At 73.8% G+C, this 170,939-nt stretch carries 151 protein-coding genes, 10 pseudogenes and 1 riboswitch (1 of these 162 running past the window's edge); of the genes and pseudogenes, 97 read left to right on the forward strand and 64 right to left on the reverse strand.

Annotated features, from left to right (window positions below; translation table 11 throughout):
- Positions 1 to 299: the beginning of an FAD-dependent monooxygenase gene (locus AC07DW_RS12080; RefSeq protein WP_478857543.1), read on the reverse strand. It extends 1,306 nt beyond the left edge of the window; 299 of the gene's 1,605 nt are visible here — the first part of the coding sequence; its start codon is at positions 297 to 299; the stop codon falls past the left edge of the window.
- A gap of 633 nt (positions 300 to 932) precedes the next feature.
- Here AC07DW_RS12080 and AC07DW_RS12085 point away from each other — a divergent pair.
- The 10 genes from AC07DW_RS12085 to AC07DW_RS12130 all read left to right on the forward strand — a co-directional run bounded on the left by AC07DW_RS12085 (position 933) and on the right by AC07DW_RS12130 (position 11,716).
- Positions 933 to 1,757 (forward strand): ATP-grasp domain-containing protein, encoded by an 825-nt coding sequence (locus tag AC07DW_RS12085; protein WP_478857544.1) that lies wholly within the window; start codon positions 933 to 935, stop codon positions 1,755 to 1,757.
- A 207-nt stretch (positions 1,758 to 1,964) separates the two neighbouring features.
- A complete protein-coding gene (locus AC07DW_RS12090) occupies positions 1,965 to 2,429 on the forward strand; it encodes a hypothetical protein (protein WP_478857545.1) in 465 nt (154 codons plus the stop codon).
- Positions 2,430 to 2,436: 7 nt separating this feature from the next.
- On the forward strand, positions 2,437 to 2,667 hold the full coding sequence (locus AC07DW_RS12095; RefSeq protein WP_478857715.1) for a hypothetical protein: 231 nt from the start codon (positions 2,437 to 2,439) through the stop codon (positions 2,665 to 2,667).
- On the forward strand, positions 2,655 to 3,641 hold the full coding sequence (locus tag AC07DW_RS12100) for an NAD-dependent epimerase/dehydratase family protein (protein ID WP_478857546.1): 987 nt from the start codon (positions 2,655 to 2,657) through the stop codon (positions 3,639 to 3,641). Before AC07DW_RS12095 ends, AC07DW_RS12100 begins: the two co-directional genes overlap by 13 nt.
- Before the next feature lie 314 nt (positions 3,642 to 3,955).
- Positions 3,956 to 6,061 (forward strand): transglycosylase domain-containing protein, encoded by a 2,106-nt coding sequence (locus AC07DW_RS12105; protein ID WP_478857547.1) that lies wholly within the window; start codon positions 3,956 to 3,958, stop codon positions 6,059 to 6,061.
- Complete coding sequence (locus tag AC07DW_RS12110; protein WP_478857548.1) at positions 6,058 to 7,362, forward strand: polysaccharide deacetylase family protein; 1,305 nt, start codon at positions 6,058 to 6,060, stop codon at positions 7,360 to 7,362. Before AC07DW_RS12105 ends, AC07DW_RS12110 begins: the two co-directional genes overlap by 4 nt.
- A 71-nt stretch (positions 7,363 to 7,433) precedes the next feature.
- Entirely contained in the window at positions 7,434 to 8,807 is a 1,374-nt protein-coding gene (locus tag AC07DW_RS12115; protein ID WP_478857549.1) for a diacylglycerol/lipid kinase family protein, read from the forward strand.
- A 231-nt stretch (positions 8,808 to 9,038) separates the two neighbouring features.
- A complete protein-coding gene (locus AC07DW_RS12120; protein WP_478857550.1) occupies positions 9,039 to 9,704 on the forward strand; it encodes a hypothetical protein in 666 nt (221 codons plus the stop codon).
- Between the two features lie 497 nt (positions 9,705 to 10,201).
- The gene (locus AC07DW_RS12125) at positions 10,202 to 10,405 is read left to right on the forward strand and encodes a hypothetical protein (protein WP_478857551.1); all 204 of its coding nucleotides are present in this window, start codon (positions 10,202 to 10,204) and stop codon (positions 10,403 to 10,405) included.
- 480 nt (positions 10,406 to 10,885) lie between these two features.
- Positions 10,886 to 11,716, forward strand: coding sequence for a hypothetical protein (locus tag AC07DW_RS12130; protein WP_478857704.1), 831 nt, complete (start codon positions 10,886 to 10,888; stop codon positions 11,714 to 11,716).
- Positions 11,717 to 11,845: 129 nt separating this feature from the next.
- Here AC07DW_RS12130 and AC07DW_RS12135 read toward each other — a convergent pair whose 3' ends face one another.
- Positions 11,846 to 12,274, reverse strand: coding sequence for a nuclear transport factor 2 family protein (locus AC07DW_RS12135; protein ID WP_478857552.1), 429 nt, complete (start codon positions 12,272 to 12,274; stop codon positions 11,846 to 11,848).
- 101 nt (positions 12,275 to 12,375) lie between these two features.
- Here AC07DW_RS12135 and AC07DW_RS12140 point away from each other — a divergent pair, with 101 nt between their 5' ends.
- From AC07DW_RS12140 to AC07DW_RS12150, 3 genes are all read left to right on the forward strand, one after another.
- A complete protein-coding gene (locus AC07DW_RS12140; RefSeq protein WP_478857553.1) occupies positions 12,376 to 12,948 on the forward strand; it encodes a PadR family transcriptional regulator in 573 nt (190 codons plus the stop codon).
- Positions 12,935 to 13,720: an SGNH/GDSL hydrolase family protein gene (locus AC07DW_RS12145; protein WP_478857554.1), complete on the forward strand. Its 786-nt coding sequence runs from the start codon at positions 12,935 to 12,937 to the stop codon at positions 13,718 to 13,720. The genes AC07DW_RS12140 and AC07DW_RS12145 overlap by 14 nt, the downstream gene beginning before the upstream one ends.
- 99 nt (positions 13,721 to 13,819) lie before the next feature.
- The gene (locus tag AC07DW_RS12150; protein ID WP_478857555.1) at positions 13,820 to 14,440 is read left to right on the forward strand and encodes an L-threonylcarbamoyladenylate synthase; all 621 of its coding nucleotides are present in this window, start codon (positions 13,820 to 13,822) and stop codon (positions 14,438 to 14,440) included.
- 22 nt (positions 14,441 to 14,462) lie between these two features.
- Here the strand turns inward: AC07DW_RS12150 and AC07DW_RS12155 are convergent, their stop codons facing one another.
- The 3 genes and pseudogenes from AC07DW_RS12155 to AC07DW_RS12165 all read right to left on the reverse strand — a co-directional run bounded on the left by AC07DW_RS12155 (position 14,463) and on the right by AC07DW_RS12165 (position 18,263).
- On the reverse strand, positions 14,463 to 14,753 hold the full coding sequence (locus tag AC07DW_RS12155) for a hypothetical protein (RefSeq protein ID WP_478857556.1): 291 nt from the start codon (positions 14,751 to 14,753) through the stop codon (positions 14,463 to 14,465).
- 90 nt (positions 14,754 to 14,843) lie between these two features.
- Positions 14,844 to 15,574: pseudogene (locus AC07DW_RS12160) on the reverse strand (class I SAM-dependent methyltransferase).
- Positions 15,575 to 16,166: 592 nt separating this feature from the next.
- Entirely contained in the window at positions 16,167 to 18,263 is a 2,097-nt protein-coding gene (locus tag AC07DW_RS12165; RefSeq protein WP_478857557.1) for a SpoIIE family protein phosphatase, read from the reverse strand.
- A gap of 281 nt (positions 18,264 to 18,544) precedes the next feature.
- Between AC07DW_RS12165 and AC07DW_RS12170 the strand changes: the two genes are divergently transcribed.
- From AC07DW_RS12170 to crcB (AC07DW_RS12200), 7 genes are all read left to right on the forward strand, one after another.
- The gene (locus tag AC07DW_RS12170) at positions 18,545 to 19,417 is read left to right on the forward strand and encodes an MBL fold metallo-hydrolase (RefSeq protein WP_478857558.1); all 873 of its coding nucleotides are present in this window, start codon (positions 18,545 to 18,547) and stop codon (positions 19,415 to 19,417) included.
- Positions 19,418 to 19,569: 152 nt separating this feature from the next.
- A complete protein-coding gene (locus tag AC07DW_RS12175; protein WP_478857559.1) occupies positions 19,570 to 20,889 on the forward strand; it encodes a phytase in 1,320 nt (439 codons plus the stop codon).
- A 124-nt stretch (positions 20,890 to 21,013) separates the two neighbouring features.
- Positions 21,014 to 22,306, forward strand: a complete 1,293-nt coding sequence (locus AC07DW_RS12180) for a vanadium-dependent haloperoxidase (protein ID WP_478857560.1) — start codon at positions 21,014 to 21,016, stop codon at positions 22,304 to 22,306.
- A 132-nt stretch (positions 22,307 to 22,438) separates the two neighbouring features.
- Complete coding sequence (locus AC07DW_RS12185) at positions 22,439 to 22,654, forward strand: hypothetical protein (protein WP_478857561.1); 216 nt, start codon at positions 22,439 to 22,441, stop codon at positions 22,652 to 22,654.
- Positions 22,655 to 22,718: 64 nt separating this feature from the next.
- Positions 22,719 to 23,129, forward strand: coding sequence for a fluoride efflux transporter CrcB (gene crcB, locus AC07DW_RS12190; protein ID WP_478857562.1), 411 nt, complete (start codon positions 22,719 to 22,721; stop codon positions 23,127 to 23,129).
- A complete protein-coding gene (locus AC07DW_RS12195) occupies positions 23,126 to 23,479 on the forward strand; it encodes a DUF190 domain-containing protein (RefSeq protein WP_478857563.1) in 354 nt (117 codons plus the stop codon). Before crcB (AC07DW_RS12190) ends, AC07DW_RS12195 begins: the two co-directional genes overlap by 4 nt.
- Positions 23,476 to 23,847: a fluoride efflux transporter CrcB gene (gene crcB / locus AC07DW_RS12200; protein ID WP_478857564.1), complete on the forward strand. Its 372-nt coding sequence runs from the start codon at positions 23,476 to 23,478 to the stop codon at positions 23,845 to 23,847. Before AC07DW_RS12195 ends, crcB (AC07DW_RS12200) begins: the two co-directional genes overlap by 4 nt.
- An 81-nt stretch (positions 23,848 to 23,928) precedes the next feature.
- Here crcB (AC07DW_RS12200) and AC07DW_RS12205 read toward each other — a convergent pair whose 3' ends face one another.
- Positions 23,929 to 24,471, reverse strand: a complete 543-nt coding sequence (locus AC07DW_RS12205) for a hypothetical protein (protein ID WP_478857565.1) — start codon at positions 24,469 to 24,471, stop codon at positions 23,929 to 23,931.
- Positions 24,472 to 24,700: 229 nt separating this feature from the next.
- Between AC07DW_RS12205 and AC07DW_RS12210 the strand changes: the two are divergent.
- From AC07DW_RS12210 to AC07DW_RS12220, 3 genes and pseudogenes are all read left to right on the forward strand, one after another.
- A pseudogene (locus AC07DW_RS12210) lies at positions 24,701 to 24,912 on the forward strand (hypothetical protein); the annotation flags it as partial.
- A gap of 155 nt (positions 24,913 to 25,067) precedes the next feature.
- A complete protein-coding gene (gad, locus tag AC07DW_RS12215) occupies positions 25,068 to 26,507 on the forward strand; it encodes a glutamate decarboxylase (protein ID WP_478857566.1) in 1,440 nt (479 codons plus the stop codon).
- A gap of 48 nt (positions 26,508 to 26,555) precedes the next feature.
- Positions 26,556 to 27,425, forward strand: coding sequence for a class II glutamine amidotransferase (locus tag AC07DW_RS12220; protein WP_478857567.1), 870 nt, complete (start codon positions 26,556 to 26,558; stop codon positions 27,423 to 27,425).
- 128 nt (positions 27,426 to 27,553) lie between these two features.
- On the opposite strand, the gene AC07DW_RS12225 is transcribed toward AC07DW_RS12220, so the two are convergent.
- A complete protein-coding gene (locus tag AC07DW_RS12225; protein WP_478857568.1) occupies positions 27,554 to 27,748 on the reverse strand; it encodes a hypothetical protein in 195 nt (64 codons plus the stop codon).
- 865 nt (positions 27,749 to 28,613) lie between these two features.
- Here AC07DW_RS12225 and AC07DW_RS12230 point away from each other — a divergent pair.
- The 4 genes from AC07DW_RS12230 (at position 28,614) to AC07DW_RS12245 (ending at position 34,869) form a co-directional block, all read left to right on the forward strand.
- A complete protein-coding gene (locus AC07DW_RS12230) occupies positions 28,614 to 29,531 on the forward strand; it encodes a S1 family peptidase (RefSeq protein ID WP_478857569.1) in 918 nt (305 codons plus the stop codon).
- Positions 29,532 to 29,800: 269 nt separating this feature from the next.
- Positions 29,801 to 32,674 (forward strand): PQQ-dependent sugar dehydrogenase, encoded by a 2,874-nt coding sequence (locus AC07DW_RS12235; RefSeq protein ID WP_478857570.1) that lies wholly within the window; start codon positions 29,801 to 29,803, stop codon positions 32,672 to 32,674.
- A 19-nt stretch (positions 32,675 to 32,693) separates the two neighbouring features.
- Positions 32,694 to 34,445, forward strand: coding sequence for a ThuA domain-containing protein (locus AC07DW_RS12240; protein ID WP_478857571.1), 1,752 nt, complete (start codon positions 32,694 to 32,696; stop codon positions 34,443 to 34,445).
- Between the two features lie 67 nt (positions 34,446 to 34,512).
- Positions 34,513 to 34,869, forward strand: a complete 357-nt coding sequence (locus AC07DW_RS12245; RefSeq protein WP_478857572.1) for a hypothetical protein — start codon at positions 34,513 to 34,515, stop codon at positions 34,867 to 34,869.
- A gap of 88 nt (positions 34,870 to 34,957) precedes the next feature.
- Here the strand turns inward: AC07DW_RS12245 and AC07DW_RS12250 are convergent, their stop codons facing one another.
- Complete coding sequence (locus AC07DW_RS12250; RefSeq protein ID WP_478857573.1) at positions 34,958 to 35,146, reverse strand: hypothetical protein; 189 nt, start codon at positions 35,144 to 35,146, stop codon at positions 34,958 to 34,960.
- 639 nt (positions 35,147 to 35,785) lie between these two features.
- On the opposite strand from AC07DW_RS12250, the pseudogene AC07DW_RS12255 reads away from it, so the two are divergent.
- Positions 35,786 to 36,550: pseudogene (locus AC07DW_RS12255) on the forward strand (extracellular catalytic domain type 1 short-chain-length polyhydroxyalkanoate depolymerase); the annotation flags it as partial.
- Between the two features lie 450 nt (positions 36,551 to 37,000).
- The gene (locus AC07DW_RS12260; protein WP_478857705.1) at positions 37,001 to 38,383 is read left to right on the forward strand and encodes a 3-hydroxybutyrate oligomer hydrolase family protein; all 1,383 of its coding nucleotides are present in this window, start codon (positions 37,001 to 37,003) and stop codon (positions 38,381 to 38,383) included.
- A 70-nt stretch (positions 38,384 to 38,453) separates the two neighbouring features.
- Here the strand turns inward: AC07DW_RS12260 and AC07DW_RS12265 are convergent, their stop codons facing one another.
- On the reverse strand, positions 38,454 to 39,407 hold the full coding sequence (locus AC07DW_RS12265; RefSeq protein ID WP_478857574.1) for a GNAT family N-acetyltransferase: 954 nt from the start codon (positions 39,405 to 39,407) through the stop codon (positions 38,454 to 38,456).
- A 172-nt stretch (positions 39,408 to 39,579) separates the two neighbouring features.
- Between AC07DW_RS12265 and AC07DW_RS12270 the strand changes: the two genes are divergently transcribed.
- The 4 genes from AC07DW_RS12270 to AC07DW_RS12285 all read left to right on the forward strand — a co-directional run bounded on the left by AC07DW_RS12270 (position 39,580) and on the right by AC07DW_RS12285 (position 43,424).
- The gene (locus tag AC07DW_RS12270) at positions 39,580 to 40,230 is read left to right on the forward strand and encodes an HAD family acid phosphatase (RefSeq protein WP_478857575.1); all 651 of its coding nucleotides are present in this window, start codon (positions 39,580 to 39,582) and stop codon (positions 40,228 to 40,230) included.
- Between the two features lie 108 nt (positions 40,231 to 40,338).
- Positions 40,339 to 41,220: a ribonuclease BN gene (locus tag AC07DW_RS12275; RefSeq protein ID WP_478857576.1), complete on the forward strand. Its 882-nt coding sequence runs from the start codon at positions 40,339 to 40,341 to the stop codon at positions 41,218 to 41,220.
- Between the two features lie 129 nt (positions 41,221 to 41,349).
- Complete coding sequence (locus AC07DW_RS12280) at positions 41,350 to 42,153, forward strand: VOC family protein (protein WP_478857577.1); 804 nt, start codon at positions 41,350 to 41,352, stop codon at positions 42,151 to 42,153.
- Complete coding sequence (locus tag AC07DW_RS12285; protein WP_478857578.1) at positions 42,153 to 43,424, forward strand: cation:proton antiporter; 1,272 nt, start codon at positions 42,153 to 42,155, stop codon at positions 43,422 to 43,424. Before AC07DW_RS12280 ends, AC07DW_RS12285 begins: the two co-directional genes overlap by 1 nt.
- A 9-nt stretch (positions 43,425 to 43,433) precedes the next feature.
- On the opposite strand, the gene AC07DW_RS12290 is transcribed toward AC07DW_RS12285, so the two are convergent.
- Positions 43,434 to 44,312, reverse strand: a complete 879-nt coding sequence (locus AC07DW_RS12290; protein WP_478857579.1) for a hypothetical protein — start codon at positions 44,310 to 44,312, stop codon at positions 43,434 to 43,436.
- Positions 44,313 to 44,431: 119 nt separating this feature from the next.
- Entirely contained in the window at positions 44,432 to 45,451 is a 1,020-nt protein-coding gene (locus tag AC07DW_RS12295) for an SDR family oxidoreductase (protein ID WP_478857580.1), read from the reverse strand.
- Between the two features lie 190 nt (positions 45,452 to 45,641).
- On the opposite strand from AC07DW_RS12295, the gene AC07DW_RS12300 reads away from it, so the two are divergent.
- Together AC07DW_RS12300 and AC07DW_RS12305 are read left to right on the forward strand one after the other, a co-directional pair.
- The gene (locus tag AC07DW_RS12300) at positions 45,642 to 46,436 is read left to right on the forward strand and encodes an SDR family NAD(P)-dependent oxidoreductase (RefSeq protein ID WP_478857581.1); all 795 of its coding nucleotides are present in this window, start codon (positions 45,642 to 45,644) and stop codon (positions 46,434 to 46,436) included.
- Positions 46,437 to 46,644: 208 nt separating this feature from the next.
- Complete coding sequence (locus AC07DW_RS12305) at positions 46,645 to 48,087, forward strand: PP2C family protein-serine/threonine phosphatase (protein ID WP_478857582.1); 1,443 nt, start codon at positions 46,645 to 46,647, stop codon at positions 48,085 to 48,087.
- A gap of 171 nt (positions 48,088 to 48,258) precedes the next feature.
- On the opposite strand, the gene AC07DW_RS12310 is transcribed toward AC07DW_RS12305, so the two are convergent.
- Complete coding sequence (locus AC07DW_RS12310) at positions 48,259 to 49,752, reverse strand: DNA-binding protein NsdB (protein WP_478857583.1); 1,494 nt, start codon at positions 49,750 to 49,752, stop codon at positions 48,259 to 48,261.
- 234 nt (positions 49,753 to 49,986) lie between these two features.
- Between AC07DW_RS12310 and AC07DW_RS12315 the strand changes: the two genes are divergently transcribed.
- From AC07DW_RS12315 to AC07DW_RS12325, 3 genes are all read left to right on the forward strand, one after another.
- Positions 49,987 to 51,108, forward strand: coding sequence for an aminoglycoside phosphotransferase family protein (locus tag AC07DW_RS12315; protein WP_478857584.1), 1,122 nt, complete (start codon positions 49,987 to 49,989; stop codon positions 51,106 to 51,108).
- Positions 51,109 to 51,352: 244 nt separating this feature from the next.
- Entirely contained in the window at positions 51,353 to 52,096 is a 744-nt protein-coding gene (locus AC07DW_RS12320) for a VOC family protein (RefSeq protein ID WP_478857585.1), read from the forward strand.
- Between the two features lie 215 nt (positions 52,097 to 52,311).
- Positions 52,312 to 52,491 (forward strand): hypothetical protein, encoded by a 180-nt coding sequence (locus AC07DW_RS12325; protein ID WP_478857586.1) that lies wholly within the window; start codon positions 52,312 to 52,314, stop codon positions 52,489 to 52,491.
- 42 nt (positions 52,492 to 52,533) lie between these two features.
- On the opposite strand, the gene AC07DW_RS12330 is transcribed toward AC07DW_RS12325, so the two are convergent.
- Positions 52,534 to 52,782 carry a hypothetical protein gene (locus AC07DW_RS12330; RefSeq protein WP_478857587.1) on the reverse strand — a complete coding sequence of 83 codons (249 nt, stop codon included), beginning with the start codon at positions 52,780 to 52,782 and terminating at the stop codon, positions 52,534 to 52,536.
- A 465-nt stretch (positions 52,783 to 53,247) separates the two neighbouring features.
- On the opposite strand from AC07DW_RS12330, the gene AC07DW_RS12335 reads away from it, so the two are divergent.
- The 5 genes from AC07DW_RS12335 to AC07DW_RS12355 all read left to right on the forward strand — a co-directional run bounded on the left by AC07DW_RS12335 (position 53,248) and on the right by AC07DW_RS12355 (position 59,998).
- Complete coding sequence (locus AC07DW_RS12335) at positions 53,248 to 53,532, forward strand: GlsB/YeaQ/YmgE family stress response membrane protein (RefSeq protein WP_478857588.1); 285 nt, start codon at positions 53,248 to 53,250, stop codon at positions 53,530 to 53,532.
- A 145-nt stretch (positions 53,533 to 53,677) separates the two neighbouring features.
- On the forward strand, positions 53,678 to 55,009 hold the full coding sequence (locus AC07DW_RS12340) for a PP2C family protein-serine/threonine phosphatase (protein ID WP_478857589.1): 1,332 nt from the start codon (positions 53,678 to 53,680) through the stop codon (positions 55,007 to 55,009).
- 12 nt (positions 55,010 to 55,021) lie between these two features.
- Positions 55,022 to 55,432, forward strand: a complete 411-nt coding sequence (locus AC07DW_RS12345; protein WP_478857590.1) for a PP2C family protein-serine/threonine phosphatase — start codon at positions 55,022 to 55,024, stop codon at positions 55,430 to 55,432.
- 258 nt (positions 55,433 to 55,690) lie between these two features.
- Positions 55,691 to 57,601 (forward strand): N-acetylmuramoyl-L-alanine amidase, encoded by a 1,911-nt coding sequence (locus AC07DW_RS12350; protein WP_478857591.1) that lies wholly within the window; start codon positions 55,691 to 55,693, stop codon positions 57,599 to 57,601.
- A gap of 120 nt (positions 57,602 to 57,721) precedes the next feature.
- Entirely contained in the window at positions 57,722 to 59,998 is a 2,277-nt protein-coding gene (locus AC07DW_RS12355) for a terpene synthase family protein (protein WP_478857592.1), read from the forward strand.
- A 55-nt stretch (positions 59,999 to 60,053) separates the two neighbouring features.
- On the opposite strand, the gene AC07DW_RS12360 is transcribed toward AC07DW_RS12355, so the two are convergent.
- The 4 genes and pseudogenes from AC07DW_RS12360 to AC07DW_RS12375 all read right to left on the reverse strand — a co-directional run.
- Positions 60,054 to 60,443 (reverse strand): RNA-binding S4 domain-containing protein, encoded by a 390-nt coding sequence (locus AC07DW_RS12360; RefSeq protein ID WP_478857593.1) that lies wholly within the window; start codon positions 60,441 to 60,443, stop codon positions 60,054 to 60,056.
- 124 nt (positions 60,444 to 60,567) lie between these two features.
- The gene (locus AC07DW_RS12365) at positions 60,568 to 61,068 is read right to left on the reverse strand and encodes a hypothetical protein (RefSeq protein WP_478857594.1); all 501 of its coding nucleotides are present in this window, start codon (positions 61,066 to 61,068) and stop codon (positions 60,568 to 60,570) included.
- A 175-nt stretch (positions 61,069 to 61,243) separates the two neighbouring features.
- Complete coding sequence (locus AC07DW_RS12370; protein WP_478857595.1) at positions 61,244 to 61,645, reverse strand: ACT domain-containing protein; 402 nt, start codon at positions 61,643 to 61,645, stop codon at positions 61,244 to 61,246.
- Between the two features lie 203 nt (positions 61,646 to 61,848).
- Positions 61,849 to 62,007, reverse strand: a pseudogene (locus AC07DW_RS12375) (DUF397 domain-containing protein); the annotation flags it as partial.
- 49 nt (positions 62,008 to 62,056) lie between these two features.
- Between AC07DW_RS12375 and AC07DW_RS12380 the strand changes: the two are divergent.
- The 3 genes from AC07DW_RS12380 to AC07DW_RS12390 all read left to right on the forward strand — a co-directional run bounded on the left by AC07DW_RS12380 (position 62,057) and on the right by AC07DW_RS12390 (position 65,801).
- Positions 62,057 to 62,554 (forward strand): GNAT family N-acetyltransferase, encoded by a 498-nt coding sequence (locus AC07DW_RS12380; protein WP_478857596.1) that lies wholly within the window; start codon positions 62,057 to 62,059, stop codon positions 62,552 to 62,554.
- 212 nt (positions 62,555 to 62,766) lie between these two features.
- A complete protein-coding gene (gene paaK, locus AC07DW_RS12385) occupies positions 62,767 to 64,059 on the forward strand; it encodes a phenylacetate--CoA ligase PaaK (protein WP_478857597.1) in 1,293 nt (430 codons plus the stop codon).
- A 104-nt stretch (positions 64,060 to 64,163) separates the two neighbouring features.
- Entirely contained in the window at positions 64,164 to 65,801 is a 1,638-nt protein-coding gene (locus AC07DW_RS12390) for a serine/threonine-protein kinase (RefSeq protein ID WP_478857598.1), read from the forward strand.
- A 28-nt stretch (positions 65,802 to 65,829) separates the two neighbouring features.
- On the opposite strand, the gene AC07DW_RS12395 is transcribed toward AC07DW_RS12390, so the two are convergent.
- Positions 65,830 to 66,789 (reverse strand): GlxA family transcriptional regulator, encoded by a 960-nt coding sequence (locus tag AC07DW_RS12395; RefSeq protein WP_478857599.1) that lies wholly within the window; start codon positions 66,787 to 66,789, stop codon positions 65,830 to 65,832.
- 333 nt (positions 66,790 to 67,122) lie between these two features.
- Here AC07DW_RS12395 and AC07DW_RS12400 point away from each other — a divergent pair, with 333 nt between their 5' ends.
- A complete protein-coding gene (locus AC07DW_RS12400) occupies positions 67,123 to 68,334 on the forward strand; it encodes a hypothetical protein (RefSeq protein ID WP_478857600.1) in 1,212 nt (403 codons plus the stop codon).
- A gap of 5 nt (positions 68,335 to 68,339) precedes the next feature.
- Entirely contained in the window at positions 68,340 to 69,404 is a 1,065-nt protein-coding gene (locus AC07DW_RS12405) for a hypothetical protein (RefSeq protein WP_478857601.1), read from the forward strand.
- A gap of 287 nt (positions 69,405 to 69,691) precedes the next feature.
- Here AC07DW_RS12405 and AC07DW_RS12410 read toward each other — a convergent pair whose 3' ends face one another.
- Positions 69,692 to 70,375, reverse strand: a complete 684-nt coding sequence (locus AC07DW_RS12410; protein ID WP_478857602.1) for a restriction endonuclease — start codon at positions 70,373 to 70,375, stop codon at positions 69,692 to 69,694.
- Between the two features lie 175 nt (positions 70,376 to 70,550).
- On the opposite strand from AC07DW_RS12410, the gene AC07DW_RS12415 reads away from it, so the two are divergent.
- Positions 70,551 to 71,645 (forward strand): glutamate--cysteine ligase 2, encoded by a 1,095-nt coding sequence (locus AC07DW_RS12415; protein ID WP_478857603.1) that lies wholly within the window; start codon positions 70,551 to 70,553, stop codon positions 71,643 to 71,645.
- Positions 71,646 to 71,771: 126 nt separating this feature from the next.
- Positions 71,772 to 74,198, forward strand: coding sequence for a penicillin acylase family protein (locus tag AC07DW_RS12420; protein ID WP_478857604.1), 2,427 nt, complete (start codon positions 71,772 to 71,774; stop codon positions 74,196 to 74,198).
- On the opposite strand, the gene AC07DW_RS12425 is transcribed toward AC07DW_RS12420, so the two are convergent.
- On the reverse strand, positions 74,188 to 75,345 hold the full coding sequence (locus AC07DW_RS12425) for a calcium:cation antiporter (RefSeq protein WP_478857605.1): 1,158 nt from the start codon (positions 75,343 to 75,345) through the stop codon (positions 74,188 to 74,190). The genes AC07DW_RS12420 and AC07DW_RS12425 overlap by 11 nt on opposite strands.
- 507 nt (positions 75,346 to 75,852) lie before the next feature.
- On the opposite strand from AC07DW_RS12425, the gene AC07DW_RS12430 reads away from it, so the two are divergent.
- From AC07DW_RS12430 to AC07DW_RS12440, 3 genes are all read left to right on the forward strand, one after another.
- On the forward strand, positions 75,853 to 77,616 hold the full coding sequence (locus tag AC07DW_RS12430; protein ID WP_478857706.1) for a serine hydrolase domain-containing protein: 1,764 nt from the start codon (positions 75,853 to 75,855) through the stop codon (positions 77,614 to 77,616).
- An 87-nt stretch (positions 77,617 to 77,703) separates the two neighbouring features.
- Complete coding sequence (locus AC07DW_RS12435) at positions 77,704 to 77,898, forward strand: antitoxin (protein WP_478857606.1); 195 nt, start codon at positions 77,704 to 77,706, stop codon at positions 77,896 to 77,898.
- Positions 77,899 to 78,197: 299 nt separating this feature from the next.
- The gene (locus tag AC07DW_RS12440) at positions 78,198 to 78,374 is read left to right on the forward strand and encodes a hypothetical protein (protein WP_159028900.1); all 177 of its coding nucleotides are present in this window, start codon (positions 78,198 to 78,200) and stop codon (positions 78,372 to 78,374) included.
- Between the two features lie 73 nt (positions 78,375 to 78,447).
- Here the strand turns inward: AC07DW_RS12440 and AC07DW_RS12445 are convergent, their stop codons facing one another.
- From AC07DW_RS12445 to AC07DW_RS12465, 5 genes are all read right to left on the reverse strand, one after another.
- Positions 78,448 to 79,992, reverse strand: a complete 1,545-nt coding sequence (locus tag AC07DW_RS12445; protein WP_478857607.1) for a phytoene desaturase family protein — start codon at positions 79,990 to 79,992, stop codon at positions 78,448 to 78,450.
- Positions 79,989 to 82,280, reverse strand: a complete 2,292-nt coding sequence (locus AC07DW_RS12450; RefSeq protein ID WP_478857608.1) for a serine/threonine-protein kinase — start codon at positions 82,278 to 82,280, stop codon at positions 79,989 to 79,991. Before AC07DW_RS12450 ends, AC07DW_RS12445 begins: the two co-directional genes overlap by 4 nt.
- Before the next feature lie 345 nt (positions 82,281 to 82,625).
- A complete protein-coding gene (locus tag AC07DW_RS12455; protein WP_478857609.1) occupies positions 82,626 to 82,877 on the reverse strand; it encodes a DUF6480 family protein in 252 nt (83 codons plus the stop codon).
- A 28-nt stretch (positions 82,878 to 82,905) separates the two neighbouring features.
- Entirely contained in the window at positions 82,906 to 83,127 is a 222-nt protein-coding gene (locus tag AC07DW_RS12460; protein WP_478857610.1) for a CDGSH iron-sulfur domain-containing protein, read from the reverse strand.
- Positions 83,111 to 83,767, reverse strand: coding sequence for a HemK2/MTQ2 family protein methyltransferase (locus AC07DW_RS12465; protein ID WP_478857611.1), 657 nt, complete (start codon positions 83,765 to 83,767; stop codon positions 83,111 to 83,113). The genes AC07DW_RS12460 and AC07DW_RS12465 overlap by 17 nt, the downstream gene beginning before the upstream one ends.
- Before the next feature lie 63 nt (positions 83,768 to 83,830).
- On the opposite strand from AC07DW_RS12465, the gene AC07DW_RS12470 reads away from it, so the two are divergent.
- Entirely contained in the window at positions 83,831 to 85,378 is a 1,548-nt protein-coding gene (locus tag AC07DW_RS12470; protein WP_478857612.1) for an FAD-dependent oxidoreductase, read from the forward strand.
- The gene (locus AC07DW_RS12475; RefSeq protein ID WP_478857613.1) at positions 85,375 to 86,466 is read left to right on the forward strand and encodes an iron-containing redox enzyme family protein; all 1,092 of its coding nucleotides are present in this window, start codon (positions 85,375 to 85,377) and stop codon (positions 86,464 to 86,466) included. The genes AC07DW_RS12470 and AC07DW_RS12475 overlap by 4 nt, the downstream gene beginning before the upstream one ends.
- A 183-nt stretch (positions 86,467 to 86,649) precedes the next feature.
- Here AC07DW_RS12475 and AC07DW_RS12480 read toward each other — a convergent pair whose 3' ends face one another.
- From AC07DW_RS12480 to AC07DW_RS12510, 7 genes are all read right to left on the reverse strand, one after another.
- Positions 86,650 to 86,850: a hypothetical protein gene (locus AC07DW_RS12480; protein WP_073756061.1), complete on the reverse strand. Its 201-nt coding sequence runs from the start codon at positions 86,848 to 86,850 to the stop codon at positions 86,650 to 86,652.
- Between the two features lie 304 nt (positions 86,851 to 87,154).
- A complete protein-coding gene (locus AC07DW_RS12485) occupies positions 87,155 to 90,421 on the reverse strand; it encodes an ATP-binding protein (protein WP_478857707.1) in 3,267 nt (1,088 codons plus the stop codon).
- 284 nt (positions 90,422 to 90,705) lie between these two features.
- Complete coding sequence (locus AC07DW_RS12490) at positions 90,706 to 91,536, reverse strand: pectate lyase (protein ID WP_478857614.1); 831 nt, start codon at positions 91,534 to 91,536, stop codon at positions 90,706 to 90,708.
- 90 nt (positions 91,537 to 91,626) lie between these two features.
- The gene (locus tag AC07DW_RS12495) at positions 91,627 to 92,274 is read right to left on the reverse strand and encodes a hypothetical protein (RefSeq protein ID WP_478857615.1); all 648 of its coding nucleotides are present in this window, start codon (positions 92,272 to 92,274) and stop codon (positions 91,627 to 91,629) included.
- Entirely contained in the window at positions 92,262 to 92,798 is a 537-nt protein-coding gene (locus AC07DW_RS12500; protein ID WP_478857616.1) for a SigE family RNA polymerase sigma factor, read from the reverse strand. Before AC07DW_RS12500 ends, AC07DW_RS12495 begins: the two co-directional genes overlap by 13 nt.
- A 107-nt stretch (positions 92,799 to 92,905) precedes the next feature.
- Positions 92,906 to 93,760, reverse strand: a complete 855-nt coding sequence (locus AC07DW_RS12505; RefSeq protein ID WP_478857617.1) for an SMP-30/gluconolactonase/LRE family protein — start codon at positions 93,758 to 93,760, stop codon at positions 92,906 to 92,908.
- On the reverse strand, positions 93,757 to 94,530 hold the full coding sequence (locus tag AC07DW_RS12510) for an IclR family transcriptional regulator (protein ID WP_478857618.1): 774 nt from the start codon (positions 94,528 to 94,530) through the stop codon (positions 93,757 to 93,759). Before AC07DW_RS12510 ends, AC07DW_RS12505 begins: the two co-directional genes overlap by 4 nt.
- 217 nt (positions 94,531 to 94,747) lie before the next feature.
- On the opposite strand from AC07DW_RS12510, the gene AC07DW_RS12515 reads away from it, so the two are divergent.
- From AC07DW_RS12515 to AC07DW_RS12545, 7 genes and pseudogenes are all read left to right on the forward strand, one after another.
- A complete protein-coding gene (locus AC07DW_RS12515) occupies positions 94,748 to 95,902 on the forward strand; it encodes a mandelate racemase/muconate lactonizing enzyme family protein (RefSeq protein WP_478857619.1) in 1,155 nt (384 codons plus the stop codon).
- A complete protein-coding gene (locus tag AC07DW_RS12520; protein ID WP_478857620.1) occupies positions 95,899 to 96,945 on the forward strand; it encodes a zinc-dependent alcohol dehydrogenase in 1,047 nt (348 codons plus the stop codon). The genes AC07DW_RS12515 and AC07DW_RS12520 overlap by 4 nt, the downstream gene beginning before the upstream one ends.
- A gap of 120 nt (positions 96,946 to 97,065) precedes the next feature.
- Complete coding sequence (locus AC07DW_RS12525) at positions 97,066 to 98,058, forward strand: hypothetical protein (protein ID WP_478857621.1); 993 nt, start codon at positions 97,066 to 97,068, stop codon at positions 98,056 to 98,058.
- Positions 98,059 to 98,061: 3 nt separating this feature from the next.
- Positions 98,062 to 99,175 (forward strand): annotated as a pseudogene (chvE, locus tag AC07DW_RS12530) (multiple monosaccharide ABC transporter substrate-binding protein).
- Between the two features lie 20 nt (positions 99,176 to 99,195).
- Positions 99,196 to 100,728, forward strand: a pseudogene (mmsA, locus tag AC07DW_RS12535) (multiple monosaccharide ABC transporter ATP-binding protein); the annotation flags it as partial.
- 9 nt (positions 100,729 to 100,737) lie between these two features.
- The gene (gene mmsB / locus AC07DW_RS12540; RefSeq protein WP_478857622.1) at positions 100,738 to 101,967 is read left to right on the forward strand and encodes a multiple monosaccharide ABC transporter permease; all 1,230 of its coding nucleotides are present in this window, start codon (positions 100,738 to 100,740) and stop codon (positions 101,965 to 101,967) included.
- A 33-nt stretch (positions 101,968 to 102,000) separates the two neighbouring features.
- A pseudogene (locus tag AC07DW_RS12545) lies at positions 102,001 to 103,148 on the forward strand (aldose epimerase family protein).
- Positions 103,149 to 103,158: 10 nt separating this feature from the next.
- Here the strand turns inward: AC07DW_RS12545 and AC07DW_RS12550 are convergent.
- The 4 genes and pseudogenes from AC07DW_RS12550 to AC07DW_RS12565 form a co-directional block, all read right to left on the reverse strand.
- The gene (locus AC07DW_RS12550) at positions 103,159 to 105,237 is read right to left on the reverse strand and encodes a SpoIIE family protein phosphatase (protein ID WP_478857708.1); all 2,079 of its coding nucleotides are present in this window, start codon (positions 105,235 to 105,237) and stop codon (positions 103,159 to 103,161) included.
- Positions 105,238 to 105,622: 385 nt separating this feature from the next.
- Positions 105,623 to 105,877: a tetratricopeptide repeat protein gene (locus AC07DW_RS12555; RefSeq protein WP_478857623.1), complete on the reverse strand. Its 255-nt coding sequence runs from the start codon at positions 105,875 to 105,877 to the stop codon at positions 105,623 to 105,625.
- Between the two features lie 28 nt (positions 105,878 to 105,905).
- Positions 105,906 to 106,064, reverse strand: a pseudogene (locus AC07DW_RS12560) (tetratricopeptide repeat protein); the annotation flags it as partial.
- A 270-nt stretch (positions 106,065 to 106,334) separates the two neighbouring features.
- Entirely contained in the window at positions 106,335 to 108,866 is a 2,532-nt protein-coding gene (locus AC07DW_RS12565; RefSeq protein WP_478857624.1) for an alpha-L-arabinofuranosidase C-terminal domain-containing protein, read from the reverse strand.
- Positions 108,867 to 109,095: 229 nt separating this feature from the next.
- Between AC07DW_RS12565 and AC07DW_RS12570 the strand changes: the two genes are divergently transcribed.
- Both AC07DW_RS12570 and AC07DW_RS12575 read left to right on the forward strand, forming a co-directional pair.
- The gene (locus tag AC07DW_RS12570; protein WP_478857625.1) at positions 109,096 to 111,171 is read left to right on the forward strand and encodes a SpoIIE family protein phosphatase; all 2,076 of its coding nucleotides are present in this window, start codon (positions 109,096 to 109,098) and stop codon (positions 111,169 to 111,171) included.
- Positions 111,171 to 112,193 (forward strand): PHP domain-containing protein, encoded by a 1,023-nt coding sequence (locus AC07DW_RS12575; RefSeq protein WP_478857709.1) that lies wholly within the window; start codon positions 111,171 to 111,173, stop codon positions 112,191 to 112,193. The genes AC07DW_RS12570 and AC07DW_RS12575 overlap by 1 nt, the downstream gene beginning before the upstream one ends.
- A 465-nt stretch (positions 112,194 to 112,658) precedes the next feature.
- Here the strand turns inward: AC07DW_RS12575 and AC07DW_RS12580 are convergent, their stop codons facing one another.
- Complete coding sequence (locus AC07DW_RS12580; RefSeq protein WP_478857626.1) at positions 112,659 to 113,711, reverse strand: hypothetical protein; 1,053 nt, start codon at positions 113,709 to 113,711, stop codon at positions 112,659 to 112,661.
- Positions 113,712 to 113,910: 199 nt separating this feature from the next.
- On the opposite strand from AC07DW_RS12580, the gene AC07DW_RS12585 reads away from it, so the two are divergent.
- Together AC07DW_RS12585 and AC07DW_RS12590 are read left to right on the forward strand one after the other, a co-directional pair.
- A complete protein-coding gene (locus tag AC07DW_RS12585; RefSeq protein ID WP_478857627.1) occupies positions 113,911 to 114,741 on the forward strand; it encodes an MmyB family transcriptional regulator in 831 nt (276 codons plus the stop codon).
- An 88-nt stretch (positions 114,742 to 114,829) separates the two neighbouring features.
- Positions 114,830 to 115,813, forward strand: a complete 984-nt coding sequence (locus tag AC07DW_RS12590; protein ID WP_478857628.1) for a glutathione S-transferase family protein — start codon at positions 114,830 to 114,832, stop codon at positions 115,811 to 115,813.
- A 378-nt stretch (positions 115,814 to 116,191) separates the two neighbouring features.
- On the opposite strand, the gene AC07DW_RS12595 is transcribed toward AC07DW_RS12590, so the two are convergent.
- The 3 genes and pseudogenes from AC07DW_RS12595 to AC07DW_RS12605 all read right to left on the reverse strand — a co-directional run bounded on the left by AC07DW_RS12595 (position 116,192) and on the right by AC07DW_RS12605 (position 118,827).
- Positions 116,192 to 116,815, reverse strand: coding sequence for a hypothetical protein (locus AC07DW_RS12595; protein WP_478857716.1), 624 nt, complete (start codon positions 116,813 to 116,815; stop codon positions 116,192 to 116,194).
- 200 nt (positions 116,816 to 117,015) lie between these two features.
- Positions 117,016 to 117,212: pseudogene (locus AC07DW_RS12600) on the reverse strand (Tn3 family transposase); the annotation flags it as partial.
- A gap of 208 nt (positions 117,213 to 117,420) precedes the next feature.
- A complete protein-coding gene (locus AC07DW_RS12605) occupies positions 117,421 to 118,827 on the reverse strand; it encodes an NADP-dependent succinic semialdehyde dehydrogenase (RefSeq protein ID WP_478857629.1) in 1,407 nt (468 codons plus the stop codon).
- Between the two features lie 123 nt (positions 118,828 to 118,950).
- Here AC07DW_RS12605 and AC07DW_RS12610 point away from each other — a divergent pair, with 123 nt between their 5' ends.
- On the forward strand, positions 118,951 to 119,979 hold the full coding sequence (locus AC07DW_RS12610; protein WP_478857630.1) for a YihY/virulence factor BrkB family protein: 1,029 nt from the start codon (positions 118,951 to 118,953) through the stop codon (positions 119,977 to 119,979).
- A 50-nt stretch (positions 119,980 to 120,029) separates the two neighbouring features.
- On the opposite strand, the gene AC07DW_RS12615 is transcribed toward AC07DW_RS12610, so the two are convergent.
- The 3 genes from AC07DW_RS12615 to AC07DW_RS12625 form a co-directional block, all read right to left on the reverse strand.
- Positions 120,030 to 121,211, reverse strand: a complete 1,182-nt coding sequence (locus AC07DW_RS12615) for an FUSC family protein (protein WP_478857631.1) — start codon at positions 121,209 to 121,211, stop codon at positions 120,030 to 120,032.
- Positions 121,208 to 122,095: an SDR family oxidoreductase gene (locus AC07DW_RS12620; RefSeq protein WP_478857632.1), complete on the reverse strand. Its 888-nt coding sequence runs from the start codon at positions 122,093 to 122,095 to the stop codon at positions 121,208 to 121,210. The genes AC07DW_RS12615 and AC07DW_RS12620 overlap by 4 nt, the downstream gene beginning before the upstream one ends.
- Before the next feature lie 107 nt (positions 122,096 to 122,202).
- A complete protein-coding gene (locus tag AC07DW_RS12625; protein ID WP_478857633.1) occupies positions 122,203 to 122,613 on the reverse strand; it encodes a nuclear transport factor 2 family protein in 411 nt (136 codons plus the stop codon).
- Between the two features lie 91 nt (positions 122,614 to 122,704).
- Between AC07DW_RS12625 and AC07DW_RS12630 the strand changes: the two genes are divergently transcribed.
- From AC07DW_RS12630 to AC07DW_RS12650, 5 genes are all read left to right on the forward strand, one after another.
- A complete protein-coding gene (locus AC07DW_RS12630; protein ID WP_478857634.1) occupies positions 122,705 to 123,268 on the forward strand; it encodes a TetR/AcrR family transcriptional regulator in 564 nt (187 codons plus the stop codon).
- Positions 123,269 to 123,420: 152 nt separating this feature from the next.
- Positions 123,421 to 124,365, forward strand: a complete 945-nt coding sequence (locus AC07DW_RS12635) for a reprolysin-like metallopeptidase (protein ID WP_478857635.1) — start codon at positions 123,421 to 123,423, stop codon at positions 124,363 to 124,365.
- 211 nt (positions 124,366 to 124,576) lie between these two features.
- Complete coding sequence (locus AC07DW_RS12640) at positions 124,577 to 127,000, forward strand: FHA domain-containing protein (protein WP_478857636.1); 2,424 nt, start codon at positions 124,577 to 124,579, stop codon at positions 126,998 to 127,000.
- Positions 127,001 to 127,009: 9 nt separating this feature from the next.
- Positions 127,010 to 127,879 (forward strand): hypothetical protein, encoded by an 870-nt coding sequence (locus tag AC07DW_RS12645; RefSeq protein ID WP_478857637.1) that lies wholly within the window; start codon positions 127,010 to 127,012, stop codon positions 127,877 to 127,879.
- Positions 127,879 to 128,832, forward strand: coding sequence for a serine/threonine-protein kinase (locus tag AC07DW_RS12650; protein ID WP_478857638.1), 954 nt, complete (start codon positions 127,879 to 127,881; stop codon positions 128,830 to 128,832). Before AC07DW_RS12645 ends, AC07DW_RS12650 begins: the two co-directional genes overlap by 1 nt.
- 63 nt (positions 128,833 to 128,895) lie before the next feature.
- Here the strand turns inward: AC07DW_RS12650 and AC07DW_RS12655 are convergent, their stop codons facing one another.
- Positions 128,896 to 129,441, reverse strand: a complete 546-nt coding sequence (locus AC07DW_RS12655; protein WP_399431340.1) for a hypothetical protein — start codon at positions 129,439 to 129,441, stop codon at positions 128,896 to 128,898.
- A 7-nt stretch (positions 129,442 to 129,448) separates the two neighbouring features.
- On the opposite strand from AC07DW_RS12655, the pseudogene AC07DW_RS12660 reads away from it, so the two are divergent.
- Positions 129,449 to 130,040: pseudogene (locus AC07DW_RS12660) on the forward strand (transposase).
- Positions 130,041 to 130,055: 15 nt separating this feature from the next.
- On the opposite strand, the gene AC07DW_RS12665 reads toward AC07DW_RS12660, so the two are convergent.
- Positions 130,056 to 131,375 (reverse strand): streptophobe family protein, encoded by a 1,320-nt coding sequence (locus AC07DW_RS12665; RefSeq protein ID WP_478857639.1) that lies wholly within the window; start codon positions 131,373 to 131,375, stop codon positions 130,056 to 130,058.
- Positions 131,376 to 131,511: 136 nt separating this feature from the next.
- On the opposite strand from AC07DW_RS12665, the gene AC07DW_RS12670 reads away from it, so the two are divergent.
- Entirely contained in the window at positions 131,512 to 132,774 is a 1,263-nt protein-coding gene (locus tag AC07DW_RS12670; RefSeq protein WP_478857640.1) for a DUF6777 domain-containing protein, read from the forward strand.
- A 109-nt stretch (positions 132,775 to 132,883) separates the two neighbouring features.
- Here the strand turns inward: AC07DW_RS12670 and AC07DW_RS12675 are convergent, their stop codons facing one another.
- Entirely contained in the window at positions 132,884 to 133,813 is a 930-nt protein-coding gene (locus AC07DW_RS12675; RefSeq protein ID WP_478857641.1) for an anti-sigma factor RsbA family regulatory protein, read from the reverse strand.
- A 5-nt stretch (positions 133,814 to 133,818) separates the two neighbouring features.
- On the reverse strand, positions 133,819 to 134,169 hold the full coding sequence (locus AC07DW_RS12680) for an STAS domain-containing protein (RefSeq protein WP_478857642.1): 351 nt from the start codon (positions 134,167 to 134,169) through the stop codon (positions 133,819 to 133,821).
- 139 nt (positions 134,170 to 134,308) lie between these two features.
- Between AC07DW_RS12680 and AC07DW_RS12685 the strand changes: the two genes are divergently transcribed.
- Complete coding sequence (locus tag AC07DW_RS12685) at positions 134,309 to 135,394, forward strand: ABC-2 transporter permease (protein WP_478857643.1); 1,086 nt, start codon at positions 134,309 to 134,311, stop codon at positions 135,392 to 135,394.
- A gap of 76 nt (positions 135,395 to 135,470) precedes the next feature.
- Here the strand turns inward: AC07DW_RS12685 and AC07DW_RS12690 are convergent, their stop codons facing one another.
- The 4 genes from AC07DW_RS12690 to AC07DW_RS12705 all read right to left on the reverse strand — a co-directional run bounded on the left by AC07DW_RS12690 (position 135,471) and on the right by AC07DW_RS12705 (position 138,006).
- Positions 135,471 to 136,106, reverse strand: a complete 636-nt coding sequence (locus tag AC07DW_RS12690) for a DUF305 domain-containing protein (protein WP_478857644.1) — start codon at positions 136,104 to 136,106, stop codon at positions 135,471 to 135,473.
- A gap of 91 nt (positions 136,107 to 136,197) precedes the next feature.
- Positions 136,198 to 136,599, reverse strand: a complete 402-nt coding sequence (locus AC07DW_RS12695) for a DUF6153 family protein (RefSeq protein WP_478857645.1) — start codon at positions 136,597 to 136,599, stop codon at positions 136,198 to 136,200.
- A gap of 257 nt (positions 136,600 to 136,856) precedes the next feature.
- Complete coding sequence (locus AC07DW_RS12700; protein ID WP_478857646.1) at positions 136,857 to 137,306, reverse strand: SRPBCC family protein; 450 nt, start codon at positions 137,304 to 137,306, stop codon at positions 136,857 to 136,859.
- Positions 137,307 to 137,730: 424 nt separating this feature from the next.
- Entirely contained in the window at positions 137,731 to 138,006 is a 276-nt protein-coding gene (locus tag AC07DW_RS12705) for a DUF1876 domain-containing protein (protein ID WP_478857647.1), read from the reverse strand.
- Positions 138,007 to 138,177: 171 nt separating this feature from the next.
- On the opposite strand from AC07DW_RS12705, the gene AC07DW_RS12710 reads away from it, so the two are divergent.
- From AC07DW_RS12710 to AC07DW_RS12725, 4 genes are all read left to right on the forward strand, one after another.
- Positions 138,178 to 138,534 (forward strand): hypothetical protein, encoded by a 357-nt coding sequence (locus AC07DW_RS12710; RefSeq protein WP_478857648.1) that lies wholly within the window; start codon positions 138,178 to 138,180, stop codon positions 138,532 to 138,534.
- 91 nt (positions 138,535 to 138,625) lie between these two features.
- Positions 138,626 to 139,321: a type 1 glutamine amidotransferase domain-containing protein gene (locus AC07DW_RS12715; RefSeq protein WP_478857649.1), complete on the forward strand. Its 696-nt coding sequence runs from the start codon at positions 138,626 to 138,628 to the stop codon at positions 139,319 to 139,321.
- Between the two features lie 296 nt (positions 139,322 to 139,617).
- Positions 139,618 to 139,956 carry a DUF3140 domain-containing protein gene (locus AC07DW_RS12720; protein WP_478857650.1) on the forward strand — a complete coding sequence of 113 codons (339 nt, stop codon included), beginning with the start codon at positions 139,618 to 139,620 and terminating at the stop codon, positions 139,954 to 139,956.
- 155 nt (positions 139,957 to 140,111) lie between these two features.
- Positions 140,112 to 140,558: a DUF4383 domain-containing protein gene (locus tag AC07DW_RS12725; protein WP_478857651.1), complete on the forward strand. Its 447-nt coding sequence runs from the start codon at positions 140,112 to 140,114 to the stop codon at positions 140,556 to 140,558.
- A gap of 178 nt (positions 140,559 to 140,736) precedes the next feature.
- Here the strand turns inward: AC07DW_RS12725 and AC07DW_RS12730 are convergent, their stop codons facing one another.
- From AC07DW_RS12730 to AC07DW_RS12770, 9 genes are all read right to left on the reverse strand, one after another.
- Positions 140,737 to 142,329 carry an MFS transporter gene (locus AC07DW_RS12730; protein WP_478857652.1) on the reverse strand — a complete coding sequence of 531 codons (1,593 nt, stop codon included), beginning with the start codon at positions 142,327 to 142,329 and terminating at the stop codon, positions 140,737 to 140,739.
- 41 nt (positions 142,330 to 142,370) lie between these two features.
- Positions 142,371 to 142,844, reverse strand: a complete 474-nt coding sequence (locus AC07DW_RS12735; protein WP_478857653.1) for a MarR family winged helix-turn-helix transcriptional regulator — start codon at positions 142,842 to 142,844, stop codon at positions 142,371 to 142,373.
- A gap of 60 nt (positions 142,845 to 142,904) precedes the next feature.
- Positions 142,905 to 144,158, reverse strand: a complete 1,254-nt coding sequence (locus AC07DW_RS12740) for a sugar ABC transporter permease (RefSeq protein ID WP_478857654.1) — start codon at positions 144,156 to 144,158, stop codon at positions 142,905 to 142,907.
- Positions 144,158 to 144,934 (reverse strand): ATP-binding cassette domain-containing protein, encoded by a 777-nt coding sequence (locus AC07DW_RS12745; RefSeq protein WP_478857655.1) that lies wholly within the window; start codon positions 144,932 to 144,934, stop codon positions 144,158 to 144,160. Before AC07DW_RS12745 ends, AC07DW_RS12740 begins: the two co-directional genes overlap by 1 nt.
- 12 nt (positions 144,935 to 144,946) lie before the next feature.
- A complete protein-coding gene (locus tag AC07DW_RS12750) occupies positions 144,947 to 146,080 on the reverse strand; it encodes a substrate-binding domain-containing protein (RefSeq protein ID WP_478857656.1) in 1,134 nt (377 codons plus the stop codon).
- A 108-nt stretch (positions 146,081 to 146,188) separates the two neighbouring features.
- The gene (locus AC07DW_RS12755; RefSeq protein ID WP_478857657.1) at positions 146,189 to 148,576 is read right to left on the reverse strand and encodes a SpoIIE family protein phosphatase; all 2,388 of its coding nucleotides are present in this window, start codon (positions 148,574 to 148,576) and stop codon (positions 146,189 to 146,191) included.
- A gap of 103 nt (positions 148,577 to 148,679) precedes the next feature.
- Complete coding sequence (locus AC07DW_RS12760; protein WP_478857710.1) at positions 148,680 to 149,081, reverse strand: DUF3662 domain-containing protein; 402 nt, start codon at positions 149,079 to 149,081, stop codon at positions 148,680 to 148,682.
- 34 nt (positions 149,082 to 149,115) lie between these two features.
- Positions 149,116 to 149,262: a hypothetical protein gene (locus AC07DW_RS12765; RefSeq protein ID WP_478857658.1), complete on the reverse strand. Its 147-nt coding sequence runs from the start codon at positions 149,260 to 149,262 to the stop codon at positions 149,116 to 149,118.
- Positions 149,263 to 149,292: 30 nt separating this feature from the next.
- Complete coding sequence (locus tag AC07DW_RS12770) at positions 149,293 to 150,168, reverse strand: DUF72 domain-containing protein (protein ID WP_478857659.1); 876 nt, start codon at positions 150,166 to 150,168, stop codon at positions 149,293 to 149,295.
- Positions 150,169 to 150,222: 54 nt separating this feature from the next.
- Between AC07DW_RS12770 and AC07DW_RS12775 the strand changes: the two genes are divergently transcribed.
- From AC07DW_RS12775 to AC07DW_RS12785, 3 genes are all read left to right on the forward strand, one after another.
- Positions 150,223 to 151,020, forward strand: a complete 798-nt coding sequence (locus tag AC07DW_RS12775; protein WP_478857660.1) for an N-formylglutamate amidohydrolase — start codon at positions 150,223 to 150,225, stop codon at positions 151,018 to 151,020.
- A gap of 302 nt (positions 151,021 to 151,322) precedes the next feature.
- Positions 151,323 to 151,865: a hypothetical protein gene (locus tag AC07DW_RS12780; protein ID WP_478857661.1), complete on the forward strand. Its 543-nt coding sequence runs from the start codon at positions 151,323 to 151,325 to the stop codon at positions 151,863 to 151,865.
- Entirely contained in the window at positions 151,852 to 152,904 is a 1,053-nt protein-coding gene (locus AC07DW_RS12785) for a tyrosinase family protein (RefSeq protein WP_478857662.1), read from the forward strand. Before AC07DW_RS12780 ends, AC07DW_RS12785 begins: the two co-directional genes overlap by 14 nt.
- Before the next feature lie 421 nt (positions 152,905 to 153,325).
- Here AC07DW_RS12785 and AC07DW_RS12790 read toward each other — a convergent pair whose 3' ends face one another.
- Positions 153,326 to 153,859 carry a MarR family winged helix-turn-helix transcriptional regulator gene (locus AC07DW_RS12790; protein WP_478857663.1) on the reverse strand — a complete coding sequence of 178 codons (534 nt, stop codon included), beginning with the start codon at positions 153,857 to 153,859 and terminating at the stop codon, positions 153,326 to 153,328.
- A gap of 84 nt (positions 153,860 to 153,943) precedes the next feature.
- Here AC07DW_RS12790 and AC07DW_RS12795 point away from each other — a divergent pair, with 84 nt between their 5' ends.
- Positions 153,944 to 156,046, forward strand: coding sequence for an MMPL family transporter (locus AC07DW_RS12795; RefSeq protein ID WP_478857664.1), 2,103 nt, complete (start codon positions 153,944 to 153,946; stop codon positions 156,044 to 156,046).
- An 11-nt stretch (positions 156,047 to 156,057) separates the two neighbouring features.
- On the opposite strand, the gene AC07DW_RS12800 is transcribed toward AC07DW_RS12795, so the two are convergent.
- Entirely contained in the window at positions 156,058 to 156,774 is a 717-nt protein-coding gene (locus tag AC07DW_RS12800) for a methyltransferase domain-containing protein (RefSeq protein ID WP_478857665.1), read from the reverse strand.
- A gap of 231 nt (positions 156,775 to 157,005) precedes the next feature.
- Here AC07DW_RS12800 and AC07DW_RS12805 point away from each other — a divergent pair, with 231 nt between their 5' ends.
- From AC07DW_RS12805 to rpmF, 12 genes are all read left to right on the forward strand, one after another.
- Complete coding sequence (locus AC07DW_RS12805) at positions 157,006 to 157,185, forward strand: DUF6480 family protein (RefSeq protein WP_478857666.1); 180 nt, start codon at positions 157,006 to 157,008, stop codon at positions 157,183 to 157,185.
- Between the two features lie 55 nt (positions 157,186 to 157,240).
- Positions 157,241 to 157,462 carry a hypervirulence associated TUDOR domain-containing protein gene (locus AC07DW_RS12810; RefSeq protein WP_478857667.1) on the forward strand — a complete coding sequence of 74 codons (222 nt, stop codon included), beginning with the start codon at positions 157,241 to 157,243 and terminating at the stop codon, positions 157,460 to 157,462.
- Between the two features lie 139 nt (positions 157,463 to 157,601).
- Positions 157,602 to 158,594 (forward strand): dihydroxyacetone kinase subunit DhaK, encoded by a 993-nt coding sequence (gene dhaK / locus AC07DW_RS12815; RefSeq protein ID WP_478857668.1) that lies wholly within the window; start codon positions 157,602 to 157,604, stop codon positions 158,592 to 158,594.
- Between the two features lie 8 nt (positions 158,595 to 158,602).
- Positions 158,603 to 159,220: a dihydroxyacetone kinase subunit DhaL gene (gene dhaL / locus AC07DW_RS12820; protein WP_478857711.1), complete on the forward strand. Its 618-nt coding sequence runs from the start codon at positions 158,603 to 158,605 to the stop codon at positions 159,218 to 159,220.
- Positions 159,217 to 159,621 carry a PTS-dependent dihydroxyacetone kinase phosphotransferase subunit DhaM gene (locus AC07DW_RS12825; RefSeq protein WP_478857669.1) on the forward strand — a complete coding sequence of 135 codons (405 nt, stop codon included), beginning with the start codon at positions 159,217 to 159,219 and terminating at the stop codon, positions 159,619 to 159,621. Before dhaL ends, AC07DW_RS12825 begins: the two co-directional genes overlap by 4 nt.
- 68 nt (positions 159,622 to 159,689) lie before the next feature.
- Positions 159,690 to 159,895: riboswitch (cobalamin riboswitch) on the forward strand.
- Between the two features lie 30 nt (positions 159,896 to 159,925).
- Positions 159,926 to 160,609: an energy-coupling factor ABC transporter permease gene (locus AC07DW_RS12830; RefSeq protein ID WP_478857712.1), complete on the forward strand. Its 684-nt coding sequence runs from the start codon at positions 159,926 to 159,928 to the stop codon at positions 160,607 to 160,609.
- On the forward strand, positions 160,606 to 161,010 hold the full coding sequence (locus tag AC07DW_RS12835) for an energy-coupling factor ABC transporter substrate-binding protein (protein ID WP_478857670.1): 405 nt from the start codon (positions 160,606 to 160,608) through the stop codon (positions 161,008 to 161,010). The genes AC07DW_RS12830 and AC07DW_RS12835 overlap by 4 nt, the downstream gene beginning before the upstream one ends.
- 6 nt (positions 161,011 to 161,016) lie before the next feature.
- Entirely contained in the window at positions 161,017 to 161,766 is a 750-nt protein-coding gene (gene cbiQ, locus AC07DW_RS12840) for a cobalt ECF transporter T component CbiQ (RefSeq protein WP_478857671.1), read from the forward strand.
- Positions 161,763 to 162,608 carry an energy-coupling factor ABC transporter ATP-binding protein gene (locus AC07DW_RS12845; protein ID WP_478857672.1) on the forward strand — a complete coding sequence of 282 codons (846 nt, stop codon included), beginning with the start codon at positions 161,763 to 161,765 and terminating at the stop codon, positions 162,606 to 162,608. Before cbiQ ends, AC07DW_RS12845 begins: the two co-directional genes overlap by 4 nt.
- Before the next feature lie 118 nt (positions 162,609 to 162,726).
- The gene (locus AC07DW_RS12850) at positions 162,727 to 164,754 is read left to right on the forward strand and encodes an NADPH-dependent 2,4-dienoyl-CoA reductase (RefSeq protein ID WP_478857673.1); all 2,028 of its coding nucleotides are present in this window, start codon (positions 162,727 to 162,729) and stop codon (positions 164,752 to 164,754) included.
- Positions 164,755 to 164,780: 26 nt separating this feature from the next.
- On the forward strand, positions 164,781 to 165,338 hold the full coding sequence (locus AC07DW_RS12855; protein WP_478857674.1) for a PadR family transcriptional regulator: 558 nt from the start codon (positions 164,781 to 164,783) through the stop codon (positions 165,336 to 165,338).
- A gap of 59 nt (positions 165,339 to 165,397) precedes the next feature.
- Positions 165,398 to 165,568 carry a 50S ribosomal protein L32 gene (gene rpmF, locus AC07DW_RS12860; RefSeq protein ID WP_073755986.1) on the forward strand — a complete coding sequence of 57 codons (171 nt, stop codon included), beginning with the start codon at positions 165,398 to 165,400 and terminating at the stop codon, positions 165,566 to 165,568.
- 97 nt (positions 165,569 to 165,665) lie between these two features.
- On the opposite strand, the gene AC07DW_RS12865 is transcribed toward rpmF, so the two are convergent.
- On the reverse strand, positions 165,666 to 167,594 hold the full coding sequence (locus AC07DW_RS12865) for a heavy metal translocating P-type ATPase (RefSeq protein ID WP_478857675.1): 1,929 nt from the start codon (positions 167,592 to 167,594) through the stop codon (positions 165,666 to 165,668).
- 104 nt (positions 167,595 to 167,698) lie between these two features.
- On the opposite strand from AC07DW_RS12865, the gene AC07DW_RS12870 reads away from it, so the two are divergent.
- Together AC07DW_RS12870 and AC07DW_RS12875 are read left to right on the forward strand one after the other, a co-directional pair.
- Positions 167,699 to 168,076 carry an ArsR/SmtB family transcription factor gene (locus AC07DW_RS12870; protein ID WP_478857676.1) on the forward strand — a complete coding sequence of 126 codons (378 nt, stop codon included), beginning with the start codon at positions 167,699 to 167,701 and terminating at the stop codon, positions 168,074 to 168,076.
- A gap of 23 nt (positions 168,077 to 168,099) precedes the next feature.
- Positions 168,100 to 169,545: an FAD-dependent oxidoreductase gene (locus tag AC07DW_RS12875; protein ID WP_478857677.1), complete on the forward strand. Its 1,446-nt coding sequence runs from the start codon at positions 168,100 to 168,102 to the stop codon at positions 169,543 to 169,545.
- Positions 169,546 to 169,614: 69 nt separating this feature from the next.
- Here the strand turns inward: AC07DW_RS12875 and AC07DW_RS12880 are convergent, their stop codons facing one another.
- Entirely contained in the window at positions 169,615 to 170,805 is a 1,191-nt protein-coding gene (locus AC07DW_RS12880) for a zinc-dependent alcohol dehydrogenase (protein ID WP_478857678.1), read from the reverse strand.
- Between the last annotated feature and the right edge of the window lie 134 nt (positions 170,806 to 170,939).

The following is a 170,939-nucleotide window of genomic DNA, read 5'->3' on the forward strand; positions in this document are numbered from 1 at the left end:
TCGGTGGGCGGTGCGCTGATGACCAGGCCCGGTATGCCCGCGAAGTGGAAGGGCATGGTGTTCCCGTCGCCGCCCGTGCGCGCGAGGTGGTCCGGCAGGTGCCCGCGGCGAACCAGGCACTGGGCGGTCCGGGCGTGCAGCGTCGTCGCCTTCGGCCGTTCGGACGTCGTCGTGCGGTGTTCCACCAGGACGACATCGGTCCCCAGGGCGGCCAGTTCGGCGGCGAGCAGCATGCCGACCGGTCCGCCCCCGACCACCAGCACCCGCGCCCCTGCCCGTGCCTCTGCCGGATGAACCATCGCGGAACCGCCTCCCCTGCCACCGCCAACGCCTGCTGACCGGATGGTACGTACGCGGCCGCGGCGCGCATCGCGGCGGGGAGGGGGTGGCGGGCGGTACGGCGCGGCCGTCGGGCGTCGCCCTCCGGGCCGGTCGCGGGCCTGACCGGCGGCCTCCTTGAGCGGTTTCCAGTCGGCCGGCCTCCCTGGGCGGTCCCCCGCGGCGTCGGGGAACCGGCCTCCCGTCGTACGGCGTGTCGAGCGGCGTCACGTCGTTCACGCGGAAGGGCACGACCGTGCGCGAGTTCCCCGTCCTCCGTACCCGCGGTGCGGCGCCTGTCCCGTCCCGGCTCTCCGGGCCGCCGCCCGTACCGCTCCCGCCGGCGGGAGCGCCCCGGGGACGGGCGCGTGAACAAATCCTGTTGCGGTGCGCTCGCCGGCGCGATCACCGTGTGGGTGCTCCTCGGCCTCGTCGTGTCGGGGGAGACCTCTACCTCCCGCTCGTCGCCCTGGCGTTGGTACGGGTCCTGATCGAGGGCGAGCACGGCTGAGGCCGCCCCCGCCCCGCCGCCCGCCGGACCGCGTCCGGGCCACCTCGGGACCGCGTCCGCCCGGCTGGCACCATGGGTGTCCCACCGACCGAGGAGACCAGCCATGCCCGCCCGCCCCGGCCTGCTGTACGTGACCGATCTGGCCTACCCGGCCCGGGGGCGGCGCTACTGCGACGAGGACATCCTCCTGTCCTCCCGCCTCCGCGCGGACTTCGACATCGCCCTGTGCCACCCGCTCGACGCCGCCGCCCTCATGGACCGCTTCGACGTCGTCGTGGTCCGGAACAGCGGGCCCGTACTGCACTACCAGGCGCAGTACGACACCTTCCGTGAGCGCGCGACGGCGCACGGCACCCGTGTCTACAACCCACTGACCGGCCGGGCCGACATGGCCGGCAAGCAGTACCTGCTGGACCTGACCCGAGCCGGTTACCCGGTCATCCCCACCGTCGACCGTCCCCAGGACCTCGGGCTCCTGCCCGAGGCCGGCCAGTACGTGGTCAAGCCGAAGGCCGGGGCGGACTCCATCGGCCTCCGCTTCGTGCCCCGGGACGGACTCGACGGGGTCGCCCACGGCGAGGTCCTGGTCCAGCCCCGGATCGACTTCCGCTACGAGGTGTCGTTCTACTACGTCGACGACACCTTCCAGTACGCCCTCCACGCCCCCGACCCCACGCGGCGCTGGGAGCTGGAGCCGTACGCGCCGACGGAGGCCGACCTCTCCTTCGCCCGGCGCTTCATCGACTGGAACACCCTCGGCCACGGGATCCAGCGCGTGGACGCCTGCCGCACCCCGGAAGGCGACCTGCTCCTGGTCGAACTGGAGGACCTCAACCCCTACTTGTCCCTCGACCTGGTCGACGACCGGACCCGAGACGCGTTCGTCACCGCCATGACGTCCTCCCTCCACCGGTTCCTGGGCAGGTGAAGCAGCGCTTCCGTCGGCGAGCGCCGAGACGCCGCACAAGCGCCCCGCCCGCGGGCCCGGCCCACGAGCGCACCGGGCTCCCGTGCCGGGTCGACGCGCCGCGTCGGGACGGCCTCGTACATCGGACAATCCGGTGCCGTCACCCGTCACGGTGGTTGCCGGGCGGGTCCCGTGCGCGGCCCCGCGGGCTCAGGGCACCGTGGGGGGATGCGCCTTCGCTCGATCGCCCCGCCCGTCCTCACCGCCCTGCTGCTTCTGTCCGGGTGCACCACCGTCGCGGGCGTGCCGTCCGCCCCGCGTCCGAGCCTCGCGCCCGCGGGCGGCCGGCTCCCCTCCCCCGTGCGGGAGTCCCCGGCCCCACGCCCCGCACCGCCGCGCGAGGAGCTCGCCGGCACCGGCCCCGTACCCGCGCCGCCGCACCGGGCCGAACGGCGGGCGCCGGACGCCGCCGAGGATCAGCGCCGGTACACGCCGGGGCAGCGCCGCGCCACCGCCCGGGACGAACGGCCCGTCGACGCGCCGCGGGCGAGGAAGCCCCGCAAGAACCGTGCCGAATCCGCTCCCCGGCGGCCGCTGCCGCGCCGGTCCGTCAGCATGCGGGACGTGTGCCGCGCGTCGCACGGTGTGGCGGACCCCTCCATCGTCAGCCTCTGCCACCGGGCGTACGGCTGACCGCGCCGTGGCCTCGCTCAGCATCAGCTACCGGACGCCCGCGGAGCTCATGGCCGAGGCCGAGCAGGTCGTCCGCGCCGTGCTCCCGGACGCCAATGTGCCGGCCTCCGTGCGCAGCAGCGGAATCCCCGTGGTGCACGGCTCGGTCGCGGATCCGCGTCCGAGCCTCTCTGCTGTCGGCGAAGAGTCCGGGAAGCCGTCCGCGCACGGTGGTTGGCTGGCCGGATGGAGATACTGATACTGGGTGGAACGGCCTGGCTGGGCAGGGAGTTGGCGCGACAGGCGGTGGGACGCGGCCACCGGGTGACGTGCCTGGCCCGCGGCGAGAGCGGACGTGTCGCGGACGGGGCGCGGCTGGTCGCCGCCGATCGGCGCGAGGCCTCGGCGTACGCGCCGCTCCTCGACCGTGACTGGGACGCGGTGGTCGAGGTGTCGTGGCAGCCGGGGTTCGTGCGCGGGGCGCTCCGCGCGCTCGCCGGCAGGGCCCGGCACTGGACGTACGTCTCGTCCATCAACGTCTACGCCTCGCACGCCGCGCGGGGTGCCGACGAGTCGGCGGCCCTCCTCGCGCCGACCGACCGCGACGAGGTCGACCGCACGGCGTACGGCGAGGCGAAGGCGGCCTGCGAGGAGGCGTCGAGCCGCGCCGTGGGCGACCGTCTCCTGATCACGCGCCCCGGTCTCATCGGCGGCCCGGGAGACCACAGCGGGCGCTCCGGCTACTGGGTGGCCCGCGCCGCGCGCGACCGCCGGGGGTCCATGCTGGTGCCCGACGCGCCCGGCCTGCCGACCCAGGTGGTCGACGTGCGGGACCTCACCTCCTGGCTGCTCGACGCCGCGACGGAGGGGCGGGCCGGCACGTACGACGCCGTGGGCCCGGTCGTTCCGTTCGAGGAGTGGATCGCGCTGTCGCGCGCCGCCGGCGGGCACACCGGCCCGGTGGTCACCGCCGACGCGGCGTGGCTGCTCGCGCGGGGCGTTGCGCAGTACATGGGTGCCGAGTCGCTGCCGCTGTGGCTCGTGGAGCCGGGTTCGGAGGGCTGGTCCGCCCGTAGCGGCTCGGCCGCCCGCGCCGCTGGGCTCCGGCACCGTCCCCGGGCGGAGCTGCTGGCCGACACGCTGCTCTGGGAGCGGGCGGAGGGCCTGGACCGGCCCCGGCGGGCGGGCCTCAGCGCCGGGCGGGAGCGCGAGTTGCTGGACGCCCTGCTCTGACGGCCGCTTCCCCGCGCCGGGGCCCAGCCGCTCCCCGACGCCGGTGCGGCGTCCGGCGGCGCGGTGAGGCGGGGCTCCTTCCCCCGGGGGTGGCGGGAAGTTCCGCCCCCGAGGGGTCGGCTTCGGCCAAAGGGGACGGCGCGCCCATGGGGCTGTCATACCGGCCTGTTATCTTTGCGTGACATGGCGGGCGTCACCCTCTGTCACTCTCTGGGGTGCGCTTTCCTGTTGTGCCATCGCGCCGGTAATCGGATGCCGGGCCGCACCCGCGAGTGTCCGCGGGGGTCCGGGCCACGAGTCATGGCTGGACGGGGATGACCAAGCACATCGACCGGAGAAGAGCGGCGGGCGCGGGGCGCACCGCGGCGGGGCCCCGGGCCAGGGCCCGCGGCAAGCGGCGCAGGCCGCGCGCCTCGCGTGTCCTCCGCCGCCCCGACTATCCGCGGCCGGGCCGGAGCGGCTGGCGCCGGTGGGTCCCGTCCTGGCGCCAGACCCTGACCTCGTTCCTGCTGGCCGTGGCAGCCGTCTCGGGAGTCGTGGCCATCGCCTACGTACGCACCGACATACCGGAGGGCCTGAACGGTTTCGCCACCCAGCAGGACAACGTCTACTACTGGGCCGACGGCTCGCCGATGGCCCGCACCGGATGGGTCAGGCGCCAGGAGATGCCCCTGGAGAAGATCCCGGAGCACGTCCGCTGGGCGGTGCTCGCCGCGGAGAACGCCGGTTTCTACTCCGACCCCGGAGTCTCCGTGAGCGGTGTCACGCGGGCCCTGTGGCGGACGATCGGTGACGGCGACACGCAGGGCGGGTCCACCATCACCCAGCAGTACGTCAAGAACGTCTACCTCAGTCAGGACCGGTCGCTGTCCCGCAAGTTCACCGAGGTACTCCTCGCCATCAAGGTGGACCGGCAGCACAGCAAGGACCAGATACTCGAGGACTACCTCAACACCAGTTGGTTCGGGCGCGGTACGTACGGCCTGCAACGCGCCGCCCAGGCGTACTACGGCAAGGACGTCACGCAGCTCAACGCGAGCGAGGGCGCCTTCCTCGCCGCCCTGCTGAAGGGCGCCTCGCTCTACGACCCCGCCATCTCGCCCGCCAACCGCGAACGCGCCGTCGAACGGTGGGCGTGGACCCTGGACCGCATGGTCGAGATCGGCAGGCTCTCCCGCGAGGAACGGGCGCGCTACACCACCTTCCCCGAGCCCAGGATCCCGACCACCCCGAGCACCTCCGGCGGCCAGAACGGCTACCTCGTCGAGCTGGCCGAGACGTACGCCAAGCGTGCCGGACGGATCAGCGACGCGCGGTTCGACCTCGGCGGGTACCAGGTCTACACGACCTTCCAGAAGCCGCGTACGGCCGCCCTCACCAAGGCCGTCGAGGCGGCACGCGCCGGCCTGGACCCGGAGAACCGAGCAGCGGACCGGTACGCCCGGTTCGGAGCCGCGTCGGTCGCCCCCGACGGCCGCATACTGGCCGTCCACGGCGGACCGGACCACCAGAAGCAGGCGTTCAACGAGTCCAACGCCGCCACCGTCCCGGCCGGGACCGTCTTCACCCCCTTCGTCTACGCCGCCGCCCTCGAACACGGCGTGCAGCTCGAGCGCGGCGGCCCCCGTACCCCGGTCACTCCCTCGACCGTCTACGACGGCGACGACGGCGTCCCCCTGCGGACCCCCGAGGGCCCGTACTGGGACCGCGCCGGGAAGATGATCAGGGCCACCAACCTCGACGGCCGGTCCCATGGCCGCATCAGCCTCCGCCGCGCCCTGGCCGAGTCGGCCGACGCGCCCTTCCTCCAGCTCGGCATGGACGTCGGCCTCGAACAGGTGCGGCGCACCGCGCAGTCGGCCGGCCTCCTCGGCTCCAGCCTCGGCCCCCCGGTCCCCGACTTCGCCCTCGGCAACTCCACGCCGAGCGCCATCCGCATGGCCAGCGCGTACACCGTGTTCCCGGGGCGCGGCACGCACACCGAGCCGTACTCGGTCGTGCGCGTCAGCCACAAGGGAGAGCCCGTTCCCCTCGCCGCCCCGCGCAAGCAGCGCGCCGTCGGCCCCACGGTGGCCGATCAGGTCACCGACGCGCTCTCCCGCGCCCGCGAGCACGACAGCGAGGAGCGCGACCCCGAGGGGCCGGGCGACGCGGCGGGGCCGGACGGCGCGGCGGGCAAGGCCGGCGGCACCCGGGACGACACGGCCCGCTGGTACGCCGGTTACACGCCCACCGAGGCCACGGCCGTCGTCGTCTACCGCATGGACCTCGCCAAGAGCCTCGCACCGCTGCCCCTCACGGGCCTCGGCGGCGACTCCGCGGCCGGGGCCGACCGCCCCGCGGCGATATGGAACCAGTACATGGACGCGGTGCGGGACGGGTCGCACCGCTCCGGCGACGAACGGGGGAAGACACGATGATCCGGAACCACCCGGCCGTACGGCGCCTGCGGGAACGCACCACCGCCCGGGGCATCGCGCTGGGCGTCACCGCGGTCCTCATCGCCACCGGCGCGAGCCTGGTCCCACTGGTGACCGGCGGCGAGGACGACGACCTCGCGGCGACGGCCGACCGCACGTCCGCCCCCGCACCCCGGCCCCCGGCGGGGCATAAGGGCGGCGGCGCCGAGAGCTCCGACGAGGAGTGGGACGGCCGGGTGCGGATCCTCGGCGACGGCTCCACCTCCTACACCGGCCCGCAGCCCGGCCGGCTCAAGCCCCAACGGCTGAAACCGGGCCAGCGGCCTCCCCAGTTCGTCGTGTTCTCCTGGGACGGCGCCCTGGAGGGCGACGACCGGCTCTTCTCCCGCTTCCGCCGCGTGGCGAAGGAGAGCGGCGCCCATATGACGTTCTTCCTCACAGGCATCTACCTGTTGCCGAAGGAGAAGAAGGACCTCTACCGGCCGCCTCGGCACGGCGTGGGAGCGGCGGCGATCTCGTACCCGACCCGCGACCACATCCGCACCACCCTGGAACAGCTCGGCAAGGCGTGGAAGGAGGGGCACGAGATCGGGTCCCACTTCAACGGCCACTTCTGCGGCGCCAAGGGCGGCGGGGACTGGAGCGCCGCGGAGTGGACCAGCGAGATCGACCAGTTCTACTCCTTCGTACAGAACTGGAAGACCAACACGGGTTTCACCGACCTCGACCCCCTCCCCTTCGACCCCACCCGCGAGGTCGTCGGCGGACGGGCGCCCTGCCTCGAAGGACAGAAGACGCTCATACCCGCGTCCAAACCCTTCGGCTGGCGTTACGACGCCAGCTCGTCGGGCGACTTCCAGATCTGGCCGTCCAAGAAGAACGGCGTCTGGGACCTGCCGTTGCAGATGCTGCCGTTCCCCGGCAAGGACTTCCAGGTCCTGTCCATGGACTTCAACTACCTCTACAACCAGTCCAAGGGGCTCACGGACGGCGATCCGGCGATGCGCGCCACCTGGCGCGAACAGACCCGCGACTCGTATCTCGCCGGCTTCGAACGCGTCTTCCACGGCAGCCGCGCGCCGATGTTCATCGGCAACCACTTCGAGAACTGGAACGGCGGCATCTACATGGACGCGGTGGAGGACGTGATGCGCGACGTCTGCCCGCGCAAGGAGGTCCGCTGCGTCTCCTTCCGCGAACTGACCGACTGGCTCGACGCGCAGGACCCGGACGTCCTGGCCCAGTGGCGCACCCTCGATCCCGCGCAGCCCCCCGGCTGGTCGTCGTCGCCTGGCAGGTGACCGGGCCGCCGCCGATGGGGCCGGCCCGCGTCCGGGCCTCCTACGATGTGGGCGGACGAGGAGAGGACCCCATGGTGGTCGGGTGGCAGGCGGACGAGCGGGCCCATCGGAAGCAGCGGTGGTCGGCCAGGGCGTCCCTGGCGTCGGTGACGCTGGCCGCGCTGCTGCCCCTGTTGTACGGAGGTCTCGGCGGCGTACTGCTTCTCATGGTCGGCGCCGCGGGCATCGCCGTCACGGTGGCCGGCTTCTGGTGGGCGCTGACGCGGCGCGGCACGGCTCGCGCGGCCGCCGTGGTACTCGCGGTGTCGGCGCCGACAGCCGTCGTCGCGATGTTCGCCGCCGCGAACCTGCTGTGGGTGGTCGTGCTCTCCCTCACGCTGTGGGTCGCGGCCGTCTGGAGCGGGCGGTACGCGCTGCGGAGCACCGGCCTGCGGCCCGTGCGGATGAAGGAGCACCGCACGCCGCCTCCGCGGCGCCCGTTCCTCGTGATGAACCCGCACTCGGGCGGCGAGAAGGTGGAGCGGTTCGGCCTCAAGGAGAAGGCGGAACGGCTGGGGGCGCGGGTGGTGCTGCTCGGCGCCGAAGGCCCGCGGGACGTCACGGAACTGGCCCGGCAGGCGGTGGCGGACGGCGCCGACCTGCTGGGCGTCGCCGGTGGTGACGGCACCCAGGCACTGGTCGCCGCGGTCGCCGCCGAGCACGGTCTGCCGTTCCTGGTCGTCTCCGCGGGCACCCGCAACCACTTCGCGATGGACCTGGGCCTCGACCGCGACGACCCGGCCGCCTGCCTGGACGCGCTCACCGACGGTGTCGAGCTCCACGTGGACCTCGGCTTCGCCGGCGGGCGCCCGTTCGTCAACAACGTCTCCTTCGGCGTCTACGGGACGGTGGTTCAGAGCCCCGCGTACCGGGAGGACAAGGTGGGCACCGCGCTGGACCTGCTGCCGGAGCTGCTCACCGGGCAGAGCGGCCCGAGACTCACCGCACGGGCCGGCGGGACGACGCTCGCCGGACCGCAGGCGCTGCTGGTGAGCAACAACCCCTACCGGCGGGACGATCCGGCCGGCCTGGGCCGCCGTGAGCGCCTGGACTCCGGTGTGCTCGGTGTCCTGGGCATCCGGGTGGACAACGCGGCGGAAGCGGCCGGTCTAATCCTCGATCCGGAGTCGGGCGGGCTGACGGTGCTGACGGCCCGTGAGGTGGTGGTCGACGCCGACCTCCCGACCGTCGACGTCGGCATCGACGGCGAGGCCTTCGTGCTGCCCGTCCCCGTGCACTGCCGCATCGCGCCCCGGGTGCTGCGCGTCCGGGTGCCCCGGGTGCGGCCCGGGGTCCCGCCGCCCCAACCCCGCCTCGACTGGCGCCGGGTGCGCAAGCTCGCCGCGGCGGTGAGCCGCACGGCGGTCACCGGCCGCACGGCCGGCGGGCAGGGCCTGCCCGGGTGACGGCCGCCCGGCGGGCGGAGGCGCCGGGCGGGAGCGGCGGACCGTACGGGGCGGGCGGCGATCCGCGCAGGACGGACGGGGAACGGCGGGCGGGACCGCCCGCGCGACTGTGACCGCGCAGGCGAAACGGTACGCCTGGTGCCGACCGGGGCGGGTCGGACGTATCGGCCCCGCGGGGTCCGTGCTGCGGGTAGCGTCGGTGGCGTGCGTGCGGAAGCGGGGAGGGGCGCCATGCTCACGGTCGTGGGATTTCGGCTGGGGAACGGCAGTCGGCAGGTGACGGCGGTGGTGACGGAGTCCGGCCGGCTCCACCGGGCCCACGGTCCCTACGGCGCCCTCGGCCGGGCCTCCCGGCCGGACACACCGGCCCGCGAGAACCCCGTCCACCGGCACGTGGCGCATCTGCGGGGCCTGCGCTCCCGGTACATGGCGAAGGGCTACGCGGACGAGCTGATCCCGGGGGCATGCGTCCAGCTCGCACTGGAGGAGGCGACGCCGGAGCCCCCGCCCGGCAGGGCGCACGTCGAGCCCTCCTGGCCGCTGCTGTTCCGGGCGTTCGACGACGCCGCGCCCGCCGCGTCGCGCGGCACCCTCGAGGACGCCATCAACGGCTTCTACACCACGATCGGCGCGCCGTTCCTGCCCCGGCGGCCCGACCGGCCTGCTCCCCCGGGCCGGCCCGCGGCCGGGCTCCCGCGCCGGGTGGCCGCGTTGTGGCGTGCGCTGGCCGACGGGGCGGCCGTCAGCTCCCCGCCCCGCCTGGCGGTGGGCTACACGGTCACCGCCGACGACGTACGCCTCCATGTGGGCCGTGCCGGGGAGAGCCTGCCGCGCCAGGACGTCGTCGAGCTCCACGCGGCGCTCAGCGCGTGGCTGCACCTCAACGCCGCGAAGTGACGACGGGCGGCGAGGTCCGCTCCGAACGGGCAGCACCGGAAGGGACCACCCGACGAGAACGGTGAAAACGCAATTCCCATACCGTCGCTTGCCTGACGTGGTGGCGTGCGGGATACCCCCCTCATGACGGAGCCGCCGGAGTTCAGCCGCCGCAGCGTACTCGCCGGTATGGGCAGTGCCCCTCGCTCTGGGCACTCGCACGTCCGGCCATGGCCCGCCCCCGCCGGCGGACCCGGCGAGCCGTTCCCCGCTGCCCGCGCTGCACGCGCCCGGGGTGAAGGTGGGCCTCGGTCACGGCGGCGGCACCAACGACACGTCCGACATGTGCAACGTCATGAAGGCGGCCGTGGGCCTTCAGTGGGCGCTGCACCGGGACCCCGGGGCGTATCCGTCGATCCCCGCCGTGCTGCGCATGGCGCCCCTCGGCGGTGTCGAGTGCCTCGGGATGGCGGACCACGTCGGCCCCCTCTCCCCCCGGGAAGTGCGCGGACGTCCTCGTGCTGGATCCGGGCACGCTGAACCTCGCACCCCGCTACGACTGGGTGGTGCAGATCGTGCTGAACGGGCAGCCGCCGAACGTCAGTCACGTCTTCGTGGGCGGCCGGACGCGCAAGGCCAACGGTGTACTGGTGGGCGTGGACACGGACGACGTGGTGCGCGAGGCGGAACGCGCCGCCGCCCGCATCCGCGACACCGTGTGAAACACAACGGGCCTGCGAGGTCCGCACTGGTGACCGGTCCCAACCGCGCGTCGGCGTCGATGGACACGGCCGCCGTCCGTCCGCTCGTACCAGGAGAACCGTCGCCGGCCGCGTCCCCGCACGTGGCCTCACCGGCCGGTACGGGGTCTCCCGTCACGCACCGGCCTCCGGTCCCGAAACCGCCCGGAAGGGGCACGGCCGCCCGGTGACTTCGTCCCGGACGTCGGCACCGCGGCACACCGGATCGTGAGAACACAACGGCCGTGGCGCACACAACAGTTGCATGCGCGACGACCCCGGTGCGGCCGCTGGTCGCCACGTCGGTTCTGAATGCGGCGGTCACCGCTTGTTTGCTTGACACAACACCGCAGCCGTACTCTTCAGCACAGTTTCGTTCCTTCACAAACGCCACGATCCGTAGGAGGACACGTGCCCCTTCCCACCACCGCAGCCGGCAACATCGAGGCCACCACCGCCCTGCTGAGGGAAGAGCTCCCCCAACTCGAGGAGCAGCAGCAGGCGCTGGAGAAGGATCTGGCCGCCGTCACCGAGCGACTCGGTTCGGTCCGCAGCGCGTTGACCGCGCTGGAGGCGCTGTCCGCCGGCGCGGTTCCGGCGCCGCGCGCCGAGGCACGGGAAGGAGCCACCGGGGACGCGCCGTCCACCACGGCACCCGAGCCCGCGCCCGAGGAAGCCCCGGTGGCCACCGAAGCGCCGGCGGCGGAGGCCCCGGAGCAGGAACCCGCACCGGAGCCGGCACCGGAATCCGCACCGGAACAGCAGTCCGAGCAGGAGCCGGAGCAGAAGCGGGAAGCCGAGCCGAAGCCGGTCACCACGAAGGACGTTCCGGCTCAGCGCACGGCCCGTACCACTGCCGACCGGAAGACGACCGCCAGGAAGTCCGCCAAGTCGGCTGCGACCAAGTCCGCCGGCAAGCCCGCCGCCGCCAAGCCCGCAACCGCCAAGGCCCGTCCGGCGACGGCGAAGAAGGCCGCAACGGTCAAGAAGACCGCCACCGCCCCCGCCAAGGCCACGAAGGCCGCCAAGCCCACCGCCACCAAGGCCAAGAAGCCCGCGGACAAGGCAGCCCCGGCCGCAGCCACCGCCACCGACGGGCTGACCGAACAGGTCGCCGCCGTCCTCGCCCGCCACGGCGACACGCCCCTTCGCGCCCGGGACGTCGCCAAGGAGCTCGGCCGCGACGACAGCGCCGGTGCCATCAACACCGTGCGCAGCACCCTCGACCGGCTCGTCGCCACCTCCCGCGCCCGGCGCGCCGGCCGCGGCCTCTACCAGGCGCCCGCCAACTGAGCCTCGCCATCCGAACGTGCGGCCCGTCCCGGTGGCCCGACGCCACCGGGACGCCCGCATGACGGCAGCCGGCCGGTCCGTTCCCTCGGGCCGCGCCGGGCGGGCGCCCCGGCACCGGCACGAGAGCGGTCAGCCCGTCGCCGGGACGAGACCGTCGGCGACCAGCCCGGCGAGCACCGCCTCGCCGAGGGCGTGCACGGCGGACTTGGGACGGACCATCACGGTGAACTCCTTGATGCGGCCCGTCCCGTCGAAGTGGAGCAGGTCGATGCCGTGGATCTGCTTGCCGCCGACGGTGGCACGGAAGAGCAGGACCACCGACGGAGCCTCCTCGCCGTCCCCGGCGGTCTCGGCGGCCCCCTCGCAGCGCCCGATGTAGCGGAAGTCGTCGAAGGTGCGCATCAGGACGCCGAAGAGGCCCAGCACCATCGGCCTGCCCTCGAAGGGTGTGAACGTGACCGGGCTGTAGAGCCGGATGTCCTCGGTGAACAGGCCGTCCAGTGCGGCGACATCACGCTTCTCCACCGCGGCGCGGAAGTGTTCCACGGTCTTCTCCACAGGCCCTCCATAGACAAGAATCTGACTAGTCACTTTTTTGAGTATCATGCAGGCGTCAAGGGCTGAGGGGAAGAGGCAGCAGCAGGAAGGGGGCCGCTTCGATGGCTTTGCGGCATGCCGTGCTGGCGGCGCTGCTGGACGGGGAGTACAGCGGGTACCAGCTGGCGAAGGCGTTCGACATCGGCGTCGCCAACTTCTGGCACGCCCTGCCCCAGCAGCTGTACGCCGAGCTGACCAGACTGGAGAAGGACGGCCTCGTCGCGGGCAGACAGGTGGTCCAGGAGTCACGGCCCAACAAGCGGCTGTTCCGGGTCACCGAGGCCGGCCGGGCCGAGCTGGAGGCGTTCGCCGCCGCCGCGTCGAAGCCCTCGTTCATCCGCGACGATCTGCTCGTCAAGGTCCAGGCCGCCGACCGTGTCGGCACGGCTCCGGTGATCGAGCAGCTGGAGGAGCGGGCGTCCGCGGCCGGGGCCAAGGTCGAGCTGCTGAGCGCGCTGCTGCGCCAGATGCGCGGTGACATGGACGAGGAGGACTTCCTGCTCCGGGGCGAGCGGATCGGACCGTACCTCACGTGTCTGCGCGGTCTGGCCTTCGAGCGCGAGCACCGCGACTGGTGCCTGAGGATCGCGTCCGTCCTGCGGGAGAGGCGGAGGACCACTCATGGCGAGCGGTGAACACCTGCGTTACGTCGCCCTGGGCGACAGCATGACCGAGGGCGTCGGCGACGGGGACGACACGGTGGGGCTCCGGGGCTGGGCCGACCGGCTGGCCGAGCACCTCGCAGCGGTGAACCCCGACGTCCGGTACGCCAATCTGGCCGTACGGGGGCGTCTCGCCGGCCAGGTCCGCGCCGAGCAGCTGGCCCCGGCCCTGGCCCTCCGCCCGGACCTGGTCACGGTCGTCGCGGGCCTCAACGACCTGCTGAGGCCCCGGTTCGACGCGGCGGAGGTGGCCGGGCACCTGGAGGAGATGTTCGCCGCGCTCACGGGCGCGGGGGCCCACGTGGTGACCCTGACCTTCCCGGACGTGGGGCGCATCGCCCCGCTCGCCCGGCCGCTCGGGTCCCGCGTGGCCGGCCTCAACGCCCGTATCCGCGCCGCTGCCGACCGCCACGGCGTCACGGTCGCCGACACCGGCGGGCAGGCCGTCTCCACCGACCCGCGCCTGTGGACCGACGACCGCCTCCACGCGGGCCCCCTGGGCCACGAGCGCATCGCCGCCGCGGTCGCCCGCGCCATCCGGCTGCCCGGCAGCGACGACACGTGGACGCACCTGCTCCCCCCACAGGCCCCGCCCCCGGCCTGGCGCGCCGCGGGCGCCGAACTGCGCTGGGCCGCCGCGTTCCTCGGCCCCTGGATCGGGCGCCGGATCCGCGGCCGGTCCTCGGGCGACGGCCGCTGTGCGAAGCGACCCGGACTGCTGCCCGTGCGGACCTCTCCGCGCTGACGCGCGGGCCGGGGGACGGCGCCGCCACCGGCCCGATCGCGGGGGCGCCGCACGAGTGCGGGTGTGAGCGGGGACGGCCCGATCGCGTACGCTCGCCGAATGGCGAAGTATTTCGACGTGCACCCGGACAACCCCCAGCGGCGCACGATCAGCACGGTGGTCGACATCATCCGCTCCGGCGCGCTGGTCGCGTACCCGACGGACTCCTGTTTCGCCCTGGGCTGCCAGCTCGGCAACCGGGACGGCCTCGGCCGGATCAGGTCGATCCGCAACCTCGACGACCGTCACCACTTCACGCTCGTGTGCGAGAACTTCGCCCAGTTGGGTCAGTTCGTGCACGTGGACAACGACGTGTTCCGCGCCGTCAAGGCGGCGACGCCCGGCAGCTACACCTTCATCCTCCCCGCGACCAGGGAGGTGCCGCGTCAGCTGTTGCACCCCAAGAAGAAGACGGTGGGGGTCCGGATCCCGGACCACGGGGTCACCCAGGCGCTGCTCGCGGAACTCGGCGAGCCGCTGCTCTCCAGCACGCTGCTCCTGCCGGACGAGGAGGAGCCGCTGACGCAGGGGTGGGAGATCAAGGAGCGCCTCGACCACCTGGTGGACGCGGTGGTCGACTCGGGCGACTGCGGTACCGAGCCGACCACGGTCATCGACTTCTCGGGCGGCGAGCCCGAGATCGTACGCCGGGGGGCGGGCGACACGGCGCGGTTCGAGTAGCCGCCGCCCGCCGCGGGGCGGCTCAGCCCGCCGGCAGCAGCCCCAGCACCGGGGCCACCGGCTGGATCAGCTGGCGGGCCTCACCGAGGCGCTGCAACCCGTCGAGCCCGCCGAACTGCTCCGTCACCGTGGGCACCTTGGAGCGGTGCTCGGCGGGGACGGCGATGGAGGCGAGGTCGTCGACCCGGTCGAGGACGGAGGGCCCCTGGGGCCCCGGAGCGGGCACGATCACCGCTCCGGCGGTGGGGGCCGACAGGACGGAGGCGCCGGCGGCCAGGGCGAGTGCGGCGACAATACGCTGAGACTTGGTCATAGCCAGACCAACGCCGCAATCAGCCATCAGTCACGGCTCGTCCGGGAGCGGCCGGGTATCGCCGCGCGGATGGCGGACTGCCCCGGCGGGCTACCGCGCCGCCGTGAACAGGGCCGTCCAGAGGAACGGTTCGCCGAAGCACGCGGACCCGGGCGGTTCGTCGCGCATGCGGCGCAGTTCCACCTCGGCCAGGTCCGAGAAGATCCGGCGCAGCGACCCGGGCGTGTAGGCGAGTCCACCGTGGAGCCCGGACCGGCGGTAGAAGGCGGCGTCGGGTTCCTCCGATCCCATCTCCCCGGCGGCGAAGCATGTGAGGGCGAAGTGCCCCCGGGGGGCGAGGGCGTCGCCGAGGAGCGCGAGGTGGCTGACGCGGCGGTGCGGTGGCAGGTGGTGGAAACAGCCCGAGTCGTAGATCAGGTCGTACGTTCCGGTCAGTTCGGTCCCCGCGAGGCGAAGGCGTCCCCGCAGTGGAAGCGGACGGAGACCCCGGCCTCGCGGGCGCGTTCCTCGGCCCAGCCGATCGCCACGGGCGAGAGGTCGACGGCGTCCACCTCCCAGCCCAGCGAGGCCAGGTACCGGGCGTTGCGGCCCGGCCCGCAGCCCAGGTCGAGCGCCCGGCCCGGTCCCATCAAGCCCCGGTCCAGGTACGAGACGAGGTTCTCGTCCGGCTTGTCCACGAAGAACGGGACCGGCTTGGAGCGGTCGGCGTAGAAGCCGTCCCACCAGGCGGCGCCCTGGGTCGTCCAGCGGTCGGCCTCCGGTGCGAACATGCCGTCCAGGAGCTTCAGTACGTCGTCAACGGTGCGTATGGTGCGGTCCACCCGGTCCCCTTGGCTCATGGCGAAACGGTAGGGCGGGGCGGCGCGAAAGCCCAGTTCGCGCCGGGTGCGCCAGGGCTTCTGACAGGCCCGTGGGCCCTTCGCGCGGGGCCGGTGAGGGCCCCGGCCAGGGGGTGCGAGCAACTGGTGTCCAGCCCCTCACGGAAGGCCCGCACGGGCTGTTCACGAGCGCCGCCGGAGCGGTTTTCCGGCCGGTCCGGCAGGTCGGGGCCGTACGCCGGGTCCGGTACCGGCCCTCGGAGCCGGCGGAAGGACGGCAGAAGGACGACGGCCGCTCGGACGCCGGGCCGATGGGGGGCCGGGGTCGGGAGTCGGGAGCCGGCAGTCGGTCGCGGAGCCGGCGGGATCCGAACTCGCGGAAGGGCGCTGGGCAGGTCCGCCGCAGACCCCTCAGTCGCCGTGAGGGGGACCCCCCGCACGGCGATCGCCATGGGCCGCTCCGCCACGGCTTCGCGACCTGCGGGGCCACACGCGGCCCCGGTCGGGACGGCGTAGGGGACCGGCGCCCGGACAGGGCGATCGTTCTTCCCGGGCCGGCGGGGGCATCGCCGGACAAGGACGTACCGAGCGGGGGTCAGTCGCGGACGCGGGCCATCAGGAGGGCGACGTCGTCGTGGTTGCCGCCGTGCCGCAGTTCGCGCAGCAGGCGGTCGCAGGTGTCCTCCAGGGACGGCTCGGGCGTGCGGAGGAGGTCGAGCAGCCGGTCCAGGCGGGTGTCGATGTCCTGGTCGCGGGTCTCGACCAGGCCGTCGGTGTAGAGCACCAGCCGGTCGCCCGGGGCGAGTGCGGTGGTGACGTCGCGGAAGGGGACTCCACCGACGCCCAGTGGCGCGCCGGTGGGCAGGTCGAGCAGCCGGGGACCGGCACCGGCGCGGAGGAGCACGGGCGGCGGGTGCCCGGCGGTGCAGAAGCGGCACTCGGCGCGATGGGGGTCGTAGACGGCGTAGACGCAGGTGGCGAGGGAGGGTTCCAGGCCGGCGGTGATCTCGTCGAGGTGCCGGAGCACTTCGGCGGGTTCGAGGGAGAGCCGGGACAGGGTCTGGGTCGCGGTGCGCAGACGGCCCATCGTGGTGGCGGCGTTGATGCCGCTGCCCATCACGTCGCCGACCACGAGCGCGGTGCGGCCGTGGTCCATGGGGATGATGTCGAACCAGTCGCCGCCCACCTCGCTGCCGGACCCGGCCGGCTGGTAGCGGGAAGCCACTTCGAGTCCCACGAGGTGGCGGGGCGTCTCGGGCAGCAGGCTGCGCTGGAGGGTCAGGGCGGTCTCCCGCTGCCGGCGGAACAGGCGGGCGTTGTCGATGCACACCGCCGCCCGGGCGGCCAGCTCGCTGGCGAGCAGGGCGTCGTCCTCCGTGAACGGGAACGGGTTGCGGGCGCGTTTGAGGTCGAGCGCGCCCAGCACCTCGCCCCGGGCGATCAGCGGGACGGCGAGGTAGGAGTGGACGCCGGCCCGGGCCAGGAGTTCCGCCGCCTGGTGGTCCCGGGCGATGCAGGACAGGGCCTCGTCGTCGACCTCGGCCACCATCACCGGCCGGGCGGTGCGTACGCAGCGGGTGACGAGCCGGTCGGCGCCGTAGTGGGCGGGTTCGCCCGGCACGTCGGCCGCCTGGACCGCGACGGTCGGGTAGGCGGCGGCCACCGCCAGGGCCCGGATGACGGCCGGTCCGTCGGCGGACACGCGGCCGGGACGGCCCTCCAGCACGGTGTCCAGGATGTCGACGGCGGCGACGTCGGCGAGTTCGGGTACCGCGACGTCGGCCAGTTCGCGGGCGGTCTGTTCGAGGTCGAGCGTGGTGCCGATGCGGACCGAGGCGTCGGCGACCAGCGCCAGGCGGTCGCGCGCCCGCTCGGCCTCGGTGGCCGCGCGGTGGCGGTCGGTCACGTCGATCACCGAGATCGCCAGCCCCAGCACCCGGCCCGCCACGTCCTCCAGCCGGTACAGCGACACCGACCAGGCGTGATCGTGGTCGGGGTCGGCCGGGGTACGGCCCACCATCTGGCGGTCGAGCAGGGGGACGCCGTCGGCCAGGACGCTCCGCATCGCCTCCTCGGCCGCTTCGGCGTCGACGAACGGGAGGACCTCCGCGATCCGCCGGCCCTTGTGCTGGTCGGCGCTCAGGCCGTCGATCCGCTCCAGGGCGGCGTTGGCCCCGACGTACCGGAGATCGGTGCCCACGACGGCCAGACCGATCGGGGACTGGTCCACCAGCCGGACCGACAGGGCCAGGTCGCGTTCCACCCGGCGCAGCGTCGCCTGGTCGGTGGCGAGGCCCAGGGCGTAGTAGTCGCCCCGGTCGTCCAGCAGCCGCATGTTGCGGAACTCCAGCACCCGGGTGGTGCCGTCCTTGCACCGTACGGGGAACTCCCCCGACCACGCGTCACCGCTGCTCATCACGCGGTCGAACAGGTGCAGGACCCGGGTGAAGTGCTCCTCGGCGACCATCAGCTGGGCGGCGTACCGGCCCAGCGCCTCGTCGGCCGTGTAGCCCAGCAGGGCCTCGGCCTGCGGGCTCCACAGGACGATGCGCCCCTCGGCGTCCAGCACCACGGCCGCCACCCCGAGGACGTCGAGCAGTCCCTCGGCCGACGACGGCTCCGCCACCCCCGCGTCCGACCCCGGCCCGCCCGGCGTGCCACGGTCGGCCGGGGTGCCCTCTGCGCCGCCCATGACCGCTCCTCTCCGTATCGCCACCGTGCCTCCATACCGGCGCGGGCGCACGCCGGTGTGGACCGAACGGCCGCCAGGCCGGGTACCACCGGCTCCGCCGGCCGAACACCGCCGGCGGCGACGCACGGCCCCGGGCACCGGCACCACCTCGGCGCCGGAGTGCGGGCGGGCGCGAGCGGGACCACCATGGAGGTGGGAGCGAGGGGCGGGTGCGACCGGCCCCGTCTCCCGTACGCGGCCGCGAGCCTTCTCCACCTCGCCGGGGGGCACGGAGCCTCACCATGACCATGCACAGAGTCGGCCGTGACATCACCGTCCTCGCGGACTCCATCGAGGTGCCCGGCATCGGTTTCCTGCCCGTCAACGCCTTCGTCCTGCACGCCGAGCAGCCCGTCGTCGTGGACACCGGTCTGGGTCTGCCCGACCGGGACTTCATGGAGGCGGTCGGCTCGGCGGTCGACCCCGCCGATGTGCGGTGGATCTGGCTGACGCACCCCGACCGGGATCACACGGGCGGCCTGTTCGCCCTGTTGGAGGCGGCTCCGCGGGCGCGGGTCGTCACCACGTTCATCGGCGCGGGGATCATGTCCACCGAGCGGCCGCTGCCCCTGGATCGGGTGTTCCTGCTGAACCCCGGGCAGTCCCTGGACGTCGGGGACCGCACGCTGTCCGCGTTCCGGCCGCCGCTCTTCGACAATCCGGCGACGGTGGGCTTCTACGACGACAGGACGCGCGCCTGCTTCAGCTCGGACTGCTTCGGGGCGCCGATGCCGAGCGCGGACCTGGCCGAGGGTGACGACGCGGGCGCGCTCGTTCCCGAGCAGTTGAGAGCCGCGCAGTTGTTGTGGGCCACCGTCGACAGCCCGTGGGTGCACGCCGTGGACGTCGACAAGTTCCTCGCCACGGTGCGGCCGCTGCGGGAGATGGACCCCGAGACCGTTCTCGGAACGCACCTGCCGCCGGCCACCGGACTGGTGCCCCGGATGGTCGACACGATCAGCGGGGCGCCCGGATCGGACCCGTTCGTCGGGCCGGACCAGGCGGCTCTGGAGCGCATGCTGGCGGGCTTCGAGCCCGGCGGAGCGGCGCCCGGGCCCGTACGCGCGCCGGAGGAGGCGCCCGCCGAGGCGCCCGCGCCGGGCGCGCCGACCTGAGCCGGGGCCGGGCGTCACGGCCGCCCCGGAAGGGGGCGGCCGTGACGCGGTGAGTTCACCGGGGGAACACCCTTCGTAGGGGAGCCGGTCACTGGAGCCGACCAAGATCGGCACCGGTTTGCCATGCTCCCGACAGCAAGGGGTTCCCTCTCGTGTTCAGGCACCATCCCGTCCGGTCGGCCGCCCTCGTCCTCGGTACGGCATTGGCGGCGCTCGCCGGGGCCGTCCCGGCCGGCGCGCACCCGTCCGTCGGCGCCCTCCCCGCGCTGCCCGGCGTCGCGCCCCGCGCGGAGACCGCCACGCTGTACGACGACGAGGCGGGCGGCAACGCCAACGCCGACGACCCGGCGATCTGGCGCGACGCCGCCCGGCCGGACCGCAGCCTCGTGATCGCCACCGCCAAGGAGGGCGGCCTGCGCGTCTACGACCTCGACGCCCGCCAGGTGCAGGCGATCCCCGCTCCCCCGGCCGCCGGACCGGACGACGCCCCGGGCCGCTTCAACAACGTCGACCTCCTCCACGGCCTGCGCCTGCCGTCCGGCCGCGCCGACGTCACCGTGACGACCGATCGCGGCCACGACCGCCTGCGGATCCACCGCATCGCACCGGGCCGCGCCGGCGGGCCGCTCGTCGACATCACGGACCCCGCCGCGCCGCCGGTCTTCTCGGCGAACCAGGACGAGATCAACGACCAGCAGACCGCCTACGGGCTCGCCACCTGGACCGATGCCGCGTCCGGCCGCACCTACGCCCTGGTCAGCCGCCGCAACCGCACCACCGTGGCCCTGCTGGAGCTCACCCCCACCGCCACCGGAACGGTCACCTACCGCAAGGTCCGCAGCCTGGACCTGCCCTCCACCTTCCGCCTCCCCGACGGCACATCCTGGACGCCCTGCGGCGAGCCGGGCGAGCTGCCGCAGGTCGAGGGCATGGTCGTCGACCCGGCCAACGGCATGCTGTACGCCGGACAGGAAGACGTCGGCATCTGGCGCGTCCGCGCCGACCTGACCGGCGCCGCGCCGAAGCTCCTCGACCGCGTCCGCGAGTACGGCGTGCCGGGCGTGTACGACGAGGAGACCGAGGAGTGCGCCGCCGGCGCGGACCCGGGCTACGGCGGCGCCCGCCTCGCGGCCGACGTCGAGGGCCTGACCCTGGTCACGGAGGAGGACGGCGACGGTTACCTCCTCGCCTCCAGTCAGGGCGACGACACCTTCGCTCTGTACGACCGCGAGCTGGAGGACGCCAACGAGTACGAGGGCGGGTTCCGTGTCACCGCCTCGGCCGACGGGTCGGTCGACGGGTCGGAGGAGTGCGACGGCGCCGCCGCCCTCAACGCCCCGCTCGGCGCCAAGTACCCGCACGGCCTGCTGGTCGTCCAGGACGGTCACGACACACCGGTGGACGGCGACCGCGAGGCCACGAACTTCGCGTTCGTCGACCTGGGTGAGGTCCTGGACCGCGTCGACGACTGAGCTGACTCCGTGCGGGTGGCATGACTGCTCCTGACAGCGCAGGCCCCGGAGGCGGAGCGGTTGCCCGCTCGCCCCGGGGTCTACAGCTCTTCGGGAAGAGTCCGTCCGTTGCGAGGAGCTTGCTGTGCGATACAGGAGAGCGGGACGGCCGGCGTCACCCGCGGCCGTGGCGGTCACCGCCACGACGGTGCTGGTGGCGCTGGCGGCGGTCCCGCACGCGACTGCGGGGACGGCGCGGCCCGGCGCCCCCGTGCCGGGCACGGTGGTCGCCGAGTGGATGGGCACCGTCACGGGGACGGTGGACCCGGCGGGCAGGCTGACCACCCCGGAGGAGATGGTGTGGCACGCGCTGGTCTCGACGGCCATGTACAACGCGGTCGTCGGTATCGAGGGGCGGTACGAGCCCTACCGCTGGGGCGCCCGCGGCCCCCGTACGGCGTCGCCGGAGGCCGCCGCCGCGGCGGCGGCGCACCGGCTGCTGCGGCTCTCCTTCCCGGCGGCCGCGCCCCGGCTGCGGAAGGTCTACGCCGCGAGCCTGGCGCGAGTCCCGGACGGCCGGGCCGAGGACGAGGGCGTCGCGTTCGGCGAGCGGGCCGCCGACCACGTACGGGCGCTGCGCGCCGGGGACGGGCGCGGCGCGTCGGTGCCGTTCCCGGCGCGTCCCGCTCCCGGGGTCTGGCGGCCCACGCCGCCGGGCCACGAGCCGTTCGCGAGCGCGTGGCTCGCCCGGCTGCGTCCGATGCTCCTCGACGCCCCCGGCCGGTTCCGGCCGCCTCCCCCGCCGCCGCTGACCTCCGTCCGGTACGCGAGGGACCTGGCGGAGGTACGGACCTACGGCGCCAAGAAGGGGTCGGCCCGCAGCCCGTGGCAGACGGAGACCGCTCTGTACTTCGCCAATCTGGACGTGCAGAAGGCACTGGGCGACCACGCGGACCGGCACCGGTTCGACGTGGTCGACACGGCCCGGCTGTACGCGGCAGCCAACACCGCCCAACTGGACGCGGTGATCACCGCCTGGGACGCCAAGCTGCACTACGGCACCTGGCGGCCCGTCACCGCCGTCCGGGAGGCCGACCGGGACGGCAATCCCGCCACCAGGGCCGACCCCCGGTGGGAGCCGCTGCTGCCCACGCCCCCGCACCCGGACTACCTGAGCGGACACGCGACGTCCGGCGGCGCGCTGACGGGCACCCTCACCGGGCTCCTCGGCACCTCCCGCATCGACCTGTTCCTGCCGTCCCGGGGCACCGGTACGACACGGCACTACCGCCACGCGCACGAGTACGACAGGGACGTCGTGAACGCCCGCGTCTGGGCCGGCATCCACACCCGGACCGCCGACACCGTCGGCAACGCCACCGGACACCGGGTCGCGGCATGGGCCCTGGAGCGGTACTTCCGGCCGGTGCGTGGCTGACCGCCGCCCGGCCGCCCGGCCGCACCCGCGTACGGGCGGCTGCGGCATACGGGTGAACACGGCATACGTCCGCCGCCGGGCGACCGTTGTGCAGTCCGACTCCCGGTCGCCACGACGATAGGAAACGGACCCATGATCAAGCAGGTTCTCGCCGCCGTCGGCATCGCCGCGGCCGTTCTCGGTGCCTCGTCCCCCGCGGCCTTCGCGGTGGGCGACCGCGAGGTGCACACGCAGAACGGCAACTTCTCGGCACAGTCGTACGGCAACACCGGCAGCCCGGAGCCGCAGAGCGCCGGACGCGCCCTGACCGACGCCGACCTCACGCCCCTGGACAGCCTGGGCCGGTAACGGCGCGTTACGCTGACGGCCGTGGTCGACCCGGGGCTGCCCCGGCCGGTGGAGATGGACGTTCATGACAGCGTGGCGGGCGCAGGTGCCGGTGGTCGCCGTGGTGGCGCTGGGCGGGGCGCTGGGCGCCTCGGCGCGCTACGGCGCGTCCCTGGTGTGGCCGACGCCCGCAGGCGGCTTCCCGTGGACCACGCTGGGCGTCAACGCCCTCGGCTGCGCGCTGATCGGCGTGTTGATGGTGGTGGTCGGCCGGGTCCGGGCGGCCCACCGGCTGGTCCGCCCGTTCCTCGGCACGGGGGTGCTCGGCGGGTTCACCACGTTCTCGACGTACGCGCTGGACGTCCGGCAGCTCGTCGAGGGCGGCCGGGTCCGGGCCGGGCTGGCGTATCTCGTCCTCACGCCGACGGCGGCGCTGGTCGCGGTGGGCACGGCGGCGTGGCTGACGCGCCGCGTACTGACACGGGGGCAGGCATGACCGCACCGGTGGGCGGCGAACCGGCACCGCGGACGACGGCCTTCGTGGGTGACAACGACGTCTGGCCTCACCGGCCGGTGCACAGCGAGATCGTGCGCCGGGCCCACGAGGCCGGGCTCGCCGGGGCGTCCGCCTGCCGCGGGTGCGAGGGCTTCGGCCGGTCGTCCCTGGTCCACAGCGCCCGGCTGCTCTCGCCGAGCGAGGACCTGCCCGTCGCGGTCGTGATCGTGGACGCCGAGGAGCGGGTGCGGGCGTTCCCGCCACGACTGGACGGGCTGCTCGGGAACGGGCTGGTGGTGCTCGACCCGTGCGAGGTGGTGCGGTACGCCGGTGGGGAGCGGCTGCGGTGAACTGGCTGTGGGTGGTCGCGGGCGCGGCGGTCGGGGCGCCGTTGCGGTACCTGACCGACCGGGCGGTGCGGGCGCGGCACGACTCCGTCTTCCCGTGGGGCACGTTCACGGTCAACGTGACGGGCTGCCTGGTGCTGGGGCTGGTGGCGGGGGCGGTCACGACGGGGGCCGCCGCGCCGGAGCTCCGGTTGCTCCTGGGTACGGGGCTGTGCGGGGCGCTCACGACGTACTCGACGTTCTCCTACGAGACGCTGCGTCTGGTGGAGGGCGGTGCGTTCCTCTACGCGGCCCTGAACGTGGCCGGCAGCGCCGGCGCCGGTCTCGGCGCGGTCTTCGCCGGTGCGGCGGCGGGGGCGCTGTGCGGTTAGGGGCGCGGGTGCGGGTGGGGAACCGGCGCACCCCGAGCCGTACCGGGTGGTGGGGAGGGTACGCCGGTTCCCGCGCCGCTTCTAGGCCGCGCTCTCGCAGGCGGCGATCTTGGACAGGAGTTGTTTGTCCAGCAGGAGCAGGGCGGTCAGTGCGTGCCGCGACGCCACCGCCAGGAGGCCGGGGTCGGCCGCGCGCCCCGCGCTCCCGTCCGGGGGATCGCGGAGCGAGTCCTCCAGTTCTGTCAGCGGCCGGTCGAACCCGCCGCACATCACGGCGGCCGTCCGCAGGGCCTGGACCAGGTCCGCGTCGAGGTCCTGGGTACCGCCGGTCTCCAGCAGCGCGGATATGAGGTGGCTGATGTGGAGCAGGCTGTGCAGTCTCCGCACGAGCTGCGGCCAGTGCTCGTGGTGGGTTTCGGGGGTGTTCCAGGCGGCCCGTGCCGCCTGGATGTCCTGGTGCAGTTCCCGTGCGATCCGTATCTCGGCCCGGCGCGGCAGTTGTGCCTTCAGGGCCCAGGAGATGCCCGCGTCCGCCGCCGCGTCGTAGGCGGCGAGCCGCAGTCGCACGAACCGGTCGGGCGGCGCGCACGCGTCGATGCCCTCGGTCAACTCGGTGTCGTCCACGGGCGGACCGTATCGGCACGGGTGGGTGACGCGCACCGGTCCGGGCCGAACCTGTTACGTGCGGTGGCTTGTTGCGGCTCCGTCGTCGCGTTGGGTGTCCGGCCGGGTACGGGTGAGAACGTTTTGGCCCATGGTTCGTGGATGTGTGGGCGGTCCCGCCGCTCACCCCGTGTGCACGGCCGGCCCGCCGACGGGAGCCCGGGCGGAACACCCGGGCGGCCGGGGCGGCGGGACCACCGACAGCTTCGCGCTGGTCACCGTCGCCCACGGCGCCACGTACACCGGCATCCCCAACGGCACCCACACCGACGCGGTGACCGGCGACACGCGGGTCGTCGGCGACGGAAGGCCCACCGTGGCGGCCCCCGGCAAGGGCAACCTGCGGTGTACGTCCCCGGCGGCACCGGCCGCATCGGCACTGCCGGTCCCTACCTGAAGTAGGGCGCCCGCACGACACCGGCGGCCCGGGCACGGGCCGCCGGGCCGTCCGCGTTGGTCCATTCCGGGGGGAAGCACACGGATGGCGGGCCGGGCGCCGGGCGGCGGGGAATGGCGCATGGAGGCACGGGCCGATCCGTGTGGAAGGACGTCGAGCGATGCCCCTGAACCCGGTGAACCGTTCCCGGCACGACACGCGGCGCAGCCGCGACCTCCAGCTCAACCCGCTCTTCAGCCGGGAGCCGGTCACGGTGCCGCGCCACGCCCTCCCCGACGAGGCGATGGATCCGGACACCGCCTACCAGTTGGTGCACGACGAGCTGATGCTCGACGGCAACGCCAGGCTCAACCTGGCCACGTTCGTCAGTACGTGGGCGGAGCCGCAGGCGCAGCGCCTGATGGCGGAATGCGCCGACAAGAACATGATCGACAAGGACGAGTACCCGCAGACGGCCGAGCTGGAGACACGCTGCGTGCACATGCTGGCCCGTCTCTGGCACGCCGAGGACCCCGACCGGGTGATGGGCTGCTCGACCACGGGGTCGAGCGAGGCGGCGATGCTGGCCGGGCTGGCGCTCAAGCGGCGCTGGCAGCACCGGCGCAGGGCGGCGGGCGAGCCGGTGGACCGGCCGAACCTGGTGATGGGGATCAACGTACAGATCTGCTGGGAGAAGTTCGCCGACTACTTCGAGGTGGAGCCCCGGTACGTCCCCATGGAGGGCGACCGGTACCACCTGACACCGGAGACCGCCGTCGAGCTGTGCGACGAGAACACCATCGGGGTCGTCACGGTGCTGGGCTCGACGTTCGACGGCAGCTACGAGCCCGTCGCGGACATCGCCGCCGCCCTGGACGCCTTGCAGGCGCGTACGGGCCTCGACGTGCCGATCCATGTGGACGGTGCCTCCGGGGCGATGATCGCCCCGTTCGTCGACCCCGGTCTGGAGTGGGACTTCCGGGTTCCGCGGGTGGCGTCGATCAACACCTCGGGGCACAAGTACGGGCTGGTCATGCCAGGGGTCGGCTGGGCGTTGTGGCGGGATGCCGACGCGCTCCCGGACGACCTGGTCTTCCACGTCAACTACCTGGGCGGCGACATGCCGACCTTCGCGCTGAACTTCTCCCGGCCCGGCGCGCAGGTGGTCGCGCAGTACTACACCTTCCTGCGGCTGGGGTTCGACGGCTACCGCCGGGTCCAGCAGACCTGCCGGGACGTCGCGACGCGGCTGGCGGCGCGCATCGCCGGACTGGGGCCGTTCGAGCTGATCACCGACGGCGGTCAGGCACCGGTCTTCGCCTTCCGGATCCGGGAGGGCGTCGGGACGTACAGCGTCTACGACGTGTCCGCGGCGCTGCGGGAGCGCGGCTGGCTGGTGCCCGCCTACACCTTTCCCGAGAACCGTGCCGACCTGGAGGTGCTGCGCATCGTCGTGCGCAACGGGTTCGGGCACGACCTGGCGGACCTGCTGCTGGAGGACCTGCGGCGCGTCCTGGCGCGGCTGGAGCGCCAGCCCGGCCCGCAGCGGGGCGCCGACGACGCGGGCGGTTTCGCCCACGGCGCCGAGACCAAGGACCCGAGGCGGCCCGGCCGCCACTGAGCACCGGCGTCGTCGGCGCCGGCGGGTCATCGAGAGAGGAGTCCCCGGATGTGCCGACTGTTCGGGCTGAGCAGCGCCCCCCGGCGTACCCATGCCACGTTCTGGCTGCTGGACGCCCCGGACAGCCTCCGGGACCAGAGCCGGCGCGACCCGGACGGCACCGGCCTCGGGTTCTTCGACGCCGACGGGACCGCGCGGGTCGACAAGGCGCCCATCGCCGCGTACCAGGACCGTGCCTTCGCCGAAGCGGCCAGGCGGGTCCGCTCCGCCACGTTCCTGGCCCATGTGCGGTTCGCGTCGACCGGTGCCCTGGAGGCCCGCAACACGCACCCCTTCCTCCAGGACGGGCGGCTGTTCGCCCACAACGGGGTCATCGAGGACCCGGAGGCGATCGACGCCGAGCTGGGCGAGGACCGGGCGCTGGTGTCCGGGGACACCGACTCGGAGCGGTTCTTCGCACTGATCACCCGGAGTGTCCGGGCCCATGGCGGCGACGTCGGCGCCGGGATCGAGGAGGCGGCCCGCTGGGTCGCCCGGCACCTGCCGCTGTACGCCCTCAACCTGATCGTGGCCACGCGCGACGAGCTGTGGGCCCTGCGCTACCCGGACACGCACCGCCTCTATGTCCTGCACCGCCCGGCCGGTGGCCACCACGGCGACCGTCATCTCGACCACAGTGGCGCGCAGGGCCGGATGCGGGTCCACTCCGCGGAGCTGGCCGGGGCCCCGGCGGTCGTCGTCGCCAGCGAGCGCATGGACGACAACCCCCACTGGCGGCTCATGGAGCCCGGTGAGCTGCTCCACGTCGGGGCGGACCTGGGCGTCACCAGCCGCATCGCCGTACCGGACCGCCCGGTGCACGAGCTGGGTCTGGCGGATCTGCGCCCCGCGGCCGCCGCTTCGCAGTCGGCCGGTTAGGACGGCGCCGACCGGAGCCCCGGCGCGGGTGCGTGCGGCCCGATGCCCGGGCGACTACGGGCGGTCGCGCCGGTGGCGGCGGTCCGGCGGGTGCTCCGGGTCGGCCTCCGGCGGCGCGGGGCGCGCCGTCAGAGGGTGGGGCCGCCCCGGCGGTGCCGGTCGTTCCGCACCGACTCCTGGCCGGTCCGGCTGGGCGTGAGGGTGTCCGCCGCTTCCTTGTCGTGCTCGTCGGGGCCCCCGTCGTCGAGCCGCAGCTCGGCTTCCTCGAACTCGTCCAGCACCTCTTCGGCGGCGGTCTCGGGCTGGTCGTCGCGCTTCTTCATGTCTCTCCTTCACCCGGATTCGCTGGTGCCTCCCGACTTCCTCGCAGCCCGGTCCCTTACACCCCTGATCACACTTCTCCACCCCTGATCACACGTCCGGCGCCGCCGGTGCGCGGGCCGGCAGGGGAAGCGTGACGAGGGATCCGGGCCGCCGCCGGAGGCGGTCACGGGTCCGCCGGGTCCTGCGGGGTGGACGATGGGCGGGATCCGGACACGGTGGACCGCTGGGCGAACGGGAGCGATCGGCGCATAAGGAAGGGCCGCCGGGGTCCTCCGGCGGCCGGCCGGGGCGCCCCGGCGGCGGCGGTGCACCGGGCCGCCACCCCGAGGGGCGCGGGCCCGTCGCCGCGGGGGCCGATTGCGGGAGCCACTGCAACGCCGGCCGCCGCGGGGGGCGTACCGCCGTCCGGTGAAGCGGACCGCCCGGGTCCGGCCGGAGCCTCCCGCCGCCACCCCCGGTTGAACGCTGAACAGCGTCGAACGAGGCGTTCGACGACCGGCCACGGTCCCCGCTCCCCCACCCGGCCCACCGGACAGCGGCCGTGCCACCGGACGAGCCGGTGAACGGCCAGCAAACGTTTCCCCGCTTTGCTCCGCGCCCCTCCGGACACCCCGCGCGGCCTCCGGTGACGCCGCCCCGCCGCACGTCCGGCGTCCCGCCTCGGACCGCGTCCGGACACCGGGCCGGACCGACGCGCGTAGCGCGGCCAAAAGGCGATCTTGCCCGCACCCCCGACCGGAGCCCAGGATTCCTACCGCGCCGATTGTCAGGCACATGGCGGTCACCCCCCGTCGTGAGCCGGCCTCCGGCGCCCTGTCGGGCCCGCCCACCCAGCGGGCCACGGATCCCCCACCGGAGGATGCAGTGAACTTCAAGCGCTTCACCCCCCTCGGCGGCATCGCGAGAGGCGCCCGGCTGACCGCCGTGGCCGCCGCTCTCCTGACCGCCTCCGCGCTTGCGGCCCCGAGCGCCGGCGCCGCGCCGCTCGACGGCGCGCGGACCACCGCCGCCCAGCTGGCCGAGGCGAGCGACGCGATCCTCGGCGCCGACATTCCGGGCACCGCCTGGTACACGGACGCGAAGAGCGGCAAGCTCGTCGTCACGGCGGACTCCACCGTGTCGGCGGCCGAGCTGGCCCGCATCAAGGAGGCCGCCGGAAGCCGCGCGGGCGCCCTTGAGATCAAGCGCACGCCCGGCACGTTCAACAAGCTCATCGCGGGCGGTCAGGCCATCTACGCGGGCGGAGGCCGCTGCTCGCTCGGCTTCAACGTCCGCAGCGGCAGCACGTACTACGCCCTGACGGCCGGTCACTGCACCAACATCGGCAGCACCTGGTACACCAACTCCGCCAACACCACCGTGCTCGGCACCCGCACGGGCTCCAGCTTCCCGAACAACGACTACGGCATCATCCGCCACTCCAACGCCTCGGCGGCGGACGGCCGCGTGTACCTGTACAACGGCAGCTACCGTGACATCACGGCCGCGGGCAACGCCTCCGTCGGCCAGTCCGTCCAGCGCAGCGGCAGCACCACCGGCCTGCGCGGCGGCACGGTCACCGGCCTGAACGCGACCGTCAACTACGGCAACGGCGACATCGTCTACGGCCTGATCCAGACCAACGTCTGCGCCGAGCCCGGCGACAGCGGCGGCGCCCTGTTCTCGGGGAGCACCGCGCTCGGCCTCACCTCCGGCGGCAGCGGCAACTGCTCCAGCGGCGGCACCACGTTCTTCCAGCCGGTCACGGAGGCGCTGAGCGCCTATGGCGTAAGCGTCTTCTAAGCACCGCGCACAGCCCGCACCTCATCGGCGGTCCGCCTCCCGGCGGACCGCCGATTCTTTGTCCTGATCGAGGGAAAAGTTCCGAAAGCCGCCGCGAAAGGGGTTACGCAACCGGACCAAGCCCGCTAACTTCCTTGCACCGAACCGGTCATGAGCCGTGACCGGTGACCTCTCGGCGCGACGGCGCGCGCCGGTGCTCCCCCCTCGCGTTCCCCCGCGGTCCCACACCCAGGACCTCGGGGCTCCCCCACCCGTCCCGGGAGACTCCTGTGCGCACAAGACCGGAACGACCCCGCCGGAAACCGGCCCTCCTCCTCACCGCGGTACTCGCGGCCGGCTTCCTCACCCCTGCCACCACCGCCGCCACGGCGGCCGCCGCGCCCACCGCGCCGGCCCCCGCTCCCGCCGCCGTCGCGGCGGAGCAGTTCCAGCAGGTCACCCTCGCCAAGGGCGTGGCAGAGACCGGTGAGCCGATGACCATGGCGGTCCTCCCCGACCGCTCCGTGCTGCACACCTCGCGCGACGGCACCCTGCGGCTCACCGACGCCGCGGGCACCACCAGGGTGTCGGGCAGGCTGGACGTGTACTCCCACGACGAGGAGGGCCTCCAGGGCGTCGGCGTGGACCCGGGCTTCACCACCAACCGCCAGGTCTACCTCTACTACGCGCCCAAACTGTCCACCCCGGCCGGCGACGCCCCCGGTGACGGCACGGCCGCCGACTTCGCCCCGTTCGACGGCGTGAACCGCCTGTCGCGGTTCGTCCTGCGCACCGACGGCACCATCGACCCGGCGAGCGAGCGGAAGATCCTTGACGTACCCGCCTCGCGCGGGATCTGCTGCCACGTGGGCGGCGACATCGACTTCGACGCCCAGGGGAATCTGTACCTGTCGACCGGGGACGACTCCAACCCGTTCGCCTCCGACGGCTACACGCCGATCGACGAACGCCCCACCCGCAACCCCGCCTACGACGCCCAGCGCTCGGCGGGCAACACCAACGACCTGCGTGGCAAGGTGCTGCGGATCAAGGTGAACGGGGACGGCTCGTACTCCATACCCTCCGGCAACCTCTTCGCCCCCGGCACCGCGAGGACCCGTCCCGAGATCTACGCCATGGGCTTCCGCAACCCGTTCCGGATGAGCGTCGACAAGCCCACGGGCATCGTCTACGTCGGCGACTACGGCCCCGACGCGGGCACCGCGAGCCCCACTCGGGGCCCGGCCGGCCAGGTCGAGTTCAACCGCGTAACCAGGGCCGGCAACTACGGCTGGCCGTACTGCACGGGCCGGAACGACGCGTACGTCGACCACGACTTCGCCACCGGCGCGACCGGCGCGAAGTTCGACTGCGCCGCGCCGAGGAACACCTCGCCGCGCAACACCGGCCTGACCGACCTGCCACCGGCCCAGCCCGCCTGGATCCCGTACGACGGCGGTTCAGTACCGGAGTTCGGCAGCGGCTCGGAGTCGCCGATGGGCGGTCCGGTCTACCGCTACGACGCCGCCTCGCCGTCCACCGTCAAGTTCCCGCAGAGCTACGACGGGAATTTCTTCGCCGGCGAGTTCGGCCGCAAGTGGATCAAACGCGTCGCCCAGGGCGCCGACGGCACGGTCCAGTCCATCAACGCCTTCCCCTGGAACGGCACCCAGGTGATGGACATGGCCTTCGGGCCGGACGGCGCCCTGTACGTACTGGACTACGGCACCGGCTACTTCAACGGCGACGCCAACTCGGCGCTGTACCGCGTCGAGCACGTCACCGCCGGTCGCTCCCCCGTCGCCCAGGCCACGGCGAACCGCACCTCGGGCCAGGCGCCGCTGGCCGTGACGTTCTCCTCGGCGGGCAGCTCCGACCCGGACGGCGACCCGCTTTCGTACGCCTGGAGGTTCGGCGACGGCGCCACCTCCACGGCCCCGAACCCGTCGCACACGTACACGGCCAACGGCCAGTACACCGCGACCGTCACCGTCTCGGACGGCACCGGACGCAGCGCCACCGCCTCCGTCCAGGTCACCGTGGGCAACACCGCGCCGACCGTACGCCTGGAACTGCCGGCCGACGGCCGGATCATCGACCCGGGCGCGGCCGTCCCGTTCCGGGTCACCGTCACCGACCCGGAGGACGGGACCGTCGACTGCTCCAAGGTGAAGGTCACCTTCATCATCGGCCACGACAGCCACGGCCACCCGCAGACCTCCGCGACCGGCTGCTCCGGCACCGTGCAGACCATCGCGGACGGCGAACACGACCCGAACGCGAACATCTTCGGCGTCTGGGACGCGGAGTACACCGACAAGGGCGCCGGCGGGCAGCCCGCCCTGACCACCCACGACCAGAACGTCAGCCAGCCCAGCCACCGGCAGGCCGAGCACTACGGCGGTTCCTCGGGCGTCCAGGTCGTCACCCATGCCCCCGCCCACGGCGGCAGGACGGTCGGGCACATCGAGAACGGCGACTGGATCTCGTTCACCCCGTACGCGCTCGACGACGCCACCCGGTTCACCGCGCGGGTCTCCTCCGGCGGCACCGGCGGCACCTTGGAGGTACGGGCCGGCTCCCCCACCGGCACCCTGCTGGGTACGGCGACCGTGCCGGTGACGGGCGGCTGGGAGACCTTCCAGGACGTCTCCACCGCGCTGTCGAACCGGCCCGCCGGTACGACGACGCTCCACCTCGTCTTCAAGGGAGGCGCGGGCTCGCTGTTCGACGTGGACGACTTCCACGTCACCACCTCCGGCACCACCCCGCCGCCCGGTCCCCGGACGGGTCAGGTGAAGGGCGTGAACGGCAAGTGCGCCGACGTCGCGGGCGGCGCGGCCACCGACGGCACCCAGATCCAGCTCTGGACCTGCGCCTTTGTCCCGGCCCAGCAGTGGACGGTCCCCGGCGACGGCACCCTGCGCGCCCTCGGCAAATGCCTCGACATCAGCGGCGGCGCCACCACCGACGGCACCAGGATCCAGCTCTGGACCTGCAACGGCACCGGAGCCCAGCGATGGAACCACCGCACCGACGGCACCCTGCACAACCCCCAGTCCGGCAAATGCCTCGACGCCGAAGGCGCCACCTGGAACGACGGCACCCGCCTGCACCTGTGGACCTGCCACACCGGCCCCAACCAGAAATGGACCCTGCCGTAGCAGGAGAGGAGGCTTAACCATGCGTACCACTCTCACCAAGGCCGGCTGCCTGCTCGCGGGCGCGCTCCTGTGCGTCGCCGCGGCACCCTCGGCGGTGCCGCCCGAGCGGACGGCGGCGCCCGCGACCCGCGCCGCAGCGGCGGACCCGGCGTACAAGATCCTCGCGTTCTCCAAGACGGCGGGCTTCCGCCACTCGTCCATCGACGACGGTCTGGCCGCCCTGCGCGAGCTGGGCGGCGGCAACGACTTCACCGTCGACGCCACGGAGGACGCCCAGGCCTTCACGGTCGGCAACCTCGCGCAGTACGAGGCGGTCGTCTTCCTCTCCACCACCGGAGACGTACTGAACTCGTCCCAGCAGACCGCGTTCGAGCAGTACATCCGGGGTGGTGGCGGGTACGTCGGCGTCCACGCCGCGGCCGACACCGAATACGACTGGCCCTTCTACGCGGGCCTGGCCGGCGCGCTGTTCCACTCGCACCCGCACAACCAGACCGCGACGGTGAGGGTGGAGGACCGCGCCCATGACGCCACGGCGCACCTCGGCCGCACCTGGCAGCGGTTCGACGAGTGGTACAACTACCGCTCCAACCCCCGCGCCACCGCGCACGTCCTCGCGTCGCTCGACGAGTCGAGTTACTCGGGCGGCAACATGCCCGGCGACCATCCGATCTCGTGGTGCAAGGACTACCAGGGCGGTCGCGCCTTCTACACCGGTGGCGGCCACACGGACGAGTCGTACACGGAGGCCGCGTTCCGCCGGCACCTGCTCGGCGGCGTCCGGTGGGCGGCCGGGATGACCGAGGCCGACTGCCGTCCGGAGACGGGATACGTACCACTGTTCGACGGCTCGGGCACGGCGGGCTGGAAGCAGGCGGGGCCGGGATCGTTCGCACTCAGCGACGGCACTCTCACCTCGCAGGGCGGCCTGGGGATGCTGTGGTACTCCGGCAGGGAGTTCACCGGCGACTACTCGCTGAAGCTCGACTGGCGGATGGACGGCGACGACAACTCCGGCGTGCTCGTCGGCTTCCCCGCCTCCGACGACCCCTGGTCGGCGGTGAACAACGGGTACGAGATCCAGATCGACGCCACGGACACCGCGGACCGCACCACGGGGGCCGTGTACGGGTTCCGGTCGGCGGACGTCGTGGCCCGTGACGCCGCGCTCAACCCGCCGGGCGAGTGGAACACGTACGAGATACGGGTCACGGGCGAGCGTCTGGAGGTCTCCCTCAACGGACAGAAGATCAACGACTTCACCAACACCGACCCGGCGCGCAGCCTGGCCCAGGGGTACATCGGCCTCCAGAACCACGGTGACGGCGATCAGGTGGCCTTCCGCAACGTACGTGTCAAGACCTCCGGCACCACCCCGCCGCCCGGCCCCCGGACGGGTCAGGTGAAGGGCGTGAACGGCAAGTGCGCCGACGTCGCGGGCGGCGCGGCCACCGACGGCACCCAGATCCAGCTCTGGACCTGCGCCTTTGTCCCGGCCCAGCAGTGGACGGTCCCCGGCGACGGCACCCTGCGCGCCCTCGGCAAATGCCTCGACATCAGCGGCGGCGCCACCACCGACGGCACCAGGATCCAGCTCTGGACCTGCAACGGCACCGGAGCCCAGCGATGGAACCACCGCACCGACGGCACCCTGCACAACCCCCAGTCCGGCAAATGCCTCGACGCCGAAGGCGCCACCTGGAACGACGGCACCCGCCTGCACCTGTGGACCTGCCACACCGGCCCCAACCAGAAATGGACCCTGCCCTGACCGATCCCGCCCGGAATATTTCGCATTTCGGGGCATTGCCCGGGCGTCTGCGGTGAGACGTAGAGGTATGGCAGTGGATTCCGGACGCAACCAGGACGTACTCGTCGGCACCAAGCCCCGCGCCCAGGTCGAGGCGGCGTACCAGCGGCTCGAACACAAGGCCGCCGCGCCCGGCCTCCGGACGCCCTTCTCGCTGGGCGCCGTGGCGGCCTACGAGTGGGCGCTCGGGCGGGCCTCGGAGGCCCCGGTGACGGGGGCGGCGGGCACCGGCCGCGTACCGTCCAGCCAGCTGCTCACGGCCGAGCTGGACGCGGCCGTGGTGCAGCTGGGTGACCCGACCCAGCCCGTGGAGGGCGCGGCCCACGTCCGTGGCGTCCACGACGCTCTGGCCTGGGTCTGCGGGCTGATCGACGAGCAGCCCTGACGCACGGACGCCGGCCGGCGGCGGCCCGCGGCCGACCCCGGGCACCGGTCGACGGCGGACGGTCGCGGAGGCGGGGCCTCCCGCCCGCTCATATGGACGCGGGCGGGAACCCCATGCCCGGGTACCCGGCCGGCCGGCCCACGGCGCCGAAGTCCAGCGCCCGCGTCAGCTGCCTGAGCGTCTCCTCGGCCACGCGGCGCACGTCGGCGGGGACGTCGCCGCGCTCCTGGATGAGGCGGTCGTAGATCGGCGCGTCGCCTCGCACGGCGGAATCCATGTCGAAATACCTTTCCGAAGGGGTCTGTTGCTCGCTCACCGCCGCTGCGGGCAGCGGTGGACGAGTGTACGGGGCGTGACCGGGCGCGGTGCGCGCAGCCCGGTACGCCAGGACCCGGCGCGGGCCCACGGAGCGTCCGGACGGTTTCGGCGTCCGGACGCAGGGCGGGGGTCGCGGCGTCCGGGCAGGCGCGACCACGGCGCGGGCCGGGCGAGGCGGACCCGCCCCAGGGGGTGTCTTGCCGAGCACGCCGGGCTCACGATGTCCGGCGTGCTCGACAAGACACCCCCTAGCAGGTGACGGGCCGTGACGCAATCCCCCGGGCTCCGCCCGCGTTCGTCCGGAGTGTGGGGCGCATGGACATACCGAGCGGTTTCCGGGGGGTCCTACGGTGCGGGGACCCGTCCGGCATGCCCCCAGGAGCCGCCCATGCCTGCCCCGTTCCCCCGCCGCGTGTCCGCCGTACGCCCGCCCCGGGCCCTTTCCCCCGTGCCCCGGCTGCTGCTCGCCGTGCTGGCCGTCCTGGTCCTCGCGGCCGGCGCCGCCCTGACCGGGCCCGTACCCGTCGTCCACGCCGCCCCCGCCGCGGTGGGCCTGACCCGGGTCACCGCGTTCGGGACGAACCCGGGCGCGCTCGCCATGTACGTGTACCGGCCCGCCTCGCTGCCCGCCTCGCCGCCCGTGGTGGTCGCACTGCACGGCTGCACCCAGCGCGCGCAGGCGTACGCGGACAACTCGGGTCTGGCGCAGTTCGCCGACCGGCACGGCTTCCTGCTGGTGCTGGCCGAGCAGAGCACGGCGAACAACCCCAACGCGTGCTTCAACTGGTTCCGGACGGCCGACAGCCGCCGGGGCCAGGGCGAGGCCGCGTCCATCCGTCAGATGGTCGCGCACGCCGTGTCCGCCTACGGGGCGGACGCGCGGCGGGTCCATGTGACCGGGCTGTCCGCGGGGGGCGCGATGACCTCGGTGATGCTCGCCGCCTACCCGGACGTCTTCGCCTCGGGCGCCGTCGTCGCGGGCCTGCCCTACGACTGCGCCCGGGACACCTCCGCCGCGTACGGCTGCATGAACCCGGGTGTGGACCTCGCACCCGCCCAGTGGGCGCAGCGGGTGCGTGACGCCCACCCGTCGTGGACCGGGCCGTGGCCGAGGGTGGCGATCTGGCACGGCGACCGGGACACCACGGTGGTCCCGCGCAACGCCGACGAGCTGCGCGACCAGTGGACGGCGGTGCACGGCCTGTCGCAGACCCCCACCCGTACCGCCGTCATCGGTGCGAACGCCACCCGGCGGGAGCAGTACGCCGCCCCGGACGGCACGGTCGCCGTGGAGGTCGCCGAGGTGCCGGGCATGGGGCACGGAACCCCCGTCGACCCCGGGACGGGGCCCGAGCAGTGCGGTGCCACGGCGGCGTACTTCCTCGACACCATCTGCTCCAGTCGCTGGATCGTGGAGTTCTTCGGCCTGGCCGGCACCGGAGGCCCGCCCGGCTCCCTGCCGGCGCCGGCCAGCCTGGTGGCCACCGGGGCGACCGAGACGACGATCACCCTGTCCTGGTCGGCGGTCGCCGGAGCCGCCGGCTACACGCTGTACCGCGACGGAGCGCCGGTCGCGACGCCCACCGCTCCCCCGTTCACCGACACGGGCCTGTCGCCCGGCAGCTCCCACACCTACGCGGTCGCCGCCCGTGACGGGGGCGGCCGACCCGGCGCGCCGTCCGGCACCCTCACCGCCCGGACCACCGGCGGCGCGCCCGCCGCCTGCTGGCCGGGCAACAACTACCAGCACGTACAGGCGGGGCGGGCGACGACGAGCGGCGGGCGGACGTACGCCAAGGGCTCGAACCAGGCCATGGGTCTGTACAACACGTTCGTCACGCACACGTTGCGGGAAGCGCCCGCCGGGTACTTCACCCTCGCCGACGACGGCTGTGCCGCGACCACGGCCGCGACCACCGCCGCGACCGCGGCGCCGTTCCGGGCGGCGCGGAGCACCGGCTGCGCCGCCCGGGTGCGCGTGCCGGGCGCCGCCCATCAGCGGGTGGCCTGCCTGGCCGAGCTGACCACGGCCGGAACCGTCACCTCCGGCCACACCGACCCGGCGGACTGGGCCGGCCTGACCCCCAAGGACCTGCCCACGCCCAGCGGCGTGCCGGGCGTTCAGATCGACGGGTACTTCCCCGACACGTCCACCACCAACACCAACCACGGCTGGCGGCACGACGCGCAGTTCGTCATCCGGCTTCCCGACCGGTGGAACGGCGGCCTGGTCGTCTCCGGAACCCCGGGCAACCGTGAGCAGTACGCCAACGACCGGGCCATCGGTGACTGGGTGCTCTCGCGCGGGTACGCGTTCGCCGCCACCGACAAGGGCAACACGGGTACGTCCTTCCAGCACGACGGGCGTCTGCCCGGCGACGCCATCGCCGAGTGGAACTCCCGCCTGACCCAGCTGACGCGCGCGGCCCGTGCGGTGGTGGCCCAGCGCTACCACCGGCCACCGGCACGCACCCTCGCGACCGGCATGTCCAACGGCGGCTACCTGGTGCGCTGGCAGCTGGAGAACCATCCGGAGCTGTACGACGGCGGGGTGGACTGGGAGGGCACCCTGTGGCGGGCCGACGGCCCCCACCTGTTCACCTTCCTGCCTCCCGCCCTGCGGCACTACCCGGTGTACGCGGCGGGCGGCCCGGCCGCCGGCGCGGCGCGCGACGCGATGCACGCCGCCGGCTACCCGGCCGGCTCGGAGTTCCTGTGGCCGTACCACCACACGTACTACTGGGGCCTGACCCAGCGCGTGTACCGGGAGGAGCTGGACCCGGGCTATCCGGGCGCGGACACCGACTACGACTGGGCCGCCCGGCCCGGGGAGGTGCGCGCCGCCGTCGACCGCATCGGCCTGACGGGCCGGATCGGCAAGCCGCTGATCACCGTGCACGGCACGCTGGACGTCCTGCTGCCCATCGCCCGGGACTCCGACGTGTACGCCCGCATGGTGCGGGAGGCGGGGCGCGGCGCGCTGCACCGCTACTACCGCGTCGAGGGCGGTACCCACACCGACGCCCTGGTCGACGCGTTCCCGGACCGGCTCAGGCCGCTGGTGCCGTGCCACCGCTCGGCGTTCACGGCGCTGGAGGGGTGGATCGGGCGGGGTGAGCGTCCGCCGGCGGGCCGGACCGTGCCCCTCCCCCCGGGGGCCGGCGCGGCGGCGCTGCTGGCCGGCTGCCGGCTGTGACGCCCGGGGCCGGGTGGCCGCCCCGGTGCCGGGCGACACTCCGGGGCGGGGTGACCTCCGGCGCCCGGTGTCACCGGCCGCCGGTCACCGGGAGCGTGACCTCCCAGGTGTCCACGGCGTAGTGCAGCCGCATGCCGTGGGCCTCGTAGAGCCGCAGGGCGCCGCTCTCGTTGAGTGTGTCCACGCCGAGCCCGAGCCTGTCGCGGCCCAGGGCGGCGTAGACACCGAAGGCGTGGCGCAGCAGGTGGCCGCCGAGGCCCCGGCCACGGGCGGCCCTGACGACGCCGAGGTTGCGCACCCAGCCCATGCCGGCGCGGTCGTTGCGGGAGAGCAGTACGGCGGCGTCGCCGGTGCCCCGCACGGAGGCGATCCAGACGAGCGTCCAGTCCAGGCGGGCGCCGTCGATGTCGTCGAGCCACTGCTCGTAGGTGCGCGGCTGGTGGTCGAAGTGCTCGGCGAAGGTCTCCTCGACCAGGGCGTGGGCGCGCCGCCGGTCGGCCTCGTCCGCGCAGACGCGCAGGCTCACCCCGGCCGGGGGTTCGGGCAGTGGGTCCTGGTGCGGCGTCAGGTCGCGGAGCATGACCTGGTGGCGCCGTACGGTGTGCCAGCCGCGCCGGGTGAGGATGCCGGTGTCGGTGGTGGGCCACTGGTTGAGGTGGAGGTGGACCACGGCCCGTGTGGCGCCGTTGCCGTGCGCCATCCGGCGGCACCGTTCCTCGGCCAGCTCCAGCAGGCGCTCACCGGCGGCCTGGTGGTCGGGCAGGACGTAGTGGTCGATGTCCACGCGTTCGCCGCCCGAGTCGCTCCACGCCAGCGCGTACGCGACCGGCCGGCCCTCGTCGAAGGCCAGCCACGAGTCCTGGGCGAGGTCCACCTCGGAGTGGGTCAGGTCGGCCTCGACGGTGTGCAGATCGGTCTCGGGCGCGCCGATCTCGATCGTGTCGATGGTGTTGAGCAGCTCGCAGATCTGCGGCGCGTCGTCGGTCCGGGCAGCCCGGACGGTCGGTGGGGGTCCCGTCTGCATCGGGCCACTGTCGTGGCCCGGTGTCCCGGCCCGCAAACGGTTTTCGCGCCCGTACCCCAGCTCGCGAACTAGTGGCTACCGACCAGTAGATGGAACGCCTCGTTCCGTCCATCATGGAGCGCGAGCATGCCAACGCGTCAACCACTCCCCACCCCACAGGAGTTGATCCCCCATGCATGCAGCTCGATGCGGAACACGAGTGGCGCTGACCGCGGCCGCCCTCGCGGTCACCACGGTCACCACCGCCGCGACCACCACCACGGCCACCGCCGCCCCCTCGGCCGCTCCCGCCACCCACGTCGCCACCACCGGCGCCCGGCTCGCCGGCGTCGACTACGCCACCTGGCAGCGTGACGTGGCCGCCGCCCTCGGTCAGGCGCGTCCCTACATCGAGCAGCGCACCTCGTCCGCCCCGGGCCAGAAGCTGGCCGTGGTCCTCGACATCGACAACACCTCGCTGGAAACGGACTTCCACCCCTTCTGGGAGTACCCGACGCCCGCCGTCCGGCCCGTGCTCGACCTGGTCCGCTACGCGGACTCGCGCGGGGTGGACGTCTTCTTCGTCACCGCCCGGCCGGGCATCCTGCACGCGCCCACCGCGTACAACCTGAGGTCGGTCGGCTACCCCGTCGACGGCCTCTACGTACGCGACCTGCCGGACCTGTTCGACGAGGTCAGCAAGTACAAGACGGACAAGCGCGGGGAGATCGAGGCCAAGGGGTACACGATCATCGCCAACATCGGCAACCGGCCCACCGACCTGGTCGGCGGGCACGCCGAGAAGACGTTCAAGCTGCCCGACTACGGCGGCGAGCTGTCGTAGCGGAGGCGTGCGCGGGAAGGTGCGCGGGGCCGCGGGCGGAGGCGTCCATTCGGGGCCTCCCCCGCGCCCACCCGCGCCCGACACGCCACTGACGGGTATGCGAGGTGCATGTCCGACAAGTCTCCCGGGGCCGAGGGCCGGGCCCGCGAATGGTGGATCGGCCGGCTGCACGGCGCCTTCCACCGCTCGGCCGCCGGGCGTGGCTGGCGGACGGGCACGCACCTTGAGCTGATGCACCGCTCGATGGGGTTCGCCGCCCTGGGGCTGCTCACCCTGGTGCCGCTGCTGATCGTGATCGCGGCGGCCGACCCGGCGGGCGGCACCGGCTTCGCCCAGTGGCTCTCCGACGGGCTCGGGGTGTCCGAGGGGTCGACGGACGAGGTGGAGCGGCTGTTCGCACCGCCGGGCGCGGCGCTCGAATCGACCACCGGGTTCGGTCTCGCCGCACTGACCGTGTTCGGTCTGACGTTCGGCGGTGTGGTGCAGACGGGTTACGAGAAGGTGTGGGAGCTGCCCGCCGCCCGCTGGCACACCATGTGGCGCCACGGCGTCTGGCTCGCACTGCTCATCGGCTACCTCCTGCTGTCCGCGGACGTCGCCTCCCGCCCCGCGACCGGCGCCGACCTGGTCTGGCGCGTCGCGCTGGCCTTCGCCAGCGCGGTGCTGTTCTTCTGGTGGTCGCAGCGGCTGCTGCTCGGCGGGCGCCTGCCCTGGCGCGCGCTGCTGCCGGGCGCCGTGTCGACCGTCATCGGCCTGGCGGGGCTGCGGGTCTTCTCCCGTCTGGTCTTCTCGCCCCTGATCGCCTCCAACGCGGTGACCTACGGCCCGGTCGGCACCATGCTGGTGGTCCAGTCCTGGCTCGTCGGTGTCGGCTTCGTGGTGTTCGGCGGGGCGCTCGTCGGCCGGCTGATGTACGAGGAGCGCTGGCACCTGGCGCGCGTCATGCGCCGCTGGGGCGACCGCCTGCGCCTGCCGCGGCGGCACGGCTGAGCTGCGGCGCGACGAAAAGGGCCATCCCCCGCGAAGAGTGCGAGGATGGACACCGGGCAGAGGCAGAAGAGACAGCAGGGACACCTGCGGCACATCCGCACCACTGGTGACACCGGGATGGTTTTGCACATGAACAGGAAGCCCACAGCCACCGCGGCGTCGGGGGTGACGTCCAGCAGCTCCGTCTTCGGTGCCCCGTGCTGGGTCAGTCTGATGACCCGGGACCTCCGCGCGTCCCAGGACTTCTACGGAGAGGTGCTGGGCTGGGAATTCCGCCCCGCACGGCTCGGCGAGGAGTTCAGCGTCGCCCTGGAGGAGGGCAATCCCGTCGCCGGCATAGGAGCGCTGGCCTCCGCCCTCCAGGTGGCCGTCGCCTGGACCCCGTACTTCGCCGTGCAGGACGCCGACCAGACCGCGGCCCGCATCAGGGAGCGCAGCGGCACGGTCGCCGTCGGGCCGGTCGGGTTCGTCGTCGGCCGGGGGGCGCTCGCGGCCGACCGTGACGGCGCGGTGTTCGGCATCTGGGAGGGCCAGCTGCTCTCCGGGTGGGAGACCTGGCGCGCCGACGCGCCCGCCTGGCTGCGACTGCGGACCCGGGACGCCTTCGAGGCCGCGATCTTCTACGGGGAGGTCTTCGACTGGGCCTGCGGCCGGCCGGGGTGCTGCGACGTCGAGTACGAGGGCGACGAGGTCGTGCTGCGCAGCGCCGGCCACGTGGTCGCCCGGCTCGGCTCCGGCGCGCTGGAAGCCGCCCCCGACCCCGCCGTCCGCCCCCGGTGGGAGGTCCACTTCCCGGTGCGCGACGTCGATGCCCGCGTGTCGGCCGCGCGGCGGCACGGCGGCACGGTGATCCACCACGAGCCGGGCGCGCACGCCACCCTGCGTGACCCGGACGGGGGTTTGTTCACGCTCACCACGCGCATCAGTGCTTAATGACCTTCTCCGATCTGGTATACGCCGGCCTGGGCGTGGGGGCGCTCGCGGCGGCCGTCCTGCCCCGGGTGGTCTTCCGCCGCCCCTTCTCCATACCCATGGTGTTCCTGGCCGCCGGTGTCGCCGTCCAGCTGCTGCCCCTGCCGGTTCCGGTGGTCGACCCGCTGGCGGACCGGCTGTGGGTGGAGCACATCACCGAGGTCTGTGTGATCGTCTCGCTGATGGGTGCCGGGCTGGCCATCAACCGGCCACCGGGGCTCCGTGCCTGGGCGGGCACCTGGCGGCTGCTGGGCATCACGATGCCGCTGACGATCCTGGCGGTCACCGTGCTGGCGTGGGCGCTGCTGGACTGGCCGCCCGCCGTCGCCCTGCTGCTGGGCGCCGTACTGGCGCCGACCGACCCGGTGCTGGCGGCGGAGGTACGGGTGGGCGAGCCGACCGACGCGGAGGAGGACGAGGACGAGGTGCGCTTCACGCTCACCAGCGAGGCGGGCCTCAACGACGGGCTCGCGTTCCCGTTCGTCCTCGCGGCCGTGGCCCTGGCCGCCGCCGCGGGAACCGGCTGGTCGTCCGGGTGGATCGGCGGCTGGGCCCTGTCCGACGCGCTCGGCAAGGTGGCCATCGGGGTGGTCGCGGGCATGGCGGTGGGCAAGGTGCTCGGGTGGATGTTCTTCCGCGCCAGGGCCCAGGCACTGCGGCTGTCGGAGCACATGGAGGGCTTCGTCGCCCTCGGGGCGACCCTCCTGTCGTACGGGGTGACGGAGCTGCTGCACGGCTACGGCTTCCTGGCGGTGTTCGTCGCCGCCTGCACGCTGCGCGCCGCCGAGCGCAGCCACGGCTACCACAAGGTGCTGCACGAGTTCACCGAGCAGATCGAGCGGCTGCTCACCGCGTTCCTGCTGTTCCTGCTCGGCATGTACGTCGCCTCCGGCGGCCTCGCCGGCCTGACCTGGCAGGCGGCGGCCGTCTCGGTGCTGCTCATCCTGGTCGTCCGCCCGGTGACCGGCTGGCTGGCGCAGCTCGGCTCGGCCGCCGGTCCGCGCGAGCGGATGGTCACGGCGGCGTTCGGGCTGCGGGGCATCGGTTCGCTGTACTACCTCGCGTACGCCCTGGGGGAGGACGACTTCGGCGGGCTGGCGCGCCAGCTGTGGGCCGCCGTGGCCTTCACGGTCGTCGCCTCCGTCATCCTGCACGGGATCACCGCGACCCCGGTGATCAGCCGCCTCGACCGGCTGCGGCGTACGGCGCCGCCGGGTGCTCCGCCGCCCTGAGGGCCGCCGCTACACCGGATAGCGCTCCAGCAGGGCCTGCCGCTGGAGGTCCTCCCGCTCCAGGACCTCGGCCAGGATCTCGGTGTCGCGGCTGCTGCTGATCGCGTCCCGCACCAGGGCGGCCAGCGCGTCCGGCGGCAGCGCCTCGGCCTGGGTGGTGGACGTGCCGGGGAAGGAGCGCCGGTCGCTGGCCTTCACCGGGGCGGTCGGCAGGCGGAACTCGGCGATCTGCTGCTCGGTGACGGCCAGCCGGTCGAAGCGCACCCGCACGTCGGGGGCGTCCAGTGCGGCGAAGGCGGTGACGTCCTCGGCGAGCGCCGTGAACAGGTGCAGCCCGGTCGGGTCCCAGTCGCCGACGACCAGGATGCGTACGGAGGTGTGCCCGCCGCCGGCCGCCCGCTGGGCGGCGGCCCGCTTGCCGGACAGGCCGGTGGCCGACGCGTACACCGGCACGCCCCACGGGTCGGTGACCGTGGCCAGCTGCGGCACCAGGCCGACCGTGTCGCACCACACCTCCAGCCTGACGTCCTGGCCCGCCTGGCGGTCCAGCCGGAAGCCGCGCACCGCGTCGAGCTGCGCCCGGCGGAAGCCTTCGGCGCCGTCATAGGCGACGGGTTCCACGGCGGCGTCCGGGCCGTCGCCGATGGCCAGCCAGGAGATGCGGCCGGACCTGCGGGCCATGCCGAGGAGATCGACGAGCCGCTTGTACGTCCGCTCCTGCCGGACGAGGACGCCCTCGGACACGGCCGCGTACCAGATCTGCCGGATGGTCAGCGGCAGTTGCGCGGCGTATCTGCCGAGGATGAACTCGACGGCGGCCAGCAGTTCCTGGGTCGCGGGGCGTGGTTGCCAGTCGGGCTGATAGCCGCGAGGACGCCTGTCCGGCACCGTGGGCCCCCTTCACCAGTGGGTGGACGGGCCGGGACGTCTGGGCGTCCTGCCCCTCTCCGTCGAATCTGCCCACTGGGAGGGCCGTATTCACCTGAGGGCGGGGCCCGTCATGCCGGTCAGCTCGCCTTGCGGCCCGTGAGGGGGGCGGTGTCCATGCCGGCGCCCTGCCGCATCCCCTCCAGCATCTCCTCGATCGCCTCCAGGGACGTGCGCCGGGGGCTCCATCCCAGCTCCTCGCGGGCGCGCGTGCAGTCCAGCATCGGCACCCGCAGCACCGCGTCGAACAGCTGCGGGGACGCGGGGATCAGACGCAGCCCCCACCCGGCGGCCAGGGCGGCGCGGATGGCCGGCCTGGGCAGGCGGACGACCCGGGCGTCGAGGAGCTCGGCGAGCCGGCGGGCGTCGAGGGCCGGCTCGGCGGCGAGGTTGAACGCGCCCTTCACGTCCTTCGTGACGGCGAGCCGGTAGGCCTCGGCGGCGTCATCGGTGTGCAGGGCCTGGAAGCGGAGGCCGGGGATGTCCGGCACGACCGGGATCGTCCGGGGCCCGGCGAGCTGGCCCGGCACGAACCGGCCGGCGAAGATCCGCCGCTGTTCGCTCCCCGACTCCTCCTTGAACAGGAAGGCCGGCCTCATCCGCACGACCCGCACCCCGGGGTTGCGGGCCTCGAAGCCGTCCAGGACCCGTTCCAGATAGGCCTTCTCCCGGGTGTACGCGGCCCCCGGCCAGCCGTGCGTCGGCCATGACTCGTCGACGGCCCGGTCCTTCGGCCCCGGCGAGTACGCGCCGACCGAGGAGGCGTGGACCAGCACCGGCACGCCGGCGGAGGCCACGTCCCGGTACACCTGGAGGCTGCCGAGGACGTTGGTGCGCCAGGTGGCCACCGGATCGTGCGTGGGCTGGAACGCCCAGGCCAGGTGGATCACGGCGTCGGCGCCTTCGAAGTGCCTGACCAGGTCGTTCTCCTCGCGCAGGTCCACCGTGGCCCAGTCGGTCTTCGGCGGCGACCAGCCGGGCAGCCTGCGGGCCAGGCCCAGTACGGACGAGATCTGCGGGTCCTTCGCGAGGGCCGCCACCACACTGGTCCCGACATTTCCGGTGGCCCCAGTGACGACGACCCGCTTGCCGGCGTTCATGTTCACGACTCCTGTCCTCCGACGGCGACGCTCTGCCTGCGTTCCGGCCCGGTGCCCCGCGCCGGAGGTCCGGGTACCCGCTGGGCGGCGGTCCATTGTCGGCCTCGTACCGGTACGTACCGGCATGGGAGACCGGGCGCAGGGGCACGATGGACGCGGGGGACGGCACACGAGAAGGGAAACCGGTCGGATGCGCGTGGACCTCACCGGCAGGACGGCGCTGGTCACCGGCTCGACGCAGGGCATCGGCGCGGCGATCGCCACCGCGCTGGCGCGCTCGGGCGCGACGGTGGCCGTCAACGGACGGACGCCGGACGGTGTCACCGCCGCCGTGAAGCGGCTGCGGGCGGAGGTGCCCGACGCCGAGCTGGTCCCGGTGGCGGCGGACGTCGCCACCGAGGAGGGTGCCGCGCTGGCCGTTGAGCTGCTGCCCGAGGTGGACGTCCTCGTCAACAACCTCGGCATCTTCGAGTCCCGGCCCGCCCTGGAGATCACGGACGAGGAGTGGCGGCGGTACTTCGAGGTGAACGTACTCGCGGCGGTGCGGCTCACGCGCGCGTATCTGCCCGGTATGACGGCCCGGGGCTGGGGGCGGGTGCAGTACATCGCCAGCGACTCGGCCGTGGTGACGCCGGCGGAGATGATCCACTACGGCATGTCGAAGACGGCTCTGCTGGCGGTGAACCGCGGCTTCGCCAAGGAGGCCGCCGGTACGGGCGTCACCGTCAACGCCGTGATCGCCGGACCCACCCGTACGGGTGGTGTGGAGGACTTCGTGTACGAGCTGGTCGACCGGGAGCTGCCGTGGGAGGAGGCGCAGCGCGTCTTCATGCGCGAGCACCGGCCGCAGTCCCTCGTCCAACGGCTGATCGAGCCGGAGGAGATCGCGCACATGGTGGTTTACCTCAGCTCGCCGCAGGCGTCCGCGACGACCGGTGGAGCCGTCCGGGTCGACGGCGGTTACGTGGACTCCATCCTGCCGTGACCGACCGGCCGGAACGCCCGCCCCGGCATCGGGACGCCGGTGGCGATCAGGCCCGCGGGGCCGGCCCCCACCGGGCCTTTGGCATATGCCGCGAGCACCACCGTATCGAGTGTTGCCAAACCCCTTACAGGCCCTCTCCGCCTGTGCAACAGTCGTAACCGGTCCTCAGTCTCAGACCCTGGCCGCCGCGCCCGTATCGGAGTACGACATGCCGTCCCATCTGTTCGCGGACCGTCCCGCCCCGCAGCCGCCCGAGCGCGGCACGCTGGACGCCCTGATCTCGCAGACCCGCCGGCTGCGCGGAGACGTCGACGCCGTGCGCCGGGACGCCGTGGTGGACGAGGACGACCCACAGGGCCGCTGGCAGCGCGCGCTGTGCGACCTGGCCGTCCACCAACTGGACGACCTGGGCGCCCAGTTGGGTCAGCTCAGGGAGGGTGTGCCCGACGGCTCCGAACAGTTCGCGGAACCGTTCGGGGGCCCGGCCGCCGACGAGGCGGCACCCGTGGACCCGCCGCCCACCGGCTCGCTCCTCAGCCGGGTCGGCAGCGCGGAATGGAACCTGCTCACCGACGAGGTGAGCTGGTCCGACGAGCTGTACGACATCTTCGGCCGCTCCACCGACGCCGGCCCGATGACCCTCGACGAGCTGCCCTCCATGGTGTTCGCCGAGGACCAGACGTTGCTGACCGCGATGGTGACCGGCTGCCTGATCGACGGCAAGCCCATCGACGGCGAGTTCCGGATCGTGCGGACGGACGGCCGGGTGCGCACCCTCCACATGATGGGCGAGCCCGTGCTGGACGTGGACGGCTGCACCGCGTCGATGTGGGCGGTGCTGCGGGACGTCAGCGAGCTGCGCCGCAGCGAGCGGGCCGTACGCGAATCCCGTGACTCGTTGCAGCGCCGCCGGCACATCGAGCGGGCCGAGCACCGGATGGCGGTGGAGCTCCAGGAGGCGGTCCTGCCGCCGTGGCGCGGCTCCTCCGGGCTCCCGCACAGCGGGCCCGCGGGGCTGGACCTGGCCGCGCAGTACCTGCCGTCCGCGTCCAGCGCGGCGATCGGCGGGGACTGGTACGACGCGCTCGAACTCCCGGACGGGGAAGCCCTGCTGACCGTGGGCGACCTGACGGGCCACGGCGTGTCCGCGACGTCCACGATGGCGATGCTGCTGGGGGCCCTGCGGGGACTGGCGGTCGCCGGAATCCGGCCCGGTCCCCTGATGGGCCACCTCAACCAGGTGCTGGACACCTCCTCGCAGCCCGCTCTGGGCAGCGCGGTGTGCTGCCGCTACGACCGGAGGACCCGGACGCTCACCTGGGCACAGGCGGGTCACCCCGCCCCGCTGCTGTTCCGCGACGGGACGGGGCGCACGCTGGCCCGCCCGGAGGGTGCCCTGCTCGGGGCCACGTCCGGGGCGGCGTACGAACAGGCCGAGATCGAGCTGCGGCCCGGGGACCTGCTGGTGCTGCACACGGACGGGCTGACGCGCGGCCCCGGCAGGGAGAAGCTGCTGGAGCTCGCGCCCCGGTTCGCCCGGGCCCGCGACGCGCGGGAGTGTGTGCGGTCGGTGGTGGAGGAGTTCGGTGGCGCGGCACGTGAGAGCGACGCCTGCGTGATGGTCGCCAGGGTGGGCGGCGGCCGGTCGTGAGCGGCCGCCCGTGCGTCATGCCGTTACGGCACGGCATCGTGCGGGGGCCTGATCGGGTGTTGCCCGCGCTGTCCGACCGACGGCGTGATGTCGTGACAGGTCGGCCGCCTTGCTGCCGGTCGGTCCGGGCGGGTCTTGCGGTGGTGGCGCTCCGGGCGTGGTCCCGGGCGGTCAGGCCCGGGTGCGCCTGGGCCTCTTCGCGGCGGCCTTGGGCATGGCCAGCTGGATCTCCTCGCGCAGGTCCTCGATCTTCGTGTAACCCGCGTACTGCCCGGTGAGCCGGTACATCTCCCGCAGCCGGTCCCATGTGCGCTGGGACGAGGTCTCGCCCATCGACATCAGGGCGAGCCTGGCGTAGCGGTCCGCCTGCTCGGGGTCGTCGGCGATGAAGCACGCCGACGCCATGGAGAGGTAGTCGAAGATCTTCGAACGCTGCCGGCCGTCGTTGCGCAGCGCCAGCGCCTTCTGCGCGAAGTACTGGGCCTGCTTCGCCGCGGCGGGCTCGTGCTCGGCCAGCGTCCGGTAGGCGAGCGCCTGCATGCCGTACAGGTCCTCGCTCCGGAAGGTCTGCATCCAACTCGGCAGTGGTACGTCGGACTTGTCCGACACGAACAGCTCCTCCGCCTCGCCCAGGGTGCGGCGCATGGCCTGGCCACGCCCCATGGACGCCTGTGCCCAGGCCTCGATGGTGTGCAACATGGCCTGCGTACGCGGCAGGATCTCCTCGCCCGAACCGGACCGGGCGAGCTTCATCAGGTCCAGGGCCTCGTCCGGGCGGCCCAGGTGCACCATCTGACGGGCGGCGCGGGACAGGGCCTCGCCGGCGCGCGGCCGGTCGCCGCCCTCGCGCGCCGCGTGGGCGGCGATGACGAAGTACTTCTGGGCGGTGGGTTCCAGGCCCACGTCGTGGGACATCCAGCCCGCCAGGACGGCGAGGTTGGCGGCCACGCCCCAGAGCCTGCGCTGGAGGTGGTCGGGGTGGCGGTAGGCGAGCATGCCGCCCACTTCGTTGAGCTGGCCGACGACGGCCTTCCGCTGGAGCCCGCCGCCACGGGCGGCGTCCCAGGCGCGGAACACTTCGACGGACCGTTCCAGCGCTTCGATCTCCTGCGAGCCGATGGGGGCGGCCTCGTAGCGGTCGAACCCGGCGGGATCGGCGTGCAGGGGATTGTCGTGCCGGGGGGCGTCGGCGGTGAGGGTGGGATCGGTGTGGAGCCAGTCGTGCATGGCGCTGGTGAGTGCGGAGCCTGCGGCGAGCGCGGCGCCCGCGCCCACCAAGCCGCGTCGGTTGAGCATGAGGTCCATTCCCGTGAATTCGGTGAGGACCGCAGCCGTACGCTCGGGCGCCCAGGGCAGCCCGTCAGGGTTGTCGGTGTTCCTGACGTCCCGCCGTTTCCCGGCGCGCCCGTGTCGTACGAACCCGAGGTCCTCGATGGTCACGACACGGCCGAGTCGCTCGGTGAACAGGGCTGCCAGCACCCGCGGTACGGGATCGCGCGGGGTCTCCCCCATGTCGATCCAGCGCCGGACCCGCGAGGTGTCGGTCGCCAGCTGGGGGTGGCCCATGGCCGCCGCCTGCCGGTTCACGAGTCTCGCGAGTTCGCCCTTGGACCAGCCGGCCAGGCCGAACAGGTCTGCAAGGCGGGTGTTGGGTTCTCCGGTCACGTCAAGCCCCCAGGTTCTCGGCTGAGTTGACACTAACCCGCTGTCATAGGGCTGACGACTATTCGCCAGGGTTCGCCAGGGTCCGCCAGATGGTGTGCCACCCGCGCCCGGGTGTCAGGTAGGAAAGCGCCACCCCGCCCCGGCAACCGGCCCTCATTCCCCAGGGTGTCGACCGGAGGCCGGGACGGGGCAGCGTACGCACATCGTCGGCACACGAAGGGGTCTGTCTCGCCCATGTACACAGCATCGTCCTCCGTGTCCGCCCCGCCCCGGCCGCAGCAGCGCACCGTCCCGGCCGGCGGCGGCCCGTATCTGGATCCTTCCCAGGCGGGTCGGACCCGGCGCTGGGCGGGGGCGGTGGCCGGACCGCTCAGCGGGAGAATCGACTTGTCCGGCACCCAGGGCGCTCAGTTGCGGAAGGTCATCGCTTCGGTGCACCGGATCTGTCCGGAGTTCAGTCCGGTGCAGGTGATGCGGCGCAGCGGCCGCTCGGTCCTGATCGTCGGGACCACCGGACGCGCCACCGCGGTCGCCAAGTGTTTACTGGACCACTCCCCCGCGTGGGTCGAGCGGTTCCGCCATGAGATCGCGGCCTACCGCGCCTTCGTGCGCCACCGTCCCCCGGTCCGGGCGCCGCGGCTGATCGCCGCCGATCCGGACAACTGCGCGCTGGTGATCGAGCGGATGCCCGGCCGGGCCGCGGCCCTCACCCGGCACCCGCGGGAGGCTCCGCCGCGCGCCGATCTGCGGGCCGCGCTCGGCGCGGTCACCCGGCTCAACACCTGGCGGCCACCGGCCGGGACGTTCGACGCCCCGCTCGACTACGGCCCCCGGATCTCCCGCTACCACGAACTGGGCCTGTTCACCGACCGGGACCGCGACGACCTGCAGAAACTGCTGCACGGCCTGGCACACGCGGGCGGGCGGCAGGGCATGGGGCAGTTCTGCCACGGTGACGCGCTGCTGTCCAACATCCTGCTCTCCCCGGCCGGTCCCGTACTGGTCGACTGGGAGCACGCGGGCTGGTATCTGCCGGGATACGACCTGGCGACACTGTGGGCGGTGCTGGGCGACGCCCCCGCGGCCAGGCGTCACATCAGCCAGCTCGCCCAGCGCGAGGGTCCGGCGGCGCGGGACGCGTTCCTGGTGAACCTGATGCTGGTGCTGACGCGGGAGATCCGTACCTACGAGACGGCCGTGCAGCGGACGATACGAGAGGCGCCACCCGCCGGTTCGGCCCCGGCCGCCCCGGGCGCGGTGTCCACCGGCGAGGAACAGCGGCTGCTGCTGCGGCGGCTGCACGACGACTGCGCACTGGCACGGCGGGCCGTGCGCGCTGCGGTCGGCACGCGCTGACCGGCTCGAGGGGGAAGCGGGGGGGGGGGGGGGGGGGGGGGGGGGGTGGTGGGGGGGTTCCCCCCCCCCCCCCCCCCCCCCCCCCCCCCCCGCTGTCGTACGGCCCGGCGCGCCGGACGCGCGGTGGCGGCTCGGGCCCGCCTTTCACCCCTGCCGCGGGGATGCGCAACTCGGTCCGGACCCGCTCGGCCGTTCGAAGCCGGCCGTCCGGACTGTCGGTTCGTCCACCTATAGGGTCGGCGGCATGGCACTGCGGCTCTTCGAGGTGAACGTCAAAGCCGGGGACGATTCGGCGCTGGGCAGGTTCTGGGCGGAGGCGCTCGGCTGGGGTGTCGTCGGCGAGGGGCCCGGTGCGACCAGCGTCAGGCCGGTGGATTCCGCCTGGCCGGACCCCGCCGCCGTCCGCATCGACATCATCGCCGTTCCGGACCCCGCAACGGTGAAGGGCCGCGCGCACATCGAACTCGCCACCACTTCCGCCGTCCATCGCACGGAGTTGGTCGCGCGCCTGAAGGAACTCGGCGCGACGCCCGCAGAGGTGGGCCGGGGCGAGCTCTCGCGGACGGTTCTGGCCGACCCTGAGGGCAATGTGTTCTGCGTGCGGGCGCCCCGGGAGACCCACCGGGACACCGGGCCGATCGCCGCGGTGGTCGTCGACTGCGCGGATCCGCGGGCGATGGCCCGGTTCTGGGCCGAGGCGATCGGCTGGACCCCGCACGAGGTGACCGGTGATCATGCGCTGCTGCGCTCCGCCGAGGGGGTGGGCCCGTATCTGGAGTTCGTCCGCACGCCGCACCTGAAGCACGTGCGGCACCGCGCCCACCTCGACCTGGCGCCCTGCCCCTTCGACGCCGATCGTCAGGCGGCGGAGGTGGCCAGGCTCAAGGCCCTCGGCGCGACGCCCGCCGAAGTGGGCCGGGGCGACTTCCCGTGGACGGTTCTGCTCGACCCGGAAGGCAACGAGTTCTGCGTCCTCGGCCCGGCCTGACGCGGAGCCTCCCCGCCCGCCGCTACGGTTCCACTGATTTTCGGCCACACCCCTACCGGTGATGGCTGGTTCGGGTGCATGCTGAGGGCCGCGGCGCTCGTACCCCCGACGGGTCGCCGTTTCGGCTCCGCCCCGCGTCGCCGCGTGGGCGGAGCCGCGCCGCCTCCCGGCTCCCCACGGGAGGCCAGGCGCGTGCCCGAGCGACTGGAGGCCCGATGCCCGACGATCACCACGCCCGGTCCCTGCCCCCCTCCGACGCGACCCCCCGTACCCCTCTGGGTGCGGCGACCGAGTTGTCCCTGGCCGACGAGGAACTGCTCAAGAGGTATCCCGCCGTTCGTGGAGTGGCCGAACGGTGGATGGCGCTCCGGCGGGAAGCGGGGACCCCCGGCTGACCGCGCCGCGGCCGGGTGGGGCCGGGTCCCCGTGCGCGGGGGTCAGCGGTGCCGGATCACCAGCGGTGGGCTGCACGCCGCGACGGGCAGCTCCGGCGAGGTGACCAGGACGCGGTACGGTCCCGTCGGCAGCTCGGGCACCACGACGGAGGTGCCCGGGGCACGCGGGTCGACGTGTGCGGCCGGCGGCGCCGCCCTGGCCCAGCCCTCGTTCGCGCGCCGCTCGAGGAGCACGTCGCAGGGGTGCCACAGGGCGCCCGTGTACTGCCAGGTGATGCGGTGCCGCTCCACGCGGGTCCACCGGGTCCCTTCCGAGGGGTCGCGGAAGTGCAGCGACTCGGGAGGTGACGCAGGCGTGGCGCGCCACGGGCGGAACAGGTCGGGCGCGTACGGGAGCCGGGCCCTGGTACGGGCCCTCCACGTCCCGGAGGGCTGGTGCGCCGACCGGTGCGCGCGGGCTGTCGTACGCGCGGCCGCGCGGGTGGCTTCAGGAATGGCCTCATCAGCGGTCCTCCTCTCCCGGCTGTCCGGACGTGACCGGCGCGGTCGGCCGCTGCCGTCGGTGTTGCCGGTGGCGGGCGGGGGCAAGCCCGCCGAACGGCCCGTCCGTTCGGGACTTCCGGCCCGGCCGCACCCGGCCGTCCGCCCCGAACCGGAACGGTGGCCACCGCGTGCGTTTACCGCCTCCGGGCCGGGCAAACCGGTGTGATGTCCCGCCGCGTGGCGGAACGTGCGGAAAGCTACGGGAGGTCGAGAATGGGAATCATCGCGTGGATCATCATCGGGCTGCTGGCCGGTGCGATCGCCAAGGCGCTGATGCCGGGACGTGACCCGGGCGGCATTCTGGTGACCATGCTGATCGGCATCGTGGGCGGTCTGCTGGGCGGCTGGCTGGGCAAGGTCATCTTCGGCGTCGATTCCATCGACGGCTTCTTCGACCTGTCGACCTGGATAGCCGCGATCATCGGTTCCGTGATCGTTCTCGCCCTGTACCGGGTCATCGCCGGCCGGGGGCACCGGGGCCACGGGGTGCACGCCTGACCCCGTCCGGACCGCGCCTCCCGGGCCGCGAGCCCCTGAGAGGCACAGAAGGCACGAGGAGAGAGGGCGCCACCATGCACCTTCCCGGCGGAAGACACGTTCCGGCCGCCGGAGCGGCTGCCGGAACCGGGACCGTGGCGCCCTCATGACCCGGTCGCACACCGCCGACGTGGCGTCGCTGAAGGCGTACATCGAACGCGAGATCGCGACGCTGCGGGCGGAGGTGCGCCGCCGGGCCGAGACGGCGGGGGTGGCGAAGCCCTCGCCCGGCCGGTCCACCGGCGAGACGGGGAAGCCGACGCCGGAGGCCGGCGACGATCGGACGGGCCGGTGCCCGTGCGGGCAGGGATTCGGTTCTCCGCACACGTGTGTGGACGGGGACGAGCGGCACGACCCGTGGAAGTGTCTGTGCGCGACGCTGCCCGCCATTCCGGTGTCGGCCGCGCTGTTGTCCCCGGTGCGGGACGACTCCGGTGAGGTCACCGACTTCGTCATCCGCGCCGGCAATCACATCCGCTCCGCCGAATGGCTGGTCTCGCCCGACCAGCAGGTCGGCCAGCGGTTCTTCACCGAGGCGCGCCCCGGGACGGCGGCCGGCGGGCTGCCGGCCGCGCTCAAGGACGTCCTGGCGAACGGGGTGGCCCTCAACGGCCTGGTCGTGGACGACACCGAGGAACGGTACGGCAGGCTGCGCCGCGTCCAACTGGTGCACTACGCGTCCTCGTGCGGCGACCAGGTGCTGACCACCTGGCGTCCGGTGCGCAGCCAGGCGGAACTTCTCACCATCGACGCACAGCATCTGGCCTCCATGGGGTGGGGGCGCTGGGACCTGCTGTCCGGGTTGGTGACGTGGTCGGAGGGGTTGCAGCGGATCTTCCGTACGGACCCGGCGCTGCCGTGGTCGCTGCTGGAGCTGTGCGACGCGCTGGTGGCGGCGGACGTGGGACCGTTCGGCGAGTTCGTCGCGTCGGTGCTGGCCGGTGAGGAGCCGGCGTGGACCCGGATCCGGTTCCTGGTCCTGGGCGAGGTCCGGACGGTCGACCTGCTGGGCCGGCCGGTGGCGGGCACGGACGGCCGGCCGTGGGCGTTGCAGATCGTGGCCCGTGACCTCACTCCCCAGATGCGCAGCCGCCGCAGGCTGGTGGAGAAGCAGGTGGAGACCGAGCAGCTGCGGCAGCAGGCCGCGGCCGAGCGGCACGTCGCCTCGGCGCTGCGGGAGGCGCTGCTGCCCACGTACTCGGAGGGGCTGGCGGAGCTGGGGCTGGACGTGGCGGCCGCCTACCTGCCCGCCGAGCCGGACGCGGCGGTGGGCGGCGACTGGTACAAGTGCCGGCCGCTGGCGGACGGCCGGGCGCTCATCGCGATCGGGGACGCCAGCGGGCACGGCCTGGAGGCGGTCGCCCGGATGGCCCAGCAGCGCCACGCGACGGCGGGGCTCGCCCAGACGGGGGCGTGTGCGGGGGACGTCACCACGTGACTGAACGAGCTGGTGTGCAGCGACCCCTCGTCGGCGACGGCCACGATGTCGGTCGGCCACGTCGGCGCCGACCGGGTCTTCCGTTGGACGTGCGCGGGACACCCGGCGCCGTTGCTGCTGCGCGAGGGGCGTGCGTACACGCTGCCGATCGAGCACCGGGGGCCGCTGCTGGGGGTGCTGCCGGGGCACCGGTACGAGACGGCGGAGTTCCAGCTGGAGCGGGGCGACGTGCTGCTGCTGTACACCGACGGGGTGGTCGAGCGCCGCGGGCAGGACATCACCGAGGGCATCGCGGCGCTGACGGGGCTTCTGGCGGCGAGCAGTGGGCTGCCACCGCGGCGGATCGTCGACCGGCTCACGGAGGAGTACGAACGCGGCACCCATGACGACGACGCATGTCTGCTCGCCGTCCAGGTGGACTGAGAACCGCCCGCCTTCGCGCGCGGCGTCATTGGTGCAGGCCGGTGACGTACCGCAGGCGGGCGTCCCGTCGGAGTGAAACCTCCGCCCCGCCCTTTCGGGGCGGGGATTTCCTTGTGTGCGGGCCTGATTGACGGACGGTCCGGCAGCCGCTACGCCTGTACGGGTCGCCGCACTCCGTCCATCCCTGGAGGCCCCGTGCCCCGCTCGGCTCAACGACACGTACGCCACGCAGGGCACGCTCGGACAGCGGGAGCGGCGGTGGTGTCCGTCGCTCTGCTGCTGCCGCTGGTCTCGGCGGCTCCGTCCGCGACGGCCGGCCGGCCGCCCGGATCCGGGGACCTGCAACGCGACTTCGCGGCGGCCGCCACCGAGTACGGGGTGCCGGGGAGCGTGCTGCTCGCGGTGTCGTACCTGCAGTCCCGCTGGGACGGTCACGGTGGCGCGCCCAGCGTCACCGGGGGGTACGGTCCCATGCACCTCACCGACGCGCGGACCGCGCTCGCGTCCGCGCCGCACCACTCGCACGGGGCGGAGGACCCGCGCGGGGACACCTCGCGTCCCGCGAAGCGGGTGGCGGACGCCGGGGTGCCCGCGCCGTCCGCGCTGCCCGCCCGGTCGCGGACCCTGGAACGGGCGGCCCGGCTCTCGGGCATCTCCCCCGAGCGGTTGCGCACCGGAACCGCCGCGAACATCCGCGGCGGCGCGGCCCTGCTGGCGGCCGCTCAGCGGGAACTCGGCCACGCGGCGAGCGCCGACCCCGGCGACTGGTACGGCGCGGTGGCCCGCTACTCGGGCGCCGACGACACGGCGACCGCCACGACGTACGCGAACGACGTGTTCGACGTCATCCGTTCGGGTGAGCGGCGGGTGACGGACAGCGGGCAGGTGGTGGCCCTGCCGGCGGACCCCGGTGTCGTCCCGGAGACCTGGCAGGCCGCCGGGCTGGGGCTGCGGACGGCCTTGTCGGAGGGGACCGAGTGTCCGGGGACGGTGGCCTGCGAATGGGTCCCGGCGCCGTACGAGGAGTTCGGCGAGGGCGACTACGGCAACCACGACAAGGCGGCGCGGCCCGCGTCCCAGTCGGTCGACTACATCGTCGTCCACGACACCGAGGCGACCTGGGACGTCACGCTGAGGCTGGTGCAGGACCCGGAGTACGTGTCGTGGCACTACTCGCTCCGGTCGTCCGACGGGCACATCGCCCAGCACGTACCGCTGAAGGACGTCGGCTGGCACGCGGGCAACTGGTACGTCAACGCCAAGTCTGTGGGGCTGGAGCACGAGGGCTTCCTGGTGGCGCCGGACGCCTGGTACACGGAGGCGATGTACCGCACGTCCGCACGGCTGGTGCGGTACCTGGCGAAGAGGTACGGCGTCCCGCTGGACCGGCAGCACATTCTGGGCCATGACAACGTGCCCGGCCCGACCGCCGCCTCGGTCCGCGGCATGCACACCGACCCGGGGCCGTACTGGGACTGGGCGCACTACTTCGAGCTGCTGGGGCGGCCGTTCGCACCGAGCGCCGGGCCGCACGCCGCCGTCGTGACGATCCGCCCCCGGTACGGCGCCCACCGGCCGCTCTACACGGGCTGCGCGAAGCCCGGCGAGGCCTGCCCGCCCCACGGCAGCGGCGCCGTCCGGCTGCACACGGAGCCCGGCGAGGACGCGCCCCTGGTGAAGGACCCCGGGCTCCGGCCGGACGGCGGGGACTCGACCACGGGTGTCAACGACACCGGCGCGCGGGCGTCCACGGGCCAGAGGTACGCGGTGGCGGAGCGACGCGGGGAGTGGACGGCAATCTGGTACCTGGGCCGGAAGGGCTGGTTCCACGACCCGAGCGCCCAGCCGGTGGCCGTGGGCGCGCGCGGCTGGGTGCTGACCCCGAGGGAGGGGCTCGCGGACATCCCGGTCTACGGGCGGGCCTACCCCGAGGCGTCCGCCTACCCGGCGGGGGTGCCGGTGCAGGCGGTGTCGCCGTTGCCGTACAGGCTCCCGGCCGGCCAGCGGTACGTGGTGGGCGGCCGGGTGCCGGGTGAGTACTACTACGCCCCGTCCTTCGACACGTCGGGGCACCGGGTGGTGCGGGGGCAGGAGACGTACTACGAGATCCAGTTCGGGCACCGGGTGGCCTTCGTGAAGGCGTCGGACGTCGTCGTTTCCCGTGTGTGAGGGGCGGCGACATCCGCCCCGTTGGCGTTCATATGACTAATACGCCGAGTGGCGTGGACGGTGACGGCGAAGGGTAGGGGGCCGCGGTACGTCCGCCCTTCACCGAAAGGCCCCGCGCGCATGGCACAGCCCTTCGTCCTGCCGGACTTCTACCTGCCGTATCCGGCACGCCTCAATCCCCATGTGGAGGCGGCCCGTTCCCACACCAGGACGTGGGCGCGCCGGATGGGGATGCTGGAGGGATCGGGGATCTGGGACCAGCAGGACCTCGACTCCCACGACTACGCCCTGCTGTGCGCGTACACCCACCCCGACTGTGACTCCGACGCCCTCTCCCTGGTCACCGACTGGTACGTCTGGGTGTTCTTCTTCGACGACCACTTCCTGGAGGTCTTCAAGCGCACCCAGGACCTCGCCGGCGGCAAGGCGTATCTGGAGCGGCTGCCGGCCTTCATGCCGCTGGACCTCTCCCAGGGGATGCCCGAGCCGGTGAACCCGGTGGAGGCGGGGCTCGCCGACCTGTGGAAGCGGACCGTGTCGAGCATGTCGCAGGCGTGGCGGTCCCGGTTCGCCGAGGCGACCGAGCACCTGCTCAACGAGTCCCTCTGGGAGCTCGCGAACATCAACGAGGGGCGGATCGCCAACCCCGTCGAGTACATCGAGATGCGCCGCAAGGTGGGCGGCGCGCCGTGGTCCGCCGGGCTGGTGGAGTACGCGGCCGGCGCCGAGGTGCCGGAGTCGGTGGCCGGCTCCCGGCCGCTGCGGGTCCTGCGGGACGCCTTCTCCGACGCGGTGCACCTGCGCAACGACCTCTTCTCGTACCAGCGCGAGGTGGAGGACGAGGGCGAGAACAGCAACGGCGTCCTGGTGCTGGAGAAGTTCCTGGAATGCACCACCCAGGAGGCCGCCGAGGCCGTCAACGACCTGCTGACCTCCCGGCTCCAGCAGTTCGAGAACACCGCCCTCACCGAGGTCCCCCGGCTGTGCCTGGAGCAGGGCCTGAACGCCGAGGAGTGCGCCGCGATCGCCGCGTACACCAAGGGGCTCCAGGACTGGCAGTCCGGCGGTCACGAGTGGCACCTGCGCTCAAGCCGGTACATGAACGAGCAGGCCGGCACCGGGCCGTCGCTCTTCAGCGGTGTGCTCGGCACCTCGGCGCTCGACATCACCACCCTGTTCGGCCGCCCCGCCGCCGCACGGGCGCGCAGCCTCACCCATGTGCCGCACCGGCACGTCGGCCCCTCGCTGCTGCCCGACTTCGACCTGCCGTACCCTCTGACGCTCAGCCCCCACCTGGACGACGCGCGGGCCAAGTCCCTGGCGTGGGCCGGCCGGATGGGCCTGCTCGACGACATCTGGGACGAGCGCATGATGGCCGGCTTCGACCTCGCGCTGTGCGGCGCCGGGCTCGACCCGGACGCCACCGCCGAGGAGCTGGAGCTCAGCGCCGAGTGGCTCACCTGGGGGACCTACGGCGACGACTACTACCCCCTGGTCTTCGGACGGCCGCGCGACCTCGCCGGGGCCAAGCTGTGCAACGAGCGGCTCATGGCGTGCATGCCCGTCGAGGCCCCGGAGGCCGGGGCCGCCGGGGCGGTCAGCCCGATGGAGCGGTCGCTGGCCGACCTGTGGGCGCGTACCGCGGGGCCGATGGACCCGGGGTCGCGGGCGTCCCTGCGCAAGGCGCTGGACGACATGCTGGAGAGCTGGTTGTGGGAGCTGCACAACCAGGCGCAGCACCGTGTGCCCGACCCCGTGGACTACGTGGAGATGCGGCGGCTGACCTTCGGCTCGGACCTGACGATGAGCCTGGGGCGGCTGCGCCACCAGCACCATCTGCCGCAGGAGTTGCTGCGGAGCGGGACGGTGCGCGGCATGGAGAACTCCGTGGCGGACTACGCCACCATGCTCAACGACCTCTTCTCGTACCAGAAGGAGATCGAGGTCGAGGGCGAGGTGCACAACGGGGTGCTGGTCGTGCAGTCCTTCTTCGGCTGCGACTACCCGACCGGAGTGAGGATCATCGACGATTTGATGCGCGGCCGGCTGCGTCAGTTCGAGCACGCGAAGAAGCACGAACTGCCGGTCCTCAGTGAGCAGTTCGAGCTGGACCGGGAGGGCAGGGCCGCCCTCGCCGCGTATGTGCGGGAGCTGGAGGACTGGCTCGCCGGGATCCTCCACTGGCACCGGGAGGTCCGCCGCTACCGGGACGAGGACGTCCGCTCCGGCGCGGGGACGGCCCGGCTGCGGGCCGGCGCGGTCGTCCCGCCGGGCAGGGCCGCCCCGCACGGGGCGGTGGCGGCACCGGGTGCGCGGCCGGCGGGTGTGGGGCTGCCCGCCGGGCCGACCGGGCTGGGCACCTCGGCGGCCCGGCCCCTGAGGCTGTTCACCCCGTAGCCGGCGGGGCCGGGGGCCGCCGGCGGGTCGGGCGGGGCCGTCGGCGGGCCGGCGGTCAGGACGGACGGATGCCGCGGAGCTGGTCCAGTTCGCGGCGTTCCCGCTTGGTGGGTCGGCCCGCCCCGCGGTCCCGTACGCCCGCCAGGGCGACGTGCTCGCGGGGCGGCGGGGGCGGGCTGTTGTCGAGGTACGCCTCGGCGGCCACGGGGGCGCCGACGCGCTTGGTGAGCACCTGCTGGACCTTCACGACGCGCTCGCGGCCGGCGTGGAACAGTCGGACCTCGTCGCCGGGCTTCACGGGCTGGGCGGGCTTGGCACGCTCGCCGTTGACGCGGACGTGGCCGGCCCGGCAGGCGGTGGCGGCCTGCGAGCGCGTCTTGGTGAGTCGTACGGCCCAGATCCAGCTGTCGACCCGCGCGGTCGGGTTCCCCTCGTGCGTTGCCATGGTCCCGACTCTAATCCGCGCGGGCGGACGTGCGGCAACGCTTTTCCGGTACGTCCGGACCGGCTCTCGTCGCCGCGTGCGCCCGCTGTCCCCGGCGGCGGGCGGGGCAGGCGACGGGCAGGTCTCAGTCCTGCTGGAAGAGCTCCGCCGGCAGCGGCTTGAGCAGCGCGTACAGGTCGTCGGTGATGGGGCGGTCCCAGCTGGCGATGGTGACCAGCACGTTGTCGCTGCGGTCGAACTGCACGCAGGAGATCCGGCTCTCGGAGAGCTTGAGGCGGCGCACGATGAGCAGGTTGTCGCCCTGCATGACCGGAACGTCCTCCGTCTCGACGACCTCGACCGGCTCGTCGTTCTCCAGTGCCGCGAGGAGCTGGGCGACCTCGAAGGGGATCTGGCCCTCCGCGAGCTCCCGCGCCGGGGAGCCCTCGGGGAGGTTACCGATGATCATCGCGGGGCCGCGGCCGCCGAACAGGTCGTAACGCAGGAAGACGCCCTGGCAGGTGCCGTCGGGGGCGGGGAGCAGACCGGCGCCGAGATTGCCGGGCCAGTCGCCCGGGTCCATGGCCAGGACGTCGAAGTCCGGGCCCGCGGGTGTGGCGGCGCTGCGGCGGCGGAGGAAGGACATGCCGCCATGGTACGTGCCCGGGAGCCGCCGTCGGCGCCCGGGCCCGCGCGCCCCGGCCGGGCCTCTCCCCCGCCCCACGGCCCCGTGAAGGCCGGGGGTTCACCGCTTCGGGCGATGCACCGGGAGCGGCGGACACGGCGCCGCCGACGCGGCGGCGGCGGGGCCGCGGGGCCGGTCAGGCGGCCTGTTCGGCCAGGTGGCGCAGAGCGGTGAGCGCCTCGCCCGCCCGGGCGTACTCGACGAAGAGGTGGTCGTGGTGGAAGCCGGCGACGACGTTGCAGCTCAGTCCGGCGTCGGCGAGTCGCCGGGAGACGGCGGCGGTGAGGCCGACGGCGTCGAGCGAGGAGTGGACGCGCAGGGTGATCCATCCGGCCACGTAGTCGTAAGGGAGCGAGGCCGCGTCCGCCTCCCGCTGCGGCACCACGAGGGTGAGGCCCTCCGATTCGGCGACCATGACGACGGGGTGCAGTCCGGGCGGAACGGCGGGACCGTCGACGGTCACGAACACGAAGTGTCCGGGATTCAGCTCGGGCCGCATACCGGCGACCAGCCGGGTCAGATCACGCTCTGCGCTCATGGCCCCAGCCTAGGTCGTGTCCGTGCGGTCCCGCCTGGCCCGCGACACCCCGACACTCCCCAGGCCGGACACCCGGCGTCGGGCACGGCGCACGGCGTGGCGCCCGGCCCGCCGCACGGCGCGGCGCGAGCCCCGGCGCCGGTACTACCGGTTGAGCTGTGGGCGCGCTGGCGGCGGGGGGAGGTACGTGGCCGGCGACGACATCAGGGCGTTCGCCGCGTCCTGGGCGCGGGCCCGCCAGCCGCTGCACCGGAGAGGAAGGCGCGCCACTCGGCAGGGGTGAAGATCGGCGACGGGCTTCCCGGACGGCCGCCGTTGCGCATCGCGATGAGTCCCTCGACGAAGGCGATCCGGAGGCCCCCTGACCTGTGCCGCTATCCGGCATCATCAGGGAGGGGTAATACTCTCCGCATGAGTTCGCATATGACAGGGCGCGGCGCCGCCGGCCGGCCGGACGGGCAGCCGGTACGGATCAGGCGGGCGACTGCCCGGGATGCGAAGCGGCTGACCTCGTTGGTTCGGAACTCGCGCGCGTACGAGGGTCACTACGCGTCCATGGTGGCGGGGTACCGGGTGGGCCCGGACTACATCGAGGCCCATGAGGTCCATCTCGCTGTCGGCGGGGACGATCGGGTGCTGGGTTTCTACGCGCTCGTCCTGTCACCGCCGGAGCTGGACCTCATGTTCGTCGCCGACGCCGCGCAGGGCCTCGGCGTCGGCCGCCGGCTCGTCGGGCACATGACGGAGCGCGCGCGGGCGGCGGGGGCGAGCGCCGTGCGGGTCGTCTCCCATCCGCCCGCCGAGGGCTTCTACCGCAGCGTGGGCGCGCGGCGGGTCGGCACGGTGAGCGCCAACCCGCCGGCCGTGATGTGGGACCGCCCGGAGCTGGTCATCACGGTCACCGCCTAGGGAGGGCCCGGAAAGCGTCGGCGTCCGCCCGAAGGGCGCCGCGGGCCGGGCGAGGCAGGGGCACGACCCAGGCGGGCTCCCCCTCCCGATGGAGAAAGTGACCGCGCACCCCTTGCGGTCGTGGCGTCGGGTTGGATTACTGATCCCGGGCGATCGACCGAATGATCGGTCGTCCGGTTCGGTGGACGCAGGGGAGAACGGGAGTGCGGCGGATGACGGATTACCTCGACGCCGGGGAACGGTTGGGCCGTGACGAGCTGGCCGCGCTCCAGCTGGAGCGGCTGCGGGCCACCCTGCACCACGCGTACGAGAACGTGGGGTTCTACCGGCGGGCCTTCGACGAGGCCGGGTTGCGTCCGGAGGACTGCCGTACGCTCGCCGATCTCGCCCGCTTCCCGTTCACCGTCAAGGCGGACCTGCGGGACAACTACCCCTTCGGGATGTTCGCGGTCGAACGGTCACGGGTACGGCGGGTGCACGCGTCCAGCGGGACGACCGGGCTGCCGACCGTCGTCGGGTACACCGACCGCGACCTGGACACCTGGGCCGACGTGGTCGCGCGTTCGATCCGCGCGGCCGGTGGCCGGCCCGGGCACACGGTGCACGTGGCGTACGGGTACGGGCTGTTCACGGGCGGTCTCGGGGCGCACTACGGCGCCGAGCGGCTCGGTTGCACCGTCGTACCGGCCTCCGGGGGGATGACGGCGCGGCAGGTGCGGCTGATCCAGGACTTCCGGCCCGAGATCATCATGGTGACGCCGTCGTACATGCTGACGCTGCTGGACGAGTTCGAGCGGCAGGGCGTCGATCCCCGGTCCACCTCGCTGAAGGTGGGCATCTTCGGTGCGGAGCCCTGGACGGAGGAGATGCGGCGGGAGATCGAGGAGCGGTTCGCCATCGACGCCGTCGACATATACGGCCTGTCGGAGGTGATGGGTCCGGGCGTCGCCCAGGAGTGCGTCGAGACCAAGGACGGCCTCCACATCTGGGAGGACCACTTCTACCCGGAGGTGGTGGACCCGTTCACGGGCGAGGTGCTGCCCGAGGGCGAGCGGGGCGAGCTGGTGTTCACCTCGCTCACCAGGGAGGCCATGCCGGTCGTCCGGTACCGGACACGCGACCTGACGCGGCTGCTGCCGGGGACGGCGCGGCCGGCGTTCCGGCGGATGGAGAAGGTCACGGGACGCAGCGACGACATGGTGATCCTGCGCGGCGTCAACCTCTTCCCCACGCAGATCGAGGAGGTCGTGCTCCGTACGCCGGGGCTCGCGCCGCACTTCCAGCTGCGTCTCACCAGGGAGGGGCGCCTGGACGCCCTCACCGTGCGCGCGGAGGCCCGGCCGGACGCCACCCACGGGGAGCGCGCGGAGGCGGCGCGGGCGGTCGCCGCGGCCGTCAAGGACGGCATCGGGGTGTCCGTCGCGGTGGAGGTGGTCGACCCGGAGACGCTGGAGCGGTCGGTGGGGAAGATCAAGCGGATCGTGGACCTGCGCGGTACCTCGTAGGGCGGCATCGTCGAGCACGTGGCCCGCGGTGAGCAGGTGGGGAGCGGATCCGGCGTCGGCCGACCGGACGACGGGGCCGTCACGCGCCGGTGCATGATGGGCGCATGAACAGCCACGGGGGACGGCGGGAAGAGCCGACGAGTTACGAGTTGCCGCCGCCGGTTTCGGCGGCGCGGGAGCCGGAAGGGCCCGGGGAACGACCGCGACAGGCCGGGAAGGCGGTCGCGGCCGGGCCCGAGGCCGGGGCGGGACGTCTGGTCGGGGGCCGCTACCGGCTGCTGGAGCGGTTGGGGTCCGGCGGCATGGGCACCGTGTGGCGGGCCCGCGACGAGGTGGTGGACCGCGACGTCGCGGTCAAGGAGCCCCGGGTGCCGGAGCACTTCACCGCCGCGGAGCGCCACACCGCGTACCTGCGCATGCAGCGGGAGGCCCGCGCCGCGGCGCGCGTCGACCATCCGTCGGTGGTCGCCATCCACGACGTGGTGACCGAGGGCGACAGCCCGTGGATCGTGATGGAACTGCTGCGCGGGAAGTCCCTCGCCGAGGTGCTGGACGAGGGGACCGTGTCCCCTCGGGAGGCCGCCCGGATCGGGGTCGCGGTGCTCGGTGCGCTGACCGCCGCGCACGAGGCGGGGGTGCTGCACCGGGACGTGAAGCCCGGCAACGTGATGGTGGGCCGCCACGACCGGGTCGTGCTGACCGACTTCGGCATCGCGCAGATGGAGGGCGAGCAGCGGCTCACCGAGACCGGCGGCTTCGTGGGCTCGCCGGAGTACATCGCCCCCGAGCGGGTGCTCGGGCGCCGTCCCGGGCCGGAGTCCGACCTGTGGTCGCTCGGGGTGACCCTCTACCAGGCGGTCGAGGGCGTGTCGCCGTTCCGCCGGCAGACCACGCCGTCGACCCTCCAGGCCATCCTCCTGGCCGAGCTGCCCCCGCCGCAGCACTCGGCGGAACTGACGGCGGTCCTCACCGGCCTGCTGCGCAAGGAGCCGGAGAGCCGGCTCACCGCGCAGGCGGCGCTGCCGATGCTGCGCACCGCGGCCGCCCCTCTCCCCCGTCCGCCCGCCTCCGCCCCCGCACCGGCGGGCTCCGGGTACGACGGGCAGAACAAGGAGGTTGGCCCGGCGACGGCCCGGGCGGGCTCCCTCGGGCGCCGGCTGCTCGGACCGCTGCCCCTCGCCGCGGTCGCCGTCCTGCTGACGGCCCTGCTGGTCGCCCTGGTGTTCCCGTTCGGGGACGACGGCCCGCCGGACGGGTGGAAGCGGTACGAGGAGTACCGCATGCGGGTCACCGTGGCCGCCCCCGCCGACTGGACGATCACCACCGCGGACGACGTCGACAGTTCGGACGGCGTCTACCTCGGCACCCGCTACACCTCGCCCAAGGGCGACGCGTCGCTGCTCGTGGACAAGAAGGAGAAGACCACCGAGACCGCGATGGCGACGGCACAGCGCTGGAAGCAGGAGTACACGACGGCCACTCCGCCGACCGGAGGAACCGCCGCGGTCGCGTCCGTGCGGGCCACCACCGAGCAGGGCCGCGACGCCGCCGTCCTCACCGTGACGTACAGCAAGGACGAGGAAGGAGCCCCCCGGCGGCTTTCCAAGACCCTCGTGGTGATCAACTCCCGGCAGGAGCGCCTCACCCTCGGTGTCGACGTCCCGGCCGGGAAGTCTGCCGAGGCCACCGCCGAGGACCTGCTGGACAAGGCCCGCTCGCAGTACCGGATCAGCGACCAGTAGGCAGGTCGCACGGCCGCCGGGGTGCCCGTCAGCCGGTGCGGTCGGTCCGGGCGCTGCGGAAGGTTCTGCGGTACGCGTCCGGCGGCACGCCCACGCTTCGGTGGAAGTGGCGGCGCAGTGTGGTGGCGGTGCCCATCCCGGTGGCCGCGGCGATCGCGTCGACCGTGTCGTCGGTGGTCTCCAGCAGCTCCTGGGCCCGCTGGACGCGCTGGGTCAGCAGCCAGCGCAGCGGGGTGGTGCCGGTGACGGCGGTGAAGTGGCGGGCCAGGCTGCGGGAGCTCATGTTCGCCCGGCGGGCCAGCTGCTCCACGGTGAGCGGCTGGTCGAGGCGCCGCATCACCCAGGACAGCAGGTCGGCCAGGGAGCGGTCGCGCGGCTCGGGCAGCGGGGTGGCGACGAACTGGGCCTGGCCGCCCGCCCGGTGGGGTGGGACGACCAGCCGGCGGGCGACCTGGTTGGCCACCGCCGAGCCGTGGTCGAGGCGGACCAGGTGCAGGCACAGGTCCATGGCGGCGGCCTTGCCGGCGGAGGTGAGCACCCGGTCGTTGTCGACGTAGAGGACGTCCGCGTCGACCCGGACGCGGGGATACCTGGACGCCAGGGCCCCGGCGTGCACCCAGTGGGTGGTGGCGCGCCGCCCGTCCAGCAGGCCGGCGGCGGCCAGGACGAACGCGCCGGTGCACAGGGACGCCACCCGGGCGCCCGCCTCGTACGCGGCGCGCACGGCGTCGACCAGTTCGGAGGGCGGGTCCTCGTCGGGGTCGGGGCAGGCCGGGACGATCACCGTGTCGGCCCGCACGAGGTGGTCGAGCCCGTGGTCCGGTTCCAGGAGGAACCGGCCGCCGACCGGGACGGTGGCCGGGCCGCAGACGCGGAAGTCGTACCAGGGGTCGGCGAGGTCCGAGCGGTCGACGCCGAAGACGTCGCAGGCGGCGGCCAGTTCGAAGTGCGGGACACCGGCCGTGACGGCCAGGGCGACGGTCCTCATGCCGGGAAGTGTACGGGTGATGACCTTGCCGCCCATCAGGTGCTGGTTCCGGACCGGCGTGGTCGCGGAAGCAGGTGCCGCAGGACCCGCGGGAGAACTCCGGGTCCATGACTGTTCGCGGGAGACGTGATGCGCACAGCGATCCTCGGCGACCGGAGGATCACGGGACTGCCGGCCGCTGTGATCGCTGATCTCGTCGCCGAGGTGCGGCTCCTGCTCGCGGACTCAACACGTTCTGCTGCAATGCGCCGAATCTCGCTTGTCCGAAAGGCCGGATGGGCAACCATGCTCGTGTCAGCTCGTCGTACTGGGTGACTCGGGGGAGTGCGCACGGTGAATCGCCGCCCATGTTTGCTGCTGGCCGGCGCATGCGCCAATGCCCAGGCGTTCGTGCTGTTCGTGTTCCCGGCCGTGATCGCGCTCGTCCCGGGCGGTTACTCCGTGATCGTGGGCGATGTCGCCGGGCGTCCCGTCGGCGGGCATCTGCGGCTGTTCGGGTTGGACTTCGACGGCTTCATGGTGAAGGACTACGGGCGGCTCGACGGGTGGGTGCCGCAACTCGTCTTCGTGGCCCTGAGCGCGGTGCTGACGTACGCGGTGTTCCGGAGCGCGCCGGGTGTCCGGCCGCGCGTCCGTACGGCCCTGCATTTGCTCGGCGCGCTGCTGCTGGCGGCGGGAGTCGCGGAGCTGCTGGGGGCGGCGCTCGATCCGGAGTGGCAGGGGGCCACGCTGGGCGACGACGAGTGGCTCGCCAGGGCCGTCAGGCACCAGGTCGCGTCCGCGGCCGCGCAGTTCGCGCTGTGCGTCGTCGTCGTGTCGCTCATCACCTGGGGGGTCGTCTGGGCGCTCCGGAACTGGCCGCCGTTCCGGGCAGTCGTGGGGACGGCGGATGCCGCAGACGCTCCTGGTGACGGTGACGAGCGGGAGCGGCAGCCGCCCCCGGCCGCCGTCGTGCCGCACCAACGGCGGAACGTGGTCATCGCGGGGCTGATCCCGGTGGTGCTGCTGGCGGTCGCCGGGGGACCGCTGCTGCGGCACCGGGCCGTGCGGGTCCGGGACCCGTCCTCCATCGTGTTCGACCCCGAACTGCTGCGCGTGTACCGGCCTCCGGGCTGGGTGGAGGAGTGGAGCGGTGTTCTCTATCCCGCGCTGCGCATGCGTCCGCTCCATAGGGAGACCACCGCCGGGTGGGCCGCGACGCTCGGGGTGTGTCTCGTCATGCTCGCCGTACTCGCGTGGGCCCTCCGCACACCGGTCCACCGCGCACTGGCCGCACAGGGGGCCGGCAGGCGTCCACCGCACCTGTTCATGGAGTGCTGGTACGCGACGGTGCTCGCGGCCGTGGTCGCCGCGTTCGTGGAGAACGCGCTCCTGGCCCGATGGGCTCCGCGCTCTACCGGCGCAGAGGTCATCCGCCCCTTCGCCGCGGCCGTCGGCGAAGCCGTCCGGTTCGGCACGGCCTGGGGATGGGCCACGGGGGCGGCGGTCGTGGTCGCGGTCCTGCTGATCACGCGCGGCGGGCGCCGCGCAGAGAAGGGTGACTGAGCGCCATGCCGAGCAACCAGAACGGCCACAACGCCGCGAACAGACCCAACACTCCCAACAACCGAACACCGGACCGCAGGACGCGGCGGGGCGAGGCGCTCACCCGGCTGAGCCTCCGCAGGAGCGGCCGGACCTCTCCGGACCGCACTGCTCCTGGCCAGGTGCCTCCAGAGCCGGACGGCGGCTCCCGACTGCGCTACCTGAGAAGCCCCGCCACCTGGCTGGCCGGCATCCTGCTGGCCGTCGCGACCGTGACCTTTCAGGACACGCTGACCGGCGCGCTGAAGGCGATCCTGCCGCTCGACCGTTTGCCGGACCGGCTCTCCCCGCAGAACGCCATCGACGTGGTCGAGGTCAGCGACGTCAAGAACACCGGCCTGTACCTGGTGCGTGGCGACGTGGACGGCGCCCTCCTCGACGCGTTCAGCCCCGGTGAGCGGTCGCGGCGACGGGACGCGGACGTCGTCGACGTCGGGCACAGCAGATGGATGATCACGCTGCAAGGCCGCGCCGAGCAGCAGGTCCGTATCACCGACATCGTCCCGGAGGTGGAGGGCGGTACGTGCGCGGCACCGCTCGCCGGCGACCTCGTGAACAACCCCGGGCAGGGAGTCTCGGACGTCATCTCGCTCACACTGGCCATCGACGAGCCGGCACCCACGCTCAAGGTTCCCAAGGACCAGGAACAGTTGACCGGGAAGAAGCCGAAGGCCGGGCCGGACGAACCGTTTTTCACCGGTCCCGGGGCTCACCACATCACACTGGACAAGAACGAGAGCGAGGCGTTCGTCGTCGAGGCGACCGCCGACCGTGGCTACTGCCGCTGGCGTTACCGCGTCCACTACCAAGTGGGCGGAAGCCCGGCGGAGATGGTACTCAGCCGACCGGGTGGAAAGCCCTTCGAGCTGACCGGTCAGCTGGCCGGGGCAAGTCGCTACCGGTCCGTCTACCACATCGGTGTGTGTTCGGGTACGAGGAAGTGGCTCAAGATTACGGGGGAGGAGTACACGCGCGCCTTGCGCAAGGACAAGGATGCGCTCTGCCCCGGAGCCAAAGACCCCAGCGGATAACTCCCGTCCCTGCTCACCGTTTCCCCCGTCTCCCTACGTCCTGACGGCGCCAGGAGGCAGGAGCAGCACGGCGGCGGACTCCTGGTGACCGGGCTGTGGTGGTGAGGGCTCCGGGAGCCGCGTGATCGTGGCGAGGGTGTCGGGGACCCGGGTGCGCGGCCACCGGTACGCGGTGTCGCGGTCGTGCCGAGCGCCACTCGTTGATGGAACGCGACGAGTACGGCCGCCTGGTAGCTCACCGTAAGCGTGTCGTACCGCACAGCGACGGCTCCACTGTCGATACACGGCTAGCGGCCGGTTTCCGGGAGGGGGGACGGGGTGGGCTGGAGCCAGGGGGCCGGGCCGGTGCCGTCCGTCCAGGCGTCGAGGCCCGGCCGGTCGACGCAGAGGATGCCGCACTGGGCGGCGTACTGCGCGGCCGGCTCGGTGAACTCGCTGGTGGTCACGACGGCGGCGACATGGGCCTCGTGCACGGCGAAGCAGGTGCCGCCGAACCGCTGGACGTCCTGGGAGCCCACCTTGTTGTCCGGTCCGTACGCCTTGCACTGGATGACGACCCGCCGCCCGTCCGGCGCGGTCGCCACCACGTCCGCGCCCAGGTCCCCCGCGCCGCCGACGACCTCGACGTCCAGGCAGCCGTCCCGTACGCACAGGTCGGCGACGGCCTGCTCGAAGGCGTCCGCGTCCAGGGCCGCGTAGTCCACGTACACCACCGGCTGCGCGGGCGCGACGGCCGCGACGCGGCGCAGGCGGGCGGCGCGGACCAGGACCGAGGCCACCACCAGGGTGCCCGCCACGGCCAGCACGGCGGCGGGGAGGTCGGCGGAGTCGCCGACGGCGGCCCGTGCCATCACGCCCGCACCGCACAGGAAGATGGCGACCAGGCCGAAGCCGAGCGCGGTCTCCCGCAGGCTGAAGCCCGCGCGGCGGGCGGGACGGTCGGTGCGTGGCCTGCGGACGGGTATCGCCATCAGCGGGCTCCCTTCTCGTCTCTCGTACGCGGACGATCTTGCTCTGCCCGTATGCCCCGTCCGGGCGCTTCCGCACCCGCGTCCGGTTCGGGGACTGGTGTGCGGGGGCGCGGCGGATGCGTGGGGTTTCGGATCGGGGGCAGACGACGGTCATTCCGGTAAGAGAGGCAGGACGATGGTGCGCAGTGTGGGTGTCGAGGAGGAGCTCCTTCTGGTGGACAGCCGGAGCGGGGAACCGAGGGCCTTGTCGACGGCCGTACTGGCGGCCGCGGCGCGGGACCCCCGGAGCGACGAGGAGGTGTTCGAGAGCGAACTCCAGCGGCAGCAGTTGGAGTTCGCCACGAGCCCGCAGACCGTGATGGGCGAACTCGGGGACGAGATCCGTCGGTGCCGGGCGGAGGCCGCACGGCTCGCCGAGGGGCTGGACGCGTCGGTCGCCGCGCTGGCGACCTCGCCGCTGCCCGTCTCCCCCACCATCGGCACCGGTGAGCGCCACCAGTGGCTCAAGGAGCACTTCGGTCTCACCGCCCAGGAGCAGCTGACGTCCGGCTGCCACGTGCACGTGTCGGTGGAGTCGGACGAGGAGGGCGTCGCCGTCCTGGACCGCATCCGGCCGTGGCTGCCGGTGCTGCTGGCCATGAGCACCAATTCGCCGTTCTGGCAGGGTGAGGAGAGCGGGTACGCCAGTTACCGCAACCGGGTGTGGGGACGCTGGCCGTCGGCCGGCCCGGTGGAGATCTTCGGCTCCGCCGACCGCTACCACGAGCAGGTCGCCGACATGGTGGCGAGCGGGGTGCTGCGGGACGAGGGCATGATCTACTTCGACGCCCGGCTGTCCGCGTCGTACCCGACGGTGGAGATCCGGGTGGCGGACGTCTGTCTCGACGCGTCGACGACGGTGCTGCTGGCGACGCTGGCGCGCGCGCTGGTGGAGACGGCCGCGCGGCAGTGGCGGGACGGCGAGCCGCCCGCGCGGCACGGCGTGGCGCTGCTGCGGCTGGCCGCCTGGCGGGCGGCCCGGTCGGGGCTGGAGGACGAGCTGATCCATCCGGTGACCATGCGGCCCGCCCCGGCCGAGGCGGTGGTACGGGCGCTGTTCGACCACGTCAGGGACGCGCTGGACGACAGCGGTGATCTGCTGCCCGCGCAGGAAGCGCTCGCCGGACTGCTGAAGACGGGCACCGGCTCGCGGATCCAGCGGGACCTGCTGCGGCGGACGGGGAGCCTGCGCGAGGTGGTCGCCGAGTGCGTCCGCCTCACCCGGGGCTGACGGTCCGGGCGAGGGCGGGGCGGGCGGAGCCGACGGGAAGGGTCCTCCGGACGCGCTGTTGACAGCACGGGTGCCCCGGTGGGTGCATGGCCCGACGCGCTGTCACTTCGGTCCCTGGGAGGCACGTTGCTCTTCCGCACCCGCCTGAGAAGACATCTGGTACCGGCCGCCGTCGCGCTCGCGACGGTGGCCGGTACCGCGAGTCCCGTCGTACCGCACGAGCATCCCGGTCCGTCCGCCGGCGGTCTGTCGGCCGTGATCCGCTACACCGAGTACGGCATCCCGCACATCGTGGCCGAGGACTACGCGGATCTCGGCTTCGGTACGGGGTGGGCGCAGGCCGCCGACCAGGTGTGCGTGCTCGCGGACGGCTTCGTCACCGTGCGCGGTGAGCGTTCCCGTCACTTCGGGCCGGCCGGCGCCACCGACAGGGCCCTGTCGTCCGCGTCGAACAACCTCTCCAGCGACCTGTACTTCCGGGGCGTACGTGACGCGCGCACCGTGGAGCGCCTGCTCGCCCACCCCGCGCCGGCCGGGCCGAGCCGCGAGGCCAGGGAGCTGATGCGCGGCTGGGCGGCCGGGTACAACGCCTGGCTGGCCCGGAACCGCGTCACGGACCCGGCGTGCGCGGGCGCCGAGTGGGTCCGTCCGGTGACGGCTCTGGACGTCGCCCGGCGCGGCTTCGCCCTGGCGGTGCTGGGTGGGCAGGGTCGCGCCGTGGACGGCATCACGGCCGCGCGGCCACCGGGCGGCGGCCCCTCGGTGACACCCGTGGCCGGCCCGCCGCCCACCGGTCCGGCGCCCCACGCCCCTGCTCCGGCGCCCGTCGACCCGGTCCGTACCGCGCGGGCGGCCCGGGACCTGTTCGCCGCCGACAGCGCCGACATGGGGTCCAACGCCGTCGCGTTCGGCGGGGGAACGACCGCCAACGGCCGCGGCCTGCTGCTGGGCAACCCGCACTACCCCTGGCACGGCGCCCGGCGCTTCTGGCAGTCGCAGCAGACCATTCCGGGGAAGCTGAACGTCTCGGGCGGATCACTGCTCGGCGGGACGGCCGTCACCATCGGCTTCACCGACAGGGTGGCGTGGAGCCACACGGTCGCCACGGGCGTCACGCTCAACCTCCACCAGCTGGCGCTGGACCCGGCCGACCCGACCGCCTACCTGGTGGACGGCCGCCCGGAGCGGATGACGAGGCGGTCGGTCACCGTGCCGGTCAAGGGCGGCGAGCCGGTGACCCGGACGCAGTGGTGGACCCGGTACGGGCCGGTCGTCACCTCGCTCGGCGCGTCGCTGCCGCTGCCGTGGTCGGCGACGGCGGCGTACGCGCTGCACGATCCCAACGCGGCGAACCTGAGGGCCACGGACACCGCGCTCGGCTTCGCCGGCGCGCGCTCGACCCGCGACCTGCTGGGCGCGCTGCGCCGCACCCAGGGCCTGCCGTGGGTGAACACGATCGCCGCGGACGCGGACGGCCACACGCTGTTCAGCCAGTCCCAGGTGCTGCCCCGCATCACCGACGACCTGGCGCGGCGCTGCTCCACGCCGCTGGGCAGGGTGACGTATCCGGCGTCGGGCGTCGCCGTACTGGACGGATCACGGGCGGAGTGCGGCCTGGGGACGGACCCGGACGCGGTGCAGCCGGGCATCTTCGGGCCGGCGCGGATGCCGGTGCTCCGGGACGCTCCGTACGCCGTCAACTCCAACGACAGCGCGTGGCTGGCCAACGCCGAGCGGCCGCTGACCGGCTACGAGCGGGTGTTCGGGACGATCGCGACGCCGCGGACGCTGCGGACCCGCGGCGGCCTGGAGGACGTGGCGGCGATGGCGGCCAGGGGCCGGCTGACGGTGGCCGACCTGCGACGGCAGCAGTTCGCCAACCGGGTGCCTGCCGGTGACCTGGCGGCGGCCGGCACGGCGGAGGCGTGCTCGGCCGTGCTGCCGGACGACACCGCGGCGTGCGACGTGATCCGGCACTGGGACCGCACCATGGACACCGGCAGCCGGGGTGCGCTGCTCTTCGACCGCTTCTGGCGGAGGCTCACGGCGGCCGTGCCCGCCACCGCCCTGTGGCGGGTGCCGTTCTCGGCGACCGACCCGGTGCGTACCCCGCACACCCTCGACACCTCCTCCCTCGCCTTCGCGAAGGCCCTGCGGGACGCCGTCACCGAGCTGCGCGCGGCCGGGACGCCGCTGGACGCGCCGCTCGGTGCCCACCAGTTCGTGGTACGCGGCGGGAAGCGCCTCCCGGTGCCGGGCGGTACCGAGGCGCTCGGCGTCTGGAACAAGATCGAACCGGTGTGGGACGCGGCGGCCGGGCGCTACACGGAGGTGGTGCACGGGACGAGCCACGTCCAGGCGATCGGCTGGGACGGCGGCCGGTGCCCGGTGGCGCGGACCCTGCTGGCGTACTCCCAGTCGTCCGACCCCACCTCGGCGCACTCCGGCGACCAGACGGCGCTGTTCTCCGGCGAGCGGTGGGTACGGGCGCGCCACTGCGAACGGGACATCATGGCCGATCCGACGCTCCGGGTGGTCCGCGTCAAGGGCTGAACGAGAGGAACACGAAGGCGGCGAACAGCACCAGGTGCACGCCGCCCTGGAGGAGGGTGGCTCGTCCGGGCACCACGGTCAGGGCGCTCACCGCCGCGGTGAGCGTCAGCAGCGCCAGGTGCAGCGGTCCCAGACCGAGGACCAGGGGCCCGGACAGCCAGACCGAGGCGAACGCGATCGCCGGGATGGTCAGGCCGATGCTGGCGATGGCGGACCCGTAGGCCAGGTTGAGGCTGGTCTGCACGCGGTCGCGGCGGGCGGCCCGCACCGCCGCCAGCGTCTCGGGCAGCAGCACCATGAGGGCGATGACGACACCGACGACCGCCTTGGGCAGGCCGGCGGACTCGACACCGTCCTCGATGGCCGGCGATGCCAGTTTGGCGTTGCCGACCACGGCGACGAGGGCGAGCACCAGCAGCCCCAGGCTGCACCACGTCTCCCGGAGGGTGGGGGGCGGGGCGTGCTCGTCGTCCCCGGGGGTGGCGCCGTCCCGGGCGACGGGCAGGAAGTAGTCGCGGTGGCGGACCGTCTGCACGGCGACGAAGATCCCGTACAGGCAGAGCGAGGCGACGGCGGCGAAGGTCAGCTGCACTCCGGTGAACTCGGGACCCGGCTGGCCGGTGGTGAAGCTCGGCAGCACAAGCGTCATGGCCGCGAGGGTGATCACGGTGGCGAGCGCGCCGCCCGAGCCCTCGGCGTTGAAGACCGCGACGCGCCTGCGGAGGGCGGCGACGAGCAGGGACAGGCCCACGATGCCATTGGTGGTGATCATGAAGGCGGCGAAGACGGTGTCCCGGGCGTAGGTGGACGCCTTGTCGCCGCCGTCGGCCATCAGCATCACGATGAGGCCGACCTCGATGACGGTCACGGCGACGGCGAGGACGAGCGACCCGAACGGCTCGCCGACGCGGTGGGCGACGACCTCGGCGTGGTGCACGGCCGACAGGACGGAGCCGATCAGGCAGATCCCGACGACGGCGACGGCCGGACCGGGCAGGTCCCGCCCCCATCCGGCGGCCAGGACCAGCACGGCGACCACCGGCGCCCAGGTGGTCCACCGGCGGGTGAGCCGCGCCCCGCCGGGCTCGGTGCCCCGGCCGCCCGTGCCGGTGTCCGTGTCGGTGCCCGCGCCCGTGCCGGTACTCATGCCGCCACGCTGCCAGAGCGGTCCCGGCGCCGCGCGGCAGGAAGGCCCAACCGGGGACGGCCCCGCCCCGTCCGTGCCGGTGCGCGGCCCACGTGGGGGGGACCGCCGGGGGCGGCGGTACGCCGCCGAGAAGCGCGGGACGCGGGACGGCCGGGGCGAGCGTCGGTCCCGCCGGCGTGGGCGGTGCTGCGCGCGGGCGGCGTCGCGGCGGAGGAGTCCGGGGCGGTGCGGCGCGCGGGCGGTGGGGGGCCGCGGCGGAACGGCCGATCCGGAGCAGTTCTGACGGTTCGTCAGATTCTTTGTGGGCGGCCGGTTCTTGACGCCACGGGACCTCGGTAAGAAAGTTTCACCTGGTGCGCGTGGTGTCGAAGAATTCTTTCAGAACGGTGCAGGAGAGTTCAGGAGCGTCCGGTTCGCGGAGCCGTCGACGGGCCGTCGACGAGCTTCCTGCGCAGCGTCCGAGCGGGCGCCGCGGGGAGGGGGAGCGTGGTGGGACTGACGGAGGGGATGAGCCGTCGCCGGTTCGGCGGCGGGATGCTGACCCTGGGAGGTGCGCTGGTGATCGGTTCTGTTCCAGGGGCCGCGGCGGCTGCCGTCGGCAGTACGGCGGGCGGGGGCAGGCCGACCCTGCGGTTGGGCTCTCCGGAGCGGGCGGGGCTGCTGCCCGAGTACTTGGACCGGCTGGTGGCCGACGCCGAGCGGTTCCTGGACCCCTCCCCCAAGCACCCGTGGTTCGCCGGGGCGGTGCTGCTCGCGGGCCGCGGGGCGACGGTGGCACTGCACCGGGCGATCGGGCACGCGGTGCGCTACGCGGCATACGACGAGAAGACCGACACGGGGGTGGAGCTGCCGCCGGAGCGGCGCATCGCGATGGCCGACGACACTGTGTTCGACCTGGCGTCGGTCTCGAAGCTGTTCACCTCGATCCTGGCCGTGCAGCAGATCGAGCGGGGGGCGCTGGAGCTGGAGGAGAGGGTCACGGCGTATCTGCCGGAGTTCGGGGGCGGTGGCAAGCAGGACGTCACGGTCCGCCAGCTGCTCACGCACACCTCCGGTTTCCGCGCGTGGATCCCGCTGTACAAGGAGCCGACACGGGAGGGGAAGCTGCGGCTGCTGTGGCAGGAGACGCCGGCGAGCCCACCCGGCACCCGTTATCTGTACTCCGACCTCAATCTGATCTCGCTCCAGCTGATCCTGGAGGAGATCACCGGTCACTCTCTGGACGCCCTGCTCCGGAACGAGATCACCGCTCCGCTCGGGATGCACCGCACGCGGTTCAACCCTCCCTCCTCGTGGAGACCGAAGATCGCCGCCACCGAGGACGCCCGGCCCCCCTGGTCGGGTCTGGACCGCGGCCTGGTGTGGGGCGAGGTCCACGACGAGAACGCGTACGGCTTCGGCGGCGTCGCCGGCCACGCCGGGGTCTTCTCCTGCGCCTGGGACCTCGCCGTCCTCGCCCGTACGCTGCTCAACGGCGGTGTCTACGGGCACGCCCGCATTCTGGAACCGAAGTCGGTGCGGCTGATGTTCACCGACTTCAACACCGCCTTCCCGGGCGACGAGCACGGGCTGGGCTTCGAGCTCTACCAGCACTGGTACATGGGTGCCATGGCCACCCCGCACACCGCCGGCCACACCGGGTTCACCGGCACCAGCCTGGTGATCGACCCCACCACCGACTCCTTCCTGGTGGTCCTCGGCAACTCGGTCCATCCGGTGCGCGGTTGGCGCTCCGGCTCCGCGCCGCGCGTGGCCGCCGCCAACAACCTGGCCCGCGCCGTCCCCGTGCGCCCGTCACGGGGCCGCACCGCCTGGTACGCGGGCATGGAGTCGGGTGCGGCGGCCACGCTCACCCTGCCCGACCTGACCCCCGCCTCGCCGCGCCCGCGGCTGCGGTGCTCGGTCTGGTGGGACACCGAGCCGGTCGCGGACGGCCTGTTCCTGGAGGCGTCCGGTGACGCGGGCGCGACGTGGCAACCGGTGCCGTTCGTGACCGTGCGTCCCGGGGACGCTCCCCGGTCGCACCCGGCCGGGTCGGTGAGCGGGTGGTCGGGCCGGGCGTGGCACCGGCTGGAGGCCGATCTCTCCGCCTGGCGGCGCACCCCGGTCCGGCTGCGCTGGCGATACGCGACCGACCGGCTCTACGTGGGTCGGGGGGTGTACGTGGACGGCATCCGGGTGCAGGACGGCTCGCGGACCCTGTTCGACGAGACCCGGCCCGCGGACGGATCCCGTATCAAGGCGCACGGGTGGGCCGCCTCGGCCGACTGACGGGGTGGGAGCGGGTGCCAAAGATGCGGGTTGCACCCGGGCGGGCGAAACTGGGGGCGGGGGTCACTCGGCGAGGAGGATGTCCCTATGTCCGTGATGGACAAGCTCAAGCAGATGCTCAAGGGTCACGAGGACAAGGCCGGCCAGGGAATCGACCGGGGCGGTGACATGGTCGACAGGAAGACCCAGGGCAAGCACAGCGGTCAGGTCGACACCGCGCAGGACCGGCTGAAGGACCGGTTCGGCGGCGACCCCGGCCAGGACCCGCCGACCCGGACCTGACTTACCCGCATCCCGTCCGTCCCCGGCTGCCGCGTTCCCGTGGCCACCGGGGACGAGCCGTGTCCGGGTACGGGCGGACTCCCGGGCAGGACTTGCCGGCCGGGTCGCCGGGACGGGCCGGGACGGGCCGGGATTCGCCGGGACGGGCCGGGACGGGCCGGGATTCGCCGGGACGGGCCGGGACGGGCCGGGATTCGCCGGGACGGGGGCCCTCCACCACCCGCCCGCGCGACTCGACGTGCGGTGGAGCCGAGGCTGATGAACAGTCGTGTCGAGTCCCCAACTCGAAGGAGAAGCTCATGCTTCGGCGCATCTCGCTCGTTCTGGCCGGTCTGCTCGCGGTCGGTTTCATGGCCGCGGCCCCCGCCGCCGCCCACGGCTCGGACGTGGAAGGCTGCTGGGGGTCCGGCGGTCATGTGAAGGCCGGTGACGTCAAGGTCAAGCACTTCGACGCCACCTGCTGGGACGTCGGCTGACCTCACGAGCGACACACCGATGGGCGCCCTCGTGGCGCCCATCCGTGTGTCCGGATGACGAGGCGCCAGGACCTCAGCGGCCCAGCACCGCCATGGCCGCGTTGTGGCCGGGGATGCCGCTGACGCCGCCGCCCCGCACCGCGCCGGCCCCGCAGAGCCATACGTTGGCGTGGGCGGTCTCCACGCCCCACCGGCCGGTGGCGTCGGTGGCGTACGGCCAGGCGAGGTCGCCGTGGAAGATGTGGCCGCCCGGCAGCAGCAGGTCCCGCTCCAGGTCGAGCGGGGTCCTGGCCTCGATGCACGGGCGCCCGTCCGCGTCGTCGGCGAGGCAGTCGGCGAGCGGTTCGTCCAGCTGGGCGTCGAGTTGGGCGACGGTGGCCGCGAGGAGCGCGGCGCGGGCGGCGTCGTTGTCGGAGGTGAAGAGCCGCGCCGGGGCGTGCAGGCCGAAGAGCGTGAGGGTCTGGTAGCCGCGGGCCGCCGGGCCGGGACCGAGGATCGACGGGTCGCTCAGCGAGTGGCAGTAGATCTCGGAGGGCGGCGCGCTCGGCGGCCGGCCGGCCGCCGCCTCGCGGTACGCGGTCGCCAACTGCGCGTACCCCTCGGCCACGTGGAACGTCCCGGCGAACGCGTCGCGCGGGTCGACGGAACGGTCCCGCAGCCGGGGCAGCCGCTTCAGCAGCATGTTGACCTTCAGCTGGGCGCCCTCGGCGGGCGGTGGGGCGGGCTCGCCCAGCAGGGCGGCGAGAACGTGCGGCGAGGTGCCGGCCAGGACGTGCCGGGCGGCGACCGTGCCTTCCCCGTCCGCCGTGCGGAAGGCGACCTCGGCGTCCCGGCCGTCGGTCCGGATCCGGACCGCTTCGTGGCCGGTGCGGAGGTCGGCGCCGGCCGAGCGCGCCGCGTCCACCAGGGCGCCGGTGAGGGCGCCCATGCCGCCGACCGGGACGTTCCACTCCCCCGTCCCGCCGCCGATCACGTGGTACAGGAAGCAGCGGTTCTGTACCAGGGACGGATCGTGCGCGTCGGCGAACGTGCCGATCAGGGCGTCGGTGAGCACCACCCCGCGTACCAGGTCGTCGCGGAAGGACTCCTCGATCGCGACGCCGACGGGCTCCTCGAAGAGCGTCCGCCAGGCGCCGTCGTCCGCGACGCGGGCCCGCAGCTCGGCGCGGGTGGGCAGCGGTGCGGTGAGGGTGGGGAAGACCCGCTCGGCGACGCGGCCGGTCATGGCGTGGAACCGCTGCCAGGCCGTGTACTCGGCGTCCGAGCCCGTGAGCGCGGCGAACGACTCCCGCGTGCCCTCGCCGCCCACCAGCAGGCCGGTGGCCCGGCCCCGGCGCTCCACCGGGGTGTACGAGGAGACGGTGCGCCGGGCGACGGCGAACCGCAGGCCCAGATCCCGCACGATCTTCGACGGCAGCAGGGACACCAGGTAGGAGTAGCGGGACAGCCGCGCGTCCACTCCGGGGAAGGGCCGGGTGGAGACGGCGGCCCCGCCGGTGCCGGGCAGACGTTCGAGGACCAGGACGGAGCGTCCGGCGCGGGCGAGGTAGGCGGCGGCGACCAGTCCGTTGTGGCCGCCGCCGACGATGACGGCGTCGTACGAGCGCTGTACGGTCATGGCCCTTCGTAGCACGCGTCCGCGCCGGTCCTCCAGGCCCCGCCGCCCCCGCCGCCCCCGCCGCCCCCGCCGCCCCCGCCGCGCAGTCCGGTGACCCGGCGGTACAGCTCGACCGCCTCGGTGTGCCGTCCCAGCTGCTGGAGGCAGTGCGCCTCGTCGTCGCGGCTGGCCAGGGCGTCCGGGTGGGTGGCGCCGAGCACCCGGTCCCGGGCCGCGGCGACGTGCCGGTACACGGAGAGCGCCTCCGTCCAGCGGCCGAGCCAGCCGAGTCCCACGGCGACCTCCCGGTAGCTGACCAGGGTGTCGGGGTGGTCGGGGCCCAGCACCCGTTCGCGGAGCGCGCGCACGTCCCGCGCCTCGGCGAGGGCCTCCTGCCAGCGGCCGAGCCGGCCGAGGTTGACGCCCAGGCCGTGCCGGGCGCGCAGCGTCTCCGGGTGGTCGGCGCCCTGCACCCGGGTGCGCGCGCCGACGAGCTCGCGGTACAGCTCCAGCGCCTCCTGGCCGCGGCCGAGCCGGCCGAGGCCTATGCCCTCCTCGTGGCGGGCTGCGAGGGTGTCGGGGTGGTCCGGGCCGAGGGCGCGGGCGCGGGCCGACGCGACCTCCCGGTAGGTGCGCAGCGCCTCGGTCCAGCGGCCCAGCTGCCCGAGGGCGTACGCCACCTCGTACCGCGTGACCAGCGTGTCGGGGTGTTCCGGCCCCAGCAGGCGGGCACGGGCGGCGGCCACGTCGCACGCCGTCCGGTACGCCTCCTCCAGGCGCCCGAGCCTGCCGAGGTTGAACGCCAGGTTGTGGCCGCAGCGCAACGTGTCGGGGTGGTCGGCGCCCTTGGTGCGGGTCCGGGCGTCGAGAACGGCGGTGTACGCCTGGTGCGCCTCAAAGTGGCGCCCGAGCCGGCCCAGCACGTACGCCGTCTCCTGACGGGCGGCGAGGGTGTCGGGGTGGTCGTGGCCGAGTACCCGGGCGCGGCCCTCGGCGGCGCGGTCCAGCTCACGCAGGGCGTCGGCGTCCCGGCCGGTCCGGCTGAGCGCGAGCCCGGCCTCGTACCGGCTGGTGAGCGTGTCCGGGTGGTCGGGACCCAGGGCGTGCTCCCGCCCGGCGGCGACCGCGCGGTGCACCTCCGCCGCCTCCTCCCAGCGGCCCGGACCCGCGAGGCTGGGCGCCGCGCTGTGCCGGCCCGCGAGGTGGGCGGGCACCCGGGGCGGTGGCGCGGGGTCCACCGCGTGCCCGGGCAGCGGCCGGTCGGCGCCGCACGGGCCGGTGGGGGCGGCGGGGGTGGTGGTCCACTCCCCGGTGAGGCCCGCCGCGGGGCCGGGGGGCGCGGTGATGGGCGGCACGGCGGCGCCGACCGCCTTGTGGCCGGTCGTCATGCCCCGGGTCCAGGACGGCAGGTGGGGGGCGGGGGCGAGCGGGAAGGGGGCGTGGAGCACCGCGGCCGGGGCCGGACGGGCGCCGGTGATGCGGCGGCGGAGGTCGGCGGCGTCGGTGGGGCGGCCGTCGGGCGTCTTGGCGAGCAGGTCGAGGACGGCGCGCTCGAAGGACTCGGGGAGCTCCGCCCGGCGGTTGCGCAGGGGCTCGGGCGGGGTGTCGCGGTGGCCCACGAGGATCGCCCAGGGGTCGTCCAGGTCGAAGGGCGGGGCGCCGGTGGCGATCTCGTACAGGACGCAGCCCAGCGAGTAGAGGTCGCTGCGGTGGTCGACGTGGTCGCCGCTGATCTGCTCGGGCGACATGTAGTGCGGGGTGCCCATGGCGATGCCGGTTCCGGTGAGGCGGGCGGTGAAGCCGATGTCGGCGCCGAGGCGGGCGATCCCGAAGTCGCAGATCTTCACCGTGCCGTCGCCCAGCCGCATGATGTTGGCGGGCTTGAGGTCCCGGTGCACGATGCCCTGCCGGTGGGTGTGGGCGAGGGCGTCGGCGACCTGTTCGGCGATGTCGACGACGTCGTGGACGGGCAGCGGGTGCTGGGCGTTGTCCGCCAGGAGCTGGCTCAGATTGCGGCCCTCGAGGAGTTCCATGACCAGGTAGAGCTGTCCGTCGGACTCCCCGAAGTCATGGACGACGGTGATCCCGCGGTGCTGGAGCGCGGCGGCGACACGTGCCTCGCGGCGGAACCGCTCGCGCAGCACGGTGACGACGTCGCGGTCGTGCTGCGGTCCCAGTGGCTTGAGGCGCTTGACCGCCACGCGGCGGCCGAGCGATTCGTCCGTGGCACGCCACACCTCGCCCATACCGCCGCGTCCGATCAACTCCTCCAGCCGGTACCGCCCCTGGAGCAGCCTGGTGTCCCCCATCGCGTGCCATCGCCCCCGTCGAGTTCCCGGCGATCCGCCCGTCGCCCCCGCTACGCCCTCCCCGGCCCGTCCAGTATGGCGGCCCGGTTGCGGAGTTTGTACGGGGCCGGGCGGGTGTCGGGTTCCAGTCCGGCCACGGCTTCGGCGATGTGCCGTGGCGGGAGTTACCGGCCGATACGGGAGGGAACACAGCGCAGCGGGTCGCCGGTCGCGGGCAGGCGGCGGGGGTGACGGTGCGGGGCTCGGCGCGCTCCTGCCGTACAGGGCGGGGGCGCACGGCGGGAGGGAGTGGTGCGAGGTCCGCCGACGTCGGCTGATCCGCGGTGGTCGTGCCTCGGCCTCCCTTCAGAGTGCGATCACGACGGCCATGGCGGCGAACAGCGCCGCCACGAGCACCAAGACCAGCAGGATCAGCACCATCGGTGCCTTGGCCCAGCCGGTGGTGGGGTTGTGCGTCTCCCTCGGCCCGGCCCCGGGCATGCTCGACTCCGCGGGCGGCGTCTCGCCGGGCGGGACGCCGCCACCGGCGTCGAGCCCCGGGGTGCTGTCCGGATCGGGATCCGGGCTCGGGCCGGGGTTGCGGTTCGGGTGGCTCATGCGGTACGGGTGCGCAGGCCGGAGCCTTTCAATCCTCCCCGCGGGTGCGGCGCCGGTGACTGGTGTCGCACCAGGGGTAGCGGCGGCTGCGGCGGCAGGTGCACACCGCGACCATGAAGCGGTCCGAGGACGCCGTCGTCCCGTCCGGCAACCGGACCTCGACGGGCCCCTCCATCAGAAGGGGCCCCTCCGGATCGATCACCACCCGTTCGGCGGCGCGTCGGGCATTGTGGTCAGCTTCGCTGGGCACGGATCACCACCAGGTCTTCCTTGCGCTCTTCCGGGCCTATCAGCCCCTGCCGCTCCAGCCACTCCGCGTGCCGGGCCATCACCGGCCCGAACGGGATGGTGGTGCGCAGTTCGACCCGCGCCGACAGGCCCCCGTCGCGCAGCCTGTCCAGGGTGGCGTCCACACCGGACAGCGCGGACTGCACCAGCAACAGGACACCCGATTCCCGCAGCAGGTCCGGCGCCCGCGCACACAGCCGGTCGATGACCTGACGCCCGTCCGCCCCGGCGTTCCAGGTGCGGTCGGCCCCGCGCGCGGGGCGCGGGGACAGGACGTACGGAGGGTTCGACAGGATCAGGTCGAAGCGCCGGTCGCCGACGGGGCCGGTCAGGTCGCCGTGCCGGACGACGACCGGCAGCCCGCGGCGCCAGGCGTTGTATCGCGCGGCGAGTACGGCCCGCCAGGAGATGTCGACGGCGGTGACCCGTGCCGCTCCGCACTCGGCGGCGAGCAGCGCCAGGGCGCCGGTTCCGGTTCCGACGTCGAGCACCTCGACCCGGGGTTGTTCGCACAAGGTCCGCAGTTCGCTGCGCGCGGCCTGGGCGAGCAGTTCCGTGTCCTCCTGGGGCGCGTACACACCGCGCGGTCTGAGTAGACGCATGCACAGCGGGTACCTCGGACTTCCCCGGCGAAACGCTGGTGATCTGCGTGTGAGGAGTGAGCGATGAGCTTTGAGTCCGGTTCCGGATCCGGTTCGCTGTGGATGGAGTACGCGCCCGGGCCGGCCCGCCCGGCCGTGGACGGTCCCGTCGAGACGGAGGTGGCCGTGGTGGGCGGCGGGATCGCCGGGCTCTGCACGGCCTGGGAGCTGGCCCGCGCCGGGCACCAGGTGGTGCTGCTGGAGGCGGACCGCGTCGCGTCGGGCGTGACCGGCCACACCACGGCGAAGCTCTCCGCCCTGCACGGCACGGTGTACGCCGACATCGCCAGGATCCACGGCCGGCGGGCCGCCCGGCTGTACGCCCATTCCCAGCAGATCGCCATCGACAAGGTGGCGGAGGTGAGCGAGGAGCTGGGCATCGACTGCGACCTGGAACGGCTGCCCGCGTACACGTACACCGTCGATCCCGGCAAGGCCGACCAGCTGCGCGAGGAGGCGGAGGCGGCCCGCGAGGCGGGTCTGGACGCCTCGTACGAGACCGATGTGCCGCTGCCGTTCCCGGTCGTGGGCGCGGTCAGGGTGGAGAACCAGGCGCAGTTCCACCCGCGCAAGTACCTGCTGGCGCTCGCGGCCGACCTGGAGGTGCTCGGCGGGCGGATCTTCGAGCGGACTCGGGTGACGGGGCTGCGCGAGGGCTCGCCGTCCGAGCTGACCACGAGCGCCGGGCACACGGTCAAGGCCCGCGAGGTCGTGGTCGCCACCCACTACCCGGTGTTCGACCGGGCGCTGCTGTTCACCCGGCTGGAGCCCAAGCGCGAGCTGGTGGTGGCCGGACCGGTACCGGCCGGGCAGGACCCGGGCGGCATGTTCCTGACCTCGGACGACAACACGCGCTCGGTCAGGACGGCGCCGCTGGGCGAGGACGGGCGGCGGATGCTGATCGTCACGGGCGAGAAGTTCACCCCCGGCGCCGTCGGCGAGGGCGAGGTCGGCGAGCACTACGCGAAGCTGTCGTCCTGGGCGCGCGAGCACTTCGACGGCGTCGAGCTCACGCACCGCTGGGCGACGCAGGACAACGTCACCACGGACCACGTGCCGTACGTGGGCCGGCTGCACGCCGGGTCCCGGCACGTGTACGTGGCCACCGGGTTCGCCGGCTGGGGCATGAGCAACGGTGTGATGGCCGGTGACCTGATCGCGTCCCGCATCCGGGGCCGCGAGCCCGCGTGGACGAGCCTGTACGACCCGGTACGGCTCCACCCGGTGCGCGAGGCGCCCGCGATGCTGCGGCTCCAGGCCCAGGTGGCCAAGCACTTCATCGGGGACCGGGTGCCGGGCGCGCACGCCGACTCGACCGACGACATCCCGCGCGGCGGCGGTGCGGTCGTACGGGTCGGGGGGCGGCGGCTGGCGGTGCACCGCGACGAGGCGGGTTCGCTGCACGCGGTGTCGGCGCGCTGCACCCACCTGGGGTGCGTCGTCCACTTCAACGACGAGGAGTGCGCCTGGGAGTGCCCGTGCCACGGTTCGCGGTTCGACGTGGACGGCAAGGTGGTGCAGGGCCCGGCGGTGCGGCCGCTGGAGCAGATGGACGTCGAGGAGGGCGAATGACGGCGACCGCTCCCCGGTCGAGGACAGCCCTGCCGGGTGCACCGCGGCCCGGTGGCTCGGCGTCCGGTGCCTCCGCGCCCGGTGCTCCCCTGCCGGAGGAGCGGGGCCCGCTGTCGGCCGCCGTCCTGCGGGTCCTGCGGGGCGAGGCGGCACCCGACGTGACCGTGTCCGGTGCCGATCCGCTGGGTGAGGACCTCCAGCTGGCGCTGTACCTGTCGTACGAACCCCACTACCGCGCCCTGGAGGGCGTCGCCGACGAGCGGGAGTGGGACCCCGCGCTGCTCGCGCTGCGCCGGCCCATGGAGCAGGCGTTCCTGGAGGCCCTGCGCGAGGCGGTGCCGGGCGACGCCGACGTGGCGGCGGCGCTGGAGCCCCTGCTGGTCGAGCCGGTCGACGGGCACGGGGTGTCGCACCGGCTGATGGGGGACGGCGGTTCCTGGGAGCTGATGCGGGAGTACCTCGCGCACCGCTCGCTGTACCAGCTCAAGGAGTCAGACCCGCAGGCCTGGCTCATCCCCCGCCTGGAGGGGCAGGCGAAGGCCTCGCTGGTGGCGGTGGCCTACGACGAGTTCGGCGCGGGACGCGGCGAACGGGTGCACGCCAAGCTGTTCGCCGACCTCATGGAGGGCGCCGGGCTGGACGCCTCGTACGGCCGCTACCTGGACCTCGCCCCGGCGACCACCCTCGCCACGGTGAACGTGATGTCGCTGTTCGGGCTGCACCGCTCCCTGCGGGGCGCGGCCGCGGGGAACTTCGCGGTGCTGGAGATCACCTCGCCCCCGGGCGCCCGGCGGATGGCCAAGGCGCTGGAGCGGCTGGGGGCCGAGGAGCGGTGCGTGCGGTTCTTCACCGAGCACGTCGAGGCGGACGCCGTCCACGAGCAGGTGATGCGCCGGGACGTCCTGGGCGACCTGCTGGACCGCGAGCCGGGGCTGGCGGCGGACGTGGCGTTCGGCATCCGGGCGACGGTGTGGCTGGACGAGCGCTGGGAGGACCGGGTGCTCGCCTCCTGGGACGAGGGCCGCTCCTCACTGCGGGGCCCGCTGACCCCGGTGGCCGGGGCGCCTTCGGAGTCGCCGGCGACATGACCCACGCGGCGGGGCCCGCCCCCGGGCGGGGGCGGGCCCCCGCCGTGCCCGGGCGCGGGCCCGTGAGTGGCAGGCCCCATGGCTCTCCGTCTCGGGGGCCGTCTTTCCGGGCGCCGGGCAGGCCCGCGGGCCACGCGGCGCCCGGCGGGCGGTCGCGTGGCCCGTGCCCTGGGGGTCGCCGGGTCAGGGAAGCAGTTCGTCGAGGGCGGCCTTGCCCTTCTCGGCCAGCCTGCGCTCCGCCCAGGCCAGGTTCTTCGGGTTGACGTCACGTCCTGAAGCGAGCACCAGGTCCTCCGCGTTGAATTCGCCTTCGGCGCCGCTGTGCAGAAGCCTGTCGGGCGTGACGCCCTCTCGCTGGGAGGTCGAATCGGGCTCAGCGTTCATGCCGCCTCCTTGTTCGTCCTGCAGACATTGTCGTCGCCGGGTACCCGGATCGCATCCTCTGCACCGACCGGGTGGTGGCGGTCCGGGCGCGGTGCACGGCGGGACCGTTCGCGCCGGGCAGAGCCGCGATCACGTGCGGTGACGAGGCGCTCGCCGGGACGCCGTCACGTGCCCGGTACGCGGCGTACGGTTCCGGAGGGGCGGCTGCACCACGCGGGCCCCGCGCCCCGGTGCGCTCGCCCCGCCGTGCCCCGGGGCACGGGCTCGCCGGGGCTTCGAGGGCGGCCGCCAGGGGCCGGGGCCGTCAGCGTACGAGGGAAGCGGCCTCCCGCACGGTCAGGTCGTGGCCCTCGGCGTGGGCGCGGGCGTACGCCTCGTGGTCGAGGACGGCGCGCAGTTCCGCCTCTGCGCGCAGCCGGATCTCCTGCGCCGCGTCGGCGGAGAACTGGCGGAAGCCCGTCACACCGGGGCCGTCGGCGTGCCGGTCGTACGCGCCGAGCAGCCGTGCCCCGTCCCCGGGGTCGCCCTGCCGGGCCATGGCCCAGGCGGCGGTGGGGAACTGGCCGAGGAGCAGGCGCGGTGCGACCAGGTAGGCCAGCGTCTCCATCCGGCGCACGGCCGTGGCGAGGCGTTCCCGGGCGCGCGCGTGGTCGCCGTCGAGGCAGTCGAGCCAGCCCCGGAGCCCCAGCAGCATGCCGGTGAGCAGGTCCGCCGTGCCGGACGGCAACCCGGCCTCGATGGCGTCCAGTTGCCGCCGGGCGAGGGGGACCCGCCCGGTGCGGCCGTAGTGCTGGGCGAGCAGCAGGCGGGCGGTGCTCACCGCCTCGACGGCGGGCTCCGCCGTGTCCTCGGCCGCCTCCCGGAGCATGCGCTCGGCGGTCTCGTGCTCCTCCGGTCCGGCGTCGTCCCGCAGCCGCAGGTGGGCCAGCTTCGCGCGGAAGACGGGGGCCATGCCACGCGCGCCGGTCCGCTCCGCCGCCTCAGCGGCCCGTTCGAAGGCCAGGGCGGCCGCGGCGTACCCGCCTTCCCGCTCGTGGTGCTCGCCGCGGGCGCAGTGCGCCTCCGCGATGCCCCACGGGTCGCCGGCCGCCTCGAAGCGGGCGAGGGCCTCCTCGGCGTCGCCGCCACCGTCCGGCATCACCTTGGCGCGCAGGAGCAGGGCGAAACCGAGGTCCGCGTCGGAGCCGTACGCCCGGGCGCACGCCACCTGGGCGTCCATCGCCCCGGCCAGGCCGGTGAACTCGCCCAGCAGCAGCCGGGCGAAGAACCACATCGTGCCGGGCTGGCGGCTGTTCTGCGGCATCCCGGGCCGGTAGGCGTCGGCGACGGCCCTGAGGTAGGCCCGGTTCCCGGGCTTCTCCAGTGTGGCGGCGCCCTGGCTGCCGTCCGAGGCCAGCACCATCAGCCGTACTCCGCGCCGGGCCTCCCACAGCTGCTCCTCGGGCCAGGGCGGCGGCTGGTCGGTGCACCGCGGGTGCAACGGCGCGGCGCGGCGCACCTCGTGCCCCGGGTCCGGCACGAACGGGTCGGGGCCGAGGGCGGCGACCTCCGCCGACCAGGTGCGGGCGTCCCCGAGGTGACCGCGCAGCTGCCAGAACCAGTTGAGGGACAGCACCATGCACAGTCCCTGCTGCTCCTCGCCCAGGTCGACGGCGGTCCGCAGGGCCGCGCGGATGTTCTCGTGCTCGGTGTCGAGCGTCTCCAGCCACGCGGTCTGGAGCGGGCCGTGCAGCCGGTGGGCGGCGGCGCGGACGAACTCGCGTACGGCGACGAGGTGGCGGCGAACGGTGGTCTCCCGCTCCCCCGCCTCGGTGAGCCGTTCGGCTGCGTACTCGGCGACCGTCTCCAGGAGCCGGTACCGCATGCCGTCGCCGGCCGGCGAGGGCGCGGCGACGACGAGGGACTTGTCGACCAGGGAGGTGAGGTGGGCCAGGGTGTCCGGCTCGGCGCACACCTCCTCGGCCTGCGCGAGGGAGCAACCGCCGGCGAACACCCCGAGCCGCCGCAGGACCGCCCGCTCGGGGGCGTCGAGCAGGTCCCAGGACCAGTCGACGACCGCGCGGAGGGTCTGCTGCCGGGGCAGGGCGGTGCGGCTGCCCCGGTCGAGGAGCCGGAACCGGTCGTCGAGCCGGTCGGCGATCTGGCGCGGCGTCAGGGCGCGCAGCCGCGCGGCGGCCAGTTCGAGGGCGAGCGGCAGGCCGTCGAGGCGGCGGCAGATCTCGGCGCAGGCCGCCGGGTCGTCGTCGGTGCGGAAGCCGGGGCGGGCGGCCGCTCCCCGGTCCGCGAGCAGCCGGAGCGCCGCGTCCTGGCGCAACGGTTCCACGGGGCGTACGGCTTCGCCGGGGACGCCCAGCGGTTCGCGGCTGGTGGCGAGGACGGTGACGCCGGGGCAGCGCGCGAGCAGGGCGTCGGCGAGGACGGCCGCCGCGCCGACGAGGTGCTCGCAGTTGTCGAGGACGATCAGGAGGCGGCGCCGGGCGCAGTGGTCGAGCAGCTGGGCGAGCGGGTCCCGGGCGCGGGGCTCGGTGCCCCAGCGCAGTGGTTCGCGCACGCCCAGGGCGTTCAGCACGGCCTCGGGGACGTCGTTCGCGTCGTGTACGGGGGCGAGTTCGGCGATCCAGGTACCGTCGGGCCAGGCGTCGACGGCCTCCTTCACCGCCTCGGCCACCTCCAGCGCCAGGCGGGTCTTGCCGACGCCGCCGGGTCCGAGCAGGGTGACCAGCCGCCGCTCGCGCAGCTCCTCGGCGTGGGCGGCCAGTTCGGCCGTACGCCCGACGAAGGAGGTGAGCCTGGCCGGCAGGTTGCCGGGTGGGCGGGCCGCGCGGGGGCGTGCCGGGACGGGGTCGCCCGCGAGGAGTTCGGCGTGCAGGGCCTGCAGGTCCGGGCCCGGGTCGGTGCCGAGGCGGGCGGCGAGCCGGGCCCGGACCTCTTCGTACGCCGCGAGTGCCTCGGCGGGGCGGCCGGCGGACCGCAGCGCCCTGATGTGCAGCGCGGCCAGCGGCTCGTCCAGGGGCTGCTCGGCGACCAGTCCGGCGAGGCCCGCCAGGGCCGCCCCGGCGCGGCCGAGCGCGACCTCGGCGGCCAGCCGGTCGCGGCGCGCCTCGGTGCGGCGCCGCTCGGCCCGCACCACGAGGGGGTCGCCGTCCCGGTCGGGCAGGTCGGCCAGGGCGGGCCCGCGCCAGAGCCGCAGCGCCCCGTCGAGCAGCCGGGCGGCGGCCCGCGGGTCCCCGGCGCGCAGCGCGGCGGCGCCGTCGGCGGCGAGCCGCTCGAAGCGGAACAGGTCGATGTCCCGCGGGTCGGCGTCCAGCCGGTACCCGCCCGGGGAGGACACGACCGCGGCGCGCCCCAGTGCCCGGCGCAGCCGCCCGACGAGGGCCTGCAGCGCGGCCGGGCCGTCCGCCGGCGGGGCGCCGGCCCACACGTGCTCGACCAGGTGCCCCACCGGGACGGCCCGCCCGCCCGCCGCGGCGAGCGCGGTGAGCAGCGCCCGCAACCGCGCCCCGGCGACCGGGGCCTCGGATCCGTCGGCGCGCAGCGCCCGGGTGGCGCCGAGCACCCCGTAGTCGCACATGCCCACGTCCCGTACCCCCGGCGCACTCACCGCCGCGCCGTCCGCCGGACCCGCCACCGGACCCGCCACCGCCCCGTCGTCCGCCGGGCCGTCCGCCGGGGCACCTGCCTTCGCACCGTCTGTCACCGGCTCATTGTCACCCCGCGGCGAGGCGTCCGAGGCGGCGACGGTCGACGGCCGGCGCACGGTGGCCGCGTACCCGCGGCCGGGTGCCCGTCGTGACGTGGACCCGGCGGCGCGCGCGTGGTGGGGTACGCGCCGCCGGAAGCCCGCCGTCCCGCCCGTCAGTAGTACGTGATGTCGGACGCGGTGTACCGGCAGTACGTGCCGTCGGGGCCGCTGCCCGTCTGGACCGGCTCCGCACCGGTGTTGTTGCCGGTGTAGCGCACACACGGTTTGATCTTCTTGCTGCTGTCGCCGTGGATGCGGATGTTGCGGAGGGTGGCGGTGTCGCCGTAGTTGGTGTTGATGCCGGCGATGCTGCCGCCGGGCGCGGTCACGTCGACGTCGTCGACGACGATGGTGCGCTTGTACTGGGTGGAGCAGTTGCCGCAGGAGCGGACCAGCTTGCCGAAGTCGGCCACCTGGAAGCCGGTGATGGCCAGCCTCCCCGCTCCGTTGAACTGGAAGACCTTGTCGGACGCCTTCCTCGCGCCGCCGCCGGTGACCGTGTACACGGCGCTCGACGACTTGCCCTTGAAGGTGGCGGCGTCCTCGCCGACGTCCTCCCACCAGACGTTCTGCAGGGTGCAGCTGCCGAGGCAGTGGACGCCGTCGGCGGCCGGGGAGCCGAGGACGACGTTCTTCAGGACGGCGCCGTCCGCCAGGGTGAACAGCGGGGCCTGTCCCTCGTCCTGTCCGCCGCTGCCGAGGTCACCGGTGCCGTAGTGGCGCTTCATCCCGCCGTCGTACGGGGTGGAGGCGGGGACCGCGATGGTCGCCGGGACCGCCTTGCTGCCGCTGGGGGTCGGCCAGGCGGCCGCGGCGGAGGCGGTGGGGAGGGTGAGGCCGGAAGTGAGTGCGGCGCCGGTCAGGGCGACCGCGCCGGTGAGGGCGGCAAGGGTTCGGCGGCCGGTACGCCTGGGGATGCGCCGTGCGGCGGCTCGTTGGCTCATGTCCCGTTTCCTTCGTGTGGGGTGCGACCTTGTGCGTGCTGGTCGCCGCCGCCTCCGGAAGGGTTGCCGCCGGCCGGGGAGCGCTCGCGGTCACGGGGCGAAGCCGCCGCGTACCGAGGTGCGTTCACCGCCGTCCTCGGTGGCCGTGACGGTGTAGTGGTCGGCGCGGGCCGAGCGGGCGCCCTCGGCGTGGTTGTACTGGCCGGCGAAGACGTGCCGGCCCGCCGGAGCGGTGCGGCCGGGTTTGAGGGTCCAGGTGTAGTGCAGGGAGCCGTCCTCGTCCTCGCGCACGGACACGGTGAAGTCCTCGGCCGGCAGGGTGCGCCAGTGGCCGGTGCTCGCGACGCCGCCGGTTTGGGCGACCCGCAGGTCGACGGTGAGGGTGGTGAGGGGTCTCGGGGCCGTCAGCGTGATGTTGCCCTGCGCCCAGAAGCGGTTGCTGTGCGGGTCGACGGCCCCGCTCACCCGCAGCGGGGCACGGGCGGGGGCGGCGACACCGCGGTCCGGGCGGTCGGGGCCCAGCACGGCGGTCGCGGTGTAGCCCCCGGCGGCCAGCACCGCGGCCACGGCGGCGGTGGCGCCCGCGACCCTGATCCAGGACGTGCGCCGCGCGGGACGGTGGGGGCGTCCGGCCGCGGCATGCGCCGCCATGCCGCGCTCGACGCGGGCGAGGATGCGGGCGCGGTCGGGCCGGTGGGCCTGCGCCGCCTCCCGCAGGCGCTGGTTCAGCTGGTCCATGTCTTCCCCACGAGGTGCGTCGCCGCCCGGTTGCCGAGCAGCCGTTCGAGCTGGGCCATGGCCTTGGACGTCTGGCTCTTCACCGTACCGACGGAGATCCCCAGCGCGAGGGCGGTGTCCCGTTCGGAGAGGTCGAAGGCGTGGCGCAGCACGACGCAGGCGCGCTTGCGGAACGGCAGCGTGCGCAGGGCGCCCTGGACGTCGACGACGGACGGTATGTCCGGGCCGTCGGTGTACGGGGAGTGCTGGGACCAGAACAGGGCGATGCGGCGGCGTTCCCGTACGGCGCTGCGGATGCGGCTGCGGGCGAGGTTGGCGACGACGCCGCGGGCGTAGGCGGCGGGGTGTTCGGCGGCGCGGACACGGTCCCAGCGGTGCCAGAGGGCGAGGAGGGCGTCGGCGGCGATGTCGTCGGCCGCGTCGGCCTCGCCGGTCAGCAGGTGCGCCAGGCGGGCCAGTTCGGCGTAGTGGCGCTCGAAGAAGTCGTGGAACTCCGTGGCGGCGTCATCGGCGGATGTCCCCACGGCGTCCCCTTTCCGCGCGGCGTTCCGCCGCGTATCCGATGTCGTTTGTCCGCACGGGCCCCGTCACGGTGCGAGGCGCGATCCTAGCAAGCGCTTGCCCGGGCATGTCAGCCCCCGAAGGCGACTCCCGCCGCGCCCTGTCCGGCGTCCGGGAGCACCAGCAGCGAGCCGGACAGCGGGTGGGGGCGCTCCAGGCCCGTGCGGGCGGTGGTGATGTAGAGGTCCCGCAGCTCCGGGCCGCCGAAGGCGCAGGCGGTGGGGCGGCGTACGGGCAGCTCGACGGTCCGGTCGAGGGTGCCGTCGGGGGTGTAGCGGCGGATGGCGGCGCCGTCCCAGAGGGCGACCCACACACAGCCGTCCGCGTCGACGGTGAGGCCGTCGGGGAAGCCCGCGCCCGGTTCGACGGTGGCCAACGGGCGCCGCTCGGTGACCTGTCGGCCGTCCTCGGACAGGCGGCAGACGTCGACGCGCCGGGTGGGGCTGTCGATGTAGTAGAGGAGGGCCCCGTCGGGGCTCCAGCCGGTGCCGTTGCTGACCGCGACGCCGGGGATGACGGGGGTGGCGCTCCCGTCGGTGGCGAACCGGGTGAGGGTGCCCCCGCCGGCCGCCTCGTCGTAGCGCATCGTGCCGGCCCACAGGGCCCCGTCGGGGGCGACGGCCGCGTCGTTGCCGCGCCGGCCGGGGACGGGGTCGTGGACCAGCCAGCGGAAGGTGGTGCCGCCCTCGCCGTACAGCCCGACGCCGTCCCGCAGGTTGGCCACCAGTCCGCCGCCGGCCCGCGGCTTGGCCGCGCCGACGTGCTGCGCGGTGGCCATGACGGTGCGGCGGCCGGTCGCCGGATGGTAGGTGTGCACGCGGGAGCCGAGGATGTCGACCCAGACCAGCCGCCGGGTGGCCGGGTCCCAGGTGGGGCCCTCGCCGAGCTCGGCGTACTCCCGTACGGCGACCTCGACGCGCGTCACCGGGCGGCGCCCCGGTGACCGAGGCTGACGGAGAGGTCGTCGGCGCCCTTGACGGCCAGCTCGGCGAGCTCGGCCTCGCGCTGTTCGGTCCACCGGATCATGGGGACGGAGATGGACAGGGCGGCGACGACCCGGCCGGCGCCGTCGCGCACGGGGGCGGCGACGCAGCTGACGTCCGGGTTGGACTCGCGGTGCTCGGTGGCGACGCCCCGCTCGCGGATGGCGGTGAGCTCGGCGCGCAGCGCGTCGGGGTCGGTCAGGCTGTCCGCCGTCATCGCGACCAGGTCGCGCCCGTCGATGCGGGCGTCCAGTTCGTGCTGCGGCAGGGAGGCGAGGAGCATCTTGCCGACGGACGTGCAGTGCGCCGGGAGCCGGCGTCCGGCGGCCGACACCATGCGGACCGCGTGGGTGGAGTCGACCTTGGCGATGTAGATGACGTCGGTGTCCTCCAGGATGGCCACGTGGACGGTCTCGTCGCAGGTCTCCGCGACCTCGCGGGCCACCCGCTGCCCCTCGGCGGCCAGGTCGAGCTGTTCGGCGTACCGGCTGCCGAGCTGGTAGGTGCGTACGCCCAGCCGGTAGCGTCCGGGCTGCTCGGGGAGCGGCACCAGGTAGGAGCGGGCGGCGAGGGTGGTGAGCAGCTCGTGGACGGTGGTGCGGGGCAGCTGGAGCCTGCGGGTGACCTCCGGCGCGGAGAGGGTGCCGTCGCCCTCCAGGAACAGTTCCAGGATGTCGAGCGCCCTGGTCACAGCGGGGACAAGACGTCCCATGCCGTCCACCCACCCCTTCGTTCGAAACTTCGACCTTTGATCGGTATGACGAACACAGGCTAACCGCAGGCGACTTCGCCGGGCAATGGGCCGGGCGGGAAACCTGTTCGAGGCGAAGCCGCGCGAACCATTGACACCTCCCGGACGGCTGATTACGGTCTCGCCAAGATTTCGAACGTGTGACGAAATATCGAACGACCTCGAGAGGGCAACTGCCGTGCGCATCACGGGAATCAGCACTCATGTCGTCGGGACCCCCTGGCGCAATCTGACCTATGTGCTCGTCCACACCGACGAAGGGCTCACCGGTGTCGGTGAGACGCGCATGCTGGGACACACCGACGCGCTGGTCGGCTACCTCAAGGAGGCCGAGGCCAACCACATCGCGGGCTCCGACCCGTTCGCGGTGGAGGACCTCGTACGCCGGATGAAGTACGGCGACTACGGCCGGGCCGGCGAGATCGTCATGTCGGGCATCGCGGTCGTCGAGATGGCGTGCTGGGACATCAAGGGCAAGGCGCTGGGGGTGCCCGTCTGGCAACTGCTCGGCGGCAAGGTGACCGACAAGGTCAAGGCGTACGCCAACGGCTGGTACACCACCGAGCGGACCCCGGAGGCCTACCACCGGGCGGCCAAGGGGGTCATGGCGCGCGGCTACCGGGCGCTGAAGATCGACCCGTTCGGGACCGGCCACTTCGAACTGGACGCGGAGCAGACCAGGTACGCGGTGTCGCTGATCGAGGCCGTGCGGGACGCGATCGGGCCGGACGCGGAACTGATGCTGGAGATGCACGGGCGCTTCAGCCCGGCGACGGCCGTGCGGCTGGCGAGGGAGCTGGCACCGTTCGCGCCGGCCTGGCTCGAGGAGCCGGTGCCGCCGGAGAACCTGAAGGCGCTGGCGAAGGTCGCCGAGAAGGTGGACCTCCCGGTGGCCACCGGGGAGCGCATCCACGACCGGATCGAGTTCCGGGAGCTGTTCGAGTCCCAGGCGGCCGACATCATCCAGCCGGACCTGGGGCACATCGGCGGCATCCTGGAGACCCGCAAGCTGGCGGCCACCGCGGAGACGCACTACATGCTGGTCGCCCCGCACAACGTGGGCGGCTCGGTGCTCACCGCGGCCTCGCTCCAACTGGCGGCCTGCACGCCCAACTTCAAGATCCTGGAGCACTTCAACGACTTCGCCGACGCGGAGATCAAGAAGGTGGTCAAAGGCGCCCCGCAGGTCGATCCGGCCACCGGGTGCTTCGAGGTGTCGCACGCCCCCGGTCTCGGCGTCGAACTCGACGTGGACGCGGCGGCGGAGTTCCCGCAGCAGCGGGCCCGGTTCGACCTGTGGGCCGAGGGCTGGGAGAAGAGGGCGCCGAAGTGAGCCGTCCCGGCAGCGGCGCGTCCGGCACCCGGTCCAGCCGCGCGGTGCTCGTCGAGCGCCCCGGCGCGCACCGGCTCGTCGAGCGGGAGGTGCCAGCCCCGGGGCCCGGGGAGGTCCTGGTGCGGGTCGCGGCGGCCGGGATCTGCATGAGCGACCGCGAGGTGTACGACGGGCACCGGGACCCCGGGTACGTCCGGTACCCGGTCGTCCCCGGCCACGAGTGGGCCGGGACGGTCGAGGCGGTCGGCGAGGGCGTGGACCCGGCGCTCACCGGCCGGAAGACGGTCGCGGAGGGGTTCCGGGCGTGCGGGGCGTGCGAGCGCTGCCGGTGCGGCGAGACGAGCCTGTGCGCGGGCGGGTACGCGGAGACGGGCTTCACCGAGCCGGGTGCCTTCGCCGACCACGTCACCGTCCCGGCGCGCCTGCTGCACCTCCTGGACGACGACGCCGACCTGAGGGCCGCGGCCCTGCTGGAGCCCGCCGCCGTGATCGCGGCGGCGGTACGGGTGGGACGGCCGCGCCCCGGTGAGCGGGTCGCGGTGGTGGGGGCGGGGACGCTGGGGCTGCTGGCCGTGCAGTTGCTGGCCGCCTCGTCCCCGGCCGAGCTGACGGTGGTCGACCCGAGGGCGGCGCGCGGCGACCAGGCGCTGCGGTGCGGCGCGAGCCGGTCGCTGGACCCGGCGGGGGCGGCCGGGCTGGAGGGCCGGTTCGACCTGGTGGTCGAGACGGCGGGGGCGCCCACCACGGCGGCGTCGTCGTGCCGGCTGGCGCGCCGCGGCGGCCGGGTGGTGCTGACCGGGATGTTCACGCCCGGTGCGGCCGGCATCGACCCCGTACACCTGTCGCTGAGCCAGCTGGAGATCCGCAGCGTCTTCGGTGCCCCCTCGTCGGCCTGGTCGGACGCGGTGCGGGCCTTCGGGCTCGGGCTGCTCGACCCGGCGCCGCTGATCACGCACGAGTACCCGCTGGAGCGGTTCGCGGAGGCGGTCGCCCTGGTGGGCGGCGGCGGCCCGAAGACCGGGAAGGTGCTGCTGCGGCCCTGAGGCCCGCCCGCCGCGCCTTCCCGCAAACCGTACGGCGGTACGGGGCGCTGCCCGCCCCCGTACCGCCGTACACCCACCGTCACGAACGACGTCCGCAATACCGAACATCCGAGGAGCCCTGTGACCGCCCCGTCCGCACCAGCACCAGCGCCCCGCCGCCCCGGCGCCGAGGCCCTGGCCGCCATCGGCCATCCGGCGCCCGTCGCCGACCCCGCCGACACCTCGCCGCACGCCTTCCCCGACGGCGGGACCTGGCGCACCGAGATCCCGTCCGTGGAGGGACCCGAGGCGCTGGCCGTCGTCCTCGAGGAGAGCGCCCGCCTCGACGTGCCGGTCCACCGGATCAGCCAGGGCAGCGGCGTGTGGATGCTCACCGACGCCGAGATCACCGAGATGGTGAAGTCCTGCGCGGAACGCGACATCGAGCTGTGCCTGTTCACCGGCCCGCGCGGCACCTGGGACATCGGTGCCGGGACCCGCACCGACTCGGGCGGCGCCGGGCTGCGCGCCCGCGGCCACGACGCGCTCGCCGGCTGTGTGGAGGACGCCTGCCGCGCCGCGGCGCTGGGCGTGCGCTGCCTGCTCGTCGCCGACGAGGGAGTGCTGTGGACGCTGCACCGGCTGCGTGCGGCCGGACACCTGCCCGCCGACACCACGTTCAAGCTGTCCGCGCTCACCGGGCCGGTCAACCCGGCCTCGTTCGCCGTGTACGAGCGGCTCGGCGCCGACTCCGTCAACGTGCCCTCCGACCTGACGCTGGACCACCTCACCGAGATCCGGCTCGCCGCCCGCGCGCCGATGGACATGTACGTCGAGGCGCCCGACGACCTCGGCGGGTACGTCCGCATGTACGAGGTGGCCGAGCTGATCCGGCGCGGCGCCCCGCTGTACCTGAAGTTCGGCCTGAGCCGCTCCCCCGGCATCTACCCGTACGGCGCGCAGCTGCGCGACACCGCGCTCGCCACCGCCCGGGAGCGCGTCCGCCGGGGCCGGCTCGTCCTCGACCTGCTGGCCCGGCACGGCGCGGACGGCGGGATGTCCCCGCTCGGCTCGCGCCTGCCGGGGGAGCTCCCTCGCTTCCCCGTCCCGGCCACCGCTCCGGAAGGCGACTGATCCATGCGCATCTCCCGCAGAACCGCGGTGGCGGCCTCGCTCGCCGCGCTGCTCACCGTCTCGCTCACCGCCTGCGGCCAGGAGGCCAGGGGCGGCAGCCGCTACGAGCCCGCGGGCGGCAAGGGCGGCACCATCGGCCTCGCCATGCCGACCAAGGCCTCGGAGCGCTGGATAGCCGACGGCGAGAACATGGCGGAACAGTTCCGCAAGGCGGGGTACGACACCGACCTCCAGTACGGCGACGACAAGGTCGAGAACCAGATCGCCCAGATCGAGAACATGATCACCAAGGGGCGCAAGCTGCTGGTGGTCGCCGCGATCGACGGCTCCGCCCTCACCGAGGTGCTCCGGCGGGCGGAGGACGCGGGCATCCCGGTGATCTCCTACGACCGCCTCATCATGGGCACCGAACACGTCGACTACTACGCGTCGTTCGACAACGAGCGGGTCGGCGAGCTCCAGGCGACGTACATCGTCGACGCGCTGAAGCTGGGGCCGGCGACCGCGGGGGGGGCCGCCCCGCACCATCGAGCTGTTCGCGGGCTCCCCCGACGACAACAACACGAAGTACTTCTGGAACGGCGCCATGAAGGTGCTCCAGCCGTATCTCGCGAGCGGCCGGCTCGTGGTGCGCAGCAAGCAGACCCGGATGAGCCAGGCGACCACACTGCGCTGGGACGGCGGCACCGCGCAGAAGCGGATGGACGACCTCATCAGCAAGAACTACGGCGAGGAGCGCGTCGACGCGGTCCTCTCGCCCTACGACGGGATCTCCATCGGCATCATCTCGGCCCTCAAGAGCGCCGGTTACGGCACGAAGAGCCGGCCGCTGCCGGTGGTCACCGGGCAGGACGCCGAGCTGGCGTCGGTGAAGTCGATCATCCGCGGCGAGCAGACGCAGACCGTCTTCAAGGACACGCGCAAGCTGGCCGCGCAGGCGGTGCGGATGGGCGACGCCGTACTCAACGGCAAGAAGCCCCAGGTCAACAACACCACCGACTACAACAACGGCAAGAGGACGGTGCCGTCGTTCCTGCTGGACCCGGTGAGCGTCGACAAGTCCAACACCCGGCTCCTCGTCGACGAGGGCTACTTCACCGCCGGGCAGCTCAAGTGACCCGGCCCGTACTGGAGATGCGCGGGATCACCAAGACGTTCCCCGGCGTCACGGCGCTCTCCGAGGTGAACCTGACGGTACGTCCCGGCGAGGTCCACGCGATCTGCGGCGAGAACGGCGCGGGCAAGTCCACCCTGATGAAGGTGCTCAGCGGGGTCCACCCGCACGGCTCGTACGAGGGCGAGATCCGCTTCGAGGGCGAACCGGTGGCCTTCAAGGACATCCGGGCCAGCGAGCGGCACGGCATCGTCATCATCCACCAGGAGCTGGCCCTCGTCCCTTACCTGTCGATCGCCGAGAACATCTTCCTGGGCAACGAGCGGGCGACGCGCGGGCTGATCGACTGGAACGAGACGCTGCGGCGGGCGAGCGCGCTGCTCAAGCGCGTGGGGCTGCGGGAGAAGCCGCAGACACCGGTGGCCGACCTCGGCGTGGGCAAGCAGCAGCTGGTGGAGATCGCCAAGGCGCTGGCCAAGGAGGTGAAGCTGCTCATCCTCGACGAGCCGACGGCCGCGCTCAACGACGAGGACAGCGCGAAGCTCCTCGGCCTCATCCTGGAACTGCGCGACCAGGGCATCGCCTGCATCATCATCTCGCACAAGCTGAACGAGATCCGCCGCATCACCGACTCGGTGACGATCCTCCGCGACGGGCGGACCATCGAGACCCTGACCGTCCGGGAGAGCCGGGACGCCGAACCGCGGCTGTCGGAGGACCGGATCATCCGGGGCATGGTCGGACGCGACCTCGACCAGCGCTTCCCCGACCGCACGCCGTACGACGGCGAGGACGCCGGCCAGGTCGCGCTGGCCGTGCGCGGCTGGACCGTCCGGCACCCGGTCGACCACCAGCGCACGGTCGTCGACGACGTGTCGCTGACCGTGCGGCGCGGCGAGATCGTGGGCGTCGCGGGCCTGATGGGCGCGGGCCGCACCGAACTGGCCATGTCCGTCTTCGGCCGGTCGTACGGGAACTTCGTCTCCGGGACCGTCGAGGTGGGCGGGCGAGAGGTGGTGACGAAGACCGTGCCGGCGGCGATCGGCGCCGGGCTCGCGTACGTCACCGAGGACCGCAAGACGTACGGCCTGAACCTGATCGACGACATCAACCGCAACATCTCGCTGGCCTCGCTGCCGGGCATGCGGCGCCGGGGCGTCGTCGACGAGCACCACGAGCGCAGCGTCGCCGAGCGGTACCGCACCAGCATGAACATCAAGGCGCCGACCGTCTTCGAGCAGGTGGGACGGTTGTCGGGCGGCAACCAGCAGAAGGTCGTCCTCAGCAAGTGGATCCACGCCGACCCCGAGGTGCTGATCCTCGACGAGCCGACGCGCGGGATCGACGTGGGCGCCAAGTACGAGATCTACACCGTCATCGACCGGCTCGCGGCGCAGGGCAAGGCCGTGCTGTTCATCTCCTCCGAACTGCCGGAGCTGCTCGGGATGTGCGACCGGATCTACACGATGGCCGAGGGCCGGCTGACCGGTGAGGTCTCCCGCGCCGACGCCACCCAGGAAGTCCTGATGCGCCAGATGACCATGAACAGAAGCTGAGGCCCCGCCATGACCACCACGACCACTCCCCCGCGCCCCCAGCCACAGGACGCTCCGCCACGGCCCTCGGCGCTCGCGCTGCTGCTCGACGGGGTGCGCGGCAACATGCGCCAGTACGGCATGCTGATCGCCCTGGCGTTCATCGTCGTGCTGTTCCAGATCTGGACCGACGGCACCCTGCTCCTGCCGAACAACGTCTCCAACCTGATCCAGCAGAACGGCTACATCCTCATCCTGGCCATGGGCATGATGATCGTCATCATCGCCGGCCACATCGACCTGTCCGTGGGCTCGGTCGTCGCGTTCGTCGGCGCCATGTCGGCGGTGATGATGGTCAGGCACGACATGCCCTGGGTGCTCGCCCTGGTGCTGTCGCTGCTGATCGGCGCGGTCGCGGGCGCCTGGCAGGGCTTCTTCATCGCGTACGTGGGCATCCCGTCGTTCATCGTGACGCTGGCCGGCATGCTGCTCTTCCGTGGGCTCACGCAGATCGTGCTGGAGGGGCAGTCGATCGCCCCGTTCCCCGACGGCTTCCAGAACATCGCCAAGGGGTTCATCCCCGAGATGGGCCCGTACACGCAGTACCACAACCCCACGCTCCTGCTGGGTCTGGCCGCGGTGGTGTTCCTGCTGCTGCGCGAGTGGCGGGACCGGCGGCGGCAGCTCGCCCACGCGCTGGACGTGCCGCCGTTCGGCCTGTGGGCGCTGAAGTGCACCGCCGTCACGGCCGCGGTGGTCGCGCTCACCCTGACGCTGGCCAGCTTCCACGGCGTCCCGGTGGTCATGCTCATCATGTGCGCGCTGCTGATCACGCTCGGCTACGTGATGCGCAACGCGGTGATCGGACGCCACGTGTACGCGCTGGGCGGCAACAAGGCGGCGGCGAAGCTGTCGGGCGTCAAGGACAGGCGGGTCACCTTCCTCGTCTTCGTCAACATGGGCGTGCTGGCGGCCCTGGCGGGCTGCGTGTACGCGGCCCGGCTCAACGCGGGCACCCCGCAGGCGGGCCTGAACTTCGAACTGGAGGCGATCGCCGCGTCGTTCATCGGCGGCGCCTCGATGAGCGGCGGCGTCGGCACGGTGATGGGCGCCGTGATCGGCGGCCTGGTGCTGGGCGTACTGAACAACGGCATGTCGCTGGTCGGCATCGGCACCGACTACCAGCAGGTCATCAAGGGGCTGGTGCTGCTCGCCGCGGTCGGGTTCGACGTCTGGAACAAGCGCAGGGCCGGCAGGTAGTTCCCACACCCCTTCAAGAGATCGGGAGTTCGGATGGAAACGAGCAGACGGACGGTGCTGGCGGCCGCGGCCGCCGCGGGACTCACGGCGGCGGCCCCGGCCACCGCGTACGCCTCGGGAGGCGGGAAACCGGTGAAGGAGCTCTTCGGTACCCTCGCCGACGGCACCCGGGTGCACCGCTGGACGCTGGAGAACGGCGGCACGCGGCTGAAGGTGCTGTCGTACGGCGGCATCGTGCAGTCCCTGGAGATCCCGGACCGCCACGGCCGGTACGCCAACGTGTCGCTGGGCTTCGACGACCTCGACGCGTACGTCTCGTCGTCGCCGTTCTTCGGGGCGCTGATCGGCCGGTACGGCAACCGGATCGCGGGCGGCCGCTTCACCCTGGACGGCACGGAGCACCGGCTGTCCGTCAACGACGGGCCGAACAGCCTGCACGGCGGCGCCCAGGGCTTCGACAAGCGGGTGTGGGACGTCCGGCCGTTCGCCGGCCGCACGGGCGTCGGGCTGGTGCTGCGGTACGTGAGCGCCGACGGCGAGATGGGCTACCCCGGCACGCTGAGGGTGACGGTGACGTACACCCTCACCCCGCGCGGGGACTGGCGCGTCGACTACGCGGCCACCACCGACCGCGCCACGGTGGTGAACCTGACGAACCACACGTACTACAACCTGGCGGGCGAGGGCCGCGGTGACGTCCTCGGCCACGAGCTGCGGCTGGCCGCCTCCCGCTACACGCCGACCGACGCGACCCTGATCCCGACCGGTGAGCTGGCGCCCGTGGCGGGCACCCCGTTCGACTTCCGGCGGGGGAAGACGATCGGCGAGGACATCCGCACGGCGCACCCGCAGCTGGTGCTCGCCAAGGGGTACGACCACAACTGGGTGCTGGACAAGGGTGCCACGGCCCGTCCGCAGCCCTTCGCGGCGCTGCGCGACCCGGGCTCGGGGCGCACGATGACCATCGCGACGACGGAACCGGGCGTGCAGTTCTACTCGGGCAACTTTCTGGACGGCAGCCTCGCCGGGCCGTCCGGGCGCACCTACGGCAGGGCGACGGGCTGTGCCTGGAGACGCAGCACTTCCCCGACTCCCCCAACCGGCCCGCGTTCCCCTCGACGGTGCTGCGGCCGGGCGACACGTACCGATCGACGACCGTGCACGGCTTCTCGGCGCGCTGAGCCGGCGTCCTCAGCCGGGCGCGACCGTGCGGAGCAGGAGCAGGGCGATGTCGTCGTGGCGGGGCGCCGTCTCCCGGGCGTGGCCGATGAGCGCGTCGGCGAGGTCGTCCAGGCTCGCGTCCCCGTTCCAGGCGAGTTGCCGGGCCAGCTCGGCGGTCGACTCGTCGATGTCGACGCCGGGTGCCTCGACGAGGCCGTCGGTGAAGAAGGTCAGCACGGTGCCGATGGGCAGGGTGACCCCGGCCGTGGGGTAGTCGGCGGCCGGGTCGATCCCGAGGAGCAGCCCGGGGGGCAGGTCGAGCGCCTCGGTGTGCCCGTCCGGGTGGCGCACCAGGGGAGGCGGGTGGCCCGCGGTGGCGAGCAGGGCCCGGTGGTGCTTCAGGTCGATGTGCGCGTACAGGCAGCTGGTGAACAGGCCGGGGTCGAGGTCGGTGAGCAGGCGGTTGGTGCGGGCGAGTACCTCGCCGGGCGGGGCGCCGGCGCTCGCGTGCACGGCGGCCCGTACCTGGCCCATGAGGGCGGCCGCCTCGACGTTGTGGCCCTGGACGTCCCCGATGGTCGCGGCGGCGGTCGTGCCGCTGAGCCTGATCAGGTCGTAGAAGTCGCCGCCGACGCCCGTGCCGTGGCCGGCTGGCAGGTAGCGGGCGGCGACCTCCAGGCCGGGGATGTGCGGAAGGGTGTGCGGAAGGAGGCCCGCCTGGAGGCGGCGGGCGAGTTCGTGCTTGCTGTCGTAGAGCCTGGCCCGGTCCAGTGCCTGGGCGAGGAGGCCGGCCAGCGAGCTGAGGATGGCCCGTTCGCCCGGGTGGAAGTTCCGCGGCCGGTCGTAGCCGAGGACCAGCGAGCCGACCGGGCGGCCGGAGGCGATCAGCGGCAGGAACGCCCATGCGGCGCCCTCGCTGCCCAGGACGACGGCGGACGGGAACTCCTGCTCGAGTTCCGCCCGGCTGCCGGCGAACAGCGGGGTCCCGGTCACCAGGACACGGGCCGCCGGGGTGTGGGACGCCAGCGAGGTGGAGTCGAACCCGGCCACGGCGTCGGCGTAGCCGCGGTGGCCGACGACCCGCAGCCGGCCGTCCTCGGCGGTGAGCACGGCCAGGGCGTGGACGCCGAGGGCGGGCATGATCTGGTCGGCGGCCTGGTCGACCACGTCCTGCACCCCGGCGGCCTCGGTGAGCGTGGCGGCCAGGTGCATCAGGTGGTAGAGGCTGGTCGCCCGGCTGGGCAGGGCGGACGCCGCGGTGTGCTCCGGGTCCTCGTCCTGCTCCGCGGTCCCCGGGCCGGGGGCGCCCCGTTCGGGACCGGCCGCCGCGGTGATGCGGACGCTGATGCCGGTGTCGTCCGGGTGCAGCTCGAAGCGGAGCCAGTGGCCGGGCGGGCGCAGTGTGGTGAACGACGTGGTCCGGCGGCTGATGACCGCGGCCCGGTAGCGGTCCTCGACCGCGGGGCTGTCCATCCACGGCAGGGCCTCCCACGGCAGGGCACCGGTCAGCTCCTCGGGGGCCACCCCGAGGAGGTCGGCCGCCTCCTCGGTGAGGAAGGTGACGCGGCCGTTCAGGTCCAGCGCGCAGCTCCCCCCGGGCAGGCGGTGGACGAACTCCACCGCCGCCGTGGCCTCGATGGGCCCGGGGGTGCGCCGGGCTGGGCGGACGATGCGGGGCTGCCGTCCGGGCACCACGGGCCGGCCCTCGCCGTCGGCCCGGGCCAGGACCCGCGCCATCCGGTCGCAGCCGTCGCGGACGGCGTCCTCCTCGGGCGCGGCGAGCTGCGGCGCGTGGCCCCCCGGCCACAGCAGCACCAGGCCGCCCCAGGTGCTGCCGCCGTCGGCGACGGGGGCGGCGGCCAGCGAGAACGCGTACGGGAGGACGAGCCCCGGCCGGGGGTAGCGGCGGGCCATCTCCTCCCGGTCCCCGATCCACACCAGGCGCCCCTCGGCCACGGCGTCCGCCACGGGCACCGGGTCGCGCGGCGCGACCCGCATCCACGGGGCGGCGAACTCAAGGGAGACACCGCTGAGGACCGCCAGCCGCAGGGCGCTCTCCCCGGGGGGCCGCAGGTAGACCATGCCGATGGCCGCGCCCGTCCGCCGCATGACGTCGGACAGGGCGGAGCCCAGCGACCGCAGGCCCGCGTCCGCCTCCTCGGGGTTCTTCACGTTTCAAGCCTGCCCCGGCGTGCTGCCACGCGCAGGTCGGCACGGGTGTGCGGTTCGGCCGCCGGGCGCAGCCCGCCCGGCCGGGCTCCATCCCGGCGGGTGGGACGGGCGGGGCGGAGGACGGGGCGCAGGGCGGGCGCAGGGCGCGGGCCGGCCGCCGCGTGGAGGGTGCGCGCCGGGCGCGGGCCGGCCGGCTGCCGGAGCGCGGGGCGGGCGCCGGGCGAGGGCCGCGCGTGGGCCGCGCGTGGACGGGTGCCGGGCGCAGGCCGGCCGGCTGCCGGGGCACGGGGCTGCCCGGCCCGGGGGCCGCGCGTGGTGGGGCTCAGTCGGCCGGGTCCTCGCGCAGCCAGGCGGGCCTCTCCTCGGCTGCGCGCAGCCGCGGGCGTCCGGGGCCGTGGACGCGGCGGTAGTCGCGTACGCAGTGTTCGAGGAGGTCGGCCGCCTCGGCGTGGCGGCCCACGTCGATCAGCACGTTGGCGAGGTTGTCCCGGGCACCGGCGGTCGCCGGGTGTTCCTCGCCCCGGAGCGCGAGGTGTCCGGCCAGAACGGGGGTGGTCGGGTCCGAGCAGCCGGACACGGCGTTCCAGGACGTCCCGCAGCAGCGGTGCGGCCTCGGGGGCGCGGCCGAGGTCGTTCAGGACCGCGGCGAGCCCGGCGGCGCAGGCCAGCACGTCGGGGTGGTCGCGGCCGAGCGTCTCCGCCCGGGCGCGGAAGGTGTCGCGCCACGCCGCCTCGGCGAGGCGCAGGTCACCGGTGTCGTGCAGGACGTCGGCCGGTTCGGCGGAGGTGCGCGGGGTCTCCGCGTCGAGTGCGGCGGGGCTGTCGACCGGGTGGTCGGCGAGCGCCTCTCCCGGGCGCTGCGCAAGGAGCCGGAAGCCGGGTAGGCCGGCAGGGCGCTGGTGCGCCGCGCGGACGCGGTGTACGGCCCGGCGGTGCCGGCGGCCAGAGCGGTACGGCCGGGAAGGGGTGCCCTTCCCGGCCGGGCGGGCGGACGGGCCGTTCCCGCGCCCCCGTCCGTGCGGAGGGACGGGGCCCTACCCCGCCTTGATCCGCATGAAGGTGACGGAGTGGGCCGGGAAGGTGTACGTGAACTCCCGGGCGATCCCGCGCAGGGTCGACGCGAGGGGCCGTACCGGCCGGGCGTCGGCGGTGTTCACGGCGTCCGGCGCCCCCGTGAGGGTGGTGAGCCGGGCGGTGGGGGCGACCTTCGCGGTGCCGAGGTCGACGCGGGTGCGGGCGGGCGTGGCCTGGGCGTTGACGACCTTGACCACGAGGTCGCCCTTGTCCCGGGTGACCACCTGCCGGAACGGCTCGGCGGCCTTGTCGTCGGTGAACCGCCCCCACTCCTGGCCGTCGAGGTAGAGGGTGACCTGACGCCCCCGCACCTTGACGTGGATGTCGTACGTACGGCCCGTCTCGATGGTCGTGCCGTTCTCGGTCAGCGTCTCCTTGCCGCCGTCGACGGCCTCCTCGACGGCGGAGCGGGTGTTGTTCCAGCCGCCCAGGTTCCACCAGTAGTGGTTGCCGGTGTCGCGGACTCCGAAGGCGATGAGGAAGCCCTCCCTGCCGGACTTCTTGGTGGCCTTCAGCCGCAGGTCGTAGTCGTGCCAGCCGGGGTCGCCCGCGGTGACCAGGGTGTCCTCGGCGGCCGCGTCGGTCTGGACGAACGCGCCGTCCCGCACCGCCCAGTCGCCCCGTCCGGCGGCCCGCGTCCAGTGGGTGTCACCGGCCGAGAAGTCGTCCTCGAGGAGCGTGGTGCCGTCCGCGGCGGTGACCCGCACGTCGTCGTACGCGGCGCTGGTCGCCCAGGTGGACAGGCCGACGGCCCCGGTGATCGGTCCCGAGACGGCGGGGGTGGTGGTCGCCCGGCTGGGGACGACCCGGTCGCCGGTGTTGTTCATGAACAGCTTCTGCACCTCGTAGCTGGTGGACCCCCAGGAGCGCTGGTTGTCGAACCAGATCATGTCGGGGCGCCACTGCGTGTGGTCCACGTCGGCGAGCAGCGGGGCGTAGGAGGCGAGTTCGACGACGTCGGCGTTGCGCTCCAGGCCGGTCATGAAGGCGGCCTCGGAGAGGGCGTTGTGGAACCGGTTGTCGCGCGAGGCGTACTCGCCGAGGAAGACCTTGGGGCCCCGGCGGTCGTAGGAGTCGTAGCGGTCGTTGTTCTCCAGGAACCACTGCGGGCTGTTGTAGTAGTGCTCGTCGACCATGTCGACGCCCGCTTCGCGGTTCAGCTGCCAGGCGCGGTCGAAGACGCCTCCGGAGTCGTCGGGGCCGCTGTTGCTGATGACGGTGATGTCCGGGTACCTGGCCGCGATGGCCTCGCGGAACGCGGTGAAGCGGGTGAAGAACTGGTCGGGCAGGTTCTCCTCGTTGCCCACGCCGAGGTGGGTCAGGCCGAAGGGCTTCGGGTGGCCCATGGCGGCCCGCTGACGGCCCCACTCCGAGGTGACGGGGCCGTTGGCGAACTCGATCAGGTCGAGCGTGTCCTGGATGTGCCGCTTCAGCAGCGCCGGGTCGTCGGTGACCCTGTTCTCGCCGCAGCCGGTGACCAGGGCGGGCACGACGGGGAGCGGCATCGCGCCGATGTCCTCGGCGAACTGGAAGTACTCGTAGTAGCCGAGTCCGTAACTCTGGTGGTAGCCCCAGAAGTTGGCGTTGACGGCGCGCTGCTCGACCGGGCCGATGGTGTCCTTCCACTGGTAGGAGCGGCGGCGTTCCCAGTTGGGGGCCTCGTACGCCTGGTGGCTGCCGGTGTTGACCAGGCAGCCGCCGGGGAAGCGGAGGAAGCCGGGCTTCAGGGCGGCGATCTTCTCGGCGAGGTCCTTGCGGAGCCCGTTGGGCCGCCCCTTGTAGGTGTCGCGGGGGAAGAGCGAGACCATGTCGAGGCGCAGGGTGCCGCTGCCGGCGGCGGTGACCGCGAGGCGTCCGCCGGTGATGGTCGTCCGGGGCGTGAGCGTGCCGGTGTACTTGGTCCAGCGGTCGCCGCGCACGGTGATGCCGAGCGGTGCGGAGACGACGGTGCCGTCGGCGGTGCGCAGCTCGGCGGTGAGGGGGGTGCCCGCCGCGTTGTCGGTGCGCGCCCAGACGGAGAAGTCGTGGCGGGCGCCATCCCTGAGCGCCAGGCCGGCTCCGTAACCGCTGTTGACGACGCCGAAGCGGGCGCCCTCGCCTCCGGTGCCGGCGAGGGCGAGGCGGAGGTGGTTGCGGTTGCGTGCGTGCAGGCGCTCGGCGTCGTCTACGACCTGGAGGGTGCCGGTGGCTCCGCCGGTCGCGGTCTGCTGCCAGGCGGTGAGCGGGGTGTAGGACCGGTTGTCGGCGGGGCCGAACTCGAAGGAGCGGTTCTGGACGAGTTCGGCGTACAGGCCGCCGTCGGCGGCGTTGTTGATGTCCTCGAAGAAGACGCCGTACATGGTCGGATCGATCACCGGTCCGGTCCGGTCCGGGGTGACGGTGATCGCGTAGTCGGCCGGGGGTGGTGCGTCGGCCCGGGTGGGGGCGGCCATGACCGTGCCCACCATGAGGGCCGCCAGCGCGAGGACGAGCCTCGGCCGTATGGGTGCCATGTGTCTGCTCCTGGAGTTCTTCAGTTGTTCGAGATATCGGACATTGACCAGCACTTCGAACAGGAAGATAGGGAGGGGCCGTTGGGGCGTCAACCCTCCTGACCGGCCGCCTCCGATTACCCACCGGTAGCCTCACCGCACCGCCCGTGCGCCCCGCCGGGCCCGCTCGGCCCACCGGGAGGTGCCGACGCCTTGGCGTTCCCGCGTGACCGGCTCGACAATGAGGGGGATGACGGACAACCGGGCACACAGCGGCGAGATCGGGCCGACCGAGCGGCTCGCCATGAACCGCACGGGCAGCTTCGACTGGGACCTGGACGCGGGCACCGTCGACATCGACGAGGCCGGCCTGCTGGTGTTCGGTCTGGCGCCCGGCACCTTCGACTCCCGGCCCGCCTCACTCGTCCACCGCCTGGAACCGGAGGAGCGCGCCCGCCTGGACGCCGTGATCAAGGAAGCCCTGGTCAGCGGCAGGTCCTCGTACGCGGCACGCTTCCAGGTCCCTCTCGACGACGGGTCGGCGCAGTGGACGCACGTCCAGGCCCGCATCCTGCGCGACCGCGACGGCCGGGCCCACCGGATCGTCGGCATCGTCCGGGACGCCACCCCGGAGATCACCCACTCCGCCTTCGTGCTGGAGCTGGAGAAGCGCAGGCAGCGGCAGACGAACATGGTCGAGCGCACCACGCAGGCGCTGTCCCGCGCGGTGACCGTGGACGACGTCACGGCCGCGCTCACCGGCCCCGGCGGCCTGGCCAGGCTCGGCGCGGACGGCTTCGCGCTCGGCCTCGTCGAGAACGGCTCGCTCAACGTCATCGCACTCAGCGGCGAGTCCCTCGACGTCCTGGAGCACTTGCGGATGCGACGGCTGGAACCCGGTATGCCGCTCGCCGAGACCGTGCTCAGCGGCCGCCCCCTGTTCAGCAGCTCGTTCCAGGAGCTGATCAAGGACTATCCGGTGCTCGCCCCGTTCGCCGGGCGGCTGCGGTTCCGCGCCGCGGCCTACCTGCCGCTGGTCGCCCAGGCGAGGACCCTGGGCGGCATGGCCCTGTTCTACCGCGGACGCACCGCGTTCAGCGCCGACGAGCGCAACCTCTCACTGGGCCTCGCCGCCATCGTGGCCCAGTCGCTCCAGCGGGCGATCCTCTTCGACGAGGAGCGGGAGCTCGCCACCGGCCTCCAGGCCACCATGCTCCCCCGCCGCATCCCGGCGGTCGAGGGCGGCGAGATCGCCGTGCGGTACCACTCGGCGTGGAGCGGCCGGCAGGTCGGCGGCGACTGGTACGACGTGATCCCGCTGCCCCGCGGGCGGGTGGGGGTCGTGGTCGGCGACGTCCAGGGCCACGACACGCACGCCGCCGCCATCATGGGCCAGCTGCGGATCGCGTTGCGCGCCTACGCGGGCGAGGGCCACGCCCCCTCCACGGTGCTCGCCCGGGCGTCCCGGTTCCTCGCCGAACTCGACACGGAACGGTTCGCCACCTGCACCTACGCCCAGGTCGACCTGGACTCCGGCACGGTCCGGGCGGTCCGGGCCGGCCACCTGGGGCCCCTGATCCGGCACACCGACGGGCGGGTGGGCCGGCCGAAGCTGCCGGGGGGCCTGCCGCTGGGCGTGGCGTCCGTCTTCGGCGACGAGGAGTTCCCGGAGACCCGGCTGGACCTGGTGCCCGGCGAGACGCTGGTGATGTGCACCGACGGGCTGGTCGAGCAGCCGGGCAGGGACATCGGGGAGGGCATGGACGCCCTGGAGGCGGCGGTGAGCAGCGGGCCGCCCGGCGCGGAGGCGCTGGCCGACCACCTGTCGCAGCGGTTCTGGGACCGGTGGGGGACGGGCGACGACGTGGCGCTGCTGGTGCTCCGGCGCAGCCCGGACCCGGGTACGCCGCGGGCGCCGCGCATCCACCAGTACATCCACCAGGCGGACCCGCAGGGGCTGTCGGAGGCGCGGGCGGTGGTGCGGCGGGCGCTGCGCGACTGGGGCATGCGCGCCTTCGCGGACGACGCCGAGCTGGTGACCGGTGAACTGCTCGGCAATGTGCTGCTGCACACGGAGGGCGGTGCGGTGCTGACCCTGGAGGTGCTGCCGGAACCGGTCCGCCGGGTGCGCCTCACGGTGCGGGACCGTTCCAGCGCGTGGCCACGGCGGCGGACGCCCGGTGAGGCGGCCACCTCCGGGCGGGGGCTGCTGCTCCTGGACGCGCTGGCGCTGCGCTGGGGTGTGGAGCCGCGCGGCGAAGGCAAGGCGGTGTGGTGCGAGATCGGCCCGTCGTCACGGGCCGATGGGACGAGGAGGGCCCGGTGATGGATCCCGTCGAGGCGCTGGACCGGATCGCCTTCCTGCTGGAGCGGTCGCTGGCGCCGACGTACCGGGTGCGGGCGTTCCGTACCGCGTCGGCCGCGCTGTCGGCGCTCGGCGAGGGCGAGGCCGCCCAACGGGCGGCGGCCGGGACCCTGGAGCAGCTGAAGGGCGTCGGCCCCAAGACCGCGCAGGTGGTGCGGGAGGCGCTGGCCGGCGAAGTACCGGAGTACCTGCGGAAACTGGAGGGCGAGGCGGAGGCCGCGCCGCAGCGGGGCGCGGAGCTGCGGGCGGCGCTGCGCGGTGACTGCCACCTGCACTCCGACTGGTCGGACGGCGGCAGCCCGATCGACGCCATGGGGCGGGCCGCGGCGGCCCTCGGCCACGAGTGGGCGGTGCTGACCGACCACTCGCCGCGGCTGACGGTGGCTCGCGGCCTGTCGGCGGAACGGCTGCGGGAGCAGCTGGACGTGGTGGCGGAGCTGAACGAGGAGTGGGCGCCGTTCCGGCTGCTCACGGGCATCGAGTGCGACATCCTGCTGGACGGCTCGCTCGACCAGGAGGACGAGCTGCTGGACCGGCTGGACGTGGTCGTCGCCTCGGTCCACTCCAAGCTGCGGATGGACGCCCCGGCGATGACCCGGCGGATGGTCAGGGCCGTGAGCAATCCGCTGGTGGACGTGCTCGGGCACTGCACGGGCCGGCTGGTGGGCGGCAGGCGTCCGGAGTCGGAGTTCGACGCGGAACGGGTCTTCGCGGCGTGCGCCGATTCGGGTACGGCGGTGGAGATCAACAGCCGCCCGGAGCGGCTGGACCCGCCCCGGCGGCTGCTGCGGCAGGCCGTGGAGGCGGGGGTGTTCTTCGCGGTGGACACCGACGCGCACGCGCCGGGGCAGCTGGACTGGCAGGTGCTGGGCTGTGCGCGGGCCGAGGAGTGCGGCGTACCGGCCGACCGGGTGATCAACACCTGGCACGCCGGGGACCTGCTGCGCTGGACCCGTACGCGCGAGGCCCCGCGGAGCGGCTGACCGCCGAGACACCCGTACCCGGCTGCCTCTCGCCGAGCGCCTCGCCGAACCGGACGACGAGTTCGACGTCGTCGAGTACGGGGACCGGACAACGGCACAGGTCGACGCCGGCGTCACGGCCGAGGCCCGGAGCCGCGTGAATCGGGCGCCCGGAAGCCGCCCTATCACGGGGGACGTACCGAAGATCCGGTGGTGCGGCCCGAAAGGCCCTGGCTCGACCTTGCGGTATCCACGCGATGCCCGGCAGGACACGCTGCCCGTGTCCTGCGTTGCCCGTTTCTGGCATGAGGCGCGGACAACGCCCCCCGTAATAGCGGTTTCGCGGACCGGCCGGCGCCCGGAAGGACGGGGGCCGATCAACTCGTCCAGGATGCAGCAATCCCCCGGGGATTTCTTCTGATGCTTCTTCGGTGAAAAAGCTCGGCCATCGCGGGGCCTCCACACCACGCCCGCCTGGCCGGATCGTCACTCCGCGGAGTCGGCGGCCTCGTCCGTCATACGGCGGCGTTCGGCGGACAGGGCCCATTGGTAGGAGAGCGCGGCGAGCGTCGGGGCGCCCCAGCGGGCCCGCAGGACGCCGAGCTCCTTGGTCAGGGTGCGCAGCCCGATGCTCAGCCGCCGGGCGGTGATGCGCTGGTCGATCCCGGCCGCCGTGTCGATGAGGATCTCGCGTTGCCGGTGGGTCAGCCCGGCCCCTCCGGCGGGCGCCGCGCGGCGGGGGTCGCCGTGCCAGATGTCGGCGCGGCGCCAGGCGTCCTCGAAGCCCTCGGCGATGAACGCCACCAGGGCCCGGTCCATCACGTGCCAGGCAGCGTGCGTGGGACTGGAGTTGACCACGTGGTCGGGGATGAACGCCTGGCGCCGGTCCACGACGACGCAGCTCTGGAAGGACCCGGCGAGCGTACGGAAACGGGCGCCGCGCGCGGTCAGCCGGCTGACCCGGTCGCGGGTGGCCGGGTCGTCCCGCTCCCCGTCGCGGTACAGGGTCCGCACGCTCACGCCCCGGGCCAGGGCGCGGACCTCGCGGGCGTGGGCGGCCTCCAGGGCGTCGGCACCGCGCGGGCCGAGCGGCTGGGCGGTCAGCACTTCCGTCTCCGCCCGGCCGACGGCCTCGCCGATGCGGGCCCCGACCTGCTCGGGTTCGGCGAGGAACTCGCTGCCCGCGCCGGAGCGCCACTTGGCGCGCTCGAAGTGCAGGGCCAGTTCGTCGGCGACGTCCGGTACCGCCGCCATCCGGGCCGCCCGGGCGGCGAGTTCGCGCAGCCCCTCGTCGAGCCGGCGCCGGCCCGCCTCCTGCGGATCGAGGGCGATCGGCGCCTCGGGCCGGTCGGGGTCGACGGCGACCAGGCGCCAGGCCAGCAGCTCGCGCAGCGCGGCGCCGTCCGCCGGGCCGAGGGATTCGCCCCGGGTGATCCCGGCGTACAACGCCTTCGCGGCCGCCGACAACCCGCCCCGGCCGCCGGTCGCGCCGGCCTCCCCGGCCCCTGCGGCGACGCGCGCGGAATCGTCCTCGTCCATGGCCCTTGCCCCCGTTTACGCCTGCGTGTGTGCGCCGTGCGCATGTACGCACCACGCGAACGCTTGATCGCCGACGTACGACGGGCCAGCGTACCGGTGTGGCCCTTCCGGCTCTGTTCCCGGATTCCCGGAACGGCCCGAGGCACACCGCGGCGGCCACGGCACCACCGGCGGCCGCCCCCTTGGGGAAGAAAGCGTCATGGACAAGCTTGCACTGCGTCTCCTGCTCAGCGAGCACCGGGCGTCGATCACGCCGGAGAGCCAGGGCCTGTCGCGCCCCACCCGGCAGGGCAGACGGGCGCGCGGGCTCTCGCAGGCGCAGATCGACCAGATCCTGCACCGCGCCCCGGACACCTACGGCCGCCTGGAGTCCGGGCGTTACCCGAACCCGCCGGTCGACCTCCTCCAGGACGTGGCGCGGCTGTTCCGGATGAACGAGCAGGAGTGGATCGCGCTGTGGCGGTACGCCCTGGGCCAGGACCCGCCCCGGCCGCTCGACTTCCGCTCCGGGGACGAGCTTCCCGGCGTGTGGCGGGACATCCTCGGCGGTGTCTCCCACCCGGCGTACGTCAACGACCGCTCCTGGAACGTGCTCGCCCACAACGCCCCCTTCGAGGCGCTCTTCCCGCACGGCCGGGTTCCCGCCAACGCCATGCGGTGGATGACCGTCGAGCCGGACGCCCGCACCGTGCTGGCGGACTGGGAGACGGCGTGGGCGCCGGTGGTGCTGCCCCAGCTGCGGGTCGCGCTGGCCGCCGACCCGTCCGACAAGACCCTGTGCGCGATCGAGCAGGACGTCCTGGCCGACCCGGTGGCGGCGCCGCTCTACGAGTCGGCGAGCGCCTACAGCCACCTCGACGGCGACGAGCGGCCGCTGCGCCATCCCGCGCTCGGCCGCGGGTGGGTCACCATGTCCGCCGCCCAGCCCCTGGCGGCTCCCGGGTCCCGGCTGATCATCCTGGTCTTCCGCCCCGGCGCCCGCCTCCGGCGCGGGCGTCCCGCGTCGCTGCGCGCAACCGAGGCGGAGTAGGCGGCGGGCGGGTCGCCCCCGGCGCGGGTCGCCCGGTCCGGGGCGGGTACCCGGAGCGCACGTTCCCGTCACGAGGAAGGGCAGCGCCGTGCGCGATTCCGCCGAGTTCACACGGTCCTCGAGCCGTTTCACGGACCGCATCACCGCCGACGGCAGGGACGGGTGGCCGGTCGAGGCCGGCCGCTACCGGCTCGTCGTCAGCCGGGCGTGCCCGTGGGCGAGCCGCGCCCTGGTGGTGCGGCGGCTGCTGGGCCTGGAGGAGGCCCTGTCGCTGGCCGTGGCCGACCCCGTGCAGGACGAGCGGAGCTGGCGCTTCACCCTCGACCCCGACGACCGGGACCCGGTCCTCGGCATCCGCTTCCTCGGCGAGGCGTACCGCGCCAGGGACGAGGCGTACGACGGCGGCGTCAGCGTCCCCGCCGTCGTCGACGTGCCGAGCGGCCGGCTGGTGACCAACGACTACCAGCGCGTCACGCTGGACCTGTCCACCGAGTGGCGGGCCCTGCACCGCGAGGGCGCGCCCGACCTCTACCCGGAGGGGCTGCGGGACGAGATCGACGAGCGGATGGAGGGGATCTACCAGGACGTCAACAACGGCGTGTACAAGGCGGGGTTCGCCAAGAGCCAGGAAGCCTACGACGCGGCGTACGCGCGGCTGTTCGCCCGGCTGGACCGGGTGTCGGAACACCTGGCCGGGCAGCGCTACCTGGTGGGCGACACGATCACCGAGGCGGACGTGCGGCTGTTCACCACGCTGGTGCGGTTCGACGCCGTCTACCACGGCCACTTCAAGTGCAACCGCCACAAGCTCAGCGAGGACCCGGTCCTGTGGGCGTACGCCCGGGACCTGTTCCAGACGCCCGGCTTCGGCGACACGGTGGACTTCGACCACATTAAGCGGCACTACTACGTGGTGCACCAGGACATCAACCCCACGCGGATCGTGCCGCGCGGCCCCGACCTGCGCGGCTGGTGTGCCCCGCACCACCGGGAGGAGCTGGGCGGGCGCCCGTTCGGTGACGGGACGCCGCCGCCCCCTCCCCCGTCCTCCGAGGTCGTCCAGCCGCTGTGACGGTTCCGGCCGCCGGGGCGTGTCCGCGGAGTGACGCCGCGGGTCGAACTCGGTGCCGGGGAGCGCCGGCAGGTGTCCACGCCCAGTCATGACCACGCCTGCGCTCGGTGTGCAGCGCCACCCACGGGCCGCGGCTGTCCTGCCCGCCCGACACGTGCGGTCGATCACGAGAAGTCGGATGGCGCATACGCCCCCAACCAGGGCGGCACTCGCCGGGAGCGCCGAACTGTGCGGGAAGCGAGGCCCGCGATGGGACTGGCGCATGCGGACGCGGGCGGAGGGGACGCTGCGCTGTCCCGGGTCTGGCTCAATCCAGGGCCGTACCCCCGCCCGTACCCCGTGAGGGGGACGGGCGGGGGCCTGGTTCTCTTTTACCGCTCAGCAGGGGAGGGTGGTTTTGCCGGCAGCGCCGGTGGCGCCGGTGAGGCCGTCCGCGGTGAACGTGGCGGCGGTGCCGTTGCCGCCGGGCTTGCCGGGACACACCGGGCTCGCGGCGCCGCCGGCGCCGCCGGTTCCGCCCGTGTGGCCGCCACCGACCGTGGAGGCGCCGCCGTTGCCGCCCTTGCCGCCGGGGATGCCGGCCCCGGCGTCGCCGACGCCGCCCACGCCGCCCTTGCCGCCGGTGCCGCCGAGCTTGGCCACTCCGCCGTAGCCGCCGTTGCCGCCGTTGCCGTTGGCACCCCCGGCGCCGCCGGTGCCCCCCTTGCCGCCGACACTCGCGCTGCCGTACGCGTTACCGCCGTTGCCGCCGTTACCGCCATTGCCGTTGGCGCCGGCAGCGCCGCCGGTTCCGCCCAGGCCGCCGAGGCCGCCACTGATCCCTATTCCGTTGAGGCCGTTGAGGCCGGGGAAGCCGACGATGCCGAAGCCGGCCTGAGTCCCGATGCTGCCCACCTCGGCACGGGGGGTTGCCGAGGCGAGGGCGGGGGCGCTGAGGCTGACGACGGCGATCGCGGCGACCAGGAGGGTCCGGGGGACAGCAGGAGTGCGCGTGAAGCGCATGAGGACGACCTCTCGATTTGCGCGACCGGAGATGCTCTCCGGCCGACACACCAGCAACGTAGGCCGTAGCGGGCCGCCCCGCGTTGAACCGAATGATCCAATGGCTGCAAATGAACTAGATACCCAAAAAATGGCTTTAAGTACATTTGTTTCGTATGCACGTATCCTCGAAAAAGCAGGACGTGAACCGCGCGACCGGGCATGGTGAGCCGGCGGTCCATCTGACGGCTGGAGGTGTCGTCGACCGGGTCGACCGCACCCGGTCTCGGCGATCCGCCCGTAACTCGGCGAACGCCGCACCCAGCGGGGTGGGGCGGCCCTCACGCCCGGACATCCGCAGCAGGTCGTGGGCACGGACCTGGTTGGTGACCAGGGAACCGGCGACCTTCGACCCGTCCCGCCGACGCCCCGCGAGCGACTCAGCCCCGTCCAGACCCACGCGCCGCGCACCGCCGCCGACCGCTACCGCGGCCCCCACCCCGAGCGGGCCCGCCTCGCCGTACTGCAACGGTGCTGGTGCTGATCGCTGACCAGTTCCAGGGTTGTGTTTGCCGTCGTTTGCGGCCCGGTCCGCTCATACGGTCACGACAAGCACCGTTGCAGCACTAGGACGCGGCCCGCCACACGGTGGTGGCGTTGCAGAACTCCTTGATGCCGTGCCCGGAGAGCTCCCGCCCGTACCCGGAGCGCTTGACCCCGCCGAACGGCAGCGCGGGGTGCGAGGCGGTCATCCCGTTGACGAACACACCGCCCGCTTCCAGGTCCCGGACGAACCTCCGCACGTCCTCGTCGTCGCGCGTCCAGACGTTGGAGCTGAGCCCGAAGTACGTGTCGTTGGCGACCTTCACCGCCTCGTCCAGGTCGGCCACCCGGTAGAGCGTGGCGACCGGCCCGAAGGTCTCCTCCTGGTGGATCCGCATGCCGGGCGTGATCCCGGTCAGCACGGTCGGCTCGTAGAACCAGCCGCGCTCCATGCCCCGCGGCAGGTTCCCGGGCCGGCCGCCGCCGCACAGGACGGTCGCGCCCCGGCCCACGGCGTCGTCGACGAGTTCCTGGAGCCCGTCGCGCCCGGCCTCGCTGGCCAGCGGTCCGACGTCGGTGGACTCGTCCATCGGGTCACCGACGGTCAGCGCGGCCATGCCGGCGGTGAAGCGTTCCGTGAAGGCGTCGTACACGTCCGTGTGGACGATGAAGCGCTTGGCGGCGATGCACGACTGGCCGTTGTTCTGGGCGCGGGCGGTGACGGCGACCTCGGCGGCCTTCTCGACGTCCGCCGACGGCATCACCACGTACGGATCGCTGCCGCCGAGCTCCAGGACGGTCTTCTTGATCTCGTCGCCGGCGATGGCGGCGACGGAACGTCCGGCCGGTTCGCTGCCGGTGAGGGTGGCGGCGGCCACCCGGTCGTCGCGCAGGATGCCCTCGACGGCGCGGGAGCCGACGAGCAGGGTCTGGAAGCAGCCCTCGGGGTAGCCGGCGCGGCGGAAGAGGTCCTCCAGGTAGAGCGCGGTCTGCGGAACGTTCGACGCGTGCTTGAGAAGCCCGACGTTGCCCGCCATCAGCGCGGGCGCGGCGAAGCGGACGACCTGCCAGAGCGGGAAGTTCCATGGCATGACGGCCAGGACCGGGCCCAGTGGGCGGTAGTGCACGCGCGCGTGGACCGCTCCGGCGTCCCGGACGTCGGCGTCCGGGGGCTGCTCGTCGGCGAGGAGCCGCTCGGCGTTGGCCGCGTACCAGCGCATGGCCTTCACACATTTGGCCGCCTCCGCCCGGGCGGCGGTGAGGGGCTTGCCCATCTCCGTGGTCATCGTGCGGGCGATGTCGTCCTGGTCGGCCTCCAGCAGACCGGCCGCGCGGTCGAGCAGGCGGGCCCGGTCGGCGAACGTGGTCCTCCGGTACTCGCGGAAGGCCGCGTCGGCGGCGGCGACGCGCCGTTCGATCCCGTCGGGCGTGAGCTCGTCGAAGGTCTTGAGCGTCTCGCCGGTGGCGGGGTTGACGGTCGCGATGGGCATGGGCGGGTTCCTCCTCGCAGTCGCTGACTCGACCCTGCCGCGCTGGTCGCGGCGTCGCAACGCGAGCGTCCGCGACGCGACGGCGGCGGGTTATGACCGGCCTGTCGGGTAACCCGTGGCGGTATGGCACACACAGGTGATGACAAGGAAAAAGGCGCCGGGAAGCCGGAGGAGCCGACCGACCTGTCCGCGGGCTCGTGGCGGGCGGTCCTCAAGCGCACCGGCAAGGAGTTCATGGACGACGAGCTGCCCGACCGCGCGGCGGCCCTGACGTACTACAGCGTCCTCTCGATCTTCCCCGCCCTGCTGGTCCTGGTCTCGGTGCTGGGCGTGATCGGGGATTCGGCGACCCGCACGGTGCTCGACAACCTCCAGAAGCTGGCGCCGGGGCCGGTGCGGGACATCCTCGGGGACGCCGTGAAGCAGCTCCAGGACAGTCCGGGTGCCAGTGGCGTGGTGGCGGTCATCAGCCTGCTCGGCGCGATCTGGTCGGCCTCCGGTTACGTGGGCGGCTTCATCCGCACCGCGAACGCCGTCTACGACCTGCCGGAGGGCCGCCCGGTGTGGAAGCTGACCCCGCTGCGGGTCGGGCTGACGCTGGTGCTGATGGTGCTGCTCGCGGTGAGCGCGATGATCGTGGTCTTCACCGGCCCGCTCGCGGCGCGCGCGGGCGAGGCCATCGGCCTCGGTGACGAGGCGGTCACCGTGTGGAACATCGCCAAGTGGCCCGTGCTGATCGTGCTGGTGATCGTGATGATCGCGCTGCTGTTCTGGCGGGCGCCCAACGTCCACGGCCAGGGCTTCCGCTGGCTGAGCCCGGGCAGCGTGCTGGCCGTGCTGCTGTGGATGATCGCCTCGGGCGGCTTCGCGCTGTACGTGGCGAACTTCAGCTCGTACAACAAGACCTACGGCACGCTGGCCGGTGTCATCACCTTCCTGATCTGGCTGTGGCTGTCGAACCTGGCCATCCTGCTGGGTCTGGAGCTCGACGCGGAACTGGCGCGGCAGCGGGCGATCAGCGGCGGCATGCCCGAGTCGGAGGAGCCGTACGTGGAGCCCCGGGACACCCGCAAGTGGCCCGAGGAGATGCGCGAGGAGATCGCGCACGACGAGCGCTCCGGCCGTCGCGGCGACGACTCCCGCCCGGCCTGACGGCTGGCGCCCCGGTACCCCCGGCCGGTGTGCCGGGGGTACCGGGGCGCTCAGGTCCCTCGCGGGACGGGCCGGGCGTCGTCCAGGTCGTAGAGCAGTCGCTGGGCCTCCGCCGCCAGGCCGCCGACCGAGGTGGCGGTCTCCTCGTCGTGCTCGGTCAGCCGGGCCTTCAGGCGTCGCTGCGCCGCCCACGCCCGCTCCAGGGCCTCGTCCCGGACGCCGTCGTCCCGGAGGCCGTCCGCGGCCCCGTCGCGGGGCCCGGTCAGCGCCGCGCAGTCCGCCTCGCACACGTCCGCCAGGGCGTGCAGCAACCGCGGCACCTCCCCGAGCACCGCGTCCGGCGGCGGCCTGAGCCGGGGGCGGTCCCCCGCCGCCTCGGCGAGAATGCCGGTCAGCGCGGTCAGGTGGTCGGCGACGCGTTCCCAGGCCGCGTCCCACTGGGTGGAGGGCAGCTCCGGGCCCGGCCGGCGGATGCGGCGTCCCGGGTTGAGGCGCAGGCTCTCCCTGGTCCACATCCGGGCGTTCCGCAGGTCCGCGAGCCGCTGCGGCAGCCGCCGGGCGCGGGCGTGCCACTCCTGGGCCTCGCTCCGCCCGTAGCCGCGCTCCATCTCCACGGCCATCGACCGCAGTAGTTCCGCGCCCTCCCTGGGCAGCCGGCACAGCGACTCATGGGCGTGCCGCAGGTGCACCGGTGGCAGGACCAGCGCGTTGACGCCGATGCCGATGGCCGCGCCGAGGAGCGTCTCCAGCAGCCGGTGCAGGATGCTGAACCCGCTGAACGAGCCGTACACCAGCACGAACAGCGCCGTGGTGGAGGCGTAGACCCCCTGGCCGTCGAAGCGGGAGTAGTTGCCGAGCAGCGCGGTCAGGGGCAGCACGATCGCCATGGCCGCCATGGTGTTGCCGCCGGTCAGCCCGGCGGCGCCGGCCGCCAGCACGGTACCGGCGGCGATGAGGACCACCTGCTGGACGCCGGTCTGCACGGAGCGGTAGACGGTGCTCTGTACGAGGGCGACCGCCGTCCAGGGCGCCATGAGCGCGAGCGGTGCCTGCCACCACCAGCCGGCCACCGCCCAGGCGAGGATCGCGGCCCCGGCGGCCTTGATCGCCTGGACGGCCAGGTCCCGCTCCGGGCCCGGGCCGGTGAGGGCCCGGCGTACGGACCCGCCGACGGCGGCGGCCTCCCAGCCGGCCCGGTGCCACAGCTCGCGCGCGCGGGCCGCCGGGTTCACGGCAGCGGGGTGCCGCCGGTGGCGTTGACGACCTCCCCGGTGATGTAACTCGCGCCCGATGAGGCGAGGAAGACGTACGCCGGCGCCATCTCCGCCGGCTGGGCGGGGCGTCCGAGCGGCGACTGCTTCCCGAACTCGGCCGTCTCGGGCATCGTCGCCGGGATGAGCGGCGTCCAGACCGGTCCTGGGGCCACCGCGTTCACCCGGATGCCGCGCTCGGCGACCAGCTGCGCCATGCTGTGGGTGAAGTTGACGATGGCCGCCTTCGTCATGGCGTAGTCGAGCAGCGGCGGACTCGGCTTGTAGGCCTGCACGGACGTGGTGTTGATGACGGAGCCGCCCCGGGGGATGTGCGGCAGCGCGGCCCTGGTCAGCCAGAACATGCCGTACAGGTTGGTCTTCATCACCCGGTCGAACTGCTCGGTCGTGATGGCCTCGATGCCGTCCGGCTGGGCCATCTGGTACGCCGCGTTGTTCACCAGGACGTCGATGCGCCCGAACTCCTCGACGACCCGCTGGATCAGGGCCCGGCACTGCTCCTCGTCCCGGTTGTCGGCGGCGGTGGAGATGACCTTGCGGCCGGCCTCCTCGACGAGCCTCGCGGTCTCGCGCGCCTCTTCCTCCTCCTCGGGGAGGTGGGTGAAGACGATGTCGGCGCCTTCGCGCGCGTACGCCAGGCACACCGCGCGCCCGATGCCGGAGTCGCCCCCGGTGACGACGGCGACGCGGTCGCGCAGCAGTCCGGTGCCCCGGTAGGACTCCTCTCCGTGGTCCGGCGGCGGGTCCATCGGGCCGGTCCAGCCGGGGTGTTGCTGCTCCTGTTCCGGGAAGTCCGGCCGGGGGTGCCGGGTGACGGGGTCCTGGGGCTCGCGGGGGTCGGTCATGGTCCGCCTTTCGTACGGTCAGCGGTCGTCTGGGGTCGACTTCTCGCGTTCCCAAGACTCACGGACCGAACCATTCCCCGCGAATCAGACGACGGCCCGGCGACCGGTCAGACGGTGACGCGGACCGCCGGGCCGGCGACGGGCACGTCGTTGATGCTCGCGTAGCGCTTGCGCATCAGGCCGTTGGCGTCGAACTCCCAGTTCTCGTTGCCGTACGCGCGGAACCACTGTCCGGCCGCGTCGTGGTACTCGTACGCGAAGCGCACGGCGATGCGGTCGCCGGTGAAGGCCCACAGCTCCTTGCGGAGCCGGTAGTCCAGCTCTCGCCGCCATTTGTCGGTGAGGAAGGCGACGATCTCGTCCCGGCCGGTCAGGAACACGTCGCGATTGCGCCACTCGGAGTCCTCGGTGTAGGCGAGGGCGACCTTCTCCGGGTCGCGGGTGTTCCAGGCGTCCTGGGCGAGCCGCACCTTCAGGCGGGCGGTCTCCTCGGTGAACGGCGGCAGGGGCGGGCGCACGGAGGGCTCCTCTCGGCACGGCGAGAACGATCGTTCTCACCTGGTCCGGTACCTTATGAGAACGATGGTTCTCAGGCAAGGGAGTGACGTGATGGACGGCGAGGAGGCGAGGACCCGGGTCCTCGACGCGGCCGAGGAACTGTTCTACGGCCGGGGTGTCCAAGCCGTCGGCATGGACGCCGTGCGCAGCGCGTCCGGAGTCACCCTGCGGCGCCTGTACCAGCTCTTCCCGTCCAAGGGCGCACTGGTCGAGGCGTACCTGCTGCGGCGCGACGCCCGCTGGCGCGCCGGCCTGGCCGCGTACGTGGACTCCGTGGACGCCCCGCCGCGCGAGCGGGTGCTGGCGGTCTTCGACTGGCTGCGCGGCTGGTTCGAGGAACCGGGCTTCCGCGGCTGCGCGTTCGTCAACTCCTTCGGCGAACTCGGCGCCACCTCGCCGGAGGTGGCCGGGGCCGCGCGGCGGCACAAGGAGGAGTTCCTCCGGTACGTCACCGGCCTGGTGGCCGCGGCGGGCGCCCCCGCCGCGGCCGGACGCCATGTGGCCCTGCTCGCGGAGGGCGCCATGACGACCGCCGCCCTCACCGGTTCGTCCGCACCGGCCCGCGAGGCACGGGAAGCGGCGGCGGCGCTGCTGGACGCGGCGGTACGCCGCTGACCGGGCCGGCCGGCGGGGCGGGCGCGGTGCGGAACACGCGCGGGGCCGGCGGGGGCCGCGCGGCCGAACCGGTGAATCGGCGCCACCCCGCGCATGTGGCACCGCCTTTCTCGCAAGGACACCCTTGGGTTCTTCGCCGCGAAAGGATGGAGATGCGCCTCGCACATTCCTCATGGGGTGCCGCCGTACTGGCCCTCGCGCTGAGCACGGCCGACTGCGCTCCCGCCCAGGACGGACCGCCGGACCTCTCCGGCCCTTCCGCCCTCCCGGTCGCCGCACCGGCGCCACCACGGCGGGAGGCGGCCGGAGCATGCCGTACGCCAACGGAGCAGAAACGTCACTGCACCCGGGTGCCCCGGCCCTTCCACGGACAGCGGATCGTCACCATCGACATCCTGGCCGGGTTCACCGCCCGCGCCGTGGGCGAGGCGGGCGGCGAGCGCACCCTGCGGGCCCGCATCCGACAGGCCGTCACCTCCACCTCCCAGGCGTTCGCCGCCGGGGCCGTCAACGCCCGCCTCCGGCTCACCGGCATCGTCCGGGCCAAGGTGCCCGCCCGGCTGGACCGGTCCGGGGACGACCTGCTGAAGGCGGTCGCCCGGCGCGGCGACGGCGTGGCGGACCACCTCCCCGGCCTGCGTGACCGCGTGGGAGCCGACCTGGTCACGGTGGTGACGGGCAGCGAGGGGCCCGCCGGACTGGCCAACCGGCCCCGCCGCGTGACGTCCAGGACCAGCGGCCACGGTTACAGCGTGGTCGCCCAGAAAGCCCTCGCGCACCATTCGCTCGCCCACGAGATCGCGCACAACCTGGGCGCCATGCACGACTACGCCACCGCCCCACGCGGCGCGAACAGCGCCCGCGGCTACTTCCCGCCCTCGGGCCGGTGGTCGACCCTGGAGGCGTACGAGTCCGGCTGTCGCCGTGCGACCGGCGGCCCCTGCCGGCGCATCAACCGCTACTCCAACCCACGGCAGACCTACCTGGGTGAGCGGCTCGGCTCGCCGCTGGGCCGGCCGAGGCCCGCCGACACCGTCCGCGCCTTCAACGCCGTGGTGGGCATCGTGGCCGAATACCGCCGCCGCCCGGGACGGTGACCTCCGCCTCCGCCGCCCGGGCCGGTGGCCCACGGGCGCGGCAGCGGGGCGGCACACCACCGCGTCACCGGCCGCCCGACGCGACGGGCGGGGCGAGCGGGGCCCGGACGAGCGGCGCCGGCGGGGCGGTCCCCGGCAGCGGCGCCGAGGGGCACACCCGGCACTTACTGCGCCCCAGGCACATATCGGCCAGAACGGATAAAATTCCCGTATGGGAAAGCGGCCTTATCCGTCCACCGCACCCGAGCTGGTCCTCGACATCGACGGGGACTCCACCGTGATGAGTCCGAGTCGGGAGTACCACATCGGGCGCGACCCGGAGAGCGACATCGTGATCACCGACGCCCGCATCTCCTGGCACCACGCGGTGCTGCGTCCCGAGGAGGGACGGTGGACCGTTCAGGACGAGGGCAGTACCAACGGAACCTTCGCCGATGGCAGACGTGTCCGCGTGTGGGACGTCGGCCCCGGCAGCGTCCTCCGCTTCGGGCACCCGGCCGACGGGCCGCGCGCCATGCTGTCGGCGCCCGAGCGGCCCGCGCCGCCCGGCCCGGCCCCGGCGGCCGCCCCCTCACCGTCCCTGTCCCACGCCCCGCCCGCGCCCCAGGACCCGGCGTCCGCACCGCGGCCGTCCTCGGTGTCGCTTCCGGCGGCCACCGGGACGTTCCGGCAGCCGACCTCGGTACGGCCGCTGCCGAGCCGGACCGTACGCATCGGGCGCGGCGCCGGCAACGACCTGGTCGTCGATGACCTGACGGTCTCCCGCCGGCACGCCGAACTGCTCGCCGACCCGGACGGCACGTACTGGATCCACGACCTGGGCAGCCACAACGGCACGTTCCTCAACGGCCAGCCGGTCGACCGCGCCCGGGTGACACCCGACGACATCGTCGGCATCGGGCACTCGGCCTTCTGCCTCGTCGGCTCCCAGCTGGTGGAGTTCACCGACACCGGTGAGGTGTCCCTCGACGTGCAGGACCTGGCGGTCACGGTGGACCGGGGCCGCAAGACCCTCATCGACGAGGTGTCCTTCCCGGTGGGCGAGAAAAGCCTGCTCGGTGTCGTCGGCCCCAGCGGTTCGGGCAAGTCGACGCTGCTCAACGCGCTGACCGGGCTGCGCCCCGCCGACCGGGGCACGGTGCTGTACGACGGCCGCGACCTGTACCGGGACTACGCCGAGCTGCGCCGCCGCATCGGCCTCGTACCGCAGGACGACATCCTGCACCTCCAGCTGACCGTGCGCCGCGCGCTGGTGTACGCCGCCGAGCTGCGCTTCCCCGAGGACACCGCCCGCTCCGAGCGGCAGGCCCGGGTCGACGAGGTCATCGAGGAGCTGGGCCTGGGGCAGCGCGTCGACCAGCCGATCCACAGCCTGTCCGGCGGACAGCGCAAGCGGGTCAGCGTGGCGCTGGAGCTGCTGACGAAGCCGTCACTGCTGTTCCTGGACGAGCCGACCTCCGGCCTGGACCCGGGCATGGACCGATCGGTGATGCACATGCTGCGCGGGCTCGCCGACGACGGCCGTACGGTCATCGTGGTCACCCACAGTGTGCTCAGCCTGGACGTCTGCGACCGGCTGCTGGTCCTGGCACCGGGCGGCCGGATCGCGTACTACGGGCCGCCCGAGGAAGCGCTGGCCTACTTCGGCTTCACCCAGTGGCCCGAGGCGTTCGAGGCGTTCGAGAACGACCGGGACCGCGACTGGGCGGGGCAGTACCGCGCCTCGCGGCTGCACCACCAGTACATCGAGGGCGCCATGCAACGGCCGCCGCTGCCCGACGGCGCGGGGACGGCGGCGCCGCCCGCGCCGCCGCCCAAGGCGCAGAGCTGGGGCGCCCAGCTGCGTACGCTCGTGCGGCGCTACACGGCCGCGCTGAGCGCCGACCGGACGTTCATCGCCATCATGATCGCGCTGCCGTTCGTGATGGGAGCGATGGCCAGGGCGCTGTCCGAGGGCCGCTTCGGCCCCGAGTCGACGATGAACGTGCTGCTGATCCTGTGCGTCGGCGGCGTGCTGACGGGCGCGGCGAACGCGGTCCGGGAACTGGTGAAGGAGCGGACGATCTACCGCCGGGAGAGAGCCGTCGGCCTGTCCAGATCGGCGTACCTGATGTCCAAGGTGGTGGTCCTCGGCGTCATCACGGTCGTGCAGGCCGTGGTCCTGTCCCTGGTCGCGCTGATCGGCGTCCCGCTGAACGCCCCGGGCGGCAAGGGTGTGCTGCTGCCGCCGCTCGTGGAGCTCACCCTCGCCGTCGCCCTGCTGTCGTTCACGGCGATGATGCTGGGCCTGTTCGTGTCGGCGCTGGTGCGCAAGGAGGAGGTCACCATGCCGCTCCTGGTGCTCCTCGCGATCGTGCAGGTGGTGTTCTGCGGTGGCCTGCTGAAGATCCACGGGGCGCTCGTCCTGGAGCAGCTGTCGTGGCTCATCCCCTCCCGGTGGGCGTTCGGGGCGATGGGCTCGACGGTCGACATCCGGAAACTGTCGCCGACCGCCAAGACGGCGGACCCGCTGTTCGACCACACGGTGGCGGCATGGCTGCTCGACATGGGGATGCTGGTGGTCCTCTCCGTCGTCCTGGGGTTCCTGGTGGCGAGGCTGCTGCGCCGGCACGAACCGGTGATCATGCGGAAGTAGGCGCGATCGATGGTCTTTCCCGGCTCCGGCCCCTCGGGCGCGTACGACTCCCCGGACGACGGCTTCCGGCCCAGCCACGTCGTGCCGGCCGAGGGGCTGCCCGCCTGGGAGGCGCCGGATCCGGGCCGCCCGACCGTGCCGCTGGACCCGTTCCTGCCCGTCCTGCTGCTGGAGCGGCTGGGCGACTGGGGCCGGGTGCTGTGCGCCAACGGGTGGTCCGCCTGGGTGGACGGGCGGCTGCTGGTGTCCGTACCGCCCGACCCCCCGGCGGCGGGCCGGCCGATGGGTACGGCCACGGACCCGCGCCCGCTGCTCGCGCGGACCGAGGAGGCGGTGAGCCGCTACCGGCTGGCCGCGGAGGACCTGGCGGCGGGCCGCGCGGACGGCGAGGTGTTCCGGCGCCGCACCCAGGGCCTGCGCATCGGCCTCGTCGTGGACGGCGAGGCGCTGTGGATGTACGACGCGCGGCGGGAGCGGTGGCTGTACTGCGACGGCGCGCGGCTGAGTACGTACGCCACGTCGGCCGGCCCGTCCGCCGCCGGGACCGGTCCGGCCACCGGAGAGGAGCCGCCGCCGGTAGCCGCCCCGGCGGGCGCGTCCGCCGTGCCGGGCACCCCCGCCGCGGCGCCTCCGGCCGCGCCCGCGAAGTACGAACCGACGCGCGTGGTGGAGCACGCCCCCGCACCGGACACGGGCCCGGAACCCACACGCGTCGTGGACCATTCCTCCGCACCGGACACCGGCCCCGAACCCACACGCGTCGTGGACCACTACTCCCCCGCACCGGACACCGGCCCCGAACCCACACGCGTGGTGGAGCAGGTGCCTCCCGAGGACGACGACGCGGACGGTCCGCCGGACCGGACGGGTGAGGGGTGATGGCGGACCGGATCACCCGCGACGACCTGCCCGCCGGGCGGCCGTCCGGACTGGTCGGCAAGCAGATCGCGGACTACCGGGTGGAGAGCGAGATCGGGCGGGGCGGCATGGCGGTGGTGTACCGGGCGCTCGACCTGCGGCTGGACCGCGCGGTGGCGTTGAAGCTCCTCGCTCCCGAGCTGGCCCGCAACGACACCTTCCGCAAGCGGTTCGCGCACGAGTCCCGGGTGGCCGCCGCGATCGACCACCCTCACATCGTCCCGGTGTTCGAGGCGGGCGAGACGGAGGGCGTGCTGTACATCGCCATGCGGTACGTCGCCGGGCAGGACCTGCGGGCGCTGCTGGACCGGGTGGGGCCGCTGCCGCCCGAGCAGGCGGGGCGGATCGCCGCGCAGGTGGCGTCGGCACTGGACGCGGCGCACGCGCACGACCTGGTGCACCGGGACGTCAAGCCGGGCAACATTCTGGTCGCGCCGGGCACCGACAGCGAGCACCCCGAGCACGTGTACCTCACGGACTTCGGTCTGACGAAGAAGTCTTTGTCCCTGACGGGGTTCACCAGTGTGGGCCAGTTCGTCGGGACGCTCGACTACGTGGCGCCGGAGCAGATCTCGGGGCGTCCGGTGGACGGCCGGTGCGACGTGTACAGCCTGGGCTGCGTGGTGTACGAGACGCTGGCCGGGGTGCCGCCGTTCCGGCGGGACGACGACATGGCGCTGCTCTGGGCCCACCAGTACGATCCGCCGCCCCCGTTGACCGAGGAGCGCCGGGGGCTGCCGGCCGCGGTCGACGCGGTGCTGGGCAAGGCGCTCGCGAAGACCCCGGGGGAACGGTACGACACGTGCCTGCAGTTCGTGGCCGAGCTGCGGGCCGCGCTGGAGGGCGGCGCCGGCGCCACGAAGCCGCCGCCCGCCCCTCCCGCCTGGGCACTGCCGGTGTTCCGGGAGCTGTGAGGCTAGGCCGCTTCTTTCGGATCACCGGATCTCCGGGATGTACCGGCCGGTCCTCGTCGGACTTCACCGGCGCCGGCCGAGAAGGGCAGCCTGCTCCTTCTTGAGTCGTGCAAAGCGGGTGGTGGTGTACTCCTTCAGCCCAGGCCCCGGGAACTGGATGACGGACTTGTATTCGCCGAACTCGCCACGTGCCCAGCGCGCCGCGGTGATCTCGTAGCCGGAGACGTGGGCGCACAGTTCGAGCAGGACAGGCGGCACCTCCTCCTCGATGAGAAGGTCGGCCTTGGTGACGACCACGTCGCGCATCTTCTGGATGTTGGGCAGGAATACAGTCGTGGCCCAGGTGCGCCACTCGGCGAGCTCCTCCTCGGTGGGGGGAACGTCGTGGTCGAAGGGATGGACCCCGTCGGGGCGGGCATATCTCTCGCAAAACGCTTCATAGGCACGTCTGTTGGCCTCCATGAGCGCGAAGAGTGGGCCGTAGAAGTCGCTCAACTGCTGGTTCACTCGGGCGAGCCGGGCCTGTCTCTGCGCGAGCCTCAGCCCATTGAGGTACGTCGTCAAGTAGCCGGCGAAGGCCAGACTCACGGTCAAGATCACTGTGCCCATGGAGAGGATGGTAGGCCCGCTTCTTTCGGATCATCTGATCGTTGGTCTCGCTATGCCGTTGACTGACGCGCGGTGGGCGCGGATTGAGCCTTTGCTCCCGGACCGGACACCGAGGCGGGGTGGCCGGTGGCGGGACCACCGTGAGGTGCTCGATGCGATCGCTTGGAAGTTCCAGACGGGATGTCAGTGGGTCCACCTGCCCGAGAAGTACGGCAACTGGAGGGGTGTCTACAACCGGCTTCGCATGTGGGCCGTCGACGGCACCTGGGAGCGCGTCTTCACCGCAGTCATGGCCCAGGCCGACGCTGACGAGGACCTGAACCGGGTAGACACGCCATCCGTGACCACCTACGCAGGCGCGGTATCCGGGCGGTGATCCCCGTACCGGCGGACCAGGGGGCCACCGGCTGCGCCGAGGCAGCAAGGGCGGGATGCCACCCGCCTTCGACCGCGAGGCCTACAAGCAGCGCAACACGGTCGAGCGATGTATCAACCGCTTGAAGCAGTGGCGCGGTATCGCCACCCGCTAAGAGAAGACGGCGGCCATCTACCTGACAGGACTGCACATCGCGGGCATCTTCCTCTGGTCCGCCACGTGATCCCAACGAAACGGCTCAGGTCACGGCCGGGGGGCCGGGCCGTGCGGGGGCCGCTCCGCGCCGGCGTACGCGCGAGGCCAGCAGTCCGCCGAGGGCGCCGAGGACCAGGCCCCACAGCAGGGCGAGCCCGACGGCGGTCCACAGGCGCGGGTGCAGCGCCACCTGGCCGCCCAGGTCGTCGACCTCCACGATCCCCAGGATCGACAGGCCCAGCCGGGCGACGACCCGGGTGACGGGGGCGACGGCGAGCATGGTGAGCGCGAAGGCGACGCCGAAGTGGAGGGCGTACTGCCAGAGCCGGGTGCCGGCCGGTGAGCGTACCGCCATGGCGAACGCTGCGGCCAGCAGCAGTACGGCGGCGACCGGCACGAGCCACCAGGCCCGCCCGTCGTGCTGGGCGAGGGCGGCCACGTCCAGGGTGGTGTCCTCCGGGCCGCGCAGCGCCGCGTCCAGGACCTGTGGCATGGGCAGGCCGAACGGGCCCTCCACCCTGCCCTGCCAGGACGCGCCGATACCCAGGCCCAGGGCCAGCCAGGCGACGTTGGGCAGGCCCAGCAGGATGACGGCGAACGTCTCGGCGGTGTGCCCTCGGGTCGCCGCCACGATCAGGCCGGCGATCAGGCCGATGGCGACGTAGGCGAGGAGCAGCAGCAGCATCGCGAAGGCGGCCGGGCGGACCGGCTCCTGGTAGCGGAGCAGCCGGGCGGGGAGCGGGGCGCGGCGGGAGACGAGCAGGGCCATGGCGAGGACGCCGAGCAGCCAGAGGAGGCCGAACAGCAGGGTGGGGCCGAAACCGGCGCGGAAGCCGACGGTGGGCGTCGCGTCGAGCAGGCCGCCGATGATGTCGACGGGCGAGTCCGGAGGCACGACGGAGAAGGTGTGCCGTGCCAGCGCGGTCAGGGCGGCCAGCCCGGCCAGCCACAGGACGGCGGTACGGGCGACCCGGGCGAGGAGCTCGCCGGTGCTGGCCACGGCGCGGTGCCGCAGCGGGCGCAGGAAGGACCAGCCGGCCACCAGCGCGCCCGTGAGGGTGACGGACAGTGGCATGAGGGTGAGTTCCGCGTCCGTGTTGGCGAGCCCCCCGGCCTGGCCGGAGACGTCCACCGAGCCGCCCGCGGCGATGACCACGACGGCGGCGACGACGCGCGGGAACGCGCCGCCCGGCAGGTCGGCGGCGCCCGCCGCCCACAGGCCCAAAGCGGCCACGACGGCCATGGCGACCAGCGAGGCGAACACGGTGACGAGGGCGTCGCCCCAGGCGCGCACGGCGCTGTGGCCGCCGCCGGCCGGGGAGGGCGGGGCGGGGTTCGGTGCGTGGGGTCCCTGACGGATCACGCTGCCACGGTAAGCGCGTCACCGGACAACCGCCTGCGGACGCGGGTGCGGCGTGGCACCGGGCGGGCGCCCTCCGCTTGCGGGAGGCACCCGCCGGAAGCACACAATGGGCACGGAACGGAAGAAAGGGAAAAACGTGACTTCCCAACCGCCCTCCGATCGCCCGACCGGCCCTCCCGCCGGTCCCATCTCAGGTCACTCCACGCCTCCCCACGGCAGCCCGCCTCCTCCCTCCGCCCCCGGTGGCGGCGGTTCCGGCGGTTCGCACCAGGCCGGCGGGCCCGGCGGGCCGGGAGGTCCGGGTGGCGGGGCGGGCGGCCCGGGTGGCGGGGACCGCCGCCCGTGGTGGCGTTCCGCTCCCCGCGTCGCGATCGCCGCCGCCGCGATCGTCGTCGCGGCGGTGCTGGCCGTCGTCCTGACCCGCCCGAGCGGCGGCGGCAAGGACGGCGGGGGCGGCGGCGGAGGCGGGACGATCTCCCTGCAGAACGCCGCGGCCACCGGCCCGGACCCGTTCACGAACTCCACCGCGCGCGACCCGGTCGATTCGGCCTCCCCCTCGGTACAGGTGCCCACCACCGCGCCGCCGCCCGGCGACAACGCCGTCCGGCAGTACGACGGTTCCCGGCGCGGCCTGTACGGCGGCACCCAGAAGACGGCGAGTTGCGACGTGGAGCGCCAGATCGAGTACCTGACCGCGGAACCGGCCAAGAACCGGGCGTTCGCCGGTGCCCTGCGCATCCAGCCGCCGACCGTGCCCGACTACCTGCGGTCGCTGACACCCCTGAAGCTGCGCGCGGACACCTGGGTCACCAACCACGGGTACCGGGACGGGACCGCGCGCGCGTACCAGGCGGTCCTCCAGGCCGGCACCGCCGTGCTGGTCGACAACCGGGGTGTGCCCCGCGTGCGGTGCGCCTGCGGCAATCCGCTCGGCGAGCCGGTGATCACCAAGACCGCCCCACGGCCCGTGGGCACACCCTGGCCGGGCTACCGGATGTCGAACACGGTCGTGGTGAAGCCGGCCCCGAAGGTCGTGAAGGTGTTCGTCATCGTCGACGTCGACAGCGGTGAATGGGTCGCCCGCCGACCCGGTGACTCCAACGCCGACCGTGACCGCAAGACCGAGCCGCCGACGATCGCCCCCACCGACACCGCGACGTCCCCGCCCCCGTCCTCGCCCGAGCCGAAGCCGCCGTCCTCCCCCGGCGACCAGCCACCCGAGCCGCCGGTGAGCCCGGAGACGCCGGACGCGCCGCGGTCTCCGGACACGGGGACGACCACGGAGCCCCCCGGCGGCGAGACGACGGCCGAGCAGCCTCCCGGCGACGGCCCGCCGTCCGCCCCGTCCGCCCCGTCCGCCCCGTCCGCCCCGTCGGACCCGGCGGACCCGGCGTCCTGACGCCCCTGGGCCCCGCTTGGTGCGCGTTCGGCACCGGGCGGGGCCCAGGGGAGCGTCGGGACGTATCGGCGTCCGCCCGCAGGGCGGGCGGGGACGCGGCGGAGACGACCTAGTGCCGCAGCCGGAAGTAGCAGCGGACGGTGGTGCCCGCGTCCCCGGTGTGGACGCGTACGAGATCGGCGAGGTAGTTGACCAGGAGCAGGCCCCGCCCGCCGATCTGACCCGGCCGGGCCGGGCGGCGCCCGGCGAGGGGGTCGGTCAGCCGGCCGCGGTCGCGCACCTCGCACACCAGGTGGCCGTCCTCGGCCCACACCCACAGCGTGCCGGTCCCGCCGCCGTGGACCACGCTGTTGGTGGTCAGCTCCGCCACCGCCAGGGCCACGTCGTCGTGCCGGTCGGCGGCCAGGCCCAGCCCGTCCGCCCGCTCCAGCGCGAAGTGGCGCGCCTCGGGCAGGAGACCGGCGTCGTAGGCCAGCCGCGCCACGCCCGGCGGACGGGACAGGGGCAGGTTGTAGCCGCTGACGATCCGGTCGGGCGCGTACGCGTCGCTGGCCTGCTCGACGCCGTCCTCGATGAGCACCGGATGGGTGACCCGGGCGTCGGCGAGCACCGCCTCGTCCAGCTTCGAGGTGTCGTAGGGACACAGGATGGTGGCCTCGCGCCCGGTGAACGCGTGGTTGATCAGTGCCTCGTGCTGTGCGCAGGCCGGGTACTCGCCGGCGGTGCGGCCCTGCCAGATCGGTTCACCGATGATGCGGACGCGGCGGTCGGGATGGGCGTCGGCGAAGCCACGCAGTACGCGCGGGATGATGCGGCCGGGATTGCGGCCCGCCTGCTCCATGTCGAGCAGCTTGATGCGGCCGGCGTCGCCGCCCAGCGCGTCGCGCAGCAGGGCGAGCTTCTCCCCGGGAACGGCGACCGCGACCGGTTCGCCGGCGGCGAGGCCCTCCTCGACGAACGGCAGGGTACCGGCGAGGTAGGCCGCCTCGTCCGCGTAGAACAGGGCAGGGTGCGTGAACGGCTCGGCCGTAGGCGCCATGTCGCTCACTCCACCACCTCGATTGCCACCAGTTCCGGCCAGAACAGCTCCAGCACCCGCGTCAGTGAGGCCGGAGGCTTGCGGACCACGATCCGCCGGCCGTCCGGCAGGCACTGCGCCGTGCGCGCGAGCGACGTCGCCCCCGCCACGTCGACGAAGGTGATACCCGACATGTCCATGAGGATGTCACCCTCACGTTCCAGCACTCCGCCCAGGATCCGCTCCCAGTCGGTGAGCGTATCGAGGTACACCTGCCCCGAGACACGGACGTAATCCTCGGACCCGCACTCGTCGGACACCAGGGGGCGCCGTGGACGAGGAGGTACGGACACGTCATCGGTGTGCGGCACCACCATCGTCCCTCCCTGATCTCCGTCCGGCTCCCCGACGGTACAGCCCCGTACCGCCCCGGGCGAAGCCGGTTCCCCCTCCCGCACCGGTTCCCCGCGCGCGTTCTCACCTTATCGACAGATATGTTCGCTTTAGCCTGGCGGCATGTCCGATACGCATGATGCGAAGGAACCCCAAGGGCCTTCCCACGGGGCCCACGGCCGTCCGCCGACGCGGGCCGACAGCTGGGCGGCCTTCAAGGCGTCGCCCTTCCTGCCGGCCACCGTGCTGGTGCTGATCCTGGCCGCGGCGGCGGCGCTGTTCGCCGGCTCGTACACGTACACCATGGCGAACCCGACGCCGCGTCACATCCCCACGGCGGTGGTGGGCCCCATGGACACGGCGCGGGGCGGGAGGTTCGTCGACGGCATGGAGCGGGCGCTGAACGCCTCGCTGAAGCTGCGCCGGTACGACAGCCCGGCCGAGGCGCGCCGCGCGGTGGACGAGCAGGAGGTCTTCGCCGTGCTCACCGGCCGTCCGGGCGGCACCGGGGTCGTGCTGGAGGTGGTCGGCGCCGCGGGGGCGTCCGTGGCGCAGCTGCTGGCCGAGGCGGGGACGGAGGTGGGCCGGGAGACGGGCGTGCCGGTCGTGGTGCGGGACATCGAGCCGTTGCAGAAGGGCGACCCCCGTGGGCTGGCGCTGTTCTACATCTCGCTCGCCGCGGTGATCATCGGTTTCGTGGGGGCGATCCAGCTGAGCGTGCACGCCCGGGCGCTGGACCCGGCCGAGCGGATCGTCTTCACCGTTTTGTACGCGCTGCTCGGCGGCCTGGCGATCGCGGCGGCCGTCGACTGGCTGCTGGGCGCCCTGGACCTGCCCTTCGTGGAGTCCTGGCTGATCCTGGCGCTGACGATGTTCACGTCCGGCATGGTCTTCACCATGTTCAACACGCTCATGGGTCGGTGGGCGATGCTGCCGACCTGGGGGCTGATGGTGCTGCTGGGCAACCCCTCCTCGGGCGGGGCCGTCTCCTGGCCGCTCCTGCCGTCCGCGCTCGGCCACATCGGGCGCTGGCTGCCGCCCGGGGCGTCGGTGAACGCCCAGCACACGGCCGTGTACTTCGGCGGACACCAGCACCTGTTCCCGTTCGCGGTGCTGGGCGCGTGGGCACTGGTGTCCAGTGCCGTGTTCTGGTTCTGGCGCCACCGGCACCCGGGCGGTCGCGACCGGGTGCCGGCGCACGCGGCCTGACCCTTGCGGCCCGGCCTGCCGGTGACGGCTCCGCCGTGAGAGGCGGTGCCGTCACCGGCCCGGGCGGCGCGCGGGATCAGCCGGTGCCGAGCAGCTCCTTCATCCGGGCGATCTCGGCGGACTGGGAGGCGATGATGTTTCCGGCCATCGCCTCGGCGGCCGGGTAGGAGCCCTTCTCCCGCTCGGTCCTCGCCATCGCCACCGCGCCCTCGTGGTGCTTGACCATCAGCTTCAGGAACGCCGTGTCGAAGGCCTTCCCCGAGGACTTCTCCAGCTGGTCCATCTCCTGCTCGGTCATCATCCCCGTCATGCCGTCGCCGTGGCCGGCGTGGGCCGAGTGGTCGGCGGAGGCGTCCTCGGCGGGGACCTTCTCGCCCCAAGCGGTCAGCCACCCGCTCAGGGTGCGGATCTCCGGGCCCTGGGCCTTCTTGATGGCGGCGGCCAGGTCCTTCACCTCCTTGGCGGAGGCACGGCCCTCGGCCATGTCCGCCATGTCGACGGCCTGGCGGTGGTGCGGGATCATCCCCTGGGCGAAGGCCACGTCGGCGGCGTTGTGCGCGCCCTGGTCGGCGGAGGCGGACGGCGCGCTGCCGTGGCCCGCGTGGCGGGAGGGCTCGGCGCCGTCGGTGCCGCCGCAGGCGGTGAGGACGAGTACGGCGGTGGCGGCAGCGGCGGCCGCCTTGCGGACGGGGGAAAGACGTCGTGCGGTCATGGGTGGTGCGACTCCTCGCATGGGTTGCTGACGGACTCACGGGCATGCGCGGACCGCCCTCGGAGGACGGCGGTGCGCCGCGCGGGCGTCCCTATATGCGGAGGAGTTGCAGGTGGGCCAGGTCGGGTGGAGCGCGGCCGGACACCGCCCCGCCGGCCGGGCGGGCACGGAGCGCGGTGCCGTCCGCCGCCGCGACGGTGCCGGCGAGCAGGGGTGCCTGTGCGGGTGCGCCGGAGACGCCGCCGGCCGCGCAGGTGGAGTCCGCGTGCTGGGCGTGGCCCGCCCCGCCGCCGCCCGGGTCCACGTGGTCACAGGCGTCACCGGCGACATGGGCCGCCGGCCGCGCGTGGGCGTGCTCCCCGGACGGTGCGAGGGCGGCGGTGCCGGGCGCCAGACCGTGCATGGCGAGCACCCCGGCCAGTACGGCCAGGATCAGCAGCGCCTTCCGGTACGCCGGCGGGCGTACGCGGCGGGGGTGCCGGCAGGTGCTCATGGCGCCATCGTAAGGGCCTCCGGGTCGGGCGCGCCGAAGGGGTCGGCCCGCTTGTGGACAAGCCGAGGCCCCCGGACGGTCGAGCCCGTCCGGGGGCCTGGCCCAGCCGCCCCTCGGGGGCGCTTGGAGTTAACGGGACCAGCCTGCCACCGTGGCGCGTCACCCCGTGCCAGGCAGGGCCCGGACACGGCGCGGTGTCACCCGTCCGGCCCGGCGCCCGCACGAACGGCCGGCGCACCCGGCCCCCGTGCGTGACCTCAGACCTCGCCGCGCCAGGCGCCGGTCTCCGCGCCGCGTGACTCCATGAAGGACTTGAACCGCTTGAGGTCGCCGGTGACCTGCCGCTTGACGAAGCCGAGCTTGTCCCCGACCGTCTCGGTGAACCCCTCCGGCTCGAAGTCCAGCTGCAGCATCACCTTCGTCGTCGTGTCGTCGATGCGGTGGAAGGTCACCACACCGGCCTGCCTCGCCTCACCGCCGACGGTGGTCCAGGCGACCCGCTCGTCCGGGATCTGCTCGGTGATCTCGGCGTCGAACTCCCGGGCCGCGCCGTTCACCTGGGTCACCCAGTGGGTGAGGGTGTCGGTGCGCTGCTCGACGCGCTCCACGCCCTCCATGAACTGCGGAAAGGTCTCGAACTGCGTCCACTGGTTGTAGGCGGTGCGCACCGGCACGCTGACTTCGATGGATTCCTCGACCTGCGACATGTGCTGTTGCGTCCTTCCCTGGTTCCGACCGCCCGGCCGTACGCCGGGCATCGACCGCATCGGTTCCTCGGGCCCTCGTATGCCCCCGTCCTGCGCGGTCATGGCCCCGTTCCCCCGCCGGTTCGTCCCGGCCGCGCTCGGACACCCGTCGGCGGGGGCGAGCGGCAGGGGGTGAGGTGCGTGCCGGGAGAGCGGGAACCGCCGTCGACCTCGCGGCGCTCACCGGACAGCGCGCGGCGCACCTGGGTCGAGGCCCACGACTCGGCGGTCGAGCGGTACGGCGCGGGGCAGGGGGCCGGGCGCGGGGCAGGCGCGACGGCTCGGGTACGGGGCGGGGATCCGCTTACGGGGCAGGGGCCGGCCCGGCGGGCCGACGCCGCGACCGGTCCGCGAACCCGTGCGCCGCCGCCTTCGGCACGCGGGGCTACATGGCGAGGTGCGCCGGGATGTGCGTCACCTCCTCGATCTCACCCCCGGCCTTCTTCATCAGATTGCGCGAGAGTTCGTTGAGACACCGGGCCGCGGCGATCTCCTCGCCGACACGCTGCTGGTCCCTGTCGCCGGGGTGCCGCTTGGCGTGGCCGTGGGCGCGCACTTCGGTGCCGTCCGGGAGCCTGACCAGGCATGCCGCGCGGGTCCTGCCCGCCGCCTCGTCCTCGGTGAACTCGATGTCCACGTGCCAGCCGACGATCGTCTTCATCCCACACACCTCCAGGTCACTCCGTCACCCCTCCAGCGTGCACCCGCGGGTGCGGGTACGCCCGTCCGGTGGACGCGCCGGCGGGAGCCGTTCCGTCCGGGCGCTGAACAGGGCGCGGACGCGCTCCGTACTACGCGGCGAAACGTCTCTGCGGCAACGACAGGAGCGGTGATGGACGAGCGCGACGAGCGGACGGTGCGAGGACTCCCGGACGGTGGCGCGGAGGTGGCCGTGGTGCTGCGGCTGCGCTGGGACGACATCGCGGCGCTCGGCCGGGAGGCGAGCCGGCTGGCCGAGCAGCGCGGGGCCCCGGTGAGCCTGGACGACGCGGCCAGCCACCGGCTGCGCACCTGGTCCTCGGTGGCGAACGGCCCCGACGAGCGGAGCAAGGCGGCACCGCCCGCCCCGGCGGCGGCCCTCTCCGGCGCCCCGGCCGCCGCGCCGGAGCGGGCGCGGCACCAGGTGGGGCACTTGAGCGAGACGGCGCCGGTCGCCTCGATCACGGTGCACCCCGCACGACAGGCATAGGAATACCGATGGCTGCGATAGGTCTGCCCATTGGATCTCCGCAGATGGCCGCCTACGGTCGGAGTATCGACCGCACACCTGGAGGGACACCATGTCGAAGATCCTTTTCGTGCTGACCGGCGCCGACCACTGGACGCTGGCGGACGGCACCGAGCACCCCAGCGGGTTCTGGGCCGAGGAGGCCGTCGCCCCGTACGAGGCGTTCACGGCGGCGGGGCACGAGGTCGTGGTCGCCACGCCCGGCGGCGTCGTACCGACGGTGGACCGGGCGAGCCTCGCCCCGGAGGTCAACGGCGGCCGGGAAGGCGCCGACCGGGTGGCGCGGGCCCTCGCGTCCTTCGCGGCGCTGCGTAACCCGGTGGCGCTGGCGGATGTGAAACTCGACGAGTACGCCGCGGTGTTCTACCCCGGCGGCCACGGCCCCATGGAGGACCTCGCCGTCGACGCCGAGTCGGGCCGGCTGCTGGTCGCCGCCCTGGCGTCGGGCAGGCCGCTCGGCGTGGTGTGCCACGGCCCGGCGGCGCTGCTCGCGGCCCGGGGCGAGGACGGCGGCAACGCCTTCGCCGGCTACCGGCTGACCGGCTTCACCAACGCCGAGGAGATCCAGGGTGGCCTCGCCGACAAGGCGAAGTGGCTGCTCCAGGACCGCCTGGTGGAGATCGGCGTCCGGTTCGAGGAGGGCGAGCCGTGGGCCCCGAAGGTGGTCGTCGACCGCAACCTGGTCACCGGGCAGAACCCGGCCTCCTCGGCGCCCCTCGCCGCCGAGCTGCTGAAGCTGCTGGGCTGACACCCCGGAGGTCACGCGCCGCCGGTCCGCGTGGAGCCCCCGGCGGGCGGCGCGGGCCCCGCGCCCGTTGCGGCAATGGGGTGGTCTTCCCCGGGCGGGCGCCATCGGGCGGCGAGCGGCGTGCCCCGGCGGGAACAGACCGGGGGAGCCCCGACGGCCGGGCTCCATCCGCAGACCGGAAGGAAGACCTCCATGACGAAGGACGAACACGCACCGCGGTACGAGGTCGGCGGCGACCCGTCCGGCGCCCCCGCGGCGCGGGTTTCCGGGTCCCCGCGCGCGAGGGACCGCCGCTCATGAGCGGCGGCGACACCGACCGTGAGGAGACCCTGCGGCGCTTCGCCGAGGCGGTGAACATGACGGCGGGCGAGCTGGAGAAGTGGCTCGGTACGGCGGAGTCCCGTCGTGCCGGGCAGTCGGACGGGTCCGGCGAGAGCGTCGGGCACGCGTCGGGGCGCCGCATCGTCGACCTGCTGCGCACCAGGAAGCCGGATCTGACGGACGACGACGTGGCCCATATGCGCAAGGTCGTGGGGTACGTGCACCGGCACGCGGCACAGCGTCCCGAGGGGGACGTCACCGACACCCGCTGGCGCCACTCCCTGATGAACTGGGGGCACGACCCGACGAAGTGAACCCGCCCGGGCGTCTCCTCACCCGGACGGGGGGACGCCAGGCGGGTGGGGCGAGAAGGTAAAAGCGGGATAAGGAGGAGCTGCCGGGGTAATCGCGCCTTAAGTGATGATCCGGGCGGCCCGAGCGGTCGTCCCCAGGAGAGAGAAGCCGGATCATGAACAGCAGGCGTGGTACCGCCGTGACTCCCCGGACCCCCGTGCAGCAGGCCGCGCTGCTCGTGGGTGCCGTGTTCCTCTTGGTCGGCGTCCTGGGGTTCATCCCCGGGATCACCACCGACTACGACTCGCTGAAGTTCGCCGAGCACCACTCGGAGGCCAAGCTGCTGGGCGTGTTCCAGGTGTCGGTGCTGCACAACCTGGTGCACGTGCTGTTCGGCCTCGCCGGCCTCTCGATGGCCCGCACGGCCTCGGCCGCCAAGTCGTTCCTGATCGTGGGCGGCGTGATCTACCTGGTGCTGTGGCTGTACGGGCTGTTCATCGACCACGACAGCAGCGCCAACTTCGTGCCGGTCAACACCGCCGACAACTGGCTGCACTTCGTGCTGGGGGTCGGCATGATCGCCCTCGGCGTCCTGCTGGGCCGCCGCCGACCGGTCCGGTGACACGGCGGCGTGGGGGGGGGGGGGGGGGGGGGGGCCCCCCCGGGGGGGGGGGGGGGGGGGGGGTGGGGTGGGGGGGGGGGGGGGGGGGGGGGGTGTTTGGGCCCCCCTCCCGTGCTGCGGGGCTCTGTCCCGGTGGTTTCGCTGTCCCTCCGCTCCGGGGATCGGCTCCGGGGTCGGCTCAGTCGCGCGGCTCGCCGCGCCGTACCCCCGTCGCGGCCAGGACGGCGCCGGCCACGCACAGCACGCCGGTGACGAGGGCGGCGGTGTGGACCCCGTTCATGAACGCCTGGCCGCTGCCCTCGACGACGGCGGCCCTCAGCTGTACGGGCAGGTCCCCGCCGACCGGGGCGACACCCATCGCCACCGCGTCCTTCGCCTCGTGCAGCCGCTCCGCGAGGGCGGCTGGCACGCCGGAGCCGGTGAGCTCGCCGGTGAGCGTGGACCCGACCCGGCCGCTGATGAGGGAGACCAGCACCGAGGTGCCGAGCGCGCCGCCCACCTGGAGCGCGGTGGCCTGGAGGCCGCCCGCCACACCGGCGTCCCCGACCGGGGCGCTGCCGACGATGGCGTCGGAGGACGCGGCCATCACCATGCCGACACCGAGGCCGAGTGCGATGAAGGGGGGCCACATCGCGGCGTACGAGGAGTGGGTGCTCCAGCCGAGCAGTCCGAACGAGGCGCCGGCCTGGAGGGCCATGCCGAGCGGCATGGTCAGGCGGGCACCGAACCGCTCGGTGAGCTTGGCGCCCAGCGGGGAGGCGACCACGGAGGCGAGGCTCAGCGGCAGGGTGCGCACGCCGGCCTCGACGGGGGTGAAGCCGCGGACGTTCTGCAGGTACAGCATGACGAAGAAGATCACGCCGAGGAGCACGAAGAAGTTCACGGCGGTGATGATCGTGCCGATGGTGAGCGCGGGGCTGCGGAACAGCCGCATCGGCAGCAGCGGGTGCTCGACGCGCGTCTCGTACCAGCCGAACGCCAGGAGGACGACGAGACCGGCCGCGAGCGTGGCGAGGGTCGGGCCGGAGGCCCAGCCCCATGTCTCGCCCTTGACGACGCCGAAGACCACGACGAGCAGGCCGAGCGCCAGCAGGATCACACCGGGGACGTCGAAGCGGTGGCGGCCCGCCGGGCTCTTGCTCTGCGGGAGGACGAAGGCGCTGAAGGCGAGCGCGAGGACGCCGATCGGGGCGTTGACGTAGAAGACCGACTCCCAGGTGACGTGCTCGACGAGCAGTCCGCCGACGATGGGGCCGAGTGCGGTGGAGACGGACGACACCATGGCCCAGATGCCGACGGCCATGCCGAACTTCCTCGGGGGGAAGACCGCCCTCAGCAGGCCGAGCGTGTTGGGCATCAGCAGCGCGCCGAAGAAGCCCTGCGCCGCCCGGAAGGCGATGACGCCCTCGATGGACCCGGCCAGGCCGATGGCGACGGAGGCCAGGGTGAATCCGGCGACGCCGATCAGGTAGTACGTGCGCCGCCCGAAGCGGTCGCCCAGCTTGCCGCCGAGGATCAGCGCGGCGGCCAGGGCCAGGAGGTAGGAGTTGGTGACCCACTGGAGGTCGGCGGTGGAGGCGTGCAGGTCGCGGCCGATCTCCGGGTTGGCGATCGCGACGACGGAGCCGTCCAGGCCGACCATGAACAGGCCGAACGCGACGGCGATCAGGGTCAGCCAGGGGTTACCGCGGCGGCCGTGCGGGGCGTCGGCGGGGCCCGCGGGCGAGGAGTGCGCGGGCAGGGGTGAGCGGTCCACGGTGGTGGAGGGCATGGGGATGTGGTGCTTCCTGGTGAAGACGGAGGGGGTAGGCCTCAGCGGGCGGCGGGGTGCAGGTGGCGCGCCAGTCCGTGCAGGGCGCCGAGGGCGGAGCCCAGGGCGTCGCGCTCTCCGTCCGTCAGCGCGTGCAGCGCCTCGGCGACGTACCCGTCGAACAGTTCCTGGACCGCGGTCAGCCGGCCGCGGGCCTCGGGCGTGAGGTGCAGGTGCGCGACCCGCTTGTCCGCCGGGTCCCGCCGGCGCTCCAGCATGCCGCCGGCGGTCATCTGGGAGACCAGGGCACTGACATTGTTCGGCTTCATCAGCAGGACGTCGGCGGCCTCGCGCACGGTGATCCCGTCCCGCTCTCCCACCAGCCGGAGCAGGGCGAGCTGCCCCTCCGGCGGCCTGGGGTGGGGGAAGTCCCGGGCGAGACGCCGGTCGAGGGCCCGCTGCAGCACGGGCAGGACGGCGGCGAGCCGGGCGGCGACGTCGCTGATGTCCTGCGCGGACGTGTCGGAGGCGGGCATGCCCGGCAGCATAGGTACGATGACATACCTATGTCAACATAGCTACCTGGACCGGAGGCGTCAGACCCGGCCGTGGGCCTTCTGGGCCCGGCGCGACAGGGAGTCGATGACCACGGCCGCGAGCAGCACCCCGCCCGTGATCATGAACTGCACCGAGGCCTGGATGCCCAGCAGGGCGACGCCCGAGGCGATCGACTGGATGACCAGCACGCCCAGCAGCGCGGACCAGACCCTGCCGCGGCCGCCGAACAGGCTGGTGCCGCCGATGACCGCGGCGGCGATGACGTTCATCAGCAGGTTGCCGCCGCCGGAGGACTGGCCGGCGGAGGTGACCCGGGACGCCAGGAACAGCCCGCCGACCGCGGCCATCGTGCCCGACACCGCGAACACCGAGATCCGCACCCACACCACGCCCAGGCCGGCCCGTCGGGCGGCCTCGACGCCCCCGCCGATCGCGAAGATCATGCGCCCGTAGGTGGTGCGCCGCAGGACGTGGTCCAGGCCCACCAGGACGACGACGAACAGCAGCAGGGCGAGCGGCAGCCCCTGGAACCGGTTGAGCACGAACGCGGCGGCGAAGGCCACCGCGCCGAGGCTCCCGGTGCGCACGGCGATCTCGCCGCGCGACCGGGACGGCACACCCGCCGCGACGCGGCGCCGCGCGTCGCGCAGGGAGACGAGGAGGTAGCCGGCCGTGCCGAGCGCCGCCACCCCGTAGGCGACCGCCACGTCGTTGAAGTAGTGGCCGGTGAGCATGGCCACCAGGCCCTCGTCGTCGATGTTGATGGTGCCGCTCGTGCCGAGGACGTAGAGCATCAGACCGTTCCAGCCCAGCAACCCGGCCAGGGTGACCACGAACGCGGGGACGCCGACCCACGCGAAGAAGAACCCGTGCAGGGCCCCGATCGCCGCCCCCATGACCACGGCGAGCAGCACCGCGGCGCCCTCCGGCATCCCGTGCCGGACGTTCAGGACGGCGAACACGGCCGCCGCGAGGCCGCTCACCGAACCGACCGACAGGTCGATCTCCCCCACCAGCAGGACGAACACCACACCCACGGCGATCAGTCCGGTGCCGACGATGTCCACACCGAGGTTGGACAGGTTGCGGGGCGAGAGGAACGTGTCGTCGAGGAGCACGAAGATGAGCCAGATCGACGCGAGGCTCAGGAGGACCGGCAGCGAGCCGAGCTCACCGCTGCGCAGGCCCTCCCCGAACGTCCGCAGACGGGGCGCCCGCGCGGCCCTGGCACCACTGCTGCCGCCGGGGCCGTCGGGGCCACCGGCACCGCCGCTGCCGCCGGGGCCGCTCATCAGCCCGCCTCCCACTCGTGGGTCCCGCGCCGGGAGACGGCGTTGTCGGTGGCCCCGGTGATGGAGGAGATGATCTGCTCGTGGGATGTCGTCGTCACGTCGAAGAACCCGTTGTTGCGGCCGAGACGGAGGACGGCGATCCAGTCCGCGACGGCCTTGACGTCCCCCATGTTGTGGCTGATGAGGAGGACGCCCAGGCCCCGCTCGCGCAACCGGTCGACCAGGTCGAGGACCTGAGCGGTCTGTTCGACGCCCAGCGCGGCGGTCGGTTCGTCGAGCAGGACGAGGCGCGGCTCGCCCAGCAGTGAGCGGGAGATGGCGACGGTCTGCCGCTGACCGCCGGACAGGGAGGCGACGGGGATCCGCACGCTGGGCATCCGGATGGAGAAGGTGTCGAGCAGGCCGAGGGTGCGGCGCTCCATCTCCACCTCGTCCAGGACGCCGATCCGGTGGATCTCCCGGCCCAGGAAGAGGTTCCCGACGACGTCGAGGTTGTCGCACAGCGCCAGGTCCTGGTACACGGTCGCGATGCCCAGGGCCTGCGCGTCGTGCGGCCGGGCGATGCGGACCGGGCGTCCGTCCCAGGCGATGACACCGCGATCGGCCGGGTCCGCCCCGGCGATGATCTTGATGAGGGTGGACTTTCCGGCGCCGTTGTCCCCCACCAGCGCGACGACCTCCCCGGCGCGGACCTCCAGGTCGATGTCGGCGAGCGCCCGGACCGCGCCGAACCGCTTGGAGATGCCCTTCAGCGCCAGCAGGGGCGGTGCAGCCATGGGAACCACTCCCTAGGAGGTGAGGCCGGCCCGTTCGCAGTCGGCGGCGAACTTCGGCACGCAGATCTGATCGACCGTGTACATCCCGTCCTCGATCACGGTTTCCTGGATGTTGCCGGCCGTCACGGCGATCGGGGTGAGCAGTACGGAGGGGATGCCGCGGGTGGTGGGACTGTCCACCGTGCCCGTGGCGACCCGGTCCGGCGCCTGTCCCCGTACCAGCGCGACGGCCATCTCCGCGGCGGCACGGGCCTCCAGGCGGAACGGCTTGTAGACGCTCATGTACTGGTCCCCCGCGACGATCCGCTGGATCCCCGCGAGTTCCGCGTCCTGCCCGGTCACCGGCGGCAGCGGGCGGATCTTGGCCGACTTCAGGGCCGAGATGATCCCGGCGGCGAGGCCGTCGTTCGCGGAGTACACCCCGTCGATGTTGTCGGCGCCCAGGGAGGCGATGGCACCGGACATGTTGATGTGGGCGTTCACCGGCCGCCACTCGGCGGTGTCGTACGCCTTCGCGATGGTGACCCTGCCTTCGAGGGCGGCGAGCGCGCCCTTCTTGAACCACGCCGAGTTGGGGTCGGTGGCGGCACCGTTCATCATCACGATCCGGCGGTCGCGGGCGTCATCGCCGAGGGCCCGCAGCAGCGCCTCGCCCTGGAGCCGGCCGACCCGTTCGCCGTCGAAGGAGACGTACGCCGAGACCGGCCCCTCCACGAGCCGATCGTAGGCGACGACCTCGATGCCCGCCTCCCGCGCCCGTTCGACCGACGAACGCAGCGACCGGGAGTCGACGGCGTCCAGGACGAGCACCCGGACACCCTTGGTGATCATCGCGTCGACCTGCTGCTGCTGGGTGGCCACGTCGGCCTGCGCGTCGGCGAACTCCACGCGGCACTCGCGGCACAGCTCGGCGATCCGCCGCTCGATCAGGGGCCGGTCGAACGCGTCGAAGCGGTTGGTGTTGTCGGGGAGCAGCACGCCGATCGACCGGCCGTCCCGGGCGACCCGCGCACCCGGCTCGCGCACTTCGGCGGCGTTCCCGCAGGCCGTGAGCCCGGCGGTCAGGGCCAGCCCGGCCGCCGCGAGGGCCGCGGGCGCGACCCGGCGGCGCGGGGGACGCCTCCGGGGTCCGTGCGTGATGTCCATCGCGCTCACCTCACTCGTCCCTCCGCCGCCCGTGTGCCGCGGGGGCACCACGCGGGTTCCCCGGCCGCCCCGCCGGCCCGGTGCGCCCCCTGTGTCCCGGGCATCGCGTCACGTCCCGGCGCTCCGCTCACGCGGTGACAGGGCGACCTCGCTCCACACCTGTTTGCCGCCGCCGAGCGGCACCGAACCCCAGGCCGTGGACATCGCCTCGACGAGGAGGAGCCCCCGGCCGCCGGTGGCCTCCCAGTCCATGCCGGCGGACTTGACGGGGGCGCGGGGCGAGGCGTCGTTCACGGCGACGCGCAGCCGGTCCCCCGCCAGGGTCAGGTCGAGCCGCACCTCCCCCTGGGTGTGCGCGACGGCGTTCGTCACCAGTTCGGAGACCACCAGCAGCGCCACGTCCACCTCCTCGGTCACGCCCCAGGCGCGCAGGGTGCGGGCCGTGAAGCGACGGGCGTGCATGACGGCGTCGGGCAGCCGCCACACCGTCCAGCGGGCGCGTATCGGGCGTACCCGGGTCCCGTCGTAGCGCAGCAGCAGCACCGCCACGTCGTCGTCCCGCCGGCGGGTGCCCGCGACGAGCTGGTCGGCGACCCGTCCCGGATCGGCCGGGTCGGCCCCCTGGAGGATCCGGCAGACCGCGCGCATCCCGTCCTCCAGGGGCAGGCTCGCCGATTCCACCAGGCCGTCGGTGAGCAGCGCGATGAGCGTCCCGGGTGCGAGTCCGGCCTCGGTCAGCGGGAACTCGGCGTCCGCCACGACGCCCAGCGGGGGGCCGCCCTGGATCTCGACGGCCTCGGTGGCTCCGTCGGGCAGGCGCAGCAGCGGCGGCAGGTGGCCGGCCCGGACGATCCAGGCGAGGCCCTCCTCCATGTCGAGGTCGACGTAGCAACAGGTGGCGAAGAGGTCGGTCTCCATGCCGACGAGGAGCCGGTTGGCATGGGCCACGACGACGTCGGGCGGGTGGCCCTCGACCGCGTAGGCGCGGATCGCCGTGCGCATCTGTCCCATGATGGTGGCGGCGCCGGCGCTGTGTCCCTGGACGTCCCCGATGACCAGTGCCACGTGCCCGTCGGCGAGCGGGATGACGTCGTACCAGTCGCCGCCCACCTCCAGGCCGACCGTGGCGGGCAGGTACCGGGCGACGGCCTCCCCGCCGGGCAGCTCGGGCAGCTTGCGGGGCAGGAGGCTGCGCTGGAGCATCGTGGCGAGTTCGTGCCCGGCGTTCAGGGCGTGCGCGCGGGTGAGGGCCTGGCCCACCAGACCCGCCGTCGCCGTCAGCAGGGAGCGCTCCTCCGGCCCGAACCGGTGCTCGCCGTCCCAGCCGACGAGGCACACCCCGACCATCCGGCCCTCCGCCGGCAGTGGCAGCACGGCGAGGCCACCGGGGCCGATGCCCGCGAGGCCGGGTTCGAGGGGGGCGCCCGGCGGCCACAGGGTCACATGGCCCTCACGCAGGGCGCTCTCCAGGGTGGGGAGGGTGTGGGTGGACGCGTCGGGCCACTCCGAGCGCCACTCCGAGCGCCACACCTCGGGCCAGTCGTCGGGGTTCGGCGGGTCGAGGAGCGTGACGACGAGCCGGTCGCCCTCCAGTTCGGCGACGGCGACGCGGGTGGCGGCGAGCGGGGCGCGCAGCGAGTCGACGACGACCCTGCTGACGTCGCGGATGGTGGTGGCGCCGGCCAGGGCGGCGGACAGCCGCTGCACCAGGGACACCTCGTCGGGGGTGGGGCGCAGGTAGGAGGCGTCGCCCACCACCCCGAGGACGCGCTCCGGTCGTCCGTCGGCGGCCGACAGGACACGGCAGCGGAGCCCCAGCCAGCGCAGTTCGCCGCTCGGCCGGCGGACGCGGAACGCCAGCTGCTGGTGGCCGGCCGCCCGGTCGGGCTCGACGATCGACATGAGCGCCGGGACGTCGTCGGGGACGGCGCACTCCAGCAGGGTGGTCACGTGCCCGTCGAAGTCCGCCGGGGCCACCCCGAGCAGGTTCAGCACCTGCCCGTCCACGTCCATGCGCCCGGTCCGCAGGGTCAGGGCGAAGGTGCCGCCCCGCAGCGGCAGCAGGGCGGGGCCGGGCGAGCCGGTGTCGACGGGCGGGGCGACCCGGGCCGCGGCCGCCTCCAGGCCCGCCGCCGCCTGGTCGGCGTACAGCTCCAGGAAGGCCCGCTGGTCGGTGTCGAAGCCGTCGCCGTCCTTGCGGACCACGAGCAGGCAGCCCAGCAGCAGCGGGTCGCCGCCGAGCGGCAGGGCGCCCAGCGACACCGGGCCGGCCGTCCCGTCGTGGGCGAGTTCCTGCGACGTCAGCCACAGGGGCCGCCCCGCGCGACAGGCGTCGGCCACCGCCGAGCGGCCGGAGAGGGCGTACGCCGGCGGCACCCCGTACGGGCCGCGGGAGTCCCCGGCGACCTCGGCCAGCCGGAGTTCGTCGATGGTGTCGGACGGCACGTAGACAGCGGCCAGCTCCACCCCGCAGGTCGCGAAGATCTGCCCGCTCAAGGGGTGCACCGCCTCCGTACCCGGGAAGTCACACGCGTGCGGCGCCGTTCGTCGCCTCTATCCCATGCTGCGCCTTCCCGGGCACCGGCAGCCAGTCAGCCCGTCATCCGACCGCCGGGAACGCGTCGGCGCGTACGTGCGGCATCGGGCTGCTGCAGACCCGGTAGGGGGCGCCGGCCGGGCGGGCGGCCGGGGTGACGCGTACGGTCAGCGGTCCCGCCCACTCGTAGCCGTGGCGCTCGCCGTGGCGGGCCAGGGCGTCGGTCAGGGCCTGCCCGACGTCCCCGGCGCCGTGCCGCAGCAGCTTCTCGTGGACCCCGGCGTCGAGCTCGACCTCGTACGCGTTGGGCACGACCACTCTGGTCCCGCTGCAGACCACGGCGTGCTCGTCGCACTCGCGGCGCAGCGCGTCGAGCAGCTCGACCGGCTCGTGACGGCGGGCCTTGGAGATCAGGGCGCTCTGCCAGCGCTCCAGGGCCCGCTCCCAGCGTGTCAGGGTTGCCATCGCCATGTGCCCGCTCGTCCTCTCCGCTATGCCGTCACCGGCGACCGCGCAGCCGGCCCAGCAGCTGACGGGCCTGGGCGCGCTTGCGCGGGTCGGACGCGGCGCGGCGCGCCGACGCGATCGTCCGCTGTCCCTGCGGGCTGCGGGTGAACTGCTTGATGCGTGTCATCAGTCCGGACATGGAACCTCCTCGAGAGTGCGTACGGCACGTCTACCCGGTGGCATCCCGACGATGTGTCGCCGGGCACATCAGGTCCCGCATGGTCTCGGCGGCGCGTACGGCGGCGTCGGCGCAGCAGTTGTTGAACAGCGCGTGCACCTGCGCGGCCCGGTCGGCCAGGGAGTGGAGCCGGGGGCGCCACTCCGTCAGTTCGCCCCGCTCGTAGGTGTGCCGGAACCGGTCCTCCTTGGTGCCGCTGCCCCAGGCGGCGCTGCGCCCGTGGAACCGGACCACCGCGAGGTCGCCGGAGGTGACCGGGGTGAGCGGAGGTATGGACGTGGGAAGGTCCTGGGCCATGTCCACGACCACGGCCGCCGCGTCCAGGTCGGCCAGCAGGGCGGCGGTGCGGGCCCGCCGGGCCTCCCGCCACCAGTCGGGGTGCCGGAACTCCACGGCCACCGGCCAGTCCCCGGCGCGCCGCCTGGTGTGGTGCAGGGCCGCCTCCGCCCGGGCGCCGGGGGCGAACCAGGGGGGGAACTGGAACAGCAGGGTGCCCAGGCGGTCGGCCTCCCGCAGGGGGCGCAGCGCCTCGCTGAAACGGTGCCAGACCTCGTCCAGGAGGCCCGGGTCGCCGGTGTCGCGGTCGCGCAGGTCGGCGGGGAGGGCGGCCGTCCGGGTGGGGTGGCCGGTGAGGAGGGAGAACGCCTTGACGTCGAAGCGGAAGCCCGCGGGTGTGCGCTCGGCCCACAGGAGGCTGTTGCGCGCGCTGGGGAGGGCGTAGTAGGTGGCGTCGACCTCCACCACGGGGAAGCGTTCGGCGTAGTGCCGCAGCCGCCCCTCGGCGTCGCGTCGCCCCGGCGGGTACCACCCACTGCCCACAAGTGCCTTGTCCGTCCAGGAACATGTACCGATCAGGATGTCGCCCATGCCGTCCGCCTACCCCCGGACGGGCTTCCGTCATGACGCAGAGCGAGGAATCAGATGACCGACGCCTCCGCCACCTTCCGGCTGCATCCGGGCGCGCCCCACTCCCCCGTGATCCTCCATGTCCCGCACTCCTCGCGGGTGATACCGGCCGGTGTCCGGGCCGGGATCGTCCTGGACGACCACGCGCTGGAGACGGAGCTGGACCACATCACCGACGCGTACACCGAACGGATCGCCGGCGCGGCGGCGAAGGCGGCGCGGGTGCGGCCCTGGCGGTTCGTCAACCGGCTGTCCCGCCTGGTCGTCGACCCGGAGCGGTTCCCCGACGAGCGCGAGGAGATGCTGGCGGTGGGCATGGGCGCGGTCTACACCCGCACCACGCACGGGGAGGAGCTGCGCCCGGCGCACGCCGGCGTCCGGCCGCTGATCGAACGTTACTTCCGCCCGTACGCCGAGGCGATGACGGCGGCCGTGGCGGATCGGCTGGAGGCGACCGGCCGGGCCGTGATCGTCGACGTCCACTCGTACCCGGCGAAGGCCCTGCCGTACGAACTCCACGGCGACGGGCCGCGCCCGCCGGTCTGCCTGGGCACCGACTCCTTCCACACGTCCGGCCCGCTGCTCGACGCGGCACGACGGGCGTTCGCGGGCTTCGGCGGCACGGGGCTGGACAGCCCGTTCGCCGGTACGTACGTGCCGCTGCGGTACTACGGGCGGGACGCGAGGGTCGGCGCGCTGATGGTGGAGATCCGGCGCGACCTCTACCTGGACGAGCGGGGCGCGGCCCGCGCCGAGGGGGTCGGTGCGCTCGCGGGGGCGCTGGCCGGTCTCGTGGGCCGGCTCTCCCCCTGAGCGGGCCGGGGGCGCCGTCCCACCACCCGCGCGGGGGGGGGGGGGGGGGGGGGGGGGGGGGGGGGGGGGGGGGGGGGGGGGGGGGGGGGGGGGGGGGAGGGGGGGGGGGGATATACGCACCCCCCTCCCCCCCCCCCCCCCCCCCCCCCCCCCCCCCCCTCCCCCCCCTCCCACCCCCCCCCCCCCCCCCCCCCCCCCCCCCCCCCTCTTCCCCCCCCCCCCCCCCCTCCTCCCCCTCCCCCCCCCCCCCCCCCCCCCCCCCCCCCCCCCCCCCCCCCCCGCGCGGGTGAGGAAGGGGCCCCATGACCACGGACCTGCCGGGCAGGGCGTCGGCGATGCTGTTCAAAGGCGGACCGAGCCTGGTCGACCTGCTCGCCGACGACCCGGAGCTGCGGATCACCGTCACCGGGCCGGGGATGCTGTTCGAGCGGCTGGACCTGCTGACCACGCTGTCGCCGTTCGACGGGTGCAGCGTCCAGGCCCTGCGCGAGCTGGCCGCCGCCCTGGAGGCGACGATCCACTGCGGCCTGGTCGGCACCGAGCGGGTGGCGGTCGAGGTGGTCACGCACCGCTCGGGGGGCATCCTCCGGATCGGTCTGGGCCCCGCGAACATGTACCAGAGCGAGCTGGTGGTGCGGTCGACGACCGGGGAGACGCTCCGCTCGCTCGTGCGGCGCGTGCTGACCCGCGGCCCCGCCCGTCCCTTCTTCGCCGGACTGCACGCCGTGCCCGCCAGTGGGCACATGGAGCACCGCGCGGGGTCCGGCGGGCAGGGGCACGACCATTCCGCGCACGGCGGGCACAGCGGGCACGGCCACGGGGGAGGCGGCCATGGACGTCCGTAGGAGCGCCGTGGACCTGACCCCGCAGGAGCGCGACCGGTTCCTGGAGGCCCTGATCCGCCTCAAGCACCGCCCCTCCCCCGGCGCACCTCCCGGGGTCGGCGTCTACGATCGTTTCGTGGCCCTGCACAGCGCCGTCATGGCCGTCAGCGGGCCCGGGATCCCGCCCGGCACGACCGTGAACTTCGGCCACTGGGACATCGGGTTCTGCCCCTGGCACCGCATGTACCTCAGGGAGTTCGAGAAGGCCCTCCAGGCCGAGGTGCCCGGTGTGACCGTCCCGTACTGGGACTGGGCCGACCACGCGGGCGCGCTCGGCGCCCTGTTCACCCCCGACTTCCTCGGTTCGCTGCGTTCGGGGGAGCCCGCGCCGGTGACCGACGGCGTGCTGCGCGACCCGGTGCCCCCGGCGGAGCGGCCCGCCTGGTGGCCGCCGGGGGCCGAGGGCTTCCCGGTGCACCCGCTGCTGGAGGACGGTCAGGGCACCGCCCTGTCGCGGGGCAGCTCCGGTCTCGGCTGGCCGCCGACCGCCCGGAGCATCGAGGACCTCGTCCGGTTCCCCGACGGCCGGCTCCCCGACGACCACCCGTTCTGGTCCTTCTGGCTGGTCCTGGAGCAGGGCACTCCCACGACCCCGACCCACAACGGCGGACACAACTTCATCGGCGGCCACATGTCCCGGGCGTACTCGCCGAACGACCCGGTGTTCTGGCTCCACCACGCCAACGTCGACCGGCTGTGGGCCGCGTGGCAGCGGCGGCGCCTCGACGACGTGCCGGGCTCCGAGCCCGAGGACCACTATCCGCCGGACGGCGCCCTGTCCCCCTTCACCGGCGAGCAGGCTCCGCCGGGTCACCGGCTGGACGACGCCATGTGGCCGTGGGTGGGCGGCGCTCCCGGTTACGACGTCGCCGTCGAACCGGAGGTGAAGGCGCTGCTGCCGGACTTCACCGGTGCCCCGCCGACGACCGTCAAGGACGTGCTCGTCACGGAGACGCTCGACGCCACCGGCTACCGCTACGCCGCGCCCGGCGCACCGTGAGCGGCCGTCGCGCGGGAGGCGAACGGCGCACCGTGGGGCGACGCACGGCACACCCAGGCTCCCGGTCCCCACGCCACGCAGGAGCACGCATGACGACGGCTTCGCGGTCCGCCGCGGCCCCCGCTCGGCTCGCCATGTCCCTCGCCGCACTCGCCGCACTGGCCGCCGCCGCGGCGACCCGACGCCCGTCGGTGCGAGACGGCGGCGGACCAGACCCGGCGCCTCCTCCTCCGGCATCGCGGCTTCGCCGACGGGGCCACCGTGCGGTTCAGGGAGACCGCCGCGGACCACGTCCGCGTCGTGTCCCGGCCCCCGATCGAGGCGGGGTGCCGCACCGGCTGCTCGACGACCCCGCGACCGTGGGCGGCACCGTGACGGTCGGCCCGGTCACTTCGCCCACCGGCCCGGCCGACGAGTTCACCTACTCGGACCGAGCCGCGTCCGCGGCGGACGGTTCCCGGGGCCGGCGCAGGAGGACGAGTTCCCGGTTCATCTCGGCGAGGAACCGGACGACGACCGCCAGTTCGTCCGGGGTGAAGCGGCCGCGCGCCGTGTCGGTGCTCCGCGCCAGGGGCCGGAAGTAGTCCCTGGCGAGGCTTCTGCCCGCTTCCGCGTAGTGCAGGTGGACCACACGGCGGTCGTCCACGGCCCGGACGCGGCGGATGTGCCCCGCCCGCTCCAGCCGGTCGACGCACGCGGTCACCGCGCCGGACGTCAGGTTGAGCTGACGGCGCAGGCGGCCCGGCGTCATGGGTTCGCCCTCGCCCTCCGCGTCGGCGTCGAGGATCGCGATCAGGGCCTGCACGTCGGTGAGGTGCAGTCCCTGCGCCTGGGCGAACTCCTGGGCGATCCGGTTGAACTCGCCGTTCATCCGGCGCAGGAGGACGGCGAAGGACCGCAACCCGGTGGGGTCGTCACCGGGAAGAGATGGCAGGGGCACGCAGGGACCGCTCATGGCCCCAGTATAAGATCACTCAATCGTTGAGATACTTCATGACTGAGTTACTCCGGTCATTGCCGTCCATCACATAGGGGTGTTATGAAAACCGCACAGCACCGGGCCCGGTGGCTCGTACCTGTCGTGCTGCTGCTCGTCTGGCTCGGAGTGGGCGGAACGCTGGGTCCCTACGCGGGCAGGCTGGGCGAGGTGGCCACCAACGACCAGGCGGCCTTCCTGCCGCGGAGCGCCGAGTCCACCCAGGTGCTCCGGGCCCGCGAGGCGTTCGACGAGTCGGAGACCCTGCCGGCCATCGTGGTCTGGACGGCGGACGGGAAGCCGGTCACCGAGGCCCAGAGGACCACCGCGACCCGCGCCGTCGCCGCGCTCGACGCGGACGCCGGGGTCGTCGGCCGGGCGTCGCCCGCCCTCGTGTCCGACGACGGACAGGCCATGCAGGCGGTCGTCCCGCTGAAACCCGACCTGGGCGAGGGACTGCCCGCGGCCCTCGACGAGGTGCGCCGGGCGGCGACGAGTGTGCCGGGCACCTCGGCGCGGATCGCCGGCCCGGCTGCGAGCCAGGCCGATCTGTCGGACGCGTTCGCCGGGATCGACGGGCTGCTGCTGGGAGTGGCGCTCGGCGCCGTGCTGGTGATCCTGCTGCTCGTCCACCGGAGCGTGCTGCTGCCGTTGGTCATCATCCTCGGTTCCGTGTTCGCCCTGGGACTCGCGTGTGCCGTCGTCTACGCACTCGCCGACCGCGACGTGGTGCGGGTGGACGGCCAGGTGCAGGGCATCCTCTCCATCCTGGTGATCGGCGCCGCCACCGACTACGCGCTGCTGCTGACCGCGCGCTTCCGCGAGGAACTCGCCGTACGCGGCGACCGCGTCGCCGCCGCGACGGCCGCGGTGCGCAGGTCGGCCGGCGCGATCACGGCGAGCGCCGCCACCGTGGCGCTCGGGCTGCTGGCCCTGCTGGCCAGTGATCTGACGAACAACCGCGCCCTCGGGCCGGTCGGTGCCATCGGCATCGTCTGCGCCGTGCTCTCGGCGCTCACCTTCCTGCCGGCCGTCCTGGCGCTGCTGGGCCGCACCGCCTTCTGGCCCTCCCGCCCGAAGACTTCGGACGCCACCGGGGAGGGGCACGGCGTGTGGCGCCGGGTCGCCGCGAAGGTCGACGCCCGGCCGCGCCGGACATGGCTGGTGACCGCGCTGGCCCTCGGCGTCCTCGCCGCCTTCTCCCCGGCCCTGTCCGCCAGGGGCGTGCCGCTCGACGAGATCTTCGTCGGCGAGGCGTCCTCGGTCACCGCCCAGGAGACTCTCGGCGCCCACTTCCCCGGCGGCTCCGGCAACCCGGCCGTCATCATCGCCGACGCCGACCGGGCCCAGCGGGTGACACAGGCGGCGCGGAACACCGAAGGCGTGGCCACGGCCGACGTGGTCTCCGCGTCCGGGCGGCCCGGCGGAGGACCGCCGCTGATCGTCGACGGGCGGGTACGCGTCGACGCCACCCTGGAGGCCGCTGCGGACAGCGACGCCGCCAAGGACGCCGTGGAGCGCCTGCGCGACGCGGTCCACGCGGTGCCGGGGGCCGACGCGCTGGTCGGCGGGTACACCGCCCAGCAGTACGACACCCAGCGGACCGCCGCCCGGGACCGGACCCTCATCGTCCCGGTCGTGCTCGGCATCATCCTGCTGATCCTGGTGCTGCTGCTGCGCTCGCTGCTGGTGCCGGTCCTGCTGGTGGCGACCGTCGGCCTCAACTTCCTGGCGACCCTCGGGGTGTCCGCCCTCGTCTTCGAGCACCTCCTCGGATTCAGCGGCACCGACGCGTCGGTGCCGCTGTACGGGTTCGTGTTCCTGGTGGCCCTCGGCGTCGACTACAACATCTTCCTGATGTCCCGCGTCCGGGAGGAGTCGCTGGCGCACGGCCCCCGGCGAGGAGTGCTGCGCGGGCTCACCACGACCGGCGGGGTGATCACCTCGGCGGGCGTGGTGCTCGCCGCGACGTTCGCGGCCCTGATGGTCATCCCGCTGGCCTTCCTGCTCCAGATCGCGTTCATCGTGGCGTTCGGCGTCCTGCTCGACACCCTCGTGGTCCGCTCACTGCTGGTCCCCGCGCTGGTGATCGACATCGGCCCCCGGGCGTGGTGGCCCAGCTCCCTGAGCAGGGCCGGCGCCGGCCGGGCGGGGCGGCCGGCGTAGCGGCTCGCCGCTCACCGGGGCCGACCCGCACGACCGGCCAGGAAGGTGTGCACGATGCCCGTCTGCCAACCCGGCACGGGGGCGGCGCGGACGTCGGTGAAACCCGCCCGCCGCAGCCGGTCCGTGAAGGCGGGGGCGGTGTCGAAGTCGAGGACACTGCGCCACAGGTGGCGGTACAGGGCGCGGTCGCCGCCGATCGTGCCGGCCGGGACGATCACCCCTCGGCACACGGCCGTCCACAGGGCCCGGTGGGCGGCCGAGCCGCTGAGGCTGTAGTCGTGCACGGCCAGTCGCCCGCCCGGCCGCAGCAGGGTGCGTACGGATTCCAGGACCCGGTCCGGGTCGGTGAGGTTGCGGAACAGGTAGGCGGCGAACACCGCGTCGTACGGGCCCTCCCCGCCGGCCTCCACCTCCTCCGCGGTCAGGTGCAGGAAGCGCACACGGGCGGGCCACCGCTTGGCGAGCGCGCGGTCGAGCATCCCCGACGAGGCGTCCACCCCGGTGACGCGGGCCCGGGGCACGGCCCGCAGGAGCGCCGCGGTGGAGGCGCCGGTGCCGCAGCCTAGGTCGAGCACGTGGAGACCGGCCCCGTCCCGGGGCAGTCGCAGCCGCCGGGCCGAGCGGAGAAGGCCGGCCCGGTGGCCGGGGTCGAGCGAGGTGAGCCGGTCGTAGGTGCGCGAGGCGTGGTCGAAGGCGCGTGCCAGGTCGCGGTCGTGGAGCAGGGTCACCGAGGGACTTCTCTCGTCGTGGCGAGGGCGGGCGGAGAGCGGCGGGTGCGGCGCGCCACCCCCACCGCCGGGGTGCGGTCGGACCGCTGGAACAGACAAGCAGCTCCGGTGGGATCCCCTCGCTCGGCCGCGCCCCGCCGCGCCCGTCTCACCGCCTCGGAGCACACCGCCCGGTACACCACCGGGCGATCAGCGGATGCGCGCGCGGGTGTCCTGCCCGAACCTGGAGACATGACAGACCCACTCGTGCCTCCCGGGGAGACTCCCCCGGTCGAGGGATCCACGGCCGAGGCTCATGAGGAACGCGCGGACGGCGGCATGTGGGAGCACCCGGGCGTCTGGGTGTGGCTGATCGTCTTCGGCACCGTGATCGTGGCGGGCTACTTCGTCGCCCGTGTCTTCTTCCTGTGAGCCGCGCCCGACCCCGTCCCCGTACCGGGCCGCCGGACCGACGAAGGAGCTCGGCATGGCCAAGGAGAACATCAAGAAGGGCGACAAGGTGTCGTGGAAGAGCCACGGCCAGAACGTGGCCGGGAAGGTGAAGAAGAAGATCACCGACCGGACCGAGGCGGCGGGCCGGACCGTCGACGCGTCGAAGGACGCCCCGCAGTACGAGGTGGAGAGCGACGCGTCGGGCCGCCGGGCCGTCCACCGGCCGAAGGCCCTGCGCAAGAAGGGGAAGTCCTGAGCCTCCGGGCCCGGTGACCGGCGGCACCGCGGTTCCGCACCGCGGCCCTACCTCCCGTCGGTAGGCTGGTGGCGCGTCACCGCTCGGCTCCGGCGCACGACGCCGGGGCCGATCAGGCCATCTTCCCCAGGAGTTGACGTTGCGGATGCTGATCAACGTTCCCGAGACCGTTGTCGCCGACGCCCTGCGCGGGATGGCGGCAGCGCATCCCGAACTCACCGTGGACGTCGAGCACCGGGTCGTCGTACGGCGGGACGCGCCCGTCGCCGGGAAGGTCGCGCTGGTGTCGGGGGGCGGGTCCGGGCACGAACCGCTGCACGCCGGGTTCGTCGGGCCCGGGATGCTGGCGGCGGCCTGTCCCGGCGAGGTGTTCACCTCCCCCGTGCCCGACCAGATGGTGCGGGCGGCGGCGGCCGTGGACAGCGGACACGGGGTGCTGTTCGTGGTCAAGAACTACACCGGGGACGTACTGAACTTCGAGATGGCCGCCGAACTCGCCGAGGACGAGGGTGTGCGGGTCGCCAGGGTGCTCGTGGACGACGACGTGGCCGTCACGGACAGCACGTACACGGCGGGCCGGCGCGGCACCGGGGGCACGCTGTTCGTGGAGAAGATCGCCGGCGCGGCCGCCGAGGAGGGGGCGCCGCTGGAGCGGGTGGAGGCGATCGCCCGGCAGGTGAACGCCCGCTGCCGGAGCTTCGGCGTGGCGCTGAGCTCCTGCACCACACCGGCGAAGGGCAGCCCGACGTTCGACCTGCCGCCGGGCGAGCTGGAGCTGGGCATCGGCATCCACGGTGAACCGGGCCGGGAGCGGCGGCCCATGATGACCTCGGGGGAGATCGCCGACGTCGCCGTGGACGCGGTGCTGGAGGACCTGAGGCCGGGCGGACCGGTACTGGTCCTGGTGAACGGCACGGGGGCGACGCCGCTGCTGGAGCTGTACGGGTTCAGCGCGGAGGTCCAGCGGGTGCTGGGCGAGCGGGGCGTCCCGGTGGCCCGTACGCTCGTCGGCAACTACGTGACCTCGCTCGACATGGCCGGCTGCTCGGTGACCCTGTGCGAGGCCGACGAGGAGACGCTGCGGCTGTGGGACGCGCCGGTGCGCACCGCCGCCCTGCGGTGGGGGATGTGAGGGCCGTGATGCTCGACGCGGAGTTCTTCCGGCGCTGGATGACCGGCGTGGCGGCGGCCGTGGACCGCGAGGCGGACCGGCTCACCGAGCTCGACTCGGCGATCGGGGACGCCGACCACGGCGCCAACCTGCGACGCGGTTTCGCCGCGGTGGTCAAGGCGCTGGAGGACGAGCCGTCCGGTACGCCGGGATCGCTGCTGGTGCTCGCGGGACGGCAGCTGATCTCCACGGTCGGCGGCGCGTCGGGGCCGCTGTACGGCACGCTGCTGCGGCGCGCCGGCAAGGCGCTCGGCGACGCCGCCGAGGTCGCGCCCGTCCAGCTGGCCGAGGCGCTGCGCGTGGGCGTGGCGGCGGTGGCGGAGCTCGGCGGGGCGAAGGCCGGGGACAAGACGATGCTGGACGCGCTGGAGCCGGCGGTCGAGGCGTTGGCCGAGTCGCTCGGCGAGTCGTTCGCGGCGGCGGCGGAGGCCGCGGACCAGGGTGCCCTCTCGACCGTGCCGATGCGGGCCCGCAAGGGCAGGGCCGGCTATCTCGGCGAGCGCAGCGTGGGACACCAGGACCCGGGCGCGACGTCCTCGGCGCTGCTGGTCGCCGCGCTCGCGGCGGCGGCGGAGGGGGGACGGTGAGCGCGCGGGTGGGCATCGTGCTCGTCTCGCACAGCGCGGAGGTCGCGTCCTCGGTCGCCGAACTGGCGCTGGGTCTCGCCGGTGGCGGGGCGACCGCTTCGGTGGCGGCGGCGGGCGGCACGGCGGACGGTGGGCTCGGCACCAGCGCGGAGCTGATCACGCGGGCGGCGACGGCGGTCGACGCGGGGGCGGGCGTGGCGGTCCTGGTGGACCTGGGCAGCGCCGTGCTGACGGTGAAGGCCCTGCTCGCGGAGGGCGACGAGCTGCCCGGCGGCACGCGGCTGGTGGACGCGCCGTTCGTCGAGGGCGCGGTGGCGGCGGTGGTCACCGCGTCGGCCGGCGGGGATCTGGACGCGGTGGCGGCGGCCGCGTCGGAGGCGTACGACTACCGCAAGGAGTGAGGCGCGCCGACGGGGGTGGAGCCGGGTGGTGCGCCGACGCGCGGCTTGTGATGCACCTGGTCAACGCACTACTGTCGCAGGGCCTTGGTGTACGGGAAACCGGTGCGGTACCGGTGCGGCCCTCGCCACTGTGATCGGGAAGTCCGGCTCCACTCCCCGGGGAACCACCTCGGGAAGCCACTGGAACGCCGCGGGAGACCGCGGGGTCCGGGAAGGCGGAGCCGCGGCGGCATGACCCGTCAGCCAGGAGACCGGCCAGGGCGCGTTGTCCATCCACGAGGTGCTGGAGAGGGTCTCCCCCAACATGCATATCGCCGAGGGCTATCTGCCCCCCGTGCACGCGGCCGCCTGGAGTGTCGCGGCCGCCCCCTTCGTCGTCCACGGCGTCCGCGCCCTGACCCGTGAGGTCAAGGCCAATCCCGAATCCACTCTCCTGCTCGGCGCATCCGGTGCCTTCACTTTTGTCCTTTCCGCACTGAAGCTCCCGTCGGTGACGGGCAGTTGTTCCCACCCGACCGGCACGGGGCTGGGCGCGATCCTCTTCCGGCCGCCGATCATGGCGGTGCTGGGCACCATCACGCTGCTCTTCCAGGCGCTGCTGCTGGCCCACGGCGGACTGACGACCCTGGGCGCCAACGCGTTCTCCATGGCGATCGTCGGCCCGTGGGCCGGTTACGGGACGTACCGGCTGCTGCGCCGCCTCGCCGTGCCGCTGATGGTGAGCGTGTTCTTCGGGGCCTTCGTCGCCGACCTGTCCACGTACTGCGTCACCAGCGTGCAGCTCGCGCTGGCCTTCCCCGACCCCGCCAGCGGTGTGGCCGGCGCGCTGGCGAAGTTCGGCGGGATCTTCGCGGTGACGCAGATCCCGCTCGCGGTCAGCGAGGGGCTGCTCACCGTGCTGGTGATGCGGCTGCTGATGCAGTCCAGCAAGGGTGATCTCGCCCGGCTCGGCGTCGTGTCCGTGCCGAAGGAGGCGGTGGCCCGATGAGCCGCAACACTAGGATCAACGCGCTGCTGCTGCTCGTCGTGGTCGCGCTGGCCGTCCTCCCGCTGGCGCTCGGGATGGGCGACCACAAGGAGGAGCCGTTCACCGGCGCGGACGGGCAGGCCGAGACGGCCATCACCGAGTCGCACCCGGACTACGAGCCGTGGTTCAGCCCGCTGTACGAACCGCCGTCCGGCGAGATCGAGTCGGCGCTGTTCTCGCTCCAGGCCGCCCTGGGCGCCGGTGTGCTGGCGTACTACTTCGGTCTGCGGCGCGGCCGCCGGCAGGGCGAGGCACGGGCGCACGCCGCGCCCCCCGCCGGGGACGGCCCGGCCGTGGAACGCCCGGTCGCCGACTCCGTCACCGGTCCGGCCGGGGCCGATTCGCCCCGGACCCCGGCCTAGCCGCCGGTGCTGCCGATCGACGCGGCGGCGCACAGCAGTCGCTGGCGCCGCCGTCATCCGTGCGAGAAGGCCGTGCTCGGCTTCGGCCTGACGGCCCTGGCCGTGTGCCTGCCGCCCTGGCCGGGAGCCGTGCTCGTGGCCGCCGCGACCCTCGCGGTGCTGCTGGGCCCGGCCGGGGTCCCGCCGCGGCAGGTGTGGCGGGCGTGGCGCATCCCGCTGGGGTTCTGCGTGACCGGTGCGGTGCCGCTGCTGTTCCAGCTGGGCGGAGCGGGCGGGCCGGTCACGCTCGCTCCGGACGGGCCGGTGCACGCGGGGCAGCTGCTGCTGCGCACGTCGGCGGCCTCCCTGGGCGTGCTGCTGTTCGCGTTCACCACGCCGGTGTCCGACGTCCTGCCGCGACTGGTACGGGCGGGGGTGCCGGCCCCGGTCGTGGACGTCGCACTCGTGATGTACCGGATCGGTTTCCTGCTGCTGGACGCCGTACGCCGGATCCGGGAGGCGCAGGCGGCGCGCCTCGGACTGACCAGCCGGGCCGCCACCTGGCGGTCCCTCGCGGGCCTGGGCGCCACGGCGTTCGTGCGCGCCTTCGACCGGGCCGCCCGGCTCCAGACGGGGCTGGCCGGGCGCGGCTACGACGGCACGCTGCGGGTGCTGGTGCCGCGGACGGCGGTGTCCCGGCGGTTCCTGGGGGCGACGGGCGCGCTGCTCGCCGGGCTCGTCGCGCTCACTCTCGTACTCGAAAGGCTGTTGCCGTGACCCCTTCTGCCGTCGTGGAGCTCGTGGGTGCCGGATACGCCTACGAGGACGGGCCCGCCGTTCTGCGGGGCGTGGACTTCGCCGTACCGGAGGGGCGGTCCATCGCCCTGCTCGGTCGCAACGGCAGCGGCAAGACGACCATGCTCCGGCTGCTGAGCGGTGGCCTGCGGTGCGGGAGCGGGCAGCTGCGCCTGGAGGGACGGGAGGTGTCGTACGACAGGGCGGGGCTGACGCGGTTGCGCACGACGGTCCAGCTGGTCGTGCAGGACCCGGACGACCAGTTGTTCGCGGCGTCGGTGGGCCAGGACGTGTCGTTCGGGCCGATGAACCTGGGGCTGGCCGAGCAGGAGGTCCGGGAGCGGGTGCGGGAGGCCATGGAGGCGCTGGACATCCTGGCGCTGGAGGACCGGCCGACCCATCTGCTGTCGTACGGCCAGCGCAAGCGGGCCGCGATCGCGGGCGCGGTCGCCATGCGCCCCCGGGTACTGGTCCTGGACGAGCCGACGGCCGGTCTCGATCCGCACGGTCAGGAGCGGCTGCTGGCCGTGCTGGACCGGTTGCGGACCTCCGGGACCACGGTGGTGATGGCGACGCACGACGTGGATCTGGCCCTGCGCTGGGCCGATGACGCGGCCGTCCTCACGCCGGACGGGCTGCGCACCGGGCCGGTCGCCGGCCTGCTCGCCGACCGGGCGCTCCTGGACGCGGCCGGCCTGCGACGGCCCTGGGGCATGGCGGTGGCCCGGGTGCTGCGGGACCGGGGGCTGCTGGAGGTGGACGCGCCGGGCCCGCGCACCGCGGAGGAGCTGGACGACTGGGCGGCGGCGACGCGGGGCGCCTGAGGGCGGCGCGGGTCCGCACGTAGCGCAGGTCACCCTCCCATCCTTATGCAACTTGTTGCACAAGGGGTCGGGCGTCATCTACAACTGGGACGACCACACCGCGCGAGGAGGCGCCCCCATGACTGCGACCCCGACCCCGTACCCGCATCTGCTCGAGCCCCTGGACCTCGGGTTCACCACCCTGCCCAACCGGGTGCTCATGGGGTCCATGCACGTCGGGCTGGAGGAGGCCGAGAACGGCTTCGCGCGGATGGCCGCCTTCTACGCCGAGCGCGCCCGCGGCGGCGTCGGGCTGATCGTCACCGGCGGCATCGCGCCCAACGACGCCGGGCGGCCCTACGAGGGCGGGGCCAAGCTCACCACCGAGGAGGAGGCCGCGAAGCACCGCGTCGTCACGGACGCGGTGCACGCGGCCGGCGGGCGGATCGCGATGCAGATCCTGCACTTCGGGCGGTACGCCTACCACCGCGACCTCGTCGCGCCGAGCGCCCTCCAGGCGCCGATCAGCCCCTTCGTACCGAACGAGCTGACCGACGCCGAGATCGAGCAGACCATCGAGGACTACGTGCGGGCGGCGGAGCTGGCGAAGTCGGCCGGCTACGACGGGGTCGAGATCATGGGCTCCGAGGGCTACCTGATCAACGAGTTCATCGCCGCGGCGACCAACCGGCGCGAGGACCGGTGGGGCGGTGGCTACGAGAACCGGGTGCGCTTCCCGCTGGAGATCGTCCGCCGGACCCGCGAGCGGGTCGGTACCGACTTCATCCTCGTCTACCGCCTCTCCATGCTGGACCTGGTGCCGGGCGGCTCGACCCTCGATGAGGTCGTCGCGCTCGCGAAGGAGATCGAGGCGGCCGGCGCCACGATGATCAACACGGGCATCGGGTGGCACGAGGCCCGTATCCCCACCATCGCGACCTCGGTGCCGCGCGGCGCGTACACCTGGGTCACCAAGAAGCTCATGGGCGCGGTGTCCGTCCCGCTGATCACCAGCAACCGCGTCAACACCCCCGAGGTCGCCGAGGCGATCCTGGCCGAGGGGCGCGCGGACATGGTCTCCATGGCCCGCCCGTTCCTCGCCGACCCCCACTTCGTGGCCAAGGCGGCCGACGGCCGGGCGGAGACCATCAACACCTGCATCGGCTGCAACCAGGCGTGCCTGGACCACACCTTCAGCGGGAAGATCACCTCCTGCCTGGTCAACCCGCGCGCCTGCCACGAGACCGAGCTGGTCCTCTCCCCCACCCGGCTGCGCAAGCGGATCGCCGTCGTGGGCGCGGGTCCGGCCGGACTCGCCTGTTCCGTCTCGGCCGCCGAACGCGGCCACGACGTCACGCTGTTCGACGCGGCGGACGAGATCGGCGGCCAGCTGAACGTCGCCAGGCGGGTGCCGGGCAAGGAGGAGTTCGACGAGACGCTGCGCTATTTCCGCACGCAGCTGGCGCTGCGCGGGGTGGACGTGAAGCTGGGCACGTACGCCACGGCCGAGCTGCTGAGCGGGTACGACGAGGTGGTCGTCGCGACCGGCGTCACCCCCCGCACGCCCGCGATCGAGGGCGTCGACCACCCGTCCGTGGTCAGCTACCTGGACGTGCTGCGCGACGGGGCGCCGGTCGGCGAGCGGGTCGCGATCCTCGGGGCGGGCGGTATCGGCTTCGACGTGGCCGAGTTCCTGACCGACGGCGGCGAGGGCGCGAGCCGGGACGCCGAGACGTACTTCCGGCAGTGGGGCGTCGACACGTCGTACGCCGGGCGCGGCGGGCTGCGCGCGCCGGAGCGGCCGAAGCCGCCGCGCACGGTGCACCTGCTCCAGCGCAAGGCGTCCAAGGTCGGCGCGGGTCTCGGCAAGACCACGGGCTGGATCCACCGCACCGAGCTCAAGCACCGCGGCGTGACCATGGTCGCGGGCGCGACGTACGAGCGGATCGACGACGAGGGCCTGCACATCACCGTGGACGGCGAGGCCCGCACCGTACCGGTGGACACCGTGGTGCTGTGCACCGGCCAGGAACCCCGGCGCGACCTCTACGAGGAGCTCGTGGCGGCGGGGACGTCGGTCCACCTCATCGGCGGGGCCGACGTGGCGGCGGAGCTGGACGCCAAGCGCGCGATCGACCAGGGGACGCGACTGGCGGCCACCCTGTGACGATCCCGCCTCCCTAGGATGCGGTCATGTCACTCCCGCACGCGATCCTCACCGCTCTGCTCGAGAAGCCGTCCTCGGGTCTGGAGCTGACCCGCCGCTTCGACCGGTCGATCGGCTACTTCTGGTCGGCGACGCACCAGCAGATCTATCGCGAGCTGGGAAAGCTGGAGCAGGCGGGGCACATCCGCGCCCTGCCCGCCCCGGTGCCGTCCCGCGGCCAGAAGAAGGAGTACGAGGTGCTGCCCGCGGGCCGCGCGGAGCTGGCCGACTGGGTGCGGCGCAGTGAGGACCCCAAGCCGATCCGGGACGCCCTGCTGCTGCGGCTGCGGGCGGCGGCGGTGGTGGGGACGGAGGGCTTCGCCGACGAGCTGCGCCGTCACCTCGCGCTGCACCGGGCGCAGCTGGACGAGTACCGGGACATGGAGGAGCGGCAGTTCCCGCCGGAGCGCCGCACGACGGAGGCGGACCGGCTGCGGCACCTGGTGCTGCGCGGGGGGATCGAGCTGGAACGGTTCTGGACGGCGTGGCTGACGGAGGCGTTGGCCGGATTCGACGACGACCGGGGCGACCGAGCGGATTGTTAACGGTAATCGTTTTCATGTAGCGTGACCGCCACCGTACCGACGATGGAGGTTCACCAGCCATGGCCGTTCCCAAGCGGAAGATGTCCCGCTCCAACACCCGCCACCGCCGGGCGCAGTGGAAGGCGTCCACGCCCCAGCTGGTGCCCGTCACGGTGGACGGAGCCGTGTACCAGGTGCCGCAGCGCCTGGTGAAGGCGTACGAGCGCGGCCTGATCCATCCCGAGGGCTGACCCGCCCACGCGGCCGAGGCGAGGCGACCGGGCGCGGGCTGCGGCCCCGGCACGGGCTGCGGCCCTGGGGCCGCCTTCGGTCCGGGGCCGGGCCCGGCTAGTCGAGCGCCTTCCGCCAGGCCGACTCGCGCAGCAACCGCAGGCCGTTGAGGCCCACGAGGACCGTCGAGCCCTCGTGGCCCGCCACGCCGAGGGGCAGCGGCAGATGGCCGGCGAGGTCCCAGACCACCAGGGCGCCGATGCACACGCCGGCGATCACCAGGTTCTGCGTGACGAGCCTCCGGGCGCGCCGGGAGAGGGCCACGACGGCCGGGACGGTGGCCAGTTCGTCGCGTACGACGACGGCGTCGGCGGTCTCCAGCGCCAGGTCGGAGCCGACCCGGCCCATCGCGATGCCGGTGTGCGCGGCGGCGAGCGCGGGCGCGTCGTTGACGCCGTCGCCGACCACCAGGGTGCGCAGGCCCGCGCGTTCCCACTCCCGTACGGCCGCGACCTTGTCCTCGGGCAGCAGCCCGGCGTGTACGTCGGTGATCCCGGCGTCGGCGGCGACGCGGCGCGCCGCGCGCTCGTTGTCGCCGGTCAGGAGCGTCGGCGCGGCGCCGCTGAGCCGGGCCAGCGCGGCGACGGCGGACGCGGCGCCGTCGCGCAGCCGGTCGGCGACGCCGAGCACGGCGGCGGGCGAGCCGTCGACGGTCACCACGACGGCGGTCCGGCCGGCCGCCTCCAGCTCGCGGACGGCGGGCCACGGTTCGGCGGGGCGGCCCACCGCGACCTCGTGGCCGTCGACCAGGGCCCGTACCCCCCGCCCGGGGGTGGACGAGAACGCCGTGGCGCCGGGCACCTCCAGGCCCCGCTCGCGGGCCGCGGCCACCACCGCGCGGGCCAGAGGGTGTTCGCTCGGCAGTTCCGCGCCGGCCGCCAGGGCGAGGACCTCCGGCTCCGTGAGTGCCCCGGTCAGGCGTACCGCGTCGACCCGGGGCGTGCCCTCGGTCAGGGTGCCGGTCTTGTCGAGCGCGACCCGGTCGACCTGGCCCAGCCGCTCCATCACCACGGCGGACTTGACCAGGACGCCGTGCCGGCCGGCGTTGGCGATCGCGGAGAGCAGCGGCGGCATGGTGGCGAGGACCACCGCGCACGGCGATGCGACGATCATGAAGGTCATGGCCCGCAGCAGCGTCTCGGTGAGGTCCGCGCCGAAGGCGAGCGGCAGGGCGAACAGGGCGAGGGTGGCGACGACGACGCCCACGGAGTACCGCTGTTCGATCTTCTCGATGAACAGTTGCGTGGGTGCCTTGGTGGCACTGGCCTCCTCCACCATGGCGACGATGCGGGCGATGACGGACCCGGAGGCGTCCTTCCCCACCCGTACGCGCAGGGCCCCGGTGCCGTTGAGGGTGCCGGCGAAGACCTCGTCGCCGGGCGCCTTGGCCACGGGCAGCGGCTCACCCGTGATGGTGGCCTGGTCGACGTCGCTCGCGCCGTCGAGGACCGTGCCGTCCGCCGGCAGCCGCTCCCCCGGCCGTACGAGGACGGTGTCGCCGACCCGCAGGTCCGCCACCTCCACCGGCTCCTCCCCGCCGGCTGCCAGCCGGACGGCCGTGGCGGGCGCCAGGTCCAGCAGCCCCCGCACCGAGTCGGCGGTGCGCCGGGTGGCCAGCGCCTCCAGGGCGCCGGACACGGCGAAGATGACGATGAGCAGCCCGCCGTCCAGGTACTGCCCGATCGCGGCGGCGCCGATGGCGGCGACGACCATCAGCAGGTCCACGTCGAGGGATTTCTCCCGCAGGGCGCACAGTCCCGCCCAGCCGGGCTCCCAGCCTCCGGCGAGGTAGCAGACCGCGTAGAGCGGGCCCCAGGCCCACGCGGGGGCTCCCGCCAGGTCGAGCGGCAGCGCGGCGAGGAAGGCCGCGGCGGACAGCGCGGCCCAGCGAACCTCGGGCAGGGCGAACACCCTGGTCCGGCGGATTGGCGGGGCGGCATCGGCGGGCGGGGCCGCGGGCCTGGCGTCGAGCACCGGGGAAGCCATGGGCGTGCACCTCTTCACGGGGCGGGCGGGACGGGCACCACCATAGCGGAACACATGAAGAGCTCTTCATCCATACCATCGTACGCACGGTTACGATGACCGGCATGGGACACGGAGTGAACGGTGAGAGGACCCCGGCGGCACGCCTGGACGCGGAGTCCGCGGCCACCATCGCCGCCACGCTCCAGGCCCTCGCCACCCCGTCCCGGCTGATGATCCTCACCCGGCTGCGCCAGGGCCCGTGCGGAGTGACGGAACTGGCCGAATCGGTCGCCATGGAGCAGTCGGCCGTCTCGCACCAGCTGCGGCTCCTGCGCGCGCTGAGCCTGGTCACCGGCACACGCCAGGGCCGGCGCATCGAGTACAGCCTCTACGACAGCCACGTCGCCCAGCTCCTCGACGAAGCCGTGTACCACATCGAGCACCTCCGCCTCGGAGCGCGGGACCTCCCCCAACCCACCGTGGATACTGGTCAGTCGTAGACCGACGACGCGAAGGGGCGCGCATGGCCGACCGGTTGGGAACGAGGCGCGGGACACGGCACGCCGTGGTCATCGGCGGAAGCATCGCGGGACTGCTCGCGGCACGGGTGCTCGCCGAGCACGCGGAGCGGGTCACCATCGTCGAGCGCGACCGCTTCCCCGAGGAGCCCGAACCCCGCGCGGGGGTGCCGCAGGGGCGGCACACGCACGTTCTGCTGGAGGGCGGCCAGCTGGCCCTGGAGCAGTTGCTGCCGGGCGTGGTGGAGGAGCTGCGGGAGCAGGGGGCACCCCGGCTGGGCATGCCGGGCGACATGGTGCAGTGGCAGGGCGGCCGGTGGTTCCGGCGCACCGCCAGCACGTCCCACCTGTACACCGGCGCCAGGCCCCGGCTGGAACACCTCGTCCGCCGGCGGGTGCTGGCGGACCCGCGGATCGGGACGGTGCAGGGTGCCGACGCCGTCGGGCTGCTCGGTGACGCCACGCGCGTGCGCGGGGTGCTGGTGCGCGAGCGCGGCACGGGGGGCGAGCCCCGGCCACTGGAGGCCGACCTGGTGGTGGACGCGTCGGGCCGCGGTTCGCAGGCGCCCCAGTGGCTGTCCGCGATCGGCGCCGAGCCTCCGCACGAGGAGACCATCGAGACCGGTCTCGCGTACGCGACGCGCGTGTACCGGGACGGCTCGGACGGCGCCCTGGCCGACTGCCTGGGCTACTACATCGTGCCCAGCGCCTCGCAGACGTACGGCGGCGGGGCGCTGCCCATCGAGGGCGGGCGGTTCCTGGTCACGCTGTCGGGGCTGCGCGGGGACGAACCGCCCACGGACGGGGACGCGTTCGTGGAGTACGCGAAGCGGCTCCCGCACCCGATCGTGCACGACTGGCTCACCCGGGCGCGTCCCGAGTCCACCGTGCGGAGCTTCCGCCGGACGGCCAACGTGCGCCGGCGGTACGACCGCCCCGGGCGCCGCCCGGCCGGGTTCCTCGCCACCGGGGACGCGCTGTGCACGTTCAACCCGATCTACGGGCAGGGCATGGCGGTCGCCGCGATGAGCGCCGTGGCGCTGCGCGACGCGCTGGCGGATCCACGGAGGACGCCGACGACCCTGCGCGTGCAGCGCGCCCTGTGCCGGGCGTCCGCGCAGGCGTGGGACATCTCCGCCGGATCCGACCGCTCCATGCCGGGCGCCGTGGGCAACGCGACGGCGCCCGGCGCCCTGGACCGGGCCGCCGCGTGGTACCTGGAGCGGGTGCAGGAGCGGTACACCGGTGACCCCGAGGTGGGGCGGGCCTTCCGCTCCGTACTGACGCTCACGAAGCCGGTGTCCGTGCTGTTCGCCCCGCGGGTAGCCCGCGCGGTGCTCTTCGCACCGGTGCCGCCGACCCCGGCGGACCCGCCGCTGCGTGCGGAGGGCACGGCGGGGCCGGCGACCGCGGCGGGCACGGGCGACACGGCCGTCGTGGCCACCGGCTGACGCGGCACGGCGGGCCGGTTCCGGGCCGGCCCCGCCGGGGCCGGCCGATCCCGCACCGGCAGGCCCGGCTCAGGGGTGCATGACGACCTTGACGGCCCCGTCCTGCTTCTGCTGGAACATCTTGTACGCGTGCGGCGCGTCGGTCAGCGGGACGTGGTGCGTGGCGAAGCCGTCCACCCCGAGCGGGTCCTCGTCGGTCAGGAGCGGCAGGATGTCGTCGACCCAGCGGCGGACGTTGGCCTGGCCCATGCGCAGCTGGACCTGCTTGTCGAAGAGCGTCAGCATCGGCAGCGGGTCGGCCGCTCCGCCGTAGACGCCGCTCAGCGAGATGGTGCCGCCGCGCCGCACCAGGTCGATCGCCAGGTAGAGGGCGGCCAGCCGGTCGGCGCCCATCTTCTGGTGCAGCCGGGCCGCCCACGCCTTGGGCAGCAGGCCGGCCGCGTTCTGCTGGGTGCGGGCGACCGGGCTGCCGTGGGCCTCGGTGCCTACCGCGTCGATGACGGCGTCGGGGCCGCGGCCCGCCGTGCGTTCCTTGATGGCCTCGACGAGGTCGCCCTGCTTGTCGAACGCGTTCAGGTCGAAGACCTCCACACCGCGCTCCCGGGCCCTCTGGAGGCGTTCGGGCACCAGGTCGACGCCGATGACCTGGGAGGCGCCTCGGTGGAGGGCGATGCGGCAGCTCATGTCGCCGATGGGTCCCAGGCCGAGGACGGCGACCGAGCCGCCCGGCGGGACGGCGGCGTACTCGACGGCCTGCCAGGCGGTGGGCAGGACGTCGGAGAGGTACAGGAAACGGTCGTCCGGCGGCCCCTGGGGGACCTTGATGGGGCCGAACTGGGCCTGCGGGACACGCAGGTACTCGGCCTGGCCGCCGGGCACGGCCCCGTAGAGCCTGGTGTAGCCGAAGAGTGCGGCACCCATGCCCTCCTCCGTGACCTGGGTGGTCTCGCACTGGGTCGGCAGTCCGGAGGTGCACATCCAGCAGTGCCCGCAGGCGATCTGGAAGGGGACGACCACGCGGTCGCCCGGCTTGAGGTGCGGGACGCCGGCGCCGACCTCCTCGACGACGCCCATCGGCTCGTGCCCCAGGATGTCACCCGGGGTCATGAACGGGGTGAGGACCTCGTAGAGGTGCAGGTCCGATCCGCACAGACCGGTGGAGGTGACCTTGATGACCGCGTCGGTCGGCTCCTCGATCTTCGGGTCGGGCACCGTCTCCACCCGTACATCGCGCTTTCCCTGCCATGTCACGGCCCTCATCGTGCGCTTCCCTTCGCCGGTCTCCTGCGGGGGCGGGGGGGGGGGGGGGGGGGGGGGGGAGGGGGGGGGGAGGGGGGGGGGGGAGGGGGGGGGGGGGGGGGGAACAACCCCCCCCGGAGGGATGGAAAGAAGAG

It is taken from the genome of Streptomyces sp. NPDC045701 (assembly GCF_056432045.1).

Bases quoted from the DNA above. Each gene is read 5' to 3' on its own strand.
- AC07DW_RS12085 (WP_478857544.1), top strand. From the start codon at position 933: ATGCCCGCCCGCCCCGGCCTGCTGTACGTGACCGATCTGGCCTACCCG.
- AC07DW_RS12090 (WP_478857545.1), top strand. From the start codon at position 1,965: ATGCGCCTTCGCTCGATCGCCCCGCCCGTCCTCACCGCCCTGCTGCTT.
- AC07DW_RS12100 (WP_478857546.1), top strand. From the start codon at position 2,655: ATGGAGATACTGATACTGGGTGGAACGGCCTGGCTGGGCAGGGAGTTG.
- AC07DW_RS12105 (WP_478857547.1), top strand. From the start codon at position 3,956: ATGACCAAGCACATCGACCGGAGAAGAGCGGCGGGCGCGGGGCGCACC.
- AC07DW_RS12110 (WP_478857548.1), top strand. From the start codon at position 6,058: ATGATCCGGAACCACCCGGCCGTACGGCGCCTGCGGGAACGCACCACC.
- AC07DW_RS12115 (WP_478857549.1), top strand. From the start codon at position 7,434: ATGGTGGTCGGGTGGCAGGCGGACGAGCGGGCCCATCGGAAGCAGCGG.
- AC07DW_RS12120 (WP_478857550.1), top strand. From the start codon at position 9,039: ATGCTCACGGTCGTGGGATTTCGGCTGGGGAACGGCAGTCGGCAGGTG.
- AC07DW_RS12140 (WP_478857553.1), top strand. From the start codon at position 12,376: ATGGCTTTGCGGCATGCCGTGCTGGCGGCGCTGCTGGACGGGGAGTAC.
- AC07DW_RS12145 (WP_478857554.1), top strand. From the start codon at position 12,935: ATGGCGAGCGGTGAACACCTGCGTTACGTCGCCCTGGGCGACAGCATG.
- AC07DW_RS12150 (WP_478857555.1), top strand. From the start codon at position 13,820: ATGGCGAAGTATTTCGACGTGCACCCGGACAACCCCCAGCGGCGCACG.
- AC07DW_RS12155 (WP_478857556.1), bottom strand. From the start codon at position 14,753: ATGACCAAGTCTCAGCGTATTGTCGCCGCACTCGCCCTGGCCGCCGGC.
- AC07DW_RS12165 (WP_478857557.1), bottom strand. From the start codon at position 18,263: ATGGGCGGCGCAGAGGGCACCCCGGCCGACCGTGGCACGCCGGGCGGG.
- AC07DW_RS12170 (WP_478857558.1), top strand. From the start codon at position 18,545: ATGACCATGCACAGAGTCGGCCGTGACATCACCGTCCTCGCGGACTCC.
- AC07DW_RS12185 (WP_478857561.1), top strand. From the start codon at position 22,439: ATGATCAAGCAGGTTCTCGCCGCCGTCGGCATCGCCGCGGCCGTTCTC.
- crcB (WP_478857562.1), top strand. From the start codon at position 22,719: ATGACAGCGTGGCGGGCGCAGGTGCCGGTGGTCGCCGTGGTGGCGCTG.
- AC07DW_RS12195 (WP_478857563.1), top strand. From the start codon at position 23,126: ATGACCGCACCGGTGGGCGGCGAACCGGCACCGCGGACGACGGCCTTC.
- gad (WP_478857566.1), top strand. From the start codon at position 25,068: ATGCCCCTGAACCCGGTGAACCGTTCCCGGCACGACACGCGGCGCAGC.
- AC07DW_RS12220 (WP_478857567.1), top strand. From the start codon at position 26,556: ATGTGCCGACTGTTCGGGCTGAGCAGCGCCCCCCGGCGTACCCATGCC.
- AC07DW_RS12225 (WP_478857568.1), bottom strand. From the start codon at position 27,748: ATGAAGAAGCGCGACGACCAGCCCGAGACCGCCGCCGAAGAGGTGCTG.
- AC07DW_RS12240 (WP_478857571.1), top strand. From the start codon at position 32,694: ATGCGTACCACTCTCACCAAGGCCGGCTGCCTGCTCGCGGGCGCGCTC.
- AC07DW_RS12245 (WP_478857572.1), top strand. From the start codon at position 34,513: ATGGCAGTGGATTCCGGACGCAACCAGGACGTACTCGTCGGCACCAAG.
- AC07DW_RS12250 (WP_478857573.1), bottom strand. From the start codon at position 35,146: ATGGATTCCGCCGTGCGAGGCGACGCGCCGATCTACGACCGCCTCATC.
- AC07DW_RS12260 (WP_478857705.1), top strand. From the start codon at position 37,001: ATGGGTCTGTACAACACGTTCGTCACGCACACGTTGCGGGAAGCGCCC.
- AC07DW_RS12265 (WP_478857574.1), bottom strand. From the start codon at position 39,407: ATGCAGACGGGACCCCCACCGACCGTCCGGGCTGCCCGGACCGACGAC.
- AC07DW_RS12270 (WP_478857575.1), top strand. From the start codon at position 39,580: ATGCATGCAGCTCGATGCGGAACACGAGTGGCGCTGACCGCGGCCGCC.
- AC07DW_RS12275 (WP_478857576.1), top strand. From the start codon at position 40,339: ATGTCCGACAAGTCTCCCGGGGCCGAGGGCCGGGCCCGCGAATGGTGG.
- AC07DW_RS12280 (WP_478857577.1), top strand. From the start codon at position 41,350: ATGAACAGGAAGCCCACAGCCACCGCGGCGTCGGGGGTGACGTCCAGC.
- AC07DW_RS12285 (WP_478857578.1), top strand. From the start codon at position 42,153: ATGACCTTCTCCGATCTGGTATACGCCGGCCTGGGCGTGGGGGCGCTC.
- AC07DW_RS12295 (WP_478857580.1), bottom strand. From the start codon at position 45,451: ATGAACGCCGGCAAGCGGGTCGTCGTCACTGGGGCCACCGGAAATGTC.
- AC07DW_RS12300 (WP_478857581.1), top strand. From the start codon at position 45,642: ATGCGCGTGGACCTCACCGGCAGGACGGCGCTGGTCACCGGCTCGACG.
- AC07DW_RS12305 (WP_478857582.1), top strand. From the start codon at position 46,645: ATGCCGTCCCATCTGTTCGCGGACCGTCCCGCCCCGCAGCCGCCCGAG.
- AC07DW_RS12315 (WP_478857584.1), top strand. From the start codon at position 49,987: ATGTACACAGCATCGTCCTCCGTGTCCGCCCCGCCCCGGCCGCAGCAG.
- AC07DW_RS12320 (WP_478857585.1), top strand. From the start codon at position 51,353: ATGGCACTGCGGCTCTTCGAGGTGAACGTCAAAGCCGGGGACGATTCG.
- AC07DW_RS12325 (WP_478857586.1), top strand. From the start codon at position 52,312: ATGCCCGACGATCACCACGCCCGGTCCCTGCCCCCCTCCGACGCGACC.
- AC07DW_RS12335 (WP_478857588.1), top strand. From the start codon at position 53,248: ATGGGAATCATCGCGTGGATCATCATCGGGCTGCTGGCCGGTGCGATC.
- AC07DW_RS12340 (WP_478857589.1), top strand. From the start codon at position 53,678: ATGACCCGGTCGCACACCGCCGACGTGGCGTCGCTGAAGGCGTACATC.
- AC07DW_RS12355 (WP_478857592.1), top strand. From the start codon at position 57,722: ATGGCACAGCCCTTCGTCCTGCCGGACTTCTACCTGCCGTATCCGGCA.
- AC07DW_RS12360 (WP_478857593.1), bottom strand. From the start codon at position 60,443: ATGGCAACGCACGAGGGGAACCCGACCGCGCGGGTCGACAGCTGGATC.
- AC07DW_RS12365 (WP_478857594.1), bottom strand. From the start codon at position 61,068: ATGTCCTTCCTCCGCCGCCGCAGCGCCGCCACACCCGCGGGCCCGGAC.
- AC07DW_RS12370 (WP_478857595.1), bottom strand. From the start codon at position 61,645: ATGAGCGCAGAGCGTGATCTGACCCGGCTGGTCGCCGGTATGCGGCCC.
- AC07DW_RS12380 (WP_478857596.1), top strand. From the start codon at position 62,057: ATGAGTTCGCATATGACAGGGCGCGGCGCCGCCGGCCGGCCGGACGGG.
- paaK (WP_478857597.1), top strand. From the start codon at position 62,767: ATGACGGATTACCTCGACGCCGGGGAACGGTTGGGCCGTGACGAGCTG.
- AC07DW_RS12390 (WP_478857598.1), top strand. From the start codon at position 64,164: ATGAACAGCCACGGGGGACGGCGGGAAGAGCCGACGAGTTACGAGTTG.
- AC07DW_RS12395 (WP_478857599.1), bottom strand. From the start codon at position 66,789: ATGAGGACCGTCGCCCTGGCCGTCACGGCCGGTGTCCCGCACTTCGAA.
- AC07DW_RS12405 (WP_478857601.1), top strand. From the start codon at position 68,340: ATGCCGAGCAACCAGAACGGCCACAACGCCGCGAACAGACCCAACACT.
- AC07DW_RS12410 (WP_478857602.1), bottom strand. From the start codon at position 70,375: ATGGCGATACCCGTCCGCAGGCCACGCACCGACCGTCCCGCCCGCCGC.
- AC07DW_RS12415 (WP_478857603.1), top strand. From the start codon at position 70,551: ATGGTGCGCAGTGTGGGTGTCGAGGAGGAGCTCCTTCTGGTGGACAGC.
- AC07DW_RS12425 (WP_478857605.1), bottom strand. From the start codon at position 75,345: ATGAGTACCGGCACGGGCGCGGGCACCGACACGGACACCGGCACGGGC.
- AC07DW_RS12430 (WP_478857706.1), top strand. From the start codon at position 75,853: ATGAGCCGTCGCCGGTTCGGCGGCGGGATGCTGACCCTGGGAGGTGCG.
- AC07DW_RS12435 (WP_478857606.1), top strand. From the start codon at position 77,704: ATGTCCGTGATGGACAAGCTCAAGCAGATGCTCAAGGGTCACGAGGAC.
- AC07DW_RS12440 (WP_159028900.1), top strand. From the start codon at position 78,198: ATGCTTCGGCGCATCTCGCTCGTTCTGGCCGGTCTGCTCGCGGTCGGT.
- AC07DW_RS12445 (WP_478857607.1), bottom strand. From the start codon at position 79,992: ATGACCGTACAGCGCTCGTACGACGCCGTCATCGTCGGCGGCGGCCAC.
- AC07DW_RS12450 (WP_478857608.1), bottom strand. From the start codon at position 82,280: ATGGGGGACACCAGGCTGCTCCAGGGGCGGTACCGGCTGGAGGAGTTG.
- AC07DW_RS12455 (WP_478857609.1), bottom strand. From the start codon at position 82,877: ATGAGCCACCCGAACCGCAACCCCGGCCCGAGCCCGGATCCCGATCCG.
- AC07DW_RS12465 (WP_478857611.1), bottom strand. From the start codon at position 83,767: ATGCGTCTACTCAGACCGCGCGGTGTGTACGCGCCCCAGGAGGACACG.
- AC07DW_RS12470 (WP_478857612.1), top strand. From the start codon at position 83,831: ATGAGCTTTGAGTCCGGTTCCGGATCCGGTTCGCTGTGGATGGAGTAC.
- AC07DW_RS12475 (WP_478857613.1), top strand. From the start codon at position 85,375: ATGACGGCGACCGCTCCCCGGTCGAGGACAGCCCTGCCGGGTGCACCG.
- AC07DW_RS12480 (WP_073756061.1), bottom strand. From the start codon at position 86,850: ATGAACGCTGAGCCCGATTCGACCTCCCAGCGAGAGGGCGTCACGCCC.
- AC07DW_RS12485 (WP_478857707.1), bottom strand. From the start codon at position 90,421: ATGTGCGACTACGGGGTGCTCGGCGCCACCCGGGCGCTGCGCGCCGAC.
- AC07DW_RS12490 (WP_478857614.1), bottom strand. From the start codon at position 91,536: ATGAGCCAACGAGCCGCCGCACGGCGCATCCCCAGGCGTACCGGCCGC.
- AC07DW_RS12495 (WP_478857615.1), bottom strand. From the start codon at position 92,274: ATGGACCAGCTGAACCAGCGCCTGCGGGAGGCGGCGCAGGCCCACCGG.
- AC07DW_RS12510 (WP_478857618.1), bottom strand. From the start codon at position 94,530: ATGGGACGTCTTGTCCCCGCTGTGACCAGGGCGCTCGACATCCTGGAA.
- mmsB (WP_478857622.1), top strand. From the start codon at position 100,738: ATGACCACCACGACCACTCCCCCGCGCCCCCAGCCACAGGACGCTCCG.
- AC07DW_RS12550 (WP_478857708.1), bottom strand. From the start codon at position 105,237: ATGCGGCGGACGGGCGCGGCCATCGGCATGGTCTACCTGCGGCCCCCC.
- AC07DW_RS12565 (WP_478857624.1), bottom strand. From the start codon at position 108,866: ATGGCACCCATACGGCCGAGGCTCGTCCTCGCGCTGGCGGCCCTCATG.
- AC07DW_RS12570 (WP_478857625.1), top strand. From the start codon at position 109,096: ATGACGGACAACCGGGCACACAGCGGCGAGATCGGGCCGACCGAGCGG.
- AC07DW_RS12575 (WP_478857709.1), top strand. From the start codon at position 111,171: ATGGATCCCGTCGAGGCGCTGGACCGGATCGCCTTCCTGCTGGAGCGG.
- AC07DW_RS12580 (WP_478857626.1), bottom strand. From the start codon at position 113,711: ATGGACGAGGACGATTCCGCGCGCGTCGCCGCAGGGGCCGGGGAGGCC.
- AC07DW_RS12585 (WP_478857627.1), top strand. From the start codon at position 113,911: ATGGACAAGCTTGCACTGCGTCTCCTGCTCAGCGAGCACCGGGCGTCG.
- AC07DW_RS12595 (WP_478857716.1), bottom strand. From the start codon at position 116,815: ATGCGCTTCACGCGCACTCCTGCTGTCCCCCGGACCCTCCTGGTCGCC.
- AC07DW_RS12605 (WP_478857629.1), bottom strand. From the start codon at position 118,827: ATGCCCATCGCGACCGTCAACCCCGCCACCGGCGAGACGCTCAAGACC.
- AC07DW_RS12610 (WP_478857630.1), top strand. From the start codon at position 118,951: ATGGCACACACAGGTGATGACAAGGAAAAAGGCGCCGGGAAGCCGGAG.
- AC07DW_RS12620 (WP_478857632.1), bottom strand. From the start codon at position 122,095: ATGACCGACCCCCGCGAGCCCCAGGACCCCGTCACCCGGCACCCCCGG.
- AC07DW_RS12630 (WP_478857634.1), top strand. From the start codon at position 122,705: ATGGACGGCGAGGAGGCGAGGACCCGGGTCCTCGACGCGGCCGAGGAA.
- AC07DW_RS12635 (WP_478857635.1), top strand. From the start codon at position 123,421: ATGCGCCTCGCACATTCCTCATGGGGTGCCGCCGTACTGGCCCTCGCG.
- AC07DW_RS12640 (WP_478857636.1), top strand. From the start codon at position 124,577: ATGGGAAAGCGGCCTTATCCGTCCACCGCACCCGAGCTGGTCCTCGAC.
- AC07DW_RS12645 (WP_478857637.1), top strand. From the start codon at position 127,010: ATGGTCTTTCCCGGCTCCGGCCCCTCGGGCGCGTACGACTCCCCGGAC.
- AC07DW_RS12650 (WP_478857638.1), top strand. From the start codon at position 127,879: ATGGCGGACCGGATCACCCGCGACGACCTGCCCGCCGGGCGGCCGTCC.
- AC07DW_RS12655 (WP_399431340.1), bottom strand. From the start codon at position 129,441: ATGGGCACAGTGATCTTGACCGTGAGTCTGGCCTTCGCCGGCTACTTG.
- AC07DW_RS12675 (WP_478857641.1), bottom strand. From the start codon at position 133,813: ATGGCGCCTACGGCCGAGCCGTTCACGCACCCTGCCCTGTTCTACGCG.
- AC07DW_RS12680 (WP_478857642.1), bottom strand. From the start codon at position 134,169: ATGGTGGTGCCGCACACCGATGACGTGTCCGTACCTCCTCGTCCACGG.
- AC07DW_RS12685 (WP_478857643.1), top strand. From the start codon at position 134,309: ATGTCCGATACGCATGATGCGAAGGAACCCCAAGGGCCTTCCCACGGG.
- AC07DW_RS12690 (WP_478857644.1), bottom strand. From the start codon at position 136,106: ATGACCGCACGACGTCTTTCCCCCGTCCGCAAGGCGGCCGCCGCTGCC.
- AC07DW_RS12695 (WP_478857645.1), bottom strand. From the start codon at position 136,599: ATGAGCACCTGCCGGCACCCCCGCCGCGTACGCCCGCCGGCGTACCGG.
- AC07DW_RS12700 (WP_478857646.1), bottom strand. From the start codon at position 137,306: ATGTCGCAGGTCGAGGAATCCATCGAAGTCAGCGTGCCGGTGCGCACC.
- AC07DW_RS12705 (WP_478857647.1), bottom strand. From the start codon at position 138,006: ATGAAGACGATCGTCGGCTGGCACGTGGACATCGAGTTCACCGAGGAC.
- AC07DW_RS12710 (WP_478857648.1), top strand. From the start codon at position 138,178: ATGGACGAGCGCGACGAGCGGACGGTGCGAGGACTCCCGGACGGTGGC.
- AC07DW_RS12715 (WP_478857649.1), top strand. From the start codon at position 138,626: ATGTCGAAGATCCTTTTCGTGCTGACCGGCGCCGACCACTGGACGCTG.
- AC07DW_RS12720 (WP_478857650.1), top strand. From the start codon at position 139,618: ATGAGCGGCGGCGACACCGACCGTGAGGAGACCCTGCGGCGCTTCGCC.
- AC07DW_RS12725 (WP_478857651.1), top strand. From the start codon at position 140,112: ATGAACAGCAGGCGTGGTACCGCCGTGACTCCCCGGACCCCCGTGCAG.
- AC07DW_RS12730 (WP_478857652.1), bottom strand. From the start codon at position 142,329: ATGCCCTCCACCACCGTGGACCGCTCACCCCTGCCCGCGCACTCCTCG.
- AC07DW_RS12735 (WP_478857653.1), bottom strand. From the start codon at position 142,844: ATGCCCGCCTCCGACACGTCCGCGCAGGACATCAGCGACGTCGCCGCC.
- AC07DW_RS12740 (WP_478857654.1), bottom strand. From the start codon at position 144,158: ATGAGCGGCCCCGGCGGCAGCGGCGGTGCCGGTGGCCCCGACGGCCCC.
- AC07DW_RS12745 (WP_478857655.1), bottom strand. From the start codon at position 144,934: ATGGCTGCACCGCCCCTGCTGGCGCTGAAGGGCATCTCCAAGCGGTTC.
- AC07DW_RS12750 (WP_478857656.1), bottom strand. From the start codon at position 146,080: ATGGACATCACGCACGGACCCCGGAGGCGTCCCCCGCGCCGCCGGGTC.
- AC07DW_RS12760 (WP_478857710.1), bottom strand. From the start codon at position 149,081: ATGGCAACCCTGACACGCTGGGAGCGGGCCCTGGAGCGCTGGCAGAGC.
- AC07DW_RS12765 (WP_478857658.1), bottom strand. From the start codon at position 149,262: ATGTCCGGACTGATGACACGCATCAAGCAGTTCACCCGCAGCCCGCAG.
- AC07DW_RS12770 (WP_478857659.1), bottom strand. From the start codon at position 150,168: ATGGGCGACATCCTGATCGGTACATGTTCCTGGACGGACAAGGCACTT.
- AC07DW_RS12775 (WP_478857660.1), top strand. From the start codon at position 150,223: ATGACCGACGCCTCCGCCACCTTCCGGCTGCATCCGGGCGCGCCCCAC.
- AC07DW_RS12780 (WP_478857661.1), top strand. From the start codon at position 151,323: ATGACCACGGACCTGCCGGGCAGGGCGTCGGCGATGCTGTTCAAAGGC.
- AC07DW_RS12785 (WP_478857662.1), top strand. From the start codon at position 151,852: ATGGACGTCCGTAGGAGCGCCGTGGACCTGACCCCGCAGGAGCGCGAC.
- AC07DW_RS12790 (WP_478857663.1), bottom strand. From the start codon at position 153,859: ATGAGCGGTCCCTGCGTGCCCCTGCCATCTCTTCCCGGTGACGACCCC.
- AC07DW_RS12795 (WP_478857664.1), top strand. From the start codon at position 153,944: ATGAAAACCGCACAGCACCGGGCCCGGTGGCTCGTACCTGTCGTGCTG.
- AC07DW_RS12805 (WP_478857666.1), top strand. From the start codon at position 157,006: ATGACAGACCCACTCGTGCCTCCCGGGGAGACTCCCCCGGTCGAGGGA.
- AC07DW_RS12810 (WP_478857667.1), top strand. From the start codon at position 157,241: ATGGCCAAGGAGAACATCAAGAAGGGCGACAAGGTGTCGTGGAAGAGC.
- dhaL (WP_478857711.1), top strand. From the start codon at position 158,603: ATGCTCGACGCGGAGTTCTTCCGGCGCTGGATGACCGGCGTGGCGGCG.
- AC07DW_RS12830 (WP_478857712.1), top strand. From the start codon at position 159,926: ATGCATATCGCCGAGGGCTATCTGCCCCCCGTGCACGCGGCCGCCTGG.
- AC07DW_RS12835 (WP_478857670.1), top strand. From the start codon at position 160,606: ATGAGCCGCAACACTAGGATCAACGCGCTGCTGCTGCTCGTCGTGGTC.
- AC07DW_RS12850 (WP_478857673.1), top strand. From the start codon at position 162,727: ATGACTGCGACCCCGACCCCGTACCCGCATCTGCTCGAGCCCCTGGAC.
- AC07DW_RS12855 (WP_478857674.1), top strand. From the start codon at position 164,781: ATGTCACTCCCGCACGCGATCCTCACCGCTCTGCTCGAGAAGCCGTCC.
- rpmF (WP_073755986.1), top strand. From the start codon at position 165,398: ATGGCCGTTCCCAAGCGGAAGATGTCCCGCTCCAACACCCGCCACCGC.
- AC07DW_RS12865 (WP_478857675.1), bottom strand. From the start codon at position 167,594: ATGGCTTCCCCGGTGCTCGACGCCAGGCCCGCGGCCCCGCCCGCCGAT.
- AC07DW_RS12870 (WP_478857676.1), top strand. From the start codon at position 167,699: ATGGGACACGGAGTGAACGGTGAGAGGACCCCGGCGGCACGCCTGGAC.
- AC07DW_RS12875 (WP_478857677.1), top strand. From the start codon at position 168,100: ATGGCCGACCGGTTGGGAACGAGGCGCGGGACACGGCACGCCGTGGTC.
- AC07DW_RS12880 (WP_478857678.1), bottom strand. From the start codon at position 170,805: ATGAGGGCCGTGACATGGCAGGGAAAGCGCGATGTACGGGTGGAGACG.